The following is a 226,578-nucleotide window of genomic DNA, read 5'->3' as shown; positions in this document are numbered from 1 at the left end:
TCGGCGAGTCGCTGTCCGGTATCGCCGCCGACACGATGGGCTTTGCGGCGCGCTATGGCGGCGAGGAATTCTGCCTGCTGCTGCCGAACACCGACGTGGACCGCGCCGTGGAGATCGGCGAACTGGTGCGTGCGGCCGTGCTGAGGCTCTGCCTGCCGCACATCACGTCCGCCCACATGATCGTCACCGTCTCGATCGGCGTTGCCGCAGCGAAGCCCAACGAGGCCTTCCGCCCCGGCGACCTGATCGAAGCCGCTGACGCCGCCCTCTACGCCGCAAAACACCGCGGCCGCAACAACGTCGTCGAGCACGGCGTGCAGGCGATCGAGACCGGCGCAGCGGACATGATGATGGCGGGCTGACGGCCGGCTGCAAGACTACCGGGAAGATATCGTTTCGAGACCGCGCTCCAGCTTTTGCGACAGGTCGGAGACCGACGGCGCATTTTGTCCCCACTTGACGGGTGGATGAATCTTCGTCGGAGGACCCTTTGTCAGACTAACACGTTTAAGGAAATTGTTCGTGTTGTCGCTGCTCATCATTTGCTTGAGAGGGATAAAGCCGATCCCCTCGGGAAAAATGAGCCTGATCGAATCAGTGTCGCTGTTGAGCTCGGCAAACCTCATCGTAATCAGATAGGTCTGATCGTCCGTTTGCTTGAAATCATATGCATAGGGCTGAATCCGTATCTGCTCCGCAGAGTTGGTGGTGTAAGGCCTGCTTACGCTGTCGTCCGATTCGACGAATTGAACCAAGGCTTCGACCGTCCAATAGGGACGCTGAAGACCTCGCACGTACTCAATCGTCGGCTCGAGAAACTTGAAGAAGCCGAGCGCCAGGATCGCGAAGTAGAAGCCGGCCGCTCCGCCCGCTTTCACTGCAACTCCCAGTATCTTCCATTGCGTATCAACCGGCGCGTTGGGAAACAGCCGGTAGATCATAACCGCAGGAACCAGGGGTACGACCGCCCAGAAGATGTAAGTGACGCACAATGCGAAGAGCAGGACGACATCCCGGCTGAGCAATTCGTTCATTTGCCGATCCTCCAATATATGGAGCGACTTGTTTCGTAATCTTACCGAATTCCTAGTTTCTTGAAATCGTCGGCGACGGTGCTGCTGATCGCCTTGGCCGCATTAATATCTTCTTCGCCGCCGGCACGATCGCCAAGCTTCAACTTGCTGATACCGCGGCCATAGAGGGAGTTCTCATCCTTCGGACTCATATTGAGCGCCCGATCATAGTCCTCGATGGCCTGGGCTAGATTTCCCGACTTGAGGTTGACAAGACCGCGGCTATTTGACGTGACGGCGCTGTTCGGCCGCAATGAAAGCGACCGGTCGCAGGCATAGAGTGCCGTTTTCAGCTGATCTATGATGCCAAGAGCCCAGCACAGATTATTCCATGTCTCGGGATCGTTCGGGTTCAATTGTGAGGCTTTGGTGTAGTCGTCCGCAGCTTGTTTATATTCCTCTCTTTGGTCGTGAACGTACGCGCGCCCAAAGAATGCGCTCGCGGATTTCGGGTCGAGCGCGATCGCCCGATCGTAGTCATTGAGCGCCAGGTCGGTTTGATTCTTCAAACGATGGGCCCGACCCCGTCCAATGTAGGGATTTACATAGGTTGGAACGAGCTCGATCGCGCGGTCGCAATCCTTCAAGGCATTGTCCGCGTCTTTCAAGCTGTTGTAGGCCGAACACCGATTATTCAGGGCATAGACGAACGTCGGATCGAGATCGATCGCCGCGCTGAAGTCCTTGATCGCACGATCCAGGTCATGCAGTCGCAGGTAGATCAAGCCCCGATTGTTAAGCGCCTGAATGCTCTTGCTGTCGAGTTTGAGGACCTGGCCATAGACTTCAATTGCGCGCCCGTAGTGTTCTATGGACGAATAAGAGAGAGCGGCACCGAAGAGCGCAGCCGTTGAATTCTTGTCGAGCGCGATGGCGCGCTCGTAGTCTATGATTGCCTGACTATGCAGATTCTTCAGGCGGTAGGCGTTGCCCCTGCTCACGTAAGCACTTGTGTAGTTTGCGTTCAGGTTGATGGCGTTGTCGCAATCTTCGATCGCGCGATTGAATTCGCGCTTTCTGACGTAGACGGCGCACCGATTGCTGAAAGCATTCGCATATTGCGGGTCAACCTTGATTGCCTCGCCGTAGTCCTGGATTGCTTTGTCGAAATCGTTTGCGCGACTGGCGAGAAAGCCACGGTTCAGATAGAGGACAGCCAGATCGTGGCCCTGAAGGCTCCCCGATTTGATTGCGGCAGTGCACGCATCTGGTGAGATGAGCGGGTCGATCTTTTTGCAGGTCTCGACGTCGTCTGCGGCAGCCGCGCACAGTCCGCTCGCTAGCAGAGCGGCCAGCCAAGCCCATGGCCTGAGATGTTTACGCAGCGCGCAAATGGGCACTTCCGGGCCCCCTTGTCGACGCCCGTACCACACGCATGCTCCGCCTAGACTGCAGCTAAGGATCGCGCGGGCGAGCCTCTGCGGAAACTGTTGTGGTCAGGCAAATTATTGTTGCCACTTCAGCTAACGTCGTCGCTGTCAGGGCGAAAACCAGTAACACTCTCAAAAATCGCTTCATGGCGTATACGAAGGTGAAATACGACTAGGGATTGTGTTCCCGGTGCCGTTGGTTGTCAATACTCATCCGTTGACCCCACGGTCGCTTTTATGGCCTAGTCCGGCCACTTCAGACCGCCGAACCCACGAAAAAACCAACGATTCCATGACCTCCGAACGCTATAACGCCCGCGATTCCGAACCGCGCTGGCAAGCCGCCTGGGACGAAAAGGCGATCTTCGTCTCCAAGAACGACGATTCGCGGCCGAAATACTATGTGCTGGAGATGTTCCCCTACCCGTCCGGGCGCATCCACATCGGCCATGTCCGGAACTATACGCTCGGCGACGTGCTGGCCCGCTTCATGCGCGCCAAGGGGTTCAACGTGCTGCACCCGATGGGCTGGGACGCTTTCGGCCTGCCGGCCGAGAACGCCGCGATCGAGCGCAAGGTCGCCCCGAAAGCCTGGACCTACGACAACATCGCCGCGATGAAGAAGCAGCTCCGCTCGATCGGGCTGTCGCTGGACTGGAGCCGCGAGATCGCGACCTGCGATCCCTCTTACTACAAGCACCAGCAGAAGATGTTCCTGGACTTCCTGCGTGCGGGCCTTGCCGAGCGCGAGAAGCGCAAGGTGAACTGGGACCCGGTCGACATGACCGTGCTCGCCAACGAGCAGGTGATCGACGGCAAAGGCTGGCGTTCCGGTGCCATTGTCGAGCAGCGGGAAATGAATCAGTGGGTCTTCAAGATCACGAAGTACTCGCAGGAGCTCTTGTCCGCGCTGGATACGCTCGACCGCTGGCCCGACAAGGTGCGGCTGATGCAGCGCAACTGGATCGGCCGCTCCGAGGGCCTCCTGGTGCGCTTCGCGCTGGATCAGGCGACGACGCCGGCCGGCGAGAGCGAGCTGAAGATTTTCACGACGCGCCCCGACACGCTGTTCGGAGCCAAGTTCATGGCGATCTCGGCGGATCATCCGCTGGCGACGGCCGCCGCCGCCAAGGACCCGAAGCTTGCGGAGTTCATCGCCGAGATCAAGAAGATCGGCACCGCGCAGGAGATCATCGACACCGCGGAGAAGCAGGGTTTCGACACCGGCATCCGCGCGATCCATCCGTTCGACCCGAGCTGGAAGCTGCCGGTCTATGTCGCCAACTTCGTGCTGATGGAATACGGCACCGGCGCGATCTTCGGCTGCCCCGCGCATGACCAGCGCGACCTCGACTTCGTCAACAAGTACAACCTCGGCAACACGCCGGTGGTGTGCCCCGAGGGCCAGGATCCGAAATCGTTCGTCATCACCGACACCGCTTATGACGGTGACGGCCGCATGATCAATTCGCGCTTCCTCGACGGCATGACCATCGAGCAGGCCAAGGATGAAGTCGCAAAACGCCTCGAAAGCGAGCTGCGCGGCAACGCGCCAGTCGGCGAGCGTCAGGTGAATTTCCGCCTGCGCGACTGGGGCATTTCGCGCCAGCGTTATTGGGGCTGCCCGATCCCCGTCATCCATTGCCCGACATGCGATGTGGTGCCGGTGCCGGACGCCGACCTGCCGGTGAAGCTGCCTGACGATGCGACCTTCGACAAGCCGGGCAACGCGCTCGATCATCATCCGACCTGGAAGCACGTCACTTGCCCGCAATGCGGCGGCAAGGCGCAGCGCGAAACCGACACCATGGACACCTTCGTGGACTCGTCCTGGTACTTTGCGCGCTTCACCGATCCCTGGAACGAGAACGCGCCGACGACGCCCGCGGTCGCCAACCGGATGCTGCCGATCGACCAGTATATCGGCGGCGTCGAGCACGCGATCCTGCATCTGCTCTACAGCCGCTTCTTCACCCGCGCGATGAAGGCGACCGGGCACGTTGCGCTGGACGAGCCGTTCGCCGGCATGTTCACGCAGGGCATGGTGGTGCACGAGACCTATCAGAAGGCCGACGGCTCCTATGTGCAGCCGGCCGAGGTCAAGATCGAACTCGGCGGCAACGGGCGCCGCGCGACCCTGCTGACGACGGGCGAAGACATCCAGATTGGCGCGATCGAGAAGATGTCGAAGTCGAAAAAGAACACCGTCGACCCCGACGACATCATCGAGACCTACGGCGCCGACGTCGCGCGCTGGTTCATGCTGTCGGACTCCCCGCCCGACCGCGACGTGATCTGGAGCGACGAGCGCGTCCAAGGCGCCTCGCGCTTCGTGCAGCGGCTGTGGCGGCTGGTGAACGATTCCGTCGAACTCGGCAAGGCGGCGCCGGCGGCCCGGCCGGCCTCATTCGGGGCGGATGCGACCGCCTTGCGCAAGGCCGCCCATGGCGCGCTAGACAAGGTCACCACCGGGATCGAGCGGCTGCACTTCAACGTCTGCCTCGCCCATATCCGCGAATTCACCAATGCGTTCTCCGAGGTCCTCCAGCGCCCCGGCCAGCCGGCCGCGGACTTGGCTTGGGCGATCCGGGAGGCCAGCCAGATCCTGGTCCAGCTGTTCTCCCCGATGATGCCGCATCTAGCCGAGGAGTGCTGGCAGGTGCTGGGCCAGAAGGGGCTGGTTTCGGAGGCCAATTGGCCCCAAATCGAACGCGATTTGCTGGTTGAAGACAGCGTGACCCTGGTGGTCCAGGTCAACGGCAAGAAGCGGGGTGAGGTCACAGTTGCAACAGCGGCCCAGAATCCGGAAATCGAGGCTGCCGTTTTGGCCCTCGATGCGGTAAAGCTGGCGCTGGACGGCAAGCCCGTCCGCAAGGTGATCATCGTCCCCAAGAGGATCGTGAATGTTGTCGGCTAGGATCCGCATCGCAGCCCGTTTGCTGGCAGTCGTCGCTCTGGCGGCGCTGACGGCCGGCTGCTTCCGGCCGATGTATGCCGAGCATACTGACGGCACCCCCGGCTTGCGTGAGAAGCTGATGGGCGTCGAGCTGCCCCCGATCCCCAAGCCCAACGCCTCCCGCGAGGCCCGCGTCGGCGTCGAGGTCCGCAATGCTCTCGCCTTCAAGCTGTACGGCACGGCCACGGGCATGCCGCCAACTCACCGCCTGGAGATCCGCTTCACCTCCAGCCGGTCGTCCCTGATCATCAGCCAGGCAACGGGACTGCCGACCAGCGAGAATTACGGCATCGACGCCCAGTACAACCTGATCGAGGTCGCGAGCGGCAAGTCGGTGATGACCGGCACGACGTTCTCGCGCGTGTCCTATGACAATCCCGGCTCCTACCAGCGCTTCTCCCGCAACCGCGCGGTGCGCGATGCGGAGGATCGTGCCGCCAACGAGATCGCCGAGAACATCAACACCCGGCTCGCCTCGTTCTTCACCGCGGGCAGCTAGTTCACATTCCCGTCGTTCCGGGGCGCGCGTGGCGCGAACCCGGAATCTCGATTCCCAACCACTGGATTCCGGGTTCGCGCTACGCGCCCCGGAATGACGATCTAGGCCCGATGGTCGCGCTGCGTGGAAAAGAGATCGACGCCTTCCTCGCCCGCCCCGACGCGGGCCGGCCGATCGTCCTGCTCTATGGTCCCGACGCCGGGCTGGTGCGTGAACGCGCCGACGCGCTGATCGCCTCCGCCGTGGACGACCCCAACGATCCGTTCTCGCTGGTCAGGCTCGATGGCGACGAGCTGTCCGCCGAGCCGTCACGTCTCGTCGACGAAGCCATGACGGTGCCGCTGTTCGGCGGCCAACGCGCCATCCGCGTGCGCGCAGGCTCGCGCAGCTTCGCCAGCGGCATCGACACACTGGCCGAGATGGGCGTGAAGGATTGCCGCATCGTGATCGAGGCCGGCGAGCTGCGCCCGGAATCGCCGCTGCGCAAAGCCTGCGAGCGCGCCAAGACGGCCGTGGCGATCGGCTGCTATCCCGACACCGAGCGCGACTTGGCCAAGCTGATGGACGACGAGCTTCGCATCGCAAACTTGCGCATCGCGCAGGATGCCCGCGCGGCGCTGATGTCGTTCCTCGGCGGCGACCGCCAGGCCTCGCGCAACGAGCTGCGCAAGCTGACGCTCTATGCACATGGCAAAGGCGAGATCACGCTGGAAGACGTGATGGCGGTGGTCGCCGATGCTTCCGAACTGAAGCTCGATCCGATCGTCGACGGCGCCTTCGCCGGCCGGCCCGACATCGTCGAGACCGAGTTCGCCAAAGCCATGATCGCCGGCACCTATCCCGGCGTGATCATCTCGGCCGCGCAGCGCCAGGCCGCGTGGCTGCACAAATCCGCGCTTGCGATCGCCGACGGCCAGCCTGCCTCCGCCGTGCTCGACGGCGGCTTTCCGCGGCTGCACTTTTCGCGAAAGCCGGCGGTGGAGACGGCGCTGCGCAATTTCAGCGTGGCGCGGCTCGCCGCCATCATCGAGCAGCTAGCAACCGCCGCGCTCGACACCCGCAAGCAATCCACCCTCGCCGCCGCCATCGCCCAGCGCACGCTGATGGCGATCGCCGCGAACGCCAAGCGGCGGGGCTAAGCCCAGCTCTTTCCGCGCGTGATCGCGAGCCCGGAATAACGGCGAAGACTACAGCGCGCCCTTCGCCAGCCGCTTCATGACTTCGTCGAGCTGGTCGAGGTTGCGGTAGTTGATCTGCACGGAGCCGCCGGGGTCGCGGTGATTGACGGTGACCTTGAGACCGAGCGCGTCGCTGACGCGCTTTTCGAGATCGATCGTGTCGGGGTCCTTTTCCTTCCCCCCGGTGCTGCGCGCCTTCTGCGGCTTGCGCTCCGGCACGCCCTCTTCATGCGCGAGCGCCTCGGCCTGGCGGACGTTGAGACCTTCCTCGACGATGCGCCTGGCGGCAGCGAGCGGATCGGGCACGCCGATCAGCGCGCGGGCGTGACCGGCGGTCAGCTGACCGGTCGCGATGAAGGCCTGCACCTCGGCCGGCAGCTTCGTCAGCCGCATCATGTTGGCGACGTGGCTGCGGCTCTTGCCGACGACTTTCGCGATGTCGTCCTGGCTGCGTTTGAACTCATTGGCGAGCGCGTGATAGCCCTGCGCCTCCTCCATCGGATTGAGGTCTTCGCGCTGCACGTTCTCGATGATCGCGAACTCCAGCGCATCGCTGTCGCTGATGTCGACCGGCACGATCGGCACTTCATGCAGGCCTGCCATTTGCGAAGCGCGCCAGCGCCGTTCGCCGGCGATGATCTCGTAGCGGTCCTGCGCGCCCTTCACCGGACGCACCACGATCGGCTGGATCACGCCGTGCTGCCTGATCGAATCGCTGAGCTCCTTGAGCTCGGTTTCCGAAAAGGTGCGGCGCGGGTTGCGCGGGTTGGGCTTGATGAATTCGATCGGCACCTTGCGCTGCGCACGCGGACGATCGACGTGCTGAGCCTCGCCGCCGACGTCACCGATCAGACTTGCAAGACCCCGGCCCAGTCGCGAACGCGCTTCGTCGGCCATCGCCAGCTCCCTTGGATTCACGGTGCAGCACTCCAGAACTGAATTATCGTAGGGTGGGCAAAGCGAAGCGTGCCCACCGATTGTGTGCGGAAGACGGTGGGCACGGCGAAGGCGCCTTTGCCCACCCTACGGCATCGTCAATGCGTCGTGCGCAGCTCGCGCTCGCGCTGGATCACTTCGGTGGCAAGCCGCAGATAGGCTTCGCTGCCGACGCATTTGAGATCGTAGACCAGCACCGGCTTGCCGTAGGACGGCGCTTCCGAGATGCGCACGTTGCGCGGGATCATGGTCTTGTAGACCTTCTCGCCCATGAACTGGCGGACGTCGGCGACGACCTGGTTCGAGAGATTGTTGCGCGAGTCGAACATGGTCAGCACGATGCCGTGGATCGACAGGTTCGGGTTGAGCGTCGAGCGGACCTGCTCCACCGTCTGCAGCAATTGCGACAGACCTTCGAGCGCGAAGAACTCGCACTGGAGCGGCACCAGGATCGCATCGGACGCCGCCATCGCGTTCACCGTCAGAAGGTTGAGCGAGGGCGGGCAGTCGATCAGCACATAGGTGTAATCGGCGTCCGGCGAGACGTTGTTGTTGAGCGCACCGATCGCGTCGCGCAGCTTGAAGGCGCGGCCGGGCGTGGTGCCGAGCTCGAGCTCGAGGCCGGAGAGGTCCATGGTCGAGGGCGCGATGTGCAGCCGCGGCACCGCCGTCGACACCACCGCCTCGCGCAAGGCCGCTTCGCCGACCAGCACGTCATAGGTCGAACAGGAGCGGTTGCGGCGATCGATGCCGAGGCCGGTCGAGGCGTTGCCCTGCGGATCGAGATCGACGATCAGAACGCGCTCGCCAATCGCGGCGAGCGCCGTGCCAAGGTTGATCGCTGTGGTTGTTTTTCCCACGCCGCCTTTTTGATTCGCCAGCGCGAGGATGCGCGGGTGGCCCTGCGGGACCACGTCGGTCTGTTCTTGCTGCGGCTCGTCAATCACGCTCATCGCAAATTCCCCACTCGCCCCTGAACGTCTCAGCCGCGCCGTTCGGCGGCATTGAGCTCCACGATCCAGCCGTCACCGGTGCGGCTTTGGTGGAGCTGCGGCTGAATATTCCAATATTTAGCGGCTTCAGTCAATTCAGCCTCTACATCTTGACCCTTTGGAAACAACGCTTTTGCGCCCTGGCGCATCAGCGGCTCCGCAAAGCCGATGAGTTGATGTAGCGGAGCCAGTGCACGCGCGGTGACGCAATCGACCGGGCCGGTGATTCTATCCACATTATCCCCGATCTCAGCGAGATGTACGACTCCCGGAGATGTGGTGATCCGAATTGCTTCGCGCAGGAACGCCGCCTTCTTGGCGATTCGCTCGACGAGGTGAACGCTCGCACCGGGTGTCTCCGCCATGGTGCAGGCCAGGACGACGCCCGGAAATCCGCCGCCGCTACCGAGATCGGCCCAGCGCCTGGCCGTTGGGGCGAGATCGACGAGCTGAAGCGAGTCGGCGATGTGCCGGGTCCAGAGGTGCGGCAGCGTCGAGGGCGCGACGAGATTGGTCTTGGCCTGCCACTCCCGCAGCAGCGCGATGTAGCGATCGAGCCGGGCCTCGGTTTCACGTGAAACGGGCGCAAGCTTCAGCGCCGCGATCTTGTCCGCCGCTATGACCGAGTCCAGCGATCGATCGTTGGCGCTGGCCTTGTTGATCTTCTGGCTGGCCGGCGCAGATCGACCGTCGGGTCCCTCGCCCGCTCCAGATCCTGGTGCTGAAGGTTTCGGCGATGACGATCGACCGCCGGCCGGTCCGCGCTGTTTCACGTGAAACGCCTATGCAATTGCCTTTGAGGTCTTCCTTGCCTCGCGCCGGAGATAGGCCGCGAGGATGCCGAGCGCCGCCGGCGTCATGCCATCGATCCGGCCGGCCTGGCCGACCGTGAACGGCCGCGCCTTCTCCAGCTTGGCCCTCACCTCATTGGAGAGACCTGGCACCAGCTGATAATCGACCTCTGACAGCACCAGCCCCTCGTCGCGCCGGAAGGCTTCGACGTCGGCGCTCTGGCGCTCCAGATAGACGTCGTACTTGGCGTCGATCTCGAGATGGGTGGCGATGACCGGGTCGATCGCCGACAGCTCCAGCCAGATGGCGCGGACCTGGCTCCAGCCGATGTCCGGATAGGCCATCAGCTCGAAGGCCGAGCGGCGTTGACCGTCCCGGTTCAGGGACAGTCCGTGCTTGATCGCCTCATTCGGGGTGATGGTCAGCGACTTCGACAGCGTCCGGGCGGCGTTCAGGGCCTCCATCTTGGTCCGGTGATGCAGGGTCCGGGCACTCCGAACGCACCCCAGAGCGATGCCCTTCTCGGTCAGGCGCTGATCGGCATTATCGGCCCGCAGCGTCAGCCGGTACTCGGCCCGCGAGGTGAACATCCGATAGGGCTCGCTGATCCCGCGGGTGACGAGGTCATCGATCATCACGCCGAGATAGCCATCGGCGCGGTCGAACACCGTCAGTGCGGCCCCGCTGGCGGCCAAAGCCGCGTTCAGCCCGGCCACGATGCCCTGCCCGGCGGCCTCCTCGTACCCAGTGGTGCCGTTGATCTGCCCGGCCAGGAACAGGCCGCGCAGACGCTTGGTCTGGAGGGTCGGATCGAGCTCGCGGGGATCGATGTGGTCGTATTCGATGGCGTAGCCCGGGCGCACCATCTTGACCCGCTCCAGGCCGGGAATGCTGGCGAGGATCGCGAGCTGGACCTCCTCCGGCAACGAGGTCGAGATGCCGTTGGGATAGACGGTGCTGTCGTCGAGCCCTTCCGGCTCCAGGAAGATCTGGTGGCCGTCGCGGTCACCGAAGCGGACGATCTTGTCCTCGATCGAGGGGCAATAGCGCGGTCCGGAGCTCTTGATCTGGCCGGAGTACATCGGGGAGCGATGGACATTGGCCCGGATCACCTCATGGGTCGCGGCCGTGGTCCGGGTGATCCCGCACTGGATCTGCGGGGTCGTGATCCGGTCGGTCATGACCGAGAACGGCTCCGGCGGCTCGTCTCCCGGCTGCATTTCCACCGCCGACCAGTCGATCGTGGTGCCATCCAGACGCGGTGGAGTGCCGGTCTTCAGCCGTCCAAGGGTGAAGCCGGCGCGCTCGAAGGAGCTTGAAAGGCCCATCGCGGGCGCCTCGCCGACGCGGCCGGCGGGCCAGTTCTTCTCGCCGAGATGGATCAGACCACGCAGGAAGGTGCCGGTGGTGACAACAATGGACCCGGCTCCGAACTCCCGGCCGTCGGCCAGGCGAAGACCGGTCACCCGGCCCTCGACCACGATCAGCTCGTCGGCCTCACCCTCGATGACGGAAAGACCCTCGGTCTCCCGGATCGCGGCCTGCATCGCGGCGGCATAAAGCTTCCGGTCGGCCTGGGCCCGGGGGCCGCGGACCGCGGGGCCCTTGCGGCGATTGAGGACACGAAACTGGATGCCGCCGGCATCGCCGACCCGGCCCATCAGACCATCCAGCGCATCGACCTCGCGGACCAGATGGCCCTTGCCGAGACCGCCGATGGCCGGATTGCAGGACATCGCGCCGACAGTGGAGAAACGATGCGTCACGAGAGCGGTCGCGGCGCCCATCCGGGCAGACGCAGCCGCGGCTTCACAGCCGGCGTGGCCGCCGCCAATCACGATGACGTCGAAACTCTCTCGCTCTGGTCGCATGGGCGGACTTCTAGCTCAGAGGCGGAGAAGCCGGAAGTGGAAACTGGGTGCCGGTTGTTTCACGTGAAACGAGGCGGTCGGGAGGACGAAGTGCGGTTTCGCGAAAACAACCCCATGCACAGTAGGCTGGGGTTTGAAATCACTATGTTTCACGTGAAACGAAATGGACCCCACGATGCAGGAAGGGGCGACGACGGAACAATCATCCGTCGACGCGAAGCAATCCAGACTGTCTCCGCGGAGGCGGTCTGGATTGCTTCGTCGCAAGAGCTCCTGGCAATGACGAGACTGAGGCACGCACCCTGCTCCAAATCGCCACCGTTTCGCAGCGAGGTCAGATCGAGTGCACCAAGGCCGGTTTCACGTGAAACAGGCCCACTCGCCTTCCCCGTGAATGGAACCGCTGTTTCACGTGAAACACCAAGCAATGGAACAAGCGCTAGTTCTACAATGAAGAACTAGCGCTACTTTCCGATACAGAATTTCTGAAAGATGGCCCCAAGGACGTCTTCAACGTCCACCCGGCCCAACAGCCGGCCCAGGGCATAGGCGGCGGAACGAAGCTCCTCGGCCGCCAGCTCTTCGCCCTCTCCTACAAGCTCCAGACTTCGGCGCAAGCTGTCTGACGCCTGGCGCAACAGATCGCGTTGCCGGGCCCGGGTCACCAATGCGCCCTCGCTGGTTCCAAAGAACTCGGCGGAAAACTTCACGAGGGCGTCGACCAGCTCGCGAATCCCGTCCCCCCGGCTGGCCGAGATCCCGAACTCGCCCTGCGGCCCCTCGTCCCCGAACTCGCCGAGATCGATCTTGTTGCGCACGATCCAGACCGAGCCGCCGGACGGATGGCTCCCGTCGCCGGACGTCCACAGCGAACGCATCGAAGCCGGATCGGCGGCCTGCTCCCCCTCCACCAACCACAGTACGAGGTCGGCGTCCTCGGCTCGCGCTCGGGCGCGGCGCACACCCTCCTGCTCCACGGGATCATCGGTCTCGCGAATGCCGGCGGTGTCGATGACAGTGACCGGATAGCCGTCGAGGTCGAGCTGCACCTCGATCACGTCGCGCGTGGTGCCGGCATGTGGCGACACGATCGCGACATCTCGGCGCGCGAGCTGATTCATCAGCGTCGACTTGCCGACATTCGGCTCGCCGGCGATGGCAACCACCATTCCATCGCGCAGGCGTTCAGAATGTCCCTGTGCCGCAAGCACCTCTGTGATTTCGACGTGGAGCGCCTTGATCGCCTTGACCGCCGGCGCCCTCAGCTCCGCCGGCACATCGCCCTCGTCGGAAAAATCGATGCCGGCTTCGATCAGTGCCGACGCCTCGATGATTCGCTCGCGCCAGTCGCGCGCGCGGTTGCCGAGCAGCCCCTGCAGTTGACGCAACGCCTGGCGGCGCTGGCGGTCGGTGTCGGCATGGATGAGGTCGTCGAGGCCCTCGGCTTCGGTCAGGTCGAGCTTGCCGTTCTCGAAGGCGCGTCGCGTGAACTCGCCGGGCTCGGCCGCCCGCATATTCGGAATTACAGAAATAGCGGCCAGGAGCGCCGCCAGCACCGCGCGGCCGCCATGGGCGTGGAATTCGGCGACGTCCTCACCGGTCGCGCTCGCCGGCCCCGGAAACCAGAGCACGACCGCGTCGTCGATCGGCTGGCCTGTCCCGTCACGGAGCAGCCGGCGGCTGGCCTGCCGCGGTGCCGGCAGCTTGCCCGCCAGCGTCGTCAGCACCAGGCCGGCCTGCGCGCCCGAGACCCGCACCACGGCGATCGCGCTCGGCGGACGGCCCGACGACAGAGCAAAGATGGTCTGGTCTCGCGGATGCATGGCCTATTTGTCCAGCCGCCGGGGAAAAGGCAAATATCCGTTTCGGCCGATACGCCCGCGCGGTTTTGCTGCACCAATTCCCGCAGCAAAAAGCTTTTTTGCACCGCAGCATACCGCAGCATTTTGCCGCAAGAGTCTCCCCCGCCTCCGCTAAAAGACTTAGCTAGAGTCAAGTATTATTTAGTTATATCAATATCTTAATAGACAATTAGATTCAGATGGCAACCGCTCGCCATGCTGCACCCTCGCTGCAACAAAGCCGCACAAAAAAAAGGGCGCCCGAAGGCGCCCTCCAATCCTTTGCTGCACCGCACTCAGGTGTTCATGGAGTCGAAGAACTCCGAATTGCTCTTGGTCGAGCGCAGCTTGTCGAGCAGGAAGTCGATCGCGTCCATGGTGCCCATCGGGTTCAGGATGCGGCGGAGCACGTACATCTTCTTGAGCACCTGCGGATCGGTGATGAGCTCCTCCTTGCGGGTACCGGAGCGCGAGATGTCGATCGCCGGGAAGGTCCGCTTGTCCGAGACCTTGCGGTCGAGGATCAGCTCGGAGTTACCGGTGCCCTTGAACTCTTCGAAGATGACTTCGTCCATGCGGCTGCCGGTATCGACCAGCGCGGTCGCGATGATGGTCAGCGAGCCGCCCTCCTCGATGTTGCGGGCGGCACCGAAGAAGCGCTTCGGGCGCTGCAGCGCGTTGGCGTCGACACCGCCGGTCAGCACCTTGCCGGATGACGGCACCACGGTGTTGTAGGCGCGGCCGAGACGCGTGATCGAATCGAGCAGGATCACGACGTCGCGGCCATGCTCGACCAGGCGCTTGGCCTTCTCGATCACCATCTCCGCGACCTGGACGTGGCGCACCGCCGGTTCGTCGAAGGTCGAGGACACGACCTCGCCCTTCACCGAGCGCTGCATGTCCGTGACTTCTTCCGGACGCTCGTCGATCAGAAGCACGATCAGATAGCATTCGGGATGATTGTGCGTGATCGAATGCGCGATGTTCTGCATCAGCACGGTTTTACCCGTGCGCGGCGGCGCCACGATCAAGGCGCGCTGGCCCTTGCCGATCGGCGCGACGATGTCGATCACCCTTGCAGAAAGGTCTTTTCGCGTCGGATCGTCGATCTCCATGCGGAAGCGCTGGTTCGGAAACAGCGGCGTGAGATTGTCGAAATTGACCTTGTGCTTGGCCTTTTCCGGGTCCTCGAAATTGAGCGTATTGACCTTCAGCAGCGCGAAATAGCGCTCGCCCTCTTTCGGGCTGCGGATGTGGCCTTCGATGGTGTCGCCGGTGCGCAGGCCAAAACGGCGGATCTGCGAAGGCGAAACGTAGATGTCGTCCGGGCCCGGCAGATAATTGGCATCGGGCGAGCGGAGAAAGCCGAAGCCGTCGGAGAGCACCTCGACGACGCCTTCACCGACGATGTCGGTCTCAGCGAGCGAAAGCTGCTTGAGGATAGCGAACAGCAGCTCCTGCTTGCGCATGGTGCTGGCATTCTCGACCCCATTCTCTTCCGCGAACGAGACGAGCTCGGCCGGGGTTTTCGACTTGAGGTCCTGGAGTTTAATTTCCCGCATTGGGGTGGTCCTGTGGGGTAACCTAAGGGAGGGGGTGCGAGGAGGCTCTGAAATGCGGACGAGAAGGAAGATAGGGTCCGCAGGTCTGGCAAGGTGAGTGCCGGTGAGGCTTCAAACCTGATGCGGTGTCCGGCCTCTGGAAAGCTCGGACACAACCACATCCGCCTGCGTTGGGTGGGATATCGCCAATATAGAAAATCGCCCCTCACTGCGCAAGCCGAAGCGCTGGGCGATCAATCGAGATCGCTGCCTAGAACGGTTTCACGATCACCATGATGACGATGAAAATCATCAGGGCGGTCGGCACCTCATTGATAATCCGATAGAATTTCTGACTTCGGGGACGCCGGTCGGCAGCGAAATCCTTCAACCAGCGGGAAAAAAAGCCGTGGACCGCGGACAACGCCAGGACCAGTGCCAGTTTTACGTGCAGCCAACCGGATGCAAACCAATGGCCGGACCAGGCGAGATAGAGCCCGGCGAGCCAGGTGATGATCATGGCCGGGTTGATGATCGCCTTGAGCAGCCGGCGCTCCATGACCTTGAACGTTTCCGACTGCTTGGAGCCGATTTCGGCCTCGCAATGATAGACGAACAGCCGCGGCAGATAGAGCATGCCCGCCATCCAGGAAATGACGGCGATCACGTGCAGCGCCTTGATCCACTCGTACATGCCGGCGGCCTCCTTTTCTTGTTTCGACGCGTTTTCTCGAGGCGAACCGGAATCCGCTTCGCTCGATAACGCTTCTGCTCACCAAACAGTGGATGGAACGAGCCCGGTAAGAATTCATTCATAGATGGGAGCGCACACTTATCCGAGCGCTCCGCTTATCTAAACCTAAACTTTTAGAATCTTAAGGTTTGAGTCTTAGTGACCGTGGATTGGACTCACACAATTCCGTCCGCCACTTCCCGAGCGCTTGTTCACATCCATCAACATATCCCGCGTGGGCCTCGGCGGATCCGATAAGCCGTCCGGGCTCAAGGGCTTGCGTGCGCCCGTCGACAGCCTATCAAGGGGGTTATCCGCGCAATCCCGCTTCCCTCTCGGTGGGCCGCCGGACTTGTTCTCACGGGCAGTGGTGTGAAGAAAATTGGCACTTGTCCCGCCCCTGGTGTCGCGCAACCCTTTCCGAGGGGTTAAGCTCCACAGAAATCCACACATCACACCGCCCTCATACAAAGAGTTTTTGTGCCGACCTCGAACAATTATTTCCATCTGCACCTCGTATCCGACTCCACCGGCGAGACGCTGATCACCGTCGCGCGCGCCGTCGCCGCGCAGTACGCGAACGTCACGCCGGTGGAGCATGTCTACCCGCTGGTGCGCAGCCAGAAGCAGCTCGACCGCGTGCTCGACGAGATCGAGGAGGCGCCGGGTATCGTGCTGTTCACGTTGCTCGAGAAGGATCTGGTCTCCCGGCTCGAGGACAAGTGCAAAGGGATCAATGTTCCGAGCCTGTCGATCATCGGTCCGGTGATGCAGTTGTTCGAGGCGTATCTTGGGGCCGCGACCACGGGGCGCGTCGGCGCGCAGCACGTGCTCAACGCGGAATATTTCAAGCGCATCGACGCGCTGAACTACACGATGATCCATGACGACGGTCAGCATGTCGAAGGTCTCGACGATGCCGACGTGGTGCTCGTTGGTGTCTCCCGCACCTCGAAGACGCCGACGTCGATCTACCTCGCCAATCGCGGCATCCGCACCGCCAACGTGCCGCTGGTGCCGGGCATTCCGGTGCCGGTGCAACTGGAGACATTGACGCGGCCGCTGGTGGTCAGCCTGCATGCGACACCGGAACGTTTGATCCAGGTCCGTCAGAACCGCCTGCTCTCGATGGGCGCCGACTCCAGCAGCGACACTTATACCGACAGGCAGTCCGTCGCCGAGGAGGTCGCGTTCGCCCGCAAGCTCAGCGCCAAGCACGACTGGCCGCTGCTCGACGTCACGCGGCGCTCGATCGAGGAAACCGCCGCGGCGATCATGAAGCTCTACAGCGATCGCCAGCGCAACCGGCCCTCGGAATAGTTTTCGCGATGGGTTTGTGGCGCGGCAAATCTCCGTTGATCCTGGCCTCGCAAAGCAGCGCGCGAAAGATGCTGCTGGCGAATGCCGGGCTGGAGTTCATAGCGATCACGGCCGATATCGACGAGCGCGGCATCCAGGCCGCGTCGAAGCTTTCGAGTCCTCGCGACATCGGTCTCTTGCTGGCGCGCGAAAAGGCCAAAGCCGTGTCGGCCAATCATCCGGGAAGCCATGTCATCGGCGCCGACCAGACCCTGGCCCTTGGCGAGCGTCTCTTCAACAAGCCCGCCGGCCGCGCGCAGGCGATGGCGCAATTGCGTGATCTCGCCGGCAACTACCATGAGCTGAATTCGGCGGTGGCCGTGGCACATGACGGCAAGATTGTCTTCGAGGACGTCTCGGTGGCCCGCATGACCATGCGACAGATGAGCGAGGCGGAGCTTTCGGCCTATCTTGACGCGGCCGGGGACGCCGTGACGACCAGCGTCGGCGCCTATCAGCTCGAGGGCCTCGGCATTCACCTGTTCGAGCGCATCGAGGGCGACCATTTCACCATTTTGGGTTTGCCGCTGCTGCCGCTGCTTGCGTTCCTGCGGAGCGAACAGCTAATTGCAGTTTGAATGACGGACGTGGTTGTGCGCTGATGCGGATCCTGGGACTGACCGGCTCGATCGGGATGGGCAAATCGACCACCGCGAAATTGTTCGCGGAGGCCGGCGTCCCCGTCTACGACGCCGATGCCGCCGTCCATCAGCTCTACGAGGGCGAGGCGGCGCCTGCGATCGAAGCCGCCTTCCCCGGCACCACCGCGAACGGCAAGGTCGATCGACCAAAACTGTCGGCCCGCGTCGTGCACGATCCCGCCGCGATCAAGCAGCTCGAGCAGATCGTTCATCCGATGCTCGGCGCCTCCCGACAAAAATTCTTTGCCGACGCCGAAGCCGCCAACGCGCCGGTCGTGGTGCTGGATATCCCGCTGCTGTTCGAGACCGGTGGCGAGAAGCGGGTTGACGCCGTCGTTGTGGTCTCGACCTCGCCAGAACTGCAGCGCGAGCGGGTGCTGGCGCGGGGCACGATGGACGAGGCCAAGCTCAACGCCATCATCGCCAAGCAGACGCCCGACGCGGAAAAGCGCAAGCGGGCCGATTTCGTAGTGGATACGTCACACGGACTTGAACCGGTGCGGGCGCAAATTGCGCACATCCTGGCCGAGGTCGTTAAGATGCCGCAGCGGCGAGCCTGATTCGCCGTCCCACACGGCTCCTGATCATGCGCGAAATCGTTCTCGACACCGAAACCACCGGCCTCGATCCGCTCCGCGGCGATCGCCTGGTCGAAATCGGCTGTGTCGAGATGTTCAACCGCATGCCGACGGGGCAGACGTATCACGTCTACATCAATCCCGAACGGGACATGCCGGCGGAAGCCTTTGCGGTGCACGGGCTGTCGGCCGAATTTTTGTCGACCAAGCCGGTGTTCCACGAGGTCGCCGATGCGTTCCTGGAGTTCATCGGCGATGCGCCGCTGGTGATCCACAACGCCTCGTTCGACATCAGCTTCATCAATGCCGAGCTCGACCGGATCAAGCGCGCCGCGATACCGCGCGAGCAGCTGGTGGACACGCTGCTGCTGGCCCGGCGCAAGCATCCGGGCGTGTCCAACCGGCTCGACGATCTCTGCTCGCGCTATGCGATCGACAATTCCCGCCGCACCAAGCACGGCGCGCTGCTCGACGCCGAGCTTCTGGCCGAGGTCTATGTCGATCTGGTCGGGGCGAGGCAGTCGCAGCTGCTGCTGGCTTCGGAAGCCGAGGAAATTCGCATCAATGCGGCTGGCGATACGCCGCGGCGGCAGCGACCGACGCCGCTTGCGCCGCGGATTTCCGACGCCGAGCGCGAGGCCCACAGGGCCTTCATCGCAACGCTCGGCGACAAGGCGATCTGGAACGAGTTTTTGCCCGCTCCAGTTACCGTCAATCCGGCTGGTTAGGCCTGATTTTAGGCTTGGCCGGCCTGACCACCGGCGGCCATTTGCCGCTCCATGTTCTGGCGATAGAGACCGACGAAATCGACCGGATCCAGCATCAGCGGCGGGAACCCGCCGTCGCGCACGGCCGTGGCGATGATCTCACGCGCGAACGGGAACAGCAGACGCGGGCATTCGATCATGACCAGCGGGTGCAGGTTCTCCTTCGGCACGTTGACGATCCGGAACACGCCGGCATAGGCGAGCTCGAACGAGAACATCACCTTGCCCGCGGTCTCGGCCTTGCCCTCGACCGACAGAGTCACCTCGAATTCCTGTTCGCTGAGGTTATTGGCGCCGACATTGATCTGGATATTGATCTGGGGCGGCTGGCCCTGCTGCTGGAGCGAACTCGGCGCGTTCGGATTTTCGAACGAGAGGTCCTTGGTATATTGCGCCAGCACGTTGAGCTGGGGAGCCGGGGCCGCCTCGGGAGGGGTGCCGTTACCGTTGGTCATGAAAGTCTCTCCTTACCCGATTGGGGCTGAATTTCGCGGCGGTTGGCTAACATAGGGCCGCCTCGTTCCACAAGGACGAACGGCCCCGGGGGGATACCCCGGCCGCGGCCACATCTGTGACGCTCACTCCGGCCTCCCGGCCCAATCGCAGGTTAAACGATTGAAGATGCGCGATTTCCGGGCATGATCGGGTTTCCCCTTAAGCATAAAACGCGCTACACTTCGTGCTGTGCCAAAAGGCGCCATTGGCCGGGCAAGATTTCGTGCCTACATCCCACGGACCTGACGTGCGGACCCGAAATGGTGATGTAGACTTGCCGTTCCCGTATGGAACGGTCTACTGGCCGGATTGATTTTCCCGGCGGCGACCCTTCTAGGCGGCCCCTTCTAGAGAAGACCAGAAAGCGAATACCTCGTGGACATCTACACCATCATCTTCCTGGCGCTGGCGGTCTTTATTTTTCTGCGGCTGCGCAGCGTGCTGGGGCAGCGCACGGGCAACGAGCGGCCTCCGTTCGACCATACTGCCGCCCGCAACGCGCTGGGGGGTGCCCAGGACAAGAACGTCGTGACCATGCCGGGCAAGGTGATCGACCAGGCTCCGCTGGCGCCGACGGTCGAGCCGACCCCGCCCTCCGACCGCTGGAAGGGCCTGACCGAGCCGGGCACCGCGCTCGCGCAGGGTCTCGACGCCATCGTCGACAAGGATTCCACCTTCGACCCGCGCCATTTCATCTCGGGCGCCCGCGGCGCCTATGAGATGATCGTGCTGGCCTTTGCCAATGGCGACCGCCGCGCGCTGCGCGACCTGCTGTCGTCGGAGGTCTATGAAAGCTTCGACGCCGCGATCAAGGAGCGCGAGAAGAACGAGCAGAAGACCGAGACGCGCTTCGTCTCGATCGACAAGGCCGAGCTCGTCGGCGCCGAGCTGCGCGACCGCACCGCCCAACTCACCATCCGCTTCGTCTCGCAGATGATCTCGGCCACCCGCGACAAGGCCGGCAATATCGTCGACGGCAGCGCCGATACGGTCGCCGACATCACCGACATCTGGACTTTCGCCCGCGACATCACCTCTCGCGATCCGAACTGGAAGCTGGTTGGCACCGGAAGCGCGAATTAAGGTCTTCCTGAAGACCAGCGCGACGGCGCTTTGCGCGGGTGTCGTCGTGCTGTCGTCGTTTTCGCTCGGCGCCGAGGCGGCGCGGCGCCACTACCGCAGCCACCACCACCATCTCCCGCAATTGCCCGCCACCCCGCCGCGGGCCTTGCCCTATCCGCAGCTCCCCCTGCCGTTCGAGATATCAGGCGCGCAATACCTGCCGCTGGCCTGGGCCGATGTGAAAGGCTGGAGCGATGACGATCATCTCGCAGCCTACAAGACGTTCCGCGCGAGCTGCCGGTCGATCAACGCGCAGACCGTCGCTCCCGAGCCCAAGAGTGAATACAAGGCGCTGGGGGCATCGCTGAGCGAACCGTGCCGGGCCGCCAAATCGCTCGAGCTCAGCGACGACGCCAAGGCCAAAACCTTCTTCGAGGAGAATTTTGCGCCGCTGCGCATTTCGCGCCTCGGCGAGCCCGACGGTTTCGTCACCGGCTATTACGAGCCGGTGCTGGAGGGATCGCGGACGCAGACTGACGTCTACAATGTCCCGGTCTATCGCCGGCCTTCGAACCTCTTCGTGCGCGGCTACAAGCAGGATTCGGTCAGCCTGCCCAACAAGGGCCCGGTCTATCGCAAGATCGGCCGCCGCAAGCTGGTGCCCTATTACGACCGCGGCGAGATCGAGGACGGCAAGATCGCGGGCCGTGGGCTCGAGATCGCCTGGCTGAAGGACCCGACCGATCTCCTGTTCGCGCAGATCCAGGGCTCGGCGCGGATCAAGTTCGACGACGGCACGACGCTCCGGCTCAACTATGACGCCTATAACGGCTACCCCTACACGGCCGTCGGGCGCATCCTGATCGAGCGCGGCATCATTCCGAAGGAAGAGATGTCGATGCAGAAGATCAGGGAATGGATGGCGCAGAACCCCGATGGCGCCAAGGAGCTGCGCCGCCAGAACCGCGCCTACATTTTCTTCCGCGAGGTCAATCTCTCGGACAAGGACGAGGCGGTGGGCGCGCAGGGCATTCCGCTGACGGCCGGCCGCTCCATCGCGGTCGACAAATCGCTGCATGTCTACGGCACGCCGTTCTTCATCGAGGGCGAGCTGCCGATCGACTCCGAGCGCTCCAAGACGCCGTTCCATCGGCTGATGATCGCGCAGGACACCGGCTCGGCCATCATCGGTCCCGCGCGCGCCGATCTCTATTTCGGCGCCGGCGCGGATGCCGGCCGCGTCTCGGGGCGACTGCGCCATCCCATGCATTTCGTGATGCTGGTGCCGAAGAGCCTCGATCCGACGCCACGCGCCGCGCGGCTGCCGGTGCCGGATCCGCGGCCCTCGGAGAAGATCGCAAAGCTGTTTCCGCAAACCGAACCTGCTAAGGATCAGGCCAAGCCGGCGGCTCCGGCCGCAGCCGTGGCGCCAGGCAAGGGTGAGACGGTCGCTGTCGCAAGCCCTGTCCCGTTGCCGGTGCCGCGTCCCGTGATCGAGCCTGTTCAAGAGCTGCGGCGGCCGGCGAAAAATCGTCCCCATCGGCAGCAATGAAACGATCGTCCCGTCCGCCCGTGCTGGAGCCTCGCCCCTCGCCGCGCCGCCGCGCGCTGAGCGAGGATGAGCGCGAGCTGTGGGATACGGTCGCAAAACAGGTCAAGCCGCTGAGGAAGCATCGTGCGCCGAAAGCGCATCCCGCGTCGCGACCAGAACCATCACCCGCTGCGCCGGCCACGCGACCTGCGCCGTCGCCACGTCCGATTGCTGCGGCGCCGGCGCCGCGTGCCGCCAAGCCGTCCGTCCCGCCTTTGGCGCCGCTCGGCAAGCGCGAGCGCACAAAGCTGTCGCGCGGCCGCAGCGAGATCGAGGCGCGGCTCGATCTGCACGGCATGACCCAGACGCGCGCCCATCGCGCCTTGACCGGTTTCCTGCACCGCGCCCATCACGACGGCCTGACCTTCGTGCTCGTCATCACCGGCAAGGGCCGGAGCGGCGGCGAAAGCGGCGTGCTCCGCCGCCAGGTACCGGAATGGCTGAGCCTGCCGGAATTCCGCGCCTTCGTCGTCGGCTTCGAGACGGCGCATATCGGCCATGGCGGCGAGGGCGCGCTTTACGTGCGGATCAGGCGGGCGAGATTTTAGCGGTTCTACACCTCTCCCGCTTGCGGGAGAGGTCGACGCGCTCGAAGAGCGTGGCGGGTGAGGGTTCTTTCGTCTTAGGGAATCCCTCTGCGGAGACACCCTCACCCCAGCCCTCCCCCGCAAGCGGTAGAGGGAGTGCACCGTCTAAAACGGCCGCACGATTCCGACGCGCGGGATCAGCGTGATGACCAGGCCGAAGATGTCAGTGTTGCGATCCCCGGCCGGGATCAGCGGGGTCTCCTGTTTGGCCGGCAGCATCTTCACCGCATGCAGGATCAGGAACATGCAGACCGCCCAGTTCGAGATCCAGCGCGAATAGTCGAACACCATCGCGAACATCACGAGATAGGCGAGGCTGACGCCGATCAGCGCGGCGATGACGAGGCGCCGGTGCGTCTCGCTTGCGAGCGCGCTGATCAAATCGGCAAAATAGCGCCACAGCGGCGTGTGCAGCCAGATCAGAAGCGCAAACACCGGCACGCCGAGGATGTTGTGCGGCAGGCGGCCCCAGGTGTCCAAGATCTCCTTCGCCAGCGGCTGGTACCAGATGTAGCTGAATTGCAAGAGGTCGGTGCGGGAGGGATCGACCATCCTGGTCTTCAGATACGCGACGAAATCCGCCTCCGGGATCGGCATCGTTCCCAGGAATTGGGCCGCGAAGAACAGCGCGGAGACGACCGCGAGGGCGACCACGCCGAACGCGACGTTGCTGCGATTGCACCCGCAGGCGAGATAGTGCCTGATCACGACGATGGCGATGATGGTCGGCACGTACATCAAGAGATGAATGTGGTGGATCAGCACGAGCACGATCGAGAACAGCGCCGCCGTCGCCACGAACAGCAGTGAGCCCGCCGGCATCAGCAGCAGGATGATCGCCAGCGCGCAGCCATAGATGTCGAAATGACCGAGCGTGTGCATGAAGTTCTTCAGGAAGAACGGCGAGCCCGCGATGAACACGAACAGCGGCAGCGTCTTCGCGGCAAAGCCGAAGGTCTTTTGAAACAACCTTGCAAATAGCGCCAGCGTCACCAGCCACGTCACGCCGCCGAGTGCGAACACCAGCCAGACCGGCACCTTCGTCGTGAACAGCGCGACGACCGCCCCGATCAGCGCGCGCTTGATGAAGCCGAAATGGTAGTCGACGAGCAGGTGGATGTAGGGGACGTAGGGCGGCAGCTGGATCTTGTGAACGAACACGCCGACGATGACCACGGCGTTGATCGCGAGCAGCAGGCGCCAGGGGTTTTGCAGGATGCGCGTCGTCACGCTGCACCCGAACCGGCGCAGGTTACCGCCGCCGTCGTCCCGGACAAGCGAGCTCGTGCCAACGCGCAGCGTTGTCCGGAGCGTGCGCAGATCCGGGACCCATAACCACCGCAGGTCGCTTGAGCCGAGATCAGAGCCGCCATCTTGCTTCAACAATATCCGCTGGTGGAATGGGTCCTGGCTTTCGCCAGGACGACGGCGGATAGATAGCGGACAAGCCCGGAATTACAAAATAAACCGGCTCAGATCGGCGTTCTTGGCGAGGTCGCCGACGTGCTTCTGTACGAAATCGGCATCGACCCGGATGGTCTCGCCGTTGCGGTCGGGCGCGGTGAAGGAGATCTCGTCCAGCACCCGCTCCATCACCGTCTGGAGCCGCCGCGCGCCGATGTTCTCGACGGTCGAGTTGACGGCGACCGCGACGTCGGCGAGCGCGTCGATGGCGTTGTCGGTGATGTCGAGCGTGACGCCCTCGGTCTGCATCAGGGCAACATATTGCTTGATCAGCGAGGCCTCGGGCTCGGTCAGGATGCGGCGCATGTCGTCACGGGTCAACGCCTGGAGCTCGACGCGGATCGGCAGGCGGCCCTGCAATTCCGGCAACAGGTCCGACGGCTTGGCGACATGGAAGGCGCCGGAGGCAATGAACAGGATGTGGTCGGTCTTCACCGCGCCGTGCTTGGTTGAGACCGTGGTACCCTCGATCAGCGGCAGCAGGTCGCGCTGCACGCCCTCGCGCGAGACGTCGCCGCCGACGCGGCCGTCGCGGGCGCAGATCTTGTCGATCTCGTCCAGGAACACGATGCCGTTGTTCTCGACCGCGCTGATCGCTTCCAGCGTCAGCTGCTCGGTGTCCAGCAGCTTGTCGGATTCCTCGTTGATAAGGATCTCGTGCGAGCTTTCCACCGTGAGCCGCCGGGTCTTGCTGCGGCCGCCCAGCTTGCCGAAGATGTCGCCGATCGAGATCGCGCCCATCTGCGCGCCCGGCATGCCCGGAATCTCGAACATCGGCATGCCGCCGCCGGAGGACTGCGTCTCGATCTCGATTTCCTTGTCGTTGAGTTCGCCCGCCCGCAGCTTCTTGCGGAAGGATTCCCGCGTCGCCGAACTCGCATTGGCGCCGACCAGGGCGTCGAGCACGCGCTCCTCGGCGGCGAGCTGGGCGCGCGCCTGTACATCCTTGCGCTTGCGCTCGCGCACCTGGGCGATCGCGACCTCGACGAGATCACGCACGATCTGCTCGACGTCGCGGCCGACATAGCCGACTTCGGTGAACTTCGTCGCCTCGACCTTCAGGAACGGCGCATTGGCAAGCTTGGCCAGTCGCCGCGCGATCTCGGTCTTGCCGACGCCGGTGGGGCCGATCATCAGGATGTTCTTCGGCAGCACCTCCTCGCGTAAGGAACCTTCGAGCTGCTGCCGCCGCCAGCGGTTGCGCAGCGCGATCGAGACGGCGCGCTTGGCGTCGGTCTGGCCGACGATGAAACGGTCGAGTTCGGAAACGATTTCGCGGGGAGAGAAGTCTGTCATGGGACCTTAGCTAGGGTCAGATGCGGGCCGGGACAAGTCGCTTTTTCGGCCGTCAGATGATCGGCGGCCCCGATTGCCATTGCTTCACGGCCTCGATCGGATGGATCAGCATCAGGATATTGAGCGTCAGATTGTCGCGAATGTGGAGCGCCAGCATGATCTCGAAGGCGAGCCCGATCATCACGGTGACCCAGACCGGCAGAACGCGTGCGGCGAGGAACCCCAGCACCATGGCCAGATTGTCAGAGACCGAATTGACGATGCTGTCGCCAAAATAGTCCAGCGAGATCGTGCCGGCGCGGTAGCGCTCGATGATGAATGGCGAGTTCTCGACGATCTCCCAGGCGCCTTCGATCAGCATGGCGACGATCAGCCGTGCCGGCCACGACAGAGGCAGCAACGGCAGGCGCGCGAATAGCAGAAAGGTCAATCCGTAGAACAGGAAGCCGTGCAGGACGTGCGAGAAGCTGTACCAGTCGGCGATGTGCTGGGAGTTCTCCGAGCTGTTCACCACGCCGTGCCACAGCTTGACGTAGCCGCAGGTGCAGATCGGCACCCGGCCCATCGCGAACAGGATCGAGGCCTGCAGCGCCAGCAGCAACAGCGCGATGCTGACCCAGGCGAATGCCGGCACCGCGGCTTTGCTTTCGTGCGTGGTTGCCAGCGTCATGGCACGCGCACCATCAACAGCGCCGGCCCGTCCGGCGTCTCGACCATGCGGTCGCGGACGAAGCCCGCCTTCTCATAGGCGCGTACGGCACGCGAGTTGAGCGGGTCTGGATCGGTGACGACGCGCGGCAGGCCGTGCCGCAGCTGCTCGTCGACGAATTGGCGGATGAAGGCCGAGCCGTGGCCGCGCGCGATCATGTCGCTTTCGCCGATGAACTGATCGATCCCACGCGTGCCCCCCGGTTGCGGCCCGAAGCCCGTATTCCAGGCAGTCAGGCGGTAGCACTGAAGATAGCCGAACGGCTTGTCGCCGGCCAACACGATGAACTGGTCCATCGCCGGCTCATCGAGGTCGCCGCTGACCAGCGCAAACTGCTCGCCCGGATCGCCCCACCATTCCCGCACATGCGCTTCGCCCAGCCACCGCCGGATCAGCGGCAGGTCGGCCGCGGTCATCGGGCGGAAGGCGTAGCTTTGGGTCATCTAGCGACCATGACGGAGCTGCACTCCCTCTCCCGCTTGCGGGAGAGGGTTGGGGAGAGGGTGCTTCCGCAACGGGACAGCCCCCAAGGGGAGGGAGCCCTCACCCGCGCCTTTGGCGCGACCTCTCCCGCAAGCGGGAGAGGTTACAGCCAGTCCTGAGCTCCGCTGTTCAATCACAGGCCTAGCCGGTCGCCAGGCTTTCGATGGTCACATTGCGGTTGGTGTAGACGCAGATGTCGGCGGCGATGTCGAGGGAGCGGCGGACGATGGTCTCGGCGTCCTTGTCGGTGTCGAGCAGGGCCCGCGCGGCCGCCAGTGCATAGTTACCGCCGGAGCCGATCGCCATCACGCCGGCCTCGGGCTCGAGCACGTCGCCGGTGCCTGTCAGCACCAGGGAGACGTCCTTGTCGGCCACGATCATCATGGCCTCCAGCCGCCGCAAGTAACGGTCGGTGCGCCAATCCTTGGCGAGCTCGACCGCGGCGCGGGTCAATTGCCCCGGATATTGCTCGAGCTTGGCTTCCAACCGCTCAAAGAGTGTGAAGGCGTCGGCGGTGGCGCCGGCAAAGCCGCCGATGACGTCGCCCCTGCCGAGCTTGCGGACCTTCTTGGCGTTGGACTTGATCACGGTCTGGCCGATCGAGACTTGGCCGTCGCCGCCGATCACCACCTTGCCGCCCTTGCGGACCGTCAAGATCGTGGTGCCGTGCCAGCCCGGCGAGCTTTTCTGGGAATCCTGCATGAATGATCCTCGTTGTCCGGGCTGATTTAGGCGGTCGGGGGCGAGGGCACAACGGGCCGCTCCGGCCCCAATTTCGCTCACCATAGGCAGAAGTAGACGCCCGGCCAGCCGTTCCCGCAGTAGCGAAGGCGTCATGGGGCTGTTAAAAGACCCCCGTTTTCGGCCCCCGAGCATGATCCGGAAAAGTGGGCACCGGTTTTCCGACAAAGATCATGCTCAAATAAAGCGAAAGCTAGTTTTGATGCGCACCGCGACGATCAAGCGCAAGACCAAGGAAACCGACATCGAGGTCACCGTGAACCTCGATGGCACCGGCGTGTCCAATATCGCGACCGGCATCGGCTTTTTCGACCATATGCTCGATCTCCTCGCCCGCCATTCCCGCATCGACCTCACGGTCAAGGCGGTCGGCGACCTGCACATTGATCATCACCATACCACCGAAGACACCGGCATCGCGCTCGGCCAGGCGGTCAAGCAGGCGCTCGGCACCATGGCGGGCATCACCCGCTATGCCGGCGTGCACATGCCGATGGACGAGACCCTGTCGCGCGTCGTGATCGACATCTCGGGCCGCCCGGTCCTGGTGTTCAAGGTCGACTTCCCCCGCGACAAGATCGGCGAGTTCGACACCGAGCTCGTGCGCGAGTGGTTCCAGGCCTTCGCCATGAACGCCAGCGTGACTCTCCACGTCGAGACCCTATATGGCGATAACAGCCACCATATCGCCGAGTCCTGCTTCAAGGGTCTGGCGCGGGCGCTGCGGGCGGCGGTTGCGATCGATCCGAAGGCGGCGGGTGAAATCCCGTCCACCAAGGGCTCGCTCGGCGGCTGACATCTCCGTCGGTTACGAAACGACGCCGGCGGCATCACTGAATTCTTGAGAACGGGGCATCACCATGCCTGTCTACACAGTTCATGCTCCCTCCCCTGCCGGAGCCGATCTGCGCGCGACCGACAAGTTCGTCTTCGTGCGCGACGGCTTCCATTTCTGGGCGATGATCTTCGGCCCGTTCTGGCTGCTGTGGAATCGGCTATGGCTGGCGCTGATCGGCTGGATCGTCTTCCTGGCTGCGTTCGATGCCGGACTGCACCGCCTCGGCGTCGGCCGCAGCTCGATCTTCTTCGCCAATATGATCGTTGCGGTGCTGATGGGGTTCGAGGCTTCCAGCCTGCGGCGCTGGACACTGTCGCGCGGCAAGTGGCGGCAGCTCGATATCGTCATCTCCGACGACGAGGACACCGCCGAGCGCCGCTTCTTCGAGCGCTGGAGCCAGAAGCAGCACGGCATCGTCAACGATCAATGGGCCGTCGATCGCGGCGGCCCGCCGCCGACCCGCAATACGCCGGGCCAGCAATTCTCGAACCCGCCGCCAATTCCGGCCGGCGGCATCATTGGTTTGTTTCCAGAACCGGGAGGGTCAAGATGAGCATCGCCATCATCGATTACGGTTCCGGTAATCTGCATTCCGCCGCGAAAGCCTTCGAGCGCGCCGCGCGCAGCCTGGAGGACCCGCAAAAGGTCTTCGTCACCAGCGATCCGGATCAGGCTTACGGCGCCGATCGCCTGGTGCTGCCGGGCGTCGGCGCCTTCGCCGATTGCCGGCGCGGCCTCGACGCCGTCAACGGCATGGTCGAGGCGATCACCGAAGCGGTGCGGGTCAAGGCGCGGCCGATGTTCGGCATCTGCGTCGGCATGCAGCTGTTCGCCACCCGCGGCAAGGAGCATGTCATCACGCAGGGCCTGAACTGGATCGGCGGCGACGTCGAGAAGATCACGCCGCGCGACGAAAGCCTGAAGATCCCGCACATGGGCTGGAACACGCTCGACGTGCTGCGCGAGCACCCGGTGCTGAACAAGCTGCCGCTCGGCCCCAAGGGCCAGCACGCCTATTTCGTGCACTCCTACCACCTCAACGCCGCCAATGAGGCGGACGTGCTCGCGCGCGCCGACTATGGCGGGCCTGTCACCGCGATCGTCGCGAAGGACACCGCCATCGGCACGCAATTCCACCCCGAGAAGAGCCAGCGTTTTGGCCTCGCTCTGATCTCGAACTTTTTGCGATGGAAGCCGTGATTCTTTTCCCCGCGATCGACCTCAAGAACGGCCAGTGCGTGCGCCTCGAGCAAGGCGACATGGCGCGCGCGACCGTGTTCAACCTCAATCCCGCGGCGCAGGCGCAGAGCTTTGCCGAGCAGGGGTTTGAGTATCTCCATGTCGTCGATCTCGACGGTGCCTTTGCCGGCAAGCCGGTGAACGCGCAGGCTGTCGAGGCGATGCTGAAGACGATCAAGATCCCGGTGCAGCTCGGCGGCGGCATTCGCGACCTCGCGACCGTCGAAGCCTGGCTCGAAAAGGGCATCACCCGCGTCATCATCGGCACCGCCGCGGTGCGCGATCCCGATCTGGTGAAGGCTGCGGCCAAGAAATTCCCCGGCCGCGTCGCGGTCGGGTTAGACGCCCGCGACGGCAAGGTCGCGGTCGAGGGCTGGGCGGAGACCTCGCAGGTGACTGCTTTGGAGATCGCGCAGCGGTTCGAGGATGCCGGCGTCGCCGCCATCATCTTCACCGACATTGCGCGCGACGGCCTGCTCAAGGGCCTGAACCTGGACGCAACCATCGCGCTGGCCGACAGCATCTCCATCCCGGTGATCGCCTCCGGCGGCCTTGCCTCGATCGACGACGTCAAGGCGATGCTGACGCCGCGTGCCAAAAAGCTCGCCGGCGCGATCGCCGGACGCGCACTTTACGATGGCCGGCTCGATCCCGCCGCCGCCCTCACCCTGATCCGCAACGCGCGCGCCGCCTAGGAGCCGACACATGTTCAAGGTGCGCGTGATCCCCTGCCTCGACGTCAAGGACGGAAGAGTCGTCAAGGGCGTCAATTTCGTCGACCTGCGCGATGCCGGCGACCCCGTCGAAGCCGCGATCGCCTATGACGCCGCCGGCGCCGATGAGCTCACCTTCCTCGACATCACCGCGACCCATGAGAACCGCGGCATCATGCTCGACGTGGTCCGCCGCACGGCGGAGGCCTGCTTCATGCCTGTGACCGTCGGCGGCGGCGTGCGCGAGGTTGACGATATCAAGACGTTGCTGCGCGCCGGCGCGGACAAGGTCTCGATCAACAGCGCCGCGGTGTCGCGGCGCGAGTTCGTCAAGGAAGCGGCCGAAAAGTTCGGCGAGCAGTGCGTGGTGGTCGCGATCGACGCCAAGCGGGTCAAGCGCCCGGGTGGTGACCGCTGGGAGATCTTCACCCATGGCGGCCGCAACGCGACCGGCATCGACGCCATCGAATATGCCCAGGAAGTGGTCTCGCTCGGCGCCGGTGAAATCCTGCTGACCTCGATGGACCGCGACGGCACAAGGCAGGGGTTCGATATCCCGCTGACTCGGGCGATCGCCGACAGTATTCCCGTTCCTGTAATCGCCTCGGGCGGCGTCGGCAATCTCGACCACCTCGTCGACGGTATCCGCGACGGACACGCCACGGCGGTGCTGGCGGCCTCGATCTTCCATTTCGGGGAATTCACCGTCCGCGAGGCCAAGGAGCACATGGCCCGGCGCGGCCTGCCCATGCGCCTGGATGCCTGACGACTCCCGCTCCTGAAAATGCTACATAGGCCGTTGGGCTTGGCCGCCGTGGCCAAGTGCGCTGCCAAGTGTGTTTCCGAGTAGTTCCGATGCCGCGTTTCACGATCCACGATCTGGCCGAGACCATCGACGCCCGCGCCGCGGCCGGCGGCGAGGGCTCCTATACCCGCAAACTCCTGGACAAGGGCGCCGAGCATTGCGCCAAGAAGTTCGGCGAGGAAGCAGTCGAAACCGTAATCGCAGCAGTCGAAAACGATCGCGCGCATCTGATCGCCGAAGGTGCCGATCTGCTCTATCATTTCCTTGTGCTTTTGAAGGCACGCGGCATAAAGCTGGAAGAGGTCGAGGCCGCGCTGGGCAAGCGAACCTCGATGTCAGGGTTGGAAGAAAAAGCTTCGCGTAAAGAGTGAGCAAGTCGCAACGGAAAGGCGGCGTCATGGATATCCGCGCACCCGAGCAGCAGTATAATCCGTACCGGGTCTATACCCGCGAGCAATGGGCGCGGTTGCGCGACGACACGCCGATGACGCTGGAGCCGGGCGAGTTCGACCGGCTGCGCTCGCTGCACGATCGTCTCGACTTGCAGGAGGTCGAGGACATCTACCTGCCGCTGTCGCGCCTGCTGTCGATCTATGTCGACGCGATGCAGCGCCTGTATTACGCGGAGCGCCAATTCCTCAACATCCGCGACCGCAAGATGCCCTACATCATCGGCGTCGCCGGCTCGGTCGCGGTCGGAAAATCCACCACGGCCCGCGTGCTCCAGGCGCTGCTGGCGCGCTGGTCGCCGCGCCCGAAAGTGGACCTGATCACGACCGACGGTTTTCTGTACCCGAATGCCGTGCTCGACCGGCAGGGCATCATGCAGAAGAAGGGTTTTCCGGAGAGCTACGACCTGCCGCTGCTGCTTGGCTTCCTCTCCGACATCAAGGCTGGCCGCCGCCACGTCCGCGCCCCGGTCTATTCGCATCTGACCTACGACATCGTGCCGAACCAATGGGTGGAGATCGACCAGCCCGACATCCTGATCGTCGAGGGCGTCAACGTGCTGCAAACCGGCAAGTTGCCGCGCGACGGCAAGGCGGTGCCCGTGGTCTCCGACTTCTTCGATTTCTCGGTCTATATCGATGCCGACGAAGCGGCGCTGCGGCGCTGGTACATCAAGCGCTTCCTGGCGCTGCGCGACACCGCGTTCACCAATCCCAAATCCTACTTCAACCGCTACGCGCTGTTGTCCGACGAAGAAGCCACCGCCACCGCGATCGCGATCTGGGAACGCACCAACCTCGCCAATCTCGAGGACAACATCCTGCCGACCCGTCCCCGCGCGACGCTCATCCTGAAGAAGGGCCCCGACCACGTGGTCGAGAGCGTGGCGCTGCGGCGGCTGTAAGCGCGCCGGCTGACAAGGCCCTCGCTTGTTCGGGCAGAGTGTCTTTTGTCGCAGGCCGACAAAAGGTATTTGGCTATGACGCATCGAAGGCGCGAGGGCTCCATGGTTGACCGTCACGCCGGGTAACGGGTCAATTCCGGACCTCTTGTTGCTCTTTCGAGCCGACAAAGATGTGCCACGCCGTCAGAAACATTGCGGCGACGAGCGGACCAATGACAAAGCCGTTCGCGCCGAAAGTCGCAAGGCCGCCCAGGGTGGCGAGCAGCACAACATAGCTTGGCATTCGGATTGACTGGCCGACCAGGACAGGGCGGAGAAAGTTGTCGGCAAGACCGATCACGAAGGTGCCGAAAACGAGCAGGATCATTCCCTTTGTGACTGCGCCTGCCACGAGCAGGTAGAGGCCGACCGGAACCCAGACCAGGGCGGAGCCGAGCACAGGCAGAAGTGAAAGTAGCGCCATGAGGGCGCCGGCCAGCAGCGGCGCAGTCAGGCCGAGCAGCCAGAAGATCAGCCCGCCAAGCGCTCCCTGGATCAGCGCAACCAGTATGATCCCCTTGATCGTCCCGCGAACCGAAAGGGTGAACGCATCCAGAATCGCGGCGGTGTGGCTCCTACGCAGCGGCAGCGCGTCGCGGATGCGCAGGTTCAGCTCGTCACCGTCGCGCAGGAAAAAGAACAGCAGGTATAGCATCACGAGCAAGCTTGCGACGAACTCCACCGTCAACTGACCGATGTTGATCGCGTGGCCGGCCAGCTGCTGGCCGGCGGGGACAACCAGGCTCGAGAGGCGTTCTTTCAGGGCCGAAAGATCAATCCCGGCCAGACGGTCCGAGACGGACGCGGCCCAGTCAGGCAGCGCGGATTTCAGTTGCTGCAGGGGATGAGCGAAACTGATCTCCCCGGTCTGAACACGCTGATACAGCTCCCCTCCCTGCTCGACGAGCGAGGCGATCACGACGGCCACAGGGATCAGGACCATGACGACCACGACGAGGACGGTGGAAAGTGCGGCAAGGTTGCGCCATTCCGGGAACGTTTCCAGGCAAAGTCGATAGAGTGGCGCGAAGATGATCGCCAGCAGCGTCGCCCACAACAATGCGCCGGAGAACGGCCATAGCAGCCAGCCGAACGCGACGGAGATTGCCGCAAGCAAGACGAGGAATGAGCGGTCTTCCGATGTTCTCACGTGTCGCCGGCCTTTCAGTCGCTCCTCACGGGACGTTGGTATCACAGGACTGCGGCGGGGCGGCAAGTCACGCCCGTCCCGTCGCGCAGGCGGCCGGGTTCGATGCGGTCTGTCACCTGCCGGCCTTCGCGCTCCAGTCCGCAGGCTTGATGCGCCCCGCAAAGGCGGCCGGGCCGGAGCCGCTGGCCTTGTAGACGAAAGCTTCGCCCTCCTGCACGTCGCCGGCATCCTTGCCAAAGGCATCGGCGATATTTGTCTTGTGGGTGACCAGGAACGTGTTGGTGCCGGCCTTCGGCGGTGCATCGACGAGCTGTCGCACGGACTGGCCGGCCTTGGCATTTGCGCCGGCCGGGTTTGCCATTCCCGATGCGCTGGCGTTGCTGCTGTCTGTCAACGCGTCGACCGGCCTGACCTCGCGGCCGGAGATCAGCTTGCCGGTCTCGATCGCGCGGTTCAGCCGGCTGGTGTAGACATCGCCGATCGGGATCGCGAGCTCCTTGACCGCCGCCCCGATCTGGCGCGCCATGTCCCTGCCCTTTTCACTGAGCTGACGCTGGGCGCTCATGTCGTCGAACCTGAATGGGTAGACGTCCTTTTGGCTATCGTCGGTCGCAGTGTGCCGAAAGATCAGCACGTAACCGCCTTGCTTGAGCGACGAGAGGAGATCCGGCGTGTCGGCTGCGGCGTATCGGGAGAATCCGGCGAGAAGGACAATGACTGCGAGGCGGCAAAGCACGTTCATGTGCGACATCCTCTTTGCAAATGCCCCGGAGGATGGTGACGCGCCGTGCAGCTGACTTCAATTGGCGATTGCCAGCCGAGGTGAGGTTCCCGGAAATCCCGGATCAGCCCGCCAGCTGCCGCGACGCCGCCAGTCCCGCCAGCGCTTCGTCCAGCTTGTCGCGGTCGAGCGGCTTGATCAGGAATCCGTTCATGCCGGCCTCGAAGCAGGCGTAGCGGTCCTCCACCAGCGTATTGGCGGTGAGCGCGAGGATCGGCGTGTGGTGGCCGCCGGTGGCTGCCTCATGCGCGCGGATGCGCTTGGTCGCTTCGATGCCGTCGAGCTGCGGCATCTGGATGTCCATCAGCACGAGATCATAGGGCGTGCCGGCCGAGCTGGCAGCGAGCCAGGATTCCAGCGCGGCTTCGCCATGGACGGCGATGACGACGCGGTGGCCGAGCTTGGTCAGCAGCGAGCGCATCAGCAGCGCGTTGATCTCGTTGTCCTCGGCGACGAGGACCGAGAGCCCCCTTGCCGGCGCCGCGCTCGTGGCTTCAACCGGGGGCTCCGGCGCGAGCTCGGGCGAGGCGACCTCCGGGGTCAGGGCGAGGCGTGCGGCGAGCGAGGCCGCGCGCAGCGGCTTCACCAGAAAACCGGTGAACGCCGCCGACTGCTTTTCATGGCGCGAGCTCGACGTCAGCAGCACCAGCCGTTGCGGCGCATGAGCGCGGGCCACTCCGCCCAGCCGGTCGGCAATTGCAGGGCCGATCGCGCGATCGACCAGCACCGCGTGCCATGAGCGTTCCGGCAGCAGCGCTTCCGCGACCGTGGCGTCGGTCACCAGACAGGTCTGGCTGCCCCAGCGCTCCAGGCGCCGCGCGATCAGCGAGGCCTCGATGCCCTCGGCAATCAGGAGGATCGACTTGCCGGTGAGGTCGGGGCTCGGGAATGCGGTCTGCCCCGCGCGGGCCTCTGACGGCGCGAGCGGCACCGCGACCTCGAAGGTCGAGCCCTTGCCCGGTTCGCTCGCAAGTGTGATCCGGCCGCCCATGCGCTTGACGATGCGTTCGCTGATGGCAAGGCCGAGCCCGGTGCCGCCATAGGTGCGGGCGACGCGCTCGTCGGCCTGCTCGAACTCGCGGAAAATGCGTTGCTGCGCTTCGGCTGCGATGCCGATGCCGGTGTCGCGGACGAGGAAGCTGATCTCGTTCGGCCTGATGCCGGGCTCGACGATCAGCGCGACACCGCCGCTTGCGGTGAACTTGATGGCGTTGCCGGCGAGGTTGAGCAGCACCTGGCGCAGCCGCGCGGCGTCGCCGACCACCTCGAGCGGCAGGCGCTCGTCGACATAGGCGGCGATCTCGAGCGTCTTCGCCTGCGCGCGGGGCGCGAGCAGCTCGGTGATCTCCTCGATCAGGGTCGAGAGCGCGAAGGGGCGCTGCTCGAGATCGAGCTTGCCGGCTTCGATCTTGGAATAGTCGAGCAGCTCCTCGATCAGCGCCATCAGCGCTTCGCCGGAGGTCTTCACGGCCTTCGCGTAGGTCGCCTGCTCCGGCGTCAGCGTGGTGTCGAGCAAGAGGCCGCCCATGCCGATGATGCCGTTGAGCGGCGTGCGGATCTCGTGCGAGGCCATCGCGAGGAAACGCGATTTGGCGCGGTTGGCGGCATCGGCCTGGTCGCGGGCGTCGGACAATGCGCGCTCGGTCTCGGTGCGGTCGGTGACGTCGCGCCCCACACTCTGCAACTCGGCCGGTTGGCCTGCGTCGAGGCGGACATAGCCCTCGCGCCAGGCGATCCAGCGCGCGCCGAGCGGAGTTGCGATCTTCTGGTCGTGAACGCGTGTGCCACTGCTTTCGCGGGCACTGTCGCCCTGCTCCAGCACGTCGAAATCAAAGCGCGTGCCGACCAGGGCGCCGCGCGCCTGTCCCGCGAGCGCGCAATAGGCGTCGTTGGCAAAGGTGATGCGGTTCTGGTGATCGCGCAGCACGATCAGATCGCCCTGCTGTTCGAACAGGCTGCGGGCGCGTTCCTCGGCTTCCTTCAGCTCCCAATTGCGATCGATCAGGGCCTCGTTGTGGGCGGCGAGCTTGCGCAGCCGCTTGTTGACGAAGCGCAGCCGCATGCTGAGCGTCGCGAGGCCAAGGCAGGCGAGTGCGAACAGGAAGCTCGCGCCGATCGCGAAGGTGTGGGGATCGTAACCGGAATTCTCGGAGCGGCTGCCGGAGACAAAGCCATAGGCGCCGCCGAACGTCGCCGAGAAGATCATGAAGGAGCGGATCGCGAAGGCAATGCGGGGGTGCTGCCGCCTGAAGCGGCGCATGCGCACCTTGATCCGGAACGTCCGACCCATCGCCACCGACCCCGACTCTTAAAACCCCGCGCTCGCCGCTGCGACGATGTCCCGCCGACCTTGCGAACAGCTTGAGGCTTTCGGGTCGCCTCCAAACAAGGTTGACGAGGTGTTAACGCCTCAGAGCATGATCCGGAAAAGTGTGCAGCGGTTTTCCGGAAAGATCATGCTCCGACATCAACTCTGAAGCGGGATAATCATCGCGCTTCAGAGCGAGGCGGCCTGGAACGGGCGGTGACCGTCGTGGGCGCCGACGATCAGCGCCGCCGCCTCGCGCTGCGAGAACGTCTTCGAGCGCACATAGATGCGATAGTCGGCCGGTCCGTCGGTGGAGAGGTAGATCACCGGTCCGCCGTCGACCGGCTGCGCGGCAATCGTGATGAGCCGGGTCTGCGGATTGGCCTGGCAGGAGTCCGGCTCGGCGCCGAGGCCGTCGTCCACGACCGCGAAGTCCGCACCGTCCGCATCGTCGGTGATCTGGACCCGCACCGTGGCCCGTGTCGGATCGTCGGTGAAGGCGACATGGATGCCGGCCGTCCAGAACAGCGATGTCAGCTCGACGGAGGTGTCGCCCAGCGCGATGCAGGGATGTGAGACCGATCCGATCTCGCTGCGGGCAAACACCGCAGCCGCCAACAGGGGAACAACCGAGGCCAGGATCTTGAAACGCAACATGACACTCTACTCGCCGGGCCCGTCCGGGAACTTGTGGGCCTTATAGTTTGCAGAGCGTAAAGGAAACTCGTTACCGCCGGGTTGATGCGCGGAATGATCACGCCATCTGGCGCACATCCTCTGCGAGTGCGCGGTAGGACAGCGCTTCGGCGAGATGCAGCCGGCCGATCTTGTCCGCGCCATCGAGGTCGGCGAGCGTGCGCGCCACGCGCAGCACGCGGTGATAGCCGCGCGCCGACAGCCGCATGGTCTCGGCGGCGTCGCGCAGCAGCTTGGCGCCTTGCGCGTCCGGCTTTGCGATGTCTTCCAGCACCGAGGCGGGCGCCTCGGCATTGGTGCGGACGTTCGGCAGGCCGATATCCGCGTAGCGCGCAAGCTGGATGTCGCGCGCCGCCGCCACGCGTGCGGCGACCTCGGCCGATCCCTCCGCCGGCGGCGGCAGGATCAGGTCGGCTGCGGTCACCGCCGGAACCTCGATGCGCAAGTCGATGCGGTCCATCAAAGGCCCCGAGATGCGCGCCTGGTAGTCGCCGGTGCAGCGATCGATGCGGCCGCGCTTGCAGGCATAGCCGGGCTCGAACGCGTTGCCGCAGCGGCAGGGATTCATCGCCGCGACCAGCATGAAGCGGGCAGGGTAGGTGACGCGATGATTGGCGCGGGACACCGAGACCTCGCCGTTCTCCAGCGGCTGGCGCAGCGAATCCAGCACGCGCGGATCGAACTCCGGCAGCTCGTCGAGGAACAGCACGCCCTGATGCGCCAGCGAGATCTCGCCGGGTTTTGCGCGCATCCCGCCGCCGGTGAGCGCGGCCATGCTGGCGGAATGATGCGGCGAGCGGAACGGGCGCCGCGCGGTCAGCGCGCCGCCCTCGATCTCGCCGGCGACGGAGGCGATCATCGAGACCTCCAGCAGCTCGCCCGGCGACAGCGGCGGCAGGATCGAGGGCAGGCGCGCCGCCAGCATCGACTTGCCGGCGCCGGGTGCGCCGATCATCAACAGGTGATGTCCGCCGGCGGCCGCGATCTCCAGCGCCCGCTTGGCGCTTTCCTGGCCCTTGATGTCGCGCAGGTCGAGCTTTGAGGCGGCGGCTTCGTGCACTTTCGGCGAAGGCCGCGACAGCACCTGCGTGCCCTTGAAGTGGTTGGCGATCTGGATCAGCGATTGTGCGGCGATGATCTGGATGTCCGGGCTCGCCCAGGCCGCTTCGGAGCCGCAGGCGGCCGGACAGATCAAGCCTTCCTCGCGCACATTGGCGCCGATCGCGGCGGGAAGAACGCCGGCCACAGGCGCGATCGAGCCGTCGAGGCCGAGCTCGCCGAGCACGGTGAAGCCGGTCAGCGCATCCGGCGGAATCGCGCCGATTGCCGCCATCAGCCCGAGTGCGATCGGCAGGTCGTAATGGCTGCCTTCCTTGGGCAGATCGGCGGGGGCCAGATTGACGATGATCCGCCGCGCCGGCAGCGCCAGGCCCGAGGCGATCAGCGCCGAGCGGACCCGCTCGCGCGCCTCGGACACCGCCTTGTCCGGCAGGCCGACGATGGCAAAGGCCGGCAGGCCCGGCGCGACCTGCACCTGCACGTCGACCGCGCGGGCCTCGATCCCTTCAAAGGCGACGGTAGAAACCCGTTGAACCATGCCGAACCAGCCTGCCCTCTCGCACAATCGAGGGTAGCAGAGCCGGCCACCCTCCGCAAGAACAATACGGGAACATATCCGGCGCCGTGCAAGCCCTAACCAATCGTAAACAGGACGCGGACACTACGCCTCGAATGCAAGCTTCTGTCCTCAGCACATCCCAACGAATGTCCGCTACTCCTAGGGCTGCGGGATGGGCCGTGATCTAACAAGTGAACAATCAAAATGCTTGCAAATCGCCGGAGAAGCGAACGTCGGGTGTGCAGCCGGCTCGCCAAGATTCACTTTGGCGCGGGCTCGCTGCCGCGAGATTGCACGATCACCGATATCTCGGACGGGGGCGTGAAAGTCGTGGCGGAATTCCTGGAAGTGCCGCCGCAATTCACCATCATCTTCGCGCCGGACTATTCCCGCCAGTGCCGCCTGCGCTGGCGCATCGGGTGCGAGTTCGGCGCCGAGTTCACCGATTAGACTGCGGGGCTCACGTCCTTAACGGGAATTTAGCGTTAATCGGTAAGCATCCCTGATCAGTCGCCGAGTGATCAGAGTATGTCCAAGCGTTTGTCCCTTGCCTCTCGCCCGGCGAGATATCTGCTGTCCGCGCTTGTGCTCCTTGCCCTCGGCGGCTGTCAGACCACTGGCATCGAGGACATCACCGGCGCGCTCGGCGGCAAGTCGGAAGCCGCGAGCAAGGCAGACGGCAAGCCGGACATGGACGCACTGCGCGAGCGTTATCGCGCCAAGCCCAGCGATCCCAACGTCGCGCTCGACTACGGCAAGGCGCTGCGCGAGAGCGGGCAGAGCGCCCAGGCGGTCGCGGTGCTCGAGCAGGCCGTGCTCGGCCATCCCCGCAACAAGGCGCTGCTCGCCGGCTACGGCCGCGCGCTCGCCGACAACGGCAATTTCCAGCAGGCTTTCGACGTTCTGAGCCGCGCGCATACGCCGGAGGATCCGGACTGGCGCATCCTGTCGGCGCAGGGCGCGGCGCTCGACCAGCTCGGTCGCAACGAAGAGGCGCAGCAATATTACGCGACCGCGCTGAAGATCGTGCCGGACGAGCCGCAGGTTCTGTCCAATCTCGGCCTGTCCTATGTGCTGCAAAACAATCTGCCCAAGGCCGAACAGGTGCTCGGCCGCGCCCATCAGCGCAATCAGAACGATGCGCGGATCCGTGCCAATCTCGCGCTCGTGCTGGGATTGCAGGGCCGCGAGGCCGAGGCTGAAATCCTCGTGAAGGCAGATTTGCCGCCGGACCAGGCGGCGGCGAAGATCACGGCGTTGCGGCAGCTGCTGGCGAAGAAGCAGCAGCAGCGGGCCGAGAAGTAGTCCGCCAACTCGTTGGTTTCTGTTTGACGTGTTGTCTCGACGCTGGCGCCTACGACGCCTTGCGATGCGGCGCGGATGCGCGGCCCGAGCGGCCCTTCAGCTTCTTCAACAGCGGTCCGAGCAGCGAGCGCTTCGGCTTCTTCACCTCGCCGCGCCCGGCAAGGCGGTTCGCCATGTTCTGGAACAGCGCGGTGGTGCGGTGGCTCTTGGAGACCTCCGCGATCATCTGGCCGTTGTTGGCGGCGGTCGAGAACAGCTTCGAATCGAACGGGATCACCGCGATCGGCTGGCTCTCCATGGTCTTGGCGAAGGACTTGACGTCGATCTCCGCGCGCTTGTGCATGCCGACCTGGTTGATGCAGTACAGCGGCGGCCGGTCGTTCGGCCGCGCCGTCTTCAGTACGGTCAGCATGTTCTTGGTGTTGCGCAAATTCGCGAGATCGGGCTCGGCCACGATCACGATGTCGTCGGCGTTGATCAGCGCGCGCCGCGTCCAGCCCGACCATTGATGGGGAACGTCGAGCACGATGCAGGGCGTGGTCATGCGCAGCGTGTCGAACACCGCGTCGAAGGCTTCCGCGCCGAAATCGTAAACCCGGTCAAGGGTGGCGGGCGCGGCCAAAAGGCTGAGGCGCTCGGTGCATTTGGCGAGCAGGCGCTCCATCAGCGCCGTGTCGGGCCGGTCCTGCGACAGCACTGCGTTGGCGATGCCCTGCACCGGGTCCTGGTTGTAGTCGAGGCTCGCGGTGCCGAAGGCGAGGTCGAGGTCGATCACGACGGAATCGAGCGCGAGGTCGCGGGCGATTGTCCAGGCCACATTGTGCGCGACGGTGGACGCGCCGACGCCGCCCTTGGCGCCGACCACCGCGATGACGCGGCCGGTGATGATGGCTTCGGACGCCGAGAACAGGCTGCAGATCGAACGGACCACGTCGATCGTTTCGACCGGTCCCACCACATAGTCGTTGACGCCGCGGCGCACCAGCTCGCGATAGGGCGCGGTGTCGTTGGGATTGCCGATCACGACCACGCGGGTCCCGGGATCGCAGACGCCGGCGAGATCGTCCAGGCCCTCGAGGATGTCGCGCGTGCCGTCGGATTCGATCACGATCACGTTCGGCGTCGGCATCGTCTCATAGACTTCGATCGCCGCGGCGAGGCCGCCTTCCTTGGCGGTCAGGTGCGCCTTGGCCAGCCGGCGATCCTCTCCCGCCGCGGTTACCGCGGCGAGCGTCTGGTCGGTCTCGCAAAAGGCCTGCACCGAGATGCGAGGAACCGGCGCAATGTGCTCCTCGGGGTGCCGCGGATGGTCCGTTTCTTCGTCGTTGACGCTCGTCATTTGCCTGTGTCGCTGAGCTTGGCCTTGTCGGCCTCGGGGCTGGGAGTCGCGATCGCCGCGCCCTTGCGATAGCGATCGAAGGCGATGTCGCGACGTGCGGTATAGACCGGCGTTTCGGCACGCGGCTGCTCGAGGTCGGCGGGGTTGTCGATCATCGCCGCGAGGTTGCGCTGGCTGGCGCAGCCCAGATTGAAGTACGGCTGGTTCTCGTTGTAGCCGGGGTCGAGGATGGACGGACCGACGTCTTCGGGCCACAGCCCGCAGGGGCCGGCGACCGCGGCGATGCGCGAATAGCTCAGGCGGATGGTCGGCAGCAGTCCGGGATCCTCGGGCCGATAGGGATGCTGGACGATGGCGCGCGACGGCACGCCGCCGGATGCGAGCACGGAACGGATCTCATGATAGGTCGTCGCGGCGGCACGCGAATTCGCGCTGCCGATCGGCACGTCGACGACGACGGACCCGGTGCCTTCGCGCACCCAGTCCCGGGCGGTGCCCGCGACGTCGGACTGCTGTGCGGCCGAGAGGCCGCCTCTCGCCTTGCCGACGAAAATCACGATCGACTTCTTGGCTTCCTGCACCGCGATCGGATGGCGCTGGCGATAATCGGTCGGCACCGTCTGGGTGACGATCTCGCCCGTGGTGTTGCACGCACCCAGCATGACGGAGAGTCCCGTCAGCACCAGCGCGACGCTTAAGCCGCGACGTCGATCGGCCATGGTCTTCGTCATCGCTTGATCCCCTCTTGCCCGATCCTTGCCCCGTTCCCCAAGCCGTCCGCCGGTCTCAGTCGATGATGAAGCCGAAATCGCCGCGGACGCCGTCGATCGGATCGACGCGGCGCGCGATGCCATAGAGCCGGTTCATGCGGCCGAGCAGCGCCGTCTGTGCATCCGAGGCCGGCGCGAAGCCGTCGTCGGGCCGCGACAATTCCTTCTGGGCGACCGCGCGCACCACATAGGGGGTCACGATCACCATCAGCTCGGTCTCGTTGTTGACGAAGTCCTGGCTGCGGAACAGCGCGCCGATGATCGGCACCTGGTCGACGCCGGGCAGGCCGTTGATCGCCTGCTTGGTCTGCTGCTGGATCAGGCCGGCCATCGCCATCGAGCCGCCCGAGGGAATCTCGAGCGTGGTCTCGGCGCGGCGGGTCTGGATCGACGGGATGGTGACCGAGCTGGTCTGGCTCGCGGACACCGCCTGTGTCACGGAGATGGCGTTCTGGTTCGACAGCTCCGAGACCTCGGTCATCACGCGCAGGCTGATACGTCCTTCGCTGAGCACGACCGGCGTGAAGTTCAGGGAGATGCCGAACTTCTTGTAGGTGATCTGGGTGGTACAGACGTGGGTGACCGGATCGCAGGCATATCCTCCCGGGATCGGGAATTCGCCGCCCGCGATGAAGGTCGCGGATTCGCCCGAGATCGCCGTCAGGCTCGGCTCGGCCAGCGTCCGCATCACGCCGGCGGTTTCCATCGCCCGCATCGTGGCGTTGACGGTGGCCACGCCTTTTGCGAGTCCGGTAACACCGAGCCCGTTGCTGCTGACGAGCGGGCCGCCGGAGACCGAGAACGGGTTGGAATTGTTGAAGTTCACGACCGCGGTGCCGGCGTTCAGGCTGGCGCTGAGATCGACGCCCAATTGCTTGACGATGTCGCGGCGCACTTCGCCGACGACGACCTTGAGCATCACCTGGTCGCGGCCGCGCACCACGATGTTGTTGACCACCTTCTCGGAGCCGCCGACCAGCTTTGCGGCGACTTCACCGGCCTGCTGCGCCTCGACCGGGCTCGACACCGAGCCGGTCAGCATCACGCTGTCGCCGATGCCTTCAATTTGCACGCCCGGCAACGACTGGCGCAGCGCGGCACGCATGCCGTTGAGGTCGCGCTTCACCGCGATGTCGTAGGCGGCGACCTGCTGGCCGTCGGCGGTGAAGAACACGACGTTGGTCTGACCGACCTGGCCGCCGATGATATAGGCGCGCTGGGCCGAGCGGATCACCGCGTTGGCGATCTTGGGATCAGCCACCAGCACATCCTTGACCTCGCGGGGCAGGTCGATGACGACCGACTTGCCGACGCCGAGCGACAGGAAGCGCGTCTTCGCCGGCGCGATCGTCCCGACCGATGCCACGCCAAGATCCGGCGCCTGCAGCGGCGCCTGGTCGCCGACCGGCGCTTCGGCGGCGCTGACGAGGCCAGGCGCTGCGAGCAGCCCCAGCGTCAACATCGCCCCCGCCCAGAACGTGCGTGCGCGATTCCCCCGAATGCGCAAGCCCGCCCGATCATCCCCGTAGTTCATGCTATCCCCATCACTTCTGTGACGTCAGTTGTCGCACCTGGACGCCGTAGCGGATCACGTTGACTCCGCCGGAACGCTTGATCGCCAGGTCCTCGGCCGTGAGTTCGGTTGCGTTGGCATCGACGATGCTCCGCAGCGCAAGCTGGAGCGTGCCGCCCTGGCGCGCCGCGGTGAGCGTTGCGACCTGGTCCGGCTTGAGCTCGAGCGTGACGGTCTTGCCGACCACGGCGTTCTGGCCGTCCTTTTCCTTCGGTGCCTGGTCGATCGCGAGCACGCGGATGTTGGTCAGGATGACCTCGGACAGGATGAGGTCGTTGCCGGCGGTCGGGCCGTTGACGTCGGGATTCTTCAGGCGGCGGGTCAGGACGATGTCGACGCGGTCGTTCGGCAGGATGAAGCCGCCGGCGCTGGTCTCGGCTGTAACGTCGGTGGAAACGGCGCGCATGCCCGACGGCAGAATCGCGGCCATGAAGCCGGAGCCCTCGGCCCGCACCAGCTTCTGCTCGCGGATCGGCTCGCCCTGCATCAACGGCACGCGCGCGATCGAGCCGGCGATCTGGGTCTGCGCCTCGGGCCTGCTGTCGCGGCGGATGAAGGCGCCGCTGGCGGTTGCCGCCGGCCAGGACTGCCATTGCAGGTCCTCTGGCTTCACGGCCTGGCCAAGCTGGATATCGTTTTTCGCGACGAGAACCTCAACCGTCGGCAGCTTCTCGGCGACGGGAAGCGCGGGCGCGGGCTTGTTGTCGTAGCCGCTCGCCAGATACGCAGCGACGCCGCCGGCGCCCAGTGCGATGACGAGAACGACAATGCGTGCGGTATTCATACGCCTCTACTCTTACGCGGGGCACTCGAACCGCACGTGGCGGGTTCCCCGTGTCGATGAGTAGGGAGTAAAAGTATAAGGGGTGTTGCGGTTACGAATGCGACGGCCGGCTACGGCCCGAGTTCTGGGCAGATGGTGAACGTGGCGTTATTCGGTCGGCCAGCGGCCTCCGTAGATTCACGCAGGGCGGACGTTCGTTCGAACGATGCGCGCGGCGCCATGGTGAATGGGTGGTTAGTGACGTGGGAGCTGGCGTCGCGCCGTCATGCCAACAAGACGGAAGCAATGCGCCACATCATCGGTGTCGTCCAGGCGAACGCCAGGACGACGTTGGGGGAGACAGCGTGCGAGCCCTACTTCGCCCGCTTCTGCTCGATCGTGTCCCAGACCTTCGCCGCCACGTCCGGGCCGCCGAGCCGCGCGATGGCGCGGATGCCCGTTGGCGATGTCACGTTGATCTCGGTGAGGTTGCCGTTGATGACGTCGATGCCGACGAACAGCAGGCCGCGTTCGCGCAGCGCCGGGCCGACGGTGGCGCAGATCTCGCGCTCGCGCGGGGTGAGCTCGGTCTCCTGCGCCGCGCCGCCGCGCACCATGTTGGAGCGGAGGTCGTCGGCAGCGGGCACGCGGTTCACCGCGCCGGCGAACTCGCCGTTGACCAGGATGATGCGCTTGTCGCCGTGCTTCACCTCGGGGATGAACTGCTGGATCACCCAGGGCTCCTTGAACGTGACCGTGAACATGTCGAACAGCGAGCCGAAATTCATGTCCTGCGGCATCACGCGGAACACCGCCGCGCCGCCATGGCCGTGCAGCGGCTTCATCACGACGGCGCCGTGCTTGTCTCGGAACGCGTTGATCTCGTCGAGGTCGCGCGAGATCAGGGTCGGCGGCATCAGCTGCGGAAAGTTCATCACGAACAGCTTTTCCGGCGCGTTGCGCACCGAGGCCGGATCGTTGACGACCAGCGTCTTCGGATGAATCCGCTCCAGGAAATGCGTCGAGGTGATGTAGGCGAGGTCGAACGGCGGGTCCTGGCGCAGCAGCACCACGTCGAAGCCGTTGAGTGCCTCGCGCTTGGGCTCCCCGAGGGTGAAATGGTCGCCGGGCTCGTCGCGCACGGTCAGCAGCTGCACCGGCGCGACCAGCTCTTCGCCGATCATCGAGAGCTTGTCGGGCGTGTAATAGGACAGGCCGTGGCCGCGCTTCTGCGCCTCCAGAAGCAGCGCGAAGGTGGAATCGCCCTTGATATTGATGCGGGCGATGGGGTCCATCTGGACGGCGACGTTCAGTTTCATGGTCTGCCTTTCAGGTCGAGGCGTCGAATGCTGCCAACACATGGCGTGGAAGTGATCGCGGCGCAATCAGCATGGCGTCGAATCGCAATTCGAATTCGGCATGCTCGGGATGCGCTGCGAGCCAGCCTTGCGCGGCATCGATGATGCGCTGCTGCTGGCGCGGCGTCACCGCATAGGCCGCATCATCGAGGCTGGCGCGTGCCTTGACCTCGACGAAGGCGATCAAATTGCGCCGGCGCGCCACGATGTCGATTTCGCCATGCGGGGTGCGATAGCGCTTGGCGAGAATGCGATAGCCTTTGGCCATGAGATAGGCGGCGGCGCGGCTCTCCGCAGAGATGCCGGTGCGGAACGCGGCGACGCGCTCGGGCGAGGCGACTTTCGGTTCCGCTCCGCCCTCAGGCTTCGCCATCGCCGCCCCGCAAATCTTTTGCGAGCTCGAGTGCGCGGGCATAGACCTCGCGCCGCGGCCGGCCGGACAGCTCGACGGCATGGGCCACGGCGTCCTTGACGCTGTGCGTCGCCAGCTGCGCGCGCAGCAGGTCGTCGAGCGCATGCGATGTCAGCATCTCGGCGTCCGCCGCAGGCGGTGCGATCACCAGCACGAACTCGCCGCGCGTCTCCAGCGCATCTGCCTCGCGTGCCAGCTCGGTCAACGTCGCGCGCGAAATCTCCTCGTGCAGCTTCGTCAGCTCGCGGCAGATCGCGGCCTCGCGCGTCCCCATGATCTCGGCGAGATCGGCGAGCGTGTCCTGCACGCGGTTGCCGGACTCGAACATCACCAGCGTCGCATCGATGCGGGCAAGCTCGGCAAGGCGCGAGCGGCGCGCGGCGGATTTTGCCGGCAGAAAGCCCTCGAAGAAGAAGCGGTCGGTCGGCAGCGCGGCGACCGACAGCGCCGCCAGCACCGAGGAGGGGCCGGGCAGCGCGTAGACGGCATGGCCGGCGGCGCACACCTCGCGCACCAGCTTGAAGCCGGGATCGGAGATCAGCGGCGTGCCGGCGTCCGACACCAGCGCGATCGAGCCGCCCTGCGAAAGCCGCTCCAGGATCTTCGGGCGCGCCGCCTCGGCATTGTGCTCGTGATAGGGCTTGAGCTGCGCCGAAATGTCGTAGCGCTCGGTCAGGCGCCGCGTGATGCGGGTGTCCTCGCAGGCGATGACGTCGACCCCCGCGAGCGTCTGAAGCGCGCGCAGCGTGATGTCGCCGAGATTGCCGATCGGGGTCGCGACCAGGTAAAGGCCGGCGGCCGCTTTCGGCGCCGCAAGACGATGGGCGTCGATGGAGAAGCCGCGCGGGGCGGCGTCTGGGCCTTCAGGCGTATTTATCGGGGCCGGCTTTGCGCGCATAATGAAACGAACTTAGGCATGATCCCCGGGGCTGGGAACCGGTCCTCCGAAAAAGATCGCGGCTAGGCTAAGGGGCGGGGCAAGGACTGAAGAGGAGTGGAATGTGATCCATCCGGCATCACATTCCAGAGGGAATGCAGCGTCAGCGCCATATTCGCGGCGGAAACGCCGCCTTGATGCTGGGTGACCGACGGCGGACAGCTGGCCGGGACTTGAGGGACGGTCGCGTTAAGCGGTCATTATCCTTTTGTTTTGGTTAACTATTTGCCGACAATATGCCTGAATCCGCGGCTTCTGTCGCGACAAGTTTGTTGTGACCGGCCGGCGACGGCAGGTCAGAAGAGAAGCCACCATGCTGGGCCCGCGTCATCCAAAATCTCCCGATCCGGGGCCCCAATCGTCGGGTGCGACCCGGCGGAGCGCGCTCGGCCTGTTGCTCGGTGCGCCCTTGCTGTCGGCCTGCGCCGGCGTGCAGCAGAGCCTGAGCCAGTTCTCTAATCCCTTCAGCAGCTCCTCTACGCCCCCGGCTCAGCCGGCCGGGCCGCCGCAACAGGCCACCACCGCCGGCACCGGCGGGGTGAAGGTTGCCGTGATCCTGCCGCTCTCGGCCGCCGGCAACGCCGGCCTCGCCGCGCAATCCATGCGCAACGCCGCCGAGATGGCGCTGGCCGAATTCCAGAATCCGAACATCCAGCTCCTGATCAAGGACGACAACGGCAGCCCGCAAGGCGCGCAGGCCGGTGCGCAGCAGGCGATCGACGAAGGCGCCGAGATCATTTTGGGACCGCTGTTCGCGCAGTCGGTGCCGGCGGTGGCGCAGGTCGCGCGCACGCGCGGCATTTCCGTGATCGCGTTCTCGACCGATTCCAGCATCGCCGGCCGCGGCGTCTATCTGCTCTCATTCCTGCCGGAGTCCGACGTCAATCGCATCGTCGAATATTCCGCCAGCATGGGAAAACGCTCCGTCGCCGTGCTCGTGCCCGACAATGCCTATGGCAATGTGGTCGAGGCCGCGGTGAAGGCGGCGGTGCCGCGGCGCGGCGGCCGCATCGTCGCGTTCGAGAAATACGGCGCCGACCGCGCCACGCCGGCGCGCGCCGTGGCGCAGCAGCTCGGCAGCGCGGATGCGCTGTTCATCGCCGATGACGGCGATGCGGTGGTGACGGTCGCCGATGCGATGACGGCCGCCGGCGCGAACTTGCGCAACATCCAGCTGCTCGGCACCGGCCTGTGGGACAATCCGCGCGTCTACGCGAATGCGAGCCTGCAAGGCGGCCTCTACGCGGCGCCCGATCCCGCCGGCTTCCGCGCCTTCTCCGGCCGCTACCGCACCAAATACGGCGCCGAGCCGATTCGCACCGCAACGCTCGCCTATGACGCGGTCGCCCTCGTCGCCGCGCTCGCGCGCACGCAGGGCACCACCCGTTTCTCGTCCGACGTGCTCACCAACCCCTCGGGCTTTGCCGGCATCGACGGCCTATTCCGCTTCCGCGCCGACGGCACCAACGAACGCGGCCTTGCGGTGATGAAGGTGACGACCGGCGGCGGCGTCGCGGTCGCGGGTTCGCCGAAGAGTTTTGGGGCTTAGCTGTTCTTTCGCCGTCGTCCTAGCGAAAGCCAGGACCCATACCGCGTGATCTATCGAGTGACTACAGTGCGAGAATAATTGGGACTCTTCGCCAAACTCCTCCCTGGGGTAATGGGTCCTGGCTTTCGCCAGGACGACGATGGGGAGAGAGCTCAGGCCGCCAGATCCGCGACCACCGCATCCAGCACCGGGAATCCGCTGCTGGTCACGCGCAGCCGTCCCGTCGCATCGACCGTGATCGCGCCTTCCTCACGCAGCAGCGCGATGCGCTTGGGGTCGAGCGCGCGGCCGGAGAGGGCGGTGTAGCGTTCGGGATCGATGCCTTCGGCGAGACGGAGTCCCATCAGCAAAAATTCATCGGCGCGCTCCTCGCTGTTGAGGAGATCGTCGGTGACGACGCCGTGGCCGTTGGTCTCGACCCGCAACAGCCAGGCTTCGGGACGCTTCTCGGTGGCGGTGGCGTGCCTGATCCCGTCGATGTCGAGCCGGCCGTGCGCGCCGGGGCCGATGCCGGCATATTCGTCGCCGCGCCAGTAGACCAGATTGTGCCGGCATTCGGCGCCGCGCCGCGCGTGATTGGAGATCTCGTAAGCGGGCAGGCCGAGCTTGTCGCAGGTTTCCTGCGTGACGTCGTAGAGCGCGCGCGCGACCGCCTCGTCCGGCGTCTTCAATTTGCCGGCCTGGTGCAGGCCGAAGAACGGCGTGCCCTCCTCGATCGTCAATTGATAGAGCGACAGATGCTCGGCCGCCTCCGCGATCGCAAGGCGCAGTTCATCGGCCCACATCGCCGGCGTCTGGTCGGGGCGGGCGTAGATCAGGTCGAACGAATAACGCTCGAACGAGCGGCGCGCGATGGCGACCGCGTCCAGCGCTTCGCGCGCGCTGTGCATGCGGCCTAGCGCCTTCAGCGAAGCATCGTCGAGCGCCTGCACGCCGAGCGAGACGCGGTTGACGCCGGCAGCGCGATAGCCGGCGAAGCGCGTGGCCTCGACGCTGGTCGGGTTCGCTTCCAGCGTGACTTCGACATCACGAGCGACCTGCCAGTGCTTGCCGATCGAATCGAGCACGGCGCCGACGGTCGCGGGCTGCATCAGCGACGGCGTGCCGCCGCCGAGGAAGATCGAGGTGACCTCGCGGCCGGGCGCGCGCTGCGCGGTCGTTTCGATCTCGCGCGCGAAGGCGGAGGCGAAGCGCGCTTCGTCGATCGCGGCATGGCGGACATGGCTGTTGAAGTCGCAATAGGGGCACTTCGACAGGCAGAACGGCCAGTGCACGTAGACGCCGAAGGCTTCGTTAGCGCGGCTCAAGGCAGATCTCCGCCAGTTTCACGAAGGCGCGGGCACGGTGCGACAGGGCAAGGCCGAGCGGCGGCAGGCCGTGCTTCTCGATGCTGGTCATCTCGCCGAAGGTGCGCGTGTGACCGTCGGGCCGAAACATCGGATCATAGCCGAAGCCGGCGGTGCCGCGCGGCGGCCAGACCAGCGTGCCGTCGACGCGCGCCTCGACCTCTTCGAGATGATCGTCGGGCCAGGCGACGCAGAGCGCGGAGACGAAGTGCGCCTTGCGCTTGTCGGGCGCGGTCGCGCCGCGCTCCTGCAACAGGCGCTCGATCCGCGTCATCGCCGCGGTGAAATCCTTGGTCGGTCCGGCCCAGCGCGCACTGTAGATGCCGGGCGCGCCGTCGAGCGCGTCGACCACGATGCCGGAATCATCGGCGAAGGACGGAAGCTTGGACGCGTGCGCGGCCGCGATAGCCTTGATCGCGGCGTTGCTGCGGAAATCGTTGCCGGTCTCGTCCGGCTCGGAAAGGCCGAGCTCGCCGGCCGACACCGCCTCGATGCCGTAAGGCGCCAAAAGCTCCTTCATCTCGGCGAGCTTGCCGGGATTGTGGGTGGCGATGACGAGCTTTCCGGTGATTCGGCGGTGCATGGGCCTATTGACTACGCGACGGCCAGTTTCTGCAAGTCCACGAGGCGCGCGATACCCTTCTGGGCCAGCGCCATCAGCGCCAGGAGCTCGTCTTGTGTGAACGGTTCGCGTTCCGCGGTGCCCTGCACCTCGATGATGCGGCCATCGCCGGTCATGACGAAATTGGCGTCGGTCTGGGCTTCCGAATCCTCGGCATAGTCGAGGTCGAGCACGGGCGTGCCATTGTAGATGCCGCAGGAGATCGCGGCGACGTTGTCGCGCAGCACGTTGGCCTTGACCATGTTGCGCGCCTTCATCCAGTTGACGCAATCGGCGAGCGCGACCCAGGCGCCGGTGATCGAGGCCGTGCGCGTGCCGCCGTCGGCCTGGAGCACGTCGCAATCGACCGTGATCTGGCGCTCGCCGAGCGCTTCGAGATTGATGATGGTGCGAAGCGAGCGGCCGATCAGGCGCTGGATCTCGACGGTGCGGCCGCTCTGCTTGCCGGCGGAGGCCTCGCGGCGGGTGCGTTCCGAGGTCGCGCGCGGCAGCATGCCGTATTCCGCGGTGACCCAGCCGCGGCCCTGGCCCTTCAGCCACGGCGGCAGGCGGTCCTCCAGCGTGGCGGTGACCAGCACATGGGTGTCGCCGAATTTCACCAGGCAGGAGCCTTCCGCATATTTGACCACGCCGCGCTCCAGCGTCACGGGGCGCAATTCGTCGGGCGCACGGCGGCTTGGCCGCATGGGAAATCCTCCAAAACTCACGGGAATAGGCTGTTCGCGGTGCTTGTAGGTGGGGTGAGGGTGAGCGGCAAGGCCTTTTCGGTCCCCAAGCAACTGTCGAGCAAGTGCAAAACCACGCTTGTCAGGGACCTCCCGGATGGCCAAATTATAAGCATCTGAGAGGAGTTGCTGTCTGTGGCCCATCACGATCCGATCCATCTGATCGCGCCGCGCGCAGGGCTCGCCCAGCTGAATGAGCGGTCCCGCGACATCTTTCGTCAAATTGTCGAAAGCTATCTCGCGACCGGCGAGCCGGTGGGCTCACGCAATATTTCCCGGCTGATCGCGATGCCGCTGTCGCCGGCCTCGGTTCGCAACGTCATGGCCGATCTGGAACAACTCGGCCTGATCTATGCCCCGCATACGTCCGCCGGCCGGCTGCCGACGGAACTCGGCCTGCGCTTCTTCGTCGACGCCTTGATGCAGGTGGGCGACCTCAATGACGCCGAGCGGCAGTCGATCCAGAGCCAGCTCACCTCCGTCGGTCAGGCGCAGTCGGTCGAGGCGGCGCTGGACCAGGCGCTGACGCGGCTGTCGGGCCTGACCCGCGCCGCCGCCGTGGTGCTGACGCCGAAATCCAACGCGCGGCTGAAACACATCGAATTCGTCCGGCTGGAACCGGAAAAAGCGCTGGTGATCCTGGTCGGCGAGGACGGCCAGGTCGAAAACCGCGTGCTGACGCTGCCACCCGGAGTTCCCTCCTCGGCGATCACCGAGGCCGGCAATTTCCTCAATTCGCGGATTCGCGGCCGGACCCTGGCCGAAGCGCGGCTCGAGCTCGAGACCGCGCTCGGGGAGGCCCGTGCCGAGCTCGATCAGCTGACGCAGAAGGTGATTTCGGCCGGGATCGCCAGCTGGTCCGGCGGCGAGAACGAGGACCGCCAGCTCATCGTCCGCGGCCACGCCAATCTGCTGGAAGATTTGCACGCGCTGGAGGATCTGGAGCGGGTCCGCCTCTTGTTCGACGACCTCGAGACCAAGCGCGGCGTCATCGACCTGCTCGGCCGGGCCGAGACCGCGGAAGGCGTGCGGATTTTCATCGGTTCGGAGAACAAGCTGTTTTCCTTGTCGGGCTCCTCGACCATCATCTCGCCCTATCGGGATGCCGCTGGCCACATCGTCGGCGTTTTGGGCGTGATCGGGCCGACACGGCTGAATTATGCCCGTGTGATCCCGACCGTGGACTACGCCGCCCGGATCGTCAGCCGCCTTCTGGGGGGCTGACCGGCGGCTGAGGCGATCACGGGCGCTTGATTTTCGGCGTCCGAAGCACGATATCCGGGCCAGAAAAATCCCTGAGACAAATTCGAAAAGAGAGCCGATGACCGATCGAGACCGGCAACCCGAAGACACGACCGCGCCGACCGGCGAGCCCGTGGTGTCGAAGCCCTACATCATGCCCGACGATCCCGAGCCGGGCTCGGTCGAGCTGTTGCAGAAGGAAGCCGCCGAGGCGCGCGACCGTATGCTGCGGACGCTGGCGGAGATGGAAAATCTGCGCAAGCGCACCACCAAGGAGGTCGCCGACGCCCGTCTCTACGGCATCACCGGCTTTGCCCGCGACGTGCTCGACATCGCCGACAATCTCCAGCGCGCGCTCGACGCGGTTCCCGCCGAGGCTCGCGCCGCGGCCGATCCCGGCCTGACCTCGCTGATCGAGGGCGTCGAGCTCACCGAGCGCTCGCTGCTCAACGCGCTGGAAAAGCACGGCGTGAAGAAGTTCGATCCGCAGGGTCAGAAGTTCGACCCGAACTTCCAGCAGGCGATGTTCGAAGTGCCTGATGCGTCGGTGCCCGCCGGTACGGTCGTGCAGGTCATGCAGGCCGGCTACACCATCGGCGAGCGCGTGCTGCGTCCGGCTCTCGTTGGCGTCGCCAAGGGCGGCGCGAAGGCTGCGTCCGCGGCGAACAGCAATGAAGTGAACTGAGCGGCGAACTGAGTTCTGACGTCATTCCGGGGCGATGCGAAGCATCGAACTATGGTGCGCAGCTGCGCACCTGAGAATCTCGAGATTCCGGGTTCGGCTCTTCGAGCCGCCCCGGAACGACTGATGGCTGGTCTTACGCGCTCGCCGCGATATCCGCCGACTGAATCCGCTTCACGCCGGCCTTGGCCATGTCGGCCCAGGCTTTTGCCAGCGAGCCCTGCGTGTCGATGCCGCGGCAGGCGTCTTCCACGACATAGACTTCGAAGCCCGCCTTGCGCGCGTCGAGCGCGGTCCAGGCGACGCAGAAATCTGTCGCGAGGCCAGCGACAAAGACGCGCTTGATCTTGCGGCCCTTCAAATAGCCGGCGAGGCCGGTCGAAGTCTTGCCGTCGGCTTCGAGGAAGGCCGAATAGCTGTCGACGTCCTTGTGAAAACCCTTGCGGATGATGAGCTCGGCGTGCGGGATTGCGAGGTCCTTCGACAGCGAAGCGCCGTCAGTGCCCTGCACGCAATGGTCGGGCCACAGCACCTGCTTGCCGTACGGCAGGTCGATGGTCTCGAACGGCTTCTTGCCGGAGTGGACCGACGCAAACGAAACGTGGCCGGGCGTGTGCCAGTCCTGCGTCATCACCACATTCGAAAACGCTTTCGAGATCTTGTTGATGACGGGCACCACCTGCTCGCCTTCCTTCACCGCGAGGCTGCCGCCCGGCAGGAAGCAGTTCTGCACGTCGATCACGAGCAGCGCGGACGCATCGTCCGGCTTGATCGATGCGGCCGCAAGAAGTGCGGTTGGCGCGAGGGCTACGAGGGCGCTCGTCCCAAGCGCCGCCAAGACTTGCCGCCGATCTAGCATCGTTCGCCTCCCTCCAGGATGAACTCGATTGGGCAGGAGCCTAGTTCCGCTTGTGCACGAACAGAAGCCCGAAAATGCAGCCGGTTTTGGTGAGAGGGTGGGCTCAGCCGCGTACTCGGTGCACCTCTCCCGCTTGCGGGAGAGGTCGGCGCGTATCGCCGGGTGAGGGTTCTCTCCTCTGGGGGAGTCTTCGTTGTTGAGACACCCTCTCCCCAACCCTCCCCCGCACGCGGGGGAGGGAGCGCATCTCGCTTGCGGATGCAGCTACCCCTTCGGCTGGATGCCGTCGCGCACGGCGCGGAAGCGGGTGAAGGCGGCTTGCCACTGGTCGCGCGGGGCGCTGGCGATGATGCGCAGCGAGGCGCCGCCGCTCGAGAAGCGGATCCACTGCACCACGGTCACCGGGGTCTTGTCCTTGCCGCTGACGCCGTCGATCCGGGTCTCGAAGCCCTGCTGGCCGTTGATGCGGATCGGCTCGGACATGGTGACGCGCGATTCGCGCACGCCGGGAATCTGGAGCGCCGCCTCCTGGGCGAAGCGGGCGCGGTCGTCGGCGGCTTGCGGGGTGGCGCCGATCAGGCCGAGGATCATGAACGGCTTCGACTCGTAGCCCGTGCTCTCGTTGCCGTCGGCCAGGATGATGCTGGAGCCCGGCGCCAGCGTGCGGATGTCCTTGAAGTCGGCGAGATCGGTGATCTTGAACGGCATCAGCGCGATCTGCTCTTCGGCCGAGACCTGCTTGCGGGTCACGGTGCTCGCAAACATCTGCCGCACCGCCTCGTCGGTGTAGATCTTGGTCGCGTTCTCCGGGATCTGCACCGCGACATAGCCGGAGAAGCCGGCGCCCGGCACGATCATCGAATAGCGTTTCACCGCCGTCTCGCCGGCCTTGCCGCTCTCGGTGGTGAAATAGGCAAGGCCCGCGGGGGTCTCGATCTTGTCCTGCTTGACGCCGCCCGTGCCGGCCGGATTGGAATTGAAGGCGCTCACGACCTCGCCATAGGCCGCCGGCGGCAGCTCGGTGATCAGCACCTTGACGGTGCCGTCCTCGCTCTCGAAGCCCGGAAAGGTCTTGGCCGTGCTGAGGCCGACCAGCGGCACCATGCCGAGGCGCAGTCCGGGCGGGAAAACGGCGTCGGCAGCAAAGGCCGGAAGCGCGGAGACGGCGAGGAGGGCGAGCGCGGCGAGGGGACGGATCAGCTTCATGGGCACTCTGATTGGTTCACATTGAGGCCGTTCGATGGTCGGCCACCGGGCCGCTTTGTCGCGCGAAGCAGCCTGGGTGCGGCGCTCCGGCCGGTCCGCCTTTTAGCCGGTTTGGCCCTGCCGCAACAGGGCAGGCCGGATCGCGGTAACGGGGGCTTGCCGAAGCCCGGACCTGTTAATAACTCCTCACCCGCAAGGGCGGCTGGGCCCGGATATGATCTTCCAAAACCCAATGTTTTCACGGCCGAAACTTGCGTTCGGTCCTTGCGGGCCCCTCCCCCCCTCCTATATGAGCCTCAACCATCGCAATATCGCGAATGTTTGATCTTAGGGGGTTTCGGTTCGGGTGCCTTCTGGGCCCAACCAACCTGCCGCAAAAAGAAGGATATCAGGACCATGGGAAAGGTCATTGGGATCGACCTCGGCACCACGAACTCGTGCGTCGCCGTGATGGATGGCAAGAACGCCAAAGTCATCGAGAATTCCGAGGGCATGCGCACGACGCCTTCGATCGTCGCCGTCACCGACGACGGTGAGCGCCTCGTCGGCCAGCCGGCCAAGCGCCAGGCCGTCACCAATCCCGAGCGCACCTTCTTCGCAGTGAAGCGCCTCATCGGCCGCCGCTACGACGACCCGATGGTCGAGAAGGACAAGAAGCTCGTTCCGTACAAGATCGTGAAGGCTTCCAACGGCGACGCCTGGGTCGAGGCCGACGGCCAGACCTACTCGCCCTCGCAGGTCTCGGCGTTCATCCTGCAGAAGATGAAGGAGACCGCGGAGGCCCATCTCGGCCAGAAGGTCGACCAGGCCGTCATCACCGTTCCCGCCTACTTCAACGACGCCCAGCGCCAGGCGACCAAGGACGCCGGCAAGATCGCGGGCCTTGAAGTGCTGCGCATCATCAACGAGCCGACCGCGGCCGCGCTCGCCTATGGTCTGGACAAGACCAAGACCGGCACGATCGCCGTGTACGATCTCGGCGGCGGCACGTTCGATATCTCCATTCTCGAAATCGGCGACGGCGTGTTCGAGGTGAAGTCGACCAACGGCGACACCTTCCTCGGCGGCGAAGACTTCGACATGCGCCTGGTCGGTTATCTCGCCGACGAGTTCCAGAAGGAGCAGGGCATCAACCTGCGCAACGACAAGCTCGCGTTGCAGCGCCTGAAGGAAGCCGCTGAAAAGGCCAAGATCGAGCTGTCGTCGACGACGCAGACCGAGATCAACCTGCCCTTCATCACCGCGGACCAGACCGGCCCGAAGCATCTGACGATGAAGCTCACCCGCGCCAAGTTCGAGGCGCTGGTCGACGACCTCATCCAGAAGACCGTCGAGCCCTGCCGCAAGGCGCTGAAGGACGCCGGCGTCACCGCCGGTGAGATCGGCGAAGTGGTTCTGGTCGGCGGCATGTCGCGCATGCCGAAGGTCCAGGAAGTCGTGAAGCAGCTGTTCGGCAAGGAGCCGCACAAGGGCGTCAACCCGGACGAAGTCGTGGCGATCGGTGCCGCGATCCAGGCCGGCGTGCTCCAGGGCGACGTCAAGGACGTGCTGCTGCTCGACGTGACCCCGCTGTCGCTGGGCATCGAGACGCTGGGCGGCGTGTTCACCCGCATCATCGACCGCAACACCACGATCCCGACCAAGAAGAGCCAGGTGTTCTCGACCGCCGAGGACAACCAGAACGCGGTCACCATCCGCGTCTTCCAGGGCGAGCGTGAAATGGCGGCCGACAACAAGATGCTCGGCCAGTTCGACCTGATGGGCATTCCGCCGGCCCCGCGCGGCATGCCGCAGATCGAGGTGACCTTCGACATCGACGCCAACGGCATCGTCAACGTCTCGGCGAAGGACAAGGCCACCGGCAAGGAGCAGCAGATCCGCATCCAGGCCTCCGGCGGTCTGTCGGAAGCCGACATCGAGAAGATGGTCAAGGACGCCGAGGCCAATGCCGAAGCGGACAAGAAGCGCCGCGAGGCGGTGACCGCCAAGAACGAGGCGGACGGTCTGGTGCATTCGACCGAGAAGGCGCTCGCCGAGCACGGTTCGAAGGTCGCCGAGACCGAGCGCCGCGCCATCGAGGATGCCGTCAGCGACCTCAAGGAAGCGCTGAAGGGCGACGATGCCGAGGCGATCAAGGCCAAGACCCAGACGCTGGCCCAGGCTTCGATGAAGCTCGGCGAGGCCATGTACAAGCAGCAGGCCGAGGCCGACGCCAAGAAGGACGCGGCCAAGGACGACGTCGTCGACGCGGAGTTCACCGAAGTCGACGACGACAAGAACAACAAGAAGTCCGCCTGAACCCCAAGAGGGTGATGATGCGGACGGCTTGGACCCCACACACTCCTTCGGCCTCCCCCTTCGCGGGGGAGGCTCCCGTGTCGAGGTCGGCGGGCTACGCTCCCGTTACGATCGATCAATTTCCAGCCGTTATTCTCAACGCTGCCATGCTGCCCTCTGCCGCGAGGCGGAGGGACGCCTATATCGTCGCGTGGCAGCATTGTTTTGCCCCGACTTGAATCGCGATTGGATAGACCGAGTTCAACATGTCCACGTCCACCAAGCGCTGCTACTACGAGACCCTCGAAGTCGAACGTGACGCCGACGAATCCAAGTTGAAGTCGTCGTTCCGCAAGCTGGCGATGAAGTTCCATCCCGACCGCAATCCGGGGGACGACACCAGCGAGGTCAAGTTCAAGGAAATCAACGAGGCCTACGAGGTCCTGAAGGACAAGGACAAGCGCGCGGCCTATGACCGTTTCGGCCATGCGGCCTTCGAGCAGGGCGGTCCTGGCGGCGGCGCCGGTTTCGGCGCGGGCTTCGCCTCCTCCTTCTCCGATATTTTCGAGGACCTGTTCGGCATGGCCGGACAGCGCGGCCGCGGCGGCCGCGAGCGCGGCGCCGACCTGCGCTACAACATGGAAATCACGCTCGAGGAAGCCTTTGGCGGCAAGACCGCGCAGATCGAGATCCCGGTCTCGGTCACCTGCGAGGCCTGCTCGGGCATCGGCGCCAAGGCCGGCACCAAGCCGAAGACCTGCTCGACCTGCGGCGGCGCCGGCCGCGTGCGGCAGTCGCAGGGCTTCTTCACCCTGGAGCGGACCTGTCCGGGTTGCCAGGGCCGCGGCCAGATGATCGAGGACGCCTGCCCGTCCTGCTCGGGTCAGGGCCGTGTGACCCGCGAGCGGACGCTGTCGGTCAACATTCCCCAGGGCGTCGAGGACGGTACGCGGATCAGGCTCGCCGGCGAAGGCGAGGCCGGTGTCCGCGGCGGCCCGCCCGGCGACCTCTACATCTTCCTGTCGCTGGCCCAGCACCAGTTCTTCCAGCGCGACGGCGCCGATCTGCATTGCCGGGTGCCGATCTCGATGGTGACGGCCGCCCTTGGCGGCGAATTCGAGGTGCCGACCATCGAGAAGGGCAAGGCCAAGGTGAAGGTGCCGGCCGGGACCCAGTCCAACCGTCGATTCCGCATTGCATCAAAAGGCATGCCGGTGCTGCGCTCGCGCCAGACCGGCGACATGTACGTTCAGGTCGTGGTCGAGACCCCGCAGAATCTCACCAAGAAGCAGCAGGAATTGCTGGCCGAGTTCGAAAAGCTCTCTTCCGGCAACACCCAGCCGGAATCCGAGGGTTTCTTCACCAAGGTCAAGGATTTCTTCGGCAGTCGGGCGAATTGACTCGTCTTGACCGTATCGCCTTCGGCCTATACGTCTTTATGACCATTTTCTGACACGCCGCGTCCTGCGGTCCCGTCCGGTCCAGACATGCCATTGCCATCGTCCGCGCGTGCGTTGAAGAAGCCTCGTCTCGATGACGAGGTGCGCTTTCTCAGATCGTGGATCGAAAAGCCGCTCCACATGGGCGCAGTGATGCCGTCGGGCAAGCTGCTGGCCCGGACCATGGCGCATTACGTCGACGTCAACTCGGACGCCCCTGTGGTTGAGCTCGGCCCCGGTACCGGCGCCATCACCTCGGCCCTGGTCGAACGTGGCGTCGACCAGAAGCGTCTCGTCCTCGTCGAGTACAATCCCGGCTTCTGCGCGCTGCTGCGCGACCGCTATCCGCAGGCCAAGGTCGTGCAGGGCGATGCCTATCGCCTGCGCGACACGCTCTGGAACGTGCTGAGCGCGCCGGCATCCGCCGTCGTCTCCGGCCTGCCGCTGGTCACCAAACCGATGCTGACGCGGTTGCGGCTCATTCGCGACGCTTTCACGGCGCTCGCGCCCGGCGCGCCCTTCGTCCAGTTCACCTATGCGGTGGTGCCGCCGATCCCGAAATCGCTGCCCGGCGTGTCCACAGAGGCTTCGGAACGGATCTGGATGAACCTTCCGCCGGCCCGCGTCTGGGTGTATCGCAAGGATTAATTCCGCCGGCATTCCTCTTTGCGCGGCGGGCTCGTTTCGCCGAACGCATGGAAGCGGATGTCCGCACCCAAAATCCTGGTCATTCCCGGCTCGCTACGCACCGGCTCGCACAATGCGAAGCTGGCCGCGCTCGCCGCCTATGAATTCGCCCAGGCCGGCGTCGACGTCACCCGCATCTCGCTCGCCGATTTTCCGCTGCCGATCTACGACGGCGACCTCCAGGCCAAGTCGGGCGTGCCCAAGCACGCGATCAATCTCAAGCGCATGATCGGCGCGCATCATGGCGTGCTGATCGTTTCGCCCGAATACAATGCCTCGGTGCCGCCGCTGCTGAAGAACGCGATCGACTGGGTCAGCCGCGTGCATGAGCTGCACGAGGCGCGCGGCGAGGTGTTCCGCAACCGCGCCTTCGCGCTCGCCGGCGCCTCGCAGAGCCGGCTCGGCGCCGCCCGCGCGCTCCAGGCGTTGCGGCTGATCCTGACCTCCTGCCACGCCAATGTGATTGCCAGCCAGCTCACGCTCGCCTTTGCCGGAGAGGCCTATGACGATATGGACAGGCTGAAGAACGAGGGCGATATCGCCGCGTTGAAGGAGCTGGTAGCGCAGTTGATCGACATTTCCCAACGCATGATGTGAGGTGACATGACGCCAGCCGAGATCGCCCCGAAGGACCGCCTGATCGTTGCGCTCGATCTGCCGAGCGTTGATGCCGCGGAGGCGATGATCGCAAGGCTCGGCGACAGCGTCACGTTCTACAAGATCGGCTATCGCCTCGCCTATGCCGGCGGCTTGCCGCTCGTTGCGAGGCTCGCGGACAAGGGCAAGAAGGTCTTTCTCGATCTCAAGCTGCACGACATCGGCAACACCGTGGCGCAAGGCGTCGAGAGCATCACCAGGCTGGGCGCGACCTTCCTCACCGTGCACGCTTATCCGCAGACCATGAAGGGCGCCGTCGAAGGCCGCGGCGGCTCGAACCTGAAGATCCTCGCCGTCACCGTCCTGACCTCCTACAACGAGGACGATCTGCACGCGGCGGGTTTCCGGCTCGGCGTCGCCGAGCTCGTCGAAGCGCGCGCGCAGCAGGCGCAGGTGCTTGGCATCGACGGGCTGGTGTCGTCGCCCGAGGAGGTGGGCGCCTTGCGCAAGATCGTCGGCCACCAGATGAGCCTCGTCACGCCCGGCATCCGGCCGGCGGGCTCGGCAAGTGGCGATCAGAAACGCATCATGACGCCGGGCCGCGCGATCACCGCGGGCGCCGATTATCTCGTCGTCGGGCGCCCGGTGGTGGAAGCCGCCGAGCCCAAGGCGATCGCAGACGCCATCCAGGCCGAGATCGGGCAGGCGCTGGGAGCATGATCCGGACCCGAAGGGCCGCGTTAGCGCAAAGTGTGCAGCGGTTTTCCATCGCGACAAACGCGGAACGCGTTTGCGCGGAGATCATGCTCAAATAGAGACAACAACAAGGGAGAAGAACAATGGCAAAAGGCTACTGGATCGGGCGCGTCGATGTGAACAGTGACGAGGGCTACAAGCCTTATGCCGTCGCCAACGGCGCGATCTTCAAGAAATGGGGCGGCCGCTTCGTCGTCCGCGGCGGCAAGTTCACCACCGTCGAAGGTGCCAGCCGCACCCGCAACGTCGTGATCGAATTCCCGGACTACGAGACCGCGATCGCCTGCTACAACTCACCGGAATACCAGGCCAACATCAAGGTGCGCCAGCCGCACTCGGTCGCCGACCTCATCATCATCGAGGGCTATGACGGCGCACAGCCGTCGGACGGCTGACAGGGGCCGTCGTTCCGGGGCGCCCAAAGGGCGAACCCGGAATCTCGAGATTCCGGGTTCGATGCTGCGCATCGCCCCGGAATGACGGTGGTGTCCCCCTCGGTTGCCGGAACTGCGTCCCCCCGCTACAACGGCCCCGAAGAGGATCACACCATGTCCGACATGCGCTTGATTGTTGCTGGAGCCGGCGGCCGGATGGGCCGGGCGCTGACGCGCGCGATTGCCGAGAGCAAAGGCGCGGTGCTGGCGGGCGCGCTGGAGGCGCCGGGCTCCGAGATGCTCGGCAAGGATGCCGGCGTGCTCGCGGGCCTGCCGGCCAATGGCATCAAGCTCTCGGCCGATCTCTGGGCGATGTCGAAGGAGGCCGACGGCATCCTCGATTTCACCGTGCCGGCCGCGACCATCGCCAACGTCGCGATCGCCGCCGAGCGCGGCATTGTGCATGTCATCGGGACGACCGGGCTTTCGGGTTCCGACAACGCCGTGATCAAGAGCGTCACCAATCGCGCGGTCGTGGTGCAGTCCGGCAATATGAGCCTGGGCGTCAATCTGCTTGCCGCGGTGGTCAAGCGCGTCGCCAAGGCGCTCGACCAGAGCTTCGACATCGAGATCGTCGAAACCCATCACCGCATGAAGATCGATGCGCCCTCCGGCACCGCGCTGATGCTGGGCCAGGCCGCGGCGGCCGGCCGCGGCATCTCGCTCGACGAGCATGCGGACCGTGGCCGTGACGGCATCACCGGGGCACGTAAGCCCGGCAACATCGGCTTCGCCTCCTTGCGCGGCGGCACCGCGGCCGGCGACCACAGCGTCAGCTTCCTCGGCCCGTTCGAGCGCCTGACGCTGTCGCATCAGGCCGAGGACCGCATGCTGTTCGCGCATGGCGCGCTGAAGGCGGCACTGTGGGCGCATGGCAAGAAGCCGGGGCACTACTCCATGGCCGACGTGCTCGGCCTCGCCGATATCTGAACGAAAGAAAGCAACGGAAAGCAGTCAATGAGCGAACGTCTTCTCGTGCTCGTCCGCCACGGCCAGAGCGAATGGAATCTGAAGAACCTGTTCACGGGGTGGAAGGATCCTGATCTCACCGAGCAGGGCGTCGCCGAGGCCAGGGAAGCCGGCCGCAAGCTGAAGGCGCAGGGGCTCGTGTTCGACGTCGCCTACACGTCGGTGCTGACGCGTGCGCAGCACACGCTCGACCTCATCCTCGGCGAGCTCGGCCAGAAGGGTCTGCCCACGGAGAAGAACCTCGCGCTGAACGAGCGCGACTATGGCGACCTCTCCGGCCTCAACAAGGACGACGCCCGCAAGAAATGGGGCGAGGACCAGGTCCTGATCTGGCGCCGCTCCTACGACGTGCCGCCGCCCGGCGGCGAAAGCCTGAAGGATACGCTGGCGCGTGCGCTGCCCTATTACGTGCAGGAGATTTTGCCCAGCGTGCTCAACGGCAAGCGCACGCTGGTCGCCGCCCACGGCAACTCGCTGCGCGCCCTGATCATGGTGCTGGAAAAGCTGTCGCCGGAAGGCATCCTGAAGCGCGAGCTCGCGACGGGTGTGCCGATCATCTACCGCCTGAATGCGGATTCGACCGTGGCCTCGAAGCTGGATCTGGCGGGGTAACAGACGCCGTCATTCCGGGGCGCCCGAAGGGTGAACCCGGAATCTCGAGGTTCTCAGGCGCGCAGTTGCGCACCATAGTTCGATGCCTTGCATCGCCCCGGAACGACATCAGACAATCACTGCATCCCCAGCTGCCCAGCTTCCCACCCGAGCATCGCCTGCTTGCGGGTGATGCCCCAGTGATAGCCGGTGAGCGTGCCGCTCTTGCCGAGTGCGCGGTGGCAGGGCACGACGAACGACACCGGGTTCTTGCCGACCGCAGCGCCGACGGCGCGTGAAGCCTTCGGGCTGTTGATGTTGCAGGCGATGTCGGAATAGGACACCGCGCGGCCCATCGGGATCTTCAAGAGCGTTTCCCAGACCCGCACCTCGAAATCGGTGCCGATCATCACCACGCGCAATGGCTGGTCCGGCCGCCACAGCTTCGTGTCGAAGATGCGCTGGGCGAGCGGCGCTGTGCCTTCGTGATCCTCGACGTAAGTTGCGTTCCGCCAGCGCCGCGTCATGTCGGCGAGCGCCGCCTTCTCTTCGCCGGGATCGGCGAAGGCGAGCCCCGACAATCCGCGATCGGTCGCGATCACGATGGCCGTGCCGAAGGGCGAGGCATGGAAGCCGTAGCGCAGGGTGAGGCCCGCGCCGCCATTCTTCCATTCACCCGGCGACATCGCCTCGTGGGTGACGAAGAGATCGTGCAGCCGGCCCGGCCCCGACAGGCCGGAGTCGAGCGCGGCGTCGAGCACGCTCGCGGAATCCCGCAGCAGGCCCTTGGCGTGGTCGAGCGTCAGCGCCTGCATGAAAGCCTTCGGCGTGATCGAGGCCCAGCGGCGGAACAGATGGTGCAGCTCATCGGGCGTGACGCCGGCCGCATCCGCCATCGCCTCGATGGTCGGCTGCGCGCGCCAGTTCTCCGAGATGAAGGCGATCGCCCGGCGCACCGAGTCATAGTCGCGCAGCGCGGCGTTCTGGTGGCCCGGCTTGGTCAGGCGCTGGTCATGTATGGCGAGTGTCATCATGACCGGAAATGTAGGAGAGGGGAGGGTGCGAAACCACCCGATTTCCGACGTGAACTCAGCGAATGGGGTTGAAGGTCGGTCCGCGCTTGGCGGCGTTCAGCGCCTCAACCAAGCCATTGTAAAAGCTTGTTTTTTCTTCAGGTCCCAAAAACCCGGCGAGCTGGAGCCGGCGGCCGCGCGAGATCAGGTAGAGGTGTTCGAGGCCAAAATCCTCGTCGATCTCCAGGTCGAGCCGGACCCAGAGCGGATTGAACGTCCATTCGGCGACCTGGCCGCGATGGCTGACGCGCCGCACCCGCAGTTCCGAGGGCGTGACCACGATCTCCTCGCTGGCCCGCGCGGCGCGGAAATTGACCTTGAAGGCCCACCAGATCACCAGCACGTCGAGGCCGAAGAAGCCGAGCACCGGCCACGCGCCCATCATCAGGAAGACGAGGCCGGTGACGAAGCTGACGGCGCTCAGGAACAGCATCACGGCGAGGAAGCCGGTGCGGTTCAGCGAGCGGTGCGGCGTCAGCAGCGCCGAGAAGATTTGAGCTTCGCTCTGATCTTCAGAGTCCCTGCGCTCAATTTCGTTGCCTGTGCTCATCGTCCCTCAGTATATCCCGATCATGGCGAAAATCACCCGCAAGCCGGTCCCGCGCAAAGCAGCTGTGCCTAAGAAAAAAGCAAAGGCGGCTGTGGCGAAGCCGAAGGCCCCCGCGAAGAAATCGCTCAAAGCGATGAAACCTTGGACGCCCGCCGAGATCCGCGAGGTCTTCAGCCGTTTCCGCAAGGCCAACCCGGAGCCGAAGGGCGAGCTCGAGCACGTCAATCCGTTCACGCTGCTGGTCGCCGTGGTGCTGTCGGCGCAGGCCACCGACGCCGGCGTCAACAAGGCGACGCGCGCATTGTTCGAGGTCGCCGATACGCCGCAGAAGATGCTCGACCTCGGCGAGGAGTCCTTGCGCGAATACATCAAGACCATCGGCCTCTATCGCACCAAGGCGAAGAATGTCATTGCGCTGTCGGCCAAGGTGCTCAGCGAGTTCGGCGGCGAGGTGCCGCGCACGCGCGCCGAGATCGAGTCGTTGCCGGGCGCCGGGCGCAAGACCGCCAACGTCGTGCTCAACATGGCCTTTGGCGAACACACCATGGCGGTGGATACGCATGTCTTCCGCGTCGGCAACCGCACCGGGCTCGCGCCCGGCAAGACGCCGCTGGAAGTCGAGCTCGGTCTCGAAAAGGTGATCCCGGCCGAATTCATGCTGCATGCCCATCATTGGCTGATCCTGCACGGCCGCTATACTTGCCTCGCGCGCAAGCCGCGCTGCGAGGTATGCCTGATCAACGATCTCTGCCGATGGCCGGAGAAGACGGTGTGAGGCATTAGCTATCGTCTGTCATTCCGGGGCGATGCGCAGCATCGAACCCGGAATCTCGAGATTCCGGGTCTGGTCCTTCGGACCATCCCGGAATGACAGTGGTGAGATTCGCATTCGGGCAAAGTGGCTTTGGGGGCATACCGTGAGTCAGCAGGAACAAGCCTCGTCGCCACCACCTGCCGCCACACCCGCCCCGCCGCCCAAGCCTACACAGCGGCCAGCGAGCTCGCTGTGGAGCCGGTTCGCGATCCCGCTGTTTGCCGTGATCGTCGCGCTCGCTTTCGTCGCGCTGGCGACGCTGCGCTTCGACGAATGGGTCGGCAACGCGGTGATCCAGACCACCAATGACGCCTATGTGCGCTCCGAGCTGACGCGGCTGGCGAGCCGTGTCTCCGGCGAGGTGCTGACCGTAGGGGTGACCGACTTCCAGCGCGTCAAGGCCGGCGACCTCCTGATTCAGATCGATCCGGCGGACTATGAGGCGCAGGTCGCGCAGTCCGAAGCCGCGGTCGCCGCCGCGCAAGCCACGCTCGACAATCTGGCCAACCAGGTCGAGCTGCAATATGCGACGATCGCGCAGGCGCAAGCCGCGCGGCTGTCGGCCGAAGCCATTGAGGTCGAGGCGCGGCAGGAGCAGGAGCGTCAGCAATCACTGTCGCAGACCGAGTCCGGCACGCGGCAGCGGTTCGAGCAGGCGGTCGCCGCCTACGCCAAGGCGCAGGCCGACGTGCGCGCCAGCCGCGCCGTGATCGCCGCCCAGCAGCATCAGCTCGAAGTCCTGCAAGGCACCAGGAAACAGCGCGCCGCCGATCTCGACGCCACCAAGGCGTCGCTGGCGAGTGCGAGGCTGAAGCTCGGCTACACGACGATATCGGCGCCGTTCGACGGCGTCGTCGGCGAGCGCCAGGTGCAGCCCGGCGACTACGTCAATATCGGCACCAACCTCATCAACGTGGTGCCGCTGCCGAAGGTCTATGTGATCGCGAACTACAAGGAGACCCAGCTCACGCACGTCGCACCGGGCCAGCCGGTCGAGATCACCGTCGACAGTTTTCCGCGCGAGAAGCTGCGCGGCCGGGTCGAGCGGATCGCGCCGGCGACCGGCGCGCAGGTCGCGCTGCTGCCGCCTGATAACGCCACCGGCAATTTCACGAAAGTGGTGCAGCGCATTCCCGTGCGGATTCAACTCGACGACAACCAGCAGCTAACGGCACGGCTCGTGCCCGGCATGTCGGTCGTCACCAGCATCAACACCGCGGGCGCGAATGGCGGGAAATGACGATTCCGATCGCGGACCGCTCTCGCGCGGCGGCGTCGCGCCACAGCCCATGTTCGCCGTGGCGGCGGTGCTGCTCGGCTCGTTCCTCGCCAATTTCGACAGCCGTCTCACCACGGTCGGACTGCCCGACCTGCGCGGCGCGTTTTCGCTCAGCTTCGACGAAGGCGCCTGGCTCTCCACCGCCGGCATCGGCTCGCAGATCTTCATCGCGCCCGCGGTGGCGTGGCTCGCGACGGCGTTCGGGCTCAGGCGCGTGCTCGGGATCCCCAGCCTGGTCTACGCCGCGGTCTCGCTGATCATTCCCTTCGTGCACGATTATCCGACGCTGATTGCGCTCAGTGTCGTGCATGGTCTGCTGCTCGGTACCTTCGTACCGGCGACGCTGATGATCGTGTTCCGCAACCTGCCGATCCGCTGGTGGCTGCCGGCGATCTCGATCTACTCGATCCGCGTCGGCTTTGCGTTGGACACGTCGAGCTCGCTGGTCGGCTTCTACGTCGACCATCTCGGCTGGCAATGGTTGTACTGGCAGGGTGTCGTGATCGCGCCGCTGATGGGCCTGATGGTCTATCTGGGCACACCGAGCGAGCCGGTGAACCGCGCGCTGCTGCGCGACGCCGATTGGGGCGGCATGCTGCTGCTCGGCGCCTCGGTCTCGATGATCTATGCCGGGCTCGACCAGGGCAACCGGCTGGACTGGCTGGGCTCCGGCACGGTGATGGCGCTGCTCGCCGCCGGCGCGGTGCTGTTCGCAGGCTTCCTCGTCAACGAGTCGCTGGTGCGCCAACCCTGGGCGCATGTGAACGTGCTGTTCTCGCGCAATATCGGGCTGTCGCTGGTGGTGATCCTGCTCTACACGCTGACTTCCCTTTCCAATTCATCGCTGGTGCCGAACTTCCTCGGTAATGTTGGCCTGCTCCGGCCGGAGCAGAGCGGTCTGCTGCTGTTGACCTACGGCGCGCTGCCGATGTTCGTGCTGGTGCCGATTTCGATCTGGCTGCTGCGTCATTTCGATGCGCGCGTGGTGACGGTGCTGGGCTTTGCCTGCTTTGCCGCCGCCAACCTCTGGGGCACCCAGCTCACCCATGACTGGGCGCGCGAAGATTTCATCGGCATCGTGCTGCTGCAATCGGTCGGACAGTCGACGACGCTGTTGCCGATCATCATCATGGCGCTGTCGAACTCCGATCCGAGCCGCGCCACGTCGTTCGCCGCCTATATCCAGATCATGCGGCTCGGCGGCGCCGAGATCGGCGTGGCGCTGATGGGGACCTGGCTGCGCGTCCGCGAGCAGGTCCATTCCTTCTATCTCGGTCAGAACCTCGGCGTCGGCGACGTCGATGTGGTGCGGACGCTGAAACAGCTCGCCGACCATTTCGCCGCCCATGGCGCCGGCCTGGCCCAGGCGCGCGCGGTGGGGACGCTCGCAAGTTTCGTCCAGCGCGAGGCCAATGTGCTCGCCTATATCGACGGCTTCTGGCTCTGCTTCTGGCTGGCGATGGCTGCGCTCGGCGTCGTCGCGCTGATCACCCGCGCCCCGCCGGGCCCGTTCACGCCGGCGCCGTTCGGCTTCGCCAAGATGCTGCTGCGCAAATGCGGGGCGCAGGTGACTTAAGTCCAGCGTCACCGCATCTGCCGCGCCGGCTCGATCAGCTCCGGCCGCGGGCCGGAGAGCCGCTTGTGCATGTGGACCATGAAGGCCATGCCGAAGATCGGCGTCGCCAGGTTGACGATCGGAATCGAGACGAAGGCCGCGATGATCAGGCCAGCGGCGAAGACGGTCGCGGCATTGTCGCGCCGCATCGCCTTGGCTTCCTTCGGCGAGCGGAAGCGCATCGCAGCGAGCTCGAAATATTCGCGTCCCAGCAGCCAGGCGGTGGCGAGGAAGAAGATCAGGAAACCGGCGCCGGCCAGCAGCACGAAGGGCAGCGCGATCAGATAGACCAGGATGGTCAGCAAGGCGGTCTTGACGCCCTCGTAGATCGCCTGGCTGAAGGGCAGCGCCACGCCCGGCCGTTCGGCGGGATAGTGTTCGCGCTCGACATGGTCGGCGACATCGTCGACGAACAGGCTCGCCACCAGCGAGGTGATCGCCGGCATCAGAAACACGGCCCCGAACACGACGCCAAGTCCCGCCGCGATCGAGACGATCCAGGCCAGGACCTCGAGCGAGGTGTGCCAGCCGGGACCGAGCAGGCCCTCGAGCCACACCTCGCCATAGGTCGCAAACCAGCTGAGCAGCCGCTGCAATCCGATCGCCAGCACGGTGATCAGCACGAGCGCAAGCCCGATCGATCGCCACAGGATCGATCGCATCGGCGGCGAGATCATTTGCGACAGCGCCTTCACGGCGGCATCCAGCATGGGAGTTCCTCTCACGAAAACCACCCGCGAGAGGTAGACACCCCGGGCCGCTTCGGCAAGGGACGCTGACCCGCCAGCCCCTGCGGCTTACCGCTCCGCGGCGATACTGGCCCAGCAGGTGATGGCGCTACAGACCGTGCTCCAGCGGCCGAACCCCTTGTAGATCTGGGCGGCGACCTGCTCCTGCTGCTTCAGCGTGCCCTCGGCCTTGATCTGCGGGTCGGAGACGTTGCGGATCGCGAGCCAGCGCGGCGCCTTCTCGCCCATCTCCTGGGCCACGAGGCCAAGGATGGCGTCGCCCATCTCGGAGACGTCGCCGAGTCCCTGGAGATGGAAATGATTGTCCGAGGTGTCGAAGCCGAAGAAGTCGGTGGTGACCACGGAGGAGGACAGCCCGCTCGGCTTCACGACGAAGATCTTCGGCGCCCTGGTATTGTCCTTCGGCAATTGCCCGGCATTGGCCTTGAACAGCGTCTTGGCCTGCGCGAATTTTTTCGACACGGCGGGCCTGCTCGAAAAGTGTTCCTGCGCGAAGGGCTGCTTCTTGAATTTCGACAGGCAGTCGAAGCGCACGATCGGGCTGACGACGACGTCGCCGACCTCGAATGCCTTGCCGATACCGCCGGCGGTGCCCGTGGTGATGACCAGCGTCGGCTGCACCTCGGTGATGATCTGGCGCCAGACGTCGATGTTCGGCAATCGCGGACCGTCCTGCGACATGTGCGAGTCGGATTTGAAGATCACGCATTTCTTCTTGCCGATCGTTGTGGTCCAGTAGGTACCGAGACGCTTCAGTTCCTTGGCCGGGCAGCCGTTGCGCATCTTCTTGGAGATGGCGGCGTAGTTATGCGTATAGGGCACGTAATCGTTGCGTGAATCCTTGCCCGGCGTCAGCACGCGGCTGAGCGCGTGGCCCTCGTCGACGGTCCAGGTCACGACCAGCACGTCGGCGCGCGGCAGCGGTCCCTTGCCATTGCCTTTCGGCTTCGGCCCGGTCTGCGGCGCGAGTCCCTTTGGCCAGGGAATGTCGGTGAAGCGCGACAGCCCGGTCGAGGTCGAGAAGGCCATGAACGCGCGGCCCTCGGCCGATTCGGAATCGAAATCGATGATCTCGCGCCGAAAGTCTTCCGCGGTGACCTTTGCGGTCTTCTTCGCCGCGGCATCCTTCACGCGTTTCACCACGAAGGTCTCGGGCGGGGGCGGTGTCGTGATCGGATCGAAACCAAGATTTCTCTCAACCCATTTGCGGTCGGCTAACATCGCATCGTCTCCGTCAATTTGATTTTGACAAATGTCTTCCATCGGTCGGCCAGTCGGGCCGACGGGTGCAATCCTAGATCGAATTCATTGGCGTCGAATGGGTCGGAGCTATTGACCGAATCGAGGCCGGTTCGGGTCGCAGACAATTTCTCCTGTCAAACAACAGTTATTCTGAAAAAAATTTGCGCAATGTCTGAACCAAGTGGCGACTGAGATTACACCTATAGTTGAGGTGCGACAATCTGCCTTCCAATCACAAACGGAGGAAGTCATGGCAAGCTCGACTAAGCGAGTTGCGCTGGTGAACAGCGCGAGGAAATTGCCGAAGGGGGCCAAGCTCGTCGGCGCGGCCGATCCCAAGCAGGAAATCGAGATCAGCGTTCGCCTCCGTGCCATGCGCGCGCAGCCGGCGGAGGACGAATCCGTGATGGCGCTCGGCGCACAACCGCCGCGCGAGCGGCAATATCTCTCGCGTGCCGAATTCGGCGAGCATATGGGCGCCGACCCTGCCGACGTCGCCAGGATCGATGACTTCGCCCACCATCACGAGCTCAACGTCAAGAGCGTGCATCTGGCGTCCCGCACCGTGAAGCTGACCGGTACGGTGAAGGCGATGAGCGCGGCCTTCGGCGTCAAGCTCAACAAGGTCAGGCACGAGGGCGCGACCTATCGCATGCGCAAGGGCAGCGTGCAGATCCCGGCCGAGCTCGAAGGTATCGTGGTCGGTGTGCATGGCCTCGACAACCGCCCGGTGGCGCAGCCGCACTTCCGGCGCAAGATGGCGAAGACGGGTGCGACGGCGCGTGCCGCACAGGGCGGCAGCTTCTCGGTCGAACAGATCGCAGAGCTCTACAACTTCCCGGGCGGCGAGACCGGCGCCGGCCAGTGCATCGCCATCATCGAGCTCAACGACATCGATCAGAAGGGCCATCCCACGGGCGCCGGCTACAAGACCTCCGACCTGCGCACCTTCTTCAAGAAGGCGGGCATCCCGATGCCGCAGATCGCGCCCGCGAGCGTCGACGGCGGCGCCAACAAGCCGGGTCATTCCGAGGCCGACGGCGAGGTCGTGCTCGACATCGAGGTGGCCGGCGCCATCGCGCCGGGCGCCAGGATCGTGGTCTATTTCGCGCCCAACACCACCAACGGCTTCATCGACGCGGTGAAAGCCGCCGTCCACGACGCCGCGCGAAAACCCTCGGTGATCTCGATCAGCTGGGGCGGACCGGAAGACGAGGACGGCTCGCAGCAATTCGTCGACGGCCTCAACGAGGCGATCCGCGATGCCGCCGCGATGGGCGTCACCGTCTGCGTCGCCTCCGGCGACAATGGCTCGGCCGATATGGGCGAGGATTGGGACGGCAAGCCGCACGCCGACTTCCCGGCCTCGAGCCCCTTTGCGCTGGCCTGCGGTGGCACCAACCTGAAGGCGCCGAACGGTCACATCCAGGAGGTGGTCTGGAACGGCGGGACGCAGGGTGGCGCGGGCGGCGGCGGCGTCAGCGTGGTGTTTCCGCGGCCGGCCTACCAGGCCCATGCCCACGTCCCGAAGTCGCCGTCGCACTCGGTCGGGCGCGGTGTTCCTGACGTCGCCGGCGACGCCGATCCGGCGACCGGCTACCAGATCTTCCTCAACGGCGTCGGCACCACGATCGGCGGCACCAGCGCGGTGGCACCGCTGATGGCCGGATTGATCGCCCGCATCAACGAGGCCACGACCAAGAAATTCGGCAAGACGGTCGGCTTCATCAACCCGCTGATCTACGCCTCGCACGCGCAAGGCGTGTTCCGCGACATCACGGTCGGCAACAACGACATCACCGGCGATTTGCACGGCATGTACAAGGCCGGCCCCGGCTGGGACGCCTGCTCCGGCCTCGGCGTCCCCAATGGCGCCGCGTTGCAGAATTTGCTCGCGGCCTGATTGATCCTCTCCCTCTCCCCGTCCTGACGGGGAGAGGGCTGGGGTGAGGGGCTATTCCGCGGAAATGGTGAAAGCTGTTCGTCCGCTCTCTCCCCGTCATTGCGAGCGCAGCGAAGCAATGACGAACGCGGAGCGAGACACGGGCTACACCGCGTCCAGCGGTTTGCCGCGCACGTTCGGACCGAACAGCGCCATCGCGATCACCACGATCAGCATGGCCGCGGTGATCAGGCCGAACACGCCGGTGACGCCGCCCTCCTTCAGCATGTAGGCGACGATGAAGCCCGAGAACGTCGCGCTTAGCCGGCTCATCGAATAGACGAGGCCGGATGCACGTGCCCGGATCTGGGTCGGAAACACCTCGGTCTGATAGGCGTGATAGGCGTAGGACATCGTGGTGTTGCAGGCCGTCAGCAGCACGCCGCAGACGATCAGCAGCGCCGGCTCGGTCAGTTGCGCGAACGCCATGCCGAAGACGATGATGGCGACGCAGGCGCCGGCGATGATCCAGCGCCGCTCGAATTTGTCGGCGAAGCTCGAAGCGAGCAGCGGCGCGATCGGATAGGCGAAGGCGACGATGAAGGAATATTGCAGGCTCTTGGTGACGTTGATGCCCTTCTCGACCAGCAGCGTCGGCACCCAATTGGCGAAGCCGTAGAAGCCGAAGGCCTGGCAGAGGTTGAACACCATGAACAGGACCACGAGCGAGAGATAGGGCGGGCGGAACAGGTCGGCGAAGCTGACATTCGTGGTCGATCGCACCGCCTGGCGCGCAGGCGACGTCGCGGGCCGCGACCCGGCGCCGCCGCTGGCGGCCTCCAGCGTCGTTAGGATGCGAAGCGCCTCCTCGTTGCGGCCGTGCCGCGCCAGCCAGAGCGGGCTTTCGGGCAGGAACAGCCTGAGCACCCAGATGATCATGCTGGCGGCGGCGCCGATCAGCACCACCCAGCGCCAGCCCTCGACACCGTAAGGCGCGAGCGGCACCAGCCACCAGGCGAGGAATGCGACGACGGGGACGGCGACGAACATGATCGACTGGTTCACCGCAAAGGCGCGCCCGCGCATCCGGCTTGGCACGAGCTCAGTGATGTAGGCGTCGATGGTGATGACCTCGACGCCGATGCCGATGCCGGCGAGGAAACGCCAGAACAGCAGACCTTCCGGAGAGGTCTGGCAGGCCATGATCACGGAGGCCGCGGTGTAGCCGAGCAGCGCATAGGTGAAGATCGCGCGCCGGCCGAAGCGGTCGGCGAGGAAGCCGAGGAAGAAGGTGCCGACGAACAGGCCGGCAAAGGTCGCGGCGACGAAGGCGCCGATGCCGGCGAAGCCGAAGAACGCCTGCGTCGTCGTGCTCAAAAGTCCGCTGCGGCTCAGGCCCGGCGCGATATAGCCGGTGAGGAACAGATCGTAGATCTCGAAGCAGCCGCCGAGCGAGAGCAGGATGACGAGGCGCCAGACATAGGGCGACCCCGGCATCGCCTCGAGCCGCCGCGAGATCTCGTCCGGCACGGACGGCGCAGCGCCGAGCTCGAAGCCTGTGTCGATGCCGACAACGCTCATGGTGTCCTCCCCGAGGTGCGCGGATCGCACGCGGTTCCCGGCGGCTCATCTGTGTTGCGTGTCGTGACCTCTGCCGGATCGCGCCATGTTGGCCGGTCAAGGGCGGAAATCCAGAAGAACATATCGATGGGAGCGTTCGAGATTTTCGAACTCGGCTAATGAGAGGCAGGACAGCCGCTCGGCGAACTCGGTCACCTCTCCCGCTTGCGGGAGAGGTCGGCGCGCAGCGCCGGGTGAGGGTTCTCTCCGCAACGGGACAATTCCGATGCGGAGATACCCTCACCCCAACCCTCTCCCGCAAGCGGGAGAGGGAGCGCACCGTTGCTCACCCCACCAGCTCCGCCTGCCAGCCACCGCTGCGCACCTGCTCGGCGATCAATGCGAGCATCAGGCGACGCATCTCTTCCATGGCGTAGGTCATCGGGCGGTTGCGAAGCCGGCAGAGGTAGAGCGTGCGGGTCAGCTTCGGCTCGATCACCTTGCGTGCGATCAGCCGGCCGGCCGCGAGCTCCTCCCGCGCGAACAGCTTTGTCGCGATGGTGCAGCCGAGCCCTTCCACCAGCGCGCCGGTCATGCCGGTGATCGAGTTGGCGTGCAGGATGGCGCCGCCCTCCAGCCGCTTGAGCAGGACGGGATCGTCCAGCAGCGCGCGCGAGGACAGGCCAAGACCGTAGCGAAGCAGGATCAGCGGCATCCGGCTCAGCTCCTCGAACCGGATCGGGGCCTTGCCCTTGCCGACCAGTTTTGGAATGCCGACCAGGAACATCTCCTCTTCGAGCACGGGCTCCGTAATCAGCTCCTTCTCCGACGGCGGATTGTAGACCAGCGCCAGATCGACATTGGAGACCATCAGGTGCATCAGCGTCGCGCCCGACAGGCTCTCGGTGAGCGACAATTTGAGCTTCGGATATTTGGTCAGCACCGTGCGCATCAGTTCGACACCGATCGCCTTGACGCCGGAATTGGCCATGCCGATCGAGATCTCGCCGGCGATGACGCGGGCGCCCTCGCGCACCTCGGTCTCGGCCTCCGCCATCGCGCGCAGGATGATGCGTGCGTGCTCATAGAGCCTTTCGCCGGCCGCCGTCGGTTCCATGCCGCGCGACTTGCGCTCGAACAGCGGCGTTGCGAACTCGGCCTCCAGGTTCGAGATATGATGGCTGAGCGCGGACTGCGCGACGTTCACCTGGTCGGCCGCGCGCGACAGGTTCCGCTGCTCGTAGACGGCGATGAAATAGCGGAGCTGGCGTGAATCCATGGGCGATCAAGCGTTCTAGAACTGCGAAGGCAATCTTCGACAGATTATATTTTTCAGAAGGCTTGTGAAGGCCTAGTCTCCCGGTTGGACGAACAGGGAGTGACGCATGACTGAGGCCGGATTGCCGCTCGAAGGCGTGCGGATCGTCGAGATGACCCACATGGTCATGGGTCCGACCTGCGGCATGATCCTCGCGCAGCTCGGTGCCGAGGTGATCAAGGTCGAGCCGCCGTCCGGCGACAAGACGCGGAGCCTTGGCGGCATGGGAACGGCGTTCTTCCCGCTGTTCAATCGCGGCAAGCGCAGCGTCGTGCTGGATTTCGAGAAGCCTGGGGATCGCGACAGCATGCACCGTCTGCTCGCGACGGCCGATGTGTTCCTGGAAAACTTTCGCGATGGCCAGCTGGAGAAGCAGGGGTTAGGTGCCGAGGAATTGCGCCGCCGGCATCCGCATCTGATCATCGCCGGCCACAAGGGCTTTCTGTCCGGCCCCTACGAGCATCGCCCCGCGCTCGACGAGGTCGTGCAGATGATGTCGGGGCTCGCGGCCATGACCGGCACCAAGGAGAAGCCGCAGCGCGTCGGCTCCTCCGCCAACGACATCATGGGCGGCATGTTCGGCGTGATCGCGATTCTCGCCGCGCTCTATCAGAAGCGCGGAGGCAAGCGCGACGGCGCCGACATTCGCATCGGCCTGTTCGAGAACTGCCTGTTCCTGGTCGCCCAGCACATGGTCGAATACGAGATGACCGGCAACAAGCCGCGTTCGATGCCCGAGCGCGAGCACGCCTGGCCAATCTACGACATTTTCGATGCCGCGGACGGCGAGCGCATTTTCATCGGCGTCGTGACCGAGGGGCACTGGCAAAGCTTCTGCCGGGAGTTCGGCCTGACCGAGTTTCTCGAAGATCCCGCCTTGCGCACCACGACCGACCGTATCCTGGCGCGGCCGCGAATCCTTCCGCGCGTCGCCGAGATCATCCGGCAGCGGAACGTGGCAGAGCTGTCGCAGAAGCTCGACGCGCTCAACATCTGCTTTTCGCCGATCAACCGGCCCGAGGATCTCCTCACCGATCCCCATGTGCTGCGCCCGGGCGGGCTCGTCAGCAATTTCACGGCCGACGGTAAGCCGTTCCATGTGCCGGCTCTGCCGGTCGAGTGGAACGGCAGCCATCTCGGTGAAGGCCTGAAGGTCGCACCGCTCGGCGCCGACACATCGGCGGTTCGTGCCGAGATCGACAAGGATGACATCGCGTCAAAAGCCGCTGGGAGGCCTGCATGAGCCGGATCGAGACGATTTACCCCTCAGATCGCGTCAGCCTGCGCGAGGTGGGCCTGCGCGACGGGCTCCAGCTCGTGAAGAAATTTCCGTCAACCGAGGCCAAGCAGCGCTGGGTACGCGAGGAATATGCCGCCGGCGTGCGGCACTTCGAGGTCGGATCGTTCCTGCCGGCCAAGACCTTCCCGCAATTCGTCGACGTGCGCGATGTCATCGGGGCGGTCGCGAACCTGCCGGGCGCTCATGGAATCGCGCTTGCACTCAACGAGCGCGGCGTCAACGAAGCCCTCGAATCCGGTGTTGGCGAAATCGCGTCGGTGGTCTCGGCCACGGAAGAGCACAGCCAGGCCAACGCCCATCGCTCGCGCGACTCCGCGATCGCCAATGTCAGGCGGCTCTGCGAGATGCGCGACGCCAGCTCCCACAAGCCGCTCGTGAATGCCGCGATCTCGATGGCGCTGGGCTGCTCGATCACCGGCGCGGTTGATCCGGCCGAGGTCTTGCGGCTGGTCGACAAATGCCTTGAGGCCGGCGTCGATTTCGTCGCGATCGCCGACACCGTCGGCTACGCGGGCCCGAAGCAGGTCGCCGAGCTGTCGCGCGCCGCGGTCAAGCTCGCAGGACAAAAGCCGATCTGCATCCACCTCCACGACACCCGCGGCATGGGCATCGCCAACGCCGCGGCTGCACTGGACGAGGGCGTGCGCATTCTCGACGGATCGCTCGGCGGCCTCGGCGGCTGCCCCTTCGCGCCCGGCGCGACCGGCAATGTCGTGTTCGAGGATCTCGTGTTCCTGTGCGAGAGCAAGGGATTTGCGACGGGGATCGACCTGGAGAAGCTGGTCGGTGTGCGCAGGATCTTGCGCGACGAGATGCCGAACGAAACGCTGTATGGCGGCGTCGCGCGGGCGGGCCTGCCGTGCGGGACGGTGGCGAAAGCGGCGTGAGCTTTTTTTCCTTCTCCCCTTGTGGGAGAAGGTGGCGCGAAGCGCCGGATGAGGGGTTTGTCTCCGCGAGCTCGAAGAGGAGTAGTCGCTGAGACATACCCCTCCCCGTCTCGCCGCTTCGCGGCGAGCCACCCTCTCCCACAAGGGGAGAGGGAGACGCACCGTCTATGCGACGGACTTACTCATGCCTGTGCCCGTGCTTCCGCGCCTTCGCCGGCTTGCCTTCGCCCGTCGGAATCATCACCACGCGCCCATAGCGCACGCCGCGTTCGGCGATGATGTGGTCGGCGAAATGCCTGACCTCGTCGGCCGCGCCGCGCAGTGCCGTCATCTCCATGCAATTGTTGTCGTCGAGATGGACGTGCAGCGTCGCCAGCGCGAGGTCGTGGTGGCCGTGGAATTCCTGCACCAGGCGTTTCGAGAGATCGCGGGCGGCGTGGTCGTAGACATAGACGAGACCGGCGACGCAGGGGCCGGTCTGCGCCGTGTCCTCTGAGGTCTGTTGCAGGCCGGCCCGCGCGAGGTCGCGGATGATCTCGGAGCGGTTCTGGTAGCCGCGCGCCGCCGCCGCGGCGTCGATCTCCGCCAGCAGATCGTCCTCGATCGTGATCGTAATTCGCTGCATCAGGTCCTCTCCGCGCGTATCGCTCCTCTTACCTCGCCCCGCTTGCGGGGAGAGGTCGGAATTCAAGCCTAGCTTGAATTCCGGGTGAGGGGGACTCTCCGCGAGTCCGTCTCTTGCCGGCTGCGTGGTAGCAGCCCCTCACCCCAACCCTCTCAGCGCGAGCGAAGCTCGTCGCGGCCCCGTAAGAACGGGGAGAGGGAGTACGCCCTCACAGCCGGGTCGCACGAAGCCGCAGCGCATTGCCGACGACGCTCACCGAGGACAGCGCCATCGCCGCCGCGGCGATGATCGGCGACAGCAGGACGCCGAAGTTCGGATAGAGGATGCCGGCCGCGATCGGAATGCCGGCGGCGTTGTAGATGAAGGCGAAGAACAGGTTCTGGCGGATGTTGCTCATCGTCGCCTGAGACAGTTTTCGCGCTCGCACGATGCCGGTGAGATCGCCTTTGAGCAGGGTCACGCCGGCGCTCTCCATTGCCACATCGGTGCCGGTGCCCATGGCGATGCCGACTTCGGCGGCCGCTAGTGCCGGGGCGTCGTTGACGCCGTCGCCGGCCATCGCGACGCTGCGGCCGGCCTTTTGCAGCTTTGTCACCACCGCGCTCTTCTGGTCCGGCAGCACCTCGGCTTCGACCTCGGCGATGCCGAGCCGGCGCGCCACCGCTTGCGCCGTGGTGCGGTTGTCACCGGTCAGCATGATCACCTTGATGCCCTCGGCGGCGAGGGCCTTCAGCGCCTCCGGCGTCGAGGCCTTGACCGGATCGGCGATCGCAAACAGGCCGGCGAGCCGGCCGTCGACGGCCATGTTGATCACCGTCGCGCCATCGCCGCGCAGCCGTTCGGCCTCGGTGTCGAGGGCCTTGGTGTCGATCCCGATCGACGACAGGTATCGTGCGTTGCCGAGCACGATGGTCTTGCCGTCGACCTTGCCCGTCGCGCCCTTGCCTGTCGGCGAATCGAACGCCTCGACCTGGCCGAGTGTGAGCTGCTTCTCCTTGGCCGCGCGCACGATAGCGTCGGCCAGCGGATGTTCGCTGGCGCGCTCGACGCTGGCCGCCCAGCGGAGAATGTCGTCGTCGGCAAAGCCGGAAGCCGGCACGATCGCGACGACCTTGGGCTTGCCCTCGGTCAGCGTGCCGGTCTTGTCGACCACCAGCGTGTCGATCTTCTCCATCCGCTCCAGCGATTCCGCGTTCTTGATCAGGACGCCGGCCTGCGCGCCGCGGCCGACGCCGACCATGATCGACATCGGGGTCGCGAGCCCCAGCGCACAGGGGCAGGCGATGATCAGCACGCTGACGGCGGCGACCAGCCCGAAGGCCAGCCGCGGCTCCGGCCCGAACCAGGCCCAGGCCGCGAAGGCGGCGAGGGCGACGACGATGACGGCCGGCACGAACCAGCCGGCGACCTGATCGGCCAGGCGCTGGATCGGCGCGCGCGAGCGCTGCGCATCGGCGACCATCTGCACGATCTGCGACAGCAGCGTCTCCCGCCCGACCTTGTCGGCGCGCATGATGAAGCTGCCGGACTGGTTGAGCGTGCCGGCGATGACTTTTGCACCGGTTTCCTTGGTGACCGGCATGGATTCGCCGGTCACAAGCGACTCGTCGAGCGAGGAACGCCCCTCCAGGATGACGCCGTCGACCGGCACCTTCTCGCCGGGGCGAACGCGCAAATGCTCGCCGGCATGGAGCGTATCGATCTCGACCTCGTGCTCGCTGCCGTCAGCCTCGACGCGGCGCGCGGTCTTCGGGGCGAGCTGCAACAGCGCCTTGATCGCGCCCGACGTCGCATCGCGGGCGCGCAGCTCCAGCACCTGGCCGAGCAGCACCAGCACGGTGATGACGGCAGCCGCCTCGAAATAGATGGCCACCGCGCCGCCATGGCTGCGGAAGGTGTCCGGGAAGATCTGCGGCACGACCGTGCCGAGGACGCTGTAAATGTAAGCGACGCCGGTGCCCATCGCGATCAGCGTGAACATGTTGAGGTTGCGGGTGACCAGCGACTGCCAGCCGCGGACGAAGAACGGCCAGCCGGCCCACAGCACCACGGGCGTGGCGAAGACGAGCTGGATCCAGTTCGAGAGCGTCTGGTCGATCCAGTTGTGCGGGCCGGCGAGATGGCCGCCCATCTCCAGCACCACGGCCGGCAGCGCCAGCACGCCGCCGATCCAGAACCGCCGCGTCATGTCGGCGAGTTCGGGATTGGGGCCGGCCTCCAGGCTCGCGACCTCCGGCTCCAGCGCCATGCCGCAGATCGGGCAGCTGCCGGGTCCGACCTGGCGGATCTGCGGGTGCATCGGGCAGGTGTAGATCGTGCCCGCCGGCATCTCCGGCTCGCTCGCCTTCTCCTTGGCGAGGTATTTTGCGGGATCGGCGGCGAATTTGGTGCGGCATCCGGCCGAGCAGAAATGGAAGGTCTCGCCGTGATGGTCGAACCGGTGCTTCGAGGTCGCGGGGTCGACCGTCATGCCGCAGACGGGGTCGAGGACTTTCGTCGCGGCGTTGCCTTGGTCATGGGCATGATGATGGGCGTGGCCGGCATGATCGCCGTGTCCGCCGCAGCATGAAGCTGCCGCAGGCTTTTCGTTCGGCGGCGTCGCCGCCTTGCTCGAACAGCCGCATCCGGTGTGACCGTCCGCGTCGTGATGATGCTTGTGCTCGGCGTCGCTCATTTCCATGCTCCGGCTTTGTGCCAGGTCTCGATGTAGGTCTTGCAACCCATACCCGGTAGGGGTATATAGACGGCATGCGCAAGGACATCAAGACATCTGTCGGAAAACGTCTCGGCCGGATCGAGGGCCAGGTTCGCGGCCTGTCGAAAATGGTAGAGGAAGACCGCTACTGCATCGACATCGTGACGCAGATCTCGGCGGTGCGCGCCGCGCTGCGCCGGGTCGAGGAGGAGGTCCTGAAGGACCACGTCGCCCATTGCGTCGAGCACGCCATCACGAGCGGCGACAAGGCCGACCAGCGCGCCAAGATCGCGGAGCTGATGGCGGTGATCGGACGGGCGGAAAGGTAGTTTCGTATTCGCCCGTCATTGTGAGGGGCACGGTATCTCCCCAACGTCGTCCTGGCGAAAGCCAGGACCCACACCGCGGAATCTATCGATCGCGGTCGGCAGCGGTACCGAACGACGAGTCGTCGCCAAACTTCTCCCTGGGGTAATGGGTCCCGGGCTTCGCCGGGACGACGGCGGAGTTAAGCCGCGATCTCGCGCGCCCGTCTGCGGCGCCGCGGGCGGTACATCGCCAGCTTCTTCAGCAGCGAGACATGCGCCGCGGCGGCGGCACATTCGACCATCTCCGCGGGCTGCGCGCTTACTTGCTCAGCCGGAATCTCATCCGGCGCCTCTTCGTCAGCCGCTTCAGGAACGAGCGGCGGCGCACTGATCGTTTCTGGAAACACACTGAATGTGCCCGCTACCTCCTCGAGCGGCTTCTGCTTGTCGGCCCAGTGCAGGGTGGTGTAGTCGAACCCGTGCACGATGGTGGGTTTGACGACTTCGAAATAGGGCGAGATGTCGAAGTCGCGGGGCATGTAGAGCGAGGAATCGCGGATGTGCAGGATCTCGCGGCGGGCGGCGCGGCTGCCGGCCTTGGTGATCTTGGGCAGGATCGGATAGCGCACGGCGTCGAACGCCTGCGCGATCAGCGCCGAGCAGATGATCTTGGTCGGATCGCCCGAGCCGATCGCGATCATGCGGCGCCGCCAGCGCTGCGGTATCGGCAGCGGAAACAGGAAGCGCATCAGGTCGACGATGTTCTTGGTGTCGTAGCCGAAGCCGATGCGGTTGATCGCATAGCGGCAGACCGTGGTGCGGTCCTCATGGGACAGCCCGACCGGGCGGCAGACCCGGGTGTGATAGGGGAAGTATTTCGACAGCGGCGCCGAGGTGACGCCTTCGCCGATATTGGCCTCGATCAGCACATGCGGCTCGCCGCTAGGCTCTTCCGCACCCTCGATCGGGCCGACATAGAGCGCGGCATGCGACCAGGTCGACTGCGTCAGGTATTTGATGATGCCGGAGATGCGGTTGTTGCCCTCGACCAGCAGCACGTCGCCGGGCTCGATGACGCCGCGCAGGTGCTCGGGGTCGCTCGGCGTGAACGGCTCATAGCCCGGCACCTCCTTCGAGAGGTACGCGGCAATCAGCTTGCCGACTGAATCTAGGACCGTCCCCATGTCGAGCTCCCCCGCGGCCTTTTCCGGCCGCCTTTTTTCCCTTCTCTATCATGGTCGAAACGTGTTGCAATTCGGTTCATCACTCTGTGAGATCAAGCACGATTGATTCACCATGATGGTTGCCGTGCAACATGAGATACGGCAAGGTTCGCTGGCTGTTCCCGTTTGCCGCAAGTCTCCGGAAACCATGACATGACAATCACGCGCCGCGGTTTCCTTTCGGCGTCGGCGGCCTTTGCCGCGATGCCGGTCCTGCGCGCAACCGCCGCACCCCTGCCGCGCGAGGCTGACATCGTCGTGATCGGCGCGGGGGCCGCCGGAATTGCCGCAGCGCGGCGCATCATGGCGGCCAATCGCAAGGTCGTGGTGGTCGAGGCGGCATCGCAGATCGGCGGCCGCTGCATCACCGATACCACGACCTTCGACGTACCGTTCGATCGCGGTGCGCGCTGGATGCATAATCCCGAGACCAATCCGATGATCCGGCTGGCGCGCAGCGCGGGCCTCGACGTGCTGCCGGCGCCATCGGGCCAGAAGATGCGCATCGGCCGCCGCAACGCGCGCGCCGGCGAGACCGAGGAATTCCTGGCGGCGCTGGTGCGCGCCAACCGCGCCATCGACGAGGCCGCGCGTGGCAAGCTCGATACCTCCTGCGCCTCCGTGCTGCCGAAGGATCTCGGCGACTGGGCGGGTGCGGCCGAGTTCATGCTGGGCGCGAGCTTTGCCGGCAAGGACCTGAAGGAGCTTTCTGCGATCGACAAGGCGCGCGCGCAGGACCGCAATGCCGCGATCGCCTGCCGTCAGGGCCTGGGTACGCTCATCACGAAGCTCGGCGAGCAGGCGCCGGTCGCGCTGTCGACGCCGGCAAGCCGCATCAGCTGGAGCAATCGCGACGTCAGTGTGGAGACGCAGGGAGGCAAGATCGCCGCGCGTGCCGCCATCGTCACGGTCTCGACCAACGTGCTGACCGCGGGCGCGATCAAGTTCGCACCCGATATTCCCAAGCGCACGTTGGACGCGGCGTCAAAGCTCAGCCTCGGCAGCTACGACCACATCGTGCTGCAGCTGCCGGGCAATCCGCTTGGTCTTGCGCGCGACGACATCCTCATCGAGCAGAGCAATTCGACGCGCACCGCGCTGCTGTTCGCCAATATCGGCGGCTCCTCGCTGTGCTCGATCGACGTCGGCGGCTCGTTCGGCCGCGATCTGTCGGAGCAGGGCGAAAAGGCGATGGCGGCCTTCGCGAAGGAATGGATCGCAAAGCTGTTCGGCAGCGAGGCCGCGGCCATCGTGCAGAAGACCAGCGCGACGCGCTGGAATGCCTCGCCCTTCGTGATGGGCGCGATGTCGGCGTCCTCGCCCGGCGGTCAGCTCTCGCGAAAGATCCTGACCGAGCCGATCGGCAATCTGTTCCTCGCCGGCGAAGCCACCCACGAGACGCTGTGGGGCACCGTCGACGGCGCCTGGGAAAGCGGCGAGCGCGCCGCGGACGCAGCGCTGCGCAAGATCGGCGCGCTCAAGGACGAGCCGGCCGATGTGCCGACGCAATCGACGAAGAAGCGGCGGGCGCCGCGCCAGTAGGGGAATTGATCCAGCTGTCGTCCTGGACAAGCGCAGCGAAGCGGAGCGCAGATCCAGGACCCATTACCCCAAGAAGTAGTTTGGCGAAGACTCGGAGTGACCCGCTCGCATTACAAGCGTTGACCGGGGTAATGGGTCCTGGCTTTCGCCAGGACGACATTGGGGAGTTAGCGCAAAATCCCATCCAGCGCCGGCAGCCCAAAAACAACCGCCATCGCGATCAGCACGTAGCAGATGCCGCGAAATACTTTTTCGCTGGCGCGGCCGAACAGTGAGGCGCCGAATGCGACGCCGATGGCGTAGACCGGACCGACGATGAGCGAGAGCATCAGCGATTCGCGGCTGATCAGGCCTGTCGTCGCGTAACTGACCATCGAGAAGAAATCCGACGCGCCGAAGAACAGCAGGATGTTGGCGCGCGCGACGATCGATGCGATCGGGCGGCCGAGCCAGTAGCCGACGATCGGCGGCCCTCCGGTCTGCGCGAGGCCGCTGCAGAAGCCCGAGAGGCCGCCGATGCCGACCGAGAGCCAGGCGTGGTCCTCGCCGCGATAGCGCCAGCCCGACAGCAGCAGCAGCAATAGCGCGGCGACGAAGCTGGAGATGATCCAGCGCGTGGTGACGGGCTCGAGCACGCTGAGAAAATAGGTGCCTATGGGCACGCCGATCAGCGCGCCGAGCACGATCACGGCCGTGGCCTTGCGGTCGGCCTTGCGCCACGCGTCGGGCAGCAGCGGCAGCGCTGCGACGAAATCGATCACGAGCAGCAGGGCGGCAACGAGCCGCGGCGCCGCGAAGCTGCTCGCCAGCGGCATGAAGATCAGCGCCGAGCCGAAGCCGGAGAAGCCGCGCGCGGTACCCGAGACGAAAGCGACGGCGCAGAGCGCCATCGCAATGGTGAAGCTGACGTCCTTGGGGAGGAAGTCCGTGAGACTCATGCTTTATTTCTGGAGCATGATGTTGTCCGAAAACCGCTTCACACTTTTCGGCATCATGCTCTCAGCGTGCCGCCGGTCTTCTTCGTCACCTCCGCCACGACCTTCGCGGCGACGGCCTCGATCTCCTGGTCGGTCAGGGTCTTCTCGCGCGGCTGGATCGTCACCGCGATCGCGATCGACTTCTTGCCGTCATCGATGCCCTTGCCCTCGTAGACGTCGAACACGTTGACGCCGGTGATCAGCTTCTTGTCGACGCCTTGCGCGGCGCGCACGATGTCGCCGGCCTTCACGGTGCGGTCGACGATGAAGGCGAAGTCGCGCGACACCGGCTGGAAGGCCGACAGCTCGATCAAGGGCTTGGCGCGGGTCGGCCTCTTCTTGGCCTCGGGGACGCGGTCGAGGATGACCTCGAACACCATCAGCGGACCGTCGGCGCCGAGCGCTTCCAGCGCGCGCGGATGCATCTCGCCGAAATAGCCGAGCACGTTCTGCGGGCCGATCTGGATCGTGCCGGAACGCCCAGGATGCAGCCAGCCGGGTCCACCGGCCACGATCTGGAGCGCCTGCATCGGCGCGCCGGCAGCGGCCAGCACCGCCAGCGCATCGGCCTTGGCGTCGAACAGGTCAGCCTGCACCGAGCCCGACCAGTGCCGTCCGAGACCCTCGGACGAGGCAAAGCCGCGGCGCACGCCGCTCGCCGCCATGAACTGATCCTGCGGGCGATCGCCCTTGAACACCTGGCCGACCTCGAACAGCGCGACATCGCCGAAGCCGCGATCGGCATTGGCCTGCGCCGCCGCGATCAGGCCCGCCAGCAGAGTCGGGCGCATGTCGGAGAGATCAGATGCGATCGGGTTGGCGACTTCGAGTTCGCGCTGGCCGCCGCCGAACAGTTTTGCCGCAGACTTCGTGATGAACGACCACGTCACCGCCTCGATGATGCCACGGCTCGCGAGCGCGCGCCGCGCGCGGCGGGTGCGGAGCTGGAGCGGGGTCAGCACCGGTTTGCGCGCATCATCGCCGCGCTCGAACGGCGTCATCGGCACCTTGTCGACGCCGTAGATGCGGACGATCTCCTCGACGATGTCGGCCTTGCCGTGCACATCGGTGCGCCACGAGGGCACCGCGACCTTCACCACGGGACCCGGGCCCGCCATCATGAAGCCGAGATGGGTCAGGATGCGCTTCATCTCCGGCTGCGGCACCTCGATGCCGGACAGGCGCTTGACCTCGGTCACCGGGAAATCGATCACGCGGTCATCGCCGAAGGCCTTGCCGACCACGACGTTCTCGGACGGCGCGCCGCCGCACATCTCCATCACCAGCTTGGTCGCGAGCTCCAGCCCCGGCACCATGAAGGCCGGATCGACGCCGCGCTCGAAGCGATAACGTGCATCGGAATTGATGCCGAGCTTGCGGCCGGTCTGGGCGATGTTGATCTCGTTCCACAGCGCGGACTCGATCAAGACATCGGTGGTGTTCTCGTCGCAGCCGGAGGCCTCGCCGCCCATGATGCCGGCGAGCGATTCGACGCCGTGCTCATCGGCGATCACGCAGGTCGCGGGATCGAGATTGTAGGTGCGGCCGTCGAGCGCGAGCAGCGTCTCGCCGTCGCGGGCGCGGCGCACCACGAGATTGCCCTTCACCTTCCTGGCGTCGAACACGTGCAGCGGGCGCGCGCGGTCGTAGGTCATGAAGTTGGTGATGTCGACCAGCGCGTTGATCGGACGCAACCCGATCGCCGTCAGCCGCTTCTGCAGCCATTCCGGCGACGGGCCGTTCTTGACGCCGCGCACGAGGCGAAGCGCGAAGCCCGGACAGAGCGTGGCGTCCTCGACCGTCACCTTCACGGGACAAGGGAATTCGCCCTTGACCGGCTTGATGGTCGGGTCCTTGAACTTGCCCATGTCGGCGGCGGCGAGGTCGCGCGCGATGCCGTGCACGCCGGTGCAGTCCTGCCGGTTCGGCGTCAAATTGATCTCGACCACGGGATCGCCGAGCGCGGCCCATTCGGCGTAAGCAGCGCCGATCGGCGCGTCCGCCGGCAATTCCATGATGCCGTCATGGTCATTCGAGATCTGGAGCTCGGCCGCCGAGCACAGCATGCCGCGGCTCTCGACGCCGCGGATGGTGCCGACGCCCAGCGTGATGTCCTTGCCCGGAATGTAGGTGCCAGGGGCCGAGAACACGCTGACGAGACCCGCGCGCGCATTCGGCGCGCCGCACACGACCTGCACCGGCGCGCCACCGTCGCCGGTGTCCACCATGCAGACGCGCAGGCGATCCGCATTCGGATGCTGCTCGGCCGAGATCACCCTCGCGATGGTGAAAGGCTTCAGCGCCTTCGCCTTGTCCTCGATGTTCTCGACCTCGAGCCCGATCATGGTGAGCTTCTCGGCGAGCCTGTCCAGCGGCTCGTCGGTCTCGAGATGATCCTTCAGCCAGGAGAGGGTGAATTTCACGAGCTCAGCCCTCCCGCGAGAGTCGGCACTTCGAGCGGCTTGAAGCCGTAATGGGACAGCCAGCGGACGTCGCTGTCGAACAGCTGGCGCAAATCGGCGATGCCGTATTTCAGCATGGCGATGCGGTCGATGCCCATGCCCCAGGCGAAGCCCTGGTATTCGTCGGGATCGATGCCGCAGGCGCGCAGCACGTTCGGGTGCACCATGCCGCAGCCGAGAATCTCCAGCCAGTCCTCGCCCTCGCCGAAGCGGATCTCGCCCTTGTCGCGGCGGCACTGGATGTCGACTTCCAGCGACGGCTCGGTGAACGGGAAGAACGACGGCCGGAAGCGCATGTTGATGTGGTCGACCTCGAAGAACGCCTTGCAGAACTCGTGCAGGATCCATTTGAGGTGGCCGAGATGCGAGTGCTTGTCGATGACGAGCCCCTCGACCTGGTGGAATTGCGGCGTGTGGGTCGCATCCGAATCGATGCGGTAGGTGCGGCCCGGGCAGATCACGCGGATCGGCGGCTTCTGGCTCAGCATCGTGCGCACCTGCACCGGCGAGGTGTGGGTCCGCAGCAGCATGCGCGAGCCGTCCTCCTTCGGATGGAAGAAGAAGGTGTCGTGCATCTCGCGCGCGGGATGGCCTTCCGGGAAGTTCAGCTTGGTGAAGTTGTAGTCGTCGGTCTCGATGTCGGGACCTTCGGCGACTGAGAATCCCATGTCGGCGAAGATCGTCGTCAGCTCGTCCCAGACCTGGCTCAGCGGATGGATGCGGCCGGCATCGGTCGGCGCCTCGCGCAGCGGCAGCGTCACGTCGATGGTTTCGGACGCGAGCCGCGCATCGAGCGCCGCCGACTTCAAGACGTCGCGCCTTGCTGCGAGCGCCTCGGTGACCTTGTCCTTGGCCTGGTTGATCGCGGCGCCCTGCGTCTTGCGGTCGTCCGGCGACATCTTGCCGAGCGTGGCAAGCAGCGCGGAAATCGAACCCTTCTTGCCGAGGGCTGCGACGCGTACCGCTTCGAGGGCGGCTTCGTCGCCGGCGGCGGCGACCTGATCGAGGATGGATGTTTCGAGCGTTGCGAGGTCGGACACAGTCAAATCCTTGCTGCTAAATTCGGCTGGGTTGTCGCCGCCGGAAGGCCGTAACGTCAAGCGAAAAGCCGGTCATTTCGGGCTGAAGAACGGCTGGGTTGAACCTCGCGCGGGGCGCTGGCACCAAGGGGGATACGAGGAGACTTCGTGATGCTCTCAAGGTCCTGCCTGGCCATTCTGGCCGTCGTTCTATCGATTGCCGGCACCCCGGCACGCGCCATGGTCTGCATGGAGAAGTCCATGACGCTGGACGAGGTCGTCGACACCATCAACGCCCAGAAGGGCTGCGAAAGCGCGATGAAGGTGTTTCAGGATTGCCAGTTGACCGCGAGCGGCGATGTCCAGCTCGGCGCCGCCGTCGAGAAGAAATGCGAGGCGGATTTCATGCCCGGCCTCAACGCTGCGCAGAAACAGGCCTATCAACGCGAGATGCGCGTCTGCGACCGAAAGTACCGGAATAAATCCGGCACCATGTATCTGTCGTTCGCAGCATTCTGCCGGGCGGAGGTCGCCCAGCGTTACTCGCAACGCGCGCTGCAGGCTGCGGGCCCCAAGAACCGCTAGTCAGGAATCGTTAGGCCCGCGCGCGAGAGACCTCAGGCCGCGAGCGCGGCCTTGGCCTTCTCGGCGATCGCCTGGAACGACGCGGGCTCGTTGATCGCGAGATCCGACAGCACCTTGCGGTCCACGGTGATGCCCGACTTGGCGAGACCGTCGATAAATCGGCTGTAGGTCAGGCCGAATGGACGCACAGCGGCGTTGAGACGCTGGATCCAGAGCGCGCGGAACGTCCGCTTCTTGCGCTTGCGGTCGCGGAAGGCGTACTGCTGGGCCTTCTCCACGGCCGGCTTGGCGGCGCGGATGGTGTTCTTGCGGCGGCCGTAGAAGCCCTTGGCGGCCTTGTAGACTTTCTTGTGCTTGGCGTGGGCGGTCACACCGCGTTTGACGCGAGACATGACAAAAATCCTTCAGAGATGACTTGGTTTTCGGATCGCCGCGGAAGGCGCGGCTGAGGTGGCAGTGATCGTGGACGCGATCAGGCGTTCGGCAAGAAGTACTTCTTGACGTTGTCGCCGTCGGTCTTGAACAGCACGCGGGTGCCGCGAAGCTGACGGATCTGCTTCTTCGTCCGCTTGATCATGCCGTGACGCTTGCCGCGCTGGGCGTGCATCACTTTGCCGGTGGCAGTCACCTTGAAGCGCTTTTTAGCGCCCGATTTGGTCTTCAGCTTGGGCATTTGGCTCTCCTAATGGCCACAGAAATCCGCCCGCGAAGGCGGCTGGCCGTCAAAAATGCTCGTTAGAGCGTTGATTGTGCTCAGGTTTCTACGAACAAGCGCGAAACCCGCACGAAACACCGCCACGGCAGCCCTTAATCAGCCGGGCGATGAAGGCTGGGCTTATGCCAGAGCGGGAGCCGATTGGCAACGATGAACCGCCGAAACCCGCCCGCCGACTATCCGGAGTTGCTATCCTCATGTCCAAGCCGTGTCGCCTGGAGCAGGACCAAAATGGCCCATTTCTCGCAATTAATCCCGCAATTTGTCCCGCAATTTACCCGCCCGCGCCGCCTGGCGCTGCTTGCCGTGCTCGCCGCCGCTGCGCTGCCGTCCACCGCCGATGCCCGCGCCGGCGGCTATGACGGCATCTGGAACGTCACCTTCGCCACCACCCGTGGCAATTGCAGCTCGGGCTACAGCGTCCCCTTCACCGTGACCGGCGGCCGCGTCTCGTCAGCCGGCGGCGGCCGCGTCTCGGGCAGGGTCAAGCGCTCCGGCATGGTGGCGGTCTATGTCTCCGTCGGCGCGTCCCATGCCAGCGGCGGCGGCCGGCTTGCCGGCGTAAACGGCGCCGGCTCGTGGCGCGGCATCATTTCCGGCGACCAGTGCAGCGGCACCTGGCACGCGACGCGAAGCTGACACACAAACGGCCCGCCGGAGATCCGGACGGGCCGTTAACTCTCAATCCCAAATAACTGGCGTCAGCGCGGCGCCAGCACCATGACGACCTGACGGCCTTCGAACCGCGCGTCCTGCTCGACCTTGGCGAGCTCGGCGACGTCGGTCTTGATCTTGTCCAGAAGCTTGGTGCCGATCTCCTGGTGCGCCATTTCACGGCCGCGATAGCGCAGCGTGATCTTGACCTTGTCGCCCTCTTCGAAGAACCGCTGCATCGCGCGCATCTTCACGTCGTAATCGTGATCGTCGATCATCGGGCGGAGCTTGATCTCCTTGATCTCGACGGTCTTCTGCCGCTTGCGGGCTTCGGCGGCTTTCTTCTGAGCGGAATACTTGTACTTCCCGTAGTCCATGATCTTGCAGACGGGAGGGCTGGTATTCGGCGAAATCTCGACCAGATCCATGCCAGCTTCCTGGGCCATCTTGATGGCGACGACGGTCTCGACCGTGCCTTTGTTGTCACCGGTCTGATCGATCAGCTGGATCTGCGCATTGCGGATATCATCATTGATGCGCGGCCCGTCTTTGCTGGCAGCGGGCGGAGCTTTATTAGGACGGCGAATGGGTGGTTCTCCAAAGTTGTGAAAGAAGCGGCTATTTTGAAGGAAGATGCGTTTGCCGGCAAGCAAGTCGCGTACGCGAAGCGAAAAACCCTCAAATGCGAGGCATTTTGGACACGCCCCCGGGCACGCTGACCGACATAGACACCTTGCCTCTGTTCCGCAAGCGTCCCAAAGGGCCAATGCCGGTGTCCGGCGGCACCACGGAACACGCCCAGGCAGCTCAAACCACACAGCCAGAGTAAACGTTCCATGACCGATGCAATTCCCGATACCGTGCTCGATTTCATCGATGTGGGCGAGGGCGCGTCCGCGCGCAGGATCGCGGTGCGCCGCCGCGCCGGAAAGGGCCCCGGCCTCGTCTGGCTCGGCGGGTTCAAGTCGGACATGCAGGGCAGCAAGGCGCTGGCGCTGGACGCCTGGGCTGGGGATCACGGCCGCGCCGCGGTCCGGTTCGACTATTCCGGCCACGGCGAATCGGGCGGCGATTTCGCCGACGGAACCATCGGGCGCTGGCTGGAGGAGAGCGTCGCGGTGTTCGAGCGGTTCTGCGACGGCCCGCAGATCCTGATCGGCTCCTCCATGGGCGGCTGGATGGCGCTGCTGCTCGCGCGCGAGATCAGGAAGCGCCAGGAGAACCGGCAAGAGAACCAGCAAGAGAGCGCGTCGCTCGCCGGCCTCGTGCTGATCGCGCCGGCGCCCGACTTCACCGAGGAGCTGATGTGGAAGAATTTTCCGGCTGCGGTGAAGAAGGAGATCGAGACCAAGGGCGTCTGGCTGCGGCCGTCCGAGTATGGCGACGGCTCGCCCTATCCGATCACGCGGAATCTGATCGAGGAGGGCCGCAACCATCTCGTGCTCGGCGGCGCCATCGATCTCGGCTGTCCCGTCCGCATCCTGCAAGGCGCACAGGACCCTGATGTGCCCTGGCAGCACGCGTTCGCGCTGACGCACCGTCTGCCGGCCGACGACGTCGTGCTGACCCTGATCCAGGATGGCGACCACCGCCTCTCGCGCCCGCAGGACATCGCGCGCATTCTTGCCGCGGTGGCCGAGATCGGGTGACATGTCGTCGTCGCTGTCATTGCCCGCCTTGTGCGCAATTGCGCACTGGGGCGGGCAATCCAGTATTCCAGCAGCCGTTGTGCTTGAACCGAGAAGCCGCGGCGTACTGGATGCCCCGCCTGCGCGGGGCATGACGGAGAATGGGAGAAGCGCCGATGACCACCACCGCCATGCTGCGCGCCTTCTGCGACGCTGTCGAACAGCGCAACGGCCGCGCGTTTGCCGATCTCTTCATCAAGGACGGCGTCTATCACGATGTCTTCTACGGCGCGTTCGCAGGCCGCGAGAAGATCGCCGCCATGATCGATGACTGGTTCTATCGCACGGCGACCGACTTTCGCTGGGACATGCATGATCCCGTAACCGACGGCACCACGCTCTATGCGCGCTACACTTTCAGCTATCGTTCGACCTTGCCGGAAGCGAGCGGCGCGCGTGCGATGTTCGAAGGTGTCGCGGTCATGACGCTAAAGGGCGGCAGGATCGCGAGCTATCACGAGGTCGCCAACACCGCGCCGGCGTTCGTCGATTTGAAGTTCGCGCCTGAAAGAATTGCGAAGATCGTCACCAGGCAGGGCGCGGAGCTCAAGGCGCGGCCGGAGATGAAGCGGCATCTGGCGTAGGCGCGACTCTCTCCTCTCGTCATTCCGGGGCGCGCCACTTGGCGCGAGCCCGGAATCCATTTCGCCTCTCGGCCTGCGGCTCGATGGATTCCGGGTCTGCGCCTGACGGCGCATCCCGGAATGACAAAGTCGAGAGACCTCGTATCTCTACCGCTTCGACGGATTCGCCATCGGCTTGCGCTGTGCCAGCGCGGCGACGGTGGCCGTGCCGATCGGGCCCTGTTCGTCGTAGAGCCAGCATTCGCCGATCGCGACGCCGTCGGTGGCCTGGTGGTTCACCACGTCGAAGCCGATCCAGTTCGTCACCGGCAGGCGGTGCAGATAGATCGTCACGTCGCTGTTGATGTAGCCGAGCCCCTGGTCGCCGGCGTTGGCAAAGGGGCTGGCGAAATCGGCGCCAACAGCGACATGCACGAACGGCGTCATCGGCACGCCGGCAACGAGCTCGCGCACCTCGCTCATCCAGAGCCGGCGCGGACCGAGCGAGCCCATATGGCCGACGATCGGCCGCGTCGTCCATTTGCCGTGCATGCCAAGCCTGGGATCGGTCGGCTTTGGAATGTCGGCCGGTTTCGGCACGTCCCAGTTCGGCGGCGACCAGACATTGCCATCAGGGTTCTGCGTCTTGCGCAGCAGCTGGCAGGAGGCGCGCGCCATGCCGACGCCGCCGGAGACAAATTCCGCCTCGACCACGCGGATGCGCAGGCCGTCACGCACGAGCCGCGTCGTCACTTCGATCGGCTTGTCGATCGTCGGCAGCCGAAACATGTCGACGGTCAGCCGCGCCGGCACGAATTCAGGGCCGGAATGGCGTTCCTCGATGGCGAAGCCGAGCAGGCCGACGATGACGCGTCCGTGCAGCGATTTCGGATCCCACGGGCCATTGGCGACTTCCGTCGGATGGAATGTATCGCCGTCGCGGGTGAAGAAAGGCATGTCTGTCATGACGCGCGACCTTGAAGGAACGCGCGGGGAAATCAAGGGCGCCCGTTCTCCTCGTTCTCCGCTGTCATCGCCCGCGAAGGCGGGCGATCCAGTACTCCGAGACGGTTGTGGTTCAATCGATAGGCCTCGGCGTACTGGATGCCCCGCCTTCGCGGGGCATGACACCGAGAATTAGGTGGCGAGGTCCCACTCCTCACGCACGCCTTCGTCGTGCTCGTTGCCCATCGCGACGGATCTCATCGCCTCAAACGCATCCCGCGCCACCAACTGCGCCAGCGCCCACACCGCAGCACCGCGCACCAATGCGCTCTCATCCCCCAGCAATCGCCGCGCCTCCTCGGCCAGCGCCGCTTCTCCCGAGTTGCCGATCGCGATCAGCACGTTGCGCAAGAAGCGATCGCGGCCGATGCGCTTGACCGGCGACTTCGTGAACAGCGCACGAAACGCCGCATCATCGAGCCGCGCCAATTCGGCGAGGCCAGGCGCACGCAATTCGTCGCGCGCGGCGAGCTTGGCCTCGCGTCCCGCTTGCGCAAACTTGTTCCAGGGGCAGGCGGCGAGGCAATCGTCGCAGCCATAGATGCGGTTGCCGATGGCTTTGCGAAATTCGCGCGGGATCGCGCCCTTGTTCTCGATGGTGAGATACGAGATGCAGCGGCGCGCATCGAGCTTGTACGGCGCGGGGAACGCCGCGGTTGGGCAGATGTCGAGACAGGCTTGGCACGAGCCGCAATGATCGATCTCGGCAGCGTCGCGCGGCAAGTCGAGCGTGGTGTAGATCGCGCCGAGGAACAGCCAGGAGCCGAACTCGCGCGAGACGAGATTGGTGTGCTTGCCCTGCCAGCCCAGATGCGCGGCCTGCGCCAGCGGCTTTTCCATCACCGCGGCGGTGTCGACGAACACCTTCACTTCCGACGGTGCGGCCGCGACCAGCCAGCGCGCCAGCGCCTTCAGGCGCTTCTTGACCAGATCGTGATAGTCGTCTCCCTGCGCATAGACCGAGATCGCCGCGCGCGTGCGCTGCTCGAGGATCGCGAGGGGATCGGCGTCGGGGCCGTAATTGACGCCGAGCATGATGACGCTGCGCACGTCCTGCCACAGCCCGCGCGGATCGACGCGGCGCTCCGGCTGTGCTGCGAGCCAGTCCATGTCGCCATGGCCGCCCGAGGCGATGAATTCGAGGAAGTGTTTTCCGGCCGTCTCGATCGTGCCGGGCTCGGTCACGCCGATGCAGTCGAAGCCGAGCGCCTTTGCCTCGGTCGTCAACTTCGCCTTCAGTTCAGACAGATCGGCAGAGCTCAGAAATCCAGGTCCACATAGGTCCGCGACGCCGGCACGCCGGCGAGCCATTCGCTCAGCAGCGGGCGGAACGACGGGCGGGATTTCACCCGCGCGTACCACGCCTTTGCCGCGTCGTCCTCGCTCCATGGCACGTCGCCCAGATAGTCGATCGCCGAAAGATGCGCCGCGGCGGCGAGATCCGCGTAGGTGAGCCGGTCGCCGGCGAGGAAGTTACGCGTCTGCGCCAGCCAGCCGATATAGGCCAGATGATAGCGCACATTCGCCTTGGCGGCGCGCATCACGTCGGCCGAGGGCGCGCCGCCGCCGTTCTCCTCGCTCATGAAGCGCTTGTAGATGCGCTCGGTGACGAGCGGGTGGGAGACCTCCTCGAAGAACTTCTCGTTGAACCAGGCCATCAGCCGGCGCACTTCGACGCGTTCGGGAAGCGTCTCCGGCATCAGGCGCTTGGGTCCCATCCCCGCGCCGTAGGCCTCGTCGACATATTCGGCGATGATCGCCGCGCCCGGTATCGGCGGCTGTTCCTCGTCCACCAGGACCGGCGTGGTGCCGGCGGCATTGAGCAGCAGGAATGCCTCGCGCCGTTCCCAGCTGCGCTCTTCGACCAGCTTGAGGTCGAGCCCGTATTCGCCCGCGATCAAGCGGATGAAGCGCGAATGCGGACAGAACGGATGATGAAACAGCGTAAACATGAAGCCTTTGACTATTTGATGGTGCTTAAGAATCCATCAATGTTTGTGCGGCGCCACACTAGTCCTTCAAAACCGCGAAGCAAGAGCGTGATGTCGTATTTTGCGATTGCAGCATGAAGGCGAATAGGCGAGAAGAACCCCGCTTTTCCAGCGGAAATGGACCGTAAATATGTCAGATGCAATACGGGCAGTGATCCTCGGCATCATCGAGGGTGTGACCGAGTTCCTTCCCGTTTCCTCGACCGGCCACCTCCTGCTTGCGGAGCGCTTCTTTCATCTCGGCGAAGGCGCCTTCTGGGATTCGTTTACGGTTCTGATCCAGCTCGGTGCGATCCTCGCGATCGTCGGGCTGTACTTCAAGAAGCTGTGGGATGTCGTGATCGGCTTCTTCACGGGCGACACCTATTCGCGCCGTTTCGTGATCGGCGTGCTGGTGGCGTTCCTGCCGGCTGTCGTGGTCGGCCTCGTCGCCGGCAAGTACATCAAGAGCGTGCTGTTCAATCCGTGGGTCGTGTGCTTCACGCTGATCGTCGGCGGCGCCATCCTGCTCTGGGTCGACAAACTCGACCTCAAGCCGCGCGAGCATGACGCCACCCGGTTTCCGCTGCTGATGTATCTCTATATCGGCATCGCGCAGTGCGTGGCGATGATCCCGGGCGTATCGCGCTCCGGCGCCAGCATCGTCGCCGCCATGCTGCTGGGCGCGGACAAGCGCGCGGCGGCGGAGTTCTCGTTCTTCCTCGCGATCCCCACCATGATCGGCGCGTTCGCCTACGACTTCTACAAGAACCGCTCCGAGATGACGATGGACCACATGGGCATCGTCGCGATCGGCTTCGTGGTGTCGTTCATCACCGCGGTCATCGTGGTGAAGACGTTTTTGACATACGTCACCCGCCACGGCTTCGTGGTGTTCGCCTGGTGGCGCGTCATCGTCGGCACGCTCGGCCTGATCGCGCTGGCGTTGGGGCGATAACTCTCGAAAGCTTGCTGACGCGCCGGTCCTTGCCGCAAGGACGGTGCGCTCCCTCTCCCGCTTGCGGGAGAGGGCTGGGGAGAGGGTCTCTCCGCAGAGAGACTCGCGATGACGAGAAAGCCTTCACCCGGCGCGCGGGACGATGCTTCGCATCGCCCGGAACGCGCCGACCTCTCCCGCGAGCGGGAGAGGTTAACCGAGCCCGCGGCCTAAGCGGGGCTCAAATGCTCATGCGCTGGAACTGCCCGGCGGCGCGGAAGCGCCAGAGATATTGCGGAGCGATCGCTTCCAGCGAATCCGCCGTGATGCCTAGGCCTTCCAGCGTCAGCCCAGCCGCCTTCGCCGCATCCGACACGACATTGTCGCGCTGGAGCAGCGTGACCTGGTCGGGCGTCAGCTTGAACGCGCCCGGCGCGAATTGCAGGAAGTTGGCCTGGAAGCGGGCAAGCCCAAACGGCAGCGGCACCAGCGTCGGCTTGCGAGCGGTGATCTCGAGGATGGCCTCGATGATCTCGCGCATGGTCAGCACTTCCGGCCCGCCGAGCTCGTAGGTCGCGCCCGCCTTGGCCTTGCCGTCGACCGCATCGGCGATCGCGGTGGCGACATCGCCGACATAGACCGGCTGCATCTTCGTCTCGCCGCCGATCAGCGGCAGCACCGGCGACATCCGGGCCAGCGCCGCAAAGCGGTTGGTGAACTGGTCCTCGGGGCCGAACATCACGGACGGGCGGAAGATCGTGGCCGAGGGCACCGCGGCCAATACCGCCGCCTCGCCGGCCGCCTTGGCCTTGGCATAGCGCGAGGGCGATTCCGCGTCGGCGCCGATCGCCGAGACATGCACCAGGCGGGCCCCTACGGCGGCCGCCGCCTTGGCGACCGTCTCGGCGCCCTTGGCCTGGACCGCGTCGAAGCTCTGTTTGCCACTCTCGGTGAGGATGCCGACCAGGTTGATCACGACATCCGAATCACGCAGCGCCGCCTCGACCGAGGCGGGGTAGCGCAGGTTGGCCTGCACCACATGGACCTGGCCGACCTTGCCGGAGGGCTGGAGGTATCCAGCCAGTTCCGGCCGCCGCACCGCGACCCGGACCCGGTAATCGCGCTTGCACAGCGCCCGGACGACATTTCGGCCCAAAAACCCCGATCCGCCGAAAACCGTGACGAGAGTTTCCAGATTCGATGCCATGGGGATCTTTTCCTGAGGGAGAGTGCGCCTGACGAGGCTTGTATCGAGCCGGTTTGCGATGCGCAATCCGCAAGCCGAAACATGGCTCAAGCATGAATTGACAACGGCGTCACCGAACCGTAGTAACCGCCTCCGTGCCCCAAACGGCATGCCCAGGTGGTGGAATTGGTAGACGCGCTGGCTTCAGGTGCCAGTGGCTTAACGGCCGTGAAGGTTCGAGTCCTTTCCTGGGCACCATTTTGCGGGATCTGGACCCAAAATGGGGCCGCTCCCGGTCTGCGTTGCCGTCGCGAAGATCCCTAGCGGGACAAATCCGCCCGCCCTCAGACCACCCTTTTCCCCGCCCGCTCCGCCACCGCCTTCTGCACAAAATACATCGCGACCAGCGACACGATCGCCGATGCGACGACGACGTAGCCGATCCGGTCGAAATGGATCAGCGAGCCGTCCGGCGCTTGCGCGATGATCGCGCCGGCGAGCATCGAGCCGAGCCCGCCGGAGAGCTGCTGGAGTGAGGCGCTGATCGCGCTGAACGAGCCGCGCTGGCTGGGGTCGGGGATCGCCGACATCAGCGCCTGCGACGGGATCATGCGCGAGAAGATGCCGACGAACATCAGGACGTTGACGAGGATCGCGGTCGCGAGCGAGACGTGGCCGAGATGGGTGTAGATCAGCACCATGATGACAGACACCACGCTGCCGAAGACAAATGTGGGATATTTGCCGAACGCGTCGCTCGCCCGGCCGACCAGCGGGCCCGTGACGATGCTGAACAGGCCGGAGACCAGATAGATCGTCGGCAAATGCAGCATGTCGATGCCGAGATTGTTCACGGTGTAGGCGCTGGAGAACGGCATCAGCATGTACCCGCCCGTCGCCAGCAATGTCGTGACCGCGAAGGCCAGCGTGTAGCGCTTCTGTGCGACGGTCGCGATCAGATGGTGGAACGGGTTCCTGTCCTGCTTCAGCCGCAGATGCGCGTCGACCGGCTCCATGGCGAAGGCAATGATGGCGATCGCCGCGATCGACAGGCCGACGATCGCGGCGAAGCAGACATGCCAGTTCCAGTGATTGGCGAGAAACAGCCCGGCGGGAATGCCGAGCACCTGGCTCGCGGCGAACGCGGTCTGGACGAATCCCATCACGCGGCCGCGCAAATGCAGCGGGAACAGGTCGGTGATGATGGCCAGCACGACCGAGCCGATCACGCCGCCGAACAATCCGGTCACGATCCTGCCGAGCAGCAGCACATGGTAGGTCTGCGCCATTGCGCAGAGCAGGGTGCCGAGCGTGAAGCCGACATAGAAGAACAGCAACAGGCGCTTGCGGTCGAAGCGGTCGGCAAAGCCGGCGGCCAAGATACCCGACAGTCCCGCGCTGAATGCGTAGGCCGACACCGCGACGCCGAATTGGGTGGCCGTGATGTCGAGCGCGGGCATCAGGATGGCGCCGAGCGGCGACATGATGATGAAATCGAGGATGATCGTGAACTGTGTGAACGCGAGCAGCGCGATGAGGAGCGCCTGGTAGCGCGAAAAGCCGCGCTGGCGGTCCTGTTGATCGTCGATAGGCGCTGCGAGCGTCTGTTCGGTCATGACATCTCATTCGTGGTGAGCGGGGCAAGGGCGCGGGGGATCGGCAACAGATGGGGTGGGTGGGGACGATTTTCACGGGGCGCATGACGCAAGTTGTGCCGGACCATGAAGCTCGCGCCGGGTTGTGGGATCCATGCAACAGCCCGGGGGCCGGAAGCCGTCCATCTCCGCTCGCAGCCTTGATCGCATGCCACGCACCTGCCGCGAGATGCTTGGCGGCGATCTGCCGGGGCGCGTGAGGGCATGACCGCGGTTGCGCGGACGGCCCGCAATGGCTACATCGCGGGCAATCCGAATTAGCCTATTGTGCCGACAGACCGATTCGACCCGAGGTTTTGAAACGCCATGACCGTACGCCTGCACCGCGGCGACCTGCCCGACCTGTCCCGCTACACCGGAGCGGTGGCGATCGACACCGAGACCATGGGGCTGAACCCGCACCGCGACCGGCTCTGCGTGGTGCAGCTCTCGCCCGGCGACGGCAGTGCCGACGTCGTGCAGATCCCCAAGGGCCACACCGACGCGCCGAACCTGAAGGCGCTCTTGGCCAATCCCGCCATCACCAAGATCTTCCACTTCGCGCGGTTCGACGTCGCGGTGCTGTACCAGAGCTTCGGCGTCATGACCGGACCGATCTATTGCACCAAGATCGCCTCCCGCCTGACCCGCACCTATACCGACCGCCACGGCCTCAAGGACCTCGTGCGCGAGGTCCTCAATGTCGACCTCTCCAAGCAGCAGCAATCCAGCGACTGGGGCTCCGACAGCCTGACCGAGCCGCAGCTCGCCTATGCCGCCTCCGACGTGCTGCACCTGCACGCCCTGCGCGAGCGGCTCGACGCCATGCTGGTCCGTGAGGGCCGTACGGGGCTGGCGAAGGCCTGCTTCGACTTCCTGCCGACCCGCGCCTTGCTCGACCTCCAGGGCTGGGCGGAAGAGGACATTTTCGCGCATTCCTGACACCTCGACGGGCGGCTAGGTTGGGCCAATCGCCCCGTTTCGGACACTTTCGTATCGGCCTGTCCGAGGCTGCATATTCAGGCGGCGCCGGGTACAATGGCGCGCACTTGACCGGACCAGGCGAGCGACACCTCAGGAGCCCAGGTGAATTCGGCCCAGAATCCCACCTACGACGCCGCGCTTGCGGCGAAGTTTGCCAGCGCGGCGCGCCACAGCCGCCTGGTGCGGATTCTGCGCGTCGCGGTCCCGGGCGCGGTGCTGTTGTCCCTGGCCGCCATCGTCGGCGTCTCGATCTTCAATCCATTTCGCATGCTGTTGCCGAAGCTGCCGCTCGATTCCGGAAACCTGGTGGTATCGGGCACCAAGATCACGATGGAATCGCCGCACCTCGCCGGCTACACGCCGGACCGGCGGCCGTACGAGCTCTGGGCCAAGACCGCGACGCAGGACATCACCGACCCCGACCATGTCGATCTCTCGGACCTTCGCGCAAAGGTCCTGATGGAAGATCAATCGACCCTGTTCCTTGATGCCCGCACCGGCCGCTTCGACAACAAGCAGCAGCAGCTCGACCTGCACAAGGACATCTTTCTGCGCACCTCGACCGGCTATGAGGCGCGGCTGAACTCGGCCTTCGTCGACATGGGCAAGGGCACGGTCTCGTCGGACGAACGTGTCGACGTCAAGCTGACCAACGGCACGCTGACCGCGGATCGGCTGCGCATCACGGAAGGCGGCGATCTCATCCGCTTCGAGGGCAATGTGGTGATGCATCTGGACAAGCTGGATGACCCCGCCGCTGCTCAGCCCGCGCCGGCCGAGCCGACGCCGCCGGTGAAGACACGTACGCCGCAGAACAAGTCCGCCAATTCAAAGTGATTTTCATGATCAGGTTTTTCCCGCGCAACGACAGCAAACGGTGCGCCGCCATCGGTGCGGCCGCGCTTGCCGCCACTGTCGCGCTGATGGCAATGGGCGCGGCGATCGCACAGAGCACGATGCAAGGCGTGCCGAATGCGATGCAGGGCTTCTCGCAGAACCGCGATCAGCCGATCCAGATCGAGGCCGCTTCGCTCGAGATGCGCGACAAGAAGAAGGAGGCGACCTTCGCCGGCAACGTGAAGGTCATCCAGGGCGACACCACCATGACCTCGAAGACGCTGGTGGTGTTCTACGAATCCGGCGGCGACAAGCCGGCGACGCCGCAGCCCGCGGCGAAGGGAGCCAAGGCGGCCCCGATGCAGTCGGCGACGCCGGGCCCGGGCGGCAGTTCCTCGATCAAGCGGCTGGAGGCGCGCGGCAATGTCGTGGTCACCCAGAAGGACCAGGTGGTCACCGGCGACACCGCCGTGTTCGACACCAAGACCAACCTCATCACCATGCTCGGCGGCACGGGTCAGGTGGTCCTGACGCAGTGCAAGAACGTGCTACAGGGTGACCGATTGGTGGTCGACATGACCACAGGCGTCTCACGGGTGGAGTCGGACAGCGGCAAGGTACGGGGCCTGTTCGACCAGAACAGCAAGTGCGGAACGCAGGCGGGCCCTGGCTCAGGTCCAGCCCTGCAATTGCCCGGCGCAACTAAACCGAAGTAAATTCAACAGCTTGTGTCGGGCGCTCCCGATCCGAGGTTGAAGCTTGCCCGGCGAGACTGTATCTAGCGCGCAGGGCTTTCGAAGCGGGGTCCTCCGCTTATCGGGCGTGTTTCACTGGGCATGAGACATCCCTTCACCCATGCTGCGTCGGCGAATCGTAACGCCGCCGCGGCAGATCGCGCGAAGACCGCGCAAAAACTGCGCGAGGCTAGAAGGCGGGGATGGTCGATCTTTTCAGCATGTTCCGTCGGCGCCCCGCCAAGCGCGGCCGGCCAGGATTTGCGCGTCAGGACATCACCGCGCTCGGTGACAGCGTCGGCGGGCTGGTGGCGAGCCCCGTGCGCGACGCGCCGCCGATCGCCCGGGACCAGCCGATGCACGCGCCCGACCACTTTCAGGCCGATTATCAAACCGAGCCGCCGCGGGCGCAGGCGGTCCACCCGGTCAGGGCCGCCGCCAGGCCGAACGGCGCCGGCGGGCCGCAGCTTCTGAAGCGGCCGGGCTTCCTGGCTGTGCATAGCGTGGAAAAAGCCTTCGGCAGCCGCCAGGTGGTGCGCGGCGTCAGCATCTATGTGCGCCGCGGCGAGGCGGTCGGCCTGCTCGGTCCGAACGGCGCCGGCAAGACCACCGTGTTCTACATGATCACCGGCCTGATCAAGGCCGATCGCGGCGCGATCGAGCTCGACGGCCACGACGTCACCAAGCTGCCGATGTATCAGCGCGCGCGGCTCGGCATCGGCTATCTGCCGCAGGAAGCCTCGATCTTCCGCGGCCTCACCGTCGAGCAGAATATCCGCGCCGTGCTCGAAGTGGTCGAGCCTTCGCGCAAGAAGCGCGAGCAGCAGCTCGACTCGCTGCTCGACGAATTCAACATCACGCGCCTGCGCAAATCACCGTCGATCGCGTTGTCCGGCGGCGAGCGGCGCCGCGTCGAGATCGCGCGCGCGCTGGCGACGCGTCCGAACTACATGCTGCTCGACGAGCCCTTCGCCGGCATCGATCCGATCGCGGTCGGCGACATCCAGGATCTCGTCCGCCATCTCACCAATCGCGGCATCGGCGTACTCATCACCGACCACAATGTGCGCGAGACGCTCGGCCTCACCGATCGTGCCTATATCGTCTATGCCGGGGAAATCTTGACCGAGGGCAGCCCGGATGAGATCGTCGCCGATCCGGACGTTCGCCGCCTTTACCTTGGCGAGGAATTCCGCCTCTAGCCTGTTTTTGCGCTACGTCAAGACGTGTACATCAGGCTCAGACTAGGATAAGCAAAAATCGGACCAACTTTTTGGGATCGGTTCTTGCTTCATGGCGCTCACGCAGAGATTAGAGTTCCGGCAATCGCAGTCGCTGGTCATGACGCCGCAGCTGATGCAGGCGATCAAGCTGCTGCAATTGTCCAATCTCGATCTCACGACCTTCGTGGAAGAGGAACTCGAGCGTAATCCGCTGCTGGAGCGGGCCAATGACGAGGCCTCCGGCGGCGAAGCCCCGGCCGAGGCCGGCCAGTTCAGCGATTCCGACGGCGGCCACAACGACGAGCCGGGCGGGGGTCCGGGCGAGGCGTTCGAGCCGGGCCAGGAAGAATGGATGAGCAAGGATCTCGGCACCCGCGCCGAGATCGAGCAGACCCTGGACACGGGCCTGGACAACGTCTTCTCCGAGGAGCCGGCCGAGGCCGCGGCGCGCAACGCCCAGGACGCCGCGCCGACCACCTACACGGAATGGGGCGGCGGCGCCTCCGGCGACGAGGACTACAATCTCGAGGCGTTCGTCGCCGCCGAGGTCACGCTCGGCGATCATCTCGCCGAGCAGCTCTCGGTCGCATTCACCGCACCCGCACAGCGCATGATCGGCCAGTACCTGATCGATCTCGTCGACGAGGCCGGCTATCTGCCGCCGGATCTCGGCCAGGCCGCCGAGCGACTTGGCGCCTCGCAGCAGGAGGTCGAGGACGTCCTGGCCGTGCTGCAAAAATTCGATCCGCCCGGCGTCTGCGCGCGCAATTTGAGCGAATGCCTGGCGATCCAGCTCCGCGAGCTCGACCGCTACGACCCGGCGATGCAGGCGCTGGTCGAGCATCTCGATCTCCTCGCCAAGCGCGACATCGCGGGCTTGCGCAAGGTTTGCGGCGTCGACGACGAGGACATCGCCGACATGATCGGCGAGATCCGCCGTCTCAACCCCAAGCCCGGCATGAAATTCGGCGCGGCGCGGCTCCAGACCATGGTGCCCGATGTCTATGTCCGTCCGGGTCCGGATGGCGGCTGGCATGTCGAGCTCAACAGCGACACCTTGCCGCGCGTGCTGGTCAACCAGACCTACTATTCCGAGCTGTCGAAGAAGATCGGCAAGGACGGCGACAAGTCCTATTTCACCGACGCGCTCCAGAACGCGACCTGGCTCGTTCGCGCGCTCGACCAGCGCGCCCGCACCATCCTGAAAGTTGCAACCGAGATCGTGCGCCAGCAGGACGGCTTCTTCACCCATGGCGTCGCGCATTTGCGGCCGCTGAACCTGAAGGCCGTCGCCGACGCCATCCAGATGCATGAATCCACGGTGTCGCGCGTCACTGCCAACAAATACATGGCGACCAACCGCGGCACGTTCGAGCTGAAATATTTCTTCACCGCCTCGATCGCCTCGGCCGACGGCGGCGAGGCGCATTCGGCCGAAGCCGTGCGCCACCACATCAAGCAGCTGATCGATTCGGAAGCGCCGGCCGCGATCCTGTCGGATGATACCATCGTGGAACGGTTACGCGCTTCGGGCATTGATATTGCCCGCCGCACGGTCGCGAAGTACCGCGAAGCCATGCGCATTCCTTCCTCGGTGCAACGTCGCCGCGACAAGCAGAGCGCTCTTGGTAACGTCCTCTCTACCGCAATGTCCGATCGCTCCCGCAACCCCGAGCCGGCCTGATTGCGCTGGCGCCAAATCGCGCTACTCTCAATCTCCCATCGAGACCGATCCATGCGCGCGCATGATCCGGACCCGGAGGGCCGCGCCAGCGCCAGGTGTGCAGCGGTTGTCCGCATGGATCACGCGCAGACAAGAACCTAACCAGGTGAGGTTCACATGACTCTCCGCATTTCGGGAAAGAGCGTCAGTGTCGGCGAGGCCCTGCGCGGCCGCGTTTCCGACCGGACCGAAGAGGTCCTGCGCAAATATTTCGACGGCAATTATTCCGGCCACATCACGCTGAGCAAGGATGGCTTCGGCTTCCGGACCGATTGCGCGCTGCATCTCGATTCGGGAATTACGCTGGAGGCCGATTCGAACGCGCCGGATGCCTATGCCAGCGCCGACCAGGCGCTCGTGATGATCGAGAAGCGGCTCAAGCGCTACAAGAGCCGGCTCAAGGACCGCTCGGCCCGCAAGGCCCATGTCGCCTCCGCCGCTCTCGCGGCCATGGACGCCACCAGCTACGTGCTGGAAGCGCCGGGCGAGGGTGAGGACGAGGACGAGGTCACCGGCTACAGCCCGGTGATCATCGCCGAGGCAACCACCTCGCTGAAGCAGCTGTCGGTCAGCGAAGCCGTCATGGAACTCGACCTCAGCGGGGCACCCTGCCTGGTGTTCCAGCATGGCTCCAGCGGCCGGGTGAACATCATTTACCGCCGGGCCGACGGCAATGTGGGCTGGGTCGACCCGCCCGGAGGCAAGGCAGATGGCAAAGCGGGCGGTTAGGGCCGGATTCGGGCCCCGTACGATCCGCAGGCCTTAACAATGACCGGGGCAAAGCCGCACGCAGGAGTTGGCACCGGGATTGCGTTGGAGTAGAAGCGCCCCACATCAGGACCGGGGCTAAGTCCCCCTCCTGCTTCACCTTCTTGACGCCGGCCCGGCGTGGTTTCTCTCCAAGCTGGCCAATTCGGAACCTGACGGTTTAATTCACCTCGGAAACCCTCCATGCCGATTACCGATCTGGTCGCACCCGAGGCGATTCTCCCGGCATTGAAGGTCAACAGCAAGAAGCAGGCCTTGCAGGAGCTCGCTGCCAAGGCTGCCGAGCTGACCGGACAGAACGAGCGCGCCGTGTTCGAGGTGCTGCTGCAGCGGGAAAAGCTCGGCACCACCGCGGTCGGCTATGGCGTCGCGATTCCCCACGGCAAGCTGCCCAAGCTGGAAAAGATCTTCGGCCTGTTCGCGCGCCTCGATCGCCCGATCGATTTCGAATCGATGGACGGCCAGCCGGTCGATCTCGTCTTCCTGCTGCTCGCCCCCGAAGGGGCCGGCGCCGATCATCTCAAGGCGCTCGCCCGCATCGCCCGCCTGTTGCGCGACCAGGACATCGCCAAGAAGCTGCGCGCCTCGCGCGACGCGCAGGCGATCTACTCGGTGCTCGCGCTGCCGCCGGCGACCGCGGCCTAAGGCCGCCCGATCTGCTTTCTTGAGTGCGTTTAGAGGGTGCGCGACAGATAGCGTACCGTTTTGCTGCCCTTGTGGATGCTTGCGCGGCCGACCTCGGCAAATCCCAATGCAGCGCGAAAGGCATCCGACGCCGGATTCGGAGGCTGCTGGTTAACTTCGCAGACAATGCGATCGTACCCGGCCTCGGCCGCGCGATCGAACAGGTCGGCATAAAGCCGGCGCGCGCATCCCATGCCTCGAGCGGAAGCTGCGACCACGATCCGGTCGACATAGACAAAGCGCGCGTAGCGGGATCGAAACCACAGGAAGTTCGGGCTGTCGTATTGTCCGTCCTGATCCAATGCGATCATGAAAGCATCGAGATTGCCGATCCTGCGGGCGTAGAAGGCTTGCGCGACGAGGTCTTGCAGCCGCTCGCGCTCGAGCCATGACAACTCCTCTGCGTGGCTGTTGTTGAGCGCAAGCAGGGCGTCACAAAGCGGTGTGCCGGACGAAATCTCGAATTTGGTGACCGGGACGGGTGCGATCATGTTCATGGCGACGATCTACCAGCCGCGAGATGCAAAGCAAAACCGGCACAGGTTTGCTTGCCCGAACCTGTGGCGGCGCCTGCGGCGTAACCCTCACCCGTTCGAACCGAAGCCGCGCCGTCTGCGACTTATTTCGCAGCCGGGCGCTGTGATATTTCGTCACCATATCCACCGGCGACCGGCACGGCTTCGGCGCAGGAGTTTTGAGATATGGTTTGCGGTTCGATCGGCCGGGTCTTCGGTCTGCTTTGCTCGGTCACCATCGCCGCCACGGCCATGGCCCATGCCGACGAGGCATCCAACGACCGCGTCATCGCGGAAAAGACCGAGATCATTGTAGCCGACCCGACCAATGCGGTCGCTTACGAGCTGCGTGGCGAAGCCTGGTACATGAAGCGGGACAAGGACCGCGCCTTCGAGGACTGCAGCGCTGCGATACGGATCGATCCGAATTTCGGGCGGGCCTATAACTGCCGCGGTCGCGCCTATTCTGCCAAAGGCGATCGCGATCGCGCCATGGCCGATTACAACGAGGCCATTCGCCTCGATCCCGGCTACGGACCGTCTTACACATCGCGGGCGCAGGAATATTTCAACAGGCGCGACTTCGATCTCGCGATCGCCGGGTTCACCGAGGCGATCGAACGCAATCCCAAACAAGCCTATTTTGCGACTGTCATGAGAGGGGAGGCGTATGCGGCGAAGGGCGACACCGATCACGCCGTCGCCGATTACACCGAGGCCATGCAGCGGAATCCGGCGGCCGCGTGGCCCTACGAGCTGCGAAGCGCCGTCCATTTCGACAAAGGCGAGATCGACGAGGCTCTCGACGACTGCAACAGCGCGGTCCGTCTGGAGCCCGGGAGTGCCGGCGGCCATTATTGCCGGGCCGTCGTCCTCGTGAAAAAGGACGACCCCGATGGGGCCATCCGGGAGTTTGACGAAGTCACACGGATCGCTCCGGCTTTCGTGAAGGCCTATCTGGCGCGCGCCGTCGCCTGGCACAAGAAGGGCGACGACAAACATGCCATCGCCGATTTCGACGAAGCGATCAGGCTTCAGCCGGGAAATTCCACGGCCTACAACAATCGCGCCGCTGCGTTTCGCGACATGGGACAGCACGATCGCGCGCTCGCCGACTACAACGAGGCGCTTCGACTCGATCCCAAAAACCAGGATGTGCTGGCTAATCGCGGCCTGCTCTACATGATGATGTCCGACGCCAAACATGCGCGCGCGGATTTCAACAGCGTGCTCGCGCTGCCGCCGACCGATAAATGGGCCACCGACACCGCGCGCGAAGGGCTTGGCTTTCTGAAATGACGCGTGGGTAGGGCAGTAGCCTCACACTCCGTCATTGCGAGAGTGCAGGCGATCTGTCGCCCAAATAGAAACGGGCACGCCTTCGTGCGAAGGCATGCCCGCTGAAATCCTATTCGTGCGACGCGCGTGCGCTCAGTGCACGCTGACGGCTTGCAGCTCGTTGCTCCAGGCGTTGGCGACCGCGGCTTCGCGGCTGTCGGTCAGCATGATCGGCGTGCCATCGGCGGCGTGGAGCGCGAAGAGCTTCAGGCCGGGCGCAATCTTCGGAGCCTCGGGGAATAGCCCAGGCACGTCCTCGGAGCGGATCTGCTTCACATAGGCGATATGGCCTTCGCCGAGGGTTGCCAGCGTCTCCGGAGAGACGTTCTTGGCTTCGTATTCGAACGCAACGTGACCTTCACTCATGGTCTCGACTCCTTCACAGAAACTAAGCGGTCGAGTCCGCTACTCGTTCCATTATTCGTGCTCATTGATAGCGATTGTCTTAACGATCCTCTCCGGTTCAGGCCGGGCCAGGTCGATCGACAACAACCCGTTCTTCAGATCCGCACCCAGCACCAGCATCCCCTCCGCCAGCACGAAGGTGCGCTGGAAGTGGCGCGCGGCGATGCCGCGATGGATGTATTGCCGGGTCTTGTCGTCCTGCTGCCGCCCGCGGATCACGAGCTGGTTTTCCTCAATGGTTACATCGAGTTGGTCGCGCGTGAATCCGGCGACCGCCAGCGTGATGCGCAAACGCTCGGGCTGGCCGTCCGACCGGTCGCACCTCTCGATATTGTAGGGAGGGTAACCGTCGGCGCCTTTGACGACCCGATCGAGCACGCGCTCGATCTCGTCGAAGCCCAGAAGGAACGGACTGGAAAGCGTGGGAACACGAGACATAGTTTACAAAGTCCTCTCGAAGCGACTTTGGCATTTCAGGGCCCGGAAGCGGCGCCCCTTGGTCAGCAATATGGGCATATCCCCGTGGTGGTTCAAGGACGTAGCGCTGGGCTATGGATTCATTGCTTCCAGCGGCGCCTGGCCCAACATCGCATAGATGCTCCAGGATCATCGTAGCCGGGAGCAGCCCCGGGTCATGACGAATCTGACCGACGATTTATCCCAATGAAAACAGGCCCCTTCTACTGTGCATGGGGTTGTTTTCGCGGTTTTTGATCGAGCGGCCCCGCGGAACCGCTCAGGCCTCCAGCCGCGTCCGCCCGTCGCCGCTGAAAAGGTGCAGCTTCGGCCGTATCGCGGCGACGCGGATTCTCGCGCCGATGGTGGGGGCTTCGGTTCCGGGGATGCGGACGATGACCTCGCCGGGCGGCAGCTCGCCGGGCGTGGCGGCGACGCGCTGGTCTTCCTGCTCGCGGGAACCGTAGACGAAGGTCTCGGCGCCGACGCGCTCGATCGCTTCCACCGTGAGCGGGAGGGCGACGCCGCCGGCCGGGGTCTGGTCGGTGATGACGAAATCTTCCGGACGGATGCCGAGGACGCCGGCCTCAGCCGCACTGCCACCGAGCTGCGATTTGATCTCGTCGGAGCGCGTCGACATCAGATTCATCGGCGGTGCCCCGATGAACGAGGCGACGAAGGTCGTGGCCGGCTTCTCGTAGATCGCCAAGGGATTGCCGACCTGCTCGACCTGTCCGCCGTTCATCACGACGAGAACGTCGGCGAGCGTCATCGCCTCGAGCTGGTCGTGGGTGACGTAGATCGAGGTCGTGTTGAGCCGGCGCTGCAATTTGCGGATCTCGACGCGCATCGCGATGCGCAGCTTGGCATCGAGGTTCGACAGCGGCTCGTCGAACAAAAACACCTTCGGCTGGCGCACGATGGCGCGACCCATCGCGACGCGCTGGCGCTGGCCGCCGGAGAGCTGGCGCGGCTTGCGCTCCAGCATCGATGTGAGCTCGAGCACGCGCGCGGCTTCCTCGACGCGGGTCTTGATCTCGGCTTCCGCCATGCCGCGGTTGCGCAGGCCGTAAGCCATGTTGTTGTAGACGCTCATATGCGGATAGAGCGCGTAGTTCTGGAACACCATCGCGATGTCGCGATCGGCGGGCTCGATCTGGTTGACGACGCGGCCGCCGATGTCGATCTCGCCGCCGGTGACGGTCTCGAGCCCCGCAACCATGCGCAGCAGCGTGGACTTGCCGCAGCCGGAGGGGCCGACCAGCACGCAGAACTGCCCGTCGGCGACATCGACGTTGACGCCTTTGATGGCCTCGAAGCCGCCGGTGTAGGTCTTGCGGACATTGCGCAGGGTGACGTTAGCCATGAAAACTCACTTCCAAGAACCTACTTTTCCGTCTCGACCAGGCCGCGCACGAACAGTCTCTGCATGGCGACGACGACGAACACCGGCGGCAGCATGGCCAGCACGGCGGTCGCCATCACGATCGGCCATTCGGTCAGCGCGTCGGTGGTGGTGATCATCTTGCGGATGCCGACCTGGATGGTCTGCATGTCGTCGCGGGTGGTGATGAGCAGCGGCCAGAGATATTGATTCCAGCCGAGGATGAACAGGATCACGAACAGCGCCGCCATGTTGGTGCGCGACAGCGGCAGCAGCGTGTCCCAGAAGAAGCGCAAGGGACCGGCGCCGTCGATGCGCGAGGCCTCCAGCAATTCGTCCGGCACGGTCATGAAGAACTGGCGGAACAGCAGCGTCGCGGTGGCGGACGCGATTAGCGGCAGCGACAGGCCCGCATAGCTGTCGAGCATGTGCAAATCGGCAACGATCTTGTAGGTCGGATAGATGCGGACCTCGACCGGCAGCATCAGGGTGATGAAGATGATCCAGAAGATCGGCATCCGGAACGGAAAGCGGAAATACACGATCGCATAGGCCGAGATGATCGAGATCGCGATCTTGCCGATCGCGATCGCCAGCGCCATCACCAGCGAATTGAGCATCATGTTGCCGACGGGCTCGCGGGTCGAGCCGCTCGTGCCGACGAAGATGGTCTGGTAGTAGACCTCGAAGAAGTGCCCGCCCGGCAGCAGCGACATCTGCCCGTTCGCGATCAGTGCGTTGTCCTGGGTCGAGGCGACGATCGCGATGTAGACCGGGAATGCGACGATCGCGATCCCGATCCAGAGAATGAAATGGGCGACGTAGCGCCTGATGCCCTCGTCCTCGACCATCAGTAGGTCACCTTGCGTTCGACGAAGCGGAACTGGATTCCCGTCAGCACGATGACCATGACCATCAGGATCACCGATTGCGCCGCCGAGCTGCCGAGATTGCCGCCGAGCAGGCCGTCGGAATAGACCTTGTAGACCAGCGTGACCGTCGATGTTCCGGGCCCGCCGCGGGTCATGGTGTCGATGATGCCGAAGGTGTCGAAGAAGGCGTAGACGATGTTGACGACCAGCAGGAAGAAGATCGTGGGCGACAGCAGCGGGAAGGTCACGGTCCAGAACCGCCGCATCGGCCGCGCGCCGTCGATCGCAGCGGCCTCGAGCACGCTTTTCGGGATGGCTTGCAGGCCGGCGAGGAAGAACAGGAAATTATAGGAGATCTGCTTCCACGCGGCGGCGAGGATGATCAGCGCTGCGGCCTGGTTGCCGTCGAGCAGCGGATTCCAGTCGACGCCCAGGCCGCGCAGATAGCGCGAGAGCACGCCAAGCGAGGGATGCAGCATGAAGATCCAGAGCACGCCGACCACGGGCGGCGCGACCGCATAGGGCCAGATCAGGAGCGTGCGGTAGAGCATCGAGCCGCGCAGCGGTTTGTCGGCCATGACGGCGAGCAGCAGCGCAAAGGACAGCGACGACACGGCGATCGCGAACGAGAAGAAGAACGTCCGGACGATCGCCTCGAAATAGGCGGGATCCCTGAACAGCTCGATGTAATTGTCGAACCAGACAAAGGTGCTCGACAGACCGAAGGCATCCTGGAGCAGGAAGGACTGGATCACCGCCTGCAAGGCCGGCCAGTAGAAGAAAATCAGGACGATCGCGAGCTGCGGCGCAACCAGCGCGTAAGGCAATAGCTTTGACTGGAAAATGGCTTGCTTTTGCATGATGTCAGCAGAAGCGGCAGGCCGGGTCGCGGCCTGCCGCTTCAATGCCTCACTTCACAGCGGTCTTTTCGAACTGCCGCAGCATCGTGTTGCCGCGTTCGACAGCGGCGTCGAGCGCCTGCTTGGCGGTCTTCTTGCCGGCCAGCGCCTGCTCGATCTCTTCCGACCAGACGTCACGCAGCTGCACCATGTTGCCGAGGCGCAGACCGCGCGAGTTCTCGGTCGGCTCCTTGTTGGTCAGCTCGAGCAGCGGGGTCTCGAGATAGGGCTGGTCCTTGTAGAAGCCCTCGGCCTTGGCCTTCTCATAGGCCGCCTTGGTGATCGGCAGATAGCCGGAGGCCTTGTGGATGTAGACCTGGCGATCGGTGTCGGAGAGGAACGTCAGGAATTTCGCGACGCCCTTGTATTCCTCGGCCGACTTGCCGCCCATGACCCAGAGCGAAGCGCCGCCGATGATCGAGTTCTGCGGCGCGCCCTTGACGTCGGGATAATAGGGCATCGGCACGGCGTTGAAGTTGAACTTGGCCTGTGCCTTGACGTTGCCGAAGAAGGCCGACGAGGTCAGGTAGATCGCGCACTCACCCGAGGTGAAGCGGCCTTCGCCGGTGTTGGTGCGGCCGGCGTAGTCGTAGGTCTTGTCCTTCTGAAGTTCGACCAGCTTCTCGAGATGCTTGACCTGGAGCGGGCCGTTGAACTCGAGCTTGGTGTCGAAGCCGTCGAGGCCGTTCGCCTTGGTCGAGAGCGGCACGTTGTGCCAGGCGGAGAGCTGCTCGAGGTTGACCCAGGTGATCCATGAGCCGGAGAAGCCGCAGGTCGGATGACCGTTGTCGTGCAGCTTCTTGGCGACCTCGAACACTTCGGGCCAGGTCTTCGGGATCTCGGCGTTGACCTTCTTGAACTCGTCGAGGTTGACCCACATCACGGTCGAGGACGAGTTGAAGGGGAACGACAGCATCTCGCCCTTCGACGTGGAGTAGTAGCCGGTGATGGCGGGCAGATAGATCTTGGGATCGAACTTCTCGCCGGCGTCGGCCATCAGCTTGTAGACGGGCTTCACGGCGCCGGTCGCGGCCATCATGGTCGCGGTGCCGACTTCGAACACCTGCATGATGTGCGGCGCGTTGCCGGCACGGAACGCGGCGATGCCCGCGTTCATCGTGTCGGGATAGTTGCCCTTGTAGGTCGGGATGACCTTGTAGTCGCTCTGCGACGCGTTGAAGTCGGTGGCAAGCTTGACGATGACGTCGTTGTTGGCGCCGGTCATCGCGTGCCACCACTGGATTTCGGTCACGGCCAGGGCCGGCGAGGCCGACATGCCGACCGTGATTGCAAATGCGGCAGCCGCCCCAAAGTGTCGAAGTGCCATCAAGAAAACCTCCCTTGGCCGTCAATAAAGAAGCGCTTGCGCTAGCAGCGCCATATGACGTTCACATGACTGTGTAAGCGGCCGAAACGAAAGCGGCAAGCGCTGGAAAAGGGAAGCCGTCAAATAGGCGAATGCGACGCGGACAGCCTCGTCCGTTCGCGCTGCACACGCGTGGGTCGCGCCGCAGTGCGGCATTGCTCGTGTGAGGTCGACGATCAGGCCGCGGGCTCCAAAACCTCTCCCGCTTGCGGGAGAGGTCGCGCCGAAGGCGCGGGGGTGAGGGCTCTCTCCTCTGGGGGATTGTCCCATTGCGGAGACACCCTCTCCCCAACCCTCTCCCGCAGGGGGGAGAGGGAGCGCAGCATCGTTGCCCTAGCGCTTGCGCTCGGGGCCGCAGACCGTGCCCTTCTCGACCATCGCGTCGATCTCGGCCTTGGAATATCCGAACTCGCCCAGCACCTCCGCCGAGTGCTGGCTGAATTTCGGCGGCAGCCGGCGCAGGCTCGGCTTGCTGCGATCGAGCCGGATCGGCGAGGCGACGCCCTTGTACCAGTCCTTCTCGATAATATCGCCGCGGTAGATCGTGTGCGGGTTCGTCAACGCCTGGTCGATCTTCTGCACCGGGCCTGCGGGCAGGCCCGCCGCGAGCAGGCGATTGCAGAGCGGCTCGGCCTCGTGCTGGCTGAACACCGCGGCAAGCTCGGCGCGCAGCGCCTCGCGATTGGCGATGCGGTCCTTGTTGCGGGCAAAGCGCGGATCGGTGCCGAGTTCGGGCTTGCCGATCTCGTTGGCGAGCTTGCGGAAGGTGCCGTCATTGCCGACGCCGATGAAGATGTTGTCGGTCTTGGTCGGGAAGATCGCGTAAGGCACGAGATTCGGATGCTCGTTGCCGGTGAGGCCCGGCGGCTTGCCATGCATGAAATAGTTCGCGGTGTGCGGATGCATGATGGCAAGGCCGGTCTCGTACAGCGTGGTCTCCAGGAACTGGCCCTTGCCCGAGCGCTGCCGCTCCGACAGCGCCATCAGGATGCCGATCGCCGCATAGAGGCCGGTGGTGATGTCGACCAGCGGCACGCCGATCCGCATCGGCCCGCTCTCGGGCGAGCCGGTCGCCGCGATCATGCCGGTCATGGCCTGGATGATGGCGTCATAGCCGGGATTGCCGCCGCGCGGGCCGTCGGCGCCGAAGCCGCAGATCCGGCAATGCACGAGGCGCGGGAATTTCTCGCGCAGCACCTCGTTGCCGATGCCCCATTTCTCCAGCGTGCCCGGCTTGAAATTCTCGATCAGGACGTCGGCCGTCTCCAGCATCTTGAGCAGCACGACGCGGCCGCCCTCGGAGGCGAGGTCGAGGCCGATCGAGCGCTTGTTGCGGTTGATGCCGATGAAATAGGCCGCGTCCTCGTCGTGGAAGGGAGGGCCCCAGTCGCGCACCTCGTCGCCGGCGGGCGGCTCGACCTTGATCACGTCGGCGCCATGGTCGGCGAGGATCTGGGTGCAGTAGGGGCCGCCGAGCACGCGCGTGAGATCGATGACGCGCAGTCCGCTCATTGCACCCATAACGGCTTCAGTCATGCCTTCGCTTCCCCTGTGTCGATCGTTGGATCACAGGCCTAGCGAGGTTTTTTTGCGCCAGCAATGGCGCCGGGCGTGGAGCCGTATGCGCCGCGGCGCGGCCATCCCGCGAGGTGGCAAATTCAAACGGAAGCGGCCGGCCCGAGGGGGATCCCGGGCCAGCCAATCCGCCGTTTGATCAGACGACCGTCAGGCGAACGTCGACATTGCCGCGCGTGGCATTGGAATAGGGGCACACCTGGTGCGCCTTCGCGACCAGCGCCTCGGCTTCGGCACGGGCGAGGCCCGGCAGCGAGACGGCGAGGTCGATGTCGAGGCCGAAGCCGCCTTCGGAGCGCGGGCCGATGCCGACGGTCGAGGTGACGGCGGCGTCGGCGGGAACCTTCGGGCCGCCCTGCGAGGCCACGAACTTCATCGCGCCGATGAAGCAGGCGGCGTAGCCGGCCGCAAACAGCTGCTCGGGATTGTTGCCGGCGCCGCCGCCGCCGCCGAGCTCCTTCGGCGTGGTGAGCTTGACGTCGAGCGCGCCGTCGAGGGTCGCAGCATGGCCGTCGCGGCCGCCGGTGGCTTTTGCGCTGGTCTTGTAAAGGACGTTCACGGACATTTTCGTCTCCCTGGGTTTCGGTGGGGTGCGATCTCTATCGCAGACAATTAGATTGTGCGCAATTGAAATTGCGACGTCTCACATTTAATTGTTCGCAATTGAATGTACGGCGGCGCGGCCCCACAATGCGGACAAACCTCGTGAGATTCTCCATGGCTCGGAAACCATCGGCAGCGGACGCGCCGCTGCGGCTCGACAACCAGATCTGCTTCGCGGTCTATTCGGCCGCGCACGCCTTCAATCGCGTCTACAAGCCGCTGCTCGACCGCCTCGGCCTGACCTATCCGCAATATCTGGTGATGCTGGTGCTGTGGGAGCGCGACGACGTGCCGGTCAAGGACATCGGGGAGAGGCTGTTTCTGGATTCGGGCACGCTGACGCCGCTGCTGAAGCGCCTCGAGGCCGCCCACCTCGTCAAGCGCACCCGCTCGAGCGAGGACGAGCGCCAGGTGCTGATCGCGCTGACGCCGCAGGGCCACGCGCTGAAAGACAAGGCGCGCGCCGTGCCGCAGTCGATCCTGGCGGCGTCGGACTGCTCGGTGTCGGAGCTGGTGGCGATGAAAGACGAGATCGTCGCGCTGCGCGACCGGCTCAATGCGGTGATCGGGGAGTAGTTGAGATTTAATTCAAAGCCCGCCTTCGCCCTGCGGGCTTCGGCGCGGCAGCCCTCGCTTCGCGAAGGCTGGTGGAGCCAGGCGGGATCGAACCGCCGACCTCTTGCATGCCATGCAAGCGCTCTCCCAGCTGAGCTATGGCCCCTTAAGTCTTCCAGTGGGGAGGATCCTGGGGGATCCGTCCCGGCCGGCGAGCCCTAGGCGACTCGCGCGGTGCACCCTTTTTCACAGATCAGGGCTGATCTCAAGTCTCTTCATCGCCCCCGACATCACCAATGATGTCGGTAACGTCCTCATCGCCCTCTTCTTCGTCGGCGATGAATGTCGAATCATCGTCATCGTCGTCGTCGAGGGTCTCGTCGACCTCGATATCGTCCTCCGATTCGGGCACGACGGCCTTGACCTTGCCGGTGTTCTCCTCGGCATCGGCCTCCTCGAGGGAGACCAATTCCTCGGCCTCCGCCGGCTCCGGCGTGGTGTCCGCGGCCGCTGCGTGGCGAGCTTCGGCGCCGCGAGTCGTGCGCGCAGGCGCCACGGGCGCGATCGGGACCACTTCGCCGGTATAGGGCGAGATCACCGGATTCTTGTTGAGGTCATAGAACTTCTTGCCCGTGGTCGGGCAAATACGTTTGGTTCCGAGTTCGGACTTGGCCACGGCAGAGGAATCCTGGGAATGTCTGAAAAGCGGTGTTTCACTTGGCTAGTTGGCGGCCCGCTGTCAATAGCGCATTACGGGAGAAAGACATGCCGGTGACGGGGCGCGGACCATGTGGTACCTGCGCCCCAGCTCTCCGGAGCACATCCAAGGACACAATCTTGACCCATTCCGACCAACCGAGGCCGCTTCAGTCGCGCGCAAACGGTCCCCTGACCGGGAAAGTACGGGTGCCCGGGGACAAGTCGATCTCCCACCGCGCCCTCATCCTGGGCGCGCTCGCGGTCGGCGAGACCCGGATTTCGGGCCTGCTGGAGGGCGAGGACGTCCTCAACACCGCCAAATCCATGCAGGCGCTGGGTGCCAGCGTCGAGCGCACCGGCGATTTCGCCTGGAAGGTGCAGGGCGTGGGCGTCGCAGGCTTCGCCCAGCCCAAGGCGGCGCTGGATTTCGGCAATTCCGGCACCGGCTGCCGGCTGGTCATGGGCGCCGTCGCCGGCTGCCCGATCTCGGCGGTTTTCGACGGCGACGCCTCGTTGCGCAGCCGTCCCATGCGCCGGATCCTGGACCCGCTCGAGAAGATGGGCGCCAGGGTCGTCTCCGGCGGCGAGGGCGGCCGTCTGCCGCTGACCCTCCAGGGCGCGCGCGATCCGCTGCCGATCACCTACAAGACCCCGGTCGCCTCGGCTCAGATCAAATCCGCCGTGCTGCTCGCGGGCCTCGCCGCCCCGGGCACCACCACGGTCATCGAGAGCGAGGCCAGTCGCGACCACACCGAGCTGATGCTGAAGCACTTCGGCGCCGACATCACCTCCACCAAGGAGGGCCAGCACGGCCGCCGCATCACCCTCGTGGGCCAGCCCGAGCTGCATGGCGCCAATGTCGTGGTGCCCGCCGATCCCTCCTCGGCGGCCTTCCCGGTCGTTGCGGCGCTGATCGCCGAGGGCTCCGATGTCGTGCTGTCGGATGTCATGACCAATCCGCTGCGCACCGGCCTGTTCACCACGCTGCGCGAAATGGGCGCTTCGATCGAGGAGAGCGAAGTGCGCGGCGATGCCGGTGAGCCGATGGCGCAGCTGCGCGTGCGCGCGTCGAAGCTGCGCGGCGTCGAGGTGCCGCCGGAGCGCGCGCCGTCGATGATCGACGAATATCTCGTGCTGGCGGTGGCGGCCTCCTTCGCCGAAGGCACGACCATCATGCGCGGCCTGCAGGAGCTGCGCGTCAAGGAATCCGATCGTCTGGAGGCCACCGCCGAGATGCTGCGCGTCAACGGCGTCAAGGTCGAGGTCTCCGGCGACGATCTGGTCGTCCAGGGCCGCGGTCACGTTCCCGGTGGTGGCACCGTCGCCACCCACATGGACCATCGCATCGCGATGTCCGCGCTGGTGATGGGCTGCGCCTCCGACCAGCCCGTGACCGTCGACGACACCGCCTTCATCGCCACCAGTTTCCCGGATTTCATTCCGATGATGCGTTCGCTTGGGGCCGAGTTTTCATGATTATCGCCATCGACGGGCCCGCGGCCTCGGGCAAGGGGACGCTCGGCAAGCGTCTCGCTCATCATTACGGTTATCGTCATCTTGATACCGGCGTGATCTATCGCGCGGTCGCCTATGCCCTGATGCAATCGGGCCACGATCTCCGCGACGAGGCGGCCGCGGTTGCGGCGGCGCTGGAATTGGATCCGGAAAAGTTCGGCGATCCCGCCCTGAAGACCCAGAAGGTCGGAGAGGGCGCCTCGATCGTCTCGGCGATCCCAAGGGTTCGCGAGGTCCTGGTCAATTTCCAGCGGCAATTCGCCGCCGATCCGCCGGGAGCGGTGCTGGACGGCCGGGACATTGGAACCGTGATCTGCCCCCATGCCGACGTGAAGATCTTTGTCGTGGCGGACCCCAAGGTCCGCGCCCGCCGCCGCACCATGGAGGCCAAGGCGCGGGGCGAGGCGGCGGACGAGGCGGCCGTGCTCGCCGACATCATCCAGCGCGACGAACGCGACAAGAACCGGCCGATTGCGCCGCTGAAACCCGCACCCGATGCTTACTTGCTAGATAACTCCCAACTGGATATAGAAGGCGGCGTCCGGGCCGCCATCGACATTATCGAGGCCGTCCGAGCGGGCCGGTCGCGGGGTTAAGCCGCAGCCGTCATTGGAGGAAGCGCCCGCTCCCGCTCTTTGAGGTCGATACCCCGGTCCGCCTGTTTCGGGGCCGGTGCGATCGAGGCTCCGGACAAAGATTTCCACGTATCGAACGCGCGGGCCTCAGCCGGCCCGCTTCCGCCGTTCCGGTGCCAGCCGGGGCAGCAAGCGGTCGCTCGAAGGTCTTGCGGACCTTCCGACACTGCGCGTGCGATGCGCCCATGAACCCAACGGCCGGCAAGACATCCGCAACTGGAGAACAAATGGCTTCGACTTCTGCTGATACCTATAGCCCCTCGCGTGACGATTTCGCCGCGATGCTCGACGAGTCCTTCGCAGGTGGCAACCTGCAGGAAAGCTCCGTCGTCAAGGGCAAGGTGGTTGCAATTGAAAAGGACATGGCCGTCATCGACGTCGGCCTGAAGACCGAGGGCCGCGTCGCCCTGCGCGAATTTTCCGGCCCCGGCCGTGACAGCGAGATCAAGGTCGGCGACGAGGTGGAAGTGTTCCTCGATCGCATCGAGAACGCCCTCGGCGAAGCCGTGCTGTCGCGCGACAAGGCGCGCCGCGAAGAGAGCTGGGGCAAGCTCGAGAAGGCGTTCCAGAACAACGAGAAGGTCAACGGCGTCATCTTCAACCAGGTCAAGGGCGGCTTCACCGTCGACCTCGACGGTGCCGTGGCCTTCCTGCCGCGCTCGCAGGTCGACATCCGTCCGATCCGCGACGTTGCGCCGCTGATGAACAACTCGCAGCCGTTCCAGATCCTCAAGATGGACCGCCGCCGCGGCAACATCGTCGTCTCCCGCCGCACGGTGCTGGAAGAGACCCGCGCCGAGCAGCGCCAGGAGCTGGTGCAGAACCTCGAAGAGGGTCAGGTCATCGACGGCGTGGTCAAGAACATCACCGACTACGGTGCGTTCGTTGATCTCGGCGGCATCGACGGCCTGCTGCACGTCACCGACATCGCGTGGCGCCGCGTCAACCACCCGACCGAGGTGCTCTCGATCGGCCAGACCGTGAAGGTCAAGATCATCAAGATCAACCACGAGACGCACCGCATCTCGCTGGGCATGAAGCAGCTGCTGGACGATCCGTGGCAGGGCATCGAAGCCAAGTACCCGCTGGGTGCCCGCTTCACCGGCCGTGTCACCAACATCACCGACTACGGTGCGTTCGTCGAGCTCGAGCCGGGCATCGAAGGCCTGATCCACGTCTCCGAGATGTCGTGGACCAAGAAGAACATGCACCCCGGCAAGATCGTCTCGACCTCGCAGGAAGTCGAAGTGCAGGTGCTCGAAGTCGATTCCGTCAAGCGCCGCATCTCGCTTGGCCTCAAGCAGACCATGCGCAACCCCTGGGAGGTCTTCGTCGAAGGTCACCCGACCGGTTCGGTGGTCGAGGGCGAGGTCAAGAACAAGACCGAGTTCGGTCTGTTCCTGGGTCTCGAGGGCGACGTCGACGGCATGGTCCACCTCTCCGACCTCGACTGGAAGCTTCCGGGCGAGCAGGTGATCGACAACTACAAGAAGGGCGACATGGTGAAGGCCGTGGTGCTCGATGTGGACGTCGAGAAGGAGCGTATCTCGCTCGGCATCAAGCAGCTCGAAGGCGACCCCTTCGCCGAGCCGGGCGATGTCAAGAAGGGCGCGGTCGTGACCTGCGAAGTGCTCGAAGTGAAGGAGAGCGGTATCGAGGTGAAGATCGCCGGTACCGACTTCACCACCTTCATCAAGCGCTCGGAGCTCGCGCGTGACCGCAACGACCAGCGCGCCGAACGCTTTGCCGTCGGCGAGAAGGTCGATGCCCGCGTGATCCAGTTCGACAAGAAGGCCCGCAAGGTCCAGGTGTCGATCAAGGCGCTCGAAGTCGCCGAAGAGAAGGAAGCCATCGCGCAGTACGGCTCCTCCGATTCGGGTGCGACGCTCGGCGACATCCTCGGCACCGCGCTCAAGAACCGCGACAGCAAGTAAGCGAAACGTTCGTTTCGCTGACATCAAAGCCCCGGCGCGAGCCGGGGCTTTTTTGTTGCTCCATACTCAACTGTCGTCCCGGACAAGCGCGCTCAAAGCGCGCGTAGATCCGGGACCCATCACCACAGGGAGCGGTCTGGCGCGAGCTGGTAACTCCAAGTCTTCGCCAAACTCAATTCTGTGGGTATGGATCCCGGGTCAGCGCTCCGCGTCGCGGCGCTTGTCCGGGATGACGAGAAGCCTGTGACGGGGGCTCGGCCCGACCAGCACCAGCCTTGTTTTCTTCAAATTGCGCCGCAATTGATGTATCCAGATAAGCCGTTGGTCACGCCGTGACGGCACAACGCGCCTGGTCTTTCATTTGGAGATATTCCGATGTCGCTCGATTCGGACATCATCGTCGATCGTCGCAGGATCCGCCGCAAGCTGACGTTCTGGCGCGTCATGGCCGCGCTGATCGCGATCGCGGCGATTGCGGGCTTCGCGCTGATTGCGACGCCCGGCGCACGCGGCACGTTCGCAGCCGCCGGCTCGATTGCGCGGGTCCAGATCGACGGCCTGATCCGCAGCGATTCCGATCGCACGCAGGCGCTGGAGCGGCTGGAGAATTCGCAGGCTGCCGCCGTCATCGTTCACATCAACTCACCGGGCGGCACCACCGCAGGCTCCGAGCAGCTCTACGACTCGCTGGTCCGGCTCAAGGCGAAGAAGCCGCTCGTCGTCGTGGTCGAGGGTCTTGCCGCCTCCGGCGGCTACATCACGGCGATCGCGAGCGACCACATCATCGCGCAGCAGAGCTCGCTGGTCGGCTCGATCGGTGTGCTGTTCCAGTACCCCAATGTCACCGAACTCCTGAAGACCATCGGCGTCAAGGTCGAGGAGGTAAAATCCTCGCCGCTGAAGGCCGCGCCCAACGGTTTTGAGCCGACCAGTCCCGAGGCGCGGGCCGCGCTCGACGAGCTGGTGAAGGACTCCTACGCCTGGTTCAAGGGACTGGTGAAGGAGCGGCGTGGCATGGACGACACGCAGCTCGAGAAAGTGGCCGACGGCCGCGTCTTCACCGGACGCCAGGCGATCGATCTCAAGCTGATCGACCAGATCGGCGACGAGAAGACGGCGGTGACCTGGCTGGTCGAGCAGAAGGGCGTCAAGAAGGGGCTTTCGGTGCGCGACTACAAGCTTCAGTCGCGCTTCGGCGATCTGCCGTTCCTCAAGACGGCCGCTGCCGTGACGCTGGAAGCGCTGGGTTTAGGCTCGATTGCGCATCAAATCGGGCAAACCGGCGTCGCGCAGGCCGTTGACCGGTTCGGAATGGATGGAATGCTGGCCTTGTGGCAGCCGGCTGCGTCAAACTGACTGGGACAGGCGAGCGCTTAAGGGTTTTCTCGCCTGGCGAGTGTCGGGGCAGCCTGCTTTTTTGGCATTTGTCACGCATTTTCACGACGCTCAACCTTGATTTAGCGTCTTGACAGATCACGGTATTTTCACGGAAATGGTCATCCGCACGCTTCCGGGTCCTATCTCTCGATGATCAAATCCGAACTTGTTCAGCGTATCGCCGAGCACAACCCGCATCTGTACCAGCGGGATGTCGAGAACATTGTGAATGCGATTCTCGAAGAGATCGTAGCGGCTCTCGCACGCGGTGATCGCGTCGAGTTGCGCGGCTTCGGTGCCTTCTCGGTCAAGCATCGCCCTGCACGCGCCGGGCGTAATCCGCGCACCGGCGCCCATGTACCCGTCGATCAGAAGAGCGTTCCGTTCTTCAAGACCGGCAAGGAAATGCGCGAGCGGCTGAACCGCGACCATCCGGATCCCGGCGCGGCAGACTGAGGCCGGCGTCAGGGTTTCCCGCGGTCGCTCAAGATGCGGCCGGAAGCTTGATTCAAGGCGAGCGAAGCGAGATGCGAAAGTTCCTGACCGCGCTGATCGTGATTCCGCTGGGTCTGATCCTGGTGGTGTTCGCCGTCTCCAACCGGCATTTCGTCACGGTCTCCTTCGATCCCTTTGTCTCCGACGACCCGTCATTGTCGGTCACGCTGCCGCTGTTCCTGCTGCTGATCCTGGTGGCGGCGCTGGGCGTCCTGGCCGGCGGCTGTGCCGTCTGGCTCGGCCAGCGGCACTGGCGCCGCGCGGCCCGTCGGCATGAGGCGGATGCGCGCAGCGCCCGGACCGAACTGGCCGGCTTGCGGGCCCAGACGGCCGCGGCGAAGCCCGATTCCCAGCGCCTCCCCGCCCCCGTCGGGGTGGGCCTTTACGGGCCCGTCGGGCGAGACAAGCAGCGCGCGACGTTGTAGAAGCGGCCGCAACCGAAAACCCTGCTTTCCGGCCGCGGAGTTGCGGCCTTTACCTGCTTTGAGACCATGTCCCTGCTCGTCAAAATCTGCGGCCTGTCCACGCGCGAGACGCTCGAAACAGCGCTCGACGCGGGCGCCGACATGGTGGGGTTCGTGTTCTTTCCGCCGTCGCCCCGGCATCTGTCGCTGGAGCTTGGCCGCGATCTCGGCCGCCAGGTGAATCGGCGCGCGCTCAAGGTTGCGCTCACGGTCGATGCCGATGACGCCACGCTCGACAACATCATGGACGCGCTGTCGCCGGACATTTTCCAGCTCCATGGCAAGGAGACCGTCGCGCGGCTGCGCGACATCAAGCAGCGGTTCGGCCGCCCCGTGATGAAGGCGGTGCCGGTCGCAACCTCAGCCGATCTTGCCGTGCTGCCCGGCTACGCCGCGGTCGCCGACCGCATCCTGTTCGATGCGCGCGCGCCGAAAGACGCGACGCGGCCCGGCGGCCTGGGCGCGCCGTTCGACTGGCACCTGCTCGAAAACCTCGATCTGAACCTGCCCTACATGGTCTCGGGCGGGCTTCACGCCGACAACGTTGCGGAGGCCCTTCGCATCACCCGCGCCGGCGGCGTCGACGTGTCCTCCGGTGTCGAGAGCGCTCCCGGCGTCAAGGATCCCGAGATGATCAAGGCCTTCATCCGCGCCGCGCGCGCCACCCAAGATGCAAGTCAAGAGTTGAGCGTCCGATGAACATCGCCAAACCAAACTCCTACCGCAGCGGGCCCGACGAGCGCGGTCATTTCGGCATCTTCGGCGGACGCTTCGTCGCCGAAACGCTGATGCCGCTGATCCTCGATCTGGAGAAGGCCTACACCGCGGCCAAGGCCGATCCGGCCTTCCAGGCCGAGATGAACGGCTATCTCAAGAACTATGTCGGCCGGCCCTCGCCGCTCTATTTCGCCGAGCGTCTCACCGAGCATCTCGGCGGCGCCAAGATCTACCTCAAGCGCGAAGAGCTCAACCACACCGGCTCGCACAAGGTGAACAACGTGCTCGGCCAGATCATGCTGGCGCGGCGCATGGGCAAGAAGCGCATCATTGCCGAGACCGGCGCCGGCCAGCACGGCGTCGCCACCGCGACGCTGTGCGCGCGCTTCGGCCTCGAATGCGTGGTCTATATGGGCGCCGTCGACGTCGAGCGGCAGCAGCCCAACGTGATCCGCATGGAGATGCTGGGCGCAAAGGTGGTCCCGGTACAGTCGGGCACGCGCACGCTGAAGGACGCCATGAACGAGGCGCTGCGCGACTGGGTCACCAACGTGCACAACACGTTCTACTGCATCGGCACGGTGGCGGGCCCGCATCCCTATCCGACGCTGGTGCGCGACTTCCAGTCGATCATCGGCAACGAGACCAAGGCGCAGATGCAGGAGGTCGAGGGCCGCCTGCCGGATTCGCTGGTCGCCTGCATCGGCGGCGGCTCGAATGCGATGGGCCTGTTCCACCCCTTCCTCGACGATCCCTCCGTCGAAATTTTCGGCGTCGAAGCTGCAGGCCACGGGCTCACGCAGCTGCATGCGGCCTCGATCGCGGGCGGCCGTCCCGGCGTGCTGCACGGCAACCGCACTTATCTCCTGATGGACGCGGACGGCCAGATCCAGGACGCTCATTCGATCTCGGCCGGCCTCGACTATCCCGGCATCGGCCCCGAGCATTCCTGGCTGCACGAGATCGGCCGCGTGAATTATCTCTCCGCGACCGACGACGAGGCGCTCGCTGCGTTCCAGCTGCTGTCAAAGCTGGAAGGCATCATCCCGGCGCTCGAGCCCGCGCATGCCATCGCCAAGGTGATGGAGCTCGCGCCGAAGCGCGCAAAAGATCACCTGATGGTCGTCAATCTCTCCGGCCGCGGCGACAAGGACGTCCCGCAGGTCGGCGACATCCTGAGGGGCAAGAGCAAGTGACCACGCGTATCGACATCCGTTTTGCCGAGCTTGCGAAGCAGGGCCGCTCGGCCTTCGTGACCTTCCTGATGGCCGGCGATCCGGATCCCGCCACCTCGCTCGAGATCATCAAGGCGCTGCCGAAGTCCGGCGCCGACGTGATCGAGATCGGCATGCCCTTCACCGATCCGATGGCCGACGGTCCGTCGATCCAGGCGGCGGGCCTGCGCGCGCTCAAGGCCGGCATGACGCTGAAGAAGACGCTCGAGCTCGTGCGCGGCTTCCGCAAGGACGACAATGCGACGCCGATCGTGCTGATGGGCTATTACAACCCGATCTACATCTACGGCGTCGACAAGTTCCTTGTCGATGCCAAGAGCGCCGGCGTCGACGGCCTCATCATCGTCGATCTGCCGCCGGAGGAGGACGACGAGCTCTGCCTGCCCGCGATGAAGGCCGGCCTGAACTTCATTCGCCTGGCGACGCCGACGACCGACGACAAGCGCCTGCCGGCCGTGCTCGCCAACACCTCGGGCTTCGTCTACTACGTCTCGATCACCGGCATCACCGGTGCTGCGGCGGCGGATTCCTCGGCGGTGAGCGAAGCGGTTGCCCGCATCAAGCGTCACACCAAGCTGCCGGTCTGCGTCGGCTTCGGCATCCGCACGCCGGAGACCGCGCGCGCCATCGCCTCGCATGCGAATGGCGCGGTGGTCGGCACCGCGCTGGTCGATGCGCTCAAGAACAGCCTCGATGCAGACGGCCGGGCCACCGCCAAAACCGTTAACGCCGTCGCCGAACTGACGGCATCCCTGGCCCAAGGCGTCAAAGGCGCACAACAGGCGGCGGAATAGGCCATAATTCCGCTTTTGGGGCGGACGACACGGCGGCTTGCCGGGGCAGGGTCCGGCAGCCATATATCCCTTCAGGCGATCTCCGGAGCGGGATCGCACATCGGAGCAAACCATGAACTGGCTTACCAATGTGGTCCGGCCGAAGATCCGCAACATGCTGCGGCGGGAGACGCCGGAGAATTTGTGGATCAAGTGTCCGGATTCCGGGCAGCTCGTGTTCTACAAGGATGTCGAGGCCAACCAGTTCGTCATTCCCGGCTCGAACTACCACATGCGCATGGGCGCGGTGGCGCGTCTGAAGTCGATCTTCGACAACGAGACCTGGTACGACGTCGCGCTGCCGGATGTCACGCCGGATCCGCTCAAGTTCCGCGACGAGAAGAAATACGTCGACCGCATCAAGGATGCCCGCGCGCGAACTAACCTCAACGACGCGATCAAGGTCGGCTATGGCAAGCTCGAAGGCGCCGCCGTCGTCATCGCCGTGCAGGATTTCGACTTCATGGGCGGCTCGCTCGGCATGGCCGCGGGCGAGGCCATCGTGCGTGGGCTCGAACTCGCGGTCGAGAAGAAGTCGCCGTTCATCGTGTTCGCCGCATCAGGCGGCGCGCGCATGCAGGAAGGCATCCTGTCGCTGATGCAGATGCCGCGCACGACCGTCGCGGTTCAGATGCTGCGCGAGGCAAAACAGCCCTATATCGTCGTGCTGACCAACCCGACCACCGGCGGCGTCACCGCCTCCTACGCGATGCTGGGCGACGTGCAGATCGCCGAGCCCGGCGCGCTGATCGGCTTTGCCGGCGCGCGCGTGATCGAGCAGACCATCCGCGAGAAGCTCCCGGAAGGCTTCCAGCGCGCCGAGTACCTGAAAGAGCACGGCATGGTCGACATGGTCGTGCATCGTCACGATTTGCGCCCGACCCTGGCACGGCTCTGTCGCCTGTTGACCAAGGCACCGGCGCTGGAGACCGCGTCGAAATCGGTGCAGCCTGTCGTCAGCCCGGCGCAGATCGTATCGGCTTCCGAGACGGCGCCGGCCGCGCCGCACGCGTGAACGCGTCTCCTGACAGCGCAAAGCCGCCGCTCGACGAATTGATCGGGCGGCTGTCGGCCCTGCATCAGAAGCGCATCGATCTTGGGCTGGAGCGGATGCATCGTCTGCTCGATCGGCTCGGCCACCCCGAACGCAAGCTGCCCCCGGTGATCCACATCGCCGGCACCAATGGCAAGGGCTCGACGCTCGCTTATCTGCGCGCGACGCTGGAAGCGGCAGACCTGCGCGTCCACGCCTACACCTCGCCGTATCTGGTCCGCATCAACGAATGTTTCCGGCTTGGTCGCCTCGGTGGCGGCGTGCTGGTCGGCGACGACGAACTGCGCGCCGCGCTGGAAGAAGTCGAGCGCGTCAATGCCGGCGAGCCTGCCACCGTGTTCGAGCTGAAGACGGCTGCCGCGTTTCATCTGTTCGCGCAGAATCCGGCCGATGCGGTGCTGCTCGAGGTCGGCCTTGGCGGCCGGCTCGATTCGACCAATGTGGTCGATACGCCGGCGGCCACCGTGATCACGCCTGTGAGCATGGACCACACGGACTTCCTCGGCGATACGCTGACCTCCATCGCCGGCGAGAAGGCCGCGATCATCAAGCGCGGCGTGCCCGTGGTTTGCGCCGAGCAGTCGGGCGAGGCGATGGCCGTGATCGAGGCGCAGGCCAAGCGCATGCGCGCGCCGCTGTTTGCCGCGAACGAGAGCTGGCACGTCAATGTCGAGCATGGGCGCCTGGTTTATTCCGACGATCGCGGCCTGATGGATCTCGCCGCGCCGCGCCTGTTCGGCCGCCACCAGTTCGACAATGCCGGGCTTGCGATCGCGACTTTGCGCGCGATTTCGACATTCAAGGTCAACCAGGCGGCGTTCGAAGCCGGCATCGTCGGTGCCGAATGGCCGGCGCGGATGCAGCGCATCACCTCGGGCGAGCTGCTCTCCTGGGGACCGCAGGGCTCGGAGATCTGGCTCGACGGCGGGCACAATGCGGAAGGTGGGCGCGTTGCGGCGGCCGCGCTCGGCGATCTCGAGGAACGGGTGTCGCGGCCGCTGGTCGTGATCGCGGGCATGATGGCCAACAAGGATGCGCAGGCCTTCCTCGCCAATTTCGCCGGCCTCACCCGTCACATCATCGCGGTGCCGATTCCCGACACCGAGAATGCGATGCCGGCCGACCGCCTCGCGGACGCCGCGCGCAGCCTCGGCATGCGGGTCGAGCCCGCGCCGGGCATCGAGGCCGCGCTGCGCGCGCTGTCGAAGCTCGCCTACGAGGTGCCGCCGCGCATCCTGATCACCGGCTCGCTCTATCTCGCCGGCCACGTGCTCGGCATCAACGGCACGCCTCCTGCATGAGCTGTCTTGTCCCGGACAAGGCGCATCGCGCAAGCGATGCGCCGCAGAGCCGGGACCCAGAATGCCGCAACATGGGCCCCGGCTCTGCAGCGCACCGCTGAAGAAGCGCTGCGCTGCGTCCGGGGCAAGAGAGAATGCCAATGCGTTTTGCCGCGATTGCCGACATTCACGGAAACCATCTCGCGCTGGAGGCGGTGCTTGCCGACATCCGCGCCCAGGGCATCGCCGACCTCGTCAATCTCGGCGACATGCTGAGCGGTCCGCTCGACGCGCGCCGGACCATCGAGATCCTGATGAATCTCGACGCCGTGCATGTGCTCGGCAATCACGACCGCTACCTGCTCGACCGTCCGCCGGAGAAGATGGGCTCGTGGGATCGTCCCGCCCATGCGGCGCTGAATGCCGTGCAACTCGATTGGCTGCGGGCGCAGCCGATGACGCGCGTGTTTCGCGACCGGGTCTTCCTCTGCCATGCGACGCCCGAGAACGACGAGGTCTATTGGCTCGATACCGTGCATCCCGACGGCACGGTGGCGCTATCGCCGCTCGACCGCATCGAGCAGTTCGCGCAAGGCATCACGCAGTCCCTGATCCTCTGCGCCCACACCCATCTCGCCCGCACGGTGCGGCTTCGTGACGGCCGGCTGATCGTCAATCCCGGCAGCGTCGGTAGCCCGGGCTATCGCGACAAGCATCCGTTCCCGCATGTCGTCGAGGCCGGCACGCCGCACGCGCGCTACGCGATCCTCGAACTCGTCGATGCTGCTTGGCAAGTGACCTTCCGCCATGTCGTCTATGATCACGAGGCGATGGCCGCGCTCGCACGCCGCAACAATCAGCCGGAGCTCGCGAACGCGCTCGCGACGGGATGGATCAAGTAGCGCCGCTTCGCTCCATCCGGGCGGCGGGTTTGACTCCTTGATAAGGGCGCTTGTTATAAGCGTACATATCAAAGTGGGAGCGCGCCATGGACGACGGCCATGTCTGGCGAAACGAATATACCATCGAGACGTCTGCAACCGCAGAGACGATCTGGGGCATCTTTCGCGATGTCCCCGGCTGGAAAAACTGGAATGCGGGTATCGAGCAGATCGACATCGACGGGCCATTCGCGGCCGGCACTTGGTTCACGATGAAGCCCCCCGGCGAGGAGACGCTACGCTCGCAACTGATCGAGGTTCGCGAGAACGTGTGCTTCATCGATGAAACGCGAGTCGGCGATCTCGTCATCACAGTCGCCCATCGCATCGAACCGCTTGGCGATTCTCCTGGACCGGCGCGCACGCGCATCGTTTACGCCGCGGACGCGCGAGGGCCGCAAGCGTCCGAGATCGGTCCGGCTGTCGCGTCGGACTTTCCCGATGTTCTCGCCAGTCTCGCCAAACTCGCCGAAACGAGATCGGCATGATTGCCGCCGACAAAAAACAAAACGGCCGGCGTGTTGCCGGCCGTTGCAGAATTCTCAGTTACTCGCGAGGCGGATCACACCGCCGACGTGATCCACTGCTGCAGCTTTGCCTTCGGCGCCGCGCCGACCTGGCGGGAGGCCATCTCGCCGCCCTTGAAGATCATCAGGGTCGGGATCGACATCACGCCGTACTTCGACGCGGTCTTCGGGCTCTCGTCGACATTGAGCTTCACGATCTTGACCTTGTCGCCCATCGCGCCGGCGATCTCGTCGAGGGCGGGCGCGATCATGCGGCAGGGACCGCACCATTCGGCCCAGAAATCGACGACCACAGGGCCGTTCGCCTTGAGCACTTCGGCTTCGAAATCAGTGTCAGAAACCTTGCCAACGGCCATGGGAGTACCTCACTCGGTTGAAAGAATCGGCGCGGATGGGAATCGCGCCCGGGATCATGGCGTCAACCTATGAACGGCCCCTTGCCGGGTCAAGGACGCTCACACCGAGATGAAGGGATGCCAGCGCCGCGTCCAGCGCGGGGGCCGAAATCTCCATATATTCAAGGGCCTCGGTCCAGAGCAGGACGGCCCTGACCGGCTTTTGGGGATAAAGCCGCGCCAGCACCGCCCGGTACAGCGCAAGCTGCCGGACATAGACGGCGGGCGCCTCAGTCGCGCTTTTGGGCGCCGCCTGGTTGGTCTTGAAATCGACGATCAGGACCTCATCCGGACGAACGACCAGCCGGTCGATCTGCCCCGACACCAGCGCAGGCTGGAGGCCTGGCCGCTCCAGCCGGCCGACGATGGCGACCTCCGCCCGGCTGCCGGCGGCAAACACCGGTGCAAAGCGCGGCTCGGCGATCAGCGCGAGCACCTTGTCGGCCAGCGCGGTGCGGTCGGCCTCCGCCCAGTCGGAGGCATTGCGCGCCATGAAGCCGCGCGCGGCCTCGCGCCGCCGCTCGGCGGCGATGTCGGGCAGCGACTGGAGCAGCCGGTGCACCAGCGTGCCGCGTTGCAGCGCGAGCGCGCGCGACTGCACCGATTCGCCTGACCGGACCGCGCGGCCTCCCTCCGCAGACTGGCCCGAGGGGCGCACGGAATCGTCGTCCTGCATCTCGCGCGGTGCCGGCGTCCGCAGCCAGTCCGGCAACGCGATCGTCTGATCCACGAATGTCGCGGGCGTGCCGAGGGCAACGACGTCCTCCGGCCGGGCGAATCGCGTCACCTTGCCAAGCGGCGTTTCCAGCGTCTGCTTCTCCAGGCCCGAGCCGGTAAGCCCGGTGTCGACCAGGTCGTACCAGCTCAGCTTGCGGACCGTCCTCATATTGCCGGGCATGCAGCCGCCGACGATCAGCCGGTCGGCCGCGCGCGTCATCGCGACATAGAGCAGGCGGCGATATTCGTCCTCGGTCTCCTCGAGCATGGCCTTGCGGGCCTCGGCGACGGGCTTGGGATCGTCGGCCTTGCGGCCCGCCCACACCACCACCTCGCCGCCGTTGCCGCGCGGCACCTGGATCAGACGGACCCGCTGCGAGTCCGCGGGCGACGACGTGGTGTCGACCATGAACACGACGGACGCTTCAAGGCCCTTGGCGCCGTGCACGGTCATCACCCGCACCTCGTCGCGGGAGATTTCCATGTCGCGCTTCACCTCGGTGTCGGCCGAGCGCAGCCAGGCCATGAAGCCTTGCAGCGACGCCGGCGCCTTGCGCTCGTAGTTCAGCGCCAGCTCCAGGAATTCGTCGAGCGCGTCATTGGCCTCGTGGCCGAGCCGGCGCAGGATGCGCGCGCGTCCGCCGTCGCCGCCAAGCAGCCAGGCGTAGAAGGCGAACGGTGTCTCCTCGCGCGCGCGAGTTTCGCAGGCCTCGAGCCGCCGCAGCACCGCGGCGAATTTCTCGCTTCCGGCCGCCTGCTCGCCGAGCGCCCGGCGCAGCGAGCCCTTGCGGCCCCAGGCAAGCGCAAACAAATCGTCATCGTCGAGCCCGAACAGCGGGCTCTTCAGCGCGACCGCAAGCGCGAGATCGTCCTGCGGCAGCAGCAGCGCGTCCGCAAGGTTCATCAGGTCGATGATGCCGATGTGCTCGGTGAGCTTCAGCCGGTCGGCGCCGGCGACCGGCACGCCAGCGTGCTTCAGCGCCTGGATCACGGCATCGAACGCGTTGCCGCGTCGGCGGACCAGGATCAGCATGTCGCCGTAGCGCAGCGGCCGCCGCTCGCCTTCATGTCCGGTGAGCGTGCCGCTTTCGACCAGCCGCTTGATCTCGGCCTGGATGCGGCGGGCGAGCTTGACCTCGGGGCTGGTGACGGCAACGCCGTCGAACGGCGCGCGCCAGCCCTCGATGTCCTGCCTGTCGTCGGCTTCAGCCAGGTCCCACAGCTCGATCACGCTTGGCCCTGCATCGGCGAGCGCATTGTGCAGGGGATGGCCGATCTCGACCGAATGGATGCTCTTGTAGATCGCGGGGTCGCGGAAGACGTGGTCGACCGAGTGCAGGATCGCGGCGCCCGAGCGGAACGAATAGGTGAAGGCGACCGGATCGAATTTCAGCCCGGCGGCGGTGAACTTGCGGTGCAGCTCGCGCCGGCGCGCGTCGAATTCCCGGGGCTGCGCGCCCTGGAACGAGAAGATCGACTGCTTCTCGTCTCCGACGGCGAAGATGGTGCGGTTCAGCCCCTCGCGCGCGCCTTCGCCCGCGGTGAACTCGGAGATGATGTGCGCGACGATGTCCCACTGCCGCGGACTGGTGTCCTGCGCCTCGTCGATCAGGACGTGGTCGACGCCGCGGTCGAGCTTGTAATGCACCCAGCCCGAGGAGACGCGGTTGAGCATCGCCAGCGTTTTGTCGATCAAATCGTCATAGTCGAGCAGGCCGCGCTCCTGCTTCTCGCGCCGGTAGTTCGCGGCAGCAGCGGTCGCGATATGCAAGAGAGCCGCCGTGCGGTCACGCATGGTTACCGCGCGGCGCTTCTCGATCAGTCCAGCGAGGCGCTGGGCCTCGTTCTCGAACAGGCGGGCGACGGAGGGATTGTGATCGCAAAATTTCTTGGTCAGCACCGCCTTGCGCGGCAGCTTCTCGTCGGTGAGGAAGACGCCGAGATAGGCGTCGACCTGCGCGCCGCCCGAAAACGCTTTTGCCTCGCGGAGCCGGCTGGCCTGGTCGTTGTCGGATTTGCTGCCATCTTCCAGCGCAAACGCGATGTCGTCCCAGCGCGATCGCGGCAGGAATGGACCGTCGAGAATCTCCGTCTCGACGTCCTCGATGCGGTCGGCGGCGTCAACGCCCAGCACCGCCGCCATCTGCGCGGCGGCAGCTTCTGCGTTGCCGGCCTCGTCGGTCCAGGCCATGAAATGATCGCGGCTCAGACAGGCCTCGCGCACGACCTCCTTGAAGGTGACGTCGGCGGCGCTGGCCATCGCGGTCAGCAGCGCGCGGCCTGTGACCGTTTCCGGGTCGCGCGCGGCCTCCAGCAGCACCTTCAGATTGGCGCGCTCCATCATGTCGGTCTGGTCGCGCTCGTCGATGACGGAGAAGCGCGCCGGCACGTTGGCTTCGAACGGAAACTGCTGGAGCAGGCGGGTACACAGCGCGTGGATGGTCTGCACCTTCAATCCACCGGGGGTCTCCAGCGCACAGGCGAATAGCTTTCGCGCTTCGCGTCGCAGCTTTGCGCTGGGATGCGGGATGCCGACGGCACGGATCGCGGCATCGAGCGCGGTGTCGTCCAGCGTCACCCAATGGCCGAGCGTGGTGAACACGCGCTCGGCCATGTTGGCGGCGGCGGCCTTGGTGAAGGTGATGCAGAGGATCTTTTCCGGCGGCACGCCCGACAGCAGCAGACGGATCACGCGCTGCACCAGCACGTGCGTCTTGCCCGAGCCCGCATTGGCCGACACGAAGGCCGATGCGGTCGGATCGGATGCACGCGCCTGCCTGGCGCGCACCTCATCGGGGATTGGGCGTGGCGCCTTCACCATTCCTCGATCCCCAATCCGCCGGCTGCCGACCACTCCTTGATGCGGGCGAGGTCGTCATAGGTGCCGTAGCGGTTGGACCACATCGGCAGGTTCAGCGAGGTGTAGGCCTGGTTCTCGTCCTCGAAGGCGCGGATCAGCGCTTCCAGCTTGGCCCGGGCCTCAGCGGCAGCAATATCCGGCGGCTGCGGTTCGTCGCCTTGCTTGTACTTGAGCTCGAGGATGCGCTCCTCGCCCGGCGGATTGTTGCCGCTGAGGCGGACATAGACGAGCTGGCTCACGGATGAGCCGGCGTCGATGTCGGGAAAGCCGCCTTCGCGCAGGATCGCCGCCTCCAGCGTGAGCTGCGGCGACAGGCCCATGCGGACCTGCTTGCCGGTCGGCGGCTGGCCGGTCTTGTAGTCGAGGATGGCGTAGCCGCCGCCCTGGCGGCGCTCGATGCGGTCGGCGCGCGCGGAGAGGCGGAAGCTGCGTTCATTGTCGAGCGTGATCGAGATCTCGCCGCGAGTCTCCGCGGTGATCGCCTCGACCACGTCGCGCCGTGCCGTCTCCCACTCGCTGAACCAGCGCGCGATGCGCTGGAAGCGCGGCCACCACAGCGCGCGCGCCTCGGGGCGCTCCATCAGCGGCGCGAAATGCTTTTCGCCGATCGCGCGCAGCACGCGGGCGGGATCGTCGGGCAGGCGCGTCGCATAGCGTTCCGTGAATTCGCCGATCGCATCGTGGATCGCCGAGCCGCGGTCGGCGGCCGACAGCGGCATGTCGACGGGATCGAGTGCATCCAGCCGCAAGATGTGCTTGGCGTAGATCGTGTAGGGATCGCGCAGCCAGTCCTCGATCGCGGTGACCGACATCTTCAGCGGCCGTGTCGCGCGCGGCGGTCGCGGTTCGGGTTGCTTGATCGGCCTGACCTCGTCGGGCTGGTCCAGCCGATCTGCGAACCGCACGTATTTCTCGCCGGCGCGGATGGCCGCCTTCCAGCGATCGTCGCCCGCAACCGCCTCCAACCGATGCAGGAAGCGCGAAGCCACCGCTGGCGCGCCGCCGGCCTTGGCGGAATGGGTGAGGATCACCTCATCTCCGCCGAGCAGCTGCGCGAAATCGTGGGCGGAGAGGCCGATGCGGCGCTCCGGCAGATCGAGGCCGAGCTCGTGCCGCATCGGGCGGCTCAGCCAGGGATCGATGCGCGGCGCCGGCGGCCAGACGCCCTCGATCAGGCCGCCGACGATGATGCGGTCCGCCTGCATCAGGCGCGATTCCAACGGGCCGTAGATCTGGAGCCGCGCGCCCGGCTTGTCACGCCGCCGTACCGCGCGATCGCCGAACGCGGTCTGGAAGACATCAGGGTAATCAGGCAGCGGCACGATCAATCCGCTGGTCGTGCCGCCGCGCAGGAGATCGTCGAAGGCGCCGGCGAGCGCGAGGCCCTCGCGCTCCTCGAAGGCCAGCGGGATGCCCTGCTCGTCGCGCGACAGCTCGATCATGATCTCGCGATGCCGGTGCGCGAGCTCGGCGAAGTCATATGGTTTTGACGGCGCCAGACTCTCGATCGGCGCCAAGGCTTGTCGCAAAGCATCGATTAGGGCCTGGACGCGATCGAGATCCTCCGCCTTGAGGCGTGCGCGCGGCTCGGCCTTGTGGAGCGCGGAGACCTCGCTGCGCCACAGCTTGGCCAGTTCCTCGCGAAAGCGGTTGAATTCACGCAGCAGGCCGGCCGTGCCCGCGGGCGGGCGCGTGCCGCGCAAGACGGCGAGCTCCAGGCCTTCGATTGCCGCCTTCCATGTATCCGGCGCGCGGCCGAGGCGGCACAGTGGATGCTTCAGCATCGCCAGCAGCGTCGGCGGCTCCAATCCCTTGGTCGCCGCTTCGGCCGCAAGGCGCGCAAAAACGCCGGCGGACGTCTCCATCAGCACGTCGCCGCCGGAATCGTCGAAGGCGAGGTCCCATCGGGTGAGTGCAGCCATCACACGGCGCGCCAGAGCGCGGTCCGGGGTGACCAGCGCTGCTGACTTGTCGAGGTGCCGCGCCTCGCGCATCGCGATCGCAATCGCCAGCGCTTCCATTTCAGGATTGGGGGCTTCGACGACTGCGAGGTTTGTCATGCCGCCGGCGATCTTTGCCGCAACATCCGGCTGCTTCAGCCGGTCGTGCCAGACTTCCGTCTTGGCGGAGGGCCGCATCGATTCGGATGCGAGCAGGTCGCGGCCACCTTCCGCCGGCGCTTGAAGCAGCTCGACGTCGCCGCGCTTGATGCCGAAGCGCTCCAGCAGCGCGTGCATGGCATATTGCGGATGGTTCGATGCGGGATGCTCCGCGAACTTGCCGAGCGCATCGCGCACGCCGCCGATGGTCCGCCAGGCATCCTCGTCAAGATCAGTGTCGAGGCCCGGCAGCACCACCGCGCCATGCGGCAGCGAGGCGACCGCATGCAGGAATTTTGCGGTGGCCGGCATCGAGCCGGTCGAGCCGGCCGCGATCACGGGCCCATGCGGATGCGCGGTCAGGCGCTTCGCTTCCGCCGCGATCAGGAGGTCGCGCCGCGCCGCGGGCTCGATCCTGTTGATCTCGGCGAGATGGCCGGGCCAGGCGATGCGGGCGATGCGCAGGAATTCGAGCGAGTGCTGCCAGTAGCGATCGAGCTGGTCCGGCACCAGACCATCGAGCGCGCTCCAGTCGACCCCGCGCGTCACCATGTCGTCGATCAGGCGCGCGAGATCGCCGGCGAGAGCCAGCGTCGAGGCGGGGCCGCCGACCACCAGCGGCGACAGCACCGGCCCCTTGGCCCAGGCCGCGACGAGCTGCGCCAGCGTCAGCCGTCGCTCGAGCTCGCCAAGGCGCGGCGGGATGTCGAGCGGCGTTGCGCCGGAAAACTGCTCGCCTTCATCGGCGAAGGCGAGCTCGTCCTCGTCGATGTCGCCGAGCGCGACGATGCGCGGCAGCACGACCGCGTCAGCCTTCATCTCGTCGAGGAAGATCTCCCGCACGATACGCATGGCGCGCCGGGTCGGCAGGTACAGCGTGGTGTCCGCAAGCCGCGCCGGCTCCCTGCGCGCCTCGAATCCCGCGACCAGCCGGCCGTCGAGCAGGGCCGTGACGACCGTGCGCAGGAACGGAACTGAGATGGGAACACTGAAAACGCGCATCGGCTGCCTGATTCGGGATCAGGCGCCAATATAGGGAGGCGGACACAAATGGTCATTGGCTGTGGCGGGGTCTTCCCCGCTCTCCCACTGTCATTCCGGGGCGATGCGAAGCATCGAACCCGGAATCTCGAGATTCCGGGTTCGCGCTTGCGCGCGCCCCGGAATGACGGGAAGCCCCTACGCCACGCTCTCCAGCCTCGTAGGGTGGGCAAAGGCGCGCTTGCGCCGTGCCCACCGTATTCGTCATTGGAGTTAGCTTGTGCGGTGGGCACGCTTCGCTTTGCCCACCCTACGGCACCGTGTTCGCGGCCTACGCCACGCTCTCCAGAAATGCCTCTTCCGCCGCATGCACCGCATCAGGCGTGCCGACATGCATCCAGACGCCGTCGAGGCGCAGGCCGAACAGGCGCTCCTGCTCGTTGGCGCGGTCGAACATCTTGGTCAGCGAGAACTCGCCCTGCGGCGCATCGGCGAAGATCGACGGCGACAGGATCGCCGCGCCGGCATAGACGAACGGAACGACCTCTTTCTCCTTGCGCTTGCGCAGGGCTCCGTCGGGCAGCATGCCGTAATCGCCGCGGCCGCTATAGCCGATGCTGGTCGCCGTCGGCGCCATCAAGAGCAGGATGTCCATGCGCGCGGGATCGAAGTTTTCGGCAAGCCGCGCCAGGTTCGAGCGCACGCCGTCGATCCACAGCGTGTCGGAATTGACATGGAAGAACGGCGCGTTGCCGAGCAGCGGCAGCGCCTTGACCACGCCGCCGCCGGTGCCGAGCACCTGGTTGCGCTCGTCCGAGATGGTCACGCGCGGATGCTGGCGCGATGCGACGTGGTCGATGATCTGGTCCGGCAGGTAATGCACGTTGACCACCGCCTCGCTCACGCCGGCCTGGCCGAGCTTGTCGAGCACGTGGTCGAGCAGCGGCTGGCCCGCCACCGGCACCATCGGCTTCGGCATCTTGTCCGTCAGTGGACGCATGCGCAGGCCGAACCCTGCGGCGAGCACCATGGCTTTGGTCGGTTTGACGGACATCGTTTGCTTTCTCAGATTCGTCTTTCTCAGCCTCGTGGACTCAGAACTCTTGGGATTAGAACTCTTGGAATTACTCTCGAAATTGCCCTTGGAATTCGCGTTCGCGGCAATCCTAGCACGGGACTCATTCAGCCGCACCGCATCTCAACCGCCTTAGCCACCTGCCGTGACGGTTGTACGACGGGTGTGGCCGTTACGCCCCGACGGATGCGGAACGCGCCTTTTTCTTCTTGTCGCCGAGCTTGAGGAAGTTGACGCCGATCTGGTCGCCATTGACCCAGGCAAGCTCACAGCGCCGGTACGCGAGTCCGGTGGACGACAGCAGGAGAAAAAATTCCTTCAGATGGAGCCCTTCGACCGAACCGTCGATGGTCAGCTTGGCGCCGCTCTGGGAGACGTCCTCCATGGTGCAGTCGCGCCGCCACGTGCCGTCGATTCCCATCATCTGGGCCGGAATCCCACGCTCGAAAACAACCCGGCTGTTGCTGCGCTGGTCTGTCTTCACCGCCATCTGCCCTTGCTCCAGCCCGGTAATTATTTGGCTCCTTGCCGCCAGAATACCGACGTCTTGGCTAACAGCCGGTAAATCGGGCCCGAATCAGCCTTGGGGCGGTTCTGGTGCCGGTTCTTGTGACGGCCTTTGGGGTGGCGGGACGTTGGCGAGATACCAGTCGCGCAAATGGCTGAGCGCGGGATGCGCCAGCGAGCGCTGGAGGTAGGTCCAGATCCGCGGCTGGTGGCGCAGGTAATGCGGCTTGCCGTCGCGGCGGTTGAGCCGGGCGAAGGTGCCGAGCAGGCGGGTGTTCCGCTGCGCCGACATGATGGCGTAGAGCTCGGCGAAACCGGCCGGATCGAAGCTCGCATCACCAGCGCGGCGCGCCTTGATGTAGCGCGACAACAGCGTCAGCTCGAGATTCTCGGGCACGTCGATGCGGGCGTCCTGGAGCAGCGACACCACGTCGTAGGATTGCGGCCCTAGCACGGTGTCCTGGAAATCGATCACGCCGACGCGTTCGATGCCGGTGCGCATCCCGAGCCAGATCAAATTGGGCGAGTGATAGTCGCGGATGATCCACGTCCTCGGCGCGGCCAGCGGCTTCTTCAGCAGCTCGCGCCACATCGCAAAGAATTCCGCTCGCTTCGGCTCGCTCAGCGGCGCGTTGCGATCGGGCAGATACCATTCCGGCATCAATCCGATTTCGATCAGCATCGCTTCGGTGTCGAAGACCGGAATGGCGTAGCTCTGCCCGTCCAGCGGCAGCGTCTCCGGCAGCGTCTTGCCGTGCAGCACCGCCAGCACGTCGGTCGCGGCTTCGTAGCGCTCGGGAATCGGGCGCGGCGGGTTGCCTTCGATTACGCCTTCGCTGCCGAAATCCTCCGATATCAGGAAGCCGTGGTCGAGATCGGCATGATGGATCGCGGGCGCCGAGATGCCTTGCGCGCGCAGGCCTTCGTCGATGGCGACGAAGGGTTTGACGTTTTCGGCGAGATGCACCGCGGCGCTGTAGGACTTTCCGTTGTAGAGCGCCGCGCCGTCGGGGCGCTGCGGAAAGTTCATGAGGATGACGATCTCGTCGTCGCGCAGCAGCCGCGCGTAGGACCGTGTCGAGGCGTCGCCGGCCATGCGCCGCCGCATTGCGTCGAGATAGCCGGATGCGTCGAGGAATTCGCGCAGCGCTTTCAGACGCGCGACCTGGGCTGCGCTCTTGCCGTAACCGGTGATGTCGGCGGCACGTGCGTTCGAGCCCAGAGCCGGACGATGGGTGAGTGCGATGTCGATGCGATCCTCGGGCAGCGCCGACGGCGCACGCTCCGGCCATTCGATCAGGACAAGCGTGGCGTCCGGCAGCGGCGACAGCCCGATCTCCTCGAGCTCGCTCTCGTCCTCGACGCGGTAGAGGTCGGCATGCATGACCGGAAACGGCGGCAGCTCATAACCCTGCACCAGAGTGAAGGTCGGGCTCGGCACTTCCAGCGCCTCGTCGTCGGCGAGGTAGCGGATCATGGCGCGGGCGGCCGCGGTCTTGCCGGCGCCGAGGTCGCCGGTGAGCGTGATGACATCGCCCGGCCCGACCAGCAGCGCGAGATCAGCCATCAGTTGCGCGGTGGCCGTCTCGTTGTGAAGCGCGACGGAGAATGTGGTTGGCGCGCTCATTCGGCGGCGTCGCGATGCGCCGCCTGGTCGGTCGGGAAGTCGCAGATCACGACCGTGCCCCGGCCCACGATCGAATCCACCCGCACCTTGCCGCCATGCAGCTCGACGAAGGAGCGCACCAGCGACAGGCCGAGCCCGGCGCCGCGGTGACGCGACCCCTGCGAGCGGCTTTCGAACCAGTTGAACACCTTGTCCTTCATGTCGGCAGGTATTCCAGGCCCGGAATCTGTCACAGTGAAGACCACACTGTGCTCGGTGCGGCGCGCGCTGATGCCGACGGTGGAATCCTGTGGAGAAAACCCGACGGCGTTGGCGAGGAGGTTATAGAGCACCTGCACCACGCGCTTTTCGTCGCCGATGAAGCTGCCGATATCGGGCGCGATCTCGACCTTCAGGCGGATGCGGTCGGTGGCGAGCCGGTCCTGGATGCCCTCGGCGGCGAGCTCGATGGTCTTGCTGACGTCGACCGGGCCGAGTTCCAGCTTCATCGCGCCGGCGTCGATGGTGGCGAGATCTAGGATGTTGTTGGTCAGCGCCAGCAGCGCGTTGGTCGATTTGGTGACGTAGTCGAGATATTCGGCCTGTTTCGGCGTCAGCGGTCCGGTCGAGGGATCGCTGAGGAAATGCGCGAAGCCGATAATGGTGGTGAGCGGCGAGCGCAGCTCGTAGGAGACGTGGTGGACGAAATCCACCTTCATCTGGTCGGCGGCCTCCAGCGCCTCGTTGCGCTCGCGCAGCGCGCGCTCGACGTTCTCGGTGTCGGTGATGTCCTGGAACGTCAGCATGGTGGCGCCGTCGTGCAGCGGCCGGATCATGCCGTCGAGCACGCTGCCGTCCTTGCGGTCCAGCTTCAGCGGCACGTCGGCGCGGCTCTCGATCGAGGTGACGGCCTCGCGGATCTGCCGCCAGACCACGGGATCGTCGAACAGTTGATGGCACCAGCCTTCGACGGTCTGGATGTGCGGCTCGTTGCGCATCGCGTCGCTCGACAGCTTCCACATCCGGACGAAGGCCGGGTTGAAGAGCTGCGCCTTGCCGTTGCTGCCGAACACCGCGACGCCCTCGGCGAGGCTGTCCAGCGTCTCGCGCTGGACCCGGATCATGCCGTCGAAGCGGCGGGCGAGCTCGAGGCTCTCGGTGACGTCGTCGAACAGATAGGTGACGCCGCCTTCCGGGTTCGGCGTGGTGACGACGGAGAGGGCGCGGCCGTCGGGCAGATACCAAGTATCCTTGGCGGCCTCGACCGCGCGATACGCCTCGTGCAGCTTGGCCTTCCAGGCGCGGAAGTCGGGCTGCTCCGGCAGTTTTCGCGCGGCACGGAGCTGGTCCAGCACGCTGGAATCATCGGGATTGGCGTCGAGGAAGGTACGGTCGAGGTCCCATAGCCGGCGGTAGGAATCGTTGTAGAAGGCAAGGCGCCGGTGGCCGTCGAACACGGCGACGCCGGAGGAGAGCTGGTCGAGCGTGCGGCGATGCGCCTCCGCCATCCGCACCAGCGCCGAGCTCAGCGCATCCGCCTCGCTGGCATCGATCGCGACGCCGACGCTGCCGCTGCCGACATTGACGGCGCGCACGTCGTAGATGCGCCGCTCGCCGCCGATCACGATCGGCAGCCGGGAGGTGAAATTGGCCGCGTCCTTCAGTCCCCGTTCCATGGCGCCGCGGTCGGCGCTGTCGAGCAGCTCGAGCTTGCGCTCGTGGGCGTCGCTGAAGCTCGCAGCCTCGGTCGCGCGGACATAGGCCGGGTTGGCGAAAGTGAGCGCACCGTTCTCGCCCTTGGCCCAGATCGGCCAGGGTGCCGCCGCAGCGAAGCCGCGCAGCATCTCGGTCTCGTCGGAGAGCGCCTTGTAGCGCAGATTGGTTTCGGCCAGATCCCGGCGCAGGCCCGAGAGTTCGCGAATCCTGACAATGGCCTGGCCACCGATGGCGCGGCCGATGGCTTCCAGCGTATGGCCATGCGCGGTGGTCAGCGTCAGCTGGAACCCGTCGCCGCGGTCGCGCAGCGCATCCACAGCGTGATCCATCTGGAGCGCGGGTTCCGGCGGCAGCCAGGTTCCGAAGGCGAGCACGCGCTGCGGGGAGGAGTCGCGCGGCAGCACCATCGAGACGTCGCCCGAAATCTGCGCGCGGTTGTCGCCCGCCGGCCAGGAGATCAGGATCTGCGGTTCGGCGAACAGCAGCGCGCCGAAGCGGTCGGCCTGGAGTTGCAGTTCCCCGATCCGCGCGCGCAGCCGCGCCTCGTTCTTCGCCGTGCGCACGCGCGTGCGCATCAGCAGGATCGCGGCCATCACCGAGAAGCCGAGCAGCGCCAGCGCGGTGGCGAGCACCGCAAGTTCCTGCCGGTTGAAGTCCAGCAATTCCGAAAGTGTGCCAACGAAGTCGGCGGCCTCGGCCGGCGCAGCCGGCAGCAGCGCCGCGAGAGCGCTCCCGATCAGGCCGTCGCGCACGAGCGATGTGCACGATAGCAGCGTCCGACGCATCGACACGATCACGCCTGACATAGTTGCCCCAAGACCGCACGAATTTACGCGCGGCGACCCCCGTCGCGCGCGAATCAAACGACAATACCCCCACCGTGACTCCACCGGTAAGAGTCCAGATCGTGAACGCAAAGGCGGCCCCAAAAAAATGCGGGACGTGGCGTTCCGGGTTCACGTAGTTCTTCGGAGAATTCGGCTGGAGTTGCCGTGCGTTAGCGGCCCATGCGAACTGTTGCCCCGATGAAGGTGCGCTCCCTCGCCCGCTCGCGGGGGAGGGTTGGGGAGGGGGTGTCTCCGCGGTGGGAATCCCCGAGAGGAGAGAACCCTCACCCGCGTCGCTTCGCTCCGCGACCTCTCTCGCAAGCGGGAGAGGTGAAGCCCAACTCGCTGCCGTGCGTTAGCGGCCGGTCGAGCCGAAGCCGCCGGCGCCGCGATCGGTCGCCGACAAGGTCGCCACCGGAACCAGCGCGGCCTGAACCACGGGCGCGATGACCATCTGCGCGATCCGCTCGCCGCGCTTGATCACGAAGGCCGCTGCGCCGTGGTTGATCAGGATCACCTTGATCTCGCCGCGATAGTCCGCGTCGATGGTTCCGGGCGAGTTCAGCACGGTGACGCCGTGCTTGGCGGCAAGCCCCGAGCGCGGCCGCACCTGCGCCTCGTGCCCGGGCGGCAAGGCGATCGCAAGGCCGGTCGGCACCAGCGCATATCGGCCGGACGCAAGCGTCAGCGGCGCGTCCTCCGGAACCGCGGCCATCAGGTCGAGACCGGCGGCCTCCGCCGTCTGATAGGCCGGCAGCGGCAGGCCCTCGGCATGCGGCAGGCGTTGCAGTTCGACCGTGACTTTCGTGCTCAAGATGCGGGCTCCAGGGATTTGCCGATCACACTCTTGACGATATGCGCGATCAGCTCGGTGGCGACCTGTTCCTTGGTCATCGCGGGCCAGGAATCAACCGCGATCTCGCCGTTCTTCTCACCATTCTTGCGGCTGATGAGGTGGACAGTGTTGCGGTCGCCGCCCATCACGCCGGTCGCCGGCGAGACGTCGTTGGCGACGATCCAGTCGCAGCCCTTGCGGGCAAGTTTTGTCTTGGCGTTGTCGATGAGGTGCTCGGTCTCGGCGGCGAAGCCGATCACCAGCGGCGGGCGCTTGTCGGTCAGCTTCGCGATCGTGGCGAGGATGTCGGGGTTCTCGACCAGCTGGAGCGGCGGCATGCCGGCCGAGGTCTTCTTCAGCTTCTGCTCGCCCTCATTGGCGACGCGCCAGTCGGCGACCGCGGCGGCGAAGATCGCGATGTCGGCGGGAAGGGCCGCCTGCACCTGCTCCAGCATCTGCCGCGCCGATTCCACATGCTTCACCGTCACGCCCTGGGGATCGCCGAGATCGACCGGGCCGCTCACCAAGATCACCTCGGCGCCGGCGGCCTGCGCGGCGGCGGCGATGGCAAAACCCTGCTTGCCGGAGGAGCGGTTGGCGATGTAGCGCACCGGGTCGATCGGCTCGTGGGTCGGGCCCGCGGTGATCAGCACGCGCTTGCCGGCGAGCGGGCGCGGCACCGGCGGCCGCAGCAGGCGCTCGGCGGCGGCGGCGATCTCCAACGCCTCGGACATGCGGCCGATACCGGCTTCACCCGCCTCGGCCATCTCTCCGGAATTCGGCCCGATCAGCACGACGCCGTCGCGCTGAAGCTGCGCGACGTTGCGTCGGGTCGCCGCGTTGTTCCACATCAGCGGATTCATCGCCGGCGCCAGCAGCACCTTGCGGTTGGTCGCGAGCAGAATGGCGCTGGCGAGGTCGTCGGCATGGCCGTTCGCCATCTTGGCCATCAGGTCGGCCGTGGCGGGGGCCACCACGATCAAGTCGCAGTCACGGGCCAGGCGGATATGGCCGGCGTCGAACTCGCTCTGGGGATCGAACAGGTCGGTATAGACGCGCTCATGCGAAAGGGCGCTGACCGAGAGCGGCGTGACGAACTGCTGGGCCGCGTTGGTCAGCACGCAGCGGACCTCGATGCGCCGCTCCTTCAGCCTTCGGATCAGGTCGAGCGATTTAAAGGCCGCGATCCCGCCGCCGATGATCAGAGTGACGCTGGCCTCGGCAAGGGCGCCGGTGCGCTGAGGCGTCGGAGCGGTGGATGCCGTAGGCGGCACCGCAAAGGGCGTCAACGGCTCCTCACGGCCCTCGATCAGCTCCCGCAGGATGACCCGGACCTCTTCCTCAAGGGACCTGTGATTCTTGGCCGAACGCAGCCGCAGATAGGTTTTGACGTGTTCGTCGAGCTTGCGGATGGTTAGGCTCGCCATGACGCCCTCCGGCACGGAATGATAGCGATGCTATCAATCAAGTGATTGCAATGCAATCACAAATTCCGGACGGCGATCAGGATCCCGATGAAGGTCGCTGCGATGATCCAGAGCGCCACGGTGCGCCAGCGGTTCTTGCGGCCCTCGCTGCGGCCCATCGCCGCGATGCTCTCCGGCGACAGCCGCAGGCCCTCCCGCGTCATGGTCTCGAGCTGCTCGAGCACTGCAACGGAGCGCTGCGCGATATCGGGCAGGCGCATCAGCACGCGGGCGAGGTCGCCGCCGCCGGTGAGCGCGCCCTGCACCCGGCCGATCGGCCCGAGATTGCGCTCGATCCACTCACGCACCACGGGGTCGGCGGTCTTCCAGATATCGAGCCTGGGATCGAAGCCGCGCGCCACGCCTTCGACCACGACCATGGTCTTCTGGAGCAGGATCAGCTCGGGCCGTGTCGTCATGTCGAACAGGCCGGTGACCTCGAGCAGCAGCGTCAGCAGCCGCGCCATCGAGATCTCTTCGGCCGTGCGGTTGTGGATCGGCTCGCCGATGGCGCGGATGGCTTGCGCAAAATTCTCGACGGAGTGGTGCGCGGGCACGTAGCCCGCCTCGAAATGCACCTCCGCCACACGGCGATAATCGCGGGTGATGAAGCCGAGCAGGATTTCCGCGAGGAAGCGCCGCTCCTTCATCCCGAGCCGGCCCATGATGCCGAAATCGACCGCGACGAGGCGGCCGGTGTCGTCCAGGAAAAGATTGCCCGGATGCATGTCGGCGTGGAAAAAGCCGTCGCGCAGCGCGTGGCGCAGAAAGCTCTGGATCACCTTGCGGCCGAGATCGGGCAGGTCGACCTGTGCCTCTGCCAGGCGCTTGTGATCGTTCAGCGCGATGCCGTCGATCCACTCCATCGTCAGCACGTTGTGCGTGGTACGGTCCCAGTCGACCGTGGGCACGCGGAAGTCGAGATCGTCGCCCGTGTTCTCCGCCATTTCTGACATTGCAGCCGCTTCCAGCCGCAGGTCCATCTCCATCGCGACCGAGCGCGACATGGTGTTGATGACCTCGATCAGGCGCAGCCGCCGCGCCTCGGCCGAATAGGTCTCGGCCTTGTGCGCAACGTAGAAGAAATCGGAGAGATCACGCCGGAAGCGCGAGGCCACATTCGGGCGCAGCACTTTCACGGCGACTGCCTTGCGGATGCCGTCACGTACCACTTCGCCGCGATGCACCTGAGCGATCGAGGCGGCGGCGACCGGCGGGCCGAGGCTCGCGAACACGTCCTTGAGCGGACGCTCCAGGGAGGCTGCGATCGCAGCTTCCGCTTCTGCTTGCGAAAACGGCGGCAGGCGATCCTGGAGACTTTCCAGGTCACGCGCCATGATGACGCCGACGACGTCGGGGCGCGTGGCCAGAAACTGCCCGAGCTTGAGATAGGCCGGGCCCATCCGGGTCAGCGCGCGCGACAGTCGCGGCCCGTGCTTTGGACCGCGCCGTTCGACGATGCGCGCAAGCTTCAGCGCGAGCTGCCCGGGCGGCGGCACCAGGCTCGGATCGACGGAGCCGAACACGCCTTCGCGCGCGAACACGAACGCAGCGCGCATGAGGCGCGCGGTGTGGGTAATTGCAGAAATCACAAACGCCAGCCCGAATGCAGTGCGACGATGCCGCCGGACAATGTCTGCCAGTTCACGCGGGCAAAGCCTGCGTCGCGGATCATGTCGGCGAAGGCGTTGGGCTTGGGAAACTTGCGGATCGATTCGACGAGATATTGGTAGGACTCGGCGTCGCCCGTGATCATGCGGCCGAGCGGCGGGATCACCTTGAACGAGAACAGGTCATAGAGCTTGTCGAGGCCGGGCATCTCGACGGTGGAGAATTCCAGGCACAGGAAGCGGCTGCCGGGCCTCAGCACGCGATAGGCCTCGCGCAGCGCCAGGTCGATCTGCGGCACGTTGCGGATGCCGAAAGCGATCGTATATGCGTCAAAGCTGCGGTCGGCAAAGGCGAGCGCTTCGGCATTGCCTTCGACGAAATCGACCTGGGTCTCGAGATGGCGCTTGGCGGCGCGCTCGCGGCCCACGGCGAGCATGTCGGAATTGATGTCGCAGACCGTGGCGTGGAAGCCGGGGCCGGCGGCCTTGGCGGCGCGGAACGAGATATCGCCGGTGCCGCCGGCGACGTCGAGCAACGCGAACGGCCGGTCGCCCCTCGGCGGATCCAGCGCGTTGATCATGATGTCCTTCCAGACCCGGTGCAGGCCGCCGGACATCAAGTCGTTCATCAGGTCATAGCGCGACGCAACGCTGTGAAACACATCGTTCACCAGCGTCTGCTTGTCCCCCAGGGGAACGTCCCTGAAGCCAAAATGCGTGGTTTCGCCCGGCCGATCCATTACTCTACTCCACGAGGCGGACCATAGCGCGCCCGCCGCAATGGCGCTATCACACCGCCCTCATAAGGTGAATGCCTGACCATGCCTGAATTGCCCGAAGTCGAGACCGTCCGCCGCGGCCTTCAGCCCGTCATGGAGGGTGCGAAAATCGTCGTCGCGGAGGCCCGCAGGCCGGACTTGCGCTTTCCGTTCCAGCCGGACTTCGTGGCCCGGCTCCAGGGGCAGGTCGTCACGGGGCTCGGCCGCCGCGCAAAATATCTCATGGCCGATCTGGCCTCCGGCGACGTGCTCTTGATGCATCTGGGCATGTCGGGCTCGTTTCGCGTCATCAAGCCGGACAATGATGCCGCACCTGGGGAGTTTCACTATCCACGGGGTAAGGACACCACCCATGACCACGTGCTGTTTCGGATGTCCTCCGGCGCCGACATCGTCTTCAACGATCCGCGCCGCTTCGGTTACATGAAAGTGATCGCGCGCAACGCGCTCGAGGACGAGCCGCTGCTCCGCGGCCTCGGCCCCGAGCCGCTCGGCAACGAATTCGATGCCGCGATGCTGGCGCGATCTTGCGAAGGCAAGGCCACCAGCCTGAAGGCCGCGCTGCTCGACCAGCGTGTGGTGGCAGGGCTCGGCAACATCTATGTCTGCGAAGCGCTGCATCGCTCGCACCTGTCGCCGCGCCGGATCGCTGCGACGTTGGCGACCAGGAAGGGCGAGCCAACGGATCACGCGAAGAGATTGGTCGGTGCGATCCACACCGTGCTGAACGACGCCATCAAGGCCGGCGGCTCGTCACTGCGCGACCATCGCCAGACCACAGGTGAGCTCGGCTACTTCCAGCATTCGTTCAAGGTCTATGACCGCGAAGGCGAGACCTGCAAGACGCCTGCCTGCGGCGGCACGATCAAGCGCTTCACCCAGAACGGCCGTTCGACCTTCTGGTGTCCGAAATGTCAGAAGTGAGGATCAGGCTCGCGACCGCGAGGCTGTGAGTCTCTGCGAGCGTGACGAGCTCACCACGACGTCATTGCGAGTGCAGTGAAGCAATCCGGCCGGGCTGGTGGCCGGATTGCTTCGACGCTGGTGCCCTTCCGGATGGTGAAGGGCCGACTGACGCCCGATCGATCGCCCCGCTCAGGACGCCAGTGTCGTGGTCTCGTCCGTGGAAAGCCCAGTGGCGGCATGCAGCAGGCCGTCCGGAGCCGACATGACCTGGTCGATCAGGGCATTGGTCGTGGCGCTGAGCTCGAGCCGGGTCTCGATCCACTGCCAGAGGCCGCGGATCTCGTCCGCCGACTTGCCGTTCGGCGCGAATTCGCTGACGGCGAGGCCGCCGGCGAGTGAATCCTGGTGGTCGTTGCGCATCACGATCAGGGGACGCGCGAGCACCTCGGCGAGATCGAGCGCGGCTTCCTCGGCGAGCGTGTTGGCGGCATTGTCGATGCGCTGGCCGCGGATCGGCGTCTGGTTCAGCACGAAGCTGTAGGGCCGCTTCCAGGCGCGTGCGACGCTCAGCGTCGAGGCGGTCGCCTCGATGTCCGCGACGCTCGGGCGGGCCGGGATCAGGCAGAGATCGGAATGACGGATCGCGGCGGTGGTCGCGGCGCTGAGGCCGGCCGCGGTGTCGACGATCGCGAGCTGGAGGCCGCTGTCGGCCAGCATGTTCAGGCGCGGCGCGATGTCGGCGGCGTGATAGATCGGCTCGACCACGAGATCCTCGGCGGTGCGACGGCGCTGCCAGTTGGACAGGGTGCCCTGCGGGTCGGTCTCGATCAGGCGGACGGTGAAGCCGGCCTGCTTGGCCGCCAGCGCGAGGCCGACGGCGAGCGTGCTCTTGCCACTGCCACCCTTTTGGGTGGCCAGTACGATCGTGTGCATGGGAAGATAAATCCTTTGGAGTGCCTGGGTCAGGAATACGCCACGCGAACGTGCATCGCTTCTGGATGCTGAGCTCTTCTCGCTCAGGACGTGCCGGCCCGATCCAAAGGGGATCGCGGAGGTCCGAATCAACGGTAACAATGATGTCGGAATCGGGAATGCCAGCTAATCCGTACCATTACTGGACCCGTAGTCGTACGTGCGATGTGCGCCGATAGACACGAGAGATTGTGATTGTCGCCTGGCTTACTTCCGCACGCAGATCACGCGGACGACGGCGGCCTTCGCATCCGCTGAACTGCCGTTTGCTGTGACGCCGTTGGCCTTCAGGAAATCGCGCACCGTCTCCGCTGAGACCATCACGGCCTGCGACGCCGGCACCGACGTCGCGGGTCCCGCCACCATCGCCGGCTTCAACAGCGCAATGCCGGCGAATTTGCTGTCCGCGTCGATCGCGGGGCTGCCGGAAAATCCGACCGCCGGCGGTGGCGACAGCGCGGAATCGCTGCTCGTGACGCGTGCGAGCGCGCCCTTGACGCTCGAGACCCCGGCCGCGCCACCCTGGCTTTGCGGATCGGCGATGCCGACGACATCGACATTGGTCTTCGCCCCGCCGCCAGCGAGGCCGAGTGGCTTCAGGCCACGCGCGCCGTAGATGTGCAGGAGCGCAAGATCGTGCTCCTTGTCCTCGGCAAGACGATCGGCGCTGCCGTAGCCGGCGATGGTGATCGCAAGGCAGCTGTCGGTGACGAGGCGGTCGGTGAGGATCGCGCCGTCGTCGCTGACGACGATGCCGGTGCCGTATTCGACGGTCTTGCGCGGCGGCGGTCCGGCTTGCGGTCCTGCCGGAAATGCATTGAACGCGCTCGACATCGCGATCACGACCGGCTCGACCGTGTTCTCGGTGGCCTGGTCGTAGAGGATCGTCATGATCCGGACTTCGTCGCCCTTGAAGGTGCCGCGCACGTAGAATTTCTTCAGGCCCTGGAGCCCCGACAGCACGAAGAAGTCGGGCTTCACCACGGTGTAGTCGACCTTGCGTCCGGCCGGCTCCTTCTTCTCGGCGTCCGCGAGCTTCGCGGTCGTGGGGTTCGCCTCCTTGCGCCGGCTGAGCAGCACCTGCACAGTTCCGGTCGGCGAGGTCCATTTCGATCCGTTGGCATCGGTCGCCTGCTGCGGCACCAGTTTTGAGGGAATGCCGAGCCGGGCGCCGCTGGTCATCTCCGTCACGATCTTCCAGCCGACGCTGTCCTGCTTCCGCCGCGCGGTCTCGGCAAGCGCGGCGCGCTCCTGCGGATTGAGCACGCCGGTCGGCTTGCCGCCCTTGTTCTTCTGGTACTCCTTGATGGCATTGACCATGCGCTCGCTGACCTCGCCGGTGATGGCGCCGTTATATTGGCCGACCCAGGCGAGGTCGGACTGGAGCGAGAGGCGTTCGGCCTGCGCCATGGCATCGGCCGTTTCCGACGGTGTCTGAAGTGCGGGCGGGCGGATCGGAACGGTCTGGACCGTCTTCGGCTTGGTGCCGGGGATCTGCGGCGTCGTCATCTGGGCGTTTGCGCCTGTGGCGGCCGCAAACATCAGTGTTGCCGCAAGCATCGATCTCATGACAAATCCAGCCAGCCCATTGAACGCAATGCCATTGAAGCACATCTCGTTGGTCGCGAACAATCTCGGGGTGGTTCAGGCCTGCGGGCAGGCCGGACCCTCATCTGAGTGTTACAGGGTCATTCCGGGGCGGCTCGAAGAGCCAAACCCGGAATCTCGAGATTCCGGGTTCGATGCTTCGCATCGCCCCGGAATGACAGTATGTGCGACTTCCGCGCTCCTCGCGGGGAGCGGCAGCAATCTAGGAAGAGCTGAGAATGCTGAGCCCGGACGAACTCGAACGTTATGCCCGCCATATCGTGCTGCGCGACGTCGGCGGCCCGGGCCAGGCCGCGCTGAAGCGGGCCTCCGTGCTGGTGATCGGCGCCGGCGGGCTCGGCGCGCCCGCCTTGATGTATCTGGCTGCAGCCGGGATCGGCACGCTCGGCGTGGTCGATGACGACGTGGTGTCGCTGTCCAACCTCCAGCGCCAGGTGATCCATACGACGCCCGATATCGGCCGGCACAAGATCGAGAGCGCGGCCGAGCGCATTTCCGCTCTCAATCCGCATGTCCGCTTCGTCGGTCACGCCACCTGGCTCAACGCCGACAACGCGCTCAGCCTGATCGGCGACTACGACCTCGTGCTCGATGGCTCCGACAATTTCTCGACGCGTTATCTGGTCTCCGACGCCTGCTTCTTCGCGAAGAAGCCGCTGATCACCGCGGCGCTCGGCACCTTCGACGGCTCGCTCACCACCATCCGCGCGCATGAAAAGAACGAGGCTGGTGAATTCAATCCGACCTATCGCTGCCTGTTTCCGGAGGCGCCGCCGCCCGGCACGGTGCCGGCCTGCGCCGAGGCCGGCGTCATGGGCGCGCTCGCGGGCGTGCTCGGCTCGATGATGGCGCTGGAGGCGATCCGCGAGATCGTCGGCTTCGGCGACGGCCTCGTCGGCCGCCTCCTGATGATCGATGCGCGCGCGATGCGCTTCGAGACGCTGCGCTATTCGCGCGATCCGGCCAATCCGCTCAACGGCGATGGTCCCGTGTTCGACGATCTAAGCATCCATCGCGAGTAGGCGCGGAGCCAAGCCGCTGCTCAGATTGCCGGGGCAGTGACTGGCTCGGGGCGGCCGCGGTTTGCCGGCCGCTCCGTTCAAGTCTGCGAGCCCTGGCGCACAGCGCCTCAGAGCATGCTCGGCAGCACGCGATCCGGCGGCTTGTGCGCGTCGAGGAAGGTGCGGATGTTGATGATCACCTTCTCGCCCATCTCGACGCGGCCTTCGATCGTGGCCGAGCCCATGTGCGGCAGCAGCGTCACCTTGCCGGCTTTGGCCAGCCGCACCAGCTTCGGGTTCACCGCGGGCTCGTGCTCGTAGACGTCGAGCCCGGCGCCGCCGATCTCGCCGCCTTCGATCAGCTTGATCAGCGTGTCCTCGTCGGTCACCTCGCCGCGCGCAGTGTTGACGATGTAGGCGTCCTTGCGGATCAGCTTCAGCCGTCGCGCCGAGAGCAGGTGATAGGTCGCCGGCGTGTGCGGACAGTTCACCGAGAGGATGTCCATCCGCGCCAGCATCTGGTCGAGGCTTTCCCAATAGGTCGCGCCAAGCTCTTCGGCGATCTTCGGCGCCACGGGGCGGCGGTTGTGATAGTGAATCTGCAGGCCGAAGGCGCGGGCGCGGCGCGCCACTGCCTGGCCGATGCGGCCCATGCCGATGATGCCGAGGCGCTTGCCGCCGATGCGGTGGCCGAGCATCCAGGTTGGCGACCAGCCGGGCCAGGGCTTGCCTTCCGTCAGGATCGAGGCGCCTTCGATCATCCGCCGAGGCACGGCCAGGATCAGCGCCATGGTCATGTCGGCGGTGTCTTCGGTCAAAACCTTTGGCGTGTTTGTGACGGTGATGCCGCGGGCATGCGCGGCCTCGACATCGATATTGTCGACACCGTTGCCGAAATTGGCGATCAGGCGCAGCTTGCAGTCGGGCTGGTTGACGATGTCGGCGGTGATGTGGTCGGTGACGGTCGGAACCAGCACGTCGGCGGTGCGCGCGGCTTCCGCGATCTGGTCGGCCGACATCGGCGTGTCGTCGAGATTGATCCGCGCGTCGAACAGCTCGCGCATCCGCGTCTCGATCGAATCCGGCAGCTTGCGCGTTACCACGACGAGGGGCTTTTTCTTCACCGACATGTCCTGCTCTCATGAGGCGTGGCAAGCCCGCCTCTGTCGCCAAAGGCCGGCCGTTCAGGCCTCATTAACCCGGTTGTTCGACACTGCCCTTGCCGTGTCGTCCCCGGCGTTTCCTTCAAGCTCTCCCGATATTTCCATCCGGAAAATCGGGCCAAACTGGTTGTTCAAGCGTCCGTCCTCTCTAGCAGAAGGCCGGGCCAAGACAAGAACCACGGGGTAAGGCTTGGCGGAACACCCGCGTGGGGCGGGTCAGGGACGACCGCGGCAGGGTATTTTGGAATTTTGGGGTGAGGGTCCGGCTCGGCCGGGTCCTCGACAGGAGACGGGTTGATGGCGTTGGGGCGTTTTTGTTCGGTGATGGCGCTCGTTTGCACCTGGTTGAGCGCCTCGGTCAGCCCCTCGCATTCGGCGAAGGACAACACCCCCCAGAGCGCCAGCGGCCTCCCGGTGCCGCGCTATGTCAGCCTGAAGTCGGATCACGTGAACGTCCGTGCCGGTCCGACCAAGGACAATGACGTGGCCTGGGTCTATACCCGCGCCGGCCTGCCGGTCGAAATCACAGCCGAGTTCGAGAACTGGCGCCGGGTGCGCGATTCCGAAGGCGCCGAGGGCTGGGTCTATCACTCGCTGCTGTCGGGCCGCCGCACCGCGGTCGTCACCATGAAGCACAAGGACGAGCTCGCGCCGATCTATGACCGCGCCGATCCTGACAGCGCGGTTGCGGCCAAGCTCCAGGCCGGCGTCGTCACCCAGGTGAAGAAGTGCAGCGCAAACTGGTGCCGCGTCACCGGCAACGGTTTTGACGGCTGGATCCAGCAGGAACGCCTCTGGGGCGTGTATTCGGACGAGCAGGTGAATTGACGCTGCAGGCGTCATCCCGGGATGGCGCGAAGCGCCAGACCCGGGATCTCGAGATTCCGGGTTCGGTGCTACGCACCGCCCCGGAATGACGGCGTAAACAATTATGGCCGGGACAAGCCCGGCCATCACGACCAAATCAACAGTTTAGGATAGATCTCAGCGCTTCTTGCGCAGGCGCACGACCATGTCGATGCGCGCGATCTCGTAACCCTCGGGCACCTCCGGCATCTTGGACAGCGCCAGATGCGGATCCTCGATGTCGACCAGCTCATGGCTGTTCTCGAGGTAATAGTGGTGGTGCGTGGTGACGTTGGTGTCGAAATAGGTCTTGGTGCCGTCGACACTGACTTGGCGCAGCAGGCCGGCGTCGGTGAGCTGGTTCAGCGTGTTGTAGACGGTCGCCAGCGACACTGGAACCTTGGCCAGCGTGGCTTCCTCGTACAGCATTTCAGCCGTAAGGTGGCGAGCACCCTTGCCGAACAGGAGCCAGCCCAGCGCCATGCGCTGCCGCGTCGGGCGGAGCCCGGCGGACTGGAGCATTTCGTTAACGTCGTGCCACGGGCAGCCGGTCAAAGCCGGCTGGCGGCCGGACAGGAGGGCCGCGGCATGGACGTCGTCGTCGTGATGGGGCGCGGTATTCTCGCTCATTTCCAGATTTCGGGCACGCGTGAACAATAACTCCCTGCAATATAAGAACAGATAGATGCAGATGCAAGTTTCTCGCAACTAGAGAGGTTCTAATCGGAGTGGAACCGAGCGAGGAGCCCGTCATTTTACCTTCATGAGAGCGCTTTGCCACCGAAATGGCCTGTGTTAGAGAGCGCGCGGTTCCGCTTAGCCGATTTTGGTGCACCCGGGCATCGAGGCCCGGTCCGCAGTCCATCGGGGCTTGTGGGAGTTGCGCCTGACGATGGCAATTGGCGTTACTCTCCGACCGGGACGGGGCCCATTTTCGCCAAAAAACGTCGCTCAATCGGACTTTGAACAGAGGCACATGCATGCTGAACAGGCGCAACGGTTACGAATACGAAGATCTGCTGGCATGTGCCCGCGGCGAGATGTTCGGCCCGGGCAATGCCCAGCTGCCGCTGCCGCCGATGCTGATGTTCGACCGCATCACGGACATCAACGACAATGGCGGCGAATTCGGCAAGGGCCTGGTGCGCGCCGAGCTCGACGTGAAGCCCGACCTCTGGTTCTTCGGCTGCCATTTCAAGAACGATCCGGTGATGCCCGGCTGCCTCGGCCTCGATGCGCTGTGGCAAATGGTCGGTTTTTACCTGGGCTGGAGCGGCGGTGAAGGTCGCGGTCGCGCGCTTGGCCTGAACGAGCTGAAGTTCAGCGGCCAGGTGCTGCCCGAGGCCCGCAAGGTTGTGTACAACGTCGATATCAAGCGCGTGATGCGGGCAAAGCTCGTGCTCGGTATCGCCGACGGGTGGCTTTCGGTCGATGACCAGATTATCTATCGCGCGAAGGATCTGAAGGTCGGCCTGTTCAAGCAGGGCACGAGCCTGGGCTGAACGCATCACAAAGAAAGACAACGATTTAGGCGAGGCTGTCATGAGGCGGGTTGTGGTCACCGGGATGGGCATCGTCTCGTCCATCGGAAACAACACCCAGGAAGTGCTTGCGAGCCTTCACGAGGCGAAGTCGGGCATTTCGCGGGCTGAGAAATATGCCGAGCTCGGCTTCCGTTCGCAGGTGCAAGGTGCGCCGACGCTCGACCCTGCGACGGTCGTCGACCGCCGCGCGATGCGCTTCCTCGGCCAGGGCGCGGCCTGGAATCACATCGCGATGGAACAGGCGATCCTGGACTCCGGTCTGTCGCCCGAAGACGTCTCCAACATCCGCACCGGCATCATCATGGGCTCCGGCGGACCGTCCGCCCGCACCATCGTCGAATCCGCCGACATCACCCGCACCAAGGGCCCGAAGCGCGTCGGACCGTTTGCAGTGCCGAAGGCGATGTCGTCCACGGCGTCCGCGACGCTCGCGACCTGGTTCAAGATCAAGGGCGTGAATTATTCGATCTCCTCGGCCTGTGCGACCTCGAACCATTGCGTCGGCAATGCCTATGAGACGATCCAGATCGGCAAGCAGGACATCATCTTCGCCGGCGGCTGCGAGGAGCTGGACTGGTCGCTGTCGGTGCTGTTCGACGCGATGGGCGCGATGTCGTCGAAGTACAACGACACGCCCGCGACCGCCTCGCGTCCCTACGACGTCAACCGCGACGGCTTCGTGATCGCCGGTGGCGCCGGCGTGCTGGTGTTGGAAGAGCTCGAACATGCCAAGGCGCGCGGCGCGCGCATCTACGGCGAGATCGTCGGCTATGGCGCGACCTCGGACGGCTACGATATGGTCGCGCCGTCGGGCGAGGGCGCCGAGCGCTGCATGCGCATGGCGATGTCGACGGTGAAGACCAAGGTCGACTACATCAATCCGCACGCGACCTCGACGCCGGCAGGCGATCCGCCGGAAATCGAGGCGCTCCGCAAGGTGTTCGGCGTCGGCGAGAAGTGCCCGCCGATCTCGGCGACCAAGGCGCTGACCGGCCATTCGCTGGGCGCCACCGGCGTCCAGGAGGCGATCTACTCGCTGCTGATGATGAACAACGGCTTCATCTGCGAGAGTGCGCACATCCAGGAGCTCGATCCCGTGTTCGCCGACATGCCGATCGTGCGCAAGCGAATCGACAACGTCAAAATCGGCACCGTGCTGTCGAACTCCTTCGGTTTCGGCGGCACCAACGCCACGCTGGTGTTCAGCCGGCTGGACGTGTGATCTCTGATTTTGTCATGCCCCGCGAAGGCGGGGCATCCAGTATGCCGCGGCTTCTCCATTTATCACGACGGTCTCTGGATACTGGATCGCCCGCCTGCGCGGGCGATGACGTCGAAAATAGGAGCGACGGCTGACATGGAAGGTTTGATGAAGGGCAAGCGCGGTCTGATCATGGGCATCGCCAATGATCATTCGATTGCCTGGGGCATGGCGAAGACGCTGCATGCCCATGGCGCCGAGCTTGCCTTCACCTTCCAGGGCGAAGCCCTAGGCAAGCGAGTCAAGCCACTGGCGGAGCAGCTCGGCGTCGAACTGGTGCTGCCTTGCGACGTCGAGGACATCGCCAGTGTCGACGCGACCTTCGATGTGCTGCGCGAAAAATGGGGCAAGCTCGATTTCGTCATCCATGCGATCGGCTTCGCCGACAAGAACGAGCTGAAGGGCCGCTACGCCGACACCAGCCGCGAGAATTTTTCGCGCACCATGGTGATCTCCTGCTTCTCGTTCACGGAGGTCGCAAAACGTGCCGCCGAGCTGATGACGGAGGGCGGCAGCATGATCACGCTGACCTTCGGCGCCTCGGAGCGCGCGATGCCGAACTACAACGTGATGGGCGTGGCCAAGGCGGCGCTGGAAGCCTCCGTGCGCTACCTCGCCTCCGATTTCGGACCGCGCGGCATCCGCGTCAACGCGGTCTCCGCCGGTCCCATCCGCACGCTTGCCGGCTCGGGGATCGGTGAGGCGCGCGCGATGTTTGCCTTCATGCAAAAACACTCGCCGCTTCGCCGCGGCGTCACGCTCGACGAGCTCGGCGGTTCGGCGCTGTACCTGCTGTCGGATCTGTCCGGCGGCGTGACCGGCGAGATCCACTACGTCGATTCCGGCTACAACATCGTCCTGATGCCGAGGCCTGACGATCTGAAGTCGGAATAAAGCGTTCGCAGGCCGCCTGAGGCCGCGACCGTTTCCTCGCACCCCACGATCATGGGGCAGACTCGGCGATAGAAATAATGTTTGCTGCGCCCGGTGGCGCCGCGGGGTCGTATCCCGCGGTTCGGGAGAGCGGTCTTGCCGAGGATACGTGCGATCAGTCGCGTAGGCGTGCTGGCGTCTGTTGCCGGTGCGATGCTGGTTTGCGGCAGCTCCCGCGCTGTAGCGCAGTCGGCGATCTGGGATGCGACCCTCTCCAACACGAACTGGTACGTGCCGACAGCGCAGCTGCTGGCCTACGCCGCGCCCAAGACCGGCTTCTCCAATCCGATCCCGATCGGCGACCAGACGCTGTGGTCGCTGGCGACCGCGACCAACGGCGCCTTCACCGGAACGAGCGTGGCGCAGCTCAAGCTTGGTCCGGCGCTGCTGACCGATACCTCGACCATCCAGGGGTTCGTCACGACCGCGGGCCAGATCACGATGCTGTTCACGCCGACCGCGGGCGGTGCAGTGACCGTCGGCCTCGGCCACATGCGAACCGTCAACGGCGTGACCGGCATGGAAATGCAGATGATCACGGGCGACAGCCTGCTGGTGACGCATTGGGCCTACATGCTTCCTTACGATCCCGCGACCTTCACGCCGCCGGCCTCGCAGGCCGTTCCGGCGAACTCCGTCCCGCAATGGGCCTGGACGTCGGGCACGCCGTGGCGGATCGTCAGCTCCACGCTGTTCGGCACGTCCGCGCCCGGTCGCTTCGTCATCACGAATTACCAGAACGGATATTTCTGGGGCGCCGGCATTGCGCCCGCGGGGAGCGGTGCTGCGAACTTCACGCTGCTGGGGTCGGTGACGCCGGAAGGCAACGTGCTCTTCAACACACTCTCGAAGGGCACTCTTAGTAGTCTCTATGGCGCTGCGAGCGGCGACGCATCGGGCGCACAGATGCTGGTCAGCAGCTATGATCTCTCGGGCAACCCGACCGGCGGCATCGCCTATCTCTCCCTGGTGCGGCCCTATGCCGAAACGCTTCAGGCCCAGAACAGCCGTGCGGGCCTAGGCGCGGCGGATATGCTCTATCGCCTGTCCGCGACGTCACTCGGCTGGACCGGCAGCATGGCGACCGGCTTCACCGCGCTCGACAATCTCAGCGGCTCCGGTCTCGTCAACGCCGTCAACCAGACCTTGCCTGTCCTCACCGGCGCGGCGTCGCAGGCGACCTATTCCACGCAACGCACATTTCAGCAGGCGATGACAGGACGATTGGACGACGTGCTCGGGCTGAACGCGGGCGCAACGCCTGAGCGGAATCTTTGGATGAAGCCGCTCGGCGGCAGTGTCCGGCAGGGCAGTGTGGATGGCGTCCCCGGCTATAACGCGTCCGGCGGCGGCATTGCCGTGGGCGCGGACACGACAATCTCCACGCGCGCGATGATCGGCGGCGTGTTCGCCTATTCGCATCAAACGATCACCGGCAGCGAGGATGCCGTCCCGAACCGGCTCGCCATCGATTCCTATCAGGCCGGACTCTACGGCGCCTATGCGCTCGGCCATGGCGTTCAGGTCGATGGCCAGCTCGACGGTGCGTTGAATGACAATGGCGAGAGCCGCTCGCTCACGTTCATCAACAATACGGCTGCGGCCGGCTATCGGTCCTATAGCGGGCACGCCGGTGTGGGTGTTCGCAAGCTGATCCCGATCGAGTCTGGATTTGCGATCGCGCCGTCGCTGCGGCTGGACTACGGACAGGTTCGTTCGCCAGCCTATCAGGAAGGCGGCGCAGGCGGCTTCAGCCTCAATGTGGATTCGCAAACCTATCGCGAATTGACGCTGACGGCAGGGCTGAAGGGCGCCTACAGGATCGCGCAGCACGTCTATCTTACCGGCGATGTCGGCGTCGGCTACAACGCGCTGAATCAGGGACTTCAGATCAAGTCAGCGTTTGCCGGCGGCGGCGAGACCTTCACGACCGGCGGCCTTGCCCTGTCGCCGTGGATCTACTCGACCGCGCTGGGCATCGTCGCGGCCGACAACAACCGTTTCGATCTCGGCCTCCGCTACGGCCTTGCGGCGACATCCTCCGGATTGCTCCAGCAGTCCGGGCTCGCCGTCCTCAAGATCAGGCTTTGAGCCGGATTCTTGTTTTGTCGCGTTTTCTTTACGCGAACCGGCATCCACTTCGCTCGAAAACGCTCTAACCCGCCGCGATCTTCTCCGCGCGCTGGAACGCCGGCCGCGCCATGCAGCGCGCCAGATAGGCATCGAAGGCCGGGCGCGACGGCACCATCTTGAACAGGCGCACCGCGAAGTTCAGACCGGAGCCGACGGTGATGTCGGCGGCGGAAAACTCCTCGCCAAGAATCCACGGCCCCTTGGCGAGCGCAGCTTCCAGCACGTCGAACACCTGCGTCGCGCTGCCCCACGCCGCGGTCGAGGTCGGGATCTCGATCTTGGTGAAGATCTGGATGATGGCGGGCTCGATGCAGCCCGGCGAGAAGAACAGCCATTGCAGATAGCGCGCGCGGCGCGGATCGGTCACAGCGGGCGCAAGCTTGGTCTCGGGATAGCGGTCGGCGATATAGGCGCAGATCGCCGCGGCCTCGCCGAGCGCAGCGTCGCCGTCGCTGAGCGCCGGCACCTTGCCCATCGGGTTGACCTTCAAATAGTCCGGCGCCTTCTGCGCACCGGTCGAGATGTCGGTCAGTACGCGCTCATAGGGCAGGCCGCTCTCCTCCATCAGCCAGAGCGTCGTGAACGAGCGAGAACGGGGCGACCAATAGAGCTTGATCATGGGGGGAACCTTTCATCGGCGGAAGGCCAACAGCGCGCAATTCATGTCGCGTTTGCCGTGTATCCGCAACGCAATACGCCTAGGCAGAAGGCAAGCGGCGCGAACGACATGTGGGTCAACGTTCCTTGGTGTCGCTTTGACGCGCTGCTGGTCGAACCCCGAGCATGAGCGGAAGCGTTTTGTCGAGGCTTTCCGCCAGCATGGCGCGCACGCCGTCGCGCAGTGCGGGATTGTCGGCGGCATCTTCAGGGCGCGTTGGAAACGATTCTGCGGGTAATTCGCGATAGGGGCCGCCGATTTGCCTCCCCAGAAGCCGCTGCACCACCAGGGAATGATGCACGTTGATCAGCGCAGAGCTCTGTCTGACAACGGAGAAGTCGCGCCCGTCAAAGATGCGGATAAACGCCAGGGCATAAAGATAGATGCGACGCCCTAGCACTACATCCTGGTTGAGGATGCCGAACCCGCGGACCGTATAGTTCGATGTCCCGATAGGGCTGACTGAATTGAGGACCTGAATGTAGTGCCGGCAATTCGTTCCTTTCGCGACCTCGCGCATGTATCCGGCCAGCTCCGCGTTGAGATCGCGGAACAGCCTGTCCTTCAATGTGTCCTTGGACTCATCGCGGGGAGGAAATTTCGCTGGGTTGTAGGGGATTCTCAGAACGGACACGCCGGCAGGGATCGCGGCGCGAGTCCGCGCGAAGATCAGATCGTTGAGCCCCCAGCCTGGGATCGGGACCACCATCGTCTTGTTCTGGAATACGGTGAGGCCGATCGTCAGCACGGTGAACTCATCGCCGGTGGTGACCACGACACCGAAGTCGCACGAGCCGCCGGCCACGGGAGCGGGCTTGCCCGTCGCTTCACGCCGCGTGGTTATCTTGCCGATGGCTTGTTTGACGGTTGGTCGTGCCGTCTCCAATTGGGCTTGTGCCCGCGCCTGAGTTGAAAAACACCACAGGATGATCGCGACGACGAACAGCAGGGTCATGATGCTGAACACGGCTGTGTTCGCAAGCGCAGCGAAATTTGATTCTCTGGCGTGTCGCGTCGGCAAAGGCGCTTACTCTTCCTTTAGATAGCCCGGCAGGCCCCGGTCGAGCCTGTCGGTGATGAGCGCGCGCGTCCTCTCGCGCAGCGCCGCGCTGGCGGAAGCTGCCGCGGGTGGGTCGGGAAATAGCGAGTTGTCGAGCTTGTTGAGTGGGTCTTCGGTCAGTCGCAGACTCGCAGCGAAGTTAGCGCCGAAATTCACAAAGGGGCGCTTGATCTCCTCGTAGCTCCTTCCGTCGATCAGTGTGATCGCAACATTGGCGAAAAGATGCGAGTGACGGAGGATGCCGCCGACCCCCTGATTGTAAGTGCCGATGCCGTTTAGCGTCATGTGCGAATTTGGCAGCTCCGCCTTGAACGTGGTTGCGACAAGATAGCGCTCGCAATTCGCATTCGCGGTGAAGCTTCGTACGATGTCCGGCAGACGCTCTCCGGGATCGCGGATCAGGATCGTTTTCGGATTATAGAAGGGCTCGAAGACGCCCTTGGGATAGGCGATCCTACGTACCCCGGGATCGTTATTCGTTGCCGCGCGCACCCGTGCGAAGACGAGATCGTCGAGGCCCCAGTCGATCGGGACCTCGCTTGCCTCAGCCTCGAAGATCGTAATGCCAAATTTCTGTACGGAGTAGCGATCTCCGATCACCGAGATCACACCGAGCCGACACGGGCCGCTCTCTGCCGCGACCGGCGGCTTCGCAGTCGGCTTGGCCCTCGGCGCCGCTTTCTTGGCAACCGGCTTTGCCTGTGGTGCGGACTGAGCGACGGGCGCTGTTGTTGCGGGAGGAGTTTGTGCGACTGCCGGGGTCAGAAGGGACAGGAGCGCGATCAGCGAGACAGCAATGCGAAGCATGGATTCCGGGAGCAGGGGTCATCGGTCCCGCCACACTAGGTGGGGATCGTGACAACCGCAAGCTGCATCCAGAGATCGTGGTCTATCCCGCAGCCGGCCGCTTCCAACGGTAATACTTCATCACGAACCCGTTCGACGGTTCGACCTTTTCCTTCTCAAACACAAAGCCTTCGCGCTCGTACCAGCGCCAGGCCTTTTCGTTTTCGCGCACACAGCGCAGGTACATCTCGTCAGGCATTTGCGTGCGCGTGAAGGCGAGCAGTTTTCGTCCGAGGGATTGCCCCTGATAGGCGGGCCCGACAAAGAGCATATCGAGATAGAGTTTGGGCAGATGCAGTGCGAGCATCGCGGCGATGGCGCCGTTGTCGTCGGCGACGAACAGGCTCCAGCCGTTCTCGATCTCGCGCCTGATGCGTGCGCGCAGGTTTGCCAGCAGGAATTCACTCGCCTCGGCAAGCCCGGTCGAGACCCAGCTCTCCATCCAGACGCGGGCGATCTCGTCATATTCGTCCGCGCGGGCGGGGCGGATGACGGGTGCCGGCATCGGAAGTCAGGCCCGTTGGCTGCGCACGGATTGCCGTGCGCGCACCTTGCCGGCCGACAGGCACACCACCTCGGAAATCTGCAGCAGCTGCCGCGCCAGCGGGCTGGTCTTGCGCCAGACCATGCCGATGGTGCGCGAGGGCTGCGGGTCGCGAAAGCGCGTGAGCGAGACCGAGGCCGATCGCGTCTCCACCGGCACCGCCATCTCCGGGATCAAGGTGACACCGATGCCGGCGCTGACCATCTGGACCAGCGTCGACAGCGAATTCGCATCCAGCATCTCGCGCGGCGGCGCCGATTGCATGTTGCAGAAGGACAGCGCCTGGTCGCGGAAGCAGTGTCCCTCCTCGAGCAGCAGGAGCCGCATCTCCCGCATCATCTCGCGCGAGGGTGCGGGCGTTCCCTCATCCGCGCCCGGCCGCACCAGCAGGAATTTCTCCTCGAACAGGGCAACTTCGGTGAGCGAGGGCTCGGACACCGGCAGTGCGACGATGGCGGTGTCGAGCCGGCCTTCGACCAGTTCCTGGATCAGCCGCGGCGTCATCGTCTCGCGCACGCGGATGTCGAGTTCCGGATGCATGCGCGTGAGATTCTTGGTGATCTTGGGCAGCAAATACGGCGCGATCGTCGGAATCATGCCGATGCGCAGTCGGCCGGCGAAGCGGTCCTGCGACGCCCGCGCGAAATCGCCGAGCTCATCGACCGAGCGCAGGATGTCGCGGACGCGGGGGGCGAGCTCTTCGCCGAACCGCGTCAGCGCGACCTGCCGGGCGGTGCGCTCTAGCAGCAGGCCGCCGAGCGCCTCCTCCAGTTCCTTGATCTGCATCGACAGGGCCGGCTGCGAGATCGAGCTCGCCTCCGCCGCGCGCCCGAAATGGCCGTGACGCGCCAGCGCGTCGAAATACCGGAGCTGGCGCATCGTCACGTTGACCATCAGAAAATCCTATCGCAGCGATCATTAAAGTCAACTTCCCCTGATGGAATGCGGGGCTTAGAGTGGTTCTACCTGGTCAAAGGCGCGAGTTCGACGCCACCAGAGGAGGTATTCATGGACGACACTTCAAAGTGCCCGTTTTCGGGTGGAAAACGCGTGCCGGCGAACCGCGATTGGTGGCCAACCCAGCTCAGCATCGAGATGCTGCACAAGAATTCCGGCCTGTCCGATCCGATGGGCGAGGAATTCGACTACGCCAAGGAATTCAAGACGCTCGACCTGAACGCGGTCATCAAGGACCTGACCGCTCTGATGACGGACTCGCAGGAGTGGTGGCCCGCCGACTTCGGTCATTATGGCGGCCTGATGATCCGCATGGCCTGGCACAGCGCGGGCACGTATCGCATCACCGATGGCCGTGGCGGCGCCGGTGCCGGTCAGCAGCGTTTCGCGCCGCTCAACAGCTGGCCCGACAACGCCAACCTCGACAAGGCGCGCCGGCTGCTCTGGCCGATCAAGCAGAAATACGGCCGCAAGATCTCCTGGGCCGATTTGATGGTGCTCGCGGGCAATGTCGCGCTGGAGTCGATGGGCTTCAAGACGTTCGGTTTCGCCGGTGGCCGCGCCGACGTCTGGGAGCCGGAAGAGCTCTATTGGGGTCCCGAAGGCACCTGGCTGGGCGATGAGCGCTACAGCGGCGAGCGCCAGCTCGCCGAGCCGCTCGGCGCGGTGCAGATGGGCCTCATCTACGTCAATCCGGAAGGCCCGAACGGCAAGCCGGACCCGATCGCCGCGGCAAAGGACATCCGCGAGACCTTCTTCCGCATGGCGATGAACGACGAGGAAACCGTCGCGCTGATCGCCGGCGGTCATACCTTCGGCAAGACCCATGGTGCGGGCGATCCGTCGCTGGTCGGACCGGAGCCGGAAGCGGGCGCACTCGAGGATCAGGGGCTCGGCTGGAAGAGCAAGCACGCTTCGGGCCTGGCGGGCGATTCCATCACCAGCGGACTCGAGGTGACATGGACGACGACGCCGACGAAGTGGAGCAACAACTTCTTCGAGAACCTGTTCAAGTACGAATGGGAGCTGACGAAGAGCCCGGGCGGCGCGAACCAGTGGACGGCCAAGGGTGCCGAGGCGATCATTCCCGACGCCTTCGACAAGTCGAAGAAGCACCGGCCGACGATGCTGACCACCGACCTCTCGCTGCGCCTCGATCCGGCCTATGAGAAGATCTCGCGGCGCTTCCTGGAGAACCCGGATCAGTTCGCGGATGCATTCGCCCGCGCCTGGTTCAAGCTCACCCATCGCGACATGGGTCCGATCCAGCGCTATCTCGGCCCGCTGGTGCCGAAGGAGACGCTGATCTGGCAGGATCCGATCCCGGCCGTGAATCACGAGCTGGTCAGCGATCAGGACATCGCTGCGCTGAAGACGAAGATCCTGGCCTCGGGCCTCTCGGTGCCGGAGCTGGTCTCGACCGCATGGGCGTCGGCCTCGACGTTCCGCGGTTCGGACAAGCGCGGCGGCGCCAACGGCGCGCGCATTCGTCTCAGCCCGCAGAAGGACTGGGAGGTGAACCAGCCGGCTCAGCTCTCGAAGGTGCTCGGCAAGCTCGAAGCGATCCAGAAGGAGTTCAACGCCTCGGCCGGCGCGAAGAAGGTCTCGCTCGCCGACCTGATCGTCCTCGGCGGCACCGCCGCGGTCGAGAAGGCCGCGAAGGACGCCGGCGTCGACGTCAAGGTCGCGTTCACGCCGGGCCGCATGGACGCCTCGCAGGAGCAGACGGATGCGGCTTCCTTCGCGCCGCTGGAGCCGCGCGCCGATGGTTTCCGCAACTACGTCGGCAAGCGGCAGCAGTTCCTGCAGCAGGAAGAAGCGCTCGTCGATCGCGCACAGCTTCTGAAGCTCACCGGACCCGAGTTGACCGTGCTGGTCGGCGGTCTGCGCGTGCTCGGTGCCAATGCGAACGGTTCGAAGCACGGCGTCCTCACCGCGAAGGTGGGTGCGCTGAGCAACGACTTCTTCGTCAACCTGCTCGACATGAGCACGCAGTGGGCGCCGGCGGCCGACGGCACCTACGAGGCTCGCGACCGCAAGACCAACGCGGTGAAGTGGACCGGCACGCGCGCCGATCTCATCTTCGGCGCGCACTCGCAGCTCCGCGCCTACGCCGAGGTCTATGCCACCTCGGACTCCAAGGAGCAGTTCGTGAAGGACTTCGCCAAGGCCTGGACCAAGGTGATGAACCTCGACCGGTTCGATCTCGCGGCGTAAGGCGGTGTTACACCTCTCCCGCTTGCGGGAGAGGTCGCGCCGAAGGCGCGGGCTCACCCCAGCCCTCTCCCGCAAGCGGGAGAGCGAGCGCAGCTCTCCCGGGGCGAGCACGAACACAAACAAAAAGGGCGGCCTCTCGGCCGCCCTTCGTTTTTCTGGACTGGTGCGAGACTTACTCGCCGGCCGCTTCGCGCGGGGCCTTCTCGCCCTCGGCGACCTTGTCCTTGGCCTCGAGGTCCTCGCCGGTGGTCTGGTCGACCACCTTCATCGACAGGCGGGTCTTGCCGCGGTCGTCGAAGCCGAGCAGCTTGACCTTGACCTTGTCGCCTTCCTTGACGACGTCGGAGGTCTTCTGCACGCGCGCCGAAGCGAGCTGGCTGATGTGAACGAGACCGTCCTTGGAGCCGAAGAAGTTCACGAAGGCGCCGAACTCCATCACCTTGACGACGGTGCCGTCATAGATCTGGCCGACTTCGGGCTCGGACGCGATCGACTTGATCCACTTGATCGCGGCCTTCATCGCCTCGCCGTCGCTGGAGGCGACCTTCACGGTGCCGTCGTCCTCGATGTTGACCTTGGCGCCGGTCTTCTCGACGATCTCGCGGATCACCTTGCCGCCGGTGCCGATCACTTCGCGGATCTTGTCGGTCGGGATCTTGAAGGTCTCGATGCGCGGCGCGTATTCGCCGAGCTCGGCGCGGGCGTTGGTCAGCGCCTTGGCCATCTCGCCGAGGATGTGGATACGCCCATCCTTGGCCTGGCCGAGAGCGACCTTCATGATCTCCTCGGTGATGCCCTCGATCTTGATGTCCATCTGGAGCGAGGTGATGCCCGATTCCGTGCCGGCGACCTTGAAGTCCATGTCGCCGAGATGATCCTCGTCACCGAGGATGTCGGAGAGAACCGCAAAGCGCTTGTCTTCGAGGATCAGGCCCATTGCGATGCCCGCGGTCGGCCGCTTCAGCGGCACGCCGGCGTCCATCAGCGCGAGCGAGGCGCCGCAGACCGAAGCCATCGACGAGGAGCCGTTGGATTCGGTGATCTCGGAGACCACGCGGATCGTGTACGGAAACTCGTGATGCGGCGGCAGCACCGGGTGGATCGCGCGCCAGGCGAGCTTGCCATGGCCGATCTCGCGGCGCTTGGTGCCGCCGAGGCGGCCGGTCTCACCGACCGAATAGGGAGGGAAGTTGTAGTGCAGCAGGAACGTCTCTTTGTACGTTCCCGACAGCGCGTCGATGTACTGCTCGTCCTCGCCGGTGCCGAGCGTGGTCACGACCATCGCCTGGGTCTCGCCGCGGGTGAACAGCGCCGAGCCGTGGGCGCGCGGCAGCACGCCGACTTCGGCGATGATGTTGCGCACGGTCTTGGAGTCGCGGCCGTCGATGCGCTTGCCGGTGTCGAGGATGTTCCAGCGAACGATCTTGGCCTCGAGCTCCTTGAACACGCCGGCGATGCGCAGCTTGTCGTATTTCGGTTCCTGCCCTTCGGGGAAATAATGGGCGATCACCTTTTCCTTGACCTTGCCGACCGCGGCGTAGCGATCCTGCTTGACCGGAATGGCGTAGGCGGCGCGCAGTTCCTGCTCGACGAGGCCGAGCATTTCCTTCTCGAGCGCGGCATTGTCGATGACGGTGACTTCGCGCGGCTCCTTGGCGGCCTTCTCGGCGAGCTCGATGATCGCGTTGATCACCGGCTGGAAGTGGCGGTGACCGAACATCACCGCGCCGAGCATGATGTCTTCGTTCAGTTCCTTGGCTTCCGATTCCACCATCAGCACGGCGTCGGCCGTGCCGGCGACGACGAGGTCGAGCTGGGTGTCGACCATCTCGTCGAGCGTCGGGTTGAGCACGTATTCGTCATTGACGAAGCCGACGCGCGCGGCGCCGATCGGACCCTTGAAGGGAGCGCCCGACAGGGTCAGCGCAGCCGACGAGGCCACCAGCGCGACGATATCGGGATCGTTCTCCATGTCGTGCGACAGCACGGTGGCGATCACCTGGGTCTCGTTGCGCCAACCGTCGACGAACAGCGGACGGATCGGGCGGTCGATCAGGCGGGAGACCAGCGTCTCCTTCTCGGTCGGACGGCCCTCACGCTTGAAATAGCCGCCGGGAATGCGGCCGGCGGCGTAGGTCTTCTCCTGGTAGTCGACGGTCAGCGGCAGGAAGTCGACGCCTTCGCGCGGCGCCTTCGCCGCGACGACGGTGGCGAGCACCACGGTCTCGCCATAGGTGGCGACGACGGCGCCGTCGGCCTGGCGGGCGATCTTGCCGGTTTCGAGCTTGAGAGGGCGTCCGCCCCAGTCGATCTCGACTGAATGCTTATTGAACATAGAGGTCTTCTTTCATGGGTTCTCGAAACGAGGGACGCTTCGAAAAACAAAAACCATGCGCAAGATTGCGGGACGCTGATCGGAGCGGATGATCAGCGTCCTGCGATCCTGCCATGGTTTTTGGATTTCGGATGGCGTCCATCCTTTCGGGTCATACGGGCGCCTTGCCCGTTGTGCCCAGCCGCCGGATTGCTGCTGGACTGTCAGTCGGCACGAACGCGAACACCGAACTGCGGTCTTCGCCGATCGTGCCCCGGATGCTGGCCGTCACTCGAGTATGATCCGGAAAAGTGCGAAGCGGTTTTCCGAAAAGATCATGCTCAAACAACAATCCAAAGTGCGATTCTTCGCGCTTTGGGCTTGCATCCGACGCGCACGCAGCCTCGATCAAAAACCTTCAAACAAACGCTTTCGTTCGAAACCACGCGCGAAAACGCGCGCCAGTGGCGCGCGCAGGAACACTTAACGACGAATGTTGTGCTTCTCGAGCAGTGCCTTGTAGCGCGCCTCGTCCCTCTTCTTGAGGTAGTCGAGGAGCGAGCGGCGGGTCGAGACCAGCTTCAAGAGACCGCGACGCGAATGGTTGTCCTTCACGTGGGTCTTGAAATGGCTGGTGAGGTTGTTGATGCGTTCCGACAGGATCGCGACCTGAACCTCGGGCGAGCCGGTATCGCCGGCCTTGGTGGCATTCGTCTTGATGACTTCCGCTTTGCGTTCTGCGGCAATCGACATCGTCAATTTCTCTCGTTGCGACCGGGGCTGGCAGTCAGGCCGGTCAGGTTGAACACACGCTTGGGGATGATTTCGCCATTGCCGACTTCGGCAAGCGCCAAAAGGCGGCCTGCCACCGTGACATAGACTGTGCCGCTACAAGTGGGCGCATCCCGTCCGCGCAACAAAACGGCCTGGCCCCGATGGAGCCTTGCCGCATCAGCCCGAGTGACGGCCAGTGCCGGGATGTCGTCCAGCGCGGTCTCAACGGGCAAAAGCGCGTCGGCGAGGCTGCCCTCGCCGGACGCGGCTCTATCGCACAAAGCCTCCAACTGATCCAGCGGAATCATGTCGTTTTCGCCAAATGGGCCGACCAGGGTCCGCCGCAGCGCGCAGATATGGCCATAAGTGCCGAGAATCCGGCCCATATCGCGGGCCAGCGCGCGGACATAGGTGCCCTTGCCGCATTCGGCCTCGAACACGGCCCGGTCGTTATCCGGTTGATCCACAAGGGTTAATCGGTGAATCTCGACCGGGCGGGGAGCCAGCTCCACGACCTCGCCGTCGCGGGCGAGGTCATAGGCGCGCTCGCCCTGGATCTTGATCGCAGAATAGCGCGGCGGGATCTGCTCGATCACCCCGGTGAAGCGGGGCAACAGCGCCAGGATGGCCTCCCGGGTCGGGCGCAGCTCGGAGGTCGCGGTCACCCGGCCCTCGATGTCGTCGGTGTCGCGCTCCTCGCCCCAGCACACGGTGAACTGGTAGCGCTTGCGGCCGTCCATGACGAAGGGAACCGTCTTGGTGGCTTCGCCGAGCGCAATCGGCAGGCCGCCGGAAGCGAGCGGATCGAGCGTGCCGGCGTGGCCGGCGCGCTTGGCGTTGAACAGGCGCTTGAGCACGGCGACGGCCTGCGTCGAGGTCATGCCGATCGGCTTGTCGAGCACGACCCAGCCATGGACGTCGCGGCGGTCGCGGCGAACCTGGTTGCCCTTCTGCTGCTTGGCGCGGGGATCGTTGTTGACGCGGCGCGGCTCCTGGTGCGGCTGGGAATTGCCGCCCATGTCCGCAAAATTATTTTTCTGCACGTCGCGCTGATCGGCCTGTTCGCCGCCGATCGTGCCGTGAGCCGGGTCCATCGTCATTGCTCTTCTTCCCGATCCGAATCCGGATCCTGTTCCAGGTCCTTCTGCACCGCAGGTGTTCGCAAAAGCTTCTCGATCCGTTCTGCTTCGTCGAATCGCTCGTCGACGCGGAAGCGAACGTCAGGTGCAAATTTCAGGTTAACGCGCCGCGCGACTTCGCCGCGCAGGAATTTCTTGTTGCGCTCGAGCGCAGCGATGACGATCTCGGTGTCGCGGCCACCGAGCGGCATCACGTAGATTGTCGCGAGCTTCAGGTCGGGGGACATCCGCACCTCCGGCACGGTGACGATGTGACCTTCGAGGTCCGCATCATGCACGTTGCCTTGCGCCAGAATCTCGGCCATCGCATGGCGAACCTGCTCGCCGACGCGCAACTGGCGCTGCGAGCCTCCGCCGGACGCGGAACTTTTTTTCTGGTGGTGGCGCGGCATTCTGGAAATCACCTCGTCGTGCCCGCGTTTGGGACACGAGCATTGTCATTTGTCCGTTGAAACGAAGAGGCGCGGATGGCCGGAAAAAATCCGGCCATCTCACTCCCGCTATTTCAGCTCAAAAAGATCCGGGCGCTTCGGTAAGATTTGGACTTACAGGGAGCGCTGGATCGTCTCCACGCGATAACACTCGATCACGTCACCGGCACGCATGTCGTGATAGTTCTCGAAGGCCATGCCGCATTCCTGACCGGACTGGACTTCCTTCACTTCGTCCTTGAAGCGCTTCAGCGTCGACAGCTTGCCTTCGTGCACGACGACGTTGTCGCGGATCAGGCGCACATTGGCGCCGCGTTCCACGGTGCCGTCGGTGACGCGGCAGCCGGCGACCTTGCCGACCTTGGAGATGTTGAAGATCTCCAGGATCGCGGCATTGCCAAGCATGGTCTCGCGCAAGGTCGGCGCGAGCAGGCCGCTCATCGCCTTCTTCACGTCGTCCACGAGGTCGTAGATGATGTTGTAGTAGCGGATCTCGATGCCGTTGCGCTTGGCGGCCGCAGCGGCTTCCTTGTTGGCACGAACCGAGAAGCCGATGATCGCGGCGTTGAAGCCTTCCGCGAGCGTCACGTCCGACTCCGAGATACCGCCGACGCCGGCATGCAGAATGCGGGCGGCGACTTCGTCGGTGCCGAGCTTCTCCAGCGAGCCGAGGATCGCTTCCAGCGAGCCCTGCACGTCGGCCTTGATGATCAGCGGGAATTCCTTGCGGCCCGCCGTCTTCAGCTGCGACATCATCTGCTCGAGCGAGCCGCGCATGCCGGAGATCGAGGCTGCCGCGTTCTCGCGCTTCTGGTGCGCGCGGTAGCTCGTGACCTGGCGGGCGCGGGCTTCGTTCTCGACCACGGCGAGGCGATCGCCGGCTTCCGGCGGACCGTTGAAGCCGAGCACCTCGACCGGCACCGACGGACCTGCTTCCTGCACCGTCTCGCCCTGGTCCGAGATCAGCGCGCGGACGCGGCCCATCTCGGCGCCGGCAACGATGATGTCGCCGACACGGAGCGTGCCGCGCTGAACCAGCACGGTCGCGACCGGGCCACGGCCGCGGTCGAGCTTGGCCTCGATCACGGTGCCTTCGGCCGGACGCTCCGAATTGGTCTTCAGGTCGAGGATATCGGCCTGGAGCGCGATCATCTCGAGCAGCTTGTCGAGATTGGTCTTGTTCTTGGCGGACACCTCGACGTCGACGACGTCGCCGCCGAAGGATTCCACCTGCACTTCGTGCTGGAGCAGCTCGGTGCGCACGCGCTCGGGCTTGGCATCGGGCTTGTCGATCTTGTTGATGGCAACGATGATCGGCACCCGCGCCGCCTTGGCGTGGTTGATGGCTTCGACGGTCTGCGGCATCACGCCGTCATCGGCCGCGACCACCAGCACGACGATGTCGGTGACCTTGGCGCCGCGGGCGCGCATCGCGGTGAACGCGGCGTGGCCGGGCGTGTCGATGAAGGTGATCTTCTTGCCGCTTTCGGGCGACACCACCTGATAGGCGCCGATATGCTGGGTGATGCCGCCGGCTTCGCCGGAGACCACGTTGGCATGTCGGAGCGCGTCGAGCAGCGAGGTCTTGCCGTGGTCGACGTGACCCATCACGGTCACCACGGGCGAACGCGTCTCGGTGTCGGTGGAATCGTCGACCTGGTCGAACAGGCCTTCTTCAACGTCGGACGCGGCGACGCGCTTGACGGTGTGACCGAGCTCTTCGGCGATCAGCTGCGCGGTGTCGGCGTCGATCACGTCGGTGATCTTGTGCATCGCGCCCTGCTTCATCAGCATGCGGATGACGTCGACCGCGCGCTCGGCCATGCGGTTGGCGAGCTCCTGGATCGTGATCGCTTCCGGAATGATCACCTCGCGGATGAGCTTTTCCTTCGGCTCGTTCGAGGCATGGCCCTTCAGACGCTGGGTGCGGCGGCGGAACGAGGCGATCGAGCGCTCGCGCACCTCGTCGGCGTTGAGCGCGGTGACCACCGTGAGACGGCCGCGCTCTTTCTGCGGGCCGGGCTTGTGAGTGGTCTTGGGAGGCGGCGCGGGACGCGCGGCGCCGCCGGGACCGCGACGGATCTGGCGCGGCGCCTCGTCCTCGTCCGGCTCGGCCGCAACTGCGGGGCCGCGACCTGCCGGTGCACCCGGACGCTGCGCGGTCGTCGTTGCAGGACGCGCGGTCGTTGTTCCCGGGCGGGTCGTCGTGGTTCCGGGCCGTGCCGCGGGGGCGCCGGGGCGCGGTGCGGGCGCGGCCGGCGCTGCGGTCGCGGGACGCGCGGCCGATGCCGGCTGCTCGCCCTCGCCAAAACGCTTCTTGGCCTCGGTCTCGGCCTTCCGCTTGGCTTCGTCCTCGTGGCGATGGCGCTCGTCCTCGGCCTTGCGGCGGGCTTCGGCGGCTTCGCGCTCGGCGCGTTCGGCGGCCTCGCGGACAGCGCGGCGCTGGGCCTCTTCCTCGGCCTGGCGGCGTTCCTCGACTTCGCGCAGCTTGGCATCGGCCAGCGCGCTGGCACGGGCCGAACGCTCGTCCTCGGTCAGGGTGCGCAGCACCACGCCGGAACCGGCATTGCGCGGCGGGGCGGGCGGCGGAGCCGGGCGCGACGGGGCAGGCGCGGCGGGCGCCGGCTTTGCGGTCACCTCGGGCGCGTGCGGCTCGGGACCGTCGCCAATACGGCGCTTGCCGCGCTTCTCGACCACGACCTGCTTGCTCCGGCCGTGGCTGAAGCTCTGGCGCACGGTGCCCGTTTCGACGCGCGGCTTGAGCGATAGCGTCTTGCTCGGAACGCTCAGCTTCTTGTCGCCAGGGGTCTTGGTATCAACCATTCAGCAGTCCTAATCCTGATCTTGTTGTCGTTGTGCGTTGCCGCACAGTAATGTCGGTTGGTCGTTGTCTCTCAGAAATCCTGGCCGCGCTTTTCGGCAGTCTTGTCATCGTCCGCCATCCGGTATCGGACCAGCATCTGGCTACGTGACAGGAATGACCTGCTCGCCGGGCCCGCGAGCAGCGCAGCATGTATCACATTTGACCGGGTCAGTGCCAAATCCAATTCTATCGATTTCAGTCCGGTCACGACGGGAATCTGCGGCTTGGCGCCGCGATTTCCGGCATTTTGACGCGCCAGCATGTCCAATTTGCGGATTCCGTCCGCGGCCCCGTCGCTGGCGTGGATCAGGACCTCGACCGTGCCTTCCCGAAGCGCGCTCTCGACCTTGCCGAAGCCGGCCACGACCTGGCCCGCCTTGGCGGCAATCCCAAGGGCTTCCGTCACGCTCCGGACCAGGAGCGCCTCGATGTCGGCGGGAAGCGTCTGAGGGGTGCGCAGCTCGCGCTTGAAGGCCTTGCTAAATTGGTGACGCCGCACCGCTTCCGCAACCACCTCGCGCGAGGCGGTGATCCACATGCCGCGTCCGGGCAGCTTGCGCTTGAGATCGGGAACTATGTGCCCTTCCGGCGAGACGACGAAACGGATCAGCTCGTCGATCGGCCGGACCTCGCGGCTGACCGCGCACATCCGCATGGTCGCGGACCTTTCGGTCCGCGGCCCATGGTCGAGATCGTGGTCAGTATCTGCGAGCATCCGGGCGACATTCTCCTTCGTCCTTAAGCCGGCTGATCTTCGCTCGCCTCAGCCTCTTCAGCGGGCTTGGCGAGATCGGCCTCGGTGATCCAGCCGGCCTTGACGCGGGCCTGCATGATCATCGCTTCGGCATCGTCACGGGAAATCTCGATACCGTCGAGCGCACCCGGATATTTGGTGGTTTCGCCACCTTCCTTGCGCTCGGTCCAGCCGACCAGATCGTCGGTGGCGCAGCCGGCGAGGTCGTCGACGGTCTTGATGTCGTTCTCGCCGAACTTGACCAGCATCTTCGAGGTGACGCCGGGCACGTCCTTGAGAGCGTCCTCGACGCCGAGTTCCACGCGCTTGGCCTCGAGCTCGGCTTCCTGCTGCTCGAGATATTCGCGGGCGCGGTTCTGGAGCTCCTGCGCGGTCTCCTCGTCAAAACCCTCGATGCCGGCGAGCTCCTTGATGTCCACCATGGCGAGTTCCTCGACCGAGGTGAAGCCTTCGGACGCCAGCAGCTGGCCGACCACTTCGTCGACGTTGAGCGATTCCATGAAGACGCGGGTGGAGTTCTCGAAGTCGGCCTGGCGGCGCTCCGATTCCTCCTGCTCGGTCAGGATGTCGATATCCCAGCCGGTGAGCTGCGAGGCGAGGCGCACGTTCTGGCCGCGGCGGCCGATCGCCAGCGAGAGCTGGTTGTTGGTATCGGGCACCACGACCTCGATGCGCTCGCGGTCTTCGTCGATGACGACCTTGGAGACTTCGGCCGGCGCCAGCGCGTTGACCACGAAGGTCGCGATGTCGGGCGACCAGGGAATGATGTCGATCTTCTCGCCCTGCAATTCGTTCACCACGGCCTGCACGCGCGAGCCGCGCATGCCGACGCAGGCGCCGACCGGATCGACCGAGGAATCGCGGGAAATCACGCCGATTTTCGCGCGCGAGCCGGGATCGCGGGCAACCGCCTTGATCTCGACGATGCCGTCATAGATTTCCGGCACTTCCTGCGCGAACAGCTTCGCCATGAACTGCGGATGGGTGCGGGAGAGGAAGATCTGCGGGCCGCGGGTCTCGCGGCGGACGTCGAAGATATAGGCGCGGACGCGGTCGCCGTTGCGGAACACTTCGCGCGGCAGCATCTCGTCGCGGCGGATGATGGCTTCACCGCGGCCGAGATCGACGATCACGCTGCCATATTCGACGCGCTTGACGACGCCGTTGACGATGTCGCCGATGCGGTCCTTGAATTCCTGATATTGCCGGTCGCGCTCGGCCTCGCGCACCTTCTGCACGATCACCTGCTTGGCCGACTGCGCAGCGATGCGGCCATATTCGAGCGGCGGCAGGGTGTCGGCGATGGTGTCACCGACCTGGGCGCCGGGATTGGCGCGCTGCGCATCCACCAGCGAAATCTGGTTGGAGTGGTTTTCGACCTTCTCGACCACCAGCATGTGGCGCGACAGCCGCAGCTCGCCCTTCTTCGGGTCGATCTCGGCGTGAACGTCAGTTTCGCTGCCGTAACGGGCCCGCGCCGCCTTGGCGATGGCGTCCTCCATCGCCGCGATGACGATGCCGCGGTCGATCGATTTCTCGCGCGCGACGGCATCGGCGATCTGGAGCAGTTCAAGTCGATTGGCGCTGACTGCCATGGCTAGTCTCCTTCGTCAGGCTCGATCTCGCCGCGCCGCGCGCGTTCGGCGGCCAAGCGATGTTTCTTCGTATTGGTCGGTGCCGGCTTCTTCTTCGGCTTGGTGTTCTTGGTCGTTTTTTCGCTGATTTTCGCGTGAGGCGCAGCCGGCGGCTCCAGGCCGAGATTGCGGCGCATCTCGCGCGCCGCGGCCTTGCCACGGCGCATCGATTCCGCGATCAGCTCGTCGGTCAGTACCAGCCGGGCCTCGCTGATGTCCTCCATCGTCAGGAGAACGTTGCGTTCCTCGCCCGCCTTGACGTCGTCGCGCTGCAGATGCACGCGGTCGCCTTCGACAGCGCCGATCATGCCGCGGAACCGCTTCCGCCCCTCATGGGCGACCGCCATCTCGACCTTCACCAGATGTCCGGCATAGCGCTCGAAATCGGAACGCCGCACCAGGGGGCGATCGATCCCCGGCGAGGAGATTTCCAGCCGATAGGCGCGATCGATGGGGTCGGCGACGTCGAGCACGGGCGACAGCGCCCGCGAGATCGCCTCGCAATCCTCGATCTGCATCGAGCCGTCCGGGCGCTCGGCCATGATCTGCACGGTGCAGCCGGCCTCGCCGGAAATGCGGATCCGCACCAGGCGGTAGCCCATGCCCTGGAGCACGGGACCCGCCACCGCGGACACCCGTGCCGCGACGCCCGGCTCGACCACGAGCCTCGGCTCGGCCAGCAACTCGGCATCCGTGGAACCAACGGTCGGTTCGGTCATATCCAGGGTCAAGGCGCTCGATGGTTAAGGCTTGGTTACGATTTCAAAGCCCGCTTCGGAACTCTCCCGGCAGCTCGCCGGGCCGCATCTTCCGCCAAGCCGCGCTCAGGTAATAAAAAAGAGCGGGTCCTTTCGGGCCCACTCTCACTACGCGGATCGTATGAGAAGATGAATTGGCGCTGATATAGCCCTTTCCACCCTCGCGGACAAGGCCCATCGCAGGGCAGGCGAGGCTTTTTGCGCCTTTCCAACGGCCCCCCGCGCAACGCTTCCTTCATCAACGGGGCCTAAATTCCCTGATTGTGGGGCGACTTGGACCAAGGGCGCACCCGCGGCGTGCCCTGTACGAGTTTGCGTTTTCATGACCGTTGCCACGTCGCTCATTCCCGGACTGGACGATATCGTCAAACGCGGCGACCCCCGGCGCCGTGGCGAGATCGCGCGTGCCATCGCCGAGCTGTTCTTCCAGGATCCCGCCAAGCTCCGTCCCGAGCTCATAGATCTCTTCGACGATCTCCTGATTGATCTCGTCCCGCATGCCGAGCTCGCCTCGCGCGTCGATCTCGCCGAGCGCTTTTCGCGCCTGGACAACGCGCCGCGGCACCTGGTGAACCAGTTCGCGCGCGAAAACGAGATCATGGTGGCGGCCCCTGTGTTGCGCCGCTCGCCCGTGCTCGACGAAGCGGCGCTGGTCGAGATCGCGCGGCTGAAGGGCCAGGGTCATCTGCTGGCGATGACGGAGCGTCCCGCCCTGTCGTCTGTCGTCACCGACGTACTGGTCGAGCGCGGCGATCGCGACGTGGTGCGTCGCGCCGCAGGCAATGCCGGTGCGATGTTCTCACCCGGCGGCTATTCCGAGCTGATCAAGCGTGCCGCGCAGGACGGCGTGCTGACGCTCAAGATCGGCCAGCGCAACGATCTTTCGGGCGAGCACCTGAAAGAGCTGCTCAACGGCACGCTCGACGTCATTCGCCGCCGTCTCTCCAGCGTGGTCAATCCCGTGCGCCAGGTCGAGATCAAGCGCGCCATGGCGGCCATCGAGGAGGCCGCGCTGCCGCCCGGGCCGCGGCGCGATTTCACGGCGGCACAGCGCACGGTGCTCGGCTTGCATCGCGAGGGCCATCTCGGCGAGAGCGCGCTGCTCGGCTTTGCCAAGGCAAACAAATACGAGGAAGCGATCGCCTCGCTCTCGGCGATGTCCGGCGTCCGCCTCTCGATCCTCGACCGCCTGATCGCGGGCGACCGCTACGATCCGATTCTGATTCTGGGGCGCGTGCTCAATCTCGGCTGGCCCACGGTGCGCGCGCTCATCCTGCTCTGGTACGGTCCGCATCGCACGCCGGCCGATGCCGACATCGAGGCCGCCCGCATGAACTTCACGCGCCTGATGCCGACGACGGCGGAACGCGTCGTGAATTTCTGGCGCAACCGGCAGACGATCTGAAGTTACTGTGTTGGTCATTCCGGGGCGATGCGAAGCATCGAACCCGGAATCTCGAGGTTCCGGGTTCGCGCTTCGCGCGCCCCGGAACGACAATCAGCTTCTTCTGAACCGCAAATACGCGGCCTTGCGTCCTTCGCGCGCGGCCTTCCGGCCGTAGCGCGTCATCGTGTAGCCGTCCCATGGCTGCCGGAAATCGTCGGCGCGCTCCGCAAGCCATTTGAAGTCCGCCGAGCGCGCAAGATGCGACAGCGTCCAGGCGCAGTAATCGTCGATGTCGCAGACGAAGCGGAATTCGCCGCCGACCTTCAGCACGCGCGCCATTGCGGCGATGGTCCTGTCCTGGACGAAGCGCCGCTTCCAGTGCCGCCGCTTCGGCCAGGGATCCGGGTGGATCAGGTCGATCCGCGACAGCGAGGCCTTCGGCAGCCAGGCCAGGAGCTCGGCGGCATCGCCCGCGAACAGGCGGATGTTGGCGATGTTGCCGGCCTCGATCTGCGCGAGGATCTTCGCCATGCCGTTGACATAGGGCTCGCAGCCGATGAAGCCGGTCGTGGCGAAGTTCTGCGCCTCGGCCGCAAGATGCTCGCCGCCGCCGAAGCCGATCTCGAGCCGCACGTCGCTCGCCGCGGGATCGAAGATCTCGCACGCATTCCCCGGCGCCTCGCCCGCGATGTCGAGCGCAAGATGCGGCAGCAGATGATCGATCAGCTCGGCCTGGTGCTGCCTGAGCTTGTGGCCCTTGCGGCGCCCGAAGAAGGCGCGCTCGCTGTCATCGCGATCGGGATCTGACTTGCGTTCGCTCATCGCAGCGTCTGATACAGGCGATAGAGCAGCCGCGCGCGCGGTTCGAGCGACGAGACATAGAGCTGCTCATAATGGGTGTGTGCGCCCTTGCCGTCGACGCCGAGCCCGTCGAGCGTGCCGGTGTGGGGAGCGGTGAAATTGCCGTCCGAGCCGCCGCCCGTGTAGGTGTCGATCAGTTCGAAGCCGATCTCCGTGGCGAGCGTCCTGGCATGCTCGTACAGCGAGGCACCTGCATTGCCCTTCTCGTAGGGCGGACGATTGAGCTCGCCGGTGACCCTGACGGTGACGCCGTTCGTCTTCGACCTCAGGGCGAGGATCTTGCCGACGAATTCGTCCGCATCGGTGAAGCTCGGCACGCGCAGATCGATTTCGGCATAGGCCTCTTCCGGCGTCACGTTGGGGCGCGTGCCGCCGCGCACCACACCGACATTCACGGAGACGCCGCGCGCCGGGTCGTTCATCCCTTCCAGCGTCAGGATGATATTGGCGAGCTCGCGGACGGCGCTGCGACCATCTTCGGGTCGCGAGCCGGCATGCGCCGGCACGCCTTTGATGAACACCTGGAAGCGTCCGACGCCCTTGCGTCCGGTGACGATCTTGCCGCCGTCGCGTGCCGGCTCCGTCACCAGCACGTATTTGGCCTTGCGCCCTTCCTTCTCGATCAGCGCACGCGAGGTGGGGCTGCCGATCTCCTCGTCGGAGGTGAACAAGTGGGTGATGCCGAGTGGCGAGCGCTCGGCCGTGGCGCAAAGCGCGCGAAACGCGTGATGGGCGATGTAGGCGCCGCCCTTCATGTCGTAGATGCCGGGACCGAACGCGCTGTCGCCTTCGACCTTGAACGGCAGGCGCTCGATGAATCCCAGGGGATGAACGGTATCGAGGTGGCTCAGCACCAGGATGCCGGGCCGGTCCTGGCCCCAGGCCGAGCGTGCCAGCAGATGATCGCCGCAGCCGTCGACGCCGGCGATGCGCTCGAGCGTGACAGGCAGATCGCGATAATGATCCGCGACCAACGACACCAGCCTGTTGACCTGTTCAGGCGCCTCTGTCGGCGTCTCGATCTCCACCCAGCGCCGGATGCCGTCGAGAATAGTTTGGTTATCGAACCAGTTGGAGTTCGTCATGGGCGCATCTATGCCTTTGAATCGCATCATCCGGGAGGACGCGCGTCAAAGCGCGGCCGCAAATGACGACATAGGCCAGATTTGGCGCAGCCTCAAATCGATTGAGCTGGCGCGCCTCAGCGCTTGTCGGGACCTTCGCGTGCCGCGATCTGCTCGACGAGATCGACGATCGAGCGGCGCATCTTCGCATCAGTGATTCGCGTGAACGCCTTGGTCAAAGCGAGTCCCTCGGAGGTCGCGAGGAAGTCCGAGACGTAAGAGGGCGAGGCGCCTTCCGCGAAGCCGTTCGGGCCGGCCACACCGCTCGGTCCGCCTTCGAACAGGAACGACACCGGCACCTGGAGAATTTCGGCAATCTGCTGGATGCGGCTCGCGCCGACCCGGTTCGTGCCCTTCTCGTATTTCTGGATCTGCTGGAAAGTCAGGCCCAAAGCTTCACCGAGCTTTTCCTGGCTCATGCCCAACATGATGCGGCGCATGCGCACGCGGCTGCCGACATATTTGTCAACAGGGTTGGGCGCTTTCGACATTTCCTCAGCCTCCAAACACCACCCTCAGCGCAATCGACGGAATGCCTCAGGTGCCAGCATCATAAAAATCAGACCCTGTTATTGGGAAACATTGCGGAGAAATTTAGCAATGCCCACTGTCTTTTGCAGCTGGTGCAGAATGAGGAACCCGCGTGCAGTCTGTCAACCGTGGGACCGCGGTTGTCAAAGGATTCCGGCCGCTTCGGCGGTGACGGCGGGATCAGGGGTGCCGTTTGGCCACACGTCGGCGGACCGCGAGAAGCACGGCCAGCGCGACGAGCACGGCCGCGGGCACGTCGCCCACCCGTGCATAGATCGTCGGCGGGATCGCGGCGGGCAGGCTTGCATCCAAAATGCCTTCGACGCCGAGACCGAGGCTGGCGACGGTTCGCCCCACCGGATCGATCACCGCGGAGATGCCGGTATTGGCGGAGCGGACCAGCGGCAAGCCGAGTTCGATCGCGCGCATCCGCGCCTGCTCCAGATGCTGATAGGGTCCGGTCGAGATGCCGAACCAGCCGTCATTGGTGAGGTTCACGATCCAGCCCGGACGTTCGTTGCGACCGGCAACCTCGCCGGGAAAGATCGCTTCGTAGCAGATCAGCGGCAGCGCTGACGGCGCGCCGGGCATCGGCAGCGCGTGCCGCACGGTGCCGGCGATGAAGCCGCCGCGCACACGCGTGAGCTGCTCGAAGCCGAGCTTCTCCATCAGATCCTGGTAGGGAAGAAATTCTCCGAACGGCACCAGGTGCAGCTTGTCGTAGACCGCGAGCACGCTGCCGTCGTGATCGATCACGTAGATCGAATTATAGGCACGCGTGATCGGCGTTCCCCGCGGCAGATCGGGCGCGCGAACCGAGCCCGTGATCAGCACCGTGCCCTTCGGCAGCAGCTCGGCGATCTCGGCCATCGCGTCGGCTTCGCGGGTCAGGAAGAACGGAAAGGCGGATTCCGGCCAGATCAGGATGGTGGCATCGCGCACGCCGGTCGATTGCGGTCCGGAGGCGCGGTCCGACAGCGCCAGGTATTTCTTCATCACCTCCGTCTTGGCGGCGTAGTTGAACTTCGCGTCCTGCTGGAGGTTCGGCTGCATCAGGCGCAGCTTGGCGCCCGCGACCATCGTGGTCGGATGCAGCGACAGGCGGATCGCGCCGAAGATGCTCATGGCAATCAGAAGCGCGACTGCCGCGGCCGGCGCGCGCCACGCCACGCGGCGATCGGGCGTGCGGTCGATCAGCGTCGCGGGGCTTGCAAAGATCGCAACAGTCAGGAACGTCATGCCCCACAGGCCGATCAGCGACGCCGTCTGCGCCAGCGGCAACGGCTCGGACAGCGCATAGCCGAACGCGTTCCAGGGAAAGCCGGTCAGCGCGTGACCGCGCAGCCATTCGGCGATGGTGAGGCTTGCCGCGAGCGCAAGCACGCGCGTGGCGTTCTTGGTCCAGAGCAGGCGGGCGAGCGCAAATCCGATCGCAGTGAAGATGGAAAGATAGGCCGGCAGGCCCAGCACGGCGAACGGCGTCAGCCAGGCGAACACATCGGCGTCGACGAAGAAGGCATAGCCGATCCAGTAGAGGCCGGGGACGAAATAGCCGAGCCCGAACCAGTAGCCGGTCAGCGCCGCGGCGGGGATGCCGCGGTATCGCCCCGCGCCGGCGCCGTCGATCAGCCAGACCAGCACCGGGAAAGTGATGAACAGCACGGGGAAGAGATTGAACGGCGCCAGCGCCAGCACCGACAGCGCGCCGGCGGTTATGGCGACGAGGGCGCGCTTCCATCCCCAGGTGAGGATGATGGCAAACGCAATCTGCCGGAGTCGCTGGAACGCGCTCACTGCGGGCCGGTCCCGTCGCTTGGCGGCGGGGTCGGCGTATCACTGGCCGGCGGTTGACCGCTCTCCGGCGCGCTCTCGCGGCGTCGGCTCTCGCGCTGGGTGCGCGGCGCGGGGCGTTCCTTCCGCGTCGAGATGCGCAGCCGCTTGACGCGGCGCGGATCGGCATCGAGTACCTCGACCTCATAGTTGCCGGGGCCCGAGATCACCTCGCCGCGCACCGGCAGGCGCCCGACGAAGCTGACGAGATAGCCGCCCAGCGTCTCGACTTCCTCGCCGGCTTCGCCGGTGACGAAGTCCGCGCCGATCACGGTGCGGACGTCATCGAGGCTGGCGCGGGCGTCGGCGATGAAGGCGTTGTCGGGCAGGCGCACGATCGAGGGCGGCTCGTCGCTGTCGTGCTCGTCGTCGATCTCGCCGACGATCTGCTCGACGATGTCCTCGAGCGAGACCAGCCCGTCGCTGCCGCCATATTCGTCGACCACCAGCGCCAGGTGGATGCGCGTGGCCTGCATCTGCGCGAGCAGGTCGATCGCCCGCATCGACGGCGGCACGTAGAGCAGCTTGCGAATGATGCGCGCGTCCTCGAGCGGCATCGCGAGATCGACGGTACGAAGGTCGAGGCCGGCCGGCAGCGGCTTCTTGCGCTTGGTCTTGGTGGCGTCCGACACGCGTGCCCGCGCGGTCATGAACGCGAGCAGGTCGCGGATGTGGACGATGCCGACGGGATCGTCGAGCGTCTCGTTGTAGACGACGAGGCGCGAATGGCCGGCGCTTTCGAAGCGGTCCATCAGCTCGCCGAGCGGAATGTCGCGCTTCACCGCGATGATGTCGGCGCGATGCACCATGACGTCGGCGATGCGGCGCTCGTGCAGACCGAGGATGTTGCGCAGCATGGTGCGCTCGACGGCGGAGAAGCCGGTGTCGTCGGGCGTCGAGGCGTCGAGCACGACCTGGAGATCGTCGCGCACCGACCCCGCCTTCCAGCCGAACAGCGTGCGGATCGCGCGCAGCAGCCAGCCTTCGGCGGTCGGACGCAGCACCTCGCCGGGTGCCACCACGACCGGCAAATTGGGCGTGTTGCGGGGATTGTCGTGGATCGGGTCGGAATCCGGCATCTCAGTGCGTCCCCGGGCGGTCGGCATAGGGATCGGGAATGCCGAGATGGGCCAGGATCTGCGTCTCCAGCGCTTCCATCTCCTCCGCGTCGTCGTCGTTCTCGTGGTCGTAGCCGATCAGGTGCAGGAAACCGTGCACGGCCAGATGGCTCAGATGGTGGTCGAACGGCTTCTTTTCCTCGTCCGCCTCGCGCCGCATGGTCTCGTAGGCGATCGCGATGTCGCCGAGCATGCGCGGCGCATCGCCTTCCTTCCATTCGCCCTCCGGCTGGAGCGCGGGAAACGACAGCACGTTGGTCGGCTTGTCGATGCCACGCCAGTTGCTGTTGAGCGTGCGGATGCCGGCATCGTCGGTCAGCATCACCGCCACTTCCGCCTCCGCGACGTCTTCGTCGACACTCTCGGCGGCGGCCGCGACCGCGCGCTGGATCACGGCTTCGGAATCGGGTTCGCGCTGCCAGCAATCGGCGACGACGAGGACCTCGGTCATGGGAAGGTTGGGGTGTGACATTGTCTTTGTTCGGAACGAAAAGGCGCTCGCGTCCGCGCCCATATGGTCCGGTTGTTGTCCCGTCAGGATTTACCGGCGGCCGGCCGCTGCGGCTGCCCTTCATAGGCGGAGACGATCCGCGCCACGAGTTCGTGGCGGATCACGTCCTCGGCTTTGAAATGAACTTGTGCAATGCCTTCGACGCCGTTCAGCAGGCGGGTTGCCTCGGCGAGGCCCGAGGTCTGGCCGTTCGGCAGGTCGATCTGCGAGGGATCGCCGGTCACGATCATGCGGCTGTTCTCGCCGAGGCGGGTCAGGAACATCTTCATCTGCATCGATGTTGTGTTCTGCGCCTCGTCCAGGATGATGGCGGCGTTGGTCAGCGTGCGGCCGCGCATGAAGGCGAGCGGCGCGATCTCGATCTCGCCGGTTTGCAGCGCTCGCTCGACGATGCGTGCGTCCATGAGGTCGTAGAGCGCGTCGTAGATCGGGCGTAGATAGGGATCGACCTTCTCACGGAGATCGCCGGGCAGGAAGCCGAGCCGCTCGCCGGCTTCCACCGCCGGGCGCGACAGGATGATCTTGTCGACTTCCTTGCGCTCGAACAGTTGCGCGGCATGCGCGACCGCGAGCCAGGTCTTGCCTGTACCGGCAGGTCCAATGCCGAACACCAGTTCGTGGCGCTTCAGCGCGCGGATGTAGGAGTCCTGCGCGGCGGTGCGCGCGCGCACCGGGCGTTTACGCAAGTTGATGCTGTCGAAGGTCGTTTTGGCCGATTTGGCGTCGAACTCGAACAGGGAGCCCTGTGCGATCACGGCGCGGATCGCGCCCTCGACCTCGCCCTGGTCGAGATCCTGCCCCTTCACCGCCTGGGCGTAGAGCACCTCCAGCACGCGGCGCGCGGCATCGCAACCGTCGCGCGTGCCGCCGATGGTGATGTGGTTGCCCTTGGAATCGACGACGACGCCGAGCCGGCGCTCGATCTGCGCGAGGTGCTGGCCGTACGGGCCGACCAGTGCGGATGCGGCGCGGTTGTCGTCGAAGTCGATGACGACCTGGGTTTCGGGCGGAACTTGCATGTCGCGGTCAAATTTGCGGCTGGGAGCGATAGAAGACGAATCCGATGCGCTTTTTGGCAAGGGTTCAGGCTCCAGTGGCGATGGGTGATAAAGCGGGCTCGCGCGCAACGCGCGGTGTGACGAGCTCCCCTAGGAAGCTGTAGCGTTCGAGGCTGTCGATCCGCACCGGAAGGATTTGTCCGATGATGCCGGGCGAGGCCATCACATGCGCGGGCTGGAGGAAGGCGGTGCGGCCGACGATCTGGCCGTCCTTGCGCGCCGGACGCTCGAACAGCACATCGACGGTTGAGCCAATCGCGGCCTTGTTGAAGGCCGATTGCTGGCTGTCGATCAGTTCCTGGAGCCGCTCCAATCGCTGGTCCATCTCGGCGGGGGACACCGTCTCCTGCATATCCGCGGCCGGCGTTCCCGGCCGGGCGGAGTATTTGAACGAATAAGCGGCAGCGTAGCCGATTTGCGTGACAAGCGCGAGGGTGGCGAGAAAATCTTGCTCACTTTCACCCGGGAATCCGACGATAAAATCTGATGAAAAAGCAATGTCTTGGCGCGCGGCCCGGAAACGGTCGATGACACGCCGATAATCATCGGCGGTATGTTTGCGGTTCATGGCGGCCAGAATCCGGTCCGAGCCCGACTGCACCGGCAGGTGCACGAACGGCATCAGGGCCGCGAGATCGCGATGGGCCGCAATCAGGCTGTCATCGACGTCGCGGGGATGGCTGGTCGAATAGCGCAGCCGCGCGATGCCGGGAATCCCTGCCAGGTGTTCGAGCAGCCGGCCGAGTGGCCAGCTTTTTCCGTCGGGTCCGTCGCCGTGATAGGCGTTGACGTTCTGCCCGATCAGCGTGAGCTCGCGCACGCCGTTGTCGGCGAGCCGCTTCACGTCGTCGACGATCCTGGCCACCGGGCGCGACACTTCGGCGCCGCGCGTATAGGGCACGACGCAGAAGGTGCAGAACTTGTCGCAGCCTTCCTGCACCGTGACGAAGGCGGAAATGCCGCGCGCGCGGATCGCATCGGGTTTCGGCTGGGCCAGGAAGCCGAACTTGTCGGCCGCGGGAAATTCGGTCTCGACCGCGCGGCCTTCGTTGCCGGCCCGCTTCAGCAGCTCCGGCAGGTGATGATAGCTCTGCGGGCCGACCACGACGTCAACCACCGGCGCCCGGCGCACGATCTCCTCACCCTCGGCCTGCGCCACGCAGCCTGCGACGGCGATCTGCATCGCGCGGCCCCCGCGGGCGGCCTCGTCCTTGGCGACGCGCAGCCGGCCGAGCTCGGAATAGACCTTCTCGGAGGCCTTCTCGCGGATATGGCAGGTGTTGAGGATGACGAGGTCGGCGTCCTCGGCGCTGGCCGTCTCCACGAATCCTTCCGGAGCCAGCGTGTCCACCATGCGCTGGGCATCGTAGACGTTCATCTGGCAGCCATATGATTTGATGTGCAGCTTGCGCGGCGGCGTCATGGAACCCGAAAATGGAGGTGGAGGACGGCCCTCAGATATAGGCTGGAGGGGGGAAAATCCAGCGAATGGAGCCCGAGGCGGTCATTCCGGGGCGCCCGCAAGGCGGGCGAACCCGGAATCGCTCCAAAAGCACGGGATTCCCGGTTCACGCGCCTTGCGCGTGCCCCGGAATGACGGGCAAGGGGGCGAAATCAGCCCGCCAAAGCGTCCGCCTCGACCCGCCGGACCAGCTCCGGCAATTGCCGCATATCGTCGAACGTCAGTCCGGCGCCGGCGGCCCGCAGCCTTTCGGCGTGCCCCGGCGGGCAATGGCTGCCGCCGTGAAAGCCCAGCACGGTCATCCCGGCGGCGTGCGCGCCGGTCACTCCGGGAAGGCTGTCCTCGATCACGAGGCAGCGCTCCGGGGCGACCTTCATCTGCGCGGCGGCAAACAGGAACAGGTCGGGCGCGGGCTTGCCGCGGGCGACCTGGCTCGCGGAAAAGATGTTCGGCGCGAGCAGGTCGTAGAGCCCGGCGCACGTCAGGCCGTGATGGATCTTCTCCGGCGTGCCGCTCGATGCGACGCATTTCGGTAGATCGATTGCGGCGATCGCCGCGGCCACATGGGTGATCGGCTGCAAGTCGCTGGCGTAGAATTGCAGCGTGGCCGCATTCACTTGGCTCTCCAGATCGTCGGGGAGGCTGCGGCCGATTTCCTGCTCGACCATCCGCCGCGCGTCCTTCTCGGATACGCCGAGAAAGCGGATTAGTACCTCCTCCGAGGTGATCGGATAGCCGTGGCGGGTCAGCACATCCGCATGCGCGCGACAGGAGATCACCTCGCTGTCCACGAGCACGCCATCGCAGTCGAAGATGATGAGATCGACGGGCACTTAGCTTGTGGGCTTGTCGTCGTCGAGCGGGACGCAATAGAGCTCGAGCCGGTGGTCGACCAGCTTGTAGCCGAGCTTGCGGGCGATCTCCGCCTGGAGCTTCTCGATCTCTTCGGAGGTGAACTCGATCACCTTGCCGTCGCGCAGATTGATGAGGTGGTCGTGATGGCTGTCGCGCATCGTCTCGTAGCGCGCGCGTCCCTCGCGAAAGTCATGGCGTTCGATGATGCCGGCATCCTCGAACAGCTTGACGGTGCGATACACGGTTGAGATCGAGATCTTGTCGTCGACGGCGACGCAGCGGCGGTATAATTCCTCGACGTCGGGATGATCGACCGCCTCCGCGAGCACGCGGGCGATGACGCGGCGCTGCTCGGTCATGCGCATGCCGGTGGCGGCACAGCGCGCCTCGATGCCGGACGCCTTGGATGCAGAAGAAGGTTTCAGTGCGGTCATGATCTGTCTGCCTGACGGGGCGCTTTCTGCCATCAATGTTACGACAAGTCACGCCGCATCAGAAGGGCGTTCAATTGTTCCCCGTTCGGCTGTTTATAGTAGCGTTCGCGGCGGCCGACCACCATGAATCCGCACCTCGCGTAGAGCCGCCGTGCCGGCTGGTTGTTTTCCTCGACCTCGAGAAATATCGTGCGCACGCCGCGCCCGGCGAGGTGGCCGAGATGGCTCATCAGCAGCGTGTGGGAGAGGCCGCGGCCGCGATGGGCCCGGTCAACCGCGATCGAGAGGATCTCCGCTTCGTCCGCGCCGATCCGCGACACCGCAAAGCCGATGGTCTTGCGGCCGAGGCGCAGCCGATGCACCAGCGTATTGCGCTCGCTCATCATGCTCTCGAATTCGCCTTCGCCCCAGCCGTGCGCGAAGGAGGCGCCATGAAGCTGCGCGAGCCGCGCGGCATCGCGCGCGGAAGCCGGCTCGACGGCGGCCGTGCCGCCGCGCCACCATTCCGACAGCCAGCTCATCATGAAGTTGCGGCTTGAGCTGCGAGCGGCGGCTGCGTTGCCGGTTTTGCATCGGGGGCGCGCAGATAGAATGGCCGCGCCGGATTTGTCTCGGGATCGGCGGCAGCGCCAAGCCATGCGACCCAGCCGATATCGGGCGCGGGCTGCGCGTCGACCGCGACCGGCTGCGGTGCATCCTTCGGCCAGCGATCGGCAAGGATGTTTGCGGCATTGCCGACCAGATGCGGTGCGCCGAATTGCGAGGCCGCGATCGCCTCGTCGACGGAGACGACGCCCGGCCGCACCAGCTGGCTGCCGTCGCCGGCGACGATCTGGAAATAGACGTGATCGTGCCGCGCATCGATAGCGGAGATGACCGGGGCCGATTTGCTCTGGCCGACGACGGTGGCGGCATAGGCCGACAACGTCGTCAGCCCGACGGCCGGCCGCTTGGCCGCGAGTGCAAGGCCGCGCGCTGCCGAAATGCCGACGCGGAGGCCCGTGAAGCTTCCCGGGCCGACGGTGACGGCGATGCGGTCGAGCGCGGTGAAGGAAAGATTGGCCGATTGCATGACGCGCGCGATCATCGGCATCAACGCCTCGGCGTGGCCGCGCTTCATGAGAAGCTGCTCCTGCGCAAGCAGCTCGCCGGCGTCGGTATCGAGCACGGCGGCCGCGCACGCCTCGAGCGCGGTATCGATGGCAAGGATCAGCATGAGAACGCGAATGGCGAGTGGCGAATAACGAGTAGTGTAGCGAACCACGCGCCAATCCGCCATTCATCACGCACGATTTGCAGGCCTCCAAAATGCCCCACGCAAGCTGTCATTCCGGGATGGTGCGTCAGCACCAGACCCGGAATCTCGAGATTCCGGGCTCGGTCCTTCGGACCGCCCCGGAATGACGACTTCGTCGTCACATCGGCCGGACTTCGACCACGTCGGGTACGAAATGCTTGAGCAGGTTCTGGATGCCGTGCTGGAGCGTCGCGGTCGATGACGGGCAGCCGGAGCAGGCGCCCTTCATGTTGAGATAGACGATGCCGTCCTTGAAGCCGCGGAAGGTGATGTCGCCGCCGTCATTGGCGACCGCCGGCCGCACCCGGGTCTCGATCAGGTCCTTGATCATGTCGACCGTCTCGGCATCGGCCTCGTCGAAGAACTCGTCCTCGTCGTCGAGATCGGCATCGCTTTGCGCGGCGCCGTCGGCGAGCAGCGGCGCGCCCGACATGTAGTGCTCCATGATGGCACCGAGGATCGCGGGCTTGAGCTGCTGCCATTCACCGTTCGCCTTGGTCACGGTGATGAAGTCCGATCCGTAGAACACGCCGGTGACGCCGGGCACCTCGAACAGCTTTTCGGCGAGCGGCGAACGCGCTGCCGATTCGCGGCTCGCAAATTCCATCGGGCTGCCGTCGACCACGACGCGGCCGGGAATGAATTTCAGCGTGGCGGGATTGGGGGTGGCTTCGGTTTGAATGAACATGGTTTTCTCCAGACGTCGCCGGTTCAAGGCCGGCGCGCAAGCTATCCACTAGCAGATGGCGACGGGGAACGCACGATCAAGGGGCGAGATGGCCGTTCCGTTGTTATATCAGTGGGTTAAGGTGCCAAGATATTCCAACCTCGTCATGGCCGGGCTTGTCCCGGCCATCCACGCCTTACTTCGCGGAACCAAAAACGTGGATGCCCGGGACAAGCCCCGGGCATGACGAGCGCCCGGCCTACGACAGCGAATCCACGCTTTGGTCGCTCAGCGCGCCGGAGATGATCGTCACCGGCACCGGGAACGTGCCCAGCTCATGCGCGAGCAGCGCGACCAGGGGTCCCGGACCTTCCGCGCCGGGATTGGCGGCGAGCACCAGCATGGCGATGTCGGGGTCCTCGTCGATCACCGCGAGCAGCTGTTCCATCGCGGCCCCTTCGCGAATCACCCGCTCCGGCGTGATCGCGGCAATGCCGTTGGCGCGGCCGGCGGCGCGGTCGAGCGCGGCTTCCGCCGCCTCATGCGCCTCGGCGCGCATGATGTCGGCGACACCAAGCCATTCCTGGGTCCGCTGCTCGGGCTCGATGATGCGCAGCATCACCACCCCGCCGCCGGCGCGGATCGCCCAGCGGCTGGCGTAGTAGACCGCGCGGTCCCATTCGGCGGTGTCGTCGACGATGACGAGGCATTTGGGCTTGTGACCCGGCTCGAAGCAAAGTCGCTTGCTGGTCATGCATGTCCCGGCGTGTGCGCGGCCGGCATGCTGCCACACTCCCGCAACGTTTGGGAGAGGGGAAGCGGCCGACGTCGGCGCGCCGGCCGCGTTTTGCGAATGCGACAATCAGCGCCGGCGGATGAAGCCGACGATGTCCTTCGAGAGCTTCATGGTCTCGTCGGCGATCGCGCGGGCCCGGTCGGAACCCTCGTTCAGGATCGCGTCGATATGGCCGGGGTCGGCGACGAGGCGCTTCATCTCGCCGGCAATCGGCGCGAGCTTGGTGACGCACAGCTCCGCCAGCGCGTTCTTGAAGCTGGAGAACTGTCCGCCGCCGAAATCCCTGAGCACGTCGGCCTTGGAGCGGTCGGCGAGCGCCGCGAAGATGCCGACGAGATTGTCGGCCTCGGGCCGGGCTTCCAGGCCTTTCTCCTCGGTCGGAAGCGGCTCCGGATCGGTCTTCGCCTTGCGGATCTTCTGCGCGATGGTGTCGGCGTCGTCGGTGAGGTTGATGCGCGAATTGTCCGAGGCATCCGACTTCGACATCTTCTTGGTGCCGTCGCGCAAGCTCATCACGCGCGTCGCCGGGCCCGTGATGAAGGGTTCCGGCAGCGGGAAGAACAGGCCGTCATTGGTGCCCTGGGCGCGGATCGAGTCACCGAAGTCGTTGTTGAACTTCTGCGCGATGTCGCGCGAGAGCTCGAGATGCTGCTTCTGGTCCTCGCCGACCGGCACATGGGTGGCGCGGTACAGCAGGATGTCGGCCGCCATCAGCACTGGATAGTCGAACAGCCCGACGGAGGCGTTCTCGCGGTCCTTGCCGGCCTTCTCCTTGAACTGGGTCATGCGGCCGAGCCAGCCCATGCGCGCGACGCAGTTGAATATCCAGGCGAGCTCGGCATGACCCGAGACCTGGCTCTGGTTGAACACGATGTGCTTCTTTGGATCGATGCCGCTCGCGATGAACGCGGCGGTCACCTCGCGGGTGTTGCGCGCGAGCTCGACCGGTCCGCCCCAGACGTCCACGCCCTGCGTGATCGCGTGCATGTCGACGACGCAATAGATGCAGTTATGGGTTTCCTGCATCTTCACGAAGTTGACGATCGCGCCGAGGTAATTGCCGAGATGCAAATTGCCCGTCGGCTGGACGCCCGAGAAGACCCGTTCAACGAATGGCATGGCAAGCTTTCCTGGAAGGTACCGGCCGTCGTTTCCAACAGCGGCGCTGCCTCGTCAAGGGCAATTCGATCATCCTGCGCGCCGAGGTCGGGCTAGGCGGGCCGCCGCAAGGCGGCAGCCGCCTCGCGCCAGGAGGCCGCGCCGAGGATTTGCAGGAGCAGGCCGTAGACGGCGATTCCGGCCGCGATCTGCACGCCCAGCACGATGAATTGGATGACGCCATGCGCTTCGGGCGGCACCAGGCCAGCGGTCAGCCAGAGCAGGGCGCCCATGGCGGAAGCGGCGAGCACGATCCGCGGCAGTCGCTTGCGGGCGGCGGTGTCGACCGAGAAGCCGAATTCGCCCGTGCCCTTCCGCAGCAGCGAGAGCGCGCTGCTCCAGGCGCCGGCCGCGATACTCGCGGCGATCCCGCTTGCGCCGAAGAAATGGCCGAGCAGAACCGCAAGCGCGACCGCGACCACAAAACCCTTGGCCGTTGCGAGCAGCGGCGTCATCGTGTCGCTGCGGGCATAGAAGGCCGGTGACAGCGCCTTGATCAGCACGTGGGCCGGCAGGCCCAGCGCCAGCCACATCAGCGCGCGCGCGGTGGCCGTGCTGTCATCGGCGCCGAAGGCGCCATGCTGGAACAGCAGCCGCACGATCGGCTCGGCCAGCACGATCAGGCCGAGGGTTGCCGGCAGCGCGAGCCCGGTCGCAAGTTCCAGCGCGCGCGATTCCGCATGCGCCACCGCGTCGCGGTCGCCGCCGGTGACGGCGCGCGTGAGCTCCGGCACCAGCACCGTTCCCATGGCGACGCCGACGATGCCGAGCGGCAGCTCGATCAGGCGGTTGGCGAAATAGAGCCAGGAGACGGCAGAGGGCGTCGCCGAAGCGATGATCGCACCGGCCACCATCAGCCATTGCGGGCCCGAGCTTGCGATCATGCCGGGAATGGCCTTGGCGAAGAAGCCGCGCATCTCCTTGTCGAAGCTTGCGCGCAACGGTGCGGCAAGCCGTCCGCTTCGCTGCGACAGCAACATGGCGAGTTGCAGTAGCCCGGCGATGCCGACGGTCGCCGCCAGCATCCACGCCGCGAAGGTCGCATCGGCATGCCAGGCCAGCAGCGTCGCGATTGCGGCGATCAGGGCGATGTTGAACAGCAGCGGCGAGAACGCCGTGAGCGCAAAACGCCCCTGCGCGTTGAGCAGCCCCATCAGCACGGTGACGGGGCCGGCGAAAGCGAGATAGGGCAGCATCAGCCGCGCGTTCTGGACGGCGAGATCGAGGCTGCTGCTGCCGAGAAATCCCGGCGCGATCACCGTGATGATCAGCGGCATCAGCAGCGCAATGACGACCGAGATCGCGATCAGGGCCGCGCTGACCGTGCCGAGCACGCGTCCCGCGAAGGCGGAGGCGGCCACCTCGCCGTCGCGATCCCGGACGCGCAGCCAGGCCGGGATCAGCGCCGCGTTCAGGGCCCCTTCGCTGAGCAGCCGCCGCACCACGTTGACGAGCTGGAACGCCGCCAGAAAGGCGTCCGCCACGGCGCCGGTGCCGAGCAGGGCGGCAATCATGGAATCGCGCGCAAAGCCCAGCAGTCGCGAGGCCAGTGTTCCCGTCGAGACGGTCAGGAAGGAGCGGATCATTGCGCGTGCATAATACCGTGGCTTGCCCGCGAAGGCCGGGTCGTGATAGGCCGCGAGCCAGATTTCAGGCCGACAGGAAGCGGATTTTCCCGGCAATCGCAATCCGCCAAACAGGATCAAGGTGAATGGCTGACGTGAAATATGACGTTCTCGGGATCGGCAACGCGCTGTTCGACGTGCTGGTCAGGACCGACGAGGCTTTTCTCGCCAAGCACGGCATGACCAAGGGCAGCATGTCGCTGATCGACGAGGCGCGGGCCGCCGCCATCTACCAGGACATGGGCCCGGCGACGGAAGTCTCGGGGGGATCTGCCGCCAACACCATCGTCGGCATCGGCAGCCTAGGCGCCCGCGCCGCCTATGTCGGCAAGGTCAAGGACGACCAGATCGGCAAGCTCTACGTCCACGACATCCGTGCCGCCGGCGTTGCCTTCAACACGCCCGCCGCGAAGGATGGTCCCGCCACCGGCTGCTCCTACATCCTGGTCACGGGCGATGGCGAGCGCACCATGAACACCTATCTCGGCGCGGCGCAGGATCTGTCGCCGGCTGACATCGATCCGGCCGAGATCGCGAGCGCCGGGATCGTCTATCTCGAGGGCTATCTCTGGGACCCCAAGAACGCCAAGGAGGCCTTCGTCAAGGCGGCCAAGATCGCTCATGACGCGAGGCGCAAGGTGGCGCTGACATTGTCGGATTCCTTCTGCGTCGATCGCTATCGCGACGAGTTCCTGTCCTTGATGCGCAACGGCACCGTCGACATCGTCTTTGCCAATGAGTCCGAGCTGCATTCGCTCTACATGACCTCGGACTTCGACACGGCGCTGAAGCAGCTGCGCAACGACGTCAATCTCGGCGTGGTCACCCGCAGCGAGAAGGGCTGCATGGTCGTCTCGGCGGAAGACGCCGTCGCCGCGCCGGCGGCTCCCATCGCCAAGCTCGTCGACACCACAGGCGCCGGCGATCTCTTCGCCGCCGGCTTCCTCTATGGCCTGGCGCGCAACCTGCCGTACAAGCAGTGCGGCGAGCTCGGCGCGCTTGCGGCCGCCGAAGTGATCCAGCACATCGGCGCGCGCCCGCAAGTGTCGCTGAAGGAGCTGGCGGAGCAGCGCGGGCTGACGGCGTAACGCAAGCCCGCGCCTCGCTCTCCGCTGTCATCGCCCGGCGTGACCGGGCGATCCAGTACTCCGAGACGCCTGTGATTTATTGAGAAGCCGCGGCGTACTGGATCCCCCGCCTTCGCGGGGGATGACAGTCGTCGTGTGGTGAGAGCCGTGCGCGAAGTCGCCCCCTCACGCCGCCTTTTGCCCGCTCCCCGCATCGAGCCCGGCATAGACGCCGCGCTCGAATCCCGCGAACGCCTCCAGGCACTTTCCGTCCGCAAACGGCAACACCTGCATCAGGATCACGCCGGTGACGTCGCGCGCCGGGTCGATCCAGTAATAGGTGTTGGCGAGGCCCGCCCAGGCGAGGCTGTTCGGGCTGCGGCCTTCCGGCGTCTTGGCGGTGTTGATGAGGAAGCTGAGGCCCCACTTCTTCACCTGGTCCGGATAGAGGTCGACGTCGTTGGTGTACATCGGCGCCACCGAGGTCATCTTGGTGACGTTGAGATCGCCGATGTGGTTCTGCCCCATCGTCGCGACCGTTTCGGCCTTCAGCACCTGGTTGCCGTTGCCGCGGCCCTTGTTCAGGATCATCTGCGTGAACCTGATGTAGTCGGCCGCGGTCGAATAGAGGCCGCCGCCGCCCATGCAAAATTCCGGCGCCTGCTCGAGCTCGAACGGGATCGCGCCGAGCTGGCCGTCCTCGCCGCGCGCATGCATGCCGACCAGCCGTTTGCGCATGTCGTCGGTGATCTTGAAGCCGGTGTCGCTCATGCCGAGCGGGGTAAACAGACTGTCACGCAAATACGCGTCCAGCCGCTTGCCGCTGACGGCTTCCACCGCCTTGCCGACGAAATCGATATTGGTGCCGTATTCCCAGCGCGTGCCGGGATCGGAGGCGATCGGCGTCTTCAACGCGGCGTTCTGGCAGGTGATGATACCCGGCGTTCCGGTCTTCTCGAGATAGATGCCCATATTGCCGTTCCACATGTCGTAGCAGAAGCCTGCGGTGTGGGTCATGAGCTGGCGCAGCGTGATCGGTCCCTTGGCCGGCCGCAGCTTCGGCTCGCCCTTGGCGTCAAAGCCTTCGAGCACTTGCGGCTTGGCGAGATCGGGCAGCACCTCACCGATCGGCGCGTCCAGCGACAGCTTGCCTTGCTCGACCAGCTGCATCGCGCCCGCTGTCGTCACCGCCTTCGTCATCGATGCGATCCAGAACACGCTGTCCGCTGTCATCGCGTCGGGCTTGGACAGATCGCGCTTGCCGAACGCGCCCTGATACAGCACGTCGTTACCGCTGGCGGCGATGGCCACGACGCCGGGAATCTCCTTGGCGTCGCTTGTCTTACGCAGAACCTCGTCGATCTGGGCTTGGCTTTGCATACGCGTTTCCTCCGGTTTGATTATTGTTGGAAGTGATCGATTGTCCTCCTGCATGCCCCGCGCGGCAAGCGCGTCGCGATGTCTCCGCCGGTCGCGATGTCGTGACTTGACGACCCGCGCCGCGCGCAGGACGACAAGACGTCTAAACTGAAACACTCCGTCACAATCTGCGGTGGATGGCCGCAACGAACCGTGACCGTGGACGGGCTCCGGCGATATGTTTCGCGTGTTTGAAGCACTTGAAACATTTTGTGCGTTGCGGCGTTTGGCAACGGGCCCAATCAGCCGCGGACGTTAGGACTTGATACAAATTTGGCGGCCGGCACCGGCCGCGAGGGGGACCTCTGATGATTTCAACCTGGAGCGAATGGAAGCGCTATCCCCGTCCCGGACGGGGCGACAATCTCGAGGCGCCGATCTCGCCCGGCATTTACGAGGTCCGCATCGCCGGCAGCGGCGCGCTCTATTCCTTCGGCGCGGTCGACAATCTGGCGCAGGCGCTGGCGCTGCTTCCGGTCGGCTCGAAATCGTGGTTTGGCCGCCGCGACACCACGGGCGTTCCCGATCTCGAATATCGCACCTGTGCGACCTCCTCGAAGTCCGACGCCAAAGCCGCCGCCGAGCGCATGATCGGCCGGCGCGAGACCTATATGAGCGGCGCGGCCTGAGCATGATCCGGACCCGAAGGGCCGCGTTAGCGCAAAGTGTGCAGCGGTTTTCCGGAAAGATCATGCTCAAACAATAAGTTCGCCGCTACGAGCTTAGCTCCCATCTGATGTGCGTTGCGGGGCGGTGCATTACGCGCCGTCTGTCCCTATATTCCGGGCCGATCCGATCGCGCTCCGAGGAGTAACGCCATGACCCCGACTGCCGCCGCACGCGCTCAGCACGCCACCGCCACCCTGCGCGACCGGTTGAAGGACCCGTCGCTGCTGAAGGAGGCCTGCTACATCGACGGCGCCTGGGTCGGCACGCCGGTCTTTGCCGTCAACAATCCCGCCACCGGCGTCGAGCTTGCGAAGGTTCCGCAGCTTGGTGCGGACGATACGACCAAAGCGGTCGAAGCCGCCGAGCGGGCCTTTCCCGCCTGGGCCAAGCACACCGCCAAGCAGCGCTCCAACATTTTGCGCAAATGGTTCGAGCTGATCATCGCCAATCGCGAGGACCTTGCGCTGATCCTCACCTCCGAGCAGGGCAAGCCGCTCTCCGAGGCATTGGGCGAGGTCGACATCGGCGCCGCCTATATCGAGTTCTTCGCCGAGGAAGCCCGCCGCGTCTATGGCGAAACCATTCCGACGCAACGTCCTGATGCGCGCTTGCTCGCGATCAAGCAGCCGATCGGCGTCTGCGGTGCGATCACGCCGTGGAATTTCCCGAACTCGATGATCACGCGAAAAGTCTCGCCGGCGCTGGCGGCCGGCTGCACCGTGGTGCTGAAGCCCGCCAACGAGACGCCCCTGTCGGCGCTGGCGCTGGCCGTGCTCGCCGAGAAGGCCGGCATCCCCAAGGGCGTGCTCAACATCATCACCGGCGATGCGCCGCCGATCGGCAAGGTGCTGTGCGAGCATCCGGCGGTGCGCTTCGTCGGCTTCACCGGCTCGACCGCCGTCGGCAAGATTCTCTACCAGCAGGCCTCCGTCGGCGTGAAGCGGCTCGGCCTCGAGCTCGGCGGCAACGCGCCCTTCGTGGTGTTCGACGACGCCGATATCGATGCGGCGGTCGAAGGCGCGATCGTCTCGAAATACCGCAACATGGGCCAGACCTGCGTCTGCGCCAACCGCCTCTACGCCCAGGACAAGATCTACGACGAGTTCGTGCAGAAGCTGTCGAAGAAGGTCGCGGTGATGAAGATCGGCGACGGCACAGAAGCCGGCGTGACGCAGGGCCCGCTGATCAACCTGAAGGCGGTCGACAAGGTCGAGCGCCACATTGCCGACGCCGTGAAGCGCGGCGCCAAGGTCGTCACCGGCGGCAAGCGCAGCGAGCTCGGACGCTCCTTCTTCGAGCCCACGGTGCTCGCCGACGTCAAGCCGGACTCGCTGGTGGCGCAGGAGGAAACCTTCGGCCCGCTCGCGCCGGTGATCCGCTTCAAGGACGAGGCCGACGTCATCGCGATGTGCAACGCCTCGCCGTTTGGGCTCGCCTCCTACTTCTATTCCCGCGATCTCGGCCGCGTCTGGCGTGTCGCCGAAGCGCTGGAGTCCGGCATGGTCGGCGTCAACACCGGCCTGATCACCACGGAAGTCGCGCCGTTCGGCGGCGTCAAGGAAAGCGGCTTGGGGCGCGAAGGCTCGCGCCACGGCATGGAAGAGTATGTCGAGATCAAATACGTGATGATGGCGGGGGTCTAACCGGCAATCGATGCTGCGCGCCGGCGATTTGAACTCGCCGGCGCGAATGCATCAGCGGCACACGTAGGCGCCGTTCACATATACGCGGACGCATGCTGTGCCGACCGCTGCCGCGCCTACCGCCGCTCCCCCTACGACCGCGCGCCGCGTGGTTCGACGTGCGACGCCGGCGACGCTCGCCGGGGTTGCCGGTCGTCCGACCCTGGCTTCAGCGGCTTGAACGACGAGCGTGATGCCGTCCTCGTGTGACCAATTGATCGAGCCGAAAATTCCACAGCCTAGAACGGCTGCAACAAGTAGCATTCGCTTGGTGCCGGCCAGCTTCATGGCAATCTCCCTCGGGTATCAAAGCCGAGCGATCAGCATTCTCTGGTCATTTGCTCCCGGCTTGATCTGGATCAATGGAGCACAGGAATTGCAAAGCGGCTTGCTCGCTGTTGCGAGGCGTGCGCCGTCTGGCAAAGGTGCAAGATGCGGGAGGCGGCTCGAAAGCCGCCTCCCGCTGATGCGACTGTGCCATTACTGACAGCGATACATGCGGCCGTCCTCCATCTTGGTCAGCGTACCGGGTGTGCAGACCATGCCGTTTCGCCTGCGCCAGTCCTCCGGCGAGTAGGCGTAAGACGCGTAAGGACCGCCGCCCGCATAATAGCCCGGACCGGCCCCCCATCCAGGTGACGTTGCGGCAATCGCGGCGGCTGTGCCAACCGCTGCGACACCTGCTCCGACACCGTAGGCGCCGGCACCATATACGGCGCGCCGTGTCTGTCGACGCGCTACGCCGGCAACGCTCACGGGAGTCAGCGGGCGACCGACCCGCGCCTGTGCACTGTCGACCGACATCGAGACGCCGTGCTCCTCAGACCAGGCGAAGGAGAACAACGTCGCGCAGGCGAAGGTCGAGACTGCTATTGCAATTCTTGTCGCGCATGTACGTGTCATGTTTTTTCCTCCATTGCTGTCTTCCAAATGCGCTTTCGCTGTCCGGGGTCCGTTGCGCGATCCCTGGCGGTCTTCTCGCGCTGGTCTGGAGCGGCGTGCAACCGACGCCGTTTGCGCTCGGCGCAAGCGGGGGCCCTTGCGATAAGAAAAGCTTCATCGGAGGCACGCCGTATCGTACTCGGAGAGCAATGGCAGGCAGGATCATATTGCAGATCGGCGACGCCCGCTATTGTCCCAATGCACCGCAATGGGTCACGCCAACTGCCTCATTGCAATGCTTGGTGGCGCAATCTCATGAGACGGAAGTGCCGTAGCCCGGACTGCGCTTCGCTCCGTCCGGACTACGCGGTCGTTACCGCCGCAGCACCGCGATCGTCCTGTTCGCAAATGTCAGTCGCTCGGCCATGACCGACACGAAATAGGTCAGCAGCTTGCGGCTGAGCGCGGGGGCCTCGTCCCTGATCGCGTCGAACTGGTGCGTGTTCAGCACGTAGAGCACGCTGTCGACCTCGGCCTGGATCGTCGCGCTGCGCGGCGTCTGCGACACCAGGCCCATCTCGCCGATCGTGGTGTAGCGCCCGAGGCTTCGGACCCGCGTCATGCCATTCTGCTCCGCGGGGATCATGATCCCAACGCGGCCGTCGAGGATGAAGTGCATGGAATCGGCGGCATCGCCGGCCTGCACGATGATTTCGCCGGCCTCGACCTCGAGGCGCTGGCAGCGGCGGATCAGTTCGTCGGCATCGTCCTCGCTGTCGAGAATCCCTGCGAACCAGTCGCGCAAATTCGCCTCTTCCTGCGCCAGGCCCTGATGCTGCGCGATGAGCTCGTTCTCGCACCACTCCAGCGCATGATCGAGCTCGGGAATGACGGTGACGCCGTCGCCGAGGAAATCGCTGGAGCGCAGCACCTTCTCGGCCGCGGCTGGCAGGTACACCAGGATCAGCTCGACGCCGAGGTCGCCGGCGCTGCGCTTGATCTGGGCAAAACTGTAGGCGGCCGACGAATCGACGCCGGTGACGAGCTTGAAGTCGAACAGCAGATAGCGGCACTCCGGGCGTTCGTGCAGCAGCTTCTTGACGTGCTGATAGAGCCGGTTGGCGGACCCGAAGAACAGATAGCTCTGGAGATTCAGGCCCTGAATCTTGCCGCCATGAGCGAGCAGCACCTCCTGGTCGTCGCGCGAGCGATCGAGCGAGGAGCGATATTCGGCGCCGTCAAAACTGTATTTGATCGATTCGACCCGCGCCGCGCTGAATGCGAAGGTCGCGCAGCCGATGATCACGCCGATCAGGATGCCCGGCACGAAACCCCAGATGACGATGATCGCGATGATGGCGACCAGCGACAGATATTCGAGCTTCGAGAGCCGCTTGCGCGACTCGATGAGCCATTTGTGGAGCTGATCGGCGCCGAGATAGAGCAGCAGGCCGCCGAGCACGAATTTCGGCATGAAGCCGAGCAGCTCCGGTGCGATCGCGAGCATCAGCAGTGATATGGCCGCAACCGTGAAGCCGGACAGGCGTCCGCGGCCGCCGCTGCTGAAATTGAGGATCGAGCGGCTGACCGAGATGCAGCCGGCATAGCCGGCGAGCGCGCCGGACAGGATATTGGCGGCGCCGGTAGTGTTCAGCTCCCGCTCAAGATTGGCCTCGCGGTGAGCGGCGACCTCGATGCCGGTGGTGTTGAACAGGGTGCTGGAGGCGCTAACGAAGATGACGGCGACGACGTTGCCGAGCAGGTCCGGCACGGCGAACCACGGATAGTGCGCGAGGTCGTCGATGTGCCAGGGCAACATGAAGGTCGCCGGCGGCGGCGGCTGGAACATCCAGCCCAAAGCGCGCGCCTCCTCCGGCGAAATCCCGGCGATCCGGAACGCCAGATGCGCGGCGAGCATGCCGCCGACCAGGATGATCGGCAACCCGAACGCGTTGCGCGAGCGGTGCCACGTCAGATAGAGCACCAGCGCCATCGCGCAGGCGGCGCCCAGCTCCGACATCGTGACGCCGTTGGTGAAGCGCGGCAGGGTGGCAAACTGCACGGGATGATCGGTGATCACCCGGATCGCGCCCATCACGATCAAGAGCCCGGTGGCGCCGAGAAAGCCGCCGATCACCGGATAAGGCACGTAGCGGATGGCGCGGCCCATCCGCGTCAGTCCCAGTCCGCACAGCACGATCCCGGTCAGCATGGTCGACAGGCCGAGCGTGATCAGGACGGGCGAGAGCAGCGGCGCCGACAGATTGGCCGCTTCAATGCGTTCGACCAGTGAGGCGGCCAAGATGCCCGTCACTGCGGCGGTCGAGCTGTCGGGGCCGGCGACCGCGAAGGGCAGGGAGCTTCCCAGCCCGATGACAGCCGCAAGGACCGCGGAGCTGATGAAAGTCGCGGCGATGCCGTAGGACAGATAAGGCGACAGCGGCCCGGTGAAGATCAGCAGCGCGTAGGATAGCCCGAAAGTGACGGCCAGGACGCTGGCGGCGCTCCCGCCCAATATATCATTCAGCGCACGCCTGAGGGCCGGGTTGAAACGGGCAGCCGGACTGAAAATAATTGCTGGATCGGTCACGCGGTTGCGCTCGCCCCTGAAAAAGTCCCGTCCGAGACGTAGACGACTGCGGACTTAGCGCAACAGGATTCTTGTAACTATGAAATATCCGACAGTTTCGGCGATGGCATGTGAACGGCCAATCATGCGTGAGGGAATAGAGCCGGATGGACAATGCCGGAGCGGCGCACCGACCCCCTCCACGTCATTGCGAGCGTAGCGAAGCAATCCAGAATCCCTCCGCGGAAAGACTCTGGATTGCTTCGTTGCGCTCGCAATGACGAGTTTGTGGCAGCAACTGCGCCTAAATCTTCAGCTCTTTCCCCGTCACGCGCCGATACGCCTCCAGATACCGTTTGCTGGTCGCCTCCACCACGCTCGCCGGCAGCGGCGGCGGCGGGGCGTCGCCGTTCCAGCGGCCGGCGCGGCGCTCGACGTCGAGATAGTCGCGCAGCGGCTGCTTGTCGAAGCTCGCCTGTGGCTGGCCGGGCTTGTAGGCATCGACGGCCCAGAACCGCGACGAATCCGGCGTCATCACCTCGTCGATCAGGATGATGCGGCCGTCCTTGTCGCGGCCGAACTCGAACTTGGTGTCGGCGATGATGATGCCCTGCTCGCGCGCCAGCTCCTCGCCGAGCGTGTAGATCGCGCGCGTCATGCTCTCGAGCGTGTAGGCTGTCTCGTCGCCGACCACCTCGCGCATCCGCGCAATCGTGATGTTCTCGTCATGGCCGGTCTCGGCCTTGGTCGCCGGGCTGAAGATCGCTGGCTCCAGCTTCTCGCTCTCGACGAGGCCGGCCTTCAGCTTCTCGCCCGCGAGCGTGCCGCTGGTGGCGTATTCCTTCCAGGCCGATCCCGAGAGATAGCCGCGGATCACGCATTCGATCGGAAACACCGTGGTGCGGCGGGAGAGCATGGCGCGGCCGAGGATCTCGGCGCGATGCGGCTTCAAGGCGGGCACGGCCGCGATGATCTCGTCGGTGTCGGCGCTGATCATGTGATGCGGCACCACGCCTTCAAGCTCGCCAAACCAGAACGCGCTGATCTGGGTCAGCACCGCGCCCTTCATCGGGATGGTCTCGCCCATGACGACGTCGAAGGCGCTGATGCGGTCGGTGGTAAGGAGCAGCAGGCGGTCGTCGTCGACGGCATAGATGTCGCGCACCTTGCCGCGCCCGATCTTGGGGAGCGGCAGGTCGCTGGAGAGCATGGTGGTCATCGGCAAAGCTTTCGCAGACAGATCTTTCGAAGGCATGGCCTTCAGGCGGGAAATCCGGCCGCGCCTGACGGCACGGCCGGAAACCGGATTAGCCTATTCCGGCAACGGAATGAACTCATGTTCCTGAGGAACCGCCGCGAAGCGGCCGGTTTTCCAGTCCTGCTTGGCCTGCTCGATCCGATCCTTGCTGGAGGAGACGAAATTCCACCAGATGTGGCGCGGGCCTTCCAGTGCATCGCCGCCGAGAAACATCATTCGCGTGGCCTTGAGTGCCTTCACGGTGATGCGGTCACCGGGGCGGAAGATCAGCAGCCGCGGCCCCTCATAGCGCTCGTTCGCGATCTCGACCTCGCCGTCCACCACGTAGATCGCGCGCTCCTCGTGATCGGGGTCAAGCGGCACGCTCGCGCCCGCGACCGCCGTGACCTCGGTGTAGAACCAGGGCGAGACCATGGACACCGGCGACGTGATGCCGAAGGCGGAGCCCGCGATCACCCGCGCGGTGAAATCCCGCTCGGAGATCATCGGCAGGTCGCCGGCGCCGTAATGCTGGAACGATGGCGCGATCTCTTCCGATCCGGCCGGCAGCGCGATCCAGCTTTGCAGGCCCAGCATCTGCTGGCCCGAGGCGCGCTGCGCATCCGGCGTGCGCTCGGAATGCGCGATGCCGCGGCCCGCCGTCATCAGGTTCATCGCACCGGGCGCGATCTCCTGGACGTTGCCCTCGCTGTCGCGGTGCATGATCGAGCCGTCGAACAGATAGGTGACGGTGGCAAGTCCGATATGCGGATGCGGCCGCACGTCCATGCCCTTGCCGGAAACGAACTGCACCGGGCCGAAATGATCGAAGAAGATGAAGGGTCCGACCATTTGCCGCCTGCCATGGGGCAGCGCGCGCCGCACGACGAAGCCGTCGCCGAGGTCGCGCGTGCGCGGCACGATGACAAGATCGAGCGCATCGCAGGACATGGGATCGCCGAGCACGGGATCGTTGGAGGGTTGCCAGCTCATGATGGACTCCTTTTAACTTTCTTGGGCACGATCGTAGCAGGATTTGGCGTCGCCGTCGCGACAAAGCCGGACAAGATGTCGTGGGGGCGGCGGTGCCACATTCTCAACTGTCTTCGCCCGCGAAGGCGGGCGATCCAGTACGCCGCGGACCATCGATTTAATCATTGCCGTCTCGGAGTACTGGATCGCCCGGTCAAGCCGGGCGATGACGGTTGTGGTGCGGATGGTGCTTGAAAAAATCGGCCTGACGAACGATGGTCGGTCGATTACACCAGACGGCCGCCACAACTGATGACCCTTGCCGCAACAGAGCTTGCATTTCGCGCCGCGTCCGTGGCGCTGCTGCTGGTGCTTGCGGCGTCCTTGGTCTCGGATTTCCGCAATGTGCTGGCGGCCCGGCTCGGTGCGGCCTTCGCGCTGGGCTCAGCGGCGCATGCGGCGAGCTATTCGGTAGATGTCACGTCGCGGATCCCGCTCCAGCATGCACCGCTGATCGCGCTCTCGACCGGCACCATCGTGGTGTTCTGGCTGTTCACACGCTCCCTGTTCGACGACGAGTTTCGCCTCCGCTGGTGGCACGGATGGGTCTGGGCGCTGGTGACCGCCTTCAGCTTCGCAGGCTGCGTCTGGATTGCACCCAGCGGCCATGTGCGGTTCTCGGTGACGGTGGTGAATCTGATCGTGCTCGGCTTCATCGCGCTTGCGGTCGGGGAGATGATCGCCTCCTGGCCGGCCGACCTGGTCGAGCGCCGCCGCCACGTTCGTGTCTTCATCGTCTGCGTAACCGCACTCTATGGCGGGCTGAACGCGGTACTCCAGATCGTCGTCGCCGGCCACCACGTCGGCGATGTCGCCGAAACCATCAATGCCGGCGTGCTTGCCTGCACCGTCGCGGCGATCGTCTATGCCATGATGCGCGTTGACGGGGCGGATCTGTTTCCGGCTGCGGCGGAGCCCGCGCCGCCGATTGTTTTCAGTCAGCCTGCAGCCGATGACGCGGCCGATCAAAAGCTCATCGACGCCCTGATGCGGCTGATGGCCGACGAGCGGATCTATCGCCAGGAGAACATCACCATCGGCGTCCTGGCGGGCCGGCTGAAGATTCCCGAATACAGGCTGCGCCGGCTGATCAACCAGCGGCTCGGTTACCGCAACTTCAATGTCTTCCTGAACAACCACCGCATCGAGGAAGCCAAGGCCGCGCTCGCCGATCCCGCCCAGGCCGAGGTCCCGGTCATCACCATCGCCATGGACGCCGGCTTCCAGTCGCTCGGCCCGTTCAACCGCGCCTTCAAGGCGGTCACCGGCGTGACGCCGACGGAATACCGGCGGCTGAAGGTGAATGCGGCGTAACCGGCTCTTCGCCTCTCCCCGCGTGCGGGGAGAGGCCGACGCGCGAAGCGCGGCGGGTGAGGGGGAGCCTCCGCGAGTCCAACTCTCACCGCCCCCACGGAGGCTCCCCCTCACTCCAACCCTCTCCCCGCAAGCGGGGCGGGGGAGCGGACCACCGTCGTGACTGCATCCTCGCATTGCTTTGAAATATTTGAGTTATTTCGGAATCGGCCAGCACCCGCTCGGTTTCAGCCACGCTATTTTCCAAATCCGGCGAGCGCGTGTCGCCCGCATCCGGCCTGCTCTCCCGCACCTGCCCCGAAGCCGGAGAAAGCCCGTGACCCGCCGCCGCAAGATCATCCTCCTCACCACCACCATCGTCGCTGCCGGCCTCGCGCTCGGCGCGGCGCGGGCGCACGACGTGCCCAGGATCGCCACCGGCTTCGTCGCCGACATCCTGTGCTCCGAGACGTTCGTCTCGGGCCTGGATATCAGGCGGACCTTCGCCGAAACCATGGACGCCATGCCGGGCACCAGTCTGATCACCTGGGCGATGGACTACCAGGTCGATCGCGCGCGCAAGGACGTCACGGTGACATTGTTCGGCATCGGCCGCAGCCATGCCGTCTATCGCGAGGGGCTCGGCTGCACGCTGGAGCACGGCGCGGCGATCGCCGACGTCACCGTGCCTGCGGACGACAGGCAGCCGGCGCTGCTGCCCGAGATCGCCGGCCCCGCGATCGTGCCGCCGCAGAGCCCCGAGCTTGCCGCCGCGCTCGACCACGCCTTCGCGGAGCCCGCGCAGCCGCCTTATCGCCGCACCCGCGCGGTCGTCGTGCTGAAGGCGGGCCGCATCATCGCCGAGCGCTATGCGGACGGAATCGGACCGGAGACTCCGCTGCTCGGCTTCTCCATGACAAAATCGGTGATCTCGGCGCTGACGGGCGTGCTGGTGCGCCAAGGCAAGCTGAAGCTCGATGGGCCTGCGCCAGTCGCGGCCTGGAAAGATCCTGACGATCCGCGCCACGCCATCACTGTCGATCAGCTGCTGCGCCACACCGCGGGCCTTGCGCTTGGCAGCTCATTGGAGGCTTCGCTCGGCGCCGCCTTCGAGCCCGTCAACCGGATGAAGTTCATGGAATCCGACATGGCCACCTATGCGGAGAGCATCCCGCTCGAGACCGCACCGGGCACCGCGTGGAACTATCACGACGGCAACACCATCATTCTCGCGCATCTGATCCGCGTTGCTGCCGGCGGCACGCCCGAAGATGCGCTGCGCTTCGCGCGCAGCGAATTGTTCGCTCCGCTCGGCATGCGTCATGTCACGCTCCAGCTCGACGGTGCCGGCACGGTCGAGGGCTCCAGCGAGATGCTGGCGACCGCGCGTGACTGGGCGCGGTTCGGCCAGCTCTATCTCAATGACGGCCTCGCCGGCGGAAAGCGCATCCTCCCCGAGGGATGGGTGAACCATTCGGCGACGGCGACGCCAAACGCGTGGGTCGGCATCGGCGCCGGCTTCTGGACCAACCACGGCGCCAGCTTTGGCGCGAACCTTCGCATCACACACGGCTGGCCGCGCGATGCCTTCTTCGCCAAGGGCACGATCGGGCAGTACACGATCGTCATTCCCTCGGAGCGACTCGTGATCGTGCGGCTCGGCCGCTCGCCGAACTGGCCGCCGGAGGCGGACGGCGTGTTCGATCTCGTGCGCGACGTGGTGGCCGCAACGCGCGAGAACGGGAAGCTGGCGGGGGTGAATTGAGGTGTCGAGCGCCGCCTCTTCTCCCTCGCCCCGCTTGCGGGGAGAGGGTTGGGGTGAGGGGGAGTCTCCGCGAGGACGGTGAGAGTTGGATGCTCGGAGAGTCCCCCTCACCCGGAATCCAAGCTGCGCTTGGATTCCGGCCTCTCCCCGCAAGCGGGGAGAGGCGATATCTCTCTCTACTGCCGTCCCAATTCCGTCGCCTTCGCCACGCGGTCGAACCGCTCCAGCGTCAGGATCGCGTCGGCAAATTTCTCCGCGCGCGCATTCAGCACCGGACGCGCCAGCGTCAAGAATTTCTGCTGCATCGCCTGCGCATCGGGAAACGAATTCGGCTCGCCGGAGGGATCGGCATACAGCCGCTCGTGCACGCCGTCGTCCGTTGTGATGCTGACGCGCGCGCCGAACGGATGGGTGCGGCCGATCTCGAGCCGGTCGTCCTGCACCACGTCGAACTTGTCGGCGAGCGCGTCGATGGCGGTATCGCCGAGGCGGTTGTAGTCATCCCAACCAAAGCTGCCCTGATCGAGCGCGAGCGCGCCGGTGAAGAACATCGAGAACTGGCCGCCGACGATCGAGGTCGGATGCCGCTTGGTCGCGGCATCGCCGGTCAGCGTGATGCCGTTGCGATGCAGGCCGATCTCGACGCGCTTGACCTGGTCTGGCGTCAGATTGTGCTCGCGCCGCATCGCGATCAGCGCGTCGATTGCGGCATGGGTGTAGCGGCAGCTCGGATACGGCTTCACGCCGATCTTCATCGTCTCATAGGTCTTGCCGAGCTCGGCGACGGCCTTACCGGGATGCGCGTCGTCGGTGTAGCCGGCGAGCAGGCCGTGCTTGCCCTCGACCGATTCGGTCGCGCCGACGAAATCGTTGCGCGCCAGCGTCGCGGCGATCACGCCGTTCATCGCGGCGGCGCCGACCTGGTAGCGCTTGTTCCAGGCGCCGTTGACCAGGAATTGCAGCGAGCCGGCGGCCTGGCTGCCGGAGACGCCGAAGGCGGCGATGATCTGCTTTTCGCTGAGGCCGAACAGTTTTCCGGCCGCGGCGGCCGCGCCATAGGTGCCGGCGGTCGCGGTCGGATGGAAGCCGCGCGCATAATGCGAGGTCGGGTCGAGCGCGTTGCCGAGCCGGCAGCAGATTTCATAGCCCGCCACGATCGCGGTCAGCACGTCGCGCCCGGAAGCGCCGACCATCTCGCCGACGGCGAACGCGGCCGGAACGACCGGCGCGCTCGGATGCAGCGAAGAATCCGCATGCGTGTCGTCGAAATCGAGGGAATGGCCGAGTGCGCCGTTCAGCAGCGCCGCCACCGCCGGGGTCCAGGTCTTGCTGTCGCCGAACACGGTGGACTCGCCCCTGGTGTCGAGCGCGAGCGCCTCCAGCATCTTCAGGATCGAGGGGGTGGATTCCGCTTCGCTTCTGGCCCGGATCGCGCTGCCGAGGAAATCCAGCGTCAACACCTTGGCGCGATCCAGCACTTCCGCCGGAATATCCCGGTATTTCAGATTGAAGACATAGGCGGCGAGCGTTGCGGTTTCGTGGGCCATCGTGTTTCCTCGTTTTGGCGCGCAAGTTAGGCGGGCTGATTTGGCCTTTCAAGCGGCCTTGGGGCCGCGGGCATCAGCTATGCTTTTGGCAGGCGCAAGAGGATCGGACCGGGACATTCGACGATGGCACTCGCAAGACAAATGTTCGACCGGATCCGATCACGGCGGACGCAGTTGGGGTTGGCCATCCGGGTCACGGTCGCCGCGGTGGCGGCCTATGCCATTGCCACCGCGCTGCATCTGCTCTTGCCGCTCTGGGCGGTGCTGACCTCGCTGATCGTGACCCAGATGAGCGTCGGCCGCTCGCTGAAGGCGACGCGCGACTACGTGCTCGGCACGATCGGCGGCGCCATCTATGGCGGCGCCATCGCGATCCTGATCCCTTACTCTACCGAGGCGGGCCTGTTGGCGCTGCTGGTGCTGGCGGTCGCGCCGCTCGCCTTCGTGGCCGCGATCAACCCAAGCCTCAACGCGGCGACGGTGACCGCGATCATCGTGCTGCTGGTTCCGACCATGCATCATTCCGATCCCATGACCTCGGCGATCGATCGCGTCAGCGAGGTCGGGGTCGGCGCCATCACGGGATTGCTCGTTTCGTTCCTGGTGCTGCCCTCACGCGCGGTGCGGCAGATCCGCGCCAGCGCGGCAAGACTGCTCGAACTGATCGCGGACGCCTTCACCGAGCTGCTCGCGGGTCTCACGCGCGGCCGCGACAACGATGCGCTGCACCGGATCCAGGACGGCATCGGCACCGCGATGGTGGGCATGAATGCCATCGGTGCAGAAGCCGAACGCGAGCGTGCCGCGCGCCTGTCGAGCGGGCCCGATACCGGTCCCTTGCTGCGAACGGTGCTGCGGCTGCGCCATGACGTCGTGATGATCGGCCGCGCCACCGTCGTCCCGCTGCCGGTCGAGGTGCAGATGCGGCTCGCCGCGCCGCTGGCGGAGGTCAGTGCGGCGATCGTGCGCTTCCTGCGGTCGGCGGCCGAAGCACTGCGGGCTGGCGCCGGCGCGCCGCCGATCCATCCCGTGCATGTCGCGCTTCAGCACTACGCCGAGGCGGTTGCCGCGGTGCGCCAGGACGGTCTGATCCGCGGCCATTCCGGCGACACCGCCGAGCGCTTCTTCGCTATCGGATTCTCGCTGGAGCAGATGCACCAGAATCTCTGCGATCTCGACCGCGTCGTCGGCGAGTGGTCGGAGGCAGCAAGCGACAAGCCCGCGCGCGTGGCGGAGTGAGCCGGTGCTGGAACTAGCAGGCCGATGCGACCCGCCGGTCACGCTGGATCAGCAGTGCCAGAGAGACAGCTCCAGCCACCAACAGCGCCCAGTCTTGCGGCACGCGGAGCAGTATCGCGGCGCTGCCGCCGACAAGCGACCATAGAAACGGGATCACAAGGAGCCAGCGCGGGACCGGCTGCCTTGTCAGCAGCAACATGCCGAAGCTGAAGATGGTGACGGGACACGGCGTGACTCCGAACATCGGCAGTTCGTTGGGGTGCTGACCCATCTCGAGGCCGAACAGGGGGTAGATCGCCGCCGCGTAGAACACGAACGCGACTCCGATAACCCCCGCTGATTCCTCATTGTAGTCGAAATCGATCCGGTTTTGGCACACGCCGAAATAGACGAAGGCCGCAGCCTGGACGACAAACAATGCGCCGAAAATGTAGGCCAGCTTGTTGATCGTTGCGAAGAAGGTCAGGTGATAGACGATCCCGGTCCATGCCCACATCGCCGCAAGAATGCCGGCGACGATCTGATCGGCCCATCTGTCCTTGCGAAACACCAGCACGAAGGCCAGCCCGCCCAACAGATATGCGAGAACCTGCATCGGCCAGATTGCCCGGTTGTAGCTCGCAAAAACACCTAGGAATTGCTCGATCGTGAACGGCAGCATGATCGCGGCTCCTTCCGCGAGGAGACGCTATGCAGCCGGCGAGATGCATCATTTGACCGGGATCAACGCGGATGCACGCCCGGCCGCGGCATGTTGACCTATGTCGGTCATGGGCCGAGGCCGGTACGCATCAGGACTTGCCCTACCGCTTCGTCAGGCCCTTGTCCTGCATGCGCCAGACCAAGAGATCGATGCGGTCCTGGCCGAAGAACGGCTCGTTCTCGAACACGAAGGTCGGCACGCCCCAATGGCCGGAGGCGGCGTGGTCCTTCTCGTTCTCCGCGATCACCTGCTCGTAACGATCCGGATCTGCGCTGATTGCAGCATCCATCGCGGCGAGATCGAAGCCGGCCTTCTCGGCAGCGCGGGCGAGATGATCGCCTTCGTTCCAGCCCGCCACCGAGCCGTCCCATAGCACGCGCGCGATCGCATCGGTGAATGCGAGCGAACGGCCCTCGAGCTGCGCCATCGCGCCCAGCCGGGTCAGCCGGTGGATGTAGGGCTGCTCGGCCGCGACATCGAACGTCGTCTTGTCCTGCACGATCGGATCCGGCCTCGGAAAGCGGAACGGAATGCCCTCGTGCTGCGCGACGCGCGTGCTGTCGAGCACCACATAGCGAATGAAGTTCGGGCTGGCCTTCTTGAAGAAGCCGGGGACGCGGACTGCGAGCGGATAGACCGGTCGCAGGTTCACCGCGAGGTCATACTCCGCGACGAGCTTCAGCGTCTTCGGCAGCGCCAGATAGCTGAAGGGACTGCGGTAGGAGTAGAAGAGGTCGACGGACAGGGTCATCTCGCCGGTTCCGCGATGCGCTTCATCATGCCGCGGACCACGAACTTGTGGAAGGGCATGATGAGGGCGAGATAGGTCCGGCCGAGCAGATTGTGGGTGCGCACCAGCGTGGTCGATGTCACCTGGCGGTCCGCCTCCGTTCCGGCGACATCGACGACGAGGCGGAAATCGAGATGGGAATCGTTGAAGCCCGCGACCAGCCGCTCGGGTGTTTCGCTGACCACCGGAAACAATCCGATCAGGCCATACGGCGCCGGCGCACCTTCGCCCGAGGTCTTCAGTCCGAACGGTCTCACCAGGATGTTGCGCAGGCGTATGAGCGCATCGACCCAGCGTGGCCCGTGCAGCACCATCCGCACGCAGGCCTCGCGGGCATTCACCGCCGTCGCGCCGATCTCCACGCGAAATGCGTCCACGAACTGCGCGCCGGCCAGCAGCGTGCCGGCGTCGACATTGGGAGGAACTTCGCGGACTGTGCCGATCATCCCACCAGTCTGCGCGCCAGCATCCGGAAGCGCAAGACCAGGAGGCCGGCATAGACGAACGTGCCGATCGAGAATCCGATCCAGACGCCGACTGCGCCCAGCCCGGTGTGGAAAGCCAGGACCCAGGCGACGGGAAAAGCGACGCACCAATAGCCGATCGCCGCGAACGCCAGCGTCATCCGGGTGTCATTGATGCCGCGCAGTGCGCCGCCCATGATGGTCTGGAGACCGTCGGCGATGAAGAAGGTCGCGCCGACCAGCAGCAGTGTCGCCGTCAGCTCGACCGTTGCCGCGCTGGCCTCGCTGCCGCCGAAGAACAGCCGTCCGAGCTCGTAGCGGCCGAGGATGATGGCAACGGTCAGGGCCGAGACCAACGCCACGCCAAGCACCGCCGCGACGAGGCCCGCACGTCTCACCGCGGCCGGGTCGTTGCGGCCGAAGGCGTGGCCGACGCGGACCGTCGCCGCCATGCCGATGCCGAGCGGGACCATGAACAGCACGGCCGTGACCTGGAGCGCGATTTGGTGCGCGGCAAGCGCCGTGGTCGAGATCAATCCCATCAGCAGCGCGGCGGACGAGAACAGGCCATATTCCAGCAGCAGGGAAGACGAGATCGGCGCGCCGAGCGCGATGAGCTGGCGCACCAGGGGCCAGTCGATCCGCCAAAGATGGGCGAGCGGGCGGTAGTCCGAAAATGGCTTTCGCCATGCGGCGATGGCGAGCACGGCGAGGAAGGTGCCGAGATTGACGAGCGTGGTCGCAAGCCCCGCGCCGAACAGGCCGAGCTCCGGCAGGCCGAACAGGCCGTGGATCAGGACATAGACCAGCGCGGCATTGACGGGGATCGCTGCGACCGTGATCCACAGCGGCGGCTGCGGCCGGTTCACCGCGCTCATCATGCCGCGCAGCGCGATGAAGCCGAGCGCCGGCGCGATGCCCCAGGCGAGGCCGTTCAGGTAGCGCTGGGCGAGCGCGGCCGACTGCGGCACCTGTCCGAGAGCGATCAGGATGTGCTCGCCGTAAAGCGGCGAGGCCATCATCGGCAGCGAGATCAGCAGCGCGACCCACAAGCCGACGCGCAAGGCGCGGCGGATGCGCCTGACGTCGCCGGCGCCGAACGCCTGCGCCACCAGCGGCGACACCGCAGCCATCAATCCGAGCCCGAAGGTAAAGCTGACGAAATAAACTGTATGCGCCAGCGCGGCGGCGGCGACCGCATCCTCGCCGAGCCGGCCGATCAGCGCGAGATCGGTCGTGATCATCGCGATCTGCCCGAGCTGCGTCAGCATCATCGGCACGGCCAGCCGCAGCGTCTCGACGAACTCATCGGCGAGATGGTTTTGCGGCACGCCGGATTGCGGCTGCGAATGATGTTGCACGGTGTCGAGCATGGTCACTCAATAGCATCACTGAGCGACGAAAACATGGCCCGTGTCTCTTCTCCCTCTCGCCGTTCTCACGGGGCCGCGACGAGTTTTGCTCGCGCTGAGAGGGTTGGGGTGAGGGGCCTGTTTCCGCAGAAAAGATGGCAGTTGGATTCGCGGAGGCTCCCCCTCACCCGGATTGCATCTGCGATGCAATCCGGCCTCTCCCCGCAAGCGGGGAGAGGCAAAGACCTCAGCTCTTCCTTTCCGGCACGCGCTTGATCTTCGCGCCCAGCGCGTTCAGCCGCTCCTCGATGCGCTCGTAGCCGCGCTCGATCTGGTCGGCGTTGTTGATGGTCGAAGTGCCCTCGGCGCAGACCGCGGCCAGCAGCATCGCCATGCCGGCGCGGATGTCGGGCGAGGTCATCGGCGCGCCGCGCAGGCGGCTGGGGCCGGCGATGATGGCGCGATGCGGATCGCAGAGCACGATACGCGCGCCCATCGCGATCAGCTTGTCGACGAAGAACATCCGCGATTCGAACATCTTCTCGAACATCAGGATCACGCCCTCGCATTGCGTGGCGGTGACGATCGCGATCGACATCAGATCGGCCGGGAAGGCCGGCCAGGGCTGGTCCTCCAGCTTCGGCACGTGGCCGCCGAAATCGTCCTGGATCTTCAGCGTCTGGTTCGAGGGCACGATGAGGTCGTCGCCCTCGACGCGGCAGACGATGCCGAGCCGTTCGAAACCCATGCGGATCGAGCGCAGATGCTCGACACCGGCGCGCACGATGCGAAGCGGCGAGCGCGTTACGGCGGCAAGCCCGATCAGCGAGCCGACCTCGATATGGTCGGGCTGGATCCGGTAGGTCGCTTCCCCCAGCGTCGCCGGACCATGGATGATCATGGTGTTGGTGCCGATGCCCTCGATTTTGGCGCCGAGCGCGACCAGGAAGTTGGCGAGGTCCTGCACATGCGGCTCGGAGGCTGCGTTGCGCAAATAGGTGACGCCGTCGGCCGCGACCGCCGCCACCAGCGCGTTCTCGGTTGCGGTGACGCTGGGCTCGTCCAGGAACACGTCCGCGCCGGCGAGCTTTGGCGCGCGGAATTCGAGCCGGTCGGTCGCGGTGACTTTGGCCCCGAGCTGTTCCAGCGCCAGCACATGGGTGTCGAGCCGGCGGCGGCCGATGACGTCGCCGCCGGGCGGCGGCAGCATCACCTCGCCGCAGCGGGCGAGCAGGGGGCCCGCGAGCAGGATCGAGGCGCGGATGCGGACGCAGAGCTCGGGGTCGAGATCCGCAGCGCGGATGCTCTTGGCATGGATATGAAGCGTGTTGCGGGCGGTCCACTCCGCCGCCGCGCCGACCGAGCGGATCAGCTCGACCAGCGTCTCGGTGTCGCGGATCCGCGGCACGTTCTCCAGCGTCACCGGATGCTCGGTGAGCAGCGCGGCGGCGATGATCGGCAGCGCCGAATTCTTGTTGCCGGACGGCTCGATCGAGCCCGAGAGCCGGTGACCGCCCTCGACGATGTACTGGATGGGCGCCACGGTGGTTCTCGCTGTCCTGTTGGGTGGGGCGGGGTGGTTCGGAGGCGGAAACTACCGAGAATTGGGCACGGTAGCAATTCGGGCTTGATGGCCGCCACGAAGGAGGTGCGCTCCCTCTCCCGCTTGCGGGGGAGGGCTGGGGTGGGGGTGCTTCAGCGGTGGGGTTGTCGAAATCTACGGAGAATATCCCCGCGAGGAGAAAGCCCTCACCCGCCGCGCGCGGGACGATGCTTCGCACCGCCCGGGGCGCGTCGACCTCTCCCGCAAGCGGGAGAGGTGCAACGAGGTCGGGGCTAGATATCGATCGTCGCGCTCAGCGAATGTTCCTGGATGAAGTCGCGGCGCGGCTCGACCACGTCGCCCATCAGCTTGGTGAAGATGTCGTCGGCCTCGTCGACCTCCTTGACCTTCACCTGGAGCAGCGAGCGCGCATTGGTATCCAGCGTTGTTTCCCAGAGCTGCTCCGGGTTCATCTCACCCAGTCCTTTGTAGCGCTGCAGGGTGACGCCCTTGCGGCCGGCGTCGGTGACCGCTTCGAACAGATCGACCGGACCGTGGACCGTGTGCTCGACGTCCTTGCGCCGAAGGTTGCCGGGGCGGGCATAAACATCCTGCAGCTTGGGCGTAAATTCGTCGAGCTTGCGGGCCTCGGCCGAACCCAGGAACGCGGAGTCAATGATCGCGACGTCCTTGACCCCGCGCACAGTGCGCTCGAACTGGAAGCCCTGGCCTTCCACGTAGTGGCCGACCCATCCGCGTTCGACATCCTCGGCCTGCTTGTCCAGCCGTCCGGCGACGTATTGGGCGGCCGCGGCGGCCTTGTCGGGATCGCCGTAGATGTCCTTGTTCAGCACGCCAGTGATGGCGGCCTGCTCGACGACCTTGCGGTTGTAGCGGGTGTGCAGATTGCGCAGGATGCTGCGAACGACGCGGGCGTCGTCGATCAGTCCGCGCAGGTCACGGCCGCTGCGGTCGCCGCCGGTGCCGGGCGTGAATATGCAATCATCGAGACCGGTCTCGATCAAATAGTCCTCCAGCGCCCGCTCGTCCTTCAGGTACTGCTCGGACTTGCCTCTGGAGACCTTATAGAGCGGCGGCTGGGCGATGTAGAGATAGCCGCCGTCGATGATGTCGCGCATCTGCCGGTAGAAGAAGGTGAGCAGCAGCGTGCGGATGTGGGCGCCGTCGACGTCGGCGTCCGTCATCACGATGATCTTGTGATAGCGCAGCTTCTCGATCGAGAACTCGTCGCTGATGCCGGTGCCGAGCGCCGTGATCAGCGTGCCGATCTGCTCGCTTCCCAGCATCTTGTCGGGACGCACGCGTTCCACGTTGAGGATCTTGCCGCGCAGCGGCAGCACCGCCTGGAATTCGCGGTTGCGGCCCTGCTTGGCGCTGCCGCCTGCCGAGTCACCCTCGACGATGAAGAGTTCGGACTTGGCCGGATCCTTTTCCTGGCAGTCGGCGAGCTTGCCGGGCAGCGAGGAGACCGAGAGCGGGCTCTTGCGCGTCAGCTCGCGCGCCTTTCGCGCGGCTTCGCGGGCGGCTGCGGCCTGGATCACCTTGCCGACGATCATCTTGGCTTCGCTAGGGTGCTCCTCGAACCAGGCCTGGAGCGCCTCGTTGAGCACGTTCTCGACCACGGGACGCACTTCCGAGGACACCAGCTTGTCCTTGGTCTGCGACGAAAACTTCGGATCGGGCACCTTGACCGACAGAACGGCGGTGAGGCCTTCGCGGCAATCGTCGCCGGTCAGCGCGATCTTTTCCTTCTTCGCATTGGCCTCGGCATAGCCGTTGACCTGGCGCGTCAGCGCGCCGCGGAAGCCGGCGAGATGGGTGCCGCCGTCGCGCTGCGGGATGTTGTTGGTGAAGCACAGCACGTTCTCGTGGTAGCTGTCGTTCCACCACAGCGCCGCCTCGACGCCGATGCCGTTGGCTTCCGCGCGCACCATGATCGGCGCCGGCACGATCGCCTTCTTGTTGCGGTCGAGATATTTGACGAATTCCTCGACGCCGCCGGAATAGTGCATCTCCTCGCGCTTCTCGACCGCGTGGCGCATGTCGGAGAGGGCGATGTTGACGCCGGAGTTGAGGAAGGCGAGCTCGCGCAGGCGGTGCTCGAGCGTCGCGAAATCATATTCGATGTTCTTGAAGGTGTCGGGCGAGGCCAGGAACGTCACCTCGGTGCCGCGCTTGCCCGGCGCGTCGCCGACCACCACCAGCGGTGCGACGGCATCGCCATGGGCGAACTCGATGTAGTGCTCCTTGTTGTCGCGCCAGATGCGCAAGCCGAGCTTGCTCGACAGCGCATTCACGACGGAGACGCCGACGCCGTGCAGGCCGCCGGAGACCTTGTAGGAGTTCTGGTCGAACTTTCCGCCGGCATGGAGCTGGGTCATGATGACCTCGGCCGCCGAGATGCCTTCACCCTTGTGGATGTCGACGGGAATGCCGCGGCCGTCGTCGCGCACGGTGACGGAATTGTCGGCATTGAGCACGACATCGACGCGCGTGGCGTGGCCCGCCAGCGCCTCGTCGATCGCGTTGTCGACGACCTCGTACACCATGTGGTGCAGGCCCGAGCCGTCGTCGGTGTCGCCGATATACATGCCCGGGCGCTTGCGGACGGCATCGAGACCCTTGAGCACGCGGATCGATTCCGCCCCGTAATCGCTCGGATTTGAGGGCTCGTTTTCGGCAGGCGTCTGCCGAGCAGGTTCTGTCATAAGAGGCCTTCGAGATGTCGCCCGAATCAGCCGCGCAAAAGGCGCTGATGTGAGGCTATTTGTGCCATGAAAGACCGCTTGCGCCTAGCGCAAAGTATCCTCCGGCAACCCTTTGACTAAATAGGGATTTTTGGCCGGTTTTCAAGCCTCGCAAAGGCCGATTCTGGGCGCCGCAAAAAGCGCGATTCGGACCCTCTTTTTCACCCCCTCGAAGGCGTGGATTTTGCGGGGTGGGAAACGGCGTTCCGGGCGCCGTGGCGCGCCGGACCAGGCCACTGGGTTCAGTATATCTGGGACGGTTTCTTATCGTCGCTGAGGCCCCAGGCCTCGCCTGAGGCCAGGGTGACGGTATCGGTGCGCACCCGAAGGCCCGACACGCGTAGCTCGTAGGAATACGTGCCGGGTGGCAGATCCAGCACTTGTGGATGATTTTCGCCGCCCGCGATCTTGATGGTTTGATCGTTGATCACAAGCGAAGCCACATCCGGCCTTAGATAGCCGAATATCAGCCGCGCTTGTCCTGATATCGGCAGGACATCGGCCTTGGCTGCAGCCTCCGGATTCCGTTGCGCTAGGCTGACCGTGGTCTCGCCCTTGGCGCGGCCAAGCTTCAGCACGGCCGGGCCCTTCGGGGAGACGAAGGCGAGTTGCACGCGATCGGCGGCGATCATTGCGTCATCCGGCTTCTCCTGCCAGCCGCGCTGTCCGAGCTCTCTGCGGTAGAAGGCGAGCACCTCGCTGAGCTCCGCGGGCACGCGCGCTTCGATCTCGAGCCGGAGCGGGACCTTGGCGTCATGCGCGTGCGTGGTGCGGAATTGGCTGAAGCTGCTTTGCTTCGGTGCCGGCATGTCGACGTCGGGATCTGCCGTCAGCGGCTCCTTCGAACAGCCTGCGAGAAGCGTGAGGGCGCACACCAGCAGCCGCCATCGTGCCGGAACTCTCGTCCCGCGCTTGACCGTTGTCATGCTCCATCTCCGAGAATGTCGCGCGTGGTGATCTTCGCGCGATGCGGCGGCTGCGACACGGTCGCCGCCGCTTCCAGACGACTAGTCGCCCCAGGAACCGGACAGGTTCAACCTGGCCGTTACAGGTACAGGCGGCGGGATCAATACATCTGCAGCGGAAGCACCTTGCCGGTCGGACCCACCATCAGGCCCCAGGCATCGCCGGCGGCGACCGTGAGGGTCTCGGTGCGGGCGGGACGCCCCGGTACGCGCAGCGCATACTGATACTTGCCGGGCGCCAGATCGAGCATCGGACCTTTCGGCGACTGCGGGCCGCCGGCGCCGGCCGCGATCTTGATGGTCTGCTTGTTGATCGTGAGCGATGCTTCCTTCGCCCCGATATTGCCGAGCATCACCCTGGCCTGGCCCGGCTTGGGCATGATGTCCGCCTTGGTCGCGGCATCCGGATTCTTCTGCGCCAGATTGACAATGGTCTCGCCTTTGGCGCGACCGAGCTTGAGCACGGCCGGGCCTTGCGGCGAGGTGAAGTCGATCTGCGCGCTATCTGCGGACACGGCGGCACCGTCGGCCTTCTCCTGCCAGCCGAGCTTTCCAAGTTCAGTGCGGTAGAACGCCAGCACGTCGCCGAGCGGGGCGGGGATGCTGGCCTCCAGCTCGCGGCGGAACGGCGTCTCCGTGCCCGGCAGTTTCGTGGTGGCGAGCGAGGTCGACGAACGCTGCGTCGGCACGGGCAGCTGGGACTCGGTGTCCGGCTTGAGCGGCTCGGATGACTTGGCCTGCACCTCTGCAGGCTTATCCGCAGGCTTGGCCGCAGCCACCCTGAGGCCCGAACCCTCGGCACTCACCCGCACCTCGGGGCCCATCTGCATCACGGTGAAGGAGATCGACTTGCCGCTTCTGGCAAACTCCAGCATCGCCATGTTGGGCTGGTTGATGACCGAAGGCCGCTCGTTCCAGCCCAATGGCTTCAGCGAGGCCCGGTAGAACGCGGTCAGCGCCTTCACGCTCGATGTGGACGAGAATTCGAGGCTGCCGTCGCTGCCTTCGAACTTCACGCCCTCGGCGTTCTCCGGCAGCGGCACCGGCGTCTTGCTGTCGGCGAGCGCGTTGAGCGGGGCATCGGACAGCGCGGCCGCCTGCACCTTGCGGCGCGCCTCGTCGGCGGCGATGACCTGCTTTGCGGCTGCCGCGGCATCGCTGAAGAATCTGTCGTCAGCCTCCTTCTTTGCCTTGGCGCGGGCGGCAAGGGCTGATTCCTTCACCTGCGCGGTCAGGCTGACCATGGTGAAATCGTATTTGCGGCCAAGCCGCAGCACGCCGGCTTCCTCGGCGTTGGAGATCTTGATCGCCACCTCGTCGCCGGGCGCGAGCGGCGCGCTGCCGTCCTCCTGCCAGCCGCGCGCGGCGAGCTCGCGATGATAGAAGGCCAGCACCGCGGGCAGCTCGGCCATCGCGGCCGCCGACATCTCGCGCTTGTTGGAGCTTGCGCTGCCGAGCCCCCTCGACGACTTGGTGAAAGTTGGCCGCGGCAGCCCGGCGGCGTCGCTGTCGGCCTTGAGATCGAAGGGAAGCGCGAAGGGCGCGACGCGGATGTCGACATTGGTGCGGCCGTCGTCCCGGCGCGTCAACGTCAGCATGACGGGCTTCTGCTTGTAGAAGCCGGTGACCTCACTGTCGGGATGCTCGTAGAACACGCGTAAGCCGTTGGGAACGGTCTCATCCAGGCTGGTCGTCCAGCGCGCGGCCGTTTCCGGCGTGAGCTTGCGCCAGCCGATCGCTTCCATCTGGCTGGCGTAAAAGTCCGATGTCGTATCGAGCGCGCTGGGCGCGATGCAGCCGAGATAGGGCCTTGTGCCATCGAACACGATGTCGCTCGCGCCGTCGGGGAACGGCACGTTGCCGTAGATCCGGTCGGTCGAATAGTAGACCACGGACTGGTCGGGCCGGCCGAGGGCCTGCGTGAAATGAACGGACAGGCCCTGCCGTCCCTTCTTGAAATTCAGCGTGGTGCTCTTCTCCTCCAGTGGCCGTACATAGGGCACCCAGCCGGCGGCGCCGAGGAGCTTCTTCACCGCCGGCGACGTCACGGATTCCGGCGTCGGCATGCGATATTCGACGCGGTAGGGATCGGGGCGCGAATTATCCTCCACCGCACCCTCGAGCTGCGGCAGCGCGTGAACGTCGACAATGCCATCGTCGGCGCGTGCGGGCAGAGACGCGCTCGCCATGAGCAGAAGGCCGCAGGCAAGCAGCCGCCAGCGTGCCGGGACCTGCGTCCCGCGCTTGATGATCGACATCGCCAAAACTCCTGGATTTCGCGCGGGTCTTGATCCCTCGCGCAATTGCAGGCTGCGACACCGTCGGCGCGGCCTCGGATGAGAAGTCGCGGCAGGAACCCGTGAGGTTCAAAAGGGCTCAATACAGCAGGAGCGGCGACCATGCGTCACCGTCGGGCCCGACGGTGAGCTCCCAGGTATCGCCGACAGCGACGTCGAGGACATTCGTGGTGGCTGGATGGCCCGGCACGCTCATCTCGTAGGAATATTTGCCGGGCTGCAGATCCAGCGACACCGCATGGGCGCCGGCGGCGCGCTTGATGGTCTGCTCATTGATCGTGAGCGTGGCGTCCGTCTTGCTGATATTGGCGAACACCAGCTTGGCCTGGCCGGGTTCGGGCATGACGTTCGCGTCGGTCGCGACCAATGCGTTCTTCTGCACGAGCTTGACCGTGGTGCTGCTGTCCTTGCGGTGGAGCTCCAGCAGCGCTGGTCCCAGCGGGGAGGCGAAGGCGAGCTGGACGTGATCGGCGGCGATCACCGCGCCGTCGCGCTGCTCCTGCCAACCGAGCTTGCTTAGCTCGGTGCGGTAGAAGGCGAGCACGTTGCCGAGCTCGGCGGGTACGGTGGCCTCCAGTCTGATGCGAAGCGGCGCTTTAACGCCCTGCACCACGGTGGTGTGGGTCCCCCTGTAGCTGTAACGGGTCGGCGCGGGCAGCTTGGCCTCGGGGTCCGGCGTGAGCTCTGCCGAAAACAGCCGCGGCAGATCCGGCACAAAGGCGCCGGCGGTTGCCGCGAGCATGCAGCTTGCGAGCAGGGCGAGGCCGCACGCAAACGCTCGCCATCGTGCCGGGGCTTGCGCCCCGGGCCTTACCGTCCGCATCTCACTCTCCAAGAGATTGCGATTCATGTCATCGCGCAGTCACGGCTGCGACGTCGTCGGCGCGGCCTCCGACAGCTAGTCGCGGCGGGAAATCGTCGGGTTCAATGGCGTTCTAGCGCCGGGCGGAGACGCGTCCGCTCTCGACGTCAAAGACTTCGCCCCCGGCGCCGATCTCGGCGAAAGCGGCGGGGTCCGCGCCGGTCAGCCAGACCTGCGCGCCGAGCTTCTTCAGCTCCTCGAACAGCGCGGCGCGGCGGTTCGGATCGAGATGGGCGACGACCTCGTCGAGCAGCAGCAGCGGCACGATGCCGGTCATCTCGGCGACCAGCGTCGCGTGCGCCAGCACGAGGCCGATCAGAAGCGCCTTCTGCTCGCCGGTCGAGGCATCGCGCGCCGGCATTCCTTTCGGCGCGTAGATGACCTGGAGATCGGTCAAATGCGGGCCGTCGGTGGTGCGGCCGGCAATCGCATCGCGCGGGCGGTTGTCGCGCAGGATCTGGCGGTAGCGGTCCTCGACCGACGTCGCGGTCTCCCGGAGCAGCGCGTTCTCCATCCAGCCGTCGAGCGCGATCTGCGCCGAAGGAAAGGCGGAAGCCTGCGCGCGCGCGCTCAGCATGCCGGTCAGCCTTGCTGCGGTCTGGCCGCGGGTTGCTGCGACCGCGACCGCAAGCTCGGCGGTCTCGCGCTCGATCGCGTCACACCAATGGTCGTCGTAATTGCGTGTCTCGAGCAGGCGGTTGCGCGAGCGGAGGGAGCGCTCGAGCGCGTTGATGCGGCTGGAATGCTCGCTGTCGATGGCGAGCACCAGGCGGTCGAAGAAGCGCCGTCGCTCGGAGGCCGCGCCCATGAACAGCCCGTCCATCGCCGGCGTCAGCCACACCATGCGGATGTGGTCGCCGAAGGCGGCCGCCGAATTCACCGGCTCGCGGTCGATGCGGCAGCGCCGGCTCACGGCAGCGTCGGCGCGCGGCGGCTCGATGCCGGTGCCGAGCGTGGCGAGGCCCAATGCGCCCTCGACCTGCGCAGACACGGCCCAGGAGCCGTCGCCCTGATTGTCGGCAACGTCCTCCAGCGTCGCACGGCGCAGGCCGCGCCCCGGCGACAGGAACGAGATCGCCTCGATGCAATTGGTCTTGCCCGCCCCGTTCGGCCCGACCAGCGCCACCATGTCAGCCGCCGTCTCGAGCCCCGCCGCCCGATAATTGCGAAAATGCGTCAGCGTCAGGCGATGAATGCGGGAGGGGGTCATTTTAACTCGTCATTGCCGGGCAGTGCCTTTCCCTCCCCCCTTGTGGGGGAGGGTGGCGCCTCACGAAGTGAGGCGACGGGTGAGGGGTATGTTACCGCGTGGCGAGCTTTGCAAGAATGTCTTCCAGCACAGCCGCGGGCTGTTGCAACACCTCGTTGTTCCAGTAACGCGCTATGGCGAAACCTGCCGCGGACAAGGCTGCGTCACGAGTTGCGTCGCCTTGTGATTCCGCATGTTGGCTTCCGTCAATCTCGATCACGAGCCTCTTCTCGAAACAGACAAAGTCGAGAATGTAGTTCTTGAACGGCTCCTGTCGGCGAAACTTGAAAGTGGAGAGCCGACGATCCCTCAACAAGCGCCACATTGCCCTCTCGGCGTCAGTCGGCTCGTGCCGCATCTTCCTTGCAAATTGGCGGAGAGGCGGGGCGATCGGTCGATGGGACGGGTCTCGTGGCACCAACCCCTCACCCAAGTGAGCTTGCGTCAAACATTGGTGCAGCCCTCTCCCACAGGGGGAGAGGGCGCAGTAACGTGCATCGCGCGCGGTTCTAAGGGCAGTGTGTGCTGGCGAGGGAGCACGTCCCTCACACCCGCATCGGCATCAGCACGTAGAGCGCGCTCTTGTCGTCGCGGTCCTGGACCAGGGTGGGCGAGCCGGGGTCGGCGAGCCTGAGGGTCGCGACCTCGCCTTCGATCTGGGCGGCGATGTCGAGCAGATAGCGGGAGTTGAAGCCGATATCGAGGGCGTCGGAGGCGTATTCGACCTCGAGCTCTTCGGTCGCGCTGCCGGAATCCGGATTGGTCACCGACAGCACCAGCTTGCCCGGCGACAGCGACAGTTTCACCGCCCGGCCGCGCTCGCTGGAGATGGTGGAGACGCGGTCGACCGCGTTCTCGAAATCCTTCTTGTCGACGACGAGCTCCTTGTCGTTGCCCTGCGGGATCACGCGGCCGTAGTCGGGGAAGGTGCCGTCGATCAGCTTCGAGGTCAGCACGACGTTGCCGATCGTAAAGCGGATCTTGGCCTGCGACAGCTCGATCGTCATCTCGGCTTCGGTGTCCTCGATCAGGCGCTGCACCTCGCCGACCGTCTTGCGCGGCACGATTACGCCGGGCATGCCGTCGGCGCCCTTGGGCTGGACCAGGTCGAGCTGGGCGAGGCGGTGGCCGTCGGTGGCGACGCCGCGCAGGGTCGCGGCCTTGGCGGTGCCGGCGGCGTGCAGATAGATGCCGTTGAGATAATAGCGCGTCTCCTCGGTCGAGATCGCGAACTGGGTGCGGTCGATCAGCCGCTTGACGTCCTTGGCGGCGAGCGAGAACGAATGCGACATGTCGCCGGCGGCCAGATCCGGGAAATCATTCTCCGGCAGGGTCTGGAGCGTGAAGCGCGAGCGGCCGGCGCGGATCGCCAGCACGGCGCGGTCGCCGTCGGCCTCGAGCACGATCTGGGAGCCGTCCGGCAGCTTGCGCACGATGTCGTAGAACATGTGCGCCGGCACCGTGGTGGAGCCGGCAGTCGCGGTTTCCGCGGGCAGGGTTTCCGTCACCTCGAGGTCGAGGTCGGTCGCCTTCAGCGACAATTTCGCGTTCTCGGCCCGGACCAGCACGTTGCCGAGGATCGGAATCGTATTGCGGCGCTCGACCACGCGGTGGACATGGCCCAGCGATTTCAGGAGTTGCGCGCGTTCGACCGTAACCTTCATTGCACTACTCGCCCGATCCCCAAGAAAATACAGCGGTGAAAAAGCCGGGCGGCCGAAAAGCGCGCCGCGGCACCGAAGACCCCGACAGGCCGGGGTCTCCAGCCGATATGACCAAAGCCGTCAGGGTCGCGCAAGGTGGCGCGGATGGCCCCCGGTTTCAAGGGATCGGGGGGCAGTTCCCCACGATTTACAGGCAAAAACACCGCCGCCGCTCAGGCATAGGTCTGCTCCCTCGCCCCGCTTGCGGGGAGAGGGTTGGGGTGAGGGGGAGTTTCCGCAAGGGAGGTGAGAGTTGGACGCGCCGAGAGTCCCCTCACCCGGAATCGGCGCTGCGCGCGTATTCCGACCTCTCCCCGCAAGCGGGGAGAGGTGAAAGAAATAGGCGTTTATTCCTGAAGCTGGCGCTTCAGCGACTCGACTTCCTCCGACAGCGCGGTGTCCTTGGAGACCAGCGCCTCGATCTTGCGCACGGCGTGCAGCACCGTGGTGTGGTCGCGTCCGCCGAAGCGGCGGCCGATTTCGGGCAGCGAGCGCAGGGTCAGCGTCTTGGCGAGGTACATCGCCACCTGGCGCGGACGGACCACGTTGGCGGTGCGGCGCGAGGACAGCAAGTCGGAGCGGCTGACATTATACTGCCGCGCCACCACGCGCTGGATGTCCTCGATCTTGATCCGCTTCGGCTCCTGCGGCCGGACCAGGTCGCGCACCTCGCGCTCGGCCATCTCCAGCGTCACCGGCTGGTTGTTGAGCTTGGAATGCGCCAAGAGCCGGTTGATCGCGCCTTCGAGGTCGCGGCCGTTATGGGTGATGGTGCGGGCGAGATAATGCAGCACCTCCTCCGGCACGTCGAACGTCGCATGATGGGCGCGGGCGGCGGCGACGCGCGACTTGAGGATGCCGTGGCGCAGCTCCTCGCCGAGCGAGCCCATCTCGACCACGAGGCCGCCGGCCAGCCGCGAGCGCACGCGGTCATCCAGGCTTTCGAGATCGGACGGCGGACGGTCGGCCGCGATCACGACCTGGCGGCCGGCGTCGATCAGCGCGTTCAGCGTGTGACAGAACTCGGCCTGAGTGGACTTGCCCTGCAGGAACTGGAGATCGTCGATCACCAGCACGTCGATACCGCGCAGCGCTTCCTTGAAGGCGAGCGCCGTCTGCGTCTTCAGCGCGGCGACGAAGCCGTACATGAACTTCTCGGCCGTGAGATACAGCACCTTACGCTCGTTGCCGGAATTGCCGGCCCAGGTCACCGCCTGGAGCAGATGCGTCTTGCCGAGGCCGACGCCGGCATGGATGTAGAGCGGGTTGAACATGACGGGATCGCCGCGACGTCCTTCGGCAACCTGGCGCGCGGCTGCATGGGCCAGTGTGTTGGAGCGGCCGATGACGAAGCTCGCAAAGGTCAGGCGCGGATCGAGCGGCGAGCCGCCGAGCGCGTCATGATTGGCCGAGACCGGCGCGGTCGCGGTCGAGCGCAGCTCCGGCGCAGGCGCGCGGCGTGTCTCGACGGGTGCGGGCGCTTCCTTCGGCGGCGCGACCGGGCGCACCGCGGAGCGCACGGTGAGATCGATGCGATGCACTTCCGGCATCTCGGCCTGCCAGCACGACAGCACGCGCTCGGCATAATGGGCCTGGATCCAGCTCTTCAGGAAGCGCGTGGGAACCGAGAGCCGCACGCTCTCATCCTGCACGTCTTCGAGATCCATGCGCGCAAACCAGCTCGTATAGATGTCTTCGCCGACGCTCGAGCGCAGCCGACCCTTCACGCGTGACCAGCGATCCTGTTCCGATGTGTTCAT

General features: G+C 65.3%; 207 protein-coding genes and 2 tRNA genes (1 of these 209 only partly in view). 82 read left to right on the top strand and 127 right to left on the bottom strand.

From position 1 onward, the window contains the following. Positions 1-362 carry the 3' end of a diguanylate cyclase domain-containing protein gene (locus AB5K84_RS01045; RefSeq protein WP_038965141.1) on the top strand. 1,336 nt of this gene lie to the left of the window's left edge, so only the last 362 of its 1,698 coding nucleotides appear in the window; its start codon lies off the left edge, out of view; its stop codon occupies positions 360-362. Between the two features lie 15 nt (positions 363-377). Here AB5K84_RS01045 and AB5K84_RS01040 read toward each other — a convergent pair whose 3' ends face one another. Continuing rightward, positions 378-1,034, bottom strand: coding sequence for a hypothetical protein (locus tag AB5K84_RS01040; RefSeq protein WP_011083452.1), 657 nt, complete (start codon positions 1,032-1,034; stop codon positions 378-380). Positions 1,035-1,075: 41 nt separating this feature from the next. Further along, a complete protein-coding gene (locus AB5K84_RS01035; protein ID WP_011083453.1) occupies positions 1,076-2,446 on the bottom strand; it encodes a tetratricopeptide repeat protein in 1,371 nt (456 codons plus the stop codon). 289 nt (positions 2,447-2,735) lie between these two features. On the opposite strand from AB5K84_RS01035, the gene leuS reads away from it, so the two are divergent. The 3 genes from leuS to holA all read left to right on the top strand — a co-directional run bounded on the left by leuS (position 2,736) and on the right by holA (position 7,037). Further along, positions 2,736-5,360: a leucine--tRNA ligase gene (gene leuS, locus AB5K84_RS01030; RefSeq protein WP_038965124.1), complete on the top strand. Its 2,625-nt coding sequence runs from the start codon at positions 2,736-2,738 to the stop codon at positions 5,358-5,360. Further along, complete coding sequence (gene lptE / locus AB5K84_RS01025; RefSeq protein ID WP_011083455.1) at positions 5,347-5,898, top strand: LPS assembly lipoprotein LptE; 552 nt, start codon at positions 5,347-5,349, stop codon at positions 5,896-5,898. The genes leuS and lptE overlap by 14 nt, the downstream gene beginning before the upstream one ends. Positions 5,899-6,008: 110 nt before the next feature. Then, positions 6,009-7,037, top strand: a complete 1,029-nt coding sequence (gene holA, locus AB5K84_RS01020) for a DNA polymerase III subunit delta (RefSeq protein ID WP_011083456.1) — start codon at positions 6,009-6,011, stop codon at positions 7,035-7,037. 48 nt (positions 7,038-7,085) lie between these two features. On the opposite strand, the gene AB5K84_RS01015 is transcribed toward holA, so the two are convergent. The 7 genes from AB5K84_RS01015 to hemJ form a co-directional block, all read right to left on the bottom strand. Beyond that, positions 7,086-7,973, bottom strand: coding sequence for a ParB/RepB/Spo0J family partition protein (locus AB5K84_RS01015; protein ID WP_038965125.1), 888 nt, complete (start codon positions 7,971-7,973; stop codon positions 7,086-7,088). 137 nt (positions 7,974-8,110) lie between these two features. Then, positions 8,111-8,965 (bottom strand): ParA family protein, encoded by an 855-nt coding sequence (locus AB5K84_RS01010; protein ID WP_011083458.1) that lies wholly within the window; start codon positions 8,963-8,965, stop codon positions 8,111-8,113. A 29-nt stretch (positions 8,966-8,994) separates the two neighbouring features. Beyond that, on the bottom strand, positions 8,995-9,636 hold the full coding sequence (rsmG, locus tag AB5K84_RS01005; protein WP_171463831.1) for a 16S rRNA (guanine(527)-N(7))-methyltransferase RsmG: 642 nt from the start codon (positions 9,634-9,636) through the stop codon (positions 8,995-8,997). Between the two features lie 150 nt (positions 9,637-9,786). Further along, a complete protein-coding gene (gene mnmG / locus AB5K84_RS01000; RefSeq protein WP_011083460.1) occupies positions 9,787-11,667 on the bottom strand; it encodes a tRNA uridine-5-carboxymethylaminomethyl(34) synthesis enzyme MnmG in 1,881 nt (626 codons plus the stop codon). A 464-nt stretch (positions 11,668-12,131) separates the two neighbouring features. Continuing rightward, on the bottom strand, positions 12,132-13,490 hold the full coding sequence (gene mnmE / locus AB5K84_RS00995) for a tRNA uridine-5-carboxymethylaminomethyl(34) synthesis GTPase MnmE (protein WP_011083461.1): 1,359 nt from the start codon (positions 13,488-13,490) through the stop codon (positions 12,132-12,134). Between the two features lie 314 nt (positions 13,491-13,804). Next, a complete protein-coding gene (gene rho, locus AB5K84_RS00990; RefSeq protein WP_011083462.1) occupies positions 13,805-15,070 on the bottom strand; it encodes a transcription termination factor Rho in 1,266 nt (421 codons plus the stop codon). 250 nt (positions 15,071-15,320) lie between these two features. Further along, positions 15,321-15,743, bottom strand: coding sequence for a protoporphyrinogen oxidase HemJ (hemJ, locus tag AB5K84_RS00985; RefSeq protein WP_011083463.1), 423 nt, complete (start codon positions 15,741-15,743; stop codon positions 15,321-15,323). Positions 15,744-16,262: 519 nt separating this feature from the next. Here hemJ and AB5K84_RS00980 point away from each other — a divergent pair. Genes AB5K84_RS00980 through dnaQ form a run of 4 tightly spaced genes read left to right on the top strand, consistent with a single transcriptional unit; the run spans position 16,263 to position 19,088 of the window. Beyond that, positions 16,263-17,102, top strand: a complete 840-nt coding sequence (locus AB5K84_RS00980; RefSeq protein ID WP_011083464.1) for a pyruvate, water dikinase regulatory protein — start codon at positions 16,263-16,265, stop codon at positions 17,100-17,102. Positions 17,103-17,110: 8 nt separating this feature from the next. Next, the gene (locus AB5K84_RS00975; protein WP_011083465.1) at positions 17,111-17,719 is read left to right on the top strand and encodes a Maf family nucleotide pyrophosphatase; all 609 of its coding nucleotides are present in this window, start codon (positions 17,111-17,113) and stop codon (positions 17,717-17,719) included. Between the two features lie 23 nt (positions 17,720-17,742). Then, the gene (coaE, locus tag AB5K84_RS00970) at positions 17,743-18,342 is read left to right on the top strand and encodes a dephospho-CoA kinase (RefSeq protein WP_011083466.1); all 600 of its coding nucleotides are present in this window, start codon (positions 17,743-17,745) and stop codon (positions 18,340-18,342) included. 26 nt (positions 18,343-18,368) lie between these two features. Next, positions 18,369-19,088, top strand: a complete 720-nt coding sequence (dnaQ, locus tag AB5K84_RS00965) for a DNA polymerase III subunit epsilon (protein ID WP_011083467.1) — start codon at positions 18,369-18,371, stop codon at positions 19,086-19,088. An 8-nt stretch (positions 19,089-19,096) separates the two neighbouring features. On the opposite strand, the gene secB is transcribed toward dnaQ, so the two are convergent. Further along, complete coding sequence (gene secB, locus AB5K84_RS00960) at positions 19,097-19,582, bottom strand: protein-export chaperone SecB (protein ID WP_011083468.1); 486 nt, start codon at positions 19,580-19,582, stop codon at positions 19,097-19,099. 415 nt (positions 19,583-19,997) lie between these two features. Between secB and AB5K84_RS00955 the strand changes: the two genes are divergently transcribed. Genes AB5K84_RS00955 through AB5K84_RS00945 form a run of 3 tightly spaced genes read left to right on the top strand, consistent with a single transcriptional unit; the run spans position 19,998 to position 22,823 of the window. Beyond that, positions 19,998-20,705, top strand: coding sequence for a Tim44/TimA family putative adaptor protein (locus AB5K84_RS00955; RefSeq protein WP_011083469.1), 708 nt, complete (start codon positions 19,998-20,000; stop codon positions 20,703-20,705). After that, positions 20,683-22,236, top strand: a complete 1,554-nt coding sequence (gene mltA, locus AB5K84_RS00950; RefSeq protein ID WP_038965126.1) for a murein transglycosylase A — start codon at positions 20,683-20,685, stop codon at positions 22,234-22,236. Before AB5K84_RS00955 ends, mltA begins: the two co-directional genes overlap by 23 nt. Beyond that, the gene (locus AB5K84_RS00945; RefSeq protein WP_011083471.1) at positions 22,233-22,823 is read left to right on the top strand and encodes a Smr/MutS family protein; all 591 of its coding nucleotides are present in this window, start codon (positions 22,233-22,235) and stop codon (positions 22,821-22,823) included. Before mltA ends, AB5K84_RS00945 begins: the two co-directional genes overlap by 4 nt. Before the next feature lie 144 nt (positions 22,824-22,967). Here AB5K84_RS00945 and AB5K84_RS00940 read toward each other — a convergent pair whose 3' ends face one another. The 5 genes from AB5K84_RS00940 to hslV form a co-directional block, all read right to left on the bottom strand. After that, the gene (locus tag AB5K84_RS00940) at positions 22,968-24,092 is read right to left on the bottom strand and encodes a hypothetical protein (protein WP_011083472.1); all 1,125 of its coding nucleotides are present in this window, start codon (positions 24,090-24,092) and stop codon (positions 22,968-22,970) included. A 225-nt stretch (positions 24,093-24,317) separates the two neighbouring features. Continuing rightward, on the bottom strand, positions 24,318-25,622 hold the full coding sequence (gene hslU, locus AB5K84_RS00935; RefSeq protein WP_011083473.1) for an ATP-dependent protease ATPase subunit HslU: 1,305 nt from the start codon (positions 25,620-25,622) through the stop codon (positions 24,318-24,320). 52 nt (positions 25,623-25,674) lie between these two features. Next, a complete protein-coding gene (locus tag AB5K84_RS00930) occupies positions 25,675-26,292 on the bottom strand; it encodes a DUF2585 domain-containing protein (protein WP_011083474.1) in 618 nt (205 codons plus the stop codon). Continuing rightward, positions 26,289-26,774, bottom strand: coding sequence for a GNAT family N-acetyltransferase (locus AB5K84_RS00925; protein WP_011083475.1), 486 nt, complete (start codon positions 26,772-26,774; stop codon positions 26,289-26,291). The genes AB5K84_RS00930 and AB5K84_RS00925 overlap by 4 nt, the downstream gene beginning before the upstream one ends. Before the next feature lie 181 nt (positions 26,775-26,955). Then, a complete protein-coding gene (gene hslV, locus AB5K84_RS00920) occupies positions 26,956-27,516 on the bottom strand; it encodes an ATP-dependent protease subunit HslV (RefSeq protein WP_011083476.1) in 561 nt (186 codons plus the stop codon). Positions 27,517-27,757: 241 nt separating this feature from the next. On the opposite strand from hslV, the gene hisB reads away from it, so the two are divergent. From hisB to coaA, 7 genes are all read left to right on the top strand, one after another. After that, on the top strand, positions 27,758-28,351 hold the full coding sequence (gene hisB, locus AB5K84_RS00915) for an imidazoleglycerol-phosphate dehydratase HisB (RefSeq protein WP_011083477.1): 594 nt from the start codon (positions 27,758-27,760) through the stop codon (positions 28,349-28,351). 64 nt (positions 28,352-28,415) lie between these two features. Next, a complete protein-coding gene (locus AB5K84_RS00910) occupies positions 28,416-28,946 on the top strand; it encodes a DUF2628 domain-containing protein (RefSeq protein ID WP_011083478.1) in 531 nt (176 codons plus the stop codon). Beyond that, entirely contained in the window at positions 28,943-29,593 is a 651-nt protein-coding gene (hisH, locus tag AB5K84_RS00905; RefSeq protein WP_011083479.1) for an imidazole glycerol phosphate synthase subunit HisH, read from the top strand. Before AB5K84_RS00910 ends, hisH begins: the two co-directional genes overlap by 4 nt. Beyond that, positions 29,581-30,327, top strand: coding sequence for a 1-(5-phosphoribosyl)-5-[(5-phosphoribosylamino)methylideneamino]imidazole-4-carboxamide isomerase (gene hisA / locus AB5K84_RS00900; protein WP_038965127.1), 747 nt, complete (start codon positions 29,581-29,583; stop codon positions 30,325-30,327). The genes hisH and hisA overlap by 13 nt, the downstream gene beginning before the upstream one ends. A 10-nt stretch (positions 30,328-30,337) precedes the next feature. Beyond that, positions 30,338-31,111, top strand: coding sequence for an imidazole glycerol phosphate synthase subunit HisF (gene hisF, locus AB5K84_RS00895; protein ID WP_011083481.1), 774 nt, complete (start codon positions 30,338-30,340; stop codon positions 31,109-31,111). 89 nt (positions 31,112-31,200) lie between these two features. Then, positions 31,201-31,521, top strand: a complete 321-nt coding sequence (locus AB5K84_RS00890; protein WP_011083482.1) for a phosphoribosyl-ATP diphosphatase — start codon at positions 31,201-31,203, stop codon at positions 31,519-31,521. 26 nt (positions 31,522-31,547) lie between these two features. Next, the gene (coaA, locus tag AB5K84_RS00885) at positions 31,548-32,504 is read left to right on the top strand and encodes a type I pantothenate kinase (protein WP_027543772.1); all 957 of its coding nucleotides are present in this window, start codon (positions 31,548-31,550) and stop codon (positions 32,502-32,504) included. A 130-nt stretch (positions 32,505-32,634) separates the two neighbouring features. On the opposite strand, the gene AB5K84_RS00880 is transcribed toward coaA, so the two are convergent. From AB5K84_RS00880 to AB5K84_RS00860, 5 genes are all read right to left on the bottom strand, one after another. Then, on the bottom strand, positions 32,635-33,693 hold the full coding sequence (locus AB5K84_RS00880) for an AI-2E family transporter (RefSeq protein ID WP_038965128.1): 1,059 nt from the start codon (positions 33,691-33,693) through the stop codon (positions 32,635-32,637). Between the two features lie 112 nt (positions 33,694-33,805). Next, positions 33,806-34,435, bottom strand: coding sequence for a histidine phosphatase family protein (locus AB5K84_RS00875; protein WP_038965142.1), 630 nt, complete (start codon positions 34,433-34,435; stop codon positions 33,806-33,808). Positions 34,436-34,538: 103 nt separating this feature from the next. Beyond that, entirely contained in the window at positions 34,539-36,764 is a 2,226-nt protein-coding gene (locus AB5K84_RS00870; RefSeq protein WP_038965129.1) for an ATP-binding protein, read from the bottom strand. Between the two features lie 207 nt (positions 36,765-36,971). Next, complete coding sequence (locus AB5K84_RS00865) at positions 36,972-37,439, bottom strand: hypothetical protein (protein WP_011083487.1); 468 nt, start codon at positions 37,437-37,439, stop codon at positions 36,972-36,974. A gap of 97 nt (positions 37,440-37,536) precedes the next feature. Next, positions 37,537-39,075: a YifB family Mg chelatase-like AAA ATPase gene (locus tag AB5K84_RS00860; protein ID WP_011083488.1), complete on the bottom strand. Its 1,539-nt coding sequence runs from the start codon at positions 39,073-39,075 to the stop codon at positions 37,537-37,539. A 225-nt stretch (positions 39,076-39,300) separates the two neighbouring features. On the opposite strand from AB5K84_RS00860, the gene AB5K84_RS00855 reads away from it, so the two are divergent. Continuing rightward, positions 39,301-39,546 (top strand): PilZ domain-containing protein, encoded by a 246-nt coding sequence (locus AB5K84_RS00855; RefSeq protein WP_011083489.1) that lies wholly within the window; start codon positions 39,301-39,303, stop codon positions 39,544-39,546. A gap of 78 nt (positions 39,547-39,624) precedes the next feature. After that, complete coding sequence (locus tag AB5K84_RS00850) at positions 39,625-40,401, top strand: tetratricopeptide repeat protein (RefSeq protein ID WP_011083490.1); 777 nt, start codon at positions 39,625-39,627, stop codon at positions 40,399-40,401. Positions 40,402-40,450: 49 nt separating this feature from the next. Here the strand turns inward: AB5K84_RS00850 and AB5K84_RS00845 are convergent, their stop codons facing one another. From AB5K84_RS00845 to rsmI, 7 genes are all read right to left on the bottom strand, one after another. Then, positions 40,451-41,740 carry an AAA family ATPase gene (locus tag AB5K84_RS00845; RefSeq protein WP_038965131.1) on the bottom strand — a complete coding sequence of 430 codons (1,290 nt, stop codon included), beginning with the start codon at positions 41,738-41,740 and terminating at the stop codon, positions 40,451-40,453. Continuing rightward, on the bottom strand, positions 41,737-42,471 hold the full coding sequence (locus tag AB5K84_RS00840) for a CpaD family pilus assembly protein (protein ID WP_011083492.1): 735 nt from the start codon (positions 42,469-42,471) through the stop codon (positions 41,737-41,739). The genes AB5K84_RS00845 and AB5K84_RS00840 overlap by 4 nt, the downstream gene beginning before the upstream one ends. A gap of 55 nt (positions 42,472-42,526) precedes the next feature. After that, positions 42,527-44,044: a type II and III secretion system protein family protein gene (locus AB5K84_RS00835; protein ID WP_441232366.1), complete on the bottom strand. Its 1,518-nt coding sequence runs from the start codon at positions 44,042-44,044 to the stop codon at positions 42,527-42,529. 10 nt (positions 44,045-44,054) lie between these two features. Next, positions 44,055-44,867, bottom strand: a complete 813-nt coding sequence (gene cpaB / locus AB5K84_RS00830; RefSeq protein WP_011083494.1) for a Flp pilus assembly protein CpaB — start codon at positions 44,865-44,867, stop codon at positions 44,055-44,057. A gap of 353 nt (positions 44,868-45,220) precedes the next feature. After that, positions 45,221-46,165: a glutathione synthase gene (gene gshB, locus AB5K84_RS00825; protein WP_011083495.1), complete on the bottom strand. Its 945-nt coding sequence runs from the start codon at positions 46,163-46,165 to the stop codon at positions 45,221-45,223. A gap of 10 nt (positions 46,166-46,175) precedes the next feature. Then, positions 46,176-46,577, bottom strand: coding sequence for a YraN family protein (locus AB5K84_RS00820; protein ID WP_011083496.1), 402 nt, complete (start codon positions 46,575-46,577; stop codon positions 46,176-46,178). After that, the gene (gene rsmI, locus AB5K84_RS00815; protein ID WP_011083497.1) at positions 46,564-47,514 is read right to left on the bottom strand and encodes a 16S rRNA (cytidine(1402)-2'-O)-methyltransferase; all 951 of its coding nucleotides are present in this window, start codon (positions 47,512-47,514) and stop codon (positions 46,564-46,566) included. The genes AB5K84_RS00820 and rsmI overlap by 14 nt, the downstream gene beginning before the upstream one ends. Positions 47,515-47,866: 352 nt before the next feature. On the opposite strand from rsmI, the gene AB5K84_RS00810 reads away from it, so the two are divergent. Next, positions 47,867-49,102 (top strand): penicillin-binding protein activator, encoded by a 1,236-nt coding sequence (locus AB5K84_RS00810; protein WP_051000235.1) that lies wholly within the window; start codon positions 47,867-47,869, stop codon positions 49,100-49,102. 152 nt (positions 49,103-49,254) lie between these two features. Here AB5K84_RS00810 and hemW read toward each other — a convergent pair whose 3' ends face one another. The 3 genes from hemW to rph are packed head-to-tail and all read right to left on the bottom strand — an operon-like array spanning position 49,255 to position 51,756. Continuing rightward, positions 49,255-50,409, bottom strand: a complete 1,155-nt coding sequence (gene hemW, locus AB5K84_RS00805) for a radical SAM family heme chaperone HemW (protein ID WP_028172453.1) — start codon at positions 50,407-50,409, stop codon at positions 49,255-49,257. After that, positions 50,396-51,031, bottom strand: a complete 636-nt coding sequence (gene rdgB / locus AB5K84_RS00800; protein ID WP_011083500.1) for an RdgB/HAM1 family non-canonical purine NTP pyrophosphatase — start codon at positions 51,029-51,031, stop codon at positions 50,396-50,398. Before rdgB ends, hemW begins: the two co-directional genes overlap by 14 nt. 11 nt (positions 51,032-51,042) lie before the next feature. Next, positions 51,043-51,756 (bottom strand): ribonuclease PH, encoded by a 714-nt coding sequence (gene rph, locus AB5K84_RS00795; RefSeq protein ID WP_011083501.1) that lies wholly within the window; start codon positions 51,754-51,756, stop codon positions 51,043-51,045. Between the two features lie 174 nt (positions 51,757-51,930). Between rph and hrcA the strand changes: the two genes are divergently transcribed. Together hrcA and grpE are read left to right on the top strand one after the other, a co-directional pair. After that, positions 51,931-53,019: a heat-inducible transcriptional repressor HrcA gene (gene hrcA, locus AB5K84_RS00790; RefSeq protein WP_011083502.1), complete on the top strand. Its 1,089-nt coding sequence runs from the start codon at positions 51,931-51,933 to the stop codon at positions 53,017-53,019. A gap of 97 nt (positions 53,020-53,116) precedes the next feature. Beyond that, complete coding sequence (gene grpE / locus AB5K84_RS00785; RefSeq protein WP_011083503.1) at positions 53,117-53,722, top strand: nucleotide exchange factor GrpE; 606 nt, start codon at positions 53,117-53,119, stop codon at positions 53,720-53,722. Positions 53,723-53,855: 133 nt separating this feature from the next. Here the strand turns inward: grpE and pncA are convergent, their stop codons facing one another. Further along, positions 53,856-54,578, bottom strand: coding sequence for a bifunctional nicotinamidase/pyrazinamidase (gene pncA / locus AB5K84_RS00780; protein ID WP_011083504.1), 723 nt, complete (start codon positions 54,576-54,578; stop codon positions 53,856-53,858). Between the two features lie 264 nt (positions 54,579-54,842). Then, on the bottom strand, positions 54,843-55,784 hold the full coding sequence (locus AB5K84_RS00775; protein ID WP_038965133.1) for a hypothetical protein: 942 nt from the start codon (positions 55,782-55,784) through the stop codon (positions 54,843-54,845). Between the two features lie 396 nt (positions 55,785-56,180). Between AB5K84_RS00775 and dnaK the strand changes: the two genes are divergently transcribed. The 8 genes from dnaK to AB5K84_RS00735 all read left to right on the top strand — a co-directional run bounded on the left by dnaK (position 56,181) and on the right by AB5K84_RS00735 (position 63,555). Continuing rightward, positions 56,181-58,082, top strand: a complete 1,902-nt coding sequence (gene dnaK / locus AB5K84_RS00770; RefSeq protein ID WP_011083506.1) for a molecular chaperone DnaK — start codon at positions 56,181-56,183, stop codon at positions 58,080-58,082. A 245-nt stretch (positions 58,083-58,327) separates the two neighbouring features. Then, positions 58,328-59,461: a molecular chaperone DnaJ gene (gene dnaJ / locus AB5K84_RS00765; RefSeq protein WP_011083507.1), complete on the top strand. Its 1,134-nt coding sequence runs from the start codon at positions 58,328-58,330 to the stop codon at positions 59,459-59,461. An 87-nt stretch (positions 59,462-59,548) separates the two neighbouring features. Continuing rightward, the gene (locus tag AB5K84_RS00760) at positions 59,549-60,148 is read left to right on the top strand and encodes a class I SAM-dependent methyltransferase (RefSeq protein ID WP_007598495.1); all 600 of its coding nucleotides are present in this window, start codon (positions 59,549-59,551) and stop codon (positions 60,146-60,148) included. Positions 60,149-60,205: 57 nt separating this feature from the next. Further along, entirely contained in the window at positions 60,206-60,784 is a 579-nt protein-coding gene (locus AB5K84_RS00755) for an NADPH-dependent FMN reductase (RefSeq protein ID WP_011083508.1), read from the top strand. 6 nt (positions 60,785-60,790) lie between these two features. Further along, positions 60,791-61,504 carry an orotidine-5'-phosphate decarboxylase gene (pyrF, locus tag AB5K84_RS00750; protein WP_011083509.1) on the top strand — a complete coding sequence of 238 codons (714 nt, stop codon included), beginning with the start codon at positions 60,791-60,793 and terminating at the stop codon, positions 61,502-61,504. Between the two features lie 119 nt (positions 61,505-61,623). Then, positions 61,624-61,935, top strand: a complete 312-nt coding sequence (locus tag AB5K84_RS00745; protein ID WP_011083510.1) for a DUF1330 domain-containing protein — start codon at positions 61,624-61,626, stop codon at positions 61,933-61,935. 153 nt (positions 61,936-62,088) lie between these two features. After that, a complete protein-coding gene (gene dapB, locus AB5K84_RS00740; protein WP_038965144.1) occupies positions 62,089-62,904 on the top strand; it encodes a 4-hydroxy-tetrahydrodipicolinate reductase in 816 nt (271 codons plus the stop codon). Between the two features lie 27 nt (positions 62,905-62,931). Then, positions 62,932-63,555 carry a 2,3-bisphosphoglycerate-dependent phosphoglycerate mutase gene (locus AB5K84_RS00735; protein ID WP_011083512.1) on the top strand — a complete coding sequence of 208 codons (624 nt, stop codon included), beginning with the start codon at positions 62,932-62,934 and terminating at the stop codon, positions 63,553-63,555. A gap of 116 nt (positions 63,556-63,671) precedes the next feature. Here AB5K84_RS00735 and AB5K84_RS00730 read toward each other — a convergent pair whose 3' ends face one another. Both AB5K84_RS00730 and AB5K84_RS00725 read right to left on the bottom strand, forming a co-directional pair. After that, the gene (locus tag AB5K84_RS00730; RefSeq protein ID WP_011083513.1) at positions 63,672-64,568 is read right to left on the bottom strand and encodes a methylated-DNA--[protein]-cysteine S-methyltransferase; all 897 of its coding nucleotides are present in this window, start codon (positions 64,566-64,568) and stop codon (positions 63,672-63,674) included. A gap of 55 nt (positions 64,569-64,623) precedes the next feature. Beyond that, positions 64,624-65,157, bottom strand: coding sequence for a DUF2244 domain-containing protein (locus AB5K84_RS00725; protein ID WP_011083514.1), 534 nt, complete (start codon positions 65,155-65,157; stop codon positions 64,624-64,626). 22 nt (positions 65,158-65,179) lie between these two features. Here AB5K84_RS00725 and nth point away from each other — a divergent pair, with 22 nt between their 5' ends. The 3 genes from nth (at position 65,180) to AB5K84_RS00710 (ending at position 68,826) form a co-directional block, all read left to right on the top strand. Beyond that, entirely contained in the window at positions 65,180-65,932 is a 753-nt protein-coding gene (gene nth / locus AB5K84_RS00720; RefSeq protein WP_038965134.1) for an endonuclease III, read from the top strand. A gap of 142 nt (positions 65,933-66,074) precedes the next feature. Further along, positions 66,075-67,211 carry an HlyD family secretion protein gene (locus AB5K84_RS00715; protein WP_038965135.1) on the top strand — a complete coding sequence of 379 codons (1,137 nt, stop codon included), beginning with the start codon at positions 66,075-66,077 and terminating at the stop codon, positions 67,209-67,211. Further along, positions 67,198-68,826: an MFS transporter gene (locus AB5K84_RS00710; protein ID WP_011083517.1), complete on the top strand. Its 1,629-nt coding sequence runs from the start codon at positions 67,198-67,200 to the stop codon at positions 68,824-68,826. Before AB5K84_RS00715 ends, AB5K84_RS00710 begins: the two co-directional genes overlap by 14 nt. 8 nt (positions 68,827-68,834) lie before the next feature. Here the strand turns inward: AB5K84_RS00710 and AB5K84_RS00705 are convergent, their stop codons facing one another. After that, positions 68,835-69,575 carry a sulfate transporter family protein gene (locus tag AB5K84_RS00705; RefSeq protein WP_011083518.1) on the bottom strand — a complete coding sequence of 247 codons (741 nt, stop codon included), beginning with the start codon at positions 69,573-69,575 and terminating at the stop codon, positions 68,835-68,837. A gap of 87 nt (positions 69,576-69,662) precedes the next feature. Continuing rightward, positions 69,663-70,835, bottom strand: coding sequence for a phosphorylase family protein (locus AB5K84_RS00700; RefSeq protein WP_038965136.1), 1,173 nt, complete (start codon positions 70,833-70,835; stop codon positions 69,663-69,665). A 271-nt stretch (positions 70,836-71,106) separates the two neighbouring features. Between AB5K84_RS00700 and AB5K84_RS00695 the strand changes: the two genes are divergently transcribed. Further along, positions 71,107-72,759 (top strand): S53 family peptidase, encoded by a 1,653-nt coding sequence (locus tag AB5K84_RS00695; protein ID WP_038965137.1) that lies wholly within the window; start codon positions 71,107-71,109, stop codon positions 72,757-72,759. A 144-nt stretch (positions 72,760-72,903) separates the two neighbouring features. Here the strand turns inward: AB5K84_RS00695 and AB5K84_RS00690 are convergent, their stop codons facing one another. Together AB5K84_RS00690 and AB5K84_RS00685 are read right to left on the bottom strand one after the other, a co-directional pair. Continuing rightward, positions 72,904-74,319: an MFS transporter gene (locus AB5K84_RS00690; RefSeq protein ID WP_038965138.1), complete on the bottom strand. Its 1,416-nt coding sequence runs from the start codon at positions 74,317-74,319 to the stop codon at positions 72,904-72,906. A gap of 325 nt (positions 74,320-74,644) precedes the next feature. Next, the gene (locus tag AB5K84_RS00685) at positions 74,645-75,577 is read right to left on the bottom strand and encodes a LysR family transcriptional regulator (protein ID WP_038965139.1); all 933 of its coding nucleotides are present in this window, start codon (positions 75,575-75,577) and stop codon (positions 74,645-74,647) included. Between the two features lie 106 nt (positions 75,578-75,683). On the opposite strand from AB5K84_RS00685, the gene AB5K84_RS00680 reads away from it, so the two are divergent. After that, a complete protein-coding gene (locus AB5K84_RS00680; RefSeq protein ID WP_011083523.1) occupies positions 75,684-76,859 on the top strand; it encodes a CoA transferase in 1,176 nt (391 codons plus the stop codon). Beyond that, positions 76,856-77,803, top strand: coding sequence for a hydroxymethylglutaryl-CoA lyase (locus AB5K84_RS00675; RefSeq protein ID WP_011083524.1), 948 nt, complete (start codon positions 76,856-76,858; stop codon positions 77,801-77,803). Before AB5K84_RS00680 ends, AB5K84_RS00675 begins: the two co-directional genes overlap by 4 nt. A gap of 178 nt (positions 77,804-77,981) precedes the next feature. Here the strand turns inward: AB5K84_RS00675 and nikR are convergent, their stop codons facing one another. Next, positions 77,982-78,428, bottom strand: a complete 447-nt coding sequence (nikR, locus tag AB5K84_RS00670) for a nickel-responsive transcriptional regulator NikR (RefSeq protein ID WP_011083525.1) — start codon at positions 78,426-78,428, stop codon at positions 77,982-77,984. A gap of 208 nt (positions 78,429-78,636) precedes the next feature. Continuing rightward, positions 78,637-81,102: a heavy metal translocating P-type ATPase gene (locus AB5K84_RS00665; RefSeq protein ID WP_063921601.1), complete on the bottom strand. Its 2,466-nt coding sequence runs from the start codon at positions 81,100-81,102 to the stop codon at positions 78,637-78,639. Positions 81,103-81,176: 74 nt separating this feature from the next. Between AB5K84_RS00665 and AB5K84_RS00660 the strand changes: the two genes are divergently transcribed. Then, entirely contained in the window at positions 81,177-81,452 is a 276-nt protein-coding gene (locus AB5K84_RS00660) for a metal-sensitive transcriptional regulator (RefSeq protein WP_011083527.1), read from the top strand. 179 nt (positions 81,453-81,631) lie between these two features. Here AB5K84_RS00660 and AB5K84_RS00655 read toward each other — a convergent pair whose 3' ends face one another. After that, positions 81,632-82,615, bottom strand: coding sequence for a YiiX/YebB-like N1pC/P60 family cysteine hydrolase (locus AB5K84_RS00655; RefSeq protein WP_011083528.1), 984 nt, complete (start codon positions 82,613-82,615; stop codon positions 81,632-81,634). 192 nt (positions 82,616-82,807) lie between these two features. Here AB5K84_RS00655 and AB5K84_RS00650 point away from each other — a divergent pair, with 192 nt between their 5' ends. After that, positions 82,808-84,196 (top strand): flavin monoamine oxidase family protein, encoded by a 1,389-nt coding sequence (locus AB5K84_RS00650; protein ID WP_011083529.1) that lies wholly within the window; start codon positions 82,808-82,810, stop codon positions 84,194-84,196. Between the two features lie 167 nt (positions 84,197-84,363). Here the strand turns inward: AB5K84_RS00650 and AB5K84_RS00645 are convergent, their stop codons facing one another. From AB5K84_RS00645 to pheS, 3 genes are read right to left on the bottom strand one after another with little or no spacing between them, the layout of a single operon-like run. Further along, the gene (locus AB5K84_RS00645; RefSeq protein ID WP_011083530.1) at positions 84,364-85,134 is read right to left on the bottom strand and encodes a sulfite exporter TauE/SafE family protein; all 771 of its coding nucleotides are present in this window, start codon (positions 85,132-85,134) and stop codon (positions 84,364-84,366) included. Positions 85,135-85,187: 53 nt separating this feature from the next. Beyond that, complete coding sequence (gene pheT, locus AB5K84_RS00640; protein WP_011083531.1) at positions 85,188-87,596, bottom strand: phenylalanine--tRNA ligase subunit beta; 2,409 nt, start codon at positions 87,594-87,596, stop codon at positions 85,188-85,190. Further along, positions 87,593-88,675: a phenylalanine--tRNA ligase subunit alpha gene (gene pheS / locus AB5K84_RS00635; RefSeq protein WP_011083532.1), complete on the bottom strand. Its 1,083-nt coding sequence runs from the start codon at positions 88,673-88,675 to the stop codon at positions 87,593-87,595. The genes pheT and pheS overlap by 4 nt, the downstream gene beginning before the upstream one ends. A gap of 150 nt (positions 88,676-88,825) precedes the next feature. On the opposite strand from pheS, the gene AB5K84_RS00630 reads away from it, so the two are divergent. Further along, entirely contained in the window at positions 88,826-89,239 is a 414-nt protein-coding gene (locus tag AB5K84_RS00630) for a hypothetical protein (RefSeq protein WP_038965146.1), read from the top strand. A 32-nt stretch (positions 89,240-89,271) separates the two neighbouring features. Here AB5K84_RS00630 and rplT read toward each other — a convergent pair whose 3' ends face one another. Continuing rightward, on the bottom strand, positions 89,272-89,631 hold the full coding sequence (rplT, locus tag AB5K84_RS00625) for a 50S ribosomal protein L20 (RefSeq protein ID WP_011083533.1): 360 nt from the start codon (positions 89,629-89,631) through the stop codon (positions 89,272-89,274). 80 nt (positions 89,632-89,711) lie between these two features. Continuing rightward, positions 89,712-89,912, bottom strand: coding sequence for a 50S ribosomal protein L35 (gene rpmI, locus AB5K84_RS00620; protein ID WP_008539890.1), 201 nt, complete (start codon positions 89,910-89,912; stop codon positions 89,712-89,714). Positions 89,913-90,185: 273 nt separating this feature from the next. On the opposite strand from rpmI, the gene AB5K84_RS00615 reads away from it, so the two are divergent. Beyond that, positions 90,186-90,593 (top strand): hypothetical protein, encoded by a 408-nt coding sequence (locus AB5K84_RS00615; RefSeq protein ID WP_028172475.1) that lies wholly within the window; start codon positions 90,186-90,188, stop codon positions 90,591-90,593. Positions 90,594-90,655: 62 nt separating this feature from the next. Here the strand turns inward: AB5K84_RS00615 and infC are convergent, their stop codons facing one another. After that, the gene (infC, locus tag AB5K84_RS00610; RefSeq protein WP_011083535.1) at positions 90,656-91,195 is read right to left on the bottom strand and encodes a translation initiation factor IF-3; all 540 of its coding nucleotides are present in this window, start codon (positions 91,193-91,195) and stop codon (positions 90,656-90,658) included. Between the two features lie 249 nt (positions 91,196-91,444). Between infC and AB5K84_RS00605 the strand changes: the two genes are divergently transcribed. Together AB5K84_RS00605 and AB5K84_RS00600 are read left to right on the top strand one after the other, a co-directional pair. After that, complete coding sequence (locus AB5K84_RS00605) at positions 91,445-92,257, top strand: alpha/beta hydrolase (RefSeq protein WP_011083536.1); 813 nt, start codon at positions 91,445-91,447, stop codon at positions 92,255-92,257. A 155-nt stretch (positions 92,258-92,412) separates the two neighbouring features. Continuing rightward, positions 92,413-92,880, top strand: a complete 468-nt coding sequence (locus tag AB5K84_RS00600; RefSeq protein WP_038965148.1) for a nuclear transport factor 2 family protein — start codon at positions 92,413-92,415, stop codon at positions 92,878-92,880. 147 nt (positions 92,881-93,027) lie between these two features. On the opposite strand, the gene AB5K84_RS00595 is transcribed toward AB5K84_RS00600, so the two are convergent. The 3 genes from AB5K84_RS00595 to AB5K84_RS00585 form a co-directional block, all read right to left on the bottom strand. Beyond that, positions 93,028-93,825 (bottom strand): acyl-CoA thioesterase domain-containing protein, encoded by a 798-nt coding sequence (locus AB5K84_RS00595; protein WP_063921367.1) that lies wholly within the window; start codon positions 93,823-93,825, stop codon positions 93,028-93,030. Between the two features lie 171 nt (positions 93,826-93,996). Continuing rightward, positions 93,997-95,175, bottom strand: coding sequence for a tRNA epoxyqueuosine(34) reductase QueG (queG, locus tag AB5K84_RS00590; RefSeq protein ID WP_011083539.1), 1,179 nt, complete (start codon positions 95,173-95,175; stop codon positions 93,997-93,999). After that, entirely contained in the window at positions 95,124-95,816 is a 693-nt protein-coding gene (locus AB5K84_RS00585; protein ID WP_011083540.1) for a glutathione S-transferase family protein, read from the bottom strand. Before AB5K84_RS00585 ends, queG begins: the two co-directional genes overlap by 52 nt. A gap of 169 nt (positions 95,817-95,985) precedes the next feature. Between AB5K84_RS00585 and AB5K84_RS00580 the strand changes: the two genes are divergently transcribed. Beyond that, positions 95,986-96,792: an undecaprenyl-diphosphate phosphatase gene (locus tag AB5K84_RS00580; protein WP_011083541.1), complete on the top strand. Its 807-nt coding sequence runs from the start codon at positions 95,986-95,988 to the stop codon at positions 96,790-96,792. Between the two features lie 220 nt (positions 96,793-97,012). Here AB5K84_RS00580 and AB5K84_RS00575 read toward each other — a convergent pair whose 3' ends face one another. Further along, the gene (locus AB5K84_RS00575; protein WP_011083542.1) at positions 97,013-97,978 is read right to left on the bottom strand and encodes a complex I NDUFA9 subunit family protein; all 966 of its coding nucleotides are present in this window, start codon (positions 97,976-97,978) and stop codon (positions 97,013-97,015) included. 150 nt (positions 97,979-98,128) lie between these two features. Here AB5K84_RS00575 and AB5K84_RS00570 point away from each other — a divergent pair. Continuing rightward, positions 98,129-98,215, top strand: a tRNA-Leu gene (locus AB5K84_RS00570). Positions 98,216-98,301: 86 nt separating this feature from the next. Here the strand turns inward: AB5K84_RS00570 and AB5K84_RS00565 are convergent. Beyond that, positions 98,302-99,573 (bottom strand): MFS transporter, encoded by a 1,272-nt coding sequence (locus AB5K84_RS00565; RefSeq protein ID WP_011083543.1) that lies wholly within the window; start codon positions 99,571-99,573, stop codon positions 98,302-98,304. A 345-nt stretch (positions 99,574-99,918) separates the two neighbouring features. Between AB5K84_RS00565 and AB5K84_RS00560 the strand changes: the two genes are divergently transcribed. From AB5K84_RS00560 to ptsN, 7 genes are all read left to right on the top strand, one after another. Beyond that, complete coding sequence (locus AB5K84_RS00560; protein ID WP_011083544.1) at positions 99,919-100,533, top strand: ribonuclease D; 615 nt, start codon at positions 99,919-99,921, stop codon at positions 100,531-100,533. Between the two features lie 144 nt (positions 100,534-100,677). Further along, positions 100,678-101,412: an LPS export ABC transporter periplasmic protein LptC gene (lptC, locus tag AB5K84_RS00555; RefSeq protein WP_011083545.1), complete on the top strand. Its 735-nt coding sequence runs from the start codon at positions 100,678-100,680 to the stop codon at positions 101,410-101,412. Between the two features lie 5 nt (positions 101,413-101,417). Further along, the gene (locus AB5K84_RS00550) at positions 101,418-102,128 is read left to right on the top strand and encodes an LptA/OstA family protein (RefSeq protein WP_038965157.1); all 711 of its coding nucleotides are present in this window, start codon (positions 101,418-101,420) and stop codon (positions 102,126-102,128) included. Between the two features lie 221 nt (positions 102,129-102,349). Next, positions 102,350-103,348, top strand: a complete 999-nt coding sequence (lptB, locus tag AB5K84_RS00545) for an LPS export ABC transporter ATP-binding protein (RefSeq protein WP_011083547.1) — start codon at positions 102,350-102,352, stop codon at positions 103,346-103,348. A 91-nt stretch (positions 103,349-103,439) separates the two neighbouring features. After that, positions 103,440-105,053, top strand: a complete 1,614-nt coding sequence (gene rpoN, locus AB5K84_RS00540; RefSeq protein ID WP_011083548.1) for an RNA polymerase factor sigma-54 — start codon at positions 103,440-103,442, stop codon at positions 105,051-105,053. Positions 105,054-105,209: 156 nt separating this feature from the next. Continuing rightward, entirely contained in the window at positions 105,210-105,821 is a 612-nt protein-coding gene (gene hpf, locus AB5K84_RS00535) for a ribosome hibernation-promoting factor, HPF/YfiA family (protein ID WP_011083549.1), read from the top strand. Between the two features lie 222 nt (positions 105,822-106,043). Continuing rightward, the gene (gene ptsN, locus AB5K84_RS00530) at positions 106,044-106,505 is read left to right on the top strand and encodes a PTS IIA-like nitrogen regulatory protein PtsN (RefSeq protein ID WP_011083550.1); all 462 of its coding nucleotides are present in this window, start codon (positions 106,044-106,046) and stop codon (positions 106,503-106,505) included. Positions 106,506-106,534: 29 nt separating this feature from the next. On the opposite strand, the gene AB5K84_RS00525 is transcribed toward ptsN, so the two are convergent. Next, complete coding sequence (locus tag AB5K84_RS00525) at positions 106,535-107,035, bottom strand: GNAT family N-acetyltransferase (RefSeq protein WP_236842290.1); 501 nt, start codon at positions 107,033-107,035, stop codon at positions 106,535-106,537. Between the two features lie 210 nt (positions 107,036-107,245). Here AB5K84_RS00525 and AB5K84_RS00520 point away from each other — a divergent pair, with 210 nt between their 5' ends. Beyond that, the gene (locus AB5K84_RS00520) at positions 107,246-108,358 is read left to right on the top strand and encodes a tetratricopeptide repeat protein (RefSeq protein ID WP_011083552.1); all 1,113 of its coding nucleotides are present in this window, start codon (positions 107,246-107,248) and stop codon (positions 108,356-108,358) included. A 132-nt stretch (positions 108,359-108,490) separates the two neighbouring features. Here AB5K84_RS00520 and AB5K84_RS00515 read toward each other — a convergent pair whose 3' ends face one another. The 8 genes from AB5K84_RS00515 to AB5K84_RS00480 form a co-directional block, all read right to left on the bottom strand. Further along, a complete protein-coding gene (locus AB5K84_RS00515; protein WP_011083553.1) occupies positions 108,491-108,763 on the bottom strand; it encodes a DUF1150 family protein in 273 nt (90 codons plus the stop codon). A gap of 51 nt (positions 108,764-108,814) precedes the next feature. Further along, complete coding sequence (locus AB5K84_RS00510; RefSeq protein WP_011083554.1) at positions 108,815-109,240, bottom strand: Hsp20 family protein; 426 nt, start codon at positions 109,238-109,240, stop codon at positions 108,815-108,817. A gap of 298 nt (positions 109,241-109,538) precedes the next feature. Beyond that, complete coding sequence (locus AB5K84_RS00505) at positions 109,539-110,624, bottom strand: sn-glycerol-3-phosphate import ATP-binding protein UgpC (RefSeq protein WP_011083555.1); 1,086 nt, start codon at positions 110,622-110,624, stop codon at positions 109,539-109,541. Between the two features lie 20 nt (positions 110,625-110,644). After that, positions 110,645-111,493, bottom strand: a complete 849-nt coding sequence (gene ugpE / locus AB5K84_RS00500; RefSeq protein WP_011083556.1) for a sn-glycerol-3-phosphate ABC transporter permease UgpE — start codon at positions 111,491-111,493, stop codon at positions 110,645-110,647. Next, on the bottom strand, positions 111,493-112,374 hold the full coding sequence (gene ugpA / locus AB5K84_RS00495) for a sn-glycerol-3-phosphate ABC transporter permease UgpA (protein WP_038965158.1): 882 nt from the start codon (positions 112,372-112,374) through the stop codon (positions 111,493-111,495). The genes ugpE and ugpA overlap by 1 nt, the downstream gene beginning before the upstream one ends. Positions 112,375-112,423: 49 nt before the next feature. Then, entirely contained in the window at positions 112,424-113,740 is a 1,317-nt protein-coding gene (gene ugpB / locus AB5K84_RS00490) for a sn-glycerol-3-phosphate ABC transporter substrate-binding protein UgpB (protein WP_011083558.1), read from the bottom strand. 372 nt (positions 113,741-114,112) lie between these two features. After that, the gene (locus tag AB5K84_RS00485; protein ID WP_011083559.1) at positions 114,113-115,315 is read right to left on the bottom strand and encodes a CaiB/BaiF CoA transferase family protein; all 1,203 of its coding nucleotides are present in this window, start codon (positions 115,313-115,315) and stop codon (positions 114,113-114,115) included. Between the two features lie 178 nt (positions 115,316-115,493). Beyond that, positions 115,494-115,919 (bottom strand): organic hydroperoxide resistance protein, encoded by a 426-nt coding sequence (locus tag AB5K84_RS00480; RefSeq protein WP_011083560.1) that lies wholly within the window; start codon positions 115,917-115,919, stop codon positions 115,494-115,496. 152 nt (positions 115,920-116,071) lie between these two features. Between AB5K84_RS00480 and AB5K84_RS00475 the strand changes: the two genes are divergently transcribed. Beyond that, positions 116,072-116,533, top strand: a complete 462-nt coding sequence (locus AB5K84_RS00475) for a MarR family winged helix-turn-helix transcriptional regulator (protein ID WP_038965150.1) — start codon at positions 116,072-116,074, stop codon at positions 116,531-116,533. Between the two features lie 69 nt (positions 116,534-116,602). Here the strand turns inward: AB5K84_RS00475 and AB5K84_RS00470 are convergent. Then, a tRNA-Ala gene (locus tag AB5K84_RS00470) sits at positions 116,603-116,678 on the bottom strand. Between the two features lie 99 nt (positions 116,679-116,777). After that, on the bottom strand, positions 116,778-117,188 hold the full coding sequence (locus AB5K84_RS00465) for a TIGR02300 family protein (protein ID WP_011083562.1): 411 nt from the start codon (positions 117,186-117,188) through the stop codon (positions 116,778-116,780). A 161-nt stretch (positions 117,189-117,349) separates the two neighbouring features. Between AB5K84_RS00465 and aroA the strand changes: the two genes are divergently transcribed. From aroA to AB5K84_RS00400, 13 genes are all read left to right on the top strand, one after another. Then, entirely contained in the window at positions 117,350-118,687 is a 1,338-nt protein-coding gene (aroA, locus tag AB5K84_RS00460; RefSeq protein ID WP_038965151.1) for a 3-phosphoshikimate 1-carboxyvinyltransferase, read from the top strand. Beyond that, the gene (gene cmk / locus AB5K84_RS00455) at positions 118,684-119,322 is read left to right on the top strand and encodes a (d)CMP kinase (protein WP_011083564.1); all 639 of its coding nucleotides are present in this window, start codon (positions 118,684-118,686) and stop codon (positions 119,320-119,322) included. Before aroA ends, cmk begins: the two co-directional genes overlap by 4 nt. Before the next feature lie 266 nt (positions 119,323-119,588). Beyond that, positions 119,589-121,295, top strand: coding sequence for a 30S ribosomal protein S1 (gene rpsA, locus AB5K84_RS00450; protein ID WP_027546860.1), 1,707 nt, complete (start codon positions 119,589-119,591; stop codon positions 121,293-121,295). Positions 121,296-121,670: 375 nt separating this feature from the next. Further along, entirely contained in the window at positions 121,671-122,651 is a 981-nt protein-coding gene (gene sppA, locus AB5K84_RS00445; RefSeq protein ID WP_011083566.1) for a signal peptide peptidase SppA, read from the top strand. A 171-nt stretch (positions 122,652-122,822) separates the two neighbouring features. Further along, positions 122,823-123,128 carry an integration host factor subunit beta gene (locus AB5K84_RS00440; protein ID WP_008539997.1) on the top strand — a complete coding sequence of 102 codons (306 nt, stop codon included), beginning with the start codon at positions 122,823-122,825 and terminating at the stop codon, positions 123,126-123,128. Positions 123,129-123,199: 71 nt separating this feature from the next. Then, positions 123,200-123,592 (top strand): lipopolysaccharide assembly protein LapA domain-containing protein, encoded by a 393-nt coding sequence (locus AB5K84_RS00435; RefSeq protein ID WP_011083567.1) that lies wholly within the window; start codon positions 123,200-123,202, stop codon positions 123,590-123,592. 66 nt (positions 123,593-123,658) lie between these two features. Continuing rightward, positions 123,659-124,330, top strand: coding sequence for a phosphoribosylanthranilate isomerase (locus AB5K84_RS00430; RefSeq protein WP_011083568.1), 672 nt, complete (start codon positions 123,659-123,661; stop codon positions 124,328-124,330). After that, positions 124,327-125,544 (top strand): tryptophan synthase subunit beta, encoded by a 1,218-nt coding sequence (gene trpB / locus AB5K84_RS00425; RefSeq protein ID WP_011083569.1) that lies wholly within the window; start codon positions 124,327-124,329, stop codon positions 125,542-125,544. Before AB5K84_RS00430 ends, trpB begins: the two co-directional genes overlap by 4 nt. Then, complete coding sequence (gene trpA / locus AB5K84_RS00420; protein ID WP_011083570.1) at positions 125,541-126,377, top strand: tryptophan synthase subunit alpha; 837 nt, start codon at positions 125,541-125,543, stop codon at positions 126,375-126,377. Before trpB ends, trpA begins: the two co-directional genes overlap by 4 nt. A gap of 112 nt (positions 126,378-126,489) precedes the next feature. Then, positions 126,490-127,431, top strand: coding sequence for an acetyl-CoA carboxylase, carboxyltransferase subunit beta (gene accD, locus AB5K84_RS00415; RefSeq protein ID WP_011083571.1), 942 nt, complete (start codon positions 126,490-126,492; stop codon positions 127,429-127,431). After that, positions 127,428-128,771 (top strand): bifunctional folylpolyglutamate synthase/dihydrofolate synthase, encoded by a 1,344-nt coding sequence (locus AB5K84_RS00410; RefSeq protein ID WP_011083572.1) that lies wholly within the window; start codon positions 127,428-127,430, stop codon positions 128,769-128,771. Before accD ends, AB5K84_RS00410 begins: the two co-directional genes overlap by 4 nt. A gap of 140 nt (positions 128,772-128,911) precedes the next feature. Further along, a complete protein-coding gene (locus AB5K84_RS00405; RefSeq protein WP_038965152.1) occupies positions 128,912-129,652 on the top strand; it encodes a metallophosphoesterase family protein in 741 nt (246 codons plus the stop codon). Positions 129,653-129,738: 86 nt separating this feature from the next. Beyond that, positions 129,739-130,179 carry an SRPBCC family protein gene (locus tag AB5K84_RS00400; RefSeq protein ID WP_011083574.1) on the top strand — a complete coding sequence of 147 codons (441 nt, stop codon included), beginning with the start codon at positions 129,739-129,741 and terminating at the stop codon, positions 130,177-130,179. Positions 130,180-130,253: 74 nt separating this feature from the next. Here the strand turns inward: AB5K84_RS00400 and trxA are convergent, their stop codons facing one another. The 11 genes from trxA to ubiE all read right to left on the bottom strand — a co-directional run bounded on the left by trxA (position 130,254) and on the right by ubiE (position 147,652). Further along, on the bottom strand, positions 130,254-130,574 hold the full coding sequence (gene trxA / locus AB5K84_RS00395; protein ID WP_007598398.1) for a thioredoxin: 321 nt from the start codon (positions 130,572-130,574) through the stop codon (positions 130,254-130,256). A gap of 67 nt (positions 130,575-130,641) precedes the next feature. Then, positions 130,642-134,151 (bottom strand): double-strand break repair helicase AddA, encoded by a 3,510-nt coding sequence (gene addA, locus AB5K84_RS00390; RefSeq protein WP_038965153.1) that lies wholly within the window; start codon positions 134,149-134,151, stop codon positions 130,642-130,644. Then, positions 134,145-137,291 carry a double-strand break repair protein AddB gene (gene addB, locus AB5K84_RS00385; protein ID WP_011083576.1) on the bottom strand — a complete coding sequence of 1,049 codons (3,147 nt, stop codon included), beginning with the start codon at positions 137,289-137,291 and terminating at the stop codon, positions 134,145-134,147. Before addB ends, addA begins: the two co-directional genes overlap by 7 nt. Positions 137,292-137,601: 310 nt before the next feature. Next, positions 137,602-138,324: a nucleotidyltransferase family protein gene (locus AB5K84_RS00380; protein ID WP_011083577.1), complete on the bottom strand. Its 723-nt coding sequence runs from the start codon at positions 138,322-138,324 to the stop codon at positions 137,602-137,604. A 193-nt stretch (positions 138,325-138,517) separates the two neighbouring features. After that, positions 138,518-138,835 carry a PilZ domain-containing protein gene (locus tag AB5K84_RS00375; protein ID WP_011083578.1) on the bottom strand — a complete coding sequence of 106 codons (318 nt, stop codon included), beginning with the start codon at positions 138,833-138,835 and terminating at the stop codon, positions 138,518-138,520. An 87-nt stretch (positions 138,836-138,922) separates the two neighbouring features. Continuing rightward, positions 138,923-140,479, bottom strand: coding sequence for a bifunctional tRNA (adenosine(37)-N6)-threonylcarbamoyltransferase complex ATPase subunit type 1 TsaE/phosphotransferase (locus AB5K84_RS00370; protein WP_011083579.1), 1,557 nt, complete (start codon positions 140,477-140,479; stop codon positions 138,923-138,925). Continuing rightward, positions 140,476-142,980 carry an ATP-binding protein gene (locus tag AB5K84_RS00365; protein ID WP_441232365.1) on the bottom strand — a complete coding sequence of 835 codons (2,505 nt, stop codon included), beginning with the start codon at positions 142,978-142,980 and terminating at the stop codon, positions 140,476-140,478. Before AB5K84_RS00365 ends, AB5K84_RS00370 begins: the two co-directional genes overlap by 4 nt. 376 nt (positions 142,981-143,356) lie before the next feature. Beyond that, the gene (gene dut, locus AB5K84_RS00360) at positions 143,357-143,815 is read right to left on the bottom strand and encodes a dUTP diphosphatase (protein WP_011083581.1); all 459 of its coding nucleotides are present in this window, start codon (positions 143,813-143,815) and stop codon (positions 143,357-143,359) included. Next, positions 143,812-145,263 carry a bifunctional phosphopantothenoylcysteine decarboxylase/phosphopantothenate--cysteine ligase CoaBC gene (gene coaBC / locus AB5K84_RS00355; protein WP_011083582.1) on the bottom strand — a complete coding sequence of 484 codons (1,452 nt, stop codon included), beginning with the start codon at positions 145,261-145,263 and terminating at the stop codon, positions 143,812-143,814. The genes dut and coaBC overlap by 4 nt, the downstream gene beginning before the upstream one ends. A 56-nt stretch (positions 145,264-145,319) precedes the next feature. Then, entirely contained in the window at positions 145,320-146,894 is a 1,575-nt protein-coding gene (ubiB, locus tag AB5K84_RS00350; protein WP_011083583.1) for a 2-polyprenylphenol 6-hydroxylase, read from the bottom strand. After that, positions 146,891-147,652 carry a bifunctional demethylmenaquinone methyltransferase/2-methoxy-6-polyprenyl-1,4-benzoquinol methylase UbiE gene (gene ubiE, locus AB5K84_RS00345; RefSeq protein ID WP_011083584.1) on the bottom strand — a complete coding sequence of 254 codons (762 nt, stop codon included), beginning with the start codon at positions 147,650-147,652 and terminating at the stop codon, positions 146,891-146,893. The genes ubiB and ubiE overlap by 4 nt, the downstream gene beginning before the upstream one ends. Positions 147,653-147,733: 81 nt before the next feature. On the opposite strand from ubiE, the gene mutM reads away from it, so the two are divergent. After that, positions 147,734-148,615, top strand: a complete 882-nt coding sequence (gene mutM / locus AB5K84_RS00340; protein WP_011083585.1) for a bifunctional DNA-formamidopyrimidine glycosylase/DNA-(apurinic or apyrimidinic site) lyase — start codon at positions 147,734-147,736, stop codon at positions 148,613-148,615. 171 nt (positions 148,616-148,786) lie between these two features. Here mutM and AB5K84_RS00335 read toward each other — a convergent pair whose 3' ends face one another. Both AB5K84_RS00335 and AB5K84_RS00330 read right to left on the bottom strand, forming a co-directional pair. Further along, a complete protein-coding gene (locus AB5K84_RS00335) occupies positions 148,787-149,530 on the bottom strand; it encodes a ParA family protein (RefSeq protein WP_011083586.1) in 744 nt (247 codons plus the stop codon). Between the two features lie 246 nt (positions 149,531-149,776). Next, positions 149,777-151,138 carry a serine protease gene (locus AB5K84_RS00330; protein WP_038965159.1) on the bottom strand — a complete coding sequence of 454 codons (1,362 nt, stop codon included), beginning with the start codon at positions 151,136-151,138 and terminating at the stop codon, positions 149,777-149,779. A gap of 257 nt (positions 151,139-151,395) precedes the next feature. Here AB5K84_RS00330 and AB5K84_RS00325 point away from each other — a divergent pair, with 257 nt between their 5' ends. Then, positions 151,396-152,199, top strand: a complete 804-nt coding sequence (locus AB5K84_RS00325; protein ID WP_011083588.1) for a HesA/MoeB/ThiF family protein — start codon at positions 151,396-151,398, stop codon at positions 152,197-152,199. A 107-nt stretch (positions 152,200-152,306) separates the two neighbouring features. On the opposite strand, the gene AB5K84_RS00320 is transcribed toward AB5K84_RS00325, so the two are convergent. Beyond that, positions 152,307-153,308, bottom strand: coding sequence for a 2-hydroxyacid dehydrogenase (locus AB5K84_RS00320; RefSeq protein WP_011083589.1), 1,002 nt, complete (start codon positions 153,306-153,308; stop codon positions 152,307-152,309). Between the two features lie 330 nt (positions 153,309-153,638). Between AB5K84_RS00320 and AB5K84_RS00315 the strand changes: the two genes are divergently transcribed. Further along, a complete protein-coding gene (locus AB5K84_RS00315) occupies positions 153,639-154,169 on the top strand; it encodes an SH3 domain-containing protein (protein WP_011083590.1) in 531 nt (176 codons plus the stop codon). Between the two features lie 156 nt (positions 154,170-154,325). Here AB5K84_RS00315 and irrA read toward each other — a convergent pair whose 3' ends face one another. Beyond that, the gene (gene irrA / locus AB5K84_RS00310; protein ID WP_008131763.1) at positions 154,326-154,817 is read right to left on the bottom strand and encodes an iron response transcriptional regulator IrrA; all 492 of its coding nucleotides are present in this window, start codon (positions 154,815-154,817) and stop codon (positions 154,326-154,328) included. A 350-nt stretch (positions 154,818-155,167) separates the two neighbouring features. Between irrA and fabA the strand changes: the two genes are divergently transcribed. The 4 genes from fabA (at position 155,168) to AB5K84_RS00290 (ending at position 160,016) form a co-directional block, all read left to right on the top strand. After that, positions 155,168-155,689: a bifunctional 3-hydroxydecanoyl-ACP dehydratase/trans-2-decenoyl-ACP isomerase gene (gene fabA, locus AB5K84_RS00305; protein WP_011083591.1), complete on the top strand. Its 522-nt coding sequence runs from the start codon at positions 155,168-155,170 to the stop codon at positions 155,687-155,689. A 40-nt stretch (positions 155,690-155,729) separates the two neighbouring features. Beyond that, a complete protein-coding gene (gene fabB / locus AB5K84_RS00300) occupies positions 155,730-156,953 on the top strand; it encodes a beta-ketoacyl-ACP synthase I (protein ID WP_011083592.1) in 1,224 nt (407 codons plus the stop codon). A 135-nt stretch (positions 156,954-157,088) separates the two neighbouring features. Then, complete coding sequence (gene fabI / locus AB5K84_RS00295) at positions 157,089-157,886, top strand: enoyl-ACP reductase FabI (protein ID WP_011083593.1); 798 nt, start codon at positions 157,089-157,091, stop codon at positions 157,884-157,886. A gap of 192 nt (positions 157,887-158,078) precedes the next feature. Next, on the top strand, positions 158,079-160,016 hold the full coding sequence (locus tag AB5K84_RS00290; protein ID WP_162494191.1) for an autotransporter family protein: 1,938 nt from the start codon (positions 158,079-158,081) through the stop codon (positions 160,014-160,016). 64 nt (positions 160,017-160,080) lie between these two features. On the opposite strand, the gene AB5K84_RS00285 is transcribed toward AB5K84_RS00290, so the two are convergent. The 5 genes from AB5K84_RS00285 to AB5K84_RS00265 form a co-directional block, all read right to left on the bottom strand. Continuing rightward, positions 160,081-160,677, bottom strand: a complete 597-nt coding sequence (locus tag AB5K84_RS00285; RefSeq protein ID WP_011083595.1) for a glutathione S-transferase family protein — start codon at positions 160,675-160,677, stop codon at positions 160,081-160,083. Between the two features lie 115 nt (positions 160,678-160,792). Further along, complete coding sequence (locus tag AB5K84_RS00280; RefSeq protein WP_011083596.1) at positions 160,793-161,683, bottom strand: hypothetical protein; 891 nt, start codon at positions 161,681-161,683, stop codon at positions 160,793-160,795. Positions 161,684-161,743: 60 nt separating this feature from the next. Beyond that, positions 161,744-162,583, bottom strand: a complete 840-nt coding sequence (locus tag AB5K84_RS00275; RefSeq protein ID WP_011083597.1) for a hypothetical protein — start codon at positions 162,581-162,583, stop codon at positions 161,744-161,746. 82 nt (positions 162,584-162,665) lie between these two features. After that, positions 162,666-163,127 (bottom strand): GNAT family N-acetyltransferase, encoded by a 462-nt coding sequence (locus tag AB5K84_RS00270; protein ID WP_011083598.1) that lies wholly within the window; start codon positions 163,125-163,127, stop codon positions 162,666-162,668. Between the two features lie 6 nt (positions 163,128-163,133). After that, a complete protein-coding gene (locus tag AB5K84_RS00265) occupies positions 163,134-164,060 on the bottom strand; it encodes a hydrogen peroxide-inducible genes activator (protein ID WP_011083599.1) in 927 nt (308 codons plus the stop codon). A gap of 114 nt (positions 164,061-164,174) precedes the next feature. Between AB5K84_RS00265 and katG the strand changes: the two genes are divergently transcribed. After that, complete coding sequence (katG, locus tag AB5K84_RS00260) at positions 164,175-166,340, top strand: catalase/peroxidase HPI (RefSeq protein ID WP_038965161.1); 2,166 nt, start codon at positions 164,175-164,177, stop codon at positions 166,338-166,340. Between the two features lie 172 nt (positions 166,341-166,512). On the opposite strand, the gene pnp is transcribed toward katG, so the two are convergent. From pnp to rimP, 8 genes are all read right to left on the bottom strand, one after another. Beyond that, a complete protein-coding gene (gene pnp, locus AB5K84_RS00255; protein WP_011083601.1) occupies positions 166,513-168,675 on the bottom strand; it encodes a polyribonucleotide nucleotidyltransferase in 2,163 nt (720 codons plus the stop codon). Positions 168,676-169,137: 462 nt separating this feature from the next. After that, a complete protein-coding gene (rpsO, locus tag AB5K84_RS00250) occupies positions 169,138-169,407 on the bottom strand; it encodes a 30S ribosomal protein S15 (RefSeq protein WP_011083602.1) in 270 nt (89 codons plus the stop codon). Positions 169,408-169,409: 2 nt separating this feature from the next. After that, positions 169,410-170,528 carry a tRNA pseudouridine(55) synthase TruB gene (gene truB, locus AB5K84_RS00245; protein ID WP_028172518.1) on the bottom strand — a complete coding sequence of 373 codons (1,119 nt, stop codon included), beginning with the start codon at positions 170,526-170,528 and terminating at the stop codon, positions 169,410-169,412. Then, positions 170,525-170,959, bottom strand: coding sequence for a 30S ribosome-binding factor RbfA (gene rbfA / locus AB5K84_RS00240; RefSeq protein ID WP_011083604.1), 435 nt, complete (start codon positions 170,957-170,959; stop codon positions 170,525-170,527). Before rbfA ends, truB begins: the two co-directional genes overlap by 4 nt. A gap of 153 nt (positions 170,960-171,112) precedes the next feature. After that, complete coding sequence (gene infB, locus AB5K84_RS00235; protein ID WP_011083605.1) at positions 171,113-173,821, bottom strand: translation initiation factor IF-2; 2,709 nt, start codon at positions 173,819-173,821, stop codon at positions 171,113-171,115. A gap of 71 nt (positions 173,822-173,892) precedes the next feature. Then, positions 173,893-174,576, bottom strand: a complete 684-nt coding sequence (locus AB5K84_RS00230; protein WP_011083606.1) for an RNA-binding protein — start codon at positions 174,574-174,576, stop codon at positions 173,893-173,895. Positions 174,577-174,599: 23 nt separating this feature from the next. Beyond that, positions 174,600-176,210: a transcription termination factor NusA gene (gene nusA / locus AB5K84_RS00225; RefSeq protein WP_011083607.1), complete on the bottom strand. Its 1,611-nt coding sequence runs from the start codon at positions 176,208-176,210 to the stop codon at positions 174,600-174,602. A 2-nt stretch (positions 176,211-176,212) separates the two neighbouring features. Then, positions 176,213-176,968 carry a ribosome maturation factor RimP gene (rimP, locus tag AB5K84_RS00220; RefSeq protein ID WP_011083608.1) on the bottom strand — a complete coding sequence of 252 codons (756 nt, stop codon included), beginning with the start codon at positions 176,966-176,968 and terminating at the stop codon, positions 176,213-176,215. 361 nt (positions 176,969-177,329) lie between these two features. Here rimP and AB5K84_RS00215 point away from each other — a divergent pair, with 361 nt between their 5' ends. Further along, a complete protein-coding gene (locus tag AB5K84_RS00215) occupies positions 177,330-178,412 on the top strand; it encodes a DUF2336 domain-containing protein (protein ID WP_011083609.1) in 1,083 nt (360 codons plus the stop codon). Between the two features lie 93 nt (positions 178,413-178,505). Here AB5K84_RS00215 and AB5K84_RS00210 read toward each other — a convergent pair whose 3' ends face one another. The 16 genes from AB5K84_RS00210 to murJ form a co-directional block, all read right to left on the bottom strand. Then, positions 178,506-179,216 carry a tRNA (guanine(46)-N(7))-methyltransferase TrmB gene (locus tag AB5K84_RS00210; RefSeq protein ID WP_011083610.1) on the bottom strand — a complete coding sequence of 237 codons (711 nt, stop codon included), beginning with the start codon at positions 179,214-179,216 and terminating at the stop codon, positions 178,506-178,508. Beyond that, on the bottom strand, positions 179,213-180,370 hold the full coding sequence (locus tag AB5K84_RS00205) for a M20 family metallopeptidase (RefSeq protein WP_011083611.1): 1,158 nt from the start codon (positions 180,368-180,370) through the stop codon (positions 179,213-179,215). The genes AB5K84_RS00210 and AB5K84_RS00205 overlap by 4 nt, the downstream gene beginning before the upstream one ends. Before the next feature lie 86 nt (positions 180,371-180,456). Further along, positions 180,457-180,870, bottom strand: a complete 414-nt coding sequence (locus tag AB5K84_RS00200) for a helix-turn-helix domain-containing protein (protein WP_011083612.1) — start codon at positions 180,868-180,870, stop codon at positions 180,457-180,459. 220 nt (positions 180,871-181,090) lie between these two features. After that, positions 181,091-182,704 (bottom strand): apolipoprotein N-acyltransferase, encoded by a 1,614-nt coding sequence (lnt, locus tag AB5K84_RS00195; protein ID WP_441232364.1) that lies wholly within the window; start codon positions 182,702-182,704, stop codon positions 181,091-181,093. Continuing rightward, positions 182,701-183,819, bottom strand: a complete 1,119-nt coding sequence (locus AB5K84_RS00190; RefSeq protein WP_028172525.1) for a hemolysin family protein — start codon at positions 183,817-183,819, stop codon at positions 182,701-182,703. The genes lnt and AB5K84_RS00190 overlap by 4 nt, the downstream gene beginning before the upstream one ends. Before the next feature lies 1 nt (position 183,820). Next, on the bottom strand, positions 183,821-184,330 hold the full coding sequence (ybeY, locus tag AB5K84_RS00185) for an rRNA maturation RNase YbeY (protein WP_038965162.1): 510 nt from the start codon (positions 184,328-184,330) through the stop codon (positions 183,821-183,823). Between the two features lie 62 nt (positions 184,331-184,392). Further along, the gene (locus tag AB5K84_RS00180; RefSeq protein WP_011083616.1) at positions 184,393-185,388 is read right to left on the bottom strand and encodes a PhoH family protein; all 996 of its coding nucleotides are present in this window, start codon (positions 185,386-185,388) and stop codon (positions 184,393-184,395) included. A 64-nt stretch (positions 185,389-185,452) separates the two neighbouring features. Further along, positions 185,453-186,850, bottom strand: coding sequence for a tRNA (N6-isopentenyl adenosine(37)-C2)-methylthiotransferase MiaB (gene miaB, locus AB5K84_RS00175; RefSeq protein ID WP_011083617.1), 1,398 nt, complete (start codon positions 186,848-186,850; stop codon positions 185,453-185,455). Positions 186,851-187,041: 191 nt separating this feature from the next. Then, positions 187,042-187,722: an HAD family hydrolase gene (locus tag AB5K84_RS00170; protein ID WP_011083618.1), complete on the bottom strand. Its 681-nt coding sequence runs from the start codon at positions 187,720-187,722 to the stop codon at positions 187,042-187,044. After that, the gene (locus tag AB5K84_RS00165) at positions 187,723-188,178 is read right to left on the bottom strand and encodes a Fur family transcriptional regulator (protein ID WP_011083619.1); all 456 of its coding nucleotides are present in this window, start codon (positions 188,176-188,178) and stop codon (positions 187,723-187,725) included. It abuts the gene before it with no gap. Between the two features lie 38 nt (positions 188,179-188,216). After that, positions 188,217-188,702 carry a ribosomal protein S18-alanine N-acetyltransferase gene (rimI, locus tag AB5K84_RS00160; RefSeq protein ID WP_011083620.1) on the bottom strand — a complete coding sequence of 162 codons (486 nt, stop codon included), beginning with the start codon at positions 188,700-188,702 and terminating at the stop codon, positions 188,217-188,219. Further along, a complete protein-coding gene (gene tsaB, locus AB5K84_RS00155; RefSeq protein WP_011083621.1) occupies positions 188,699-189,394 on the bottom strand; it encodes a tRNA (adenosine(37)-N6)-threonylcarbamoyltransferase complex dimerization subunit type 1 TsaB in 696 nt (231 codons plus the stop codon). Before tsaB ends, rimI begins: the two co-directional genes overlap by 4 nt. Positions 189,395-189,593: 199 nt before the next feature. Continuing rightward, positions 189,594-190,163, bottom strand: coding sequence for a NifU family protein (locus AB5K84_RS00150; protein WP_011083622.1), 570 nt, complete (start codon positions 190,161-190,163; stop codon positions 189,594-189,596). Between the two features lie 238 nt (positions 190,164-190,401). Continuing rightward, on the bottom strand, positions 190,402-190,896 hold the full coding sequence (locus AB5K84_RS00145; protein WP_038965167.1) for a universal stress protein: 495 nt from the start codon (positions 190,894-190,896) through the stop codon (positions 190,402-190,404). Between the two features lie 108 nt (positions 190,897-191,004). Beyond that, entirely contained in the window at positions 191,005-192,057 is a 1,053-nt protein-coding gene (gene trpS / locus AB5K84_RS00140) for a tryptophan--tRNA ligase (protein WP_011083624.1), read from the bottom strand. A gap of 92 nt (positions 192,058-192,149) precedes the next feature. Then, a complete protein-coding gene (murJ, locus tag AB5K84_RS00135) occupies positions 192,150-193,682 on the bottom strand; it encodes a murein biosynthesis integral membrane protein MurJ (protein WP_011083625.1) in 1,533 nt (510 codons plus the stop codon). Between the two features lie 125 nt (positions 193,683-193,807). Between murJ and AB5K84_RS00130 the strand changes: the two genes are divergently transcribed. Beyond that, on the top strand, positions 193,808-194,809 hold the full coding sequence (locus tag AB5K84_RS00130; RefSeq protein ID WP_011083626.1) for an adenosine kinase: 1,002 nt from the start codon (positions 193,808-193,810) through the stop codon (positions 194,807-194,809). A gap of 165 nt (positions 194,810-194,974) precedes the next feature. Here AB5K84_RS00130 and AB5K84_RS00125 read toward each other — a convergent pair whose 3' ends face one another. Then, positions 194,975-196,168 carry a serine hydrolase domain-containing protein gene (locus AB5K84_RS00125; RefSeq protein ID WP_038965168.1) on the bottom strand — a complete coding sequence of 398 codons (1,194 nt, stop codon included), beginning with the start codon at positions 196,166-196,168 and terminating at the stop codon, positions 194,975-194,977. Between the two features lie 347 nt (positions 196,169-196,515). On the opposite strand from AB5K84_RS00125, the gene AB5K84_RS00120 reads away from it, so the two are divergent. Both AB5K84_RS00120 and AB5K84_RS00115 read left to right on the top strand, forming a co-directional pair. After that, a complete protein-coding gene (locus AB5K84_RS00120) occupies positions 196,516-196,836 on the top strand; it encodes a hypothetical protein (protein WP_011083628.1) in 321 nt (106 codons plus the stop codon). A 189-nt stretch (positions 196,837-197,025) separates the two neighbouring features. Then, positions 197,026-198,519: an NAD-dependent succinate-semialdehyde dehydrogenase gene (locus AB5K84_RS00115; RefSeq protein ID WP_011083629.1), complete on the top strand. Its 1,494-nt coding sequence runs from the start codon at positions 197,026-197,028 to the stop codon at positions 198,517-198,519. Positions 198,520-198,570: 51 nt separating this feature from the next. Here AB5K84_RS00115 and AB5K84_RS00110 read toward each other — a convergent pair whose 3' ends face one another. The 5 genes from AB5K84_RS00110 to AB5K84_RS00090 all read right to left on the bottom strand — a co-directional run bounded on the left by AB5K84_RS00110 (position 198,571) and on the right by AB5K84_RS00090 (position 204,239). Further along, positions 198,571-198,846 (bottom strand): hypothetical protein, encoded by a 276-nt coding sequence (locus AB5K84_RS00110; protein ID WP_011083630.1) that lies wholly within the window; start codon positions 198,844-198,846, stop codon positions 198,571-198,573. 192 nt (positions 198,847-199,038) lie between these two features. Beyond that, positions 199,039-199,461, bottom strand: coding sequence for a hypothetical protein (locus AB5K84_RS00105; RefSeq protein ID WP_231166608.1), 423 nt, complete (start codon positions 199,459-199,461; stop codon positions 199,039-199,041). A gap of 352 nt (positions 199,462-199,813) precedes the next feature. Continuing rightward, complete coding sequence (locus tag AB5K84_RS00100) at positions 199,814-202,030, bottom strand: SLC26A/SulP transporter family protein (RefSeq protein WP_011083633.1); 2,217 nt, start codon at positions 202,028-202,030, stop codon at positions 199,814-199,816. Positions 202,031-202,313: 283 nt separating this feature from the next. Then, positions 202,314-203,228, bottom strand: a complete 915-nt coding sequence (locus tag AB5K84_RS00095) for a phosphoribosylaminoimidazolesuccinocarboxamide synthase (protein WP_011083634.1) — start codon at positions 203,226-203,228, stop codon at positions 202,314-202,316. A gap of 93 nt (positions 203,229-203,321) precedes the next feature. Next, a complete protein-coding gene (locus tag AB5K84_RS00090) occupies positions 203,322-204,239 on the bottom strand; it encodes a pirin family protein (protein ID WP_011083635.1) in 918 nt (305 codons plus the stop codon). 291 nt (positions 204,240-204,530) lie between these two features. Between AB5K84_RS00090 and AB5K84_RS00085 the strand changes: the two genes are divergently transcribed. Then, complete coding sequence (locus tag AB5K84_RS00085) at positions 204,531-205,592, top strand: AraC family transcriptional regulator (protein ID WP_011083636.1); 1,062 nt, start codon at positions 204,531-204,533, stop codon at positions 205,590-205,592. A 316-nt stretch (positions 205,593-205,908) separates the two neighbouring features. After that, on the top strand, positions 205,909-207,336 hold the full coding sequence (locus AB5K84_RS00080; protein WP_011083637.1) for a serine hydrolase domain-containing protein: 1,428 nt from the start codon (positions 205,909-205,911) through the stop codon (positions 207,334-207,336). Positions 207,337-207,512: 176 nt separating this feature from the next. Here AB5K84_RS00080 and AB5K84_RS00075 read toward each other — a convergent pair whose 3' ends face one another. Further along, positions 207,513-208,883: an MmgE/PrpD family protein gene (locus tag AB5K84_RS00075; protein WP_011083638.1), complete on the bottom strand. Its 1,371-nt coding sequence runs from the start codon at positions 208,881-208,883 to the stop codon at positions 207,513-207,515. Positions 208,884-209,006: 123 nt separating this feature from the next. On the opposite strand from AB5K84_RS00075, the gene AB5K84_RS00070 reads away from it, so the two are divergent. Further along, positions 209,007-210,122: an FUSC family protein gene (locus tag AB5K84_RS00070; RefSeq protein ID WP_011083639.1), complete on the top strand. Its 1,116-nt coding sequence runs from the start codon at positions 209,007-209,009 to the stop codon at positions 210,120-210,122. Positions 210,123-210,135: 13 nt separating this feature from the next. On the opposite strand, the gene AB5K84_RS00065 is transcribed toward AB5K84_RS00070, so the two are convergent. From AB5K84_RS00065 to dnaA, 13 genes are all read right to left on the bottom strand, one after another. Then, positions 210,136-210,783: a DUF6064 family protein gene (locus AB5K84_RS00065; RefSeq protein WP_011083640.1), complete on the bottom strand. Its 648-nt coding sequence runs from the start codon at positions 210,781-210,783 to the stop codon at positions 210,136-210,138. 142 nt (positions 210,784-210,925) lie between these two features. Continuing rightward, entirely contained in the window at positions 210,926-211,576 is a 651-nt protein-coding gene (locus AB5K84_RS00060; RefSeq protein WP_011083641.1) for a 2-hydroxychromene-2-carboxylate isomerase, read from the bottom strand. Continuing rightward, on the bottom strand, positions 211,573-212,061 hold the full coding sequence (locus tag AB5K84_RS00055; RefSeq protein WP_011083642.1) for a DUF2867 domain-containing protein: 489 nt from the start codon (positions 212,059-212,061) through the stop codon (positions 211,573-211,575). Before AB5K84_RS00055 ends, AB5K84_RS00060 begins: the two co-directional genes overlap by 4 nt. Next, positions 212,058-213,452, bottom strand: a complete 1,395-nt coding sequence (locus AB5K84_RS00050) for an MATE family efflux transporter (RefSeq protein WP_038965170.1) — start codon at positions 213,450-213,452, stop codon at positions 212,058-212,060. The genes AB5K84_RS00055 and AB5K84_RS00050 overlap by 4 nt, the downstream gene beginning before the upstream one ends. Before the next feature lie 226 nt (positions 213,453-213,678). Next, positions 213,679-214,974, bottom strand: coding sequence for a UDP-N-acetylglucosamine 1-carboxyvinyltransferase (gene murA / locus AB5K84_RS00045; RefSeq protein ID WP_011083644.1), 1,296 nt, complete (start codon positions 214,972-214,974; stop codon positions 213,679-213,681). Positions 214,975-215,267: 293 nt separating this feature from the next. After that, positions 215,268-217,703 carry a DNA topoisomerase (ATP-hydrolyzing) subunit B gene (gene gyrB / locus AB5K84_RS00040; protein ID WP_011083645.1) on the bottom strand — a complete coding sequence of 812 codons (2,436 nt, stop codon included), beginning with the start codon at positions 217,701-217,703 and terminating at the stop codon, positions 215,268-215,270. A gap of 281 nt (positions 217,704-217,984) precedes the next feature. Further along, positions 217,985-218,668 carry a hypothetical protein gene (locus AB5K84_RS00035; RefSeq protein ID WP_011083646.1) on the bottom strand — a complete coding sequence of 228 codons (684 nt, stop codon included), beginning with the start codon at positions 218,666-218,668 and terminating at the stop codon, positions 217,985-217,987. Positions 218,669-218,808: 140 nt separating this feature from the next. After that, positions 218,809-220,965 (bottom strand): hypothetical protein, encoded by a 2,157-nt coding sequence (locus AB5K84_RS00030; RefSeq protein ID WP_011083647.1) that lies wholly within the window; start codon positions 220,963-220,965, stop codon positions 218,809-218,811. A gap of 118 nt (positions 220,966-221,083) precedes the next feature. After that, the gene (locus AB5K84_RS00025) at positions 221,084-221,827 is read right to left on the bottom strand and encodes a hypothetical protein (RefSeq protein ID WP_038965171.1); all 744 of its coding nucleotides are present in this window, start codon (positions 221,825-221,827) and stop codon (positions 221,084-221,086) included. A gap of 112 nt (positions 221,828-221,939) precedes the next feature. After that, positions 221,940-223,076, bottom strand: a complete 1,137-nt coding sequence (recF, locus tag AB5K84_RS00020; protein WP_011083649.1) for a DNA replication/repair protein RecF — start codon at positions 223,074-223,076, stop codon at positions 221,940-221,942. 91 nt (positions 223,077-223,167) lie between these two features. Continuing rightward, positions 223,168-223,533 (bottom strand): endonuclease domain-containing protein, encoded by a 366-nt coding sequence (locus tag AB5K84_RS00015; RefSeq protein ID WP_011083650.1) that lies wholly within the window; start codon positions 223,531-223,533, stop codon positions 223,168-223,170. Positions 223,534-223,660: 127 nt separating this feature from the next. Then, positions 223,661-224,779, bottom strand: a complete 1,119-nt coding sequence (gene dnaN, locus AB5K84_RS00010) for a DNA polymerase III subunit beta (protein ID WP_011083651.1) — start codon at positions 224,777-224,779, stop codon at positions 223,661-223,663. Between the two features lie 386 nt (positions 224,780-225,165). Further along, positions 225,166-226,578 (bottom strand): chromosomal replication initiator protein DnaA (gene dnaA / locus AB5K84_RS00005; RefSeq protein ID WP_011083652.1); only part of this gene is annotated, 1,413 nt, incomplete at its 5' end.

It is taken from the genome of Bradyrhizobium sp. 1200_D9_N1_1 (genome assembly GCF_052075915.1).
Classification (GTDB): Bacteria; Pseudomonadota; Alphaproteobacteria; order Rhizobiales; family Xanthobacteraceae; genus Bradyrhizobium; species Bradyrhizobium diazoefficiens.
This window is presented reverse-complemented; position numbering and strand designations above follow the sequence as displayed.

Coding starts and splice junctions, on each gene's coding strand:
- AB5K84_RS01040 (WP_011083452.1), bottom strand. CDS start 1,034: ATGAACGAATTGCTCAGCCGGGATGTCGTCCTGCTCTTCGCATTGTGC.
- leuS (WP_038965124.1), top strand. CDS start 2,736: ATGACCTCCGAACGCTATAACGCCCGCGATTCCGAACCGCGCTGGCAA.
- lptE (WP_011083455.1), top strand. CDS start 5,347: ATGTTGTCGGCTAGGATCCGCATCGCAGCCCGTTTGCTGGCAGTCGTC.
- holA (WP_011083456.1), top strand. CDS start 6,009: ATGGTCGCGCTGCGTGGAAAAGAGATCGACGCCTTCCTCGCCCGCCCC.
- AB5K84_RS01015 (WP_038965125.1), bottom strand. CDS start 7,973: ATGGCCGACGAAGCGCGTTCGCGACTGGGCCGGGGTCTTGCAAGTCTG.
- AB5K84_RS01010 (WP_011083458.1), bottom strand. CDS start 8,965: ATGAGCGTGATTGACGAGCCGCAGCAAGAACAGACCGACGTGGTCCCG.
- mnmG (WP_011083460.1), bottom strand. CDS start 11,667: ATGCGACCAGAGCGAGAGAGTTTCGACGTCATCGTGATTGGCGGCGGC.
- mnmE (WP_011083461.1), bottom strand. CDS start 13,490: ATGCATCCGCGAGACCAGACCATCTTTGCTCTGTCGTCGGGCCGTCCG.
- rho (WP_011083462.1), bottom strand. CDS start 15,070: ATGCGGGAAATTAAACTCCAGGACCTCAAGTCGAAAACCCCGGCCGAG.
- hemJ (WP_011083463.1), bottom strand. CDS start 15,743: ATGTACGAGTGGATCAAGGCGCTGCACGTGATCGCCGTCATTTCCTGG.
- AB5K84_RS00975 (WP_011083465.1), top strand. CDS start 17,111: ATGGGTTTGTGGCGCGGCAAATCTCCGTTGATCCTGGCCTCGCAAAGC.
- coaE (WP_011083466.1), top strand. CDS start 17,743: ATGCGGATCCTGGGACTGACCGGCTCGATCGGGATGGGCAAATCGACC.
- dnaQ (WP_011083467.1), top strand. CDS start 18,369: ATGCGCGAAATCGTTCTCGACACCGAAACCACCGGCCTCGATCCGCTC.
- secB (WP_011083468.1), bottom strand. CDS start 19,582: ATGACCAACGGTAACGGCACCCCTCCCGAGGCGGCCCCGGCTCCCCAG.
- AB5K84_RS00945 (WP_011083471.1), top strand. CDS start 22,233: ATGAAACGATCGTCCCGTCCGCCCGTGCTGGAGCCTCGCCCCTCGCCG.
- hslU (WP_011083473.1), bottom strand. CDS start 25,622: ATGACAGACTTCTCTCCCCGCGAAATCGTTTCCGAACTCGACCGTTTC.
- AB5K84_RS00930 (WP_011083474.1), bottom strand. CDS start 26,292: ATGACGCTGGCAACCACGCACGAAAGCAAAGCCGCGGTGCCGGCATTC.
- AB5K84_RS00925 (WP_011083475.1), bottom strand. CDS start 26,774: ATGACCCAAAGCTACGCCTTCCGCCCGATGACCGCGGCCGACCTGCCG.
- hslV (WP_011083476.1), bottom strand. CDS start 27,516: ATGCAGGATTCCCAGAAAAGCTCGCCGGGCTGGCACGGCACCACGATC.
- hisB (WP_011083477.1), top strand. CDS start 27,758: ATGCGCACCGCGACGATCAAGCGCAAGACCAAGGAAACCGACATCGAG.
- AB5K84_RS00910 (WP_011083478.1), top strand. CDS start 28,416: ATGCCTGTCTACACAGTTCATGCTCCCTCCCCTGCCGGAGCCGATCTG.
- hisH (WP_011083479.1), top strand. CDS start 28,943: ATGAGCATCGCCATCATCGATTACGGTTCCGGTAATCTGCATTCCGCC.
- hisA (WP_038965127.1), top strand. CDS start 29,581: ATGGAAGCCGTGATTCTTTTCCCCGCGATCGACCTCAAGAACGGCCAG.
- hisF (WP_011083481.1), top strand. CDS start 30,338: ATGTTCAAGGTGCGCGTGATCCCCTGCCTCGACGTCAAGGACGGAAGA.
- AB5K84_RS00890 (WP_011083482.1), top strand. CDS start 31,201: ATGCCGCGTTTCACGATCCACGATCTGGCCGAGACCATCGACGCCCGC.
- coaA (WP_027543772.1), top strand. CDS start 31,548: ATGGATATCCGCGCACCCGAGCAGCAGTATAATCCGTACCGGGTCTAT.
- AB5K84_RS00875 (WP_038965142.1), bottom strand. CDS start 34,435: ATGAACGTGCTTTGCCGCCTCGCAGTCATTGTCCTTCTCGCCGGATTC.
- AB5K84_RS00870 (WP_038965129.1), bottom strand. CDS start 36,764: ATGGGTCGGACGTTCCGGATCAAGGTGCGCATGCGCCGCTTCAGGCGG.
- AB5K84_RS00865 (WP_011083487.1), bottom strand. CDS start 37,439: ATGTTGCGTTTCAAGATCCTGGCCTCGGTTGTTCCCCTGTTGGCGGCT.
- AB5K84_RS00860 (WP_011083488.1), bottom strand. CDS start 39,075: ATGGTTCAACGGGTTTCTACCGTCGCCTTTGAAGGGATCGAGGCCCGC.
- AB5K84_RS00855 (WP_011083489.1), top strand. CDS start 39,301: ATGCTTGCAAATCGCCGGAGAAGCGAACGTCGGGTGTGCAGCCGGCTC.
- AB5K84_RS00850 (WP_011083490.1), top strand. CDS start 39,625: ATGTCCAAGCGTTTGTCCCTTGCCTCTCGCCCGGCGAGATATCTGCTG.
- AB5K84_RS00845 (WP_038965131.1), bottom strand. CDS start 41,740: ATGACGAGCGTCAACGACGAAGAAACGGACCATCCGCGGCACCCCGAG.
- AB5K84_RS00840 (WP_011083492.1), bottom strand. CDS start 42,471: ATGACGAAGACCATGGCCGATCGACGTCGCGGCTTAAGCGTCGCGCTG.
- AB5K84_RS00835 (WP_441232366.1), bottom strand. CDS start 44,044: ATGAACTACGGGGATGATCGGGCGGGCTTGCGCATTCGGGGGAATCGC.
- cpaB (WP_011083494.1), bottom strand. CDS start 44,867: ATGAATACCGCACGCATTGTCGTTCTCGTCATCGCACTGGGCGCCGGC.
- gshB (WP_011083495.1), bottom strand. CDS start 46,165: ATGAAACTGAACGTCGCCGTCCAGATGGACCCCATCGCCCGCATCAAT.
- AB5K84_RS00820 (WP_011083496.1), bottom strand. CDS start 46,577: ATGGCGAAGCCTGAGGGCGGAGCGGAACCGAAAGTCGCCTCGCCCGAG.
- rsmI (WP_011083497.1), bottom strand. CDS start 47,514: ATGCGCGCAAAGCCGGCCCCGATAAATACGCCTGAAGGCCCAGACGCC.
- AB5K84_RS00810 (WP_051000235.1), top strand. CDS start 47,867: ATGCTGGGCCCGCGTCATCCAAAATCTCCCGATCCGGGGCCCCAATCG.
- rdgB (WP_011083500.1), bottom strand. CDS start 51,031: ATGCACCGCCGAATCACCGGAAAGCTCGTCATCGCCACCCACAATCCC.
- rph (WP_011083501.1), bottom strand. CDS start 51,756: ATGCGGCCAAGCCGCCGTGCGCCCGACGAATTGCGCCCCGTGACGCTG.
- grpE (WP_011083503.1), top strand. CDS start 53,117: ATGACCGATCGAGACCGGCAACCCGAAGACACGACCGCGCCGACCGGC.
- pncA (WP_011083504.1), bottom strand. CDS start 54,578: ATGCTAGATCGGCGGCAAGTCTTGGCGGCGCTTGGGACGAGCGCCCTC.
- AB5K84_RS00775 (WP_038965133.1), bottom strand. CDS start 55,784: ATGAAGCTGATCCGTCCCCTCGCCGCGCTCGCCCTCCTCGCCGTCTCC.
- dnaK (WP_011083506.1), top strand. CDS start 56,181: ATGGGAAAGGTCATTGGGATCGACCTCGGCACCACGAACTCGTGCGTC.
- dnaJ (WP_011083507.1), top strand. CDS start 58,328: ATGTCCACGTCCACCAAGCGCTGCTACTACGAGACCCTCGAAGTCGAA.
- AB5K84_RS00760 (WP_007598495.1), top strand. CDS start 59,549: ATGCCATTGCCATCGTCCGCGCGTGCGTTGAAGAAGCCTCGTCTCGAT.
- AB5K84_RS00755 (WP_011083508.1), top strand. CDS start 60,206: ATGTCCGCACCCAAAATCCTGGTCATTCCCGGCTCGCTACGCACCGGC.
- pyrF (WP_011083509.1), top strand. CDS start 60,791: ATGACGCCAGCCGAGATCGCCCCGAAGGACCGCCTGATCGTTGCGCTC.
- AB5K84_RS00745 (WP_011083510.1), top strand. CDS start 61,624: ATGGCAAAAGGCTACTGGATCGGGCGCGTCGATGTGAACAGTGACGAG.
- dapB (WP_038965144.1), top strand. CDS start 62,089: ATGTCCGACATGCGCTTGATTGTTGCTGGAGCCGGCGGCCGGATGGGC.
- AB5K84_RS00735 (WP_011083512.1), top strand. CDS start 62,932: ATGAGCGAACGTCTTCTCGTGCTCGTCCGCCACGGCCAGAGCGAATGG.
- AB5K84_RS00730 (WP_011083513.1), bottom strand. CDS start 64,568: ATGATGACACTCGCCATACATGACCAGCGCCTGACCAAGCCGGGCCAC.
- AB5K84_RS00725 (WP_011083514.1), bottom strand. CDS start 65,157: ATGAGCACAGGCAACGAAATTGAGCGCAGGGACTCTGAAGATCAGAGC.
- nth (WP_038965134.1), top strand. CDS start 65,180: ATGGCGAAAATCACCCGCAAGCCGGTCCCGCGCAAAGCAGCTGTGCCT.
- AB5K84_RS00710 (WP_011083517.1), top strand. CDS start 67,198: ATGGCGGGAAATGACGATTCCGATCGCGGACCGCTCTCGCGCGGCGGC.
- AB5K84_RS00705 (WP_011083518.1), bottom strand. CDS start 69,575: ATGCTGGATGCCGCCGTGAAGGCGCTGTCGCAAATGATCTCGCCGCCG.
- AB5K84_RS00700 (WP_038965136.1), bottom strand. CDS start 70,835: ATGTTAGCCGACCGCAAATGGGTTGAGAGAAATCTTGGTTTCGATCCG.
- AB5K84_RS00695 (WP_038965137.1), top strand. CDS start 71,107: ATGGCAAGCTCGACTAAGCGAGTTGCGCTGGTGAACAGCGCGAGGAAA.
- AB5K84_RS00690 (WP_038965138.1), bottom strand. CDS start 74,319: ATGAGCGTTGTCGGCATCGACACAGGCTTCGAGCTCGGCGCTGCGCCG.
- AB5K84_RS00685 (WP_038965139.1), bottom strand. CDS start 75,577: ATGGATTCACGCCAGCTCCGCTATTTCATCGCCGTCTACGAGCAGCGG.
- AB5K84_RS00680 (WP_011083523.1), top strand. CDS start 75,684: ATGACTGAGGCCGGATTGCCGCTCGAAGGCGTGCGGATCGTCGAGATG.
- AB5K84_RS00675 (WP_011083524.1), top strand. CDS start 76,856: ATGAGCCGGATCGAGACGATTTACCCCTCAGATCGCGTCAGCCTGCGC.
- nikR (WP_011083525.1), bottom strand. CDS start 78,428: ATGCAGCGAATTACGATCACGATCGAGGACGATCTGCTGGCGGAGATC.
- AB5K84_RS00665 (WP_063921601.1), bottom strand. CDS start 81,102: ATGAGCGACGCCGAGCACAAGCATCATCACGACGCGGACGGTCACACC.
- AB5K84_RS00660 (WP_011083527.1), top strand. CDS start 81,177: ATGCGCAAGGACATCAAGACATCTGTCGGAAAACGTCTCGGCCGGATC.
- AB5K84_RS00655 (WP_011083528.1), bottom strand. CDS start 82,615: ATGGGGACGGTCCTAGATTCAGTCGGCAAGCTGATTGCCGCGTACCTC.
- AB5K84_RS00650 (WP_011083529.1), top strand. CDS start 82,808: ATGACAATCACGCGCCGCGGTTTCCTTTCGGCGTCGGCGGCCTTTGCC.
- AB5K84_RS00645 (WP_011083530.1), bottom strand. CDS start 85,134: ATGAGTCTCACGGACTTCCTCCCCAAGGACGTCAGCTTCACCATTGCG.
- AB5K84_RS00630 (WP_038965146.1), top strand. CDS start 88,826: ATGCTCTCAAGGTCCTGCCTGGCCATTCTGGCCGTCGTTCTATCGATT.
- rplT (WP_011083533.1), bottom strand. CDS start 89,631: ATGTCTCGCGTCAAACGCGGTGTGACCGCCCACGCCAAGCACAAGAAA.
- rpmI (WP_008539890.1), bottom strand. CDS start 89,912: ATGCCCAAGCTGAAGACCAAATCGGGCGCTAAAAAGCGCTTCAAGGTG.
- AB5K84_RS00615 (WP_028172475.1), top strand. CDS start 90,186: ATGGCCCATTTCTCGCAATTAATCCCGCAATTTGTCCCGCAATTTACC.
- AB5K84_RS00605 (WP_011083536.1), top strand. CDS start 91,445: ATGACCGATGCAATTCCCGATACCGTGCTCGATTTCATCGATGTGGGC.
- AB5K84_RS00600 (WP_038965148.1), top strand. CDS start 92,413: ATGACCACCACCGCCATGCTGCGCGCCTTCTGCGACGCTGTCGAACAG.
- AB5K84_RS00595 (WP_063921367.1), bottom strand. CDS start 93,825: ATGACAGACATGCCTTTCTTCACCCGCGACGGCGATACATTCCATCCG.
- queG (WP_011083539.1), bottom strand. CDS start 95,175: ATGGCTCGCCGGCGTGCCGGCGTCGCGGACCTATGTGGACCTGGATTT.
- AB5K84_RS00585 (WP_011083540.1), bottom strand. CDS start 95,816: ATGTTTACGCTGTTTCATCATCCGTTCTGTCCGCATTCGCGCTTCATC.
- AB5K84_RS00580 (WP_011083541.1), top strand. CDS start 95,986: ATGTCAGATGCAATACGGGCAGTGATCCTCGGCATCATCGAGGGTGTG.
- AB5K84_RS00575 (WP_011083542.1), bottom strand. CDS start 97,978: ATGGCATCGAATCTGGAAACTCTCGTCACGGTTTTCGGCGGATCGGGG.
- AB5K84_RS00565 (WP_011083543.1), bottom strand. CDS start 99,573: ATGACCGAACAGACGCTCGCAGCGCCTATCGACGATCAACAGGACCGC.
- AB5K84_RS00560 (WP_011083544.1), top strand. CDS start 99,919: ATGACCGTACGCCTGCACCGCGGCGACCTGCCCGACCTGTCCCGCTAC.
- AB5K84_RS00550 (WP_038965157.1), top strand. CDS start 101,418: ATGATCAGGTTTTTCCCGCGCAACGACAGCAAACGGTGCGCCGCCATC.
- lptB (WP_011083547.1), top strand. CDS start 102,350: ATGGTCGATCTTTTCAGCATGTTCCGTCGGCGCCCCGCCAAGCGCGGC.
- rpoN (WP_011083548.1), top strand. CDS start 103,440: ATGGCGCTCACGCAGAGATTAGAGTTCCGGCAATCGCAGTCGCTGGTC.
- hpf (WP_011083549.1), top strand. CDS start 105,210: ATGACTCTCCGCATTTCGGGAAAGAGCGTCAGTGTCGGCGAGGCCCTG.
- ptsN (WP_011083550.1), top strand. CDS start 106,044: ATGCCGATTACCGATCTGGTCGCACCCGAGGCGATTCTCCCGGCATTG.
- AB5K84_RS00525 (WP_236842290.1), bottom strand. CDS start 107,035: ATGATCGCACCCGTCCCGGTCACCAAATTCGAGATTTCGTCCGGCACA.
- AB5K84_RS00520 (WP_011083552.1), top strand. CDS start 107,246: ATGGTTTGCGGTTCGATCGGCCGGGTCTTCGGTCTGCTTTGCTCGGTC.
- AB5K84_RS00515 (WP_011083553.1), bottom strand. CDS start 108,763: ATGAGTGAAGGTCACGTTGCGTTCGAATACGAAGCCAAGAACGTCTCT.
- AB5K84_RS00510 (WP_011083554.1), bottom strand. CDS start 109,240: ATGTCTCGTGTTCCCACGCTTTCCAGTCCGTTCCTTCTGGGCTTCGAC.
- AB5K84_RS00505 (WP_011083555.1), bottom strand. CDS start 110,624: ATGGCTAACGTCACCCTGCGCAATGTCCGCAAGACCTACACCGGCGGC.
- ugpE (WP_011083556.1), bottom strand. CDS start 111,493: ATGGTCGAGGACGAGGGCATCAGGCGCTACGTCGCCCATTTCATTCTC.
- ugpA (WP_038965158.1), bottom strand. CDS start 112,374: ATGCAAAAGCAAGCCATTTTCCAGTCAAAGCTATTGCCTTACGCGCTG.
- ugpB (WP_011083558.1), bottom strand. CDS start 113,740: ATGGCACTTCGACACTTTGGGGCGGCTGCCGCATTTGCAATCACGGTC.
- AB5K84_RS00485 (WP_011083559.1), bottom strand. CDS start 115,315: ATGACTGAAGCCGTTATGGGTGCAATGAGCGGACTGCGCGTCATCGAT.
- AB5K84_RS00480 (WP_011083560.1), bottom strand. CDS start 115,919: ATGTCCGTGAACGTCCTTTACAAGACCAGCGCAAAAGCCACCGGCGGC.
- AB5K84_RS00475 (WP_038965150.1), top strand. CDS start 116,072: ATGGCTCGGAAACCATCGGCAGCGGACGCGCCGCTGCGGCTCGACAAC.
- cmk (WP_011083564.1), top strand. CDS start 118,684: ATGATTATCGCCATCGACGGGCCCGCGGCCTCGGGCAAGGGGACGCTC.
- rpsA (WP_027546860.1), top strand. CDS start 119,589: ATGGCTTCGACTTCTGCTGATACCTATAGCCCCTCGCGTGACGATTTC.
- sppA (WP_011083566.1), top strand. CDS start 121,671: ATGTCGCTCGATTCGGACATCATCGTCGATCGTCGCAGGATCCGCCGC.
- AB5K84_RS00440 (WP_008539997.1), top strand. CDS start 122,823: ATGATCAAATCCGAACTTGTTCAGCGTATCGCCGAGCACAACCCGCAT.
- AB5K84_RS00435 (WP_011083567.1), top strand. CDS start 123,200: ATGCGAAAGTTCCTGACCGCGCTGATCGTGATTCCGCTGGGTCTGATC.
- AB5K84_RS00430 (WP_011083568.1), top strand. CDS start 123,659: ATGTCCCTGCTCGTCAAAATCTGCGGCCTGTCCACGCGCGAGACGCTC.
- trpB (WP_011083569.1), top strand. CDS start 124,327: ATGAACATCGCCAAACCAAACTCCTACCGCAGCGGGCCCGACGAGCGC.
- accD (WP_011083571.1), top strand. CDS start 126,490: ATGAACTGGCTTACCAATGTGGTCCGGCCGAAGATCCGCAACATGCTG.
- AB5K84_RS00405 (WP_038965152.1), top strand. CDS start 128,912: ATGCGTTTTGCCGCGATTGCCGACATTCACGGAAACCATCTCGCGCTG.
- AB5K84_RS00400 (WP_011083574.1), top strand. CDS start 129,739: ATGGACGACGGCCATGTCTGGCGAAACGAATATACCATCGAGACGTCT.
- trxA (WP_007598398.1), bottom strand. CDS start 130,574: ATGGCCGTTGGCAAGGTTTCTGACACTGATTTCGAAGCCGAAGTGCTC.
- addA (WP_038965153.1), bottom strand. CDS start 134,151: ATGGTGAAGGCGCCACGCCCAATCCCCGATGAGGTGCGCGCCAGGCAG.
- addB (WP_011083576.1), bottom strand. CDS start 137,291: ATGCGCGTTTTCAGTGTTCCCATCTCAGTTCCGTTCCTGCGCACGGTC.
- AB5K84_RS00380 (WP_011083577.1), bottom strand. CDS start 138,324: ATGTCCGTCAAACCGACCAAAGCCATGGTGCTCGCCGCAGGGTTCGGC.
- AB5K84_RS00375 (WP_011083578.1), bottom strand. CDS start 138,835: ATGGCGGTGAAGACAGACCAGCGCAGCAACAGCCGGGTTGTTTTCGAG.
- AB5K84_RS00370 (WP_011083579.1), bottom strand. CDS start 140,479: ATGAGCGCGCCAACCACATTCTCCGTCGCGCTTCACAACGAGACGGCC.
- AB5K84_RS00365 (WP_441232365.1), bottom strand. CDS start 142,980: ATGTCAGGCGTGATCGTGTCGATGCGTCGGACGCTGCTATCGTGCACA.
- coaBC (WP_011083582.1), bottom strand. CDS start 145,263: ATGGCGAGCCTAACCATCCGCAAGCTCGACGAACACGTCAAAACCTAT.
- ubiE (WP_011083584.1), bottom strand. CDS start 147,652: ATGGATCGGCCGGGCGAAACCACGCATTTTGGCTTCAGGGACGTTCCC.
- mutM (WP_011083585.1), top strand. CDS start 147,734: ATGCCTGAATTGCCCGAAGTCGAGACCGTCCGCCGCGGCCTTCAGCCC.
- AB5K84_RS00335 (WP_011083586.1), bottom strand. CDS start 149,530: ATGCACACGATCGTACTGGCCACCCAAAAGGGTGGCAGTGGCAAGAGC.
- AB5K84_RS00330 (WP_038965159.1), bottom strand. CDS start 151,138: ATGAGATCGATGCTTGCGGCAACACTGATGTTTGCGGCCGCCACAGGC.
- AB5K84_RS00325 (WP_011083588.1), top strand. CDS start 151,396: ATGCTGAGCCCGGACGAACTCGAACGTTATGCCCGCCATATCGTGCTG.
- AB5K84_RS00320 (WP_011083589.1), bottom strand. CDS start 153,308: ATGTCGGTGAAGAAAAAGCCCCTCGTCGTGGTAACGCGCAAGCTGCCG.
- AB5K84_RS00315 (WP_011083590.1), top strand. CDS start 153,639: ATGGCGTTGGGGCGTTTTTGTTCGGTGATGGCGCTCGTTTGCACCTGG.
- irrA (WP_008131763.1), bottom strand. CDS start 154,817: ATGAGCGAGAATACCGCGCCCCATCACGACGACGACGTCCATGCCGCG.
- fabA (WP_011083591.1), top strand. CDS start 155,168: ATGCTGAACAGGCGCAACGGTTACGAATACGAAGATCTGCTGGCATGT.
- fabB (WP_011083592.1), top strand. CDS start 155,730: ATGAGGCGGGTTGTGGTCACCGGGATGGGCATCGTCTCGTCCATCGGA.
- fabI (WP_011083593.1), top strand. CDS start 157,089: ATGGAAGGTTTGATGAAGGGCAAGCGCGGTCTGATCATGGGCATCGCC.
- AB5K84_RS00290 (WP_162494191.1), top strand. CDS start 158,079: ATGCTGGTTTGCGGCAGCTCCCGCGCTGTAGCGCAGTCGGCGATCTGG.
- AB5K84_RS00285 (WP_011083595.1), bottom strand. CDS start 160,677: ATGATCAAGCTCTATTGGTCGCCCCGTTCTCGCTCGTTCACGACGCTC.
- AB5K84_RS00275 (WP_011083597.1), bottom strand. CDS start 162,583: ATGCTTCGCATTGCTGTCTCGCTGATCGCGCTCCTGTCCCTTCTGACC.
- AB5K84_RS00270 (WP_011083598.1), bottom strand. CDS start 163,127: ATGCCGGCACCCGTCATCCGCCCCGCCCGCGCGGACGAATATGACGAG.
- AB5K84_RS00265 (WP_011083599.1), bottom strand. CDS start 164,060: ATGGTCAACGTGACGATGCGCCAGCTCCGGTATTTCGACGCGCTGGCG.
- katG (WP_038965161.1), top strand. CDS start 164,175: ATGGACGACACTTCAAAGTGCCCGTTTTCGGGTGGAAAACGCGTGCCG.
- pnp (WP_011083601.1), bottom strand. CDS start 168,675: ATGTTCAATAAGCATTCAGTCGAGATCGACTGGGGCGGACGCCCTCTC.
- rpsO (WP_011083602.1), bottom strand. CDS start 169,407: ATGTCGATTGCCGCAGAACGCAAAGCGGAAGTCATCAAGACGAATGCC.
- truB (WP_028172518.1), bottom strand. CDS start 170,528: ATGACGATGGACCCGGCTCACGGCACGATCGGCGGCGAACAGGCCGAT.
- rbfA (WP_011083604.1), bottom strand. CDS start 170,959: ATGCCGCGCCACCACCAGAAAAAAAGTTCCGCGTCCGGCGGAGGCTCG.
- infB (WP_011083605.1), bottom strand. CDS start 173,821: ATGGTTGATACCAAGACCCCTGGCGACAAGAAGCTGAGCGTTCCGAGC.
- AB5K84_RS00230 (WP_011083606.1), bottom strand. CDS start 174,576: ATGCTCGCAGATACTGACCACGATCTCGACCATGGGCCGCGGACCGAA.
- nusA (WP_011083607.1), bottom strand. CDS start 176,210: ATGGCAGTCAGCGCCAATCGACTTGAACTGCTCCAGATCGCCGATGCC.
- rimP (WP_011083608.1), bottom strand. CDS start 176,968: ATGACCGAACCGACCGTTGGTTCCACGGATGCCGAGTTGCTGGCCGAG.
- AB5K84_RS00215 (WP_011083609.1), top strand. CDS start 177,330: ATGACCGTTGCCACGTCGCTCATTCCCGGACTGGACGATATCGTCAAA.
- AB5K84_RS00210 (WP_011083610.1), bottom strand. CDS start 179,216: ATGAGCGAACGCAAGTCAGATCCCGATCGCGATGACAGCGAGCGCGCC.
- AB5K84_RS00205 (WP_011083611.1), bottom strand. CDS start 180,370: ATGATGCGATTCAAAGGCATAGATGCGCCCATGACGAACTCCAACTGG.
- AB5K84_RS00200 (WP_011083612.1), bottom strand. CDS start 180,870: ATGTCGAAAGCGCCCAACCCTGTTGACAAATATGTCGGCAGCCGCGTG.
- AB5K84_RS00190 (WP_028172525.1), bottom strand. CDS start 183,819: ATGCCGGATTCCGACCCGATCCACGACAATCCCCGCAACACGCCCAAT.
- ybeY (WP_038965162.1), bottom strand. CDS start 184,330: ATGTCACACCCCAACCTTCCCATGACCGAGGTCCTCGTCGTCGCCGAT.
- AB5K84_RS00180 (WP_011083616.1), bottom strand. CDS start 185,388: ATGCAAGTTCCGCCCGAAACCCAGGTCGTCATCGACTTCGACGACAAC.
- miaB (WP_011083617.1), bottom strand. CDS start 186,850: ATGACGCCGCCGCGCAAGCTGCACATCAAATCATATGGCTGCCAGATG.
- AB5K84_RS00165 (WP_011083619.1), bottom strand. CDS start 188,178: ATGACCGCACTGAAACCTTCTTCTGCATCCAAGGCGTCCGGCATCGAG.
- rimI (WP_011083620.1), bottom strand. CDS start 188,702: ATGATGAGCTGGCTGTCGGAATGGTGGCGCGGCGGCACGGCCGCCGTC.
- tsaB (WP_011083621.1), bottom strand. CDS start 189,394: ATGCTGATCCTTGCCATCGATACCGCGCTCGAGGCGTGCGCGGCCGCC.
- AB5K84_RS00150 (WP_011083622.1), bottom strand. CDS start 190,163: ATGTTCATTCAAACCGAAGCCACCCCCAATCCCGCCACGCTGAAATTC.
- AB5K84_RS00145 (WP_038965167.1), bottom strand. CDS start 190,896: ATGACCAGCAAGCGACTTTGCTTCGAGCCGGGTCACAAGCCCAAATGC.
- trpS (WP_011083624.1), bottom strand. CDS start 192,057: ATGCCATTCGTTGAACGGGTCTTCTCGGGCGTCCAGCCGACGGGCAAT.
- murJ (WP_011083625.1), bottom strand. CDS start 193,682: ATGATCCGCTCCTTCCTGACCGTCTCGACGGGAACACTGGCCTCGCGA.
- AB5K84_RS00130 (WP_011083626.1), top strand. CDS start 193,808: ATGGCTGACGTGAAATATGACGTTCTCGGGATCGGCAACGCGCTGTTC.
- AB5K84_RS00125 (WP_038965168.1), bottom strand. CDS start 196,168: ATGCAAAGCCAAGCCCAGATCGACGAGGTTCTGCGTAAGACAAGCGAC.
- AB5K84_RS00120 (WP_011083628.1), top strand. CDS start 196,516: ATGATTTCAACCTGGAGCGAATGGAAGCGCTATCCCCGTCCCGGACGG.
- AB5K84_RS00115 (WP_011083629.1), top strand. CDS start 197,026: ATGACCCCGACTGCCGCCGCACGCGCTCAGCACGCCACCGCCACCCTG.
- AB5K84_RS00110 (WP_011083630.1), bottom strand. CDS start 198,846: ATGAAGCTGGCCGGCACCAAGCGAATGCTACTTGTTGCAGCCGTTCTA.
- AB5K84_RS00105 (WP_231166608.1), bottom strand. CDS start 199,461: ATGACACGTACATGCGCGACAAGAATTGCAATAGCAGTCTCGACCTTC.
- AB5K84_RS00095 (WP_011083634.1), bottom strand. CDS start 203,228: ATGACCACCATGCTCTCCAGCGACCTGCCGCTCCCCAAGATCGGGCGC.
- AB5K84_RS00090 (WP_011083635.1), bottom strand. CDS start 204,239: ATGAGCTGGCAACCCTCCAACGATCCCGTGCTCGGCGATCCCATGTCC.
- AB5K84_RS00085 (WP_011083636.1), top strand. CDS start 204,531: ATGACCCTTGCCGCAACAGAGCTTGCATTTCGCGCCGCGTCCGTGGCG.
- AB5K84_RS00075 (WP_011083638.1), bottom strand. CDS start 208,883: ATGGCCCACGAAACCGCAACGCTCGCCGCCTATGTCTTCAATCTGAAA.
- AB5K84_RS00070 (WP_011083639.1), top strand. CDS start 209,007: ATGGCACTCGCAAGACAAATGTTCGACCGGATCCGATCACGGCGGACG.
- AB5K84_RS00065 (WP_011083640.1), bottom strand. CDS start 210,783: ATGCTGCCGTTCACGATCGAGCAATTCCTAGGTGTTTTTGCGAGCTAC.
- AB5K84_RS00060 (WP_011083641.1), bottom strand. CDS start 211,576: ATGACCCTGTCCGTCGACCTCTTCTACTCCTACCGCAGTCCCTTCAGC.
- AB5K84_RS00055 (WP_011083642.1), bottom strand. CDS start 212,061: ATGATCGGCACAGTCCGCGAAGTTCCTCCCAATGTCGACGCCGGCACG.
- AB5K84_RS00050 (WP_038965170.1), bottom strand. CDS start 213,452: ATGCTCGACACCGTGCAACATCATTCGCAGCCGCAATCCGGCGTGCCG.
- gyrB (WP_011083645.1), bottom strand. CDS start 217,703: ATGACAGAACCTGCTCGGCAGACGCCTGCCGAAAACGAGCCCTCAAAT.
- AB5K84_RS00035 (WP_011083646.1), bottom strand. CDS start 218,668: ATGACAACGGTCAAGCGCGGGACGAGAGTTCCGGCACGATGGCGGCTG.
- AB5K84_RS00030 (WP_011083647.1), bottom strand. CDS start 220,965: ATGTCGATCATCAAGCGCGGGACGCAGGTCCCGGCACGCTGGCGGCTG.
- AB5K84_RS00025 (WP_038965171.1), bottom strand. CDS start 221,827: ATGCGGACGGTAAGGCCCGGGGCGCAAGCCCCGGCACGATGGCGAGCG.
- recF (WP_011083649.1), bottom strand. CDS start 223,076: ATGACCCCCTCCCGCATTCATCGCCTGACGCTGACGCATTTTCGCAAT.
- dnaN (WP_011083651.1), bottom strand. CDS start 224,779: ATGAAGGTTACGGTCGAACGCGCGCAACTCCTGAAATCGCTGGGCCAT.